Raw genomic sequence first — 221542 nt, 5'->3', positions numbered from 1 at the left:
CGCTACAAAAAAATTAAAAATCCGGCATGGAGGGCAGAAGCTCACCACCATGCCGAAAAGGACAAACCCTAATAGCAAGGCCCGTAAGATCGTCCGTCTCGACCATCAAGCCTGTAACGGTGGCTTTGCCTGTTGCTGGTTGGAAACGATCTGTTGGGACTTTCTTTAACATTTTACGGATGGCATTTTCCTTTTCCATCCCGATAACGCTGTCATAGTCCCCGCACATGCCTGCATCGGTTTGATAAGCGGTCCCCCCTTTTAAGATACGATGATCGGCGGTGGGAATATGCGTGTGCGTCCCCACTATCAGGGAAAAGCGGCCATCATAATGGTGACCAAAGACCATCTTCTCGCTTGTTGTTTCAGCATGGACATCCAAAATGGCAGCATGAACAGTCCCACCGAGGCGATGGCGTGAGAGGATTGCATCTACAGCGCGGAAAGGATCATCCAGCGCATCCATAAAGATGCGGCCCATTACGTTAATGACCAAAATTTTCCGCCCGCATGGTAGGGTTAGTACGCAACCCCCTTGCCCTGGTGTGCCCTCTGGATAATTTGCAGGACGTACAACCGCGGGGAGTTGATCTAATTGACCGATTAAATCCTTACGGTCCCACGCATGATTGCCCAGTGTGATGACATCAACGCCGCCATCCAAAAGATCACGCGCAATTTGGGGAGATAGCCCAAAGCCGTGGGAGGCATTTTCGGCATTCGCGATTACGGCATCAAGAGATAGCTGCTCTCGCCAATCCTTCAAACCAGCTAAGACAGCATCACGCCCGCTACGGCCAACAATATCGCCTAAAAATAAAAGTCTCAAAACATGTCCTTCATGCTGGCTGTCTGGATGATTTCAGAGTCTGTTACGATCATGGGAAGGGGCTGATCATGCTCATCCATCGGAATGTGCGCTTGCTCTTGTTGAGAGAAACCGTACCCTATCAAGCGCGCTTGCGGGTAGAGCGGTAAGGTGCGGTCATAATAGCCCCCGCCATAACCAAGCCGCCCCCCTGCTCTATCAAAAGCGACAAGAGGAACGAGTATAACATCCGGCTTACAGCGCCGCCCTGTGGGAAAGGACGTGCCAAAACGACCTCGCCTCATGCGCGTTGTTTCTGTCCAACAGCGGAATATAAGAGGCTGTCCTTTAGGAGGGGTGTGTGGGAGGGCGACCTGATACCCCACGCGCGCAAGCTGTTTACAAAGGGGACGTAAATCCACCTCCCCGGGTAAAGGCCATACGGCAGCCACTATGTTTGGTTTTATAGACTGCAAAAGCACCGCAAGACGCGCGATAAGCTGCCGATTTTGCCGTGGTGTGACAAATGGTCTATCGGCAAGGCAGGCCTGCCGAATACGCTGTTTTTGTGCGAAAGATGTAATGCTGTCGGGCATAAGTTTGTTCCGTGAAGCCACCTTAGCCGTTGGTCTCATCAGCCCTCCCGGACCTGCTAGGGCAGGTGGGCACCGGTAATAACGTGACCACAGCCACGACAGAGCCAGTTCCCTTGGAAGTGCTTATCGGCCCAGAGGTTGATCTTGCCTGACGCGCTAGGCAGCTTCGCCCTTCATATTGCATTACTGGCCAGAGATCACAAGCATAGACCCTGTGTTTCTTTACTGAAATTATTGTTTGGAAGGCGCTGTCGATTTACTCGTGAGCCTAGTATCTTGCTGAGTCATTTGGAGATGCGCCTCCACCCGTTGGAGCAAATTATTAGCCATTGTAGCAGCATCAGCCAAACGACCAGACATTTGCTCCTGCACTGCCTCTAGTTGACGACTGCGAGAAAGCAGCGCACGCTCTTCTGCTGTCATGCGTTTACTTTGAGCCTCATAAAGCTCATCAGCCATTAACAGAGCAACAAGAAAAAGTGCTTCTTTATCCCCACGTGGCGCCAATGTTTTGCGCACATCCTCCAATCGTTGGCTAATAGACCCAGCCAGAGCTTTTAGATGCTCCTCCTCACCGTCCTGACAGCCAACTGTATAACTAACTCCCCCTAATGGAAGTGTTACCTGAGCCATAATGTTACTCCTTTTCTTCCTTTAGAGAGGTGCCCTCACAACCTTTAAGATAGTCACGAAGCTGAGCTTCTAAATATTCAATCCGTTTGAGTAGAGTGCTACGCATCTCCTCCTGCTGGGTGCGTTCGGCCTCATGTTGAATTTCTTGCTGCTCCAAAGCAAAACCAAGTTGCACGAGAGCCGTTTCTAACTGCTCAAGGTCTGGATTTTTCTGCATGATAATTGGTAAGTTCCCCTCTGGCACTAACACACTCCCCCTTTATAATCCAATAAGATACACTCATCCGCCATGTGAGACCACCATGACTGATCTTCACGACACGTCAAGCATCTTTGCCCGTTTTCCTCATCCCTTTATCACGATTACCACCCGGCCTGTATTACTAACCATTCATCAACACGTGAACAAAGCCCCTTTTACCATCCTCTCCCCCCCTCACGCTGGGACGAGCCTAGGGCTACCTTGGTGGTTACATCTCATCTCAGGCATCCCACGCCCTTCTATCTTGGACTGTGGCGCTAATGCCGCCCTCGCTATGGAAGCCCTATATCGCGGTGTGGATGGTGTTATTTGCCGAGAGTTCCACTCTGTTTTACCACCAGCAATGCGAGGACGCCTCTTTACTATCCGCCCTCCCGAGACGAATTACTGGCAAAACAAACTATGATCTGCCACATCTAGTATATTATGACTATGCCTGACCTCTACCCCGTATTGCCCTCGCTCCAACTATTGACGGAACTTCAAGACCGGCTGCCTCCTATTTTAGAAATGGAGAGCGTAACGGCTGTGCGTTTATGTTTTGATAGAACCTTAAAACACAGCCTGTTAGACTCCCTTCGTCAAATGGTGTGGAGCTATAATGTAGCTCTCATCCTCGCACCATCTGACCTTGGGTTGCTTTGCGATATTCCCCTTACAGAGATTGATGGGCTGCATCTCTCCCATCCTGCAGAGGTAAAGACCCTTATTAATCGCAAGGATAAACCTAAAAACCTGCAATTAGGATGTTCATGCCTCACATTAGATGATGCAATGAGTGCTGGGGAGCACGGTGCAGATTATATCAGCCTCCCCGCTACGGCCCTAACAGCCATTACGCAATGGAGCCTCTTCGCGGAACTCCCTATTGTAGCAGAGCATATTACAGCCGTGGAGGACGGGGCAGCAGCGGCCAAAGCGGGAGCGGATTTTCTAGCAATTCCACTGCATAATGCAGAGGACATCACCACCCGTTTTGTCGAGATAAAAGAGGCTCTCTCTTAAAAAGAGCCTCCCACCTCCCTCACCGATGCGGCAATACTGAATCAATCACAAGCAACATGCCGTTCGCTTGCTTATATTCGCTCCCCTTCAACATCGCAGAACCATTACGCCCGATGACTTGAATACGCCCATCAGGCAAGGGCTTAAAGAGCAGGTCATAATCCGGGCCCGAGAGGGTTTTAACGCGCACTGTTCCATCCTGTGATCGAGCAGCCCGGCGGCGAATTTTCTTGACATCCCACGACCCTTTAATGATTGTCTGGCCAATCAGCTCGCGAACATAAGTATGGCGTGGACCCTCTGCAAGAGGAGCGACTTGAACGCGGTAATAGGCCTCAAACGGCTTATTAGGGATAGCAAGAACCGTATAATTATCCTCCCCCTCCAAATACTGCCAATAACCTGCCCGCTGTGTTACAACTGCATAATCGGCAAGCTCAATCGCGCTGGCTATATTATCGCTCAATGGGCGATCCTCATACGACATGACTGGCGGGACATGATACGCGCTGGCTGGGTTGGGTGGCTCATCAGGGCCAGCAGGTTTATATCGCTCATGGATGCTCTCCGCCTCTGGCAGGAAGGTCCCATGTGTAGAGGCTGAGACATCCAACGGGTCTTGGCGGTCGGGCTTATCGCTACAGCCTGCTACAGCGCATAATGCTACAAAAGAGCCAATCAATAACGGTGTTTTACACCGTAGAATCCGGCGCATGCTCAACATCCACCCCCATGCATTTTCCACCCCACAACCTGATCAGACACAAGCTCGAAGGTGGTCTGGCAACTGCTGCTATAATAGCTGGGGGGGATTTCCACACCACCCCAGCCGCCATAGCCATAGCCGTACCCATAGCCGCCACCCCAGCCCCAATCCCAACCGCCTGTACCGGGGGAATATTGGGTTGTTGTCTCGATATAAGATAAGAAATTATGGCCCTGTGTTTGGTAGCCACGGCTTGGCACGCCAAAACGGCGAATCACATCAACCGAGCTTTGCCCAATCATAGCATTCAACACTTTTGGCCGCTGAATCTCAGGGGTACTACAGGCGGCCAATAAAAGCCCTGCCCCTAAAATAACCAACATCCCCCTATAAAGCTTCATAATGCCCCCTACCCATCACATAATCATCATCACATAACATGCATTGCTTAACAGCTTAGCCAAAGAATCGTCTCAAGACGAGGGGCCCCGGTTGCCAACATCACGAGCCGGTCAAACCCTAAGGCGATGCCTGATGTCGGCGGCATATCAGCAAGGGCCGCGAGGAAAGCCTCATCTAACGGCCAATCTTGCTCTGGCGTAAGGGCTAAACGCCGCGTGCGGTCGGCTTCAAAACGCGCTCGTTGTTCGTGAGGGTCGGTTAATTCCTCAAACGCATTGGCTAATTCCATCCCACCAGCATAAAGCTCAAAGCGCAAAGCCACGCGTGGGTCTGCCACGTCCCGCTTAGCAAGGGCGGCTTGTGCGATAGGCCAATGGGTTAGGAAGGTAGGCCGCTCCCGCCCAATAACAGGCTCGATTCTTTCTAACAAAAGGCGGAAGAAAAGATCCTCCCACGTTTCACCCTCTCGTAACGTCACGCCAGCATCATGCGCTAAATGGGCAGCATCATCAGCCGTGGCTAACACATCCACCCCCACATAACGGGCAAAAGCCTCCTGCATGGTGAGACGCTCAAAAGGCTGGGTGAGGTCTAACACCCCATCTTTATAGGGAAGATGGGGCGGCAAAACTGCACGTAAGAGCTGCTCCGTTTCATCCATCAAAGCCGATAAACCCGCCCCGGGATGATACCATTCTAGCATGGTAAATTCCGGCATATGCGTGGCACTGCGCTCCCCATTGCGCCACACACGCGCAAGCTGAAACAAAGGCTGCCCCGTAGCAGCGACAAGGCGTTTCATCGCGAATTCGGGACTCGTGTGAAGGTAGCGTGGCTCCGCTGTGCTATCTGGATGCTCCAACAGGCTGCGGAAACAGCGTAGATGCACCTCCTCCCCCGGCGTTGGGACAAGGTAAGGGGTTTCCACCTCCCAATAGCCGCGTCCCTCAAAAAAGGCACGAACAGCACGAACCATCTGGGACCGCCGCTGCAAAAAGGGCAGACGCTCTCTAATCTGGGCAGTGCTTTGGCCCATGATGCCCCCTCTTATTATGAGATGATTGCCTTGCTCCCATCTTGCCGGAATCCATCCGCCTTCGCTAGAGCAACATTATGCCTGACCCTACCACCCCCTCAGATAAAACACTCCGCAGCCCACATGCTTTGCTAGAAGCAGGCTTAATTACAGCTGCCCAAAAAGAGGGGCTGGAAGCTGTGGCGCATCATTATGCAACAGCGATTCCTCCTGCATTCCAACAGCTCATCCAAAGCCCTGATGACCCGATTGCTCGGCAAGTCATCCCCGATGAGCGGGAATTACAAACCCAGCCTCATGAGCAAGCTGACCCGATTGGGGATGATGCCCTCTCCCCCGTGCCGGGTATTGTGCATCGTTATGAGGACCGAGCGTTGCTCAAGCCTTTGCTCATTTGCCCTCTTTATTGTCGCTTCTGCTTCCGGCGGGAGCATGTTGGCCCCGATGGTGGGTTGTTAAGCGATTCCGAGTTAGAAGCGGCGTTCCGCTGGATTGAGGAACATCCTGCCATTCGTGAAATCATCCTCACCGGGGGGGACCCGCTCATGCTCTCTCCGCGCCGGATGACGCATATTATTCAGCGGCTTTCTAACATCAAGCATATAGAGATTATACGGCTCCATAGCCGTGTTCCCGTAGCCGCGCCGGAGCGTATTACCCCCGCTTTGTTGGATGCGTTAGAGACAGACCGCGCTTTATGGGTAGTCATCCATGCTAATCATGAACGTGAGATAACAAAGCAGGCTCGCCACGCTATTCGGCACATATTGGGGCGGGCCATCCCTGTACTATCCCAATCGGTTTTGCTGCGTGGGGTGAATGATACTGAAGAGGCTTTAGAAGGATTGCTCCGGGCCTTAATTGCTGCGCGTGTAAAGCCTTATTATCTGCATCATCTCGATTCTGCCCCCGGTACGGCCCATTTCCATGTCCCTGTTGAGGAAGGACGCGCTTTGCTTGAACGACTCAGGGGCCGCGTCTCTGGGTTAGTATGGCCGACTTATGTTGTGGATATTCCCGGAGGAAAAGGGAAGGTTCCCTTAGGGCCGGATTACCTCATCCCCACTGCCCCAGACCATCACCCTCATGCACGTGGGGTGGATGGAAAACAATATCCCTTCACCTAAAACCCTTGCCCCGCCCCATCGGCACGGCTAGAAGTCATCACGACACGACTTGATCTTTTGCATGCACATCAGGAGCTGACATGAAACAGCAAGCCAACCTCATCCGGGCCGGGCAGGTCATTGAACATAATGGCCGCCGTTGGACCGTCCTTAAACAGCAGATTCTAACACCGGGTAAAGGTGGTGCCTTTATTCAGGTTGAGATGCGCGACCTTGCAAGTGGCAATAAGAGCAACGAGCGTTGGCGCACCGCTGATACAGTCGAGCGTCTGATTACAGAAGATAACGACTACATCTATTCCTACATGGACGGCGATAACATCGTCCTGATGGACCCAGAGACCTTTGAGCAAACCATGCTGCCAAAGGATATTTTGGGTGACCAGCTTCCCTTCTTGCAAGATAACATGACCATCAGCGTCAAGCTGGTAGAAGGCGACCCGGTGGCTGTAACACTTCCGCCCCAAGTCACGTTGGAAATTGCCGAGGCTGACCCTGTTGTAAAAGGCCAGACGGCAAGCTCCTCCTACAAGCCGGCTATGCTCTCCAACGGTGTGAAGGTCATGGTTCCGCCTTTCATCGAAGCGGGTGAGCGCATTGTTGTGCGTACAGAAGATGCCACCTACGTTGAGCGTGCCAAGGACTGATCATGCGCCTCTCTCCCCATATGGCCGTCATGCAGAATGCTGCACAAAAGGCTGCGCGTTCTCTCCTGCGTGACTTCACCGAGGTTGAACAACTTCAGGTTAGCATTAAAGGGCCGGGGGACTTTGTCTCCCAAGCCGATATGCGCGCTGAAAAGACCATCCGTGAAGAGCTGGCCCGCGCTCGCCCCGGCTATGCCTTCCTCATGGAAGAAAGCGGGGCCTCAGGTGGTGAGAACTGGACATGGCGTTGGATTGTTGACCCGTTGGATGGGACGACAAACTTCCTCCACGGGATCCCGCATTGGGCGATTTCCATCGCGCTGCAACGCCGCCATCCCCATGGGGAGGTCGAGCTTGTGGCTGCTGTGGTCTATAACCCGGCCTCTCATGAGATGTTCTGGGCGGAAAAAGGCATTGGGGCGTATCTCAATGAGCGGCGCATCCGTGTCTCTGCACGGCGCAAACTGGCTGAGGCTGTGTTCGCTACGGGGATTCCCTTTGCTAAAGTCCCTGCTCATCATCGGTTGCCTTTTGGCCGTGTTCTGAGCAGCCTTATGCCAAAGGTAGCGGGCATCCGTCGTTGTGGGGCCGCGGCGTTGGACCTCGCTTGGCTCGCCGCAGGCCGCTATGAGGGCTATTGGGAGTTGGGACTAAAGCCATGGGACTGCGCGGCGGGGCTTTTACTCGTCCGTGAAGCGGGTGGCCACGCAACTGATGACCAAGGGCGTGACCTCGGTGGGCTTGATGATGATGTAAATGTTGTGGCAGGAAACCAACACTTCCACGCACCCCTACGGGAATTGGTCCATAACGCTATTACACAATCCTAACCCGCTCGTGCTTTACATAGGGAGCCGGCCTATGCTTGCCGTATAAAGATTGCAAGATGTGGCTCCCCCGCATAAGATGCCATTGATATGATAAATAGGCTGGCTATCCTTCCCTCCCTCTTATATGCGCTTTTTATTGCAAGCGGTCTCTTCCCCGCCGCATGGGCGCAGGTTTCGACCAATATAGATGCTTTGCCGGCTGCAAGCTCGTCATCATCCCCTCACGCACCGCTTGAACATCGCCAGAACAATACGGGCCACTCACAACACAGCGTAGCCACGCATGCTCCTGCTAAGCCTCCTCCACCGGCCACGCCAGCGGGCTATTCCCGTACGTTAGACATCCCCGCTAAAGCCCCTACCCCCACGGTCATCACACCGCCGCCTTTTCCTGTTACCCTTCATCCGCCCGTTCCCGCTGCGACGGTTGTGCCAGCTGCCACAAGCCACAGCCATGCAGAACCTTTGCCTAACAACGCGTTGCGTGTGTTATTTGACCCCAATAGCACCGATCTTAATGAAGCTACGATTGATGCTGTTCGCCATTTTGCCCAGAACATGGCTCCCAAAACTGAGGTGCGGTTTATTCTCCATAGCTATGCCAATGTACCAGGCAGTGATATTTCCATGCCGCGGCGGCTAGCGCTCTCGCGCGCGCTCGCTATTCGTGGTTTACTTGTACAAAATGGCATAGCAACGACACGAATCTACCCTATTGCCCATGGCCGGCCTGATGCCACCGATACAGCCCCAACTGAACGGCTTGATATCCTTCCTGAAAGCAATCCACCTGCAACTGACACTCCCACCCCGACAGAGACTCCTGCAGCGAAAGAAGTACCAACACCATGACACGTCCTACCCGTTATCTTGTTCGTATTTGCGTGTTTCTCCTTATCATTTTAGGGATCGTCTTTGCTTTACGTGGCGTATTGCTTCACGCTTTTATGGTAAATCCTGGCCTTAATGGTGTGATTATTGCCATTTTGCTCCTCGGGATTGCTTGGAATCTCCATCTCACCATACGGCTTATCCCAGAGGTTCGCTGGGTCAATATTCTCCAGCAACCGCGTGAAGGTTTGCGTGTGCCGGAGCCCCCGCTGCTTTTGGCCCCTATGGCCCGCCTCCTCCGCGCACGGCGGGAGGAAGACCCAAAGCTGGCCCTCTCCCCCCAAACGACGCGTGCCATGCTAGAAAGTCTAGAAGCTCGCATGGATGAAGGGCGTGAGATCTCTCGCTATATCACACAACTTCTTGTGTTTTTGGGGCTTTTAGGGACGTTCTATGGCTTAATCCTCACGGTGCGTTCTGTAGCGGATGTGATTAGTGCTATGCCCTCTGGCGGGGCGGACCTTGCTGGCATGTTTGAGCATATAAAGACGGGTTTAACAAAGCCGCTCGTGGGAATGTCCACCGCCTTTTCGGCCTCTATGTTCGGCTTGGCAGGCTCGTTAATCCTCGGCTTTTTAGACCTTACATCGGGACAAGCGCAAAATCGCTTCGCCAATGAAATCGAGGAATGGTTGGCTGATCTTACTTTCCTCGATAGCCCTGTTAACACCCCTTCTCCATCTGCCTATAGTCCAGCGCAGATGGAAGAGCTAATGCGTACTAACAATGCGGCCATTATCGCCAAACTGGATGAGCTGAACGCCACGTTGCGCCAAGTCCGCGAGCCATTACGTCAACCCCTCGCACCGCTTGAAGATATGCTCTATCAGCTTGATGAGAAAAATCAGGCAACGTTACAGACATTACAAAATCTGACCAGTAATCTTAAACAACATCAGATGGATGATCCCACTATGGCTCATCTCATTCAAGAAATGGGTCAAAAATTAGCAAGCTTGCGCGGCGATATTGTTCATTTGTTCCAACGGGATCATAAAACGCGCTCTACCCAGCGTAGGGAAGATTAAGCCATGGCCCGCCGCAGACGTCACCTTGGTGCCATCAACGCATGGCCGGGCTATGTAGATGCTCTGTCCTCGTTATTGATGGTCGTCACATTTGTTTTGCTCGTCTTTATTTTGGGGCAAGAGTTCCTCTCCGCTACCATTGCCCAAAAAGAGCGTAGTTTGGATAGCCTCCGCCAAGACCTTACTAAGTTAAGCGAGATGCTCTCCCTTAGTGAAGGGAAGGTCCAAACCCTCAATAAAGCGAACCAAGAGCAAAAGCAGCTTATCGCGACGCTCAATACCACATTGGATGAAAAACAACATGCGATGGCCGCGATGGAGGCACAATCGCGTGCTGTGGAAGGGGCACAACTTGGCAGTATTGCCACCCTATCCTCTCAAGTGACAGAGCTGACGCATCAACTCCAAGCGATTGCAGCGGCTTTGGAGGTAGAGAAAAAGAACGAGGCGGATAAAGATGCTCAGCTTGCCGCTTTAGGACAAAAACTCAACATCGCGTTGGCAAATAAGGTCAACCAATTGCAACGCTATCGATCTGTCTTTTTTGGGCGGTTGCGTGACCTCCTTAAAGACCAACCAGGCATTGAGATTGTAGGGGACCGCTTTGTCTTTCGCTCTGAAGTCCTCTTTCCTAGTGGCAGTGCGGAGCTAACACCAGCAGGGCGGCGGGAGATTCTGACCCTTGCCCATACATTCCGCGAGGTTGCCGCAACCATTCCTGCTGATATACCGTGGATTCTACGCGTGGATGGCCATGCTGACCGCCAGCCAATTCATTCTACCTCTACCAGTAATTGGGAGCTTTCTGCCGCGCGGGCTATTACAGTGGTGAAAACCTTAATCCTCAACGGGATTGACCCGCACCATATCGCAGCAACGGCTTTCTCTAACTATCAACCGTTGGACCATGGGCGCAGCGCTGAAGCCTTAGCTCGTAATCGCCGGATTGAGTTCCGCCTTACAGACCGCTAACCCCTCCCTTTAAATGCTGACAGAAGCCTCCCAATCACCTAATTAGGGCGTCATGACCGACACACCGCTTTCTCTCATTCGTAATTTTTCCATCATCGCGCATATCGACCACGGTAAATCTACCTTGGCGGACCGGCTTATTGAGGCATGTGGGGCTCTTACCGCACGCGAGATGAAGGGCCAAGTTCTTGATTCTATGGAGCTGGAGCAAGAACGTGGCATTACCATCAAGGCCCAGACCGTCCGGCTGACATACCCGGCAAAGGATGGCAATGTTTACGTCCTCAACCTCATGGACACACCCGGCCATGTGGATTTTGCTTATGAGGTCAGCCGCTCTTTAGCGGCATGTGAAGGCTCGCTTTTGGTGGTTGATGCCTCCCAAGGGGTGGAGGCACAAACACTCGCCAATGTATATCAAGCCATTGACGCTAACCATGAGATTGTCCCCGTCCTCAATAAGATTGACCTCCCCGCGGCGGAGCCAGAGCGTGTACGCGCCCAGATTGAGGAAGTTGTCGGCATCCCCGCTGATGATGCTGTGGAGATTAGTGCCAAAACAGGCTTGAATATTGAGGGCGTTTTGGAGGCCCTCGTCCAACGTCTGCCTGCCCCTAAAGGCGATGCGGAAGCCCCTTTGCAAGGGCTATTGGTAGATAGTTGGTATGATAGCTATCTCGGTGTGATTATCCTGGTACGAATTAAGGAAGGGCGGCTGAAACGCGGCGATAAAATCCGCATGATGCAAACGGGAGCCACCTATCATGTGGACCAGGTTGGTGTGTTCCTCCCCAAAATGAAGCCTGTGGACTCCTTAGGGCCGGGGGAGATGGGCTACATCAATGCCGCGATTAAGACTGTGGCAGATTGCAATGTGGGCGATACCATCACGCTCGATAACCGCCCGGCGGAGAAAGCTCTCCCCGGCTTTAAGCCCTCCATCCCCGTTGTGTGGTGTGGGCTCTTCCCTGTCGATGCGGATGATTTTGATAAGCTACGCACAAGCTTGGGTAAGTTGCGCCTTAATGATGCGTCCTTCCATTTTGAGGCAGAGACTTCGGCTGCTTTGGGGTTTGGCTTCCGCTGCGGGTTCCTCGGTTTGCTGCATTTGGAGATTATTCAAGAACGTCTCTCGCGTGAGTTTAATCTCGACCTCATCGCAACAGCCCCCTCTGTTGTTTATAAAATGCACATGAATGATGGCTCTGTCGAAGAGTTGCATAATCCCGCTGATATGCCGGAAATCAGCAAGATTGATTATATTGAGGAGCCATGGATTAAGGCCTCTATTCTTGTTCGGGATGAATATTTAGGCTCTGTCCTCACCCTCTGTACCGAGCGGCGCGGTGTGCAAATAGACCTCACCTATGTGGGGGATCGGGCCATGGCGGTGTATCGCCTACCGCTCAATGAGGTAGTGTTTGATTTTTATGACCGGTTGAAGTCCCTCACGCGCGGTTATGCCTCTTTTGAATATCAAATGGATGGGTATGAGGAGAGCGACCTCGTCCGCATTTCCATCCTTGTTAATCATGAGCCCGTTGATGCGCTCTCCTTCATCGCCCATCGTACAGTGGCGGAATCCCGTGGCCGCGCTATTTGTGCGAAATTGAAGGACCTCATCCCCCGCCAGCTCTTTAAAATCGCCATCCAAGCCTCTATTGGCTCCAAGGTTATTGCGCGTGAGACTTTGGGGGCGTTGTCTAAAGACGTAACAGCTAAATGTTATGGCGGTGATATTTCCCGTAAGCGCAAATTGTTGGAGAAGCAAAAGGAAGGGAAAAAACGTATGCGGCAATTCGGGAAGGTCGAAATCCCACAAAGTGCCTTCCTCGCTGCTTTGAAGATGGATTAGCCCATGCCCCGCACGGCCGCTCTCCTTTGCATCCATAATGAGGCGCAGAGACTTCCTTGGTGGATGGCACATCACCTCGCATTAGGCTTTTCTGCCCTTTTAGTGTGTGATGACCATTCCACCGACGGTAGCCGAGAGCTGCTCACACAAGCCGCGCGCCATTATGATATTCGCATTATAGAGACAGACGCGCAGGATACTGACGCGCTACACCGCCGTGAGGCAGGGCTCAACAGCCTCATCCAACGCGAGCATGAACATTTTGATTGGATGCTCCCCCTCGCGATTGATGAATATTTCCTACCGACCCAAGCGACCCTCTCCGCCTTTTTTGCTGATATAGAACAGCATATGGGGGCGGAGGCGTTTCTCCACACCACCTCTATCCCTGTCAATTGGTGCATTATGGGCTTGGGGAAAATAGACACCCAACAATGGGACGGTCCTACACCACATCCCCGTGCGCTCTTCACCACCCATGCAGCAGAGGACTTCCCCGACCATCGCATTACGCGAGATTTTTTCCGCCCTACGGCTCAACAAACACTTCCTGATCCTTTTGCACAGCTACAAACGCCACCAGATTGGTCTCAAGCGCGCATCCTGCATGATGCCGCAGCTAATAGCCGCACGCCTCAAGCACGCCGTTATTTTGACCGTAACGACCACCGTATCTCTGAGGGGCAACGCTATCTCCCCCAAAGCATGGCGATTGCCGCACAATTTTTACAAGGGCTCATTTTAAGTGCATGTTACACACTGCAAAATCAGGATGGGTTAGAGACACCTGCCCCCTCCTCTCATGCGCATAAACAGCCTTCCTTTAAGCGGTCCCATATTCGCCATGGGGATTCGACACTCGCCCTCCATAAGGGGCATCGTAAACTTGGCTTTTATGATGCTGAAGCCCTTCAGCGTGATGAGCAACTCACTCCCCTCCGCCTTCTCCAACTAGCGAATTCACCCAACATAGGGTGGCTCTATGCGGAGGTGCCTTCCTCCACATCTTATTTACCTATTTGCGCTCCTCATGCTCTCCATGTCACAAATTTACTAGATTGCTTGCCTATTCACATCACCTCTCAAGAAGAGAGCATACAGTTAAAACTCCTCCCAACGGGGCAGATCATTCCTGAAAATGCTCCCCTCCCGCTCACCCTCCATACACTCCCTGACCAAGCCACCCCTGATACTATAGAGGCTAGTTTTCATCATTTCCTCGCTGAGGGCTTCACTGTAGATGGAGTAAAGAGCACTATTCGTCGCAGCCGGTGGCTCTCTCCCTCCGTCATTGGGGCCATCTACGCACATCTCCCAGAAGAAGCCCACGGGCTCTTCTCACCTATCCTGTATCAGCTCTTTCACGGCGGGAAACGCTAATTTTCCCTCTCGGCGGAGTGTCGCTTGTGCTTCGATCGTCTCTCGACCGGTTTTTCCATATCAGTCAACGCCACTCTACCATTCCACGAGAGATTGTGGCCGGACTGACCATATTTGGCTCTATGGCTTATATCATGGCTGTTAACCCCGCTGTGCTCGCAGCAGCAGGGCTGGCCCGTCATGACATGGTCATGACCACTATTGCCGGAACTGTGGCAGGGACGCTCATCATGGCCCTATGGGCACGACTCCCCCTTGCCCTCGCCCCGGCCATGAGCAGCAATGTCCTTTTTGCCCAAGTCATCGTTCAACAAGCGCATGTTAGCCCTGCTACAGCCTTTACAGTTGTCCTCTTTAGTGGGCTGTGCTTTACGCTCCTCTCCTTTACACGTTTACGCCTCGCAATTATTCGCAGTTTTCCCGCGAGCATCATGCTTGGTATTCAAGTCTCTATTGGGGCTTTTATTGCACGGATTGGCCTCATCGCCGCTGGCGTGGCTGTCCCTTCCTCCAACGGGCTTAGCTTCGCCTCACTCGCCCATCCTTCTGTTATCCTTGCCTTATTAGGGATTTTACTATGCTTGCTGCTCCAGCTTTTGCGTATTCCTGCAGGGTTACTCATCACCATCGTAACGCTCACTCTCATAGGGATCATCACCCCTAATGGAGCTGGACAGACAATCACCCAACTCCCCACCCATATGCTAGACTGGCCCCATTACCCACGCCATCTTCTACTTCCCTTTGATTTTAAAGAATTTTTCCACCATTTAGGACTCCTTTTACCCATTACGCTTTATGTCCTGCTCAGTGATTTCTTTGATGCGACAGGCACAATGCTCACCGTTACCCACCGCGCAGGCTTATGTGGAACAAAAGATCATCCCGACCTCAACCCACGCGCTTTTAGTGCCGATGGTGCTGCCAGCGTGATTGGCGCACTGCTTGGAACATGTACCGTCTCAGCTTATCTAGAAAGCCTAACAGGCGTTGAAGCAGGGGGACGTACTGGCCTAAGTGCGCTTGTTGTAGCGGTTCTATTTGCTGCGTCCTGCGTGTTCTGGCCGCTCTTAACTGCCATTCCTGCTTTAGCAACGGCTCCCGTTCTAATATTTGTAGGCATTACAATGCTGGGCCATTTAAGGGAACTCCCCTCCCATATGGAAGAGGCTTTTCCACCACTTTGTATGCTCCTCATTACCGTTGTAACGGGCAATTTTATGCTCTCCCTTGCTTGTGGGATGCTCCTATACACCGCCATTGCTCTCGTTAAAAAACAACGCCAACGCCTCACCCCTATCGTCTTAGGGTTAGATGCGGCATTTTTATGTTACATGGTGCTGCAAAGCCGTTTTTAAGACCAATTAAAATAAAAATCTTTCAAGCCTTGCCAAAGCCCCCCCCTCACGCATTATCATCAGCCACACACATTAAATATCATCTGATCTTACGACAGACAGAGGATGGGGGGTGGAAAAAATCTCCATATCCCTGTAATGGCCTGTAAGTTTCATGCTCTGACCCTTATTCGGATAATCGTGCCCGCTTTTATGACATCTGCTCCATCGCACACCACACCGCTCCATCAACTCTCCTTTGAGGCGGCCCTAGCCGAGCTTGAGCAGATCGTGCGCGGGCTAGAAACTGGCCAGATGAAGCTAGAGGATGCTATTTCTGCCTATGAGCGAGGGGCCGCCCTGCGCCGCCATTGTGAACAGCGGTTAAGCGAGGCGGAGATGCGCGTTAAAGCAATTGTTCAAAACACTGATGGGTCTCTCTCTGAAGAATCCCTTGAGATCACGTCCCAACCAGCCTCCCATTCCCGCAAGGAGACCCCCTCATGACCAACAGCCACGCCCTCCCTCTTAAGGATGTTTTACGCTTGGCCTGTCAGGATATTGAGGCCAGCATTGATGCACTCCTCCCCCCTGTACCGGGTGATGAATCCTTACTCATAGAGGCCATGCGCTATGCGGCCCTTAATGGGGGGAAACGCCTGCGGGGCTTCTTAGTGTTAGAAACAGCCGCCCTTTTTGGGGCATCGCGTGAGGCAGCCTTACGCGTTGCGGCCTCTGTAGAGTTCCTCCATGCTTATTCCCTCGTCCATGACGACCTCCCCGCCATGGATGATGATGACCTTCGCCGGGGCCAGCCCTCTACACATAAAAAGTTTAATGAGGCGTTTGCTATCCTCGCTGGCGATGCTCTGCAAACTAGCGCGTTTGAGGTCCTTTTAGAGCCTGCTACCAGCCCAGACCCTGCCATCCGCGCTGACCTCGCCCTTGCTCTCGCACGTGCCTCTGGCAGTGCTGGGATGGTTGGGGGCCAAGTTATTGATATTCGTGGGGAAGGCAAGGCCCTCCCGCTAGAGCAGGTCCAACGCCTCCATGCTATGAAGACCGGTGCACTCATCCGCTATTCTGCTGAAGCGGGGGCGATTTTAGCCGGTCTTGCCGCTAATGACCCACAACGTAAGGCCATCATCCGCTATGGGGCGGATTTGGGTACGGCCTTCCAAGTCGCTGATGATATTCTCGATACCACCGCCAGTACGGAAGAGCTTGGCAAAACCGCTGGTAAAGATGAAGATGCCTGCAAATCCAACTATGTGGCTTTGTTAGGCATTGAAGGGGCACGTAAAGAAGCCCATCGTCTCAGCGAGCAAGCCCGCCAGGCTCTCTCCTCCTTTGGCCCGCAAGCTGATACACTCCGCGCCCTTGCCGCCTATTTTGTTGAACGCAGGAATTAATCGTCCATGAGCATGTCTTCCTCCATCCCGACCATGGGCCGTTATCCTCTTTTGGACCGGGTAAACACACCGGCGGACATGAAGAATCTCTCCACCGAGCAACTCCGCACTTTGGCGGATGAGTTGCGGTCGGAGACGATTAACGCCGTCTCCACCACGGGGGGGCATTTAGGGGCCTCCCTCGGTGTGGTCGAGCTAACTGTGGCTCTCCATGCTGTGTTTAACACGCCCGATGACCGCATCATCTGGGATGTGGGCCACCAAGCTTATCCGCATAAGATTCTCACCGGGCGGCGCGAGCATATCCGTACTCTACGCCAACCGGGTGGCTTGTCCGGCTTTACCCGCCGCTCCGAAAGCCCTTACGATCCCTTTGGTGCAGCACATTCCTCCACCTCCATCTCCGCAGGGCTAGGGATGGCTGTGGCTCATCATCTTTATGCAGAGGATCATCCCGCTTATCGGGAGCGGAATGTTATTTCCATCATCGGGGATGGCTCTATCTCCGCCGGTATGGCTTATGAGGCCATGAATAATGCCGGGGCTATGGGGGGCAAAGGGGCAGAGCGTCTCATTGTCATCCTCAATGATAATGAGATGTCCATTGCGCCTCCTGTTGGGGCGATGTCCAATTATCTGACCCGGCTCATGTCCTCCCGCCGCTTCCTCACCTTGCGGGATTTAGCCGGTAAGCTTGCCAAACGCCTCCCCTCCAGCATTGAGCGGACCGCAAAGCGTGCGGAAGAATATGCCCGCGGCATGATCACGGGTGGCACGCTATTTGAGGAGCTTGGTTTTTATTATGTCGGCCCTGTTGATGGCCATGACATGAACCAACTTGTCCCGATTTTACGCAATCTCCGTGATGCCGAAAATAAAGGGCCTGTCCTCCTCCATGTCATCACAGAAAAAGGGCGTGGGTATAAACCTGCCGAATCCGCTGGTGATAAATATCATGCGGTCTCCCGCTTTAATGTCGAGACAGGTGAGCAGAAAAAAGGCCCTGCTGGCCCGCCATCTTATACCAACATCTTCTCCCGCGAGTTGCTGCATCGTGCCAAGCAGGATGAAAAGGTTGTAGCCATTACAGCGGCTATGCCCTCTGGCACGGGGCTCGACAAAATGGCCCAGCATTATCCAGAGCGTTATTTTGATGTCGGCATTGCAGAGCAACACGCTGTCACATTTGCTGCGGGTATGGCTAGCGAGGGGATGCGCCCTTTCTGTGCCATTTATTCCACCTTCCTCCAACGTGCTTATGACCAAGTCATGCATGATGTCGCCTTGCAGAATCTTCCAGTCCGTTTTGCGGTGGACCGTGCTGGGCTAGTCGGTGCGGATGGGGCAACCCATGCCGGGTCTTTCGACCTCAATTACCTCTGTTGCCTGCCTAATATGACTGTCATGGCCCCCTCTGATGAGGTGGAGCTTTTGCATATGACAGCCACCGCATGGGCGCATGATAGCGGGCCGATTGCCCTACGCTACCCGCGTGGCTCCGGCTTAGGGCTAGACCTCCCAGAGGAAGGCCAGATTTTAGACATCGGCAAGGGACGCATTGTCCGTGCCTCTGAGGGGGAAGGTGTGGCCATTCTCTCCCTCGGCACACGTTTGCAAGAGGCTCTCAAAGCTGCTGATACACTCGCTGCGGAAGGGATTGCGGTTACCGTAGCGGATGCTCGTTTTGCTAAGCCTGTTGATGGCGCCTTAATTGAGGCCCTCGCCCGCCAACATAAAGTATTCCTCACATTAGAGGAGGGCGCGCCCGGTGGCTTCAGTACGCAGGTGGTGGAACATCTCGCCGCAACTGGATTGCTAGACCATGTACGCTTCCGCCCCATGGCATTGCCTGATACATGGATCGACCACAACACGCCTGAGGCCCAATATGAAGAAGCTGGTCTTACAGCTCATCATATTGCTGAGCTGGCACGCCACGCTCTCGCTGGGAAGGCCAAAGCTTAATGGCCAAACGCCGTGCCGACCAGCTCCTTGTTGAGCGAGGATTGGTGGAAACACGCAGCCGCGCGCAGGCCCTCATCATGGCCGGGTTGGTCTATGCAGGGCCACACGGGGATAAGCCTGTCAAAAAAGCGGGAGACCAACTCCCCGAAGATATGGCTTTAACCCTTAAAGGGCAGGACCATCCATGGGTCTCGCGCGGGGGGCTGAAATTAGCACACGCCTTGGAGCATTTCCCCCTCTCCACAGAGGGGAAAATCGCCGTTGATGTAGGGGCCTCAACAGGTGGATTTACTGATGTTCTGCTCCACAATGGGGCGGCGCGTGTTTATGCTGTTGATGTAGGCCATGGCCAACTCGCTTGGAAAATCCGCTCTGATGAGCGTGTTGTAGTGTTGGAGAAAACCAATGCTCGTCATCTCAGCAAAGAGCATATCCCAGAGGCCCCGGATATTATCGTTTGCGATGCCAGCTTTATTAGCCTCAAAACCGTGCTTGCCCCAGCCTTAGAGATGGCCAAACCCGGCGCGTGGGCTGTTGCGCTCATCAAACCGCAATTTGAGGCCGGGCGTGCGGATGTTGGCCCTAAAGGGGTTGTGCGAGACCCGGCGGTGCATGAGCGCGTGTGCCAAGAGATTCACACTTGGTTTGCTGCCCTCCCCGGTTGGACGATTCTAGGCCTTGTCCCAAGCCCCATCACTGGGCCGGAGGGGAATAAAGAATTCCTCATCGCTGCCCGTAAAGAGGCCAGCTAAACCGCCCGCTCTTAGCCTCTTACTCCCTGTCAATTATCTGGCCCTTTCCGGCCCCTCCATGTTATGAGCCACCACCATGACTCACCCGGCCCCCTCCTCCCCGCTTGCCTCTGATGCTGTCGCTGCCCTCAATGAGAGTGAGCGCAAACGCATCGAGGCCAAATCCGCTCTCTTTGCCCCGCCTACCCCCATCACAGAAGATGGCCGCCGCGAGCTTGTTGGCCTCTCGCGGGAGGAGCTGGCAGACATGCTGGTCGAGATTGGGGAGAAACCCTTCCGCGCTAAACAGCTTTGGCATTGGATATATCATCAAGGTGTGACGGATTTCTCCCGCATGTCCACCATTGCCAAGCCCCTGCAAGCAAAGTTGGAGCAGCATTTCATCGTCGGTCGCCCCAGCGTGACAACTCAGCAGACCTCCAAGGACGATACGCGTAAGTTTCTCTTTCGCTTCCGTGATGGACAAGAGGCCGAGACGGTTTACATCCCCGACCGGCGCGAGGACCGTGGTGCGGTGTGTATTTCCTCCCAAGTGGGATGCACGCTCTCTTGCAGCTTTTGCCATACGGGGACGCAAAAGCTCGTCCGTAATTTGGGAGCGGCGGAAATTGTCGGGCAATTTATGGCCGCACGGGATAGTTATGGGGAATGGCCCAGCCCCAAAGGTGACACGCCGCGTCTGCTCTCCACCATTGTGCTGATGGGTATGGGCGAGCCGCTTTATAATTATGAGAATGTTGCCAAAGCGATGAAAATCATCATGGATGGGGAAGGCATCGCCCTCTCCCGCCGGCGCATTACGCTCTCAACCTCCGGCGTGGTGCCGATGATGGATCGCTGTGGGGATGAGCTGGGGATTAACCTTGCCATCTCCCTTCATGCTGTCCGCAATGACCTCCGCGATCAACTTGTCCCGTTGAACCGGAAATACCCGATTGAAGAGCTTATCGCGGCATGCCATCGTTATCCTGCAGCCTCAAACTCCCGCCGCATCACCTTTGAATATATCATGATCCGCGATGTCAATGATAGCGATGCCGAAGCGCGGGAGTTAGTACGGCTCATCCGTGGGTTGCCCGCCAAGGTGAATCTCATCCCCTTTAACCCTTGGCCGGGGTCGGAGTTCCGCCCCTCTACGAGGGAGCGTCTGGCTAGTTTTGCCCAAATTGTGATGGATGCAGGCTATGCAGCCCCCATCCGTATGCCGCGCGGGAAGGATATTCTCGCCGCTTGTGGGCAACTTAAAACCCAAAGTGAGCGGCAAAGACAGGCCCGGGCCACGCCTTAAAAGGCTAGGCCTCTGGCCCAACGGCCTGACACCTGTTACAAGAGCGTTATCGCGTAACGACAGTTGATTTCTGTTTTTTTAGCAGAGGATATAGAGCAATCATGGGCAAAGCCTCAGGCATTAAGAAAGTTGTTCTGGCTTATTCTGGCGGGTTGGATACATCAGTTATCCTCCGCTGGCTGCAAGAGCATTATGGCTGCGAGGTCGTCACCTTCACAGCGGACCTTGGCCAAGGTGAAGAGCTAGAACCCGCCCGCCGTAAGGCTGAATCCCTCGGCGTAAAAGAGATTTTTGTTGAGGATTTGCGGGAGACCTTCGTTAAGGATTACGTCTTCCCCATGTTCCGCGCTAATACGGTGTATGAGGGGCAATATTTGCTCGGCACCTCCATTGCCCGTCCCCTCATCTCTAAACGGCAGATTGAGATTGCCGAGGCTGTGGGGGCTGATGCCGTAGCCCATGGGGCCACCGGCAAGGGGAATGACCAAGTCCGCTTCGAACTAGCTTATTACGCTCTTAAACCTGATGTAAAAGTCATCGCCCCTTGGCGGGAATGGGACCTAACCTCCCGCACAAAGCTGCTCGACTTCGCCGAGAAGAATCAAATCCCCGTCACAAAAGATAAGCGCGGTGAAGCTCCCTTCTCTGTCGATGCGAACCTGCTGCACTCCTCCTCTGAAGGGAAGATTCTAGAGGACCCCTCCCTCCCGCCTGATGAGATTGTCTTCCAACGCACAATCTCTCCAGAGGCTGCACCGGATAAAGCAACAGAAATCACCATCGACTTCAAACATGGTGACCCAGTCGCTATTAATGGTGAGGCCCTCTCCCCGGCTAACTTGCTGGCCCGCCTTAATGAGCTTGGCAAAGCTAACGGTATTGGTCGCCTTGATATTGTGGAAAACCGCTTTGTCGGCATGAAGTCCCGTGGGATTTACGAGACACCCGGTGGGACGATTCTGCTCCAAGCTCATCGCTCTATGGAATCCATCACGTTGGATCGTGAAGCTGCGCATCTTAAAGATAGCATCATGCCGCGCTATGCAGAGCTGATTTATAACGGCCTGTGGTTCTCCCCAGAGCGTCACATGCTCCAAGCCCTGATTGATAGCAGCCAAAAATCCGTTAATGGGCGCGTCCGGCTGAAGCTTTATAAAGGGAATGTCATCTGCGTGGGTCGGGAAAGCCCCGATAGCCTTTATGATGCCCGTGTTGTTACCTTTGAGGATGATGAAGGCGCCTATAATCAGGTCGATGCACAAGGCTTTATCCGCCTCAATGCGCTACGCTTGCGCTTGGGTGCGAATAAAGGGCGGCGCGGCGGCACCCCCTAAGCCATGTCCTTGTTGGTCGTCTTCATAGAGAGGCATTTTATGTCCCATTCCCTGCGTTCTTTCTTCCGTTATTTGCCAATATGTATCCTCGCGGGCCTTATTGGGCTGGCGGGCTGTGCAGGCAAACCAAAACAGGAATTAAGCCCTCAGCAGTTTATGGATCAGGTCTATAAACAACCCGGTGTGCATAAGCAGCCTGATGGTCTGGCCTATAAAATCCTAAAATCTGGCCCTAAAGATTCCCCTCATCCCCAAAAGGGGGGCACGATGATGATCATCTATGAAGGCCGCTTACCTGACGGTGGCATTTTCGATTCCTCAGAGATGCACACAGGGGCCGCTTATATGGAAATGCCCCTTGATGGTGTGATTGAGGGATGGATGGAGGGCCTCCCCCTTATGCGTGTTGGCGATGTGTGGGAGCTCTATGTACCGCCTAAATTAGGCTATGGTAAACGCTCCATGGGGGTTATCCCCCCCAATAGCCCGCTCATCTTCAAAATCCAGCTTCTCGGTGTTGAGGATGATGCAGGCTTACAATAATAAAGCCTATCCTTTATCAGCACCATAATGAGAGCTCTTGCCGCCCCCTTCCATACCAAGCGGGGCGGCTTTTATCGTCTCCTCCCCCTTTTTTAATTCAGGACCATGCTCATGCAGCGCGTTTTCTCAGGGATTCAGCCGACAGGTATCCCCCATCTTGGTAATTATCTTGGGGCCATTCGTAACTGGGTTACCTTGCAAAAGGACCATGATTGCCTCTTTTGCCTCGTGGATATGCACTCCCTCACCATGCCATGGTCACCAGAAGCTTTGCGGGAGCAGACCTTAGCCTCCACCGCCTGCTTACTCGCCTCTGGCATCGACCCAACCCGCCTTTACAATCAATCTGCCGTTAGTGCCCATGCACGGCTAGGCTGGATTTTTAACTGCGTCTCCCGCCTTGGTTGGCTAAACCGCATGACGCAATTTAAGGATAAAGCGGGAAAGAATCGCGAGAATCACTCCGCAGGGCTTTATGTCTATCCCAACCTTATGGCGGCCGATATTCTCGCCTTCCATGCTACGCGCGTGCCTGTAGGGGACGACCAACGCCAACATCTGGAATTAGCTAACGATATTGGCCAAAAGTTTAATCATGACATGGGCGTTGAGTTCTTCCCACAAATTGAGCCTCTCATCCCCCCCCATGCTGCCCGTGTGATGAGCTTACGCGATGGCAGTAAGAAGATGTCCAAGTCCGACCCATCGGCCCAAAGCCGCATTGTGCTGAATGACACAGCGGACGAAATTGCGCAGAAAATCCGCAAAGCCCGTACCGATGCAGAGCCTTTGCCAAGCGAGGAAGCGGGGCTAGAGGGCCGCTCAGAAGCCCGTAATTTGCTGACCATCTATGCTGCTATGTCCAACACATCCTTAGCGGATGTCCTAAACCAATTTGCAGGCCAAGGCTTTGGGACCTTTAAGCAAGCCTTAGCGGACCTGTTGGTAGAGACACTAGCCCCCGTTGCGGAGGAAACGCGCCGCCTGATGGATGATAAAGGCCATCTTCTCAATGTATTGCGCCAAGGGGCAGACCGGGCCCGCGCCGTGTCTGAACCGATTGTCAGTGAGGCGGAAAAACTCGTAGGCTTCCTACGTTAAGACCGCCGCTTACTCATGAGCACGTAGCTCATCTAATGGGGTCTCCATCAAAGCTAGAACCTGCTTTGCCGCTGCCATAGCGGGGAGATCCCCTTCGGGGGCCTGTAACATAGCCAGCACGGTACCAAAGGCCTCTTGCTGAGCCTTACGCTTGGCCTCGTCTGTGAGCAGGGCTGTTACTTCCTCGGCTAATTTCTGCGGTGTGCAATTATGTTGCACTAACTCCGGCACGATCTCCCGCCCGGCAAGAATATTCACAATCGAGATATATGGCACTTTGAGCAAAAACCGCCCCAACACGGCAGAGAGTGGATTGACCTTATACGTCACCGCCATCGGCACGCCTCCAATGGCGAGCTCCAAAGTCGAGGTGCCGGATTTTGTTAAAGCGCAATCTGCCGCGCGGAAGGCGTCATGCTTATCCTCCGTATCCGTCACAATAGAGGGATGAACAGCCCAATGCCGCACCATCTTCCGCACGAGGGGGGCCATGCCTGATGTCGCTGGGATAACCGGCTGGAGGTCCGGGAATTGCTTATATAAAAGCTCTAACGTCTTTTCAAAAACAGGCAGTAATTTCGGCACCTCGGAGTTACGACTACCCGGCATAAGCAGCAAAACCGGGCTTTCTGGCCTAAGGTCATGGCGTTTATAAAAACGCTCTGGCCGACCATGTGGCACGCCCGATTGCAAAATGGGATGCCCTACAAAATGAGCATGAAAGCCCCGCTCAGCAAACCATGTTGGCTCAAAGGGGAAGAGGCAAAGCAAACTATCCCATAGCCCACGATAATGCTTCACCCGCTTTTCCCGCCATGCCCAGACTTGAGGGGCAACGTAATGCAATCGCCGCACCTTCAGCCGCCTCACGCGCCGTAGGAGACGGAACGCAAAACCGGGACTATCAATCGTAATGACAATATCAGGGCGGCGGAGTTCAATATCCTGCTCTGCCTCCACCAAGCGTTGCGAAAGCAAACGCAACCGCGGGAGGACCTCCATAAACCCCATCACTGTGAGGTCTTCCATCGGGAAAAGGCTGCGGAGGCCGCGCGCCTCCATCCGCCCTCCCCCTACGCCTGCGAAAACCAACATCGGGTCTATCCGATGCAGAGCCTGCATCAAACGTGCCCCGATGCTATCGCCACTCGGCTCCCCCGCGAGAATCCAGATGACACGGCCATGCTGGTAAAGGGGGACATCACCTTCTACAGGAGGGCCCGCATCTACCATAATTTCCGCTCCCTTCGTCTCGTGTGACGCTGTGGCTTAGCGGCGCAATGTCGCGCCAGTCGCTTTATGGACGGCCGCCTCCACCGCAGCCATAACACCCTCAAGCTGTGCGTCTGTCAGGCTCTCTTTTTGTGGTTGAAGAACAACCTCCACCCCTAAAGAGCGTTGACCTTTAGGCACGGTTCCACCTTCAAAAATATCAAAAAGCCGAACATCAGTAATCAATTTACGATCCGCCATACGTACGGCTTTAAGCACATCTTGAATCTGCACCGCCTTATCAGCAAGGAAAGCAAAATCCCGCCGCACAGGCTGCAAAGCCGATAAGGCTGGCGCGGCTTTGCGCTTCATCTTCGGCTGGGGCACCGCTGCGACATTTAGCTCAAACAGAGCCACTGTCCCACTCAGGCCGAAATGACGTGCCACACGGGGATGCAGCTCCCCAAAACGACCAAGAACAAGCTTCGGCCCCTGCCGCACCACACCGGAGCGTCCCGGATGATAATAGTCTGGTGCATCGGCTGTGCAGCTTAAAGACGCCTCTGCCATGCCAAGAGTGAGTAGAGCCGACCATAAATCAGCCTTGGCCTCCATCCATGAGGGCTCCTCAGCCACATGGCCGGGGGCGCGTGCGCTCACCCCACCACGCACACCAGCAAGGATAAGGCGGTCCCCCTCCTGCCCGAAGCACGGCCCAAGCTCGAAGAAGGCAGCATCGCCCGCAAAGCCCTGCCCATGAGCAATATTACGCCCTAACGCCCGCAGCAGATTAATAACCGGCGTGGGACGAAGCTGGTTAAGGTCCGTTGCAATCGGGTTTAGCAAGCGGTCTTGCTCCCGCCCCTCCTCAAACAAAGCGGCATCTTGGTCTGACACAAAGGAGAAGCCAACAGTCTCCATCAAGCCCCGGCCTGCACAAAGGCGGCGTAAGAGTGCAGCGCGGCTTTGCTCTGCCGTCACCGCAGCGGGGGGGACCATATGAGGTTGTGGCAGGGGCTGAGCGGGTACCTCATCCAACCCTCTGATGCGCAAGACTTCCTCAACAAGGTCAGCTTCCGCTTCCATCTGCGTAACATGGGCAGCCGCACGTTCTGCAACGCTTTTATCCAGACTATGCGCCTGTGCAAGGACCCGACCAGAGGCCACATCATTGCGCCATGATGGAACGGAAAAGATAGCCTGGCCCTCCCCCCGCTCTTTCACCTCAAAGCCTAAAGCCTCAAGAATCGTCACGGCCTTATCCGCATCAATCTCCAACCCGCCAAGCGTCGCAAGCCGTGCAAAGCGTAGAGTGGCTGTACGTTGCCAGTCTGGCTCCGCTCCGGCTTCGGTCACCTCACTCGGTATGCCACCGCATAGCTCGACAATTAACGAAGTTGCAGCCTCTAGCCCTGTGCGCACCAAAGCGGGGTCCACCCCACGCTCAAAACGATAGCGAGCATCAGTCTGCACCCCAAGACGGCGGCCTGTCAGGGCAATGCGTACGGGGTCGAACAAAGCGGATTCAACAAAAACATCCGTTGTGTCATCCGTAACCGCGCTGGTCTCACCGCCAATAATACCGGCAAGGGACTGCACCCCGGCTTCATCAGCAATCACAAGGTCATGCGTACCAAGGACATAATCCTGCCCATCTAGCGCACGAAATTGCTCCCGCGTGGCAGAGGTGAGCAGTAATCTGTTCCCTTTTAAACGGTTCGCATCAAAGACATGCAGCGGGCGGCCCACATGCATCATCAAATAATTTGTAATATCAACTAACGCTGATTGGGAGCGTAGCCCGACGCTCTCTAACCGCTGCTTGAGCCAAGCCGGACTTGGGCCATTCTTCACACCGCGAATCAAACGCCCTGTAACATATGGGCAAGCGGGATGGTCCAACACCCACTGGATAGGGCTCGCCCCCTCGCTCTCCACCGTAGGGACAAGCCATGGCTTAAAATGCCCTAGCCCCGCCGCTGCGAGGTCCCGCGCGATACCGCGTACACTCAACGCATCCCCCCGGTTGGGGGTAATGCCAATCTCTATTACCGGGTCGTCCAGCTTGGCATGACGGACATAATCCACCCCAAGAGGCGTACCCTCTGGCAATTCGGCAATGCCATCAGAGTCCTCACCAATGCCAAGCTCTCGTAAGGAGCAGAGCATCCCATTGCTGAGCTGCCCCCGAATCTTGCCGGGTTTAATCGTGATATCACTACCGGGAATATAAGTGCCCGGTGGAGCAAAAATAACATGCAGCCCCGTGCGCGCATTTGGCGCACCACAAACGACCTGAACCTCCTCATACCCCTCGCCTGCTGTCACACGGCATAGCTGGAGGCGGTCAGCATCAGGATGGCGCGTGGCCTCCACAATCTTTGCCGTGCGGAAGCCTGATAAACGCTCTGTCGGGTCATCAACCGATTCAACCTCAAGGCCGATACGGTTTAATGTTGCGCAAATCTCCTCCAAAGAGGCTGTAAAATCGAGATGCTCCCGCAACCATGAGAGTGAAAACTTCATGTTACAAGCCCTCCGTCAAAGTCGCTGGGGATAAAGCTGAGAAGCCATAATGACGCAACCAGCGTAAATCGCTCTCATAAAAAGAGCGTAGGTCAGCAATGCCGTTCTTCAACATAGCGAGCCGCTCAATGCCCATACCAAAGGCAAAGCCTTGCCATTCTGCCGGGTCCAGCCCGCAATTGCTCAGCACACGGGCATGGACCATCCCCGCCCCCAAGACTTCCAGCCAATCCGCGCCTGCACCAATAGCCCCAGTCTCGCGCGACCAGCCAATATCAATCTCCATAGAAGGCTCGGTAAAGGGGAAATACGAGGCCCGGAAGCGCACTGGCAAATCAGGCTGATTAAAAAAGGCCCGCAAAAACTCGGTCAGGCATCCTTTTAAATGGCCAAGGGTAATGCCCTTCTCAATCACCAAACCTTCACATTGATGGAACATCGGGGAATGGGTGGCATCATGGTCGGCACGGTAAGTCCGCCCCGGGGCAATGATGCGAATAGGTGGTTTTTCCTGCAACATGGTACGCACCTGCACGCCAGAGGTCTGCGTCCTTAAAACACGCAGCTCCTCCTCACCCTCTAGGGCAGGAAGGTAGAATGTATCTTGCTCCGTCCGCGCGGGGTGATGCTTTGGCGTATTCAGGGCTGAGAAATTATGCCACTGGCTCTCAACATCCGGCCCTTCTGCTAGATGAAAGCCCATAGCCCCAAAAATGGTTGTAATTTCCTCAATCGTACGGCTGATGGGATGAATCAACCCTACCGGGGCCGTAGGGGTAGGTTGCGTAATATCCACCGTCTCCTCAGCTAAACGCTGCTGGAGAGCCAAAGCCTCAATCTCTCGTCCGCGTTGCTCAATAAGATATGTTAGCTCATCCCGCAGACGGTTAAGAGCCTGCCCGCGCTCTTTACGCTCCTCATGCGAGAAGGAACCAAGCTGACGCAACAGACCAGTTAGCGTCCCAGACCGCCCCAATGTGCCCACCCGCACAGCATCCCACTCACTATGTGTGCTGGCACGCTGCAAGGCCGCGATTGTGTCATTCTTTAGATTTTCAAGGTCGTTGGCCATAGCCTGTCCTTCACCCTCTACGAGCTGTTTCAAAGAGTTTTCCTATCCCCGTTGGGGCAAAAAATCTCTGAAGCAGCTTGTAAGAAAAACGGGCTGCCCCGACTTAATCAGAGCAGCCCGCTAATCATTACGTTCCCGCCTCTCCCTCGCATGTAAGGGACTAGCGGGACGGCTCTTAATTAGAGAGCCGCCTGAGCTTTGCGCACAATCTCAGCAAAAGCAGCTGCATCATCATAGGCGATTGCTGCAAGGACCTTACGGTCAATCTCAATCCCAGCCTTATTAAGGCCATTGATGAAGCGGCTATAGGTCAACCCATGCTCACGCACGGCTGCGCTGATGCGCTGAATCCACAAAGAACGGAACTCACGCTTTTTATTGCGGCGGTCACGATAAGCGTAACGCAGGGCCTTCTCGACCCGCTCCAACGCGATGCGGTAATTGGTGGAAGAACGCCCGCGATAGCCTTTAGCGAGGTCCAGAACCTTTTTATGACGGGCGTGGGTGGTCGTACCCCGTTTAACACGTGCCATGGTCGTTTATCTCCTTATGACAGCCCGTAGGGTGCCCACTGTTTGATGGTGCGTGCATCCATATCCGTCATAACCTGCGGACCACGGTTGCTACGTTTCATCTTCTGCGGACGGTTAATCAGGCCATGGCGTTTGTTACCCGGACCACACGTTACCTTACCGGTCGCGGTGATCTTGAACCGCTTTTTGACCGAAGACTTCGTCTTCATCTTGGGCATTTTTATCTCCTTACAATTCAGCCGCTCTCTCTGTCATTTGCATGGTCAAAGAGAACTTACACGGCCAGGCATGCCTCATCATCGGCCCGGACGCGTGTACAACCTCCCGCGCTTATAGGGGCAACTGCGCCCCTCCTCAAGAGAAAAGCGCGCAAGAACACCATGTTTTTTTCTCGATTGCTAATATAGTACACAAAAGATCAGATAATTGTGAATAGTATGACAAAGCTACCTCTAATCCCCAAATTTATTACACTCAGGTGCTTGACCCCTGGCCCTTTCCCTGTGCTTAAAGACGATTGAACAATGGTCCGATGCAGACAAAGCAACAAGGACCATGCTACACGGTCAAACAACCATTAACAATTACTGAGGCTTCTGCATGTCCTCCATGTCCCACGCGGGGGGAATCTGGTCCCGTCTGGTTGCCATTGCGATGGCAATCGTCGGCCTACTGCTGATTGCTGGGGGAATTTATTCTCTCTGCATAGGTGGTCCCCTTTACTATCTTCTCAGTGGGCTAGGCATTCTGCTTAGCGCAATCTATCTCTTCAAACGACATCCCATTGCCCTTGCTATTTATGCCGTCGTACTACTCGGTAGCATTATCTGGGCGCTGTGCGTTGTTGGGCTCGACTTCTGGAGCTTAGTACCCCGCCTTGATGTTGTTCTCATCATCGGTATTGTGCTGCTACTGCCCTTCGTTCGGCGTCCATTAGCGGCTAATCACTTCGCAACAGGCCCGCTTGGCCTCGGTGTTGTCCTTGCAGCCTTAGCATTGATTGTCTCCGCCTTTATGGACCCGCACAATATCAGCGGCTCCCTCCCTACCGAGCAGGTTAATGCTAACCCGGCCAATCCGGAAAATATTCCTGATAATGACTGGCCCGCTTACGCACGTACGCAAGATGGCAATCATTGGTCACCGCTGGATCAAATTAACATCCATAATGTTAATAAGCTCAAAGTCGCATGGGTCATGCGCACGGGCGATCTCCTTGATAAATCCCGCGATCCGGGCGAGGCAACCAATGAAGCCACGCCGCTTGAGTTCGACAACACGCTCTATTTTTGCTCCCTGCATCAAAAGGTCTTTGCTGTTGATGCTGTAACAGGGAAAACGAAATGGGTGTTCGATCCCAAAATTAACGTCAACCCGACCTTCCAGCATCTAACATGCCGTGGGGTGAGTGCGCATACAACACCCGCCAATGCCCTCAATAGCGATGGTCAGCCCGTCACAACAACCGATTGTGCAAAACGCATTATCGCTATGGTTAATGATGGTCGCATTATCGAAATTGACGCTCAGACTGGGCAGGTCTGCCAGGGTTTTGGGCAAGATGGGCAAGTGGATCTCCGCTTCTCCCACCAACCCTACACAACTGTTGGGGAATACGCTCCGACCTCTCCGCCAGTCGTTACGGATAAGCTGATCATCGTCAACAGTGCCGTGCGGGATAATGGCTCTGTCCATCAACCCTCTGGGGCAACGCGCGCGTACGATGTTTATACAGGAAAATTGGTGTGGGTATTTGATGCCGCCAATCCTGACCCGAACGAAATGCCTAGTGAAGAGCATCCGCATTTTCATCCCAACTCCCCTAACTCTTGGTCCGTATCTTCTTACGACAAGGCGTTGAACATGGTGTACATCCCCATGGGGGTTGGCACACCTGACCAATGGGGTGGGTATCGCGATAAAGATGCTGAGCGTTATCCGCCGGGCATCATTGCTCTTAATGCAGATACAGGGAAGTTGGTTTGGTCCTATCAAACCGTTCATCATGACCTTTGGGATATGGACGTCTCTGCCCAACCCAACCTGGTGGATGTCACACAAAAAGACGGTACCCTCGTCCCGGCCATCTATGTCCCTACCAAAAGTGGTGATATTTTTGTCCTAGACCGTCGTACCGGCACACCTATTGTCCCTGCGCCTGAAAAACCAGCCCCAGGTGGCGCTGCAACGGGCGATTATACAAGCCCAACACAGCCTCATTCTGAGCTAAGCTTACGGCCTAAAAACCCTCTCTCTGACCGAGATATTTGGGGGGCTACGATCCTTGACCAAATGGTATGTAGTATTTACTTCCATAGCCTCCGCTATGAAGGACCATACACACCACCATCCACCCAAGGTACGCTGGTTTTCCCTGGCGACTTAGGGATGTTTGAATGGGGCGGCTTAGCTGTGGACCCACGGCGTGAGGTGGCTTTCACAAACCCCATCTCTATTCCATTTGTCTCCACCTTGGTGCCTCGTGGGCCGGGGAATCCCCGTTGGCCAGAGCCGAATCAAAAAGGTGGCAGCGGTGGTGAGACGGGTGTTCAGCCCAATTATGGCATCCCCTACGCTATTAACCTCCACCCCTTCTTGGATCCGCTTTTGCTGAAGCTTGGTCTGCCCATTCCTTGCCGCACGCCACCGTGGGGTGAAGTTGCTGGTATCGACCTACGGACAAACAAGGTTGTCTGGCAGCATCGTAACGGGACATTGCGAGATTCCTTACATGGCTCCGCTCTGCCCATGCCACTGCCACCTATCAAAATTGGTGTCCCAAGCTTAGGTGGGCCACTCGCTACAGCGGGGAATCTGGCCTTCTTAACCTCCTCGCAGGATTACTACATCCGTGCGTATGACATGACGACAGGCCATGTCATTTGGAAGGATCGCCTCCCTGCTGGGGCACAATCCTCCCCAATGACCTACAGTATTAATGGGCGGCAATATATCGTCACTTATGCTGGTGGGCATGGGTCTTTCCTCAGCAAAATGGGCGATTACCTCATCGCCTATGCTCTGCCAGAGAAAGACATTAAAAAATAATGATCTGATATAGATTGTTATTACACAAAAGAAGGGAGGTTCCTTACCTGGAGCCTCCCTTCTTTTATAGGAAGAACAAGATTTTAAAGAAAAGACTAACAGACAGTAATAAACCATCTTAATTATTGAAAAATAACATAGACGTCACTATCACCTTTTTGCAGTTTTGTATAAAGTACGAACAAACATTCCCACCCCCTTTATTAAAGGAAATGCTCTCATGACCTTCCGCCGTATGGCTACTTTCGCCCTTATCGCCAGTGCCCTAACAAGCCAAGCCGCTTTTGCTGCTGCCCCACACGGGAAGGCACATCCCTGCCGTAATGAAAAAGGCCAGTTTGCTAAATGCGAGAAGCCCAAAGCAAAGCCTTGCCGTAACGAAAAAGGGCAGTTCGCTAAATGTGCAAATAAAAAAGCTAACGCTGCCACAGCCGACGCTGCAAAAGACAGTGCTAATCCCATGAAGTCCGATATGCCGGCCCCAAATGCAGCAGAGCCAATGGCGCCAGCGCATTCTACAGCACAGTAAATTTTCTTACTTTATCTCTTTATAAAAAAGCCCTTTGGAAGACTTTTCCAAAGGGCTTTTTTTACGGGATATACCGCGTCTAACTCACACAGACGCTCTCTGCCGAATAGCCTGTGCCATGGCCTCTACCCCATTACCGCGATTGGCTGATAGAGCTTTCACCAAGCCTAAATCATGTAGAAAAGTGGGAGACGTGGCTAAAATCTCCTCCCGTGTACGGCCAGAATAAACACGCAATAATAAAGCTACTAAACCTTGTACAATCGCTGCATCAGAGGCCCCTGCAAAAAACAAAAGCCCCTCTCGTTCTTCCGCCTCTAACCAAACCTGACTTTGACACCCTGGGATACGATGCGCTTCATCTTGCCATTCTTCTGGTAGCGGGGGAATTTTGCGTCCCAACTCAATAATATATTGATAGCGCTCCATCCAATCATCAAAAAGGGCTAACTCATCCCCAATCGCTGTAATAGCGTCTGTGGCAGTATCTTCCTGCGCTTGGACGAAACAGGATGTTTGATCGGCCATGCCTCTCATTCCCTCTAATGCGTCATGAGTAAGCACATCATACCCAGCTCTCGTAAAATAGAAACCTCTTCCCCGCTGGTAGGATGTCTTTAATCCTGCAACAGAGGCAGCAAAAGACGCATGACCGTCCCTTTCCCAGGCGCACTTTCCACTTTCACATCACCATGATGAGCTAAAACGAAGCTATAAATCCCTGCCAGCCCAAGACCAGTCCCCTTTTCCGCCTGTTTTGTCGTAAAAAACGGCTCAAAAATATGGCGTTGGACCTCCTCGCTCATGCCTATTCCCTCATCACGAATCTCTAATGCCAAAGCATGATCTGCCTCGCAATCCGCTGGTGCCGCGGGCAAAGAATAAGCCACTCTATGAGCAACTAAAGTCACTATCCCCCCTGCGGGCATCGCATCCCGTGCATTGACGCATAAATTCAACAAGGCCATCTCAAGCTGCTCTGGGCATGTCACGACAGGCGGTAGAGGGTCGCTGGGGAGTTCTAACACAAAGCGAATCGCTGGGTTCGTGCCATAAAAACTCTGCCGGAACAAACTAGCCCGCTCTTTTAAAAAAGCCGCGCAATCAAACGGCCTTACCGCGCGCTCACTCTTGCCCGCACGACCAAATTGAAGCAATCGCCGCGTCAGACTCTCCCCGCGTTTTATGGTCTCATGAGCTTGCTCTAACCAAGTTTGTTGTGCTGTCTGCTCTATTTCCTCTGCTGGCTTGAGTGTTGCCAACATATCCAAGCAACTTGTTAAAATGGTGAGAAGATTATTAAAATCATGCGCCATCCCACCCGCTAAACGGCCTAGGGCCTCTAAACGCTCCCCTTGATTAAGCCGTGCCTCCATCAAAACACGACGGGTAACGTCGCGGTCCATACTCACTTGCCACGCTTCGGCCATTGTGGCTCCTTCCGGCCATTTTAAAGCGATGCGTGCAATCTCATGCCAAACTGTTTGTCCCTCCTCAGTTGTGACCTCCAACAACTCTTCAGCTTGACCTTCTTGCTGCACCGCCTCGCGCATACGCGCAATAACCGCCTGTAGTGCTGGCAGATAATGATCCACCTCCTGATCACTTCTGCACTCACGATTACTCCGAATACAGCGGCCTTCAGCATCCGAAAACACCAATCCAAAGGGCAGGCTATCCATCAAGCCTCGTAGCAATGCTTGTTCTGTTTTTAACGCGCGTTGCGCCTGCCACGTCCTATGGGCCTCATGGACCAAGCTTAATACATGGTCTGCCTCCCACGGTTTATGCACATACGCTACAATCTGCCCGTGATTGAGCGCCGCCACTACAGCATCTAAATCCGCATAGCCTGTGAGCAAAATCGCCCGAGCATCGGAAAGCTCGCGCGCACGCTGGAGAAACTGATCACCCGTCATCCCCGGCATCCGTTGGTCGGAGATGATGACGGAAATCTCCGTATGCGTCTCTAATAACACAAGAGCATCACGGGGATTCGTAACCGTCAATAACGTGCAGCTATCCTCCAACAAATCTCCTAATGCGACGAGAATCTCCTCCTCATCATCCACTAGAAGAACATGGGGCCGCTCTTCGACATCACGAAGCTTGGTCATGCTTTTCCTTCGCTTCCCTACACCTTACAGCTCTTCGGCTCTCGTACTGCCCAACCCTCTGGCGTTTCTTCCACAGGCAAGCGTATGACAAAACAGGCACCACGCCCTCCCTTGCCTCGCTGCTGACTTTCCTCCACTGTATATGTATCCATAACATCAATTGTCCCCCCATGGGCTTGCACAATGCCGTGTACAATGGATAATCCTAGCCCCGTTCCCTCTCCTTGTGCCTTTGTGGTAAAGAACGGATCAAAAATCCACGGTCGAACGCTCTCCTCGATTCCTGGACCATTATCGCTCACCATGATTTCATAAATATTATCATGCAGACTTGTTCTAATCCGAATTAAGCCCTGCCCATTTAGATAACCTTTACGATCTAGTGCATTTAACGCATCAGCCGCATTCGCAATCAGATTCATAACCGCTTGATGAAATAAGGTTTCTTGGCAATTTAGCTGTAAAGGGGCCTCAAGCTGACAATCCACTGTAATGGTTTTACCCAGCCTGTGTCTTACTAAGGCAAGCCCTGTCTCTATCGCCTCTTCAGCATCCACCCGACACCAATGCCCCTCCTCTAAACGAGAAAAACGGCGTAACCGCACCACAAGGTCACGAATACGCCCCAAACCCGTCTTCATAGCTTCTAAACGATGGAGGATCCGTTGAATGTTAGATTGCCCGTCACTTTGTTCGGTCCCTTCCAAATGCTTAAGGCACCGCTCCACCGTCTCAGCATGAGCAAGCGTAAAAGCGAGCGGGTTATTAATTTCATGAGCAATACCCGCTACCAACTCCCCTAAAGATGCCATCTTAGCAGTTTGAACAAGACGCGCTTGTGTTTGTACGAGCTCATCATTCATTTGTGCTAATTCACTATTCGCCTGAGCGAGAGCCTCCGCTAAAGACGCTTGCGCTTGGGCAGCCCGTAATGCCAAAGCTGATTGCTGACGCTCCATCTCGCGCTGGCGAAAGGCTTCATTTTCCCGCCGCCGCCGCACCATCGCGCGAATACGTAATGCTAAAACAACAGGCGGCATATCACTTGGGACGAGGTCCTCTAATCCAGCCTCTAAAAACGCCACGCACGATTCCCCACGAAAGCGTTTTGCTTGGATAATCCCTAACATGCGAAATGGGACATTCCCTTGCGTACGTAATGTTTGCCGTCGCTGCTCTAGCAGGTGACAAAAAGCGATATCCTCCTCATTATCCCGCATATCCTCTAAAACGATACAATCTGGCCCATCAGGTGCGGTTAGCCATTCCCCTTCCAAAAGCTCGCTGGAGCGCAAAACCGTTGTCACTGTATGTCCATCACGCCACAACAACTCGCCCAACTCCGGGGTCTCTGCCTCCGCAGAACCATCACATTCATGCTTAAATTCAGGAATGGAAGGATCATTCCAAAAATTCTGCAAGAATTCATCATCCGCTTTACGAACAATGACCACACGCGCCCGCTTTGCCTGCCATTGCGGGTGTAGGTGCCGCTTCTCCTCAGCAAGATGTAAAAGTGTACGCACCCGCAAGACCAATAGATCAGCATGCGCCGTACTGGAGAGGTACGCATCAGCCCCACTCTCAAAACCATCCAACTCCACACGAGGCGATGCATCATCTGTCAGCATCAAAACAGGGACATCCTCCATCGCTGGAATCTCTTTTACGCGACGAACAAACTGGCCTGCACTCATCCCACGCTGCAATGTACAACAGATAACCATATCGATCCGTTTCTCTCGCCCCACGCGCTGTACAACCTCCAGCATGGCTTCCGCCCCCTGACGACAGACAACCTCCATCCCCTTGTCACGCAACACATTATAAACGCGACTCTGCTCTGACCCTGCCGGGTCTAATAGAAGGATACGGATATTTTTCTCATCCATAGTGGGTAAGATTTGCATTGCGCCTCTCTAGAAGCTAGGTGCAGACATAGAAGATAGAATGAGGCAATTATAACGCACCTGTCCTGCCTCATCCCTTTTATGTCATGATCCACATGGTTATCCTAATGGAAGGTCCAAAACATTCATGAATACATCACCCTCACCACTACACCCCCCACGCCATGACCGCCTTGCTGCTAATGCGCGTACCCCTCAGCGGGGCCTTCCTATCCTCGGCCGTGTTGTACTGACCGTGATCTGGGCAATCTTCCATTTCGTCTTCAGTTTCCTCATTCAATTGACAGAACTTTTTGCCCCTATCCTCCTCATCATTGGTGTGGGCTGGTCGCTCATCCCGCATCTCATTGCTCTCGCCAGTGCTAATCTCGGCTCCCTAACCGAGGACCCGCAAACCCATGATATCGTCAGCCATATTTCTCACACGCTTCCCAACCAACTCGTCATTGCTGGGCATCTCTTCACACCACATAGCCTGATTATGGATGGCCTATTGCTTATGGCCCTTGCAGCGGCCTCCTCCACAGCAACAGCATGGTTAGCACGGCGTCTCTAAGGCTTTACATTGTCATGCGGGTTATACAATCGCCCTCGCTTCATGGGTGGGATGAGGTATGATTACACTCCATAACCTCTCCCTCCCCGCAAGCCCGGCCCTCATACAAGGGGGAATGCAATCCCTCTCCCTTCAGCTCCAACGGGGGGAGGCTTTATGGGTCGTTGGGCCAGCTGAATCAGGCAAGACAGCCTTGCTTGATACCTTAGCCCTGCGCCGCCCTGTTGCTGGTTCTGCAACTATTTTAAATGAGCCACTAAGCCCGCGCTTTCCTGCCCGCACGCGCCAACGCTTACGCCAGCGCATTGGCTATATTGATGCAAATCCCCTCTTTATGGACCGCCTCAGCCTTGCCGATAATGTCGCCCTCCCCCTAGAATTAGCCCATTTTCGACATGCTGAAATCCAACGCGAGACGGAGGCAATTCTGCAATGGTTCGGCATACAAGACCATGCACAGGCCCTCCCAACCACACTGAGCCACACAACCCGCCTCCGCGCTGCATGTGCGCGTGCCTTAATTACCCATCCTTCCTTGATTTTAGTCGATGAACCAGCGCTCACCCTATGCCCAGAGCTACGAGAACATCTTTTATCCACCATAAAAGACCTCGTCCAAAACGGGGCAACGGCCCTCTTTGCAATCCGCACGCGCCCGCCAGAAGTCTCCTTCCCAGAGGCTACCCTCACCTTGCCTTATAATCCCCCTGCCCCCACAGAAGGCGAAAAAGAGGAAATACCTCCCTCTCTCTTTGCCCCGCTTACCCCCATGGCTCCTACCTATGAAGGACGCTTTTCATGACACGTCTTGCCCGTGCCCTCTCATGGCCAAGCAGTTGGTCGCTCCTGATTGGTGTATGCCTTCTTACATGGCTTTTGGGCCTAAGCCTTGCTCTACCTTACGGAACAAGCCGCGCAACGCACCAATGGGAAGAGCAAGCTACATCTTATGTCGTCATCGCCTTACCGCAACAAAATGACAAAATTGATGCGCTACAACATGCCGTGTCTGCCACATTCCCCGGCACAGAGGTAACACGTCTTTCAGACCAAGAGGTTGCACAAACACTTGCTCATTGGTCCACACCATGGCCCGGCCCGCTCCCTACCCTCATCACCCTCCATTATCGGGGGGACATCGCCACGCTCACCACACTAGCGCAGCGTTATGAGCCTGATGCGATGGTCATCCCACCACCACATCAACTTGAAAAGCTCGCGCCATTTTTAGCAAATATCCGCCAAGCAGCTTGCCATATTGCGCTCGCTATGGGCGGCGCTATTGCCCTTACAATCGCCCCAGCCTTATTATACCTCATGGCACGCACGACCGCTCTCGCTAATACTCAACAACGCCTCTTGCTGCTCTCATTAGGCGGTAATCCTACCACGCTGCATCATATATTTGCGCGGCGTCTTGCCCTCATCTCCGGTCTTGGGAGCCTCATAGGCATAGCCCTGCTCCTGCCGACCTTCATAGCCCTCACTAGGGCATTACGCCCTCTCCTGCGTCTGCCCCCCCTTACAGACCCACTCCATTTTACAACCCTGCTTCCCCCTATATTATGGGGAAGTCTAGCCCTTTTGCCGGTCCTTATAATGTGCCTTAGCGGGGGCCTCGTTTACCTGCTTTGCCGCATGCAGGACCGCACAACATCATGAAGCAAGCCCTCGCCATAATAGGGCGCGGCTGTTTTGCCGTGGCCACTATCGTAAGCTGGGTGTTGATTGGCGGGTTTGTCTATTTTTGTGCCGATGCACTCCGCCCCCCGCCGGACCTCCAAAACATCCCTGCGGATTGTGACGGGATTGTCGCCCTTACGGGAGGAAAGAACCGTATTGAAGCCGGGATTGCGCTGCTTAAACAACAACCACAACGCTTACTGCTTATCTCAGGCGTCTCACCGCATACGGAGCTAGGCCATATCCTCTCTGCCACAGGGACAGGGCCACTCCCACCTGCTTTAGCCCAGCATATCAGCCTAGGCCACCAAGCGGTAACCACCATTGGCAATGCGTGGGAGACAGCGCAATGGGCTGCACAAAAGCATCTCCATCATCTCATCATCGTCACAGCGGGCTATCATATGCGCCGCTCTTTGTTGGAGTTCCACGATATTGCCCCACAATTACGCTTAACCCCTTACTGGGTGCAGCCCCCCGCAATGAGTCCGCCATTGCATTTCCATACGGTTCTCCTCATGATGAACCAATATGGCAAATTAATTGGGGCGTTGCTCCGCGTTATAATTTTACGCCAAACAGACTACGCCCAAGAAGGATTCCGCCCGCCCCCACCTTCATAATCTGCTCCTTACGTGATGAGGGATGCATATTTCCCTTGCTCTAAAGGGAGATTCTACGTCATGAACAGGACTCATGATGAGTTTCTTACGCGGCTTTTTGTTTAATCTCTATTTGTTGGTCCTCACCCTCCTTATGGGGGTTGTGGCCTTCCCTATCCGCCTGCTCAACCGGCGCGATGCGGCCCTTGCTTATGCAAAACTATGGTCGCGTGCCGTCCTATGGGGGTTAGAGCGGCTTTGCTCCATCCGCATTGTCATTACAGGGCAAGAGAATCTGCCTGATGGCCCGGCTTTGATTGCCTCCCAGCATCAATCCTTCTTTGATGGATTTGTGTGGATGAATCTCGTCCCCTTACCTGCTTATGTCATCAAAAAAGAGCTCACCTCCATCCCCCTTGTTGGCCCTATGCTTGTGTTGAGCGGGATGATCCCCGTTAATCGCGCAGGTGGCTCCAAAGCTCTGCGTGGGATGATGGAGACTGTTGCCAAAGCCCAAACAGCAGGGCGGCAGATTATCATCTTCCCCCAAGGTACACGCACCCAACCCGGCCAGACAGCCCCCCTCCAAAATGGTGTGGTCGCTCTTGCCCGCCAAGCAACAGCTCCTATCATCCCTGTTGTTACGAATTCGGGCCTATTTTGGCCTCGCTCCCCATGGCGGAAATATCCCGGCACGTTGGAGGTCATCATTGGCCCGCCTCTTTCCCCCACAATGGCAGGGCGCGCTTTAATACCAGCTATAACAGACGCATGGACGCACCTTTCCCAAGAGCATAACCTTCCCCTAAGCCCTGTGGAAAACTCTGTGGATGTAAAAAACGCCCCTCTGTAATCATCTCCTTTAATAAAGTAATGCTCCTTTAAAAACGAGCCTCTGATACCCACCATAACACCATGAAATATAACGTTTTTTGCAGGATTTATGGTTCTTTCCCTCTTTTCCCACAGCCATCCACAACAGGTGCATTACTGTATAGATGCTAGAAAACAGGCTGGGGACAAATGAGTATCTCCCCTTCTTTGTATTCTTATTTTAAAGTAATAGGCCGTAAATGGCCGCCTTATCGTGTTATCCGTTTTTTATGCGGCGCCATTGTCTTAGGTCTTGCAGCGTCTTGGGGGTTATATCATCACACACAGGCTGTCCTGACTCGTCAGCTTGACCAACTTGCCGTGCAATCCCTACCCTCTGACGGGCCAGACCCTACGCTAAACATACGCCTCTCCCGTGCTAAGGGCTGGCCTTTTGGCGCGTGGCGGGAGCTCTCTGGCGTTTCCTTCCATACTCATCTTAATGGGGCGGATGTTGTAGGGGCGACCCCGACCCTCATCCTCGGAGGCAATTGGCTAGACTGGGCGCGGACCATCACCACGCAAACCAAACTCCCCCTCCGTATGCCACAAAGCACCATTCTACGCCTCGTACGTAATGGAAATAGCCTGACGTTACGGCTTAACAAAACACGCTTGCTCATCAGTAAAAGCATGATGCCATGCCCTGCTTTAACGGCGCGCTGCCACAACCACACAATGCCCCTCTACCGCGCTTATTTTCATATAGCGCAATTAGAGATCGCCGCCTCGCATCTTCCTTATACCGTAACCCTATCGCGCCCTACAGGCAGTATTCGCTTCGCCCCGCAATCCCTCGTAAGGCCAGACCCTGCTTTACAAGATAGAGCCCTGCTCTCCGCCTCTATCACAGCAGAGCATTTATCCTACCCCGATACTATGCTCAAAGAGTTCGACATCACGCATTTACGCACTCAATTTGCCCTTTTACCCAACCTATATTCTGCTGCGTCACACGCATCCTCCCCAACAGCCCAGCCCAATTTGCTCCTCCGCTTACGCTTGCATGAACTCAGCGCGACATTCCGCCCCCTCGCTGCTAGTGAACAAAACACCCCACCCCCGCATCTCTCCCTTGGGGGGACACTCTATGTTCCTTCATTCTCTGGGGTCATATCTGTCAGCCTGACCAATTGGCAAAGTCCGCTGCATTTATTGATGCAAAGCCAATGGTTCCAACAAAATGTGCCGATGAGCTTACGCTCTTTATGTAACAATCTCATGATCAGCCCGCGGATGGAAACCTTAGCCACCCGCCCGCTCACTGTGAGTATCCCGCTCGACCATGGCGTACCCCCTGGTTTATCATCCTCCTCTACGAGGCTACATTCCCTCGCAGAGCATTTACGCAAATTAGACCCGACCCCTTGATGACATACCAAACCCTCTGCCCGACTGATCTCATCACCGTTTTAATGACCCTCGGCCATGAAGCCCCTCATGTCGCATTATTACGGCATGACCAAAACACCCCCACTTTTGAAGAAAGCCATCACTCCCTCCAACAAAGCCTATGCCATTGGGCAGAAACCCTAACACACTGCCCGATTGGCTATATGGAGCAGCTTTATACCTTCAGCTCCTTTCCCATGCAGGGGGCGATACCGCATATTCACATTACTTATCTCGCCCTCAGCCCCAGCCATCCCCACGCCTGCCACGGCTCCCTCTATCAACATTTCCCGTGGGAGGACCGCCGGAGTGAAACGGGCAATGCTCAACTTGCGCAATTCATCACCGCTATTGAGCAATGGGCCACACACCACCCAGACCGCCAAAGCCGCATCGCCCCCGCCTTTGGTCTATATGACCTGCCCTGGGATGATACACGCGTCCTAGAACGCTACGAACTGCTGTGGGAATCCGGCCTTGTGCCACGCACACTCCCTACAGCACACACCACACCGCATGGGGATGATCGCCGCCTCCTCGCTACGGCTCTTTCCCGCTTGCGCGCCCGCATCCGCTATAGCCCTGCAGTGTTTGAGCTCCTCCCTAAGGCCTTCACACTCTTACAACTCCAACAAGCGATAGAAACACTCTCTGGCCGGTTTATGCATAAGCCAAACTTCCGCCGCCTTGTGCTGCATCAAAACCTCGTGGAAGAAACCGGAGCTTATGAGCGTTTTACTGCCGGACGGCCCGCCAAGCTCTACCAGTTTCGCCCTGCGGCAATGGCCTCTTGTTACCTGGGGTCGGCCTTCCTCCCCATAGAGGCAGCGCATTAATCACACCATAAAATCCTATAAAACACTTGCAAGGAAGCTATTGCGCCCCCTATTATGCTCATAGTGAGTATAAATCATATAAGGACCTCTCCATGATGCAGGCCGTTGCTACGTCTCCCTCTCGTGCGGCGTTATACAGCCCTGTGGCCTCTCTTATGGCGCGGCAGGACTGGGAACGGCTCTTTGCCGAGGATATTGAGGCGATCTTAGAGCTCAAACGCAAACATAATGCGGTCATTCTCGCTCATAATTATCAAACGCCGGAAATCTTTCACTGCGTGTCCGATATTCGTGGGGATAGCTTAGCCCTTGCTCGTGAAGCCCAAAATCTGGAGCAAGATGTCATCATCATGGCTGGTGTTCACTTCATGGCTGAGACGGTCAAGCTGTTGAACCCTACAAAAACCGTCCTCATCCCCGATGCTTTGGCGGGGTGCTCCTTAGCTGAAGGCATCACGGCAGAAAATGTCCGCACCTTGCGGGAGCGTCACCCCGGTGTGCCCGTTGTAACCTATGTAAATAGCTCCGCCGCAGTAAAGGCTGAGACGGATGTTTGCTGTACCTCTGGCAATGCGCGGCGTGTTGTGGAGAGCCTCGGCGTGCCAGAAGTCATCATGATTCCCGATGAGTTCCTCGCACGGAACATCGAGCGGGAGACGGGCATTAAGATGCATACATGGTCCGCCCGTTGTGAGGTGCATGAGCGTTTCACCCCGCAGGAAATCCGCCAATATCGGCGTATGCATGGCCCGCTCCATATCATCGCCCATCCAGAATGTTCCCCCGATGTTGTGGCTGAGGCCGATCATGCAGGCTCCACTGCCAGCATGATGGACTATATCGCCCAACATAAGCCCGAAAAGGTCATGCTCATCACCGAATGTTCGATGAGCGATAATCTCGCTGCGATGCACCCACAAACCAACTTCATCCGCCCCTGTAATCTCTGCCCGCATATGAAGCGCATCACGCTCAAAAATATTCGTCAGGCCCTAGAGACCATGAGCACAGAAGTCACCATCCCAGCCGACCTCCAAGCCCCGGCGCGCCGTTCAGTCGAGCGCATGTTGGCCATTAAGTGAGGGCACGTCCCATGCAGGGAGATAGCCTCTCCCGCTATGCTGACTGGCCCATCATCATCGGGGCCGGTCTGGCGGGGCTTATGGCCGCGTTGGAGCTTGAGGAGCCATGCCTCATCCTCGCCCCCAGCTTCACAGGGGAAGGCACAGCCAGCACCCTTGCCCAAGGAGGCATGGCCGCCGCTATTGGCCCAGAGGATAGCCCCGCCCTCCATGCCGCAGATACACTCAAAGCCGGGGCGGGCTTATGTGACCCCGCCATGGTCCAGCGCATCACCGAGGCCGGGCCGCACGCTGTTGAAACGCTGCTCCGCCTTGATGTCCCCCTCGCACGTGATGAGGCAGGTCAACTCGCCCTGCATTTAGAGGCCGCCCATAGCCGTAAGCGAATTGTCTTTGCTGGGGGCGACCGTAGCGGGCACGTGATGTTGCATCACACACTCCAAGCCGCCCGCAAAAAAGAGACCATCCATTGGCTTGAAGGCACGCTAGAAGGGTTTTACGCACCTGATGGCAGCCTCCAAGGGGTATGGAGTTCCGCCGGGTTTATCCCAACAGGCCGGTGTATTTTAGCCAGCGGTGGTTGCGGTGGGTTGTATCAACATACCACCAGCCCATTAGCAAATCGTGGCATTACACTCGCTCTTGCCGCTCAGGCAGGGGCCACATTACGGGATATGGAGTTTACGCAATTCCACCCCACCGCTCTTATCGCAGCAGAACCCACGCACCGCCTCGCCCTCATTAGCGAAGCCGCACGCGGGGCGGGAGCCGTACTGCGTTTGGAGGATGGTTCCCGCTTTACAGAAGAACTCGCCCCGCGCGATGTTGTTAGCCGTGCTATCGCTGCACAGCTCCAGCAAGGCCACCGCGTGTTTTTGGATGGCCGCACCCTACCGGGCGGGGCCTTTAGTGCGCACTTCCCCGCTATTACGCAGGCATGTCACGCCGCAGGATACGACCCTGATAACCAAATGCTGCCTGTTCAACCAGCCATGCATTATCACATGGGCGGGCTAAAGGTGGATCATAAAGGCCGGACCACGCTTCCCGGCCTCTGGGCCTGTGGGGAAGTGGCCTGCACGGGGCTACATGGGGCCAATAGGCTCGCCAGCAATTCATTGCTCGAGGCTCTCTTATGCGGGCAATGGGCAGGGCAGGATGTCAATGCGTGTGTAGCGGATGCGTCCCCTACCATCATGGCCGCACCACCCTGCCCTACCGCCTCAACGGATTGGCCTTTGCGGGTGGAGATGCAGCACCATCTTGGTATCCTCCGCACCCGTACGGGGATAGAGCAGCTCTTAGAGCGGACCCTCCCTCTTGCACGGCATAATCTATGTGCCCTTACAGCCTCTTTCATCGCGTGGGGGGCTTTGCACCGCCTAGAGCAACGCGGCGCGCATTGGCGTGATGATGCCCCCGGCCTCCAACCTGCCCGCCATTATGACTGGCACTTACACGACCTCCCCTTATAAAACGGATTTCCTCATGGCTCTTGAAACTCTCTTTCTGCCCGACCTCCTTTGGGAACCTGTCATCACCACCGCCCTACGGGAGGATTTCGGCACGGGAGGCGATGTAACGACCCAATCACTCCTTGCCGGACAACCATCCTTACGGGCCAGCTTTGTTGCTCGGCAAGCAGGACGATTAGCCGGTCTCCCCGGTGCCCGCTTGGCCTTCTCCTTGCTAGATAAGGACACACGCTTCACCCCGCTCAAGCAAGACGGTGACCACATTGCAAAAGGCGATGTCCTTGCCGAGGTAGAAGGCCCTGCTAGTGCCGTGCTAGGGGGTGAGCGCGTCGCCCTTAACCTCCTCTCTCACCTTAGTGGCATTGCAACCATGACAGGGCAGATTGTCGAAGCCGTTGAGGGTACAGGCGTGCGGGTATGCTGCACACGCAAAACACTCCCCGGCTTACGCGCTTTGCAAAAATATGCCGTCCGCGCTGGTGGGGGGAGCAATCACCGCCATAGGCTTGATGATGCGATTATGCTCAAAGATAATCACCTTGCCCTTTTTGGCAGCACCATTCCCGCAGCCCTAAAAGCAGCACGCCAACGGGCTGGGCATCTCATGAAGATTGAATTAGAGGTCGACTCCCTCGCTCAACTGGCCGAGGCCCTTGCATGCCCTTATGGGCCGGATGCGTATTTGCTGGATAATATGACACCGGACATGCTGCGCGAGGCTGTGCGTATGGTCCAAGGCCGCGCTATTACCGAGGCTTCCGGCGGGATTACACCAGCTACAGCCCGTAGCATGGCAGAAAGCGGGGTGGATTGTCTCTCCCTCGGCTGGTTGACCCATAGCGTCACCGCCCTTGATATTGGGCTCGACATCACCACCGCCTAACCCCTTTTGTTAGAATTGGTCCTTCTGCTGTCGTAACTGCGCTAAGGCCTCTACCGATGGAGCGGTAAGGAAAGGGTTTGTCTGCCGCTCTACCCCTAACGTTACTGGGACAGATGGCCGCCCAGCCTCGCGCAGACGGGCAACCTCCGCCACACGCGCCTGAAAGGCAGGGCTATCCTGCCCAAGAGAGGCGATGAACTTTAAATTACCCTGCGTATATTCATGACCGGGGCATAACATGGTCTCATCAGGGAGGGCATCAAACTGCCGAAAGCTTTTAAAAAGCTGCTCGGCTGTGCCCTCAAAGAGGCGACCACTCCCCCCGCTAAAGAGCGTATCCCCACTAAAAAGGGCAGGATGCTCCCCTTCTAGCTCATAACAAAGATGATCCAGCGTATGCCCCGGCGTTGCAAAAACATGGAAGCTCAGCCCCGCTAATGAGAGCTTCTCCCCACCCTTTAAGGGATGATCAATCTCGGCAATATCAGCAGGGCCATAAATGGGCGCATGATAACGCTCCCGCAATACCGCCACCCCACCGATATGATCATTATGATGATGCGTTAGTAAAATGGCAGCGGGAGGCTGCTCTCCCAACAAGGTCATCACAGGGGCCGCCTCGCCAGGGTCAATCACCACCCAAGGCATGGTCGCACTCTGACGCACACACCACACATAATTATCTTTAAACGCGCAAAGCGGCTTAATCTCTACCGTCATAAGGCCCTTACCTCTCCAAAACCATCAGCCCTTAAAATGGATGTCGCCTCCCTAGGTGACAACACCCGCTCCACCATTGTTTTATGCAGCGTACCTCATAGAAAGACTTGACCCACCCGATAGGTGACGTATGAGTAATGATATGTCACTCATCAAATCATTCAAACTCGTTCTTGCGCCGCCCCACCGTGCGGCTACTCCATTCCTGACAGCGGGCCTGCTGACAGCCATTCTCGGGCGGCTGACACCGTGGCGTCTCACCCGTGCGGTAGGCACGGCCGGATTCGCCTTTACGGGCTTCTGCCTCTATTTCTTCCGCAACCCACGCAGAACATCCCCACAGGGGGATAATCTCGTCCTCTCTAGTGCTGATGGTCGCGTAACGGGCGTTTCTCTTGTTGCACCTCCAGCTGCTTTGGAGATGGGCAATGCCCCCGTATGGCGGGTTTCTACCTTCCTCTCTGTCTTAGATGTCCATGTAAATCGTATGCCCGTTAGCGGGACTGTCTCTAAAATTGCCTATCATGCAGGCCGGTTCCTCAATGCCAGCTTAGATAAAGCCTCCGAGCATAATGAGCGGAACGAGCTGCGTATTACACTTGATGATGGCCGTCAGCTTGCCGTTGTCCAAATTGCTGGCCTCATCGCACGGCGTATCCTCTGTAATGTGCAAGAAGGTGAGCGCGTAAAAGCGGGCGAGCTTTTCGGTCTCATCCGCTTTGGCTCCCGCACGGATATCTACCTTCCCCCCGGCATCACCCCTGAAGTCTTAGAAGGGCAGACGATGATTGGTGGTGAAACCATCATCGCACGGCTCTAACGAGTTCGCCATGCAAAAACCTACATCTGGTAAAATCATGGTCCGCCGTTACCGGCGCAAACGCCGCCGTGTTCATGGCCGTTCCTTCAATCGCCTAGTGCCGAACATCCTTACCATGCTCGGCCTCTGCGCGGGGCTAAGCGCGATTAAGTTCTCCATGACGGGGCACTTCACCCACGCAGCAGCGGCTTTGCTCATCGCCGCTTGTATGGATGGGCTAGATGGCCGCATTGCCCGCCTCTTAAAAGGGACATCCCGTTTTGGGGCGGAGTTTGATAGCCTTTCGGACTTTGTGTGTTTTGGTGTCGTCCCGCCCTTTATCCTCATGCTATGGGCCTTACCTGCGACAGAGCGGCTCTCCTTCATCCCTTTCATTTTATTCACCGTATGCATGGCCTTACGCCTTGCACGGTTTAATTCTGCTTTGGATGATGATACCGCGCCGGAATATGCCGCTAACTTCTTCTCCGGTGTGCCGGCCCCTGCCGGGGCGGGACTTGCTCTTTTCCCCGTCTTTTTGGGGTTAGAAGCCCATCGCAACCACTTAGAGGGGGTTGCTCGTTTTGCTCACTCCCCGTGGTTGGCCGCTACCTGCTTGATTGTAACGGCGTTCCTCCTTGTCTCGACCTTGCCTATTTGGTCGTTTAAGAACTTCAAGGTCCCCTCCCGCTATATTCTGCCTATGCTGGTCGGCACGGGCGCTTATGCAGCCATTCTGATCGCAGAGCCCTGGGGGGCCTTAGCCGCTGCGGGCATACTTTACCTTATTATGATCCCTCTCTCACGCCGTTCTTATTGGCGGCTACGCCGCGAGGCAGAGGATTCATGGGAGACTGTAGAGGATGACCCGCCCTCTGCTAATTCCACCAAGGCGTGAAGAATAGCCTCTGGTGAAGGCGGGCAACCGGGGATAGTGCTATATACACGGCTAAGGGCAGCAATCCCACCTAGCGTTGTATAGTTACTTCCCCACAGCCCGCCATTATAAGCGCAATCCCCTATAGCAATCAGGCTGCGCCCGGGGGGCATAGCCTCCCACGCGCTGGCTAATCCCCCCGCGCTAGAGCGCGTCACTGCCCCTGTTACGAGCAACCAATCAGCATCTTGAGGGTGTTGTACGCGCTCAAAGCCACTCCCCTCCAGCGGATAGGCACTGCCTCCCAGAGTGATCAACTCCCTTGCACAGCCTTCACAACTGCCTGTTTCCAAAGTAAAGAGCCGGATAGACCGTCCACTACGTTGTTTGGCATGAGGCCGCCATTTTTGTACATCCAAGAAAGCGAGGACCATCGTCAAAGGTGCCAATTCCATTCTATATTCGCTCTCCTGCAAAACAACGTGTAGACTCCCCTTATACACTCAATTATCTCGTCCCCAAAGGAAGTCCCCGCTCATGAGTCAATCAGCCGGCCGTCATCTCCTACTGGTGGTCAATCCAACTGCTGGTCATTATACGGAACAAAGACTCACCAATTTTGTTCAACAGCTTGAGCATATAGGATGTGACGTGCAGGTGGAACTCACCCGCCGCCAAGGACATAGTACCGAGATTGTCCGAAGCTATCTTGCCCGCAATACACCAGATATCATCATTGCTGGCGGCGGCGATGGCACCATTGCCGAAATTGCCCAAGCGATGATGAAGGCTCCTTGCGCTCTTGCGCTCTGGCCAATTGGCTCGGCTAATGTCTTAGCGCGGGAGCTTCATATTCCCTTTGATGATGCTGAAAATGCAGCCCTCCTCGCCCGTGGCACGAGACGAACTGTTTGGCCTGGTCAAATCACAACGGCTGAACAAACAACCCCAACCTTATTTCTCCAAATGGCAGGGGTTGGGCTAGATGGGTGGATTGTCCAAAATCTCTCACCGATGCTCAAAAAACACACAGGGCGCGTAGCTTATGTTATTGCAGCCTTACAGCTTGCCCTCTCCCGCCCCCTTCCGCCTTTTAAAACACGTGTCGATGGCATCTCTCATCGCACTGTTTTAAGCATCATTTCCAAAGGGCGGCTTTATGGGGGACCATTTGCGCTCTTCCACCATAATCTCCATCACCAACCCGCATTTTCTGTTTTGCTCCTCCACCGGCTTAACCCGTTGCTTATCATCTGGCAGATGATCATGATGCGGCTTAAACGACGCCCTTCCTCCAACCCCGCTTTTACCATCCTTACCGGAGAGACAATTATCTGTGATCACACCAGTCCCATCCCTGCCCAAAGTGATGGAGATTTTCGCGGGGTAACGCCACTGCGCATTACAAGCGCACCAACCCTCTTAAAAATTATTGCCCCCCCACAACCGGTAGCCCCATCAACCCCATCACAACGCAGCACCAGCGGGCGAAATACCAAGAGACGTTAACATCACCTCCACCTCTTCTGGCGGTTGTCCTTCCAGCACTGTTCCCAAAACAGCCAGAAGGGGCAAAACGGGGTCGCGTATCTGTATCTTTGTAATACGCCCTGCTTCAAGCTGAAGATGGTACCATACGTCCCCATACGCACCCTCCGCAACGCCAAGCCCTTCATCTGTGCGCGGGATAACCTCCCCCCCACTATCTTGCCCAAATGATGCGACAATCTGCTCCATAATACGAAGCGATTCCTCACATTCTACAATGCGCTGGCGATACCGTGCCCAGGCATCACCTTCATGCCGCCTCGCACCACCTAAAGCCTGCACGCGCATACCTTCATCCATCAGGCGGAAATCCACATACCGCCCACTAGCCCGGCCAACCACCCCGCCCAAAGCGTACTCCCATGCCAGCCCAGTAGGGATGATAGCACTATTTTTCAGCCGGTTATCCAATACACCCATGACCTGTTTGATCTGCATAAGGCGGGGGCGCACCATCAATAATAAGGCCTGTACAAAAGGTAAAATTCCTGTCTCTTCAGACGCTCGCTCTAGCACGATACTATCGGTCAAACGTCGGGACAGACCATATTCCTCACATAATGCAGCAAGAGCTTCCCGCGCATGATCGCATAAGCTTGCGATCAACCCACCTCCAACAGAATGCGCTATTTGCCGGAGGTCAAAAAGATGTGCCCCGATGCGCTCCACCTCCAGCAGAATAAGACGTCTATCCCGCTCTTGCGGGTTAGGGCGACGGCCTTCTGCTTGCTCTAACGCCCTTACAAAGGCCAAAGGGTGTGACACAAACCCACTTGCAGTGATGCGGCTTATCAGCGGCAATGCTTCTTGAGGGCTCAAACCTATCAAACGGGAGAGCACACCGCGATGCCCAGCAGCAATCTGCACCTCTATTTGCTGCATCACACCTTCAGAGAGAGCATAATCAATCGCCAACAAACCCGGCACTTGCGTCTGTGATGGCTCCATCCGACACGCAGGCAACGGCTGCCCTCCCCCATCAGCTACAGGCAATGGGTGCGTGGCTAATGGTGTTGTCAAAAACCAACTACCATCATCAAGGGCAGGGCTATCATCCCGAGCGGACCATGCTTCCACCCCCCATAAATCCCGCGCCATGCGCTCGCCCCATTGTGCTGCGGGAAAATAAGGCGACACAGCTTGATAATGCCCCTGCTCTATAGCCGTACTCACCAGCAAAGGTTGCTCCCCCGCACATAGGAACAAAGCTGTTGCCCAAGCCTCATCGGCCCAAAAGGCCAATAAAGCCACTCTACGTTCATTTTGTTGGAGGAAATGTAACCAGCCTGACGCGGATACACAGTAATGGAACAGCCCTACCCGTTCCCCTCCCTCCAAGATGGGGGCTTCTACCATCATACGGGCCCTTTCATGGTAAAGGGGACAGGCTCTGGGATGAGACCTGTGGCTAATAAAACAACCCCCAATAATGCTAACGCTCCTAAAAGCAATAAAAGCCCTTTTATAAGAATATCACCCCACCGCCATACGACTATTAAAGTCCGTGGCAAGGTCTCCAGCTCCAACCCCCACAATCCTGCCAATAGGCACAAAAACAGCCCACCTAAAGCAAAGGGCCTTAACAAAGATGCCAGCACCACTAACACCACCATAAGGAGTGGCAAGGCCATTTGCATCGGTAAGACCGCTAACCCTCCGGGAGGCAGCTTGTTATGCCCTGCCCCTACACTGGTAACGGATACCCTCTCGCACGCCACACGCAAAGATGCCGCTAATAAGACTGCACTATAGAGCAATAAAAGCACCACCATCTGCCCTGTCCCGACAGCCAGCACACCAAAGCCGATCATCCATGATAATAAAGAGACACGCCCCCGCCTGCTTACAGCCACACTCCCAAGGGCTAAAAGCCCAGCAAGAACCATTAAAGACCGTGCCAGTGGGGTAACCACCACTAAAGGCAGCAAAAAGAGCGGGATAAAGCGTAACCCAGCATCCAACAAAGCCAACTCTGCCCGGCTAGAGACCATAGTACCTAGCCCAGCCATCATACACAGCCCCGTTAGCGCCATGACTTGTCCAACCTGCATGGCACTTCCCGTCGTGGCGAATATACTCCCCCCACGCATAACGACTAACCCTACACTGGCTAGCACCACACCACTTAACCGTAAGCGGACAACCTCCCACGCAGGCATAGCACGCCTTGTGGCACGCCCATCCCACCATGCCAATAAGACCGTCCCAGCAGCATCAAAAAACAACGCAGCTAAGGGCGGACGTAACAGCAGAGCCATAAAAATACAGCCCGTCACCAAAAATGGGATGTAGAACTCTCTAGCATTACGAAAAGACGTTTTATTCTTTTCATCAAGAAGGCGAGCCTCTCCCTTACGCCCAGCCAAAATGATGACAGCTATGCAGGATTCAAGCCCCAGACAAACCGCTTGCCCCCAACTTATATGGGAGGAGCACCCTAGCAAAGCCAGCATACTCAACCCCACGCCAAGCCACGCCATCGCCCCGGCTTCCTCTGGTCGTTTTGCAGCCCAGAGAACCCACACTACCAAAAAAGGCCAACAAAATAGCCCCAGTAAAATAGGCGAGGCGAATAAGCCCGGCGCAAACGCTGTAGCGACAAGGGCCATTAATCATCCTCCACACGCCACCACGCTAAACGCGGCAACAAAACCAAAGCCAAAAACACCAACACACCCCATAGGGCTAAACCCATCACAAACACACCCCAAGATGGCAAAATACTCGCTAGAACCAACAGCCCATCCACGGCCATCACTAATCCACAAAATTGGGACAGAGCCTCCCCACATACCGCCGCACATAACCCGGCTAGGACCAACCCGATGCCAAATGTAGGGACCAAGCCCAACCCTGCCCCAAAAAAAGCCAGTACAAATTGTAATAACAACGTCATGACCACCGGCAGCACATCACGCCCCCGTGCAGCAACACGACCTTGCCCAACTGTAAAATGCCGTACCACCCCCCACAGCAATAAATTAGCAATAGGCAAAACAAGAACACATAAGACTGCCACCCAACTCGTCCCTGATGTCCCCGCAAGTACCGCACAAACAATGCCATAAAGCGGTAACCAGCGGCCATCCCGCCCTAAGGACATCAGGACCAGCACTAAAGCGCAGGCAAAGCCCGTCATCATACGGCAAATCTCCCAGCCAAAGCCATCAATCCAGCTAAACCTAGGAGCAACGCAACAAAACGCCTGTAACGATCCACCCTTGTAAAGCGTCCTATAAGGATGAGCACCACCCCGCCCATAAACCGCCCTATAAAACCAGCCACACTTCCCAGCCCTTCCAGCCCGAATAGCACCGGTAAAAGACTATCCCCCACAAGCAGCACCCAGCCTAGGCGATAAAGCTCTAAAATCCTCTGTTTTTGGTCACGCTCTGCACGGCTAGGCGGCCAAGCCTGCTCTATCATCTCAGCAGCCAGAACCTCACGGCGCGGCACAGGGGTGAGGAGAGCCAATGCCACAGCGCAGCATAAAGCTGTCCCTGCCAAACTAGAGCCGGGGGCGGCAATAAGGAGATGATGCACCCCCAAAAAACCCGTCACGCCCGGTGCGGCAAGGACGAGGAAAGATTCCATCAAACACAGAACAAACCAACACCGCACTACTTGCCCAAAATAAGCAGGCACAGCCCATAAAGCCCCTGTTAAAATGAGGCTCCCCACCAAAAGCGGGTCTGCAAGCCATGCCCCTACCAGCCCTAAACAGGACGGTGTAAAAAAGGACATCCCCGCTAAAATAAGCAGGGCTAAAAGGGCAAGCGTCAGCATCAACCCGCTTTCTACATCAATACCGTGCCGTAAAATCTCCCGCCCAAAATGCCCGAAACGCCGATAACGACTACCCAATGGGGCTACTGCACGCCCTATCAGAAGAGCAGGTAGATCCTCCGTCACCCATACCATAAAGGGTATTAAAACAAGCAACACCACACTTTGGCTCGCAAGCTCTAACCCTAGGCGCACGCCCTCTATGAGGTATGGCATCATGGCATTCTTCATTGGGTTAACCCCAACACAACCAGCACACCTCCCAAAAAGACCAGCCAGAACGCCGCGCCAGGGTCACGCAACGGCAAAGCGGATAAAAACGCTGCACCACCGCTGTGAAGCAGACGTAGCTGTTGCTGCCCACGTACTAATAATCGTCTTATAGGCCGTAAACGCAGCGGGGTAGCCTGCATACCCACTGCTAACACGTCCATCCTAATACGCGACTGCCACGTCTTAACACGCCCGCGTGAGAGGCCCCACCACACCACAAATACTACCAGCCAGAAAAGAGGGAGGGCTATCATGCTCCCATCTCCACCGGGGAGGCGATAAAACCACGCCCCTCTATGACCTGCTGCACCGGGCATCCATTGCGTCACAAACCCACATAGGGACGGTAAAAGAGCCGCTATGATGAGGCCTATCCCCCATTCCACCCGCTTACATGGTTGGATAGAGGCAGCCTCACGGAGGCTAACCATCCCATCCCCTAATGATAAGCCCATCACCATAATGGCTAGAATACACCCTATCACAGCCCAGCCTTCGGTTCCTCCGCTCAAACCCAATGCGGTATGCAACCCCATCCACCCAACAACAAAGCCCGGCAAGGGTGGGGCGGGGATGCTCAAACACACAGCAAATGGCCAAATAGCCGCGATAGTTTGGCAAGTTACATCCAATAGTAAGGCGCAAAATGCTGTTTCTACCCCTATTGATAGGCCTTGCTGGCGGGAGATTTCCATAAGACCTAAAAGCATTAACGGCCGCAGCAAACGACAAGAGCGTAACAAAACCTCCCAATCGCGCCCTAACTCTACTAAAAGGCCTATCGCTACGAGGGCAACGCTCCCACCCAGCCATAATAATGGATGGGCTGATGCCCCCCCATGACCCAACCCTATAAGCAGCACTATCGCTACAACCTGCCCTACCCGGCTCATCTGCGCTTGGCCTGCCGCCCAAAGGCACAAGGCCATCAACCCCAGTCCGCCTAGCCCGGTTGGAGAGAGGCCATACCCTAATAACGCAGGTACCCCCCATATAGGGCGAAAAGCCGCCCCGCCGCCAAAAAAGAGCAGGGCTAGAGCCACCAAACACGCTGCAGCCCCCGCATGCCCAACCAGCCCTAAAGCGGCAAAGGCCATGAGGAACCCCGCCATATGGCAGCCCCCTTGCCGCCATGTAACAACAGGAACAGACCGCCATAACCCACGGACAAACACGCGCACAGCCCCATCACCACAAAGCAATAGGGCTAATAATGCCAGCAAGCAGAGCAAAAAGGGATCATGAAACGGCATAGACTATTCTACCCCTTCTTCGCCCAACCTTTGGCCTGCTGCTGCCAATAGGTCATGCCGTAACCGGCTTGTTTCAGGCTTTTCCACCGCTGGCGTGCTTGCTGAACCGCTTGCTCATCACGCCCATCAAAGAGGTCGAACACACGTTGAAAACCCACCAAATCGCCATCCCACGCCCCGTTGAGCCGAAAAAGGAACGTCCCTTCATTCGGTCGCTCGTCAGACTCTGTAAGCCAGATGGGTTGGCGATGTGCCTGGCCTGTTTTTGCATAACCATGCGGGAGCCACATCAAGGGAGGGACTTTCCATAACACTTCATCCAAGGCCTTAACCTGAGCGGCATCCTCACAGCGCACAACCGCCCGCGCCCCGCTCTCTAAGGTGCGCTCCAACAAAGCGGGTAAGGCTTCCTCCAAAGTGGTGCGGGTAAGGTGGTAGAACCCGACCATCGCACGCTCTGACGGTGCGCTCTCACCCATCCCCTCCGCCTGATGCTCCATAACGCGTCCCTTACCTTATGACGCTGTATCGCTGTAAAGCTGAACAAAACGGTCCAACAGACGCACCCCAAAGCCGCTCGCCCCCTTAGGGGTTAAGGCTGTTGCTTTTTCAGCCCATGCCGTACCGGCAATATCCAGATGCGCCCAAGGAGTCTCACCGACAAAGCGTTTGAGGAACTCCGCTGCCAAGCTAGAGCTACCCGGCCGGCCACCGATATTCTTCATATCGGCAATGTCGGAATCAATACGCCGGTTATAAGCAGGCCCCATCGGCATACGCCATAAAGCCTCTCCTGTTTCATCCCCTGCTTTTGTTAAAGCCTGAGCAAGCTGGTCGTTATTGCTAAATAAGCCGGCAATATCATTCCCCAACGCTACAACGATGGCCCCGGTTAGGGTCGCGAGATTCACCATCAGCGCAGGCTTATAAGTTTGGCGCGTATAAGAGAGGAGGTCTGCTAAAACAAGGCGGCCTTCTGCATCCGTGTTCAACACCTCAATGGTCTGGCCACTATGGCTTTTAACAATATCACCCGGACGTTGCGCCGCACCGGAGAGCATATTCTCCACCAGCCCAACAACCCCAATGGCATTCACTGCGGCCTTACGGCGGGCTAATGCGCTCATCACACCCACAACGGCAGCAGCCCCGCCCATATCCATCTTCATCTCATCCATCCCCGCTGCGGGCTTGATGGAAATACCGCCAGAATCAAATGTCACGCCCTTACCGATAAAAGCCAGCGGTGCCGTCTCTGCTTTAGCGGCCCCCTGATAGCGCATAATCACCGTAAAGGGCGGTTGCTCACTGCCTTGTGCTACACCCAGCAAAGCCCCAAAGCCGAGGGCTTCCATCTGCGCGCGGTCCAGCACTTCAATCTCCAAACCAAGGGCGGAGAGCTCCTGAATCCGGTCCTTAAACACAGCCGGCGTTAAACGATTTGCAGGCTCATTAACGAGGTCACGCGTAAGGAACACACTGTCCCCTAAGCCTTCCAGCTCGGCCCAACGTGCCTCAAGCTCCTTTATCGCCCCTGTGGAGGGCACAACGATGTGAAGTACCTTAAGGCTTTGCGATTTTTGGCTCACTGTTTTGTAACGGTCAAACCGATAGCCCCCCAAACGGGCTCCTAAAGCAAGCTCCGCAGCAAGAGGGGCTTGCTCCGCCTCGACCAACAAGCTGGCCTTATCCGCTTTAATTTTACTATGGGCTAAAAGACGCAGCGCATTGCCGCCTGCCAACTGCATCGCCTGCGCTGTTGTTTGAGGCTCATCATCACACGGGGCACAACCGATGAGATGGAATTGCGCTATCGAGTCTTCTGGGGCGATGAGGCTAACACTCTCCCCCACCTTCCCCGCAAATGCCCGCAAAGAGGCCGCCCGCGCTAAAGCCCCGCCTAACATCTTATCATAATGCTGAAATAACGCGCCCTTGGTAAACTCTGCCCCATGGCACAATAACAACGCAGAAAGACCGGCTTTATCCTGCCCTTGGCGCTCTGTAGTGAAGGAAATATCAAACATCATGGCCCTACATCATTATCTTTGAAAACTAGCCCCCCACGCCCTGCATAAATCAGGAGAAAGGCCTTTGTTCCCCCCTTATATCAGAGAAGAGGAGAAGTGACGAATGACCAATAATACGTTACTATCACCCACATGAACGCTTCCTCCGCCCCTGTCCCGCAAGATTGTGACCTTTTAAACCTCGCCCTAGAAGTGATTAGCGAAGCCGCCGCGATTGTGCGTGATGTCCGCGCACGTGGCTTTCAGACAGACATAAAAGAGGATTCCTCCCCTGTAACAGAGGCTGATAAAGCCTCCGAGGCGCATATTCTCAAACGATTGCGGGATGCCTGCCCCACCATCCCCGCTATTGCTGAAGAAGAACATGCAGCAGGCATCCATATCCAACCAGGCAACAGCTATTGGTTGATAGACCCGCTAGATGGCACGCGCGGATTTGCCGCTGGGGGCCATGATTTTACCATCAATATCGGGTTGATTCGCGACCATCAGCCCATTCTTGGGGCGGTTGCCCTGCCTGCTCAATATGGGATTTACGGTGGGGGCAGAGGCTTAGGGGCTTTTCAACTTATTGGAAAGCAACGCCACCCCATCAGGACGGCCCCAGTGGGGAAAGAAGGCTTACGCGTTATGGCCTCCTCCCACCACACATCAGAAGACCTATTGCGGAAATGGTCGGATGGCCGTCACATTCACTGCATCACACGGTTAGGCTCTGCGGCAAAAATCATCCATATTGCCGAGGGGAAAGCGGATTTCTACCCCCGGTTTGGCCCTACGATGGAATGGGACACCGCTGCCCCGCACGCGATTTTAGAAGCTGCGGGCGGTCATTTATTGGATGAAACAGGCCAACCCCTCCGTTATGGGAAGAAAGGATGGTTGAACCCACCCTTCTTCTGTACAGGCTATACCCCACATTAATCCCCGCCCTTTCTTACATCTTGGTACCACATATTATGCCTATGCCTCACGCACCCTCCCACACGACAGAACGGCTCGACCATGATTATGACGGCATCCGCCGTGCTGCCCGCTTGTTACAACAAGGGGGGCTTGTCGCCTTCGGGACGGAGACCGTCTATGGGCTGGGTGGGCTTGCGACCTCCCCTCATACGGTGGAACGCATCTTTCAAGCCAAGGGCAGGCCAAGCTCTAACCCGCTTATCTGCCATTTTGCCACTGCTGATGCCGCATTTGCAGAGATTGATGAGACAGCCCCTCTTTATGAAATGGCTCGCTCACTCGCCAAAGCCTTCTGGCCCGGCCCGCTAACCCTCATCCTCCCCCGCCATGCAGAAAGCCGCATCTGCCCTGCTGCCACAGCGGGATTAAAGACTCTAGCCATTCGTGTTCCTAAAGGCCGTGCGGTGGAGGAGCTACTCCAGCATGTTGGGCAGCCCATCGCTGCACCCTCTGCCAATCGCTCTGGTAGAGTGAGCCCTTCCCAAGCATCGCATGTTTTGGAAGAGCTGGATGGCCAGATTGATGCTGTTTTGGATACTGGCCCTTGCGCTGTAGGGGTAGAAAGCACCGTGTTGGACCTTACCGGCACACAACCCATCCTCCGCCGTCCCGGTGGCATCACCTTAGAAGCGTTGGAGGGCCTTTGTGGCCCAATTAACGTAGCGGACCATATGAGCGCGCACAGCCAGCCCAACGCGCCGGGGCAAGCGGCGTCCCATTATGCCCCCTCTTTACCAGTCCGCCTAAATGCGACACATCTCTTCCCGGGTGAGGCCTTTCTTACCTTTGGCAACTGTATAGCCACGGGAGCCGTCCCAGCTCTTAACGTCAATCTCAGCCTAGAAGGTAATGTGGAAGAAGCTGCTCACCGTCTCTTTGCAGCCTTACGGCAGATAGATCGTTCTGCTGCACGCCATAACCTCACGGCCATCGCTGTGGCCCCCCTGCCGCATGATGGGTTAGGCCGTGCTTTACAGGATAGGCTTAAACGTGCTGCGGCCCCGCGCCCTGCCTAAAACATGGCCCTACAGCACACTCCACCCCCCCTATTTCGCCATGTTACATCCTTAGCGTTGTTGGACCGCTACATCCTCCATCATCTCCTCATGGGGCTTATTGCCCTCACGGGCGGGGCCACAGCTTTAATCTGGCTAACACAATCGCTCCATTTTATCGGTATGGTGGTGCAACATGGGCTTTCCCTACTCGCCTTTTTGCATCTCACCCTCCTAATGGTGCCTTCCTTCATCAGTGTCATTCTCCCCGTCACGACATTTCTTATCACCTTATGGTTCTACCATCGGCTCGCAGGGGACCGGGAACTCACCGTCTTGCAGGCTATGGGCCTCTCCCCCCTCCGCCTCGCCCGGCCGGGACTAATTGGGGCGGGGCTGGCCTGCCTCACCGGGTACGGGCTTAGCCTTTGGGCCGCACCGATCGCTTATCATCACTTCCACCGCTATGAGCTAGAAATCCGCAATCGCGCAGCAGCTTTCTTGCTGGAGGAAGGCGTCTTTACCCCCGTAAGTAAGGGGATGACCGTATATATCCATGAACGCCGCAGCGATGATAGCTTTGGCGGCATTATGATTGAGGATGACCGTAACCCCGCTTATCCCGTCACTATTCTCGCTGAAGATGGCCTGACCACACCACAAGGCGACCTTTTACGCTTGGTCCTTCATAATGGGTCTCGCCATACGCTAAACCGCCATACAGGCCAGATCAGCACACTTTATTTCCAGCTCGAAACAGTCGATATTGGGTCTGCTCATCATCAAACCTTTGCCCCTGATGTCGCAGAGCTTCCCCTCTCGGCTCTCTTTTCCCCACAAGGTAATCTCTCCCGCCATAACCGTAATAAATTGCTCATTGAGGGTTGGACGCGCCTGACAAACCCGCTCGCTTGCCTCTCTTATGCTATGATAGCCCTCCTCTGCGTCTTACAAAGCCGCTTCAGCCGTCATGCGACATTCCTTCGCCCCACGCTCGCTGTCCTCATTGTGGTGTTATTGATGATTCTCTCCCTCATCCTAAAACATCTTGCAGAGGGAAATCCTGCTTTTGTGCCTCTTTTATGGGCTGAGGTTCTGCTCCCTAGCCTCATGGGCGGGGGAAGCCTCTTATGGGCGAGTATACGCCATAAAACCCCATCCACCTCCATGGCTAGGTAGGGCATTTTATGGTTCATACTGGTTTTTCCACCACATTAGCCCGTTATGTAGGGCGGGCATTTACCCTCACCACAATACTGACCCTATGCGCCCTCACCGGACTCATTTCCCTCTTTGATTTTATCGACCTCCTCCGCCGCGCCGCGGCCCACCCCGAGGCAGGCATACAACCTGTTCTACACATCGCCGCACTTCACATCCCTTATTACAGCCTCTACATCCTTCCCTTTGCCGTTTTATTGGGTGGGATGATCTGCTTCTCTCGCCTGGCGCGCTCCTCCGAGCTTGTGGTGACCCGTGCCGCTGGCCTCTCCGTATGGCAACTTCTCCTCAGCCCGAGCTTGTGTGCAGCCCTTTTGGGGGCCTTTATGAGTGCTGCTTTGTCGCCTCTATCCTCCGCAAGCTACCGCCATGCTGTCGCATTAGAGGCCCAGTGGCTACAAGGCCCTAACCCCCAGCCACGCACGCTCTTTACCGATTTATGGCTTCGCAGTAGCGATAATATTCCCGGCCTTGGGGGGGATATTATCTTCCATATCGGGACACTCCACCAACAAGATACTGTGTTGATAGCGCAACAGTTAACCATCTTCCGACTAGACCGCGCTATGAATCTTTTAGAGCGGATTGAAGCCCCAGAGGGCACCCTCTCCCATGGGTATTGGAGAGTCCATAACGCGCTTACCCTCTCTAATACGCGCATGCCTCATACACCGCATGACCTTACTTTACCGTCTGATTTTACACCAGAAACCCTCAATCGGCGGGCTATCCCTGCCGATACACTCTCGCTTTGGGCCCTGCCTCATATCATTAAATTGTTGCATCATTCCGGTTTTTCTACGATACCCTATCAACTCCACTTCCAGGGGCTTTTAGCCCTTCCTATGCTTGCAGTTACTATGGTGCTCGTTGCGGCCGGTTTTTCCATGCGTCCGGCAGGGCGTGGTGGCATTGCGCGAATGCTCGGCATTGGTGTAACAGCTGGTTTTGCCTTGTTTGCGGTTTCTAAAATCGCCGAACAATTGGGGAAGTCTGGAGCATTACCCCCGTTACCTGCTGCTTGGGCTCCAGCAGGTATAGGATTGTGTCTCGCTGCGGCCTTGTTGTTGCATTTGGAGGATGGCTGATGCCACTGTCTGTTGACTTTCCATTACGTGCTGGGCTGTTGCGTACCGCGCCACGACGTGTTGGAAAGCCCCGGTCACTGCTTAGCCAAGCTCTTGCAGGGAGTGCATTAGGGGCAATACTCCACGTTGCTCCCGCTCTAGCAACCCCAGCTCCTTATTCAACACAACCGCCCTCTCAAGAAGGGACATCTCCTGCCTCGGCCTCCCCTAGCAAGAGGACGGCACCACCTAATGCCCACCCCCTCCCTGCGGGGAAACAACCTGCCCTCTCCTCTAATGGGGGCGTATCGAACTCTGAGCCTGTTACCTACCTAGCAGACCATGAAAGTTACGATAAAACCGGTTTATTCGTCCTGCAAGGCAATGTCCGTATTTGGCAAGGTGGCCAAGCCCTCCGTGCCGATAAAGTCATTTATGACCGTGCGGCTGGCACGATCACGGCACTTCATCACGTCGCCCTTACTCAACCTGATGGCACCATCGCCTATACAGACCGCGCAGAATTCTCCCACGGGATGAAAGATGATGTCAGCTCCGCCTCTTATGCACGTATGCAAGGCAACGTCAAAATGTCCAGCAGTGGGATGCGACGTAGTAATGGGCGAATAACGGATTTTTCCAACGCTGTTTATACAGCTTGTCCTGTTTGTGCGCAGCACCCTGAGCGTCAACCCATCTGGTCCCTCACTGCACGCAATGTTACACAGGATAAAGATAACCAAAATCTTGAATTCAACCACGCATGGTTACGGATCCTAGGCTTCCCGGTCTTTTATTTCCCATATTTACCAATCACCGATCCAAGTTCGGACCGCCATAGCGGGTTGCTCAATTTTGATGTTAGACCTCATGACCATTATCTTGGTACGGTACTCAGTGTACCTTACTACTGGGTGATTGATGGCCATCAGGACGCTACCTTTACACCCCTCATAGGCACAAAATCTGGGCCACAATTAACAGCCAATTATCGTAATCGACTCAATAATGGTTATTTAAATTTCACCGGTAGTGTAGCCTACGATTCATTACGTAACGAGCCATTCTATAACGCCTTTGGTGAGCGCAGCTATGGCGGGAAAGAACATGGGGCCCAAGCCTATATTTCCAGCCAGGGGGAATTCAACCTCTCGCCACATTGGCGGGTTGGGTTTAATGCCAATCGCGCTACAGCTGCTAACTATATGCGCGATTACAGCGTCCCAGGTTATGGTAATGACACACTCAATACCAATGCCTATTTAGAAGGATTTGGTGTTGGCTCCTATCTGCGGTTGGATACGCAGATTTATCAAGGCCTTAACCAAGGTATTATTAATAATAAAGAACTCCCTTATTCTCTTCCACGCTTTACGTACGACTTCCAGGGAGAGCCAGATGCCCTTGGAGGGCGTCTTACAGTCCATACGACCGATTTTGTCATTCTACGCGATCGCGGTGCAAATGACCAACGTGGGGAACTCGCCCTCCAATGGGACCGCCCTTGGACCAATAACTGGGGCCAGCAATGGGTTCTAACCGCCCGTGTTGATTCTATGGTGTATCATGCCACACGTATGCACGAACAACCTCTCTATGAGGAATCCGGCTCGCATGTGAGTGGGCAAGTCCAACCAACCCTTGCATTAAAGATGAACTGGCCTTTCCTCCGCAGCTTTGCTAAAGGCCATGCTACGCAAATTTTTGAGCCTATTGTGCAGCTCATTGCCGCCCCCAATACAGGTAGTGCCCTACATCGGCAATTACCTAATGAGGATAGCTTCGCTTACGAATTTACCGATGCGACCCTTTTCTCCCTCAACCGTTACATGGGAACAGACAGGCTTGATGGTGGCTTACGCGCCAATGTTGGCTTACATCAGAATTGGAGCTGGAATGGCCGCTCTATCGATATGTTAATTGGGGAAAGCTTTATCCAGCATCCCACCCGTGGGGGGCCAGCTTATATGATGTATTCTGGCGTCAATCACACCTTCTCCGACCCTGTCGGTCGTATTCAAATGACCCCTTCACGTTATTTTGACGTAACGGCACGTGGGCGCTTTAATCCCTATAGCAAGCATTTTGACTATGGTGAGGGGCTCGTCTCTGCTGGCTTGCCCATCTTCCGCGTTATGGCTGGCTATGTTTATGAACCCAGAACAGCCTATTACTATTACTACACCCCGCGCACGAGCCGCATGGAGCATTCTCGCGTTAATAACCCCTTCCTTGGCAAAGTTAGCGAACTTAGCGGTGGTGTCACCGGGCGGTGGAGAGAATATTCCTTTGCCTACTATACCCGGCGCAGCATTGCCCGTAAGCAATTTGTGGCCAATGGGGGCACAGTCGGCTATTCTAACGACTGTCTCACCCTTAATATTTACGCATCACGTCAAAACACCTATATCGGCGGGCGGCGTCCTAATGTGACCGTTGGCTTCAGCGTCACGTTCAATTCTCTTGGTACCTTCGGAAACTAACTTCGTTATGGCTTTTTACTCTCGTTTTTCGCGTTTTGTTTTACTCTCTCTTCTTACCTCTGCAACCGCTCTAACTGGTAGTCAGGCCAGTGCAAAGTCGCACATACAAGCTGCACCTTCGCATCAAGACGCCGTATCCCCCACACTCGCCACGGAAGACCAAATTATTGCTATCGTGAATGGGGAAATCCTCACCCAACGCGATATTGAGGACCGGGCACGCCTTTTTGTTATCTCCACTGGCCTTGCTCCCAACCCCGATGTGATGGAACGCTTACGCGGGCAGCTCATCCAACAGCTCATTAACGAGCGGCTGAAAATGCAAGAAATCCTCCGCCGGCATATCAATGTCGAGCCGGAACAAATTGCTGAAGCCATCCGCACCATTGAGACACGCAATGGCATGCCAGAAAACGCCCTTCGCAACCGGCTTAAAGCTGATGGCGTATCGCTTACGACCTTAATCGACCAAATCCGCGTTCAAATTGGATGGATGCAAGTGCTGCGTGAAGAGCTAGGGGCTCGCAGCCGCGTTACACCACTGCAAATCACCCAGCGTGAGGAAGCCCTACAACGCGAGGCCGGACGCCCGCAATATCTCATCAGCGAGATCTTCGTCCCTGTAAATGACCCTCGCCATGACGCTACAGAGCTGGCCTTTACCCAAACCATCATCAACCAATTACGTAATGGGGCTCCATTTGCGATTGTAGCAGCGCAATTCTCCCAGGACCAATCCGCCCTACAAGGTGGCTCTCGCGGTTGGATGCAGGAAGATAATATCGAGCCAGAAGTCCTCCCTATCGTCCAGAAAATGCCGGAAAATGCTATCTCCAACCCTATTAAGGTACCGGGGGGCTATGAGATTGTCACCGTCCTTGCACGCCGGACAATTGGTAAGCAGATGGGCACAATCCTCAATATGAGGCAGGCTTTCTTCCCCTTCAGCACCCAACTGGACCCTTCCAACCCCACCGACCAGCAAAAACTCGCTCTACAAAAAGCGATTCATGAATCACAAACCATCAAAACATGTGAGGAGATGGAGGCACTCAACACCTCACTGGGCAATAGCCGCCCCAGTAACCCAGGTTTGCAAGTTGAGGAGCGTCTCGCCCCCCAGATGAAGGCCGTTGTCGATAAAATCGCCACAGGTCATACATCCCGCCCCCTCATCGCCCCAGATGGCATTGCCTTGCTCATGGTCTGCTCCCGCGAGCAACGCAACTTAGCCCAGCAAACTCCTGGTCAAATTGCGGACCAGTTGATGAATGAGCGTGTTGAACAAGCCTCCCAGCAGCTCCAACGCGCATTACGCCGGACAGCCATCATCAAAATCCGCCCGGCGGCTAAAACTGTTCTCACCCCTTGATGGCAGTACCAACCGCGCTCCCTTCCTTACGCGAGAGCATCCGCCATCATGGGTTGGATGCTCTTAAAGCGCTAGGGCAACATTTTTTGCTCGACCCAACCCTTTGTATGCGTATTGCCGCTTTGGGGGGTAATCTCGCCAAAACGCATATTATAGAGGTAGGCCCCGGCCCCGGCGGGCTGACCCGTGCATTGCTAGACTCCAACGCACAGAGTGTTCATGCTGTAGAGATTGACCGCCGCGCTTGGCCTCTCCTTGAAGAGCTACAGGCCCATTATCCTGAGCAGCTACATATTGTCCGGCAAGATGCCCTAAAGCTAGATGCTACCCAGCTTACCCCCGCACCACGGCAAATTATCGCTAACTTACCCTATAATGTCGCCACACCCCTTTTAGTAAATTGGCTACGCCAAGCCGCGCAATGGTCGCGCATGGTCTTGATGTTCCAAAAAGAGGTCGCAGAGCGCATTTGCGCCGCGCCGGGCAGTGCCGCTTATGGGCGGTTAGCCGTACTCGCCCAATGGTGCGCAGAATGTTCCATCGCGCTGACATTGCCGCCGGGGGCCTTCTCCCCCCCACCAAAGGTTCATTCTGCTGTGGCCCTCATCATCCCCCATGCTGAGCAGCCCGCACCCGCCCTTTTTAAAGCCATGGAGCAAGTAACGGCTGCCGCCTTCGGCCAACGGCGCAAAATGCTACGGGCGGCTCTTAAACCCATCAAAGGGAGCATCTTGCTAGAAGAAGCAGGCATCGACCCAACACGCCGGGCCGAAACCCTCACCATTGCTGAGTTTGACACACTCGCCCATTGCCATTTACGCCAGCAACAAGGCCCCTCCTAAACGGAGGGTACGCGCTTAAGCCTCGTCCTTTGCTCGCTGGGCTTGCTCGGCTGCAAACATATAATCCCGCGTAAGAGGCACGGCTTCAATATCCCGTGTGATTTGAAGTTGAAAGTTCATATGGCCTTGGATGCGGAAAGCAAGCTCACTGGCGAGCAAATAAAGCTCGAACATCCGCACAAAACGCTCATCATATAAGGCTCGCACTTTATCCTTATTCGCCTCGAAGCGCACACGCCAATGAGCGAGTGTTTTCGCATAGTGCAACCGCCAGACCTCACAATCTGTCAGCCACAAGCCTGTCTGCTCCAACGCGGCAAGCGTCTCGCTTAAAGCGGGAGAATAACCACCGGGGAAGATATATTTCGTAATCCACGGATTGGTCATACCCGGCCCATCCATCCGCCCGATGGAATGAATAACCGCAACACCTTCTGGTCGTAATAACCGCTTGATATGGTTGAAGAAGCTCTCGTACTGCCGTACCCCCACATGCTCGAACATCCCCACGGAGACGATACGATCAAACTGCCTATTCAGCGTCCGATAATCCAGCAGCTCGAAAGAGACCAAGCCCTCTAGCCCTTCATCTTTCGCCCGTTGCCGCGCTACTTGCAGTTGCTCGACTGAGAGGGTAATGCCCGTTACCTTCACACCATAATCACGCGCAAGCGTAAGGGCCATCCCACCCCAACCGCAGCCAATATCTAAGACCTCCAGCCCGGCATGATCGAGCTTCAATTTTGCGGCGATATGACGCTTCTTAGCAATTTGTGCGTCATCCAGCGACATGTCATCATGCTCGAAATAAGCGCAGGAATATTGCCGGTCTTTATCCAAAAACAGCTCATATAAGCTGCCATTAAGATCGTAATGATGCGCTACATTGGTGCGGGAGCGTTTTAGCGAATTAAGAGGGCGCAAAACGCGGCTAACATACCGCAATTTACCACTAATATCCTCACTTAATAGCCCGCCACGCTCGACATTAGGGATAAGTGTCCACAACACATCCTCAAGAGAACATCCATCGGGGACGACCGTCCCGTTCATATATTCTTCCCCGAAAGCCAAAGCTGGCTTCAAGGCTAAAGCACGTTCTGCCGCGGCTGATAAAATACGGATAGCGGATTCATGTCCAGGCTGCTTCCCTTGATAATGCTGCCTCGTTCCATCGCTATAAGTGACGCTCAAGCTCCCAAAATAGATGAACCGCTTTAGCAAGGCATCAAGAACCGACTTCATCGCGCTATTCCATCCCAATCCGGATCAAAACAGTTTTATTTTATAGGGACCTAATGGCCACCTCTAGATGTTAATATTTGCACAATATGGGGAGATAACAAGCCCCCCTTATCATCCCCGCGCACTAAAAAACCCGGCAGAGCATACTCCGCCGGGTTTCTATAAGGTCTCTTAAAAGAGCCGAAAGCCCATTAGCCCTCGTGACCTGTGCCCTCTGCCACTTCGCCTTGAGCAGCTTTAGCAGCAGCTTCGGCGGCCTCAGCGGCAGCTTCTTCAGCGGCTTGCTCGGCATGAAGCTCACCAAGGATATTATCCTCTTCCTCTTCCTGACCGATAACCTCACCGCGTGCCTGACGCTCCGCTTCCTCCTCAGAGCGTGCCACATTAACAGTCACCTGAATGGACACTTCTGGATGAAGGATAATGCGTGCCTCTACCAGGCCAAGCACCTTAATGGGCTCATCCAACACAACTTGCTGACGAGAAACCGTCAAACCAGCTGCTGTAGCGGCTGCTGCAATATCACGCGGGGTGACAGAGCCATAAAGGCTGCCACTATCACCTGCCTGACGGATCAACGTCACGCTCAAGCCGTGCATACGCTCGGAGAGACGCTCGGCCTCCTCACGCTTACGGATGTTCTGAGCTTCCAGCTGAGCGCGCTCTGTCTCAAAACGCGCACGGTTAGCCTCTGTTGCACGCAGAGCCTTGCCTTTAGGCAGAAGGAAGTTACGCGCATAACCTGGCTTCACATGGACGACATCGCCCATCTGGCCAAGATTTTCCACACGTTGAAGCAGAATCAATGATGTCTGGGACATGTCGCGCTCCTCAGTTTACAACATAGGGGAGCAGAGCGAGGAAGCGGGCGCGCTTAATCGCCTGCGCCAGTTCACGCTGCTTTTTAGCCGACACTGCCGTGATGCGGCTGGGGACAATCTTGCCACGCTCGGAAAGGAAGCGGCTGAGCAAGCGCACATCCTTATAATCGATCTTCGGTGCATTCGCCCCGGAGAATGGGCAGGATTTGCGACGACGGTAAAAAGGACGACGTGCCCCTACAGCCAGACGACGTGTAGCGGGATTGACAGATTGTGTCGTGTTTGTCTCTGACATGCTCTCTTACTCCGCTTCATCCACGTGATCACGCGTCTCGGAAGACTCGTTCTGACGACGGCCGCCACGGCCACTCTCATAACGGCCACCACTGCGGGAACCCCCACGGGACCCACGCTCACCACCGCGATCATCCTTGCGGGACAAAATCGGAGACGGTGTCTCGTCAATCTCATCCACACGCAGCGTCATCAGGCGGAGAACATCCTCATTCAGGCCCATTTGGCGTGTCAGCTCATTCATCGCCTCAACCGGGGCTTCAATCCCCAGCAGGACGTAATGGCCCTTACGGTTCTTCTTGATACGATAAGCCAGGGTCCGCAGGCCCCAGAACTCACGCTTGCGGATAGTGCCGCCATGCTCGCCAAGAAGTGTGGAGATGGTCTCGACCAAGGCTTCAACCTGAGCCTGAGAGACATCATTACGTGCAATCAGCACGGTCTCATAAAGTGGCATGAAAACTCCCTTCGGATAAGGTCAACCCGGACCAACCCAGTGCTGGCCTGAACACATCACCCCCATAGGCAATGCCGGGTATAGCCGTTGCGCCGCCATAGCGCACGGCAGGGAAAGCGGCCTTAGATCATAAAAACCGCTTAAAAGCAAGACGTCACTTAATCATCCAAGAAGGAACGGAGTTTACGGCTACGGCTTGGATGTTTGAGCTTACGCAGAGCTTTCGCCTCAATTTGACGGATACGCTCGCGCGTCACGTTGAACTGCTGGCCGACTTCTTCCAACGTATGATCGGTGTTCATACCAATACCGAAGCGCATACGCAGCACACGTTCCTCACGCGGGGTCAAAGATGCCAGAACGCGCGTTGTGGCCTCCCGCAAGTTTGTTTGAATCGCGGCATCTAGCGGGATAACGGCTGTTTTATCCTCAATAAAATCACCGAGATGGCTATCTTCCTCATCCCCAATGGGGGTCTCAAGAGAAATCGGCTCTTTAGCGATCTTGAGGACCTTCCGCACCTTCTCCAGCGGCATACCGAGCTTCTCGGCTAATTCCTCCGGGGCAGGCTCACGGCCAATCTCATGGAGCATCTGCCGTGATGTCCGCACCAATTTGTTGATCGTCTCAATCATATGAACGGGGATGCGGATGGTCTTGGCTTGGTCAGCAATAGAGCGTGTAATCGCCTGCCGAATCCACCATGTTGCATAGGTGGAGAACTTATAACCACGGCGATATTCAAACTTATCAACCGCCTTCATCAGCCCGATATTGCCTTCCTGAATCAAATCCAAGAACTGCAACCCACGATTTGTATATTTCTTGGCAATCGAAATCACCAAACGCAGGTTAGCCTCAATCATCTCCTTCTTCGCACGGGTGGAATCACGCTCCCCACGCGAAATGGTTTGATAAACGAGGCGGAACTCATCAACAGGTAATCCTGCCTCCTTTGAGAGAGCAGCGACTTCCTCACGCATTTTCTCCAACGCGGGGAGATGCTTGCCTGTCAGGGTTTTCCATCCCTTACCGGTAAGCTGGCAAATCCCTTCAATCCAATCTGGAGCTAACTCCTGATGACGGTATTGATTCATAAAATCTTCACGCGGAATTTTACAAGTCTCCGCCAAACGCAGCATCCGCCCCTCAACGGTGTTCAGCCGCTGCACATGCGCTTTAAGAGATTGGACGAGCTCCTCAATGCGATTGTTATGCAGATGCATCCGCTCCACAAGGGCGACAAGCTCTGTCCGCAATGCATTATATTTTTTCTCATCTGTATCGGATGCTTCACGCCCTTCCATCAAAGCAGCAAGACGTTGGCTCTGCATCTTAATAAGTTTTTGGTAGAGAGGCTCAAATGCTTCAAACATCAGCATAATATCGGGGCGAAGCTTTTCCTCTAATGCGGAAAGGGACAAGCCACTCCCCTCATTACCACTTCCTTCCCCCTCATTATCCTCAGCATCATCATCGGACTCATCCTCTTCCTCTGATGCTAAATCCTCCATCTCTTCAGGAGATTCAGGGTCACTTTGACTCGCCTCAAGATCAATCACTTCACGTAGCAGCAGGGTTTCATTTTTAAGCTGCTCGTACCATCCCAAAATAGATTGGAAGGTCAGCGGGCTACGACATAACCCACCGATCATCTCCCCACGCCCAGCCTCAATGCGCTTGGCAATGGCGATCTCCCCCTCGCGAGAGAGCAGCTCCACAGCCCCCATCTCGCGCAGATACATCCGCACGGGGTCATCGGTACGGCTTGCTGCTACGGCATCAATATTACCGCCTGCATTTTCATCTTCTGATGAATCTTCATTAGCGGACTGCTCTTCCTCCTCCCCGCTACCATCTTCATCCTTATCCGCACTCTCCACAACCTGAATCCCCATCTCGGAGAAGGCGGCCATAATATCCTCAATCTGCTCGGAGGACATCTTATCTTGAGGGAGGACAGCGTTAAGCTCATCAAATGTAATATGCCCGCCAGCACGTCCTTTGGCGATCAGCTTCTTAACAGCAGCAGACTGCACATCAAGCGGAGAGCTATCCGGCTCTGGTGCATTCCGGTCTGATCCAGAGGCTGATTTGATGGCCATGCGTCTCTCCGTTAACTTTGCTCAAAAGCCACTACTAGGGGCAGCATGGAATTGGTTAATCCTGCCCCCCAAGTCAAGGACTGATATGTGAGAAACTTACGATTCCCTTGTTTTAGTTATAGGAATAGCACTATCTTTAGGCCCTACTCACCTACATCTCCCTCTAGCATAGGCTTTTCTCCCTGGCGTAAGGCAAAAAGCACATCCTGCCGTGCTTTCATAGCGGCAAGACGGGCTCGCTGTGTTGCTTCATCCGAGTCGGCAGGCGCGCTAAACAAAAACTCCACTGTTTTGCGGACTTCCTCCTCTACATTCTCTTGTAGGGATTTTAAATTTTCCAACGCGTAAAAATGCCACCAAAGCTTCATAGCCATCTGTAAGCGGTCCTCCCCCTCCGCAACCTTAACCTGCCGGGGCATGGGACTATCATGCAGCTGGGTGACCATCTCGGTTAAACCATGCTCATCCATCCATTGCTGACATGCCGCTGCTGTAAGAGGGCCTGTCCATTCATCCATCCAACTAAGCAAGGCTGTCCGAATCTTCGCCAAAGCAGGCGGAAGCAAGAGCGCATTATAATCCCTATCCACCCCTGGGAGAATCTCTGGATATTGCAAAAGGAGGGCGGTTAATAAATTAAGCCGCTCTTTGCTGCCCGCCTCTACCTGCCGCTCCCCCGCTATGGGGACGACAGATGTATACTCCGTACTACGTTGCCCATACCCGCCACGCCCGCCTCTAACGCGGCGATAGCGTGCAAAAAACATCTCGCTAAAGGTGCTACGATATTCACCAGCGAGCAATTTATCAGGGATCATCCGCGCGAGAGCATATAGCTTCTCCCGCAAAGCGGCGCGGCGTTCTGGCGTGGGGTTGCTCTCCTGCGCCGTAAGCAGGCTGAACAATTCCTCCTCCATAGGGCGGGCTTGAGCGAGACGCGCTTCCATCCCCTTTGCGCCCTCGCGCTGGATGAGGGAGTCCGGGTCATCCCCCCCATCTAAGCGGCAAAAGCGCACTGTTCGCCCTATTTTGAGCAAAGGTAAGGCCACCTCGCAAGAACGCAAGGCGGCACGTTGGCCTGCACCATCACCATCAAAACAGATGATAGGCCCATCGGTCATCCGCCAGAGGAGTTCCATCTGCTCCTCTCCCAAGGCTGTGCCTAAGGGAGCTACGGCCCCCCCAAAGCCAGCCTGTGCCATCGCGATGACATCCATATAGCCTTCCACCACAACGGCCTTAGCCCCTTTATGAATGGCTTGGCGGGCTTGGTCGATGTTAAAAAGCGTCCGCCTTTTGGAGAAAATATCCGTCTCCGGCCCATTCAGATATTTGGGTTGCCCATCCCCCAGCACACGCCCCCCAAAGGAGATGATGCGCCCCTTCCGGTCCCGAATGGGGAACATCACACGGTTAAAGAACAATTCTCCCTTAGGACGCCCTGCCTCATCCACCCGCATAAGCCCGACCTGCACCAGCGTCTCTGCTGTGATACTCTGCGCGGCTAACGCATTGAGAAGAGACCGCCCATCACCAGACCAGCCAAGGCCAAAACGCTCCAGCGTCTCCGCGCTCAACCCGCGTTTTTGTAGATAATCGAGCCCAGCCCGCCCTTCTGGCTGGTAGAGCCTGCGGCGATAAATGGCTTGTACAGCTTCCATCACATCATAAAGCGTTTGCCTGACGCGGGCTTTTTCCACCTGTTGGGGGTCATCAGCGGGGATGTCCATCCCCGCCTCCCCTGCGAGACGTTCTACCGCCTCACGAAAATTAGCCCCCTCACTTTGCATGACATAAGTTATCGCATCGCCATGTGCGCCACAGCCAAAGCAATGATAATGGTCGTCATAAATATATAGGGATGGCGTTTTCTCACCATGAAAAGGGCAGCATGCCTTCCAATTCCGCCCAGAGCGGACAAGCTTATTCCGCCGGCTAAAAAGTGACGTAAGGGATGTACGCTGGCGCAGCTCATCCAAAAATGCAGTATCTAAAGCCATAGCACTACTCTGACATCCCCCCCCTTAAAAGGGAAGATACCTCCCGATTCCCCCTTGACGAAAGCCGCCAGAGCCTCAACACACAAAGGCATCTTTTCAGTTCTTCCAAAGCAAAGAGCGGGCCTTTTATGACACGTTCCACAATCAGCGGTATTGCATGCGGTGCAGCAGCAGGGGCCTTATGGGGCCTCTCCCTCCTCGCGCCAGAACTTATTGGCTCCTTTGCTCCGCTCCAACTCGCCTCGGTGCGGTTTGTCACATATGGGGTGATTGCCCTGTTCTTGCTGGCCCCACGCTTAAAGACGCTCCTCCCCCATCTTGGCAAAGTGGAGTGGCTCGGGCTGCTGGGCCTTAGCCTGATGGGCAATATCATTTATTATAGCCTGCTCAGCACAGCCGTGCAGCTTTGCGGGGTGGCGATGCCGTCCCTTATTGTCGGCTTCATCCCTGTAACAGTTACAGTCGTAGGGGCCTTGCGAGCGGATTCCGCCTTGCATATTCGCCAGCTTATCCCCTCTATGCTGCTCAGTGCGGGGGGGATTATCTGCATTGCGTGGCAGAACTTCCATAACGCCTCTCCTCAGCATCATAGTAGTTTATGGCTTCAGCTTGGCGGGTTGCTTATGGCAACAGCGGCATTGCTAAGCTGGACAGGCTTTGTTGTTAAAAACGCTAATTGGCTCAAACGCATTGCCCCGCTCTCCCATAATGATTGGAACCTCCTCACCGGTCTCGTCACTGGCGGGCTAGCGTTGCTGATGCTCCCACTTGCCTTCCTTCTGCCCCATCATCTGCCAGTGGAAGGCTGGGGGCGTTTCTTCCTCATTGCGTGTGGGATGGGCTTATTGGCCTCCGTCGTCGCCAATGCGTTTTGGAACAATATGACACGCTTGCTGCCCCTCACCATGGTAGGGCAGATGATCCTTTTTGAGACACTCTTTTCCCTCTTTTACGGCTTCCTTTGGGAGCAGCGTTTCCCCACCTTGTTGGAGAGCTGTGCCATTATTCTGGCCATTAGTGGGGTCATCTCCTGCGTGCGTGCCCATGGCCCTGCTAAACATGGGTAAATCACACCACCCCTCTTGACGCAGAATACCCATTACGACAACACAAGCCCAACTCACATATTAACAACATAACCACGAGCCTGCATGACACGGTCCATTCTCATTGGCACCGCCTATGGTGCCATGGCAGGAGCCTTCTGGGGTATTACCTTCCTTGCCCCGGAGCTTGTCGCTCCCTTCACGCCCTTCCAACTGGCAACATTACGTTATCTAACCTTCGGGATCGTCTCCTTGCTCATCCTGCTCCCACGGCTGGGTAAGCTGCTCCCTTACATTAACGGGGCGGCATTTCGGGCTCTTGTGCTGCTCGCGATACTCGGCAGCGTGGGCTATTACAGCATGATGGGTGTCGCCATTCAGCTTAGTGGCGTGGCAATGCCCTCTCTCATCATCGGCTTTATCCCTGTAACGGTAACATTAGCCGGTATCTGCCGCCATAATGCTGTAGTCACACTCCGCCAGCTTATCCCCTCCATCCTGCTCAGCACGGCGGGCATCCTCTGCATCTCATGGCAGAACTTCTTCATCGGCTCCGCCTTGCATCATACCGGCCCCCTCCTTCAAGCTGTCGGCTTGCTCATGGCTATTGGCTCCCTGCTGGGTTGGACGCTGTTTAATGTCATTAATTCCGACTGGCTGAAAAAACTTGAGCATATTACGAGTGATGAATGGAACTTACTGACCGGCGTGGTCGCTGGGGCACTCTCGCTCCTCATCCTTCTGCCTGCGGCCTTCTTCTGGCCTGCTCATTTACCGACAACAGGTTGGGTGCGCTTCTTCCTCATTTCCTGCGGTGTAGGGTTGTTCTCCTCCACCATTGCCAATGCGTTCTGGAACCGCATGACCCATCTGCTCCCCCTCACCATGGTAGGCCAGATGATTCTTTTTGAGACATTATTCTCGCTCATCTATGGCTTCTTATGGGAGCAACGCCTGCCCACCCTATGGGAAGCAGCGGCCTTCCTACTCTCTGTCAGCGGGGTTCTGGCATGCGTCCGAGCGCATAAGAACAACGAAGCGTCCCACTCCTACCACTGATAAACACATCCCCGCCCGCTATGGACGGACGGGGATGTAAAAACGCCTATAAAGGGCAAAGTTCTCAGCCTAAATGAGCCTTAACAAGGCCGCTGGCCCGGCCCGCATCCAAAGCCGCGCCGAAACGGCTTTTCAACACGCCCATAACCTTGCCCATATCCTTCATGCTTTGAGCATCTGTTGCCTTCACGGCCTCAACAATCGCAGCTTTGAGGGCATCTTCTGACAATTCAGCAGGGAGGTAAGAGCGAATCGTCTCAATTTCGGCTTCCTCCTTTGCGGCAAGTTCTGGGCGGTTGCCTTGATGATACATCGCTGCGGACTCCGTGCGTGTCTTAATCATAGAGCGCAACGCCAGAAGAATATCATCCTCGCTCACCTCGCCGCTTTTGGCACGAGCAGCGACATCGAGGTCCTTAATCTTGGCAGAAATGGCCCGAATCTGCGCCACACGCTCAGACTGGCCAGCCTTCATCGCGGCTTTGAGATCATCCATGATACGGGTACGAAGTGTCATGATGGTCCTCTTTCTCTTATGGGTTTATAGTCACCCTAGGGGGGTGTTAACTGGTAACAGCCCCGCCTCTTCCTGTCGATAAGAAGGATAAATGGGAGAAAACTTCCCAAAATGATATAAACCCCACCAATTGCCCTCATAATGGGAAAAAACTTCCCATTACGCTCCACCTCGCTTATCATATACCCATAACGCGCAAGGCATGTGCCGGAGTATCAACGCATGAACATCGATTCACTCATCACAAAAGCGGGCGGTGCGGCTGAAATTGCCCAGCTTACAGGTGTCACGACCGAGGCCGTGCGCAAATGGCGGCAAGCTGGTATGGTACCTACCAAGCATTGGCCTGCCCTGCTCCATGTGCCGGGGATCACCCTAGCCGACCTAAATGAGACCTCCGAGGAGACATCCGCCATGACCCATCCGACTGATGATACACCTCCAAAAGGGGCAACAGCCGTCCTCGTACTAGCAGATGGCTCCCATTTCTGGGGCCGTGGCTTTGGGGCTTTTAATAAGGGTGCCGTAGGGGAACTCTGCTTCTCCACCGGGATGACGGGGTACCAAGAAACATTGACGGACCCCTCCTTTGCCGGTCAAATCATCACCTTCACCTTCCCTCATATTGGTAATGTCGGCACAAATGGGGATGATGATGAAGCCCCTACCATGGCAGCCCTCGGCCTTGTGGTAAAGGAAGATGTTACCGCTCCGGCAAATTGGCGGTCCACTCAAGCGTTACAAGAGTGGTTAAAAACCCATAAGCGCGCTGGCATTAGTGGGGTCGATACACGCGGTATTACACGGCTATTGCGGGATAAAGGGCCACAAAATGCCCTGCTCTTTTACCCAAAAGATGGCCAATTTGACCTCGCCTCTCTCCGCAAAAAAGCCGCAGAATGGCCCGGCTTGGAGGGGATGGACCTTGTAAAGGAAGTCGCCCAACCCGCACGCAGCTGGACGAAAACCACATGGCACAATACCCGGCCAGAACGCGCCGTAAAACGCCGTGTCGTGGCTCTGGATTACGGCGCGAAGGATAACATCCTCCGCAGCCTCGTAGCCGCTGGCTGTGAGGTGCATGTCCTCCCCGGCACGGCCACGGGTGAGGAAATCCTGGCCTTAAAACCTGAAGGCGTCTTTCTCTCCAATGGTCCGGCAGACCCCGCCGCTACGGCTGTTTATGCTGTCCCGGCCATCCAAGCGGTGATGGAAGCTGATATTCCTGTCTTTGGGATTTGCTTAGGCCATCAGCTCCTCGCCCGTGCTTTGGGCGGGACGACTTATAAGCTAGAGCGTGGCCATCGTGGGGCTAATCAACCAGTTAAGGACCTCACAACGGGCCGGGTAGAAATCACCAGCCAGAATCACGGCTTCGCTGTGGATGAGAAATCCCTACCCGATACAGTGAAGGTGACGCATGTCAGCTTGTTTGATGGCTCTAATGAAGGGCTAGCCTCCACTGTGAAGGAAGCCTTCTCCGTCCAATATCACCCAGAGGCCAGCCCCGGCCCGACTGATAGTTTTTACCTCTTTGAGCGGTTTGTCGCTGTGATGGACCGCCGCGCCGCAGCCCGCACAACCAGCAAGGCAGGAGCCTGAACCATGCCCAAACGCACAGATATCCGCTCCATCCTCATCATTGGTGCTGGTCCGATTGTCATCGGGCAGGCTTGTGAGTTCGACTATTCCGGCGCGCAGGCCTGTAAGGCCCTCAAGGAGGAAGGCTATCGCGTCATCCTGCTAAACTCCAACCCCGCCACCATCATGACCGACCCCGGCTTGGCCGATGCGACTTACATCGAGCCTATCACGCCAGAGTTTGTTGAGCGCATCATCCTCAAAGAAAAGCCCGATGCCATCCTCCCCACTATGGGCGGCCAAACGGCCCTCAATGCGGCGATGGCGTTAGATAAATCCGGCTTCCTTACCAAGCATAAGGTGGAGCTGATTGGTGCGCGGGCTGATGTGATTGACCGTGCTGAGGACCGCCTAAAGTTCCGTGAGGCCATGGATGCTATCGGGGTGGAAAGCCCCCGCAGTGCCATTGCCCACACGCTGGATGAGGCTCGTACGGCTCTGGAGCATATCGGCTTACCGGCCATCATTCGCCCCTCCTTCACCATGGGCGGCTCTGGCGGCGGGATTGCCTATAATCGTGAGGAATTCTCCCAAATTGTCGCGAGCGGTTTGGACGCCTCCCCTACCACTGAGGTGCTGATTGAAGAATCCGTCATCGGGTGGAAAGAATATGAGATGGAGGTCGTCCGTGACGTAGCCGATAACTGCATCATCGTCTGCTCCATCGAGAATATCGACCCGATGGGCGTCCATACGGGGGATTCCATCACCGTTGCCCCAGCTATGACGCTGACGGATAAAGAATATCAACGCATGCGTGATGTCTCCATCGCCTGCTTGCGGGCCATTGGGGTGGAGACGGGTGGCTCTAATGTGCAGTTCGGCGTGAACCCGAAAGATGGCCGCATGGTCGTCATTGAGATGAACCCCCGTGTATCGCGCTCCTCTGCTCTGGCTTCTAAAGCCACCGGCTTCCCGATTGCTAAAATCGCAGCCAAACTTGCCGTTGGCTATACGCTTGATGAGTTAACAAACGACATCACCGGCACCATCCCCGCCAGCTTCGAGCCGACCATCGATTATGTCGTAACAAAAATTCCACGCTTCACCTTCGAGAAGTTCCCCAGCACGCCAGCTCTACTCTCCACCTCTATGAAGTCCGTTGGGGAAGCCATGGCTGTGGGGCGTAGCTTTGCAGAATCCCTCCAAAAAGGTCTGCGCTCTATGGAGACAGGCCTAACAGGTCTCGACCCTGTGGAAGCCCCCGGTGATGGCTCCCCAGATGCTTACCGCGCTGCTCTCTCCGAGCCACGGCCGGAGCGCATCCTCATGGCAGCGCAGGCCTTCCGGGCTGGGCTTTCGTTAGAGGATATTCAAAAGGCGTGCCATTTTGAGCCATGGTTCCTCCGCCAGCTAGAAGCCATCATCGCAACGGAACGTGACATCGAAGCAAACGGCTTGCCACAAGAGACCATCGCCCTACGGCAGGTCAAAGCGCAAGGCTTCTCCGACCGGCAACTTGCACGCCTCAGCGGCAAAAGCGTAGAGGATGTTACCGCCCTGCGCAGCAAGCTCGGCGTGTTGCCCGTTTATCGGCGGATTGACACCTGCGCGGCGGAGTTCTCCTCCGACACGCCCTATCTATACTCCACCTATGAAGGCGGCTTCGGCACGCCGGAATGCGAAAGCCGCCCAACTGACAAAAAGAAGATTGTCATCCTCGGTGGTGGCCCCAACCGTATTGGGCAGGGTATTGAGTTCGACTATTGCTGCGTCCATGCCGCTTACGCCCTGCGGGAAGCTGGCTTTGAGACCATCATGGTCAACTGCAACCCGGAGACCGTCTCCACCGATTACGATACGTCCGACCGCCTCTATTTCGAGCCGCTGACGGCTGAAGATGTCATCAGCCTTGTAAAAACGGAAATGACGAACGGCACCGTTCTGGGCTGCATCGTGCAATATGGGGGGCAGACCCCCCTTAAACTCTCCCGCGCGTTGGAGAAAGCCGGCATCACCCTCCTCGGTACTCCCGCAGATGCGATTGACCGGGCCGAGGACCGGGAACGCTTCCAAGCTATGCTCCGCAAGCTGGGCCTACGCCAGCCGCGCAACGGCATCGCCCGCAATCCTGATGAAGCTTTGAAGATTGCTGAGGAGGTCGGCTATCCCGTCGTGGCGCGTCCATCTTATGTATTAGGTGGCCGTGCGATGGAGATTGTTTATGACAAGGCAGGCCTCTCCCATTATCTCAACACCGTGCTACGCGCTGCGGGCGAGGAAGTCGCTACGGGGCCTGTCCTGTTAGACCATTACCTCAATGACGCCATCGAAGCTGATGTGGACTGCATTGCCGATGGGCAAGATGTTTATGTCGCCGGAGTGATGGAGCATATTGAGGAAGCCGGGATTCATTCCGGTGATTCTGCCTGCTCATTGCCGCCCTATACCCTCTCCCCCGCTCTCGTCACCGAGTTGCGGGAACAAACTGAAGCCATGGCGCGTGAGCTCGGCATCCGTGGGCTGATGAATGTGCAATTCGCCATCAAGGATGATGAAGTCTTTGTGCTAGAGGTCAATCCGCGCGCCTCCCGTACTGTGCCCTTCGTGGCTAAGGCCACAGGTGTGCCTGTCGCTAAGATTGGTGCGCGCATCATGGCTGGGGCAAAATTAGCCGACTTCCCGCTTGAGGGCCGCTCCGTCGCCCCGCATGTTGCGGTGAAAGAAGCTGTGTTCCCCTTCAGCCGCTTCTCTGGGGTTGATACCATCCTTGGGCCAGAGATGCGCTCTACGGGGGAGGTCATGGGGCTGGATGCTAACTTCGAGATGGCCTTTGCTAAAGCACAGCTTGCCGCTGGGGTAAATCTCCCACGGGAGGGGGCGGTGTTCCTCTCCGTACGGGAGAGTGATAAAGCCCATGTGCAGCCGCTTGCGCGTAAATTGGTGGAGATGGGCTTTACCATCCTTGCCACACGCGGCACGGCAGACCGCTTAAAAGAAGCTGGCATCCCCGTTACACAGGTTAATAAAGTGTTGGAGGGCCGCCCTCATTGTGTGGATGCCATCCACTCTAACGAGGTGCAAATGGTCATCAATACCGCACAAGGTGGGCAATCCGTGCGCGATAGCTTCGACATCCGCCGCTCGGCCTTGACGATGAACATCCCCCACTACACCACCATCGCGGGGGCGCGGGCAGCAACCTATGCTATTTCCGTCCTAAAACAGAAGGAAGCTGATGTAGCCCCGCTGCAATCTTACTTCCATAGCAGCTTTTAATCGCAAGAGAAGGCTTGCAGCACGCCCGCCCTGCTGTTTATCCTACCTCTTACAGCGTACACCGCCCCTTTCCTCCCGCGTGATGGAAGGGGCGGTGTGCCATTCATTGTAAATTGACCCTAATGTGAGGATACCCTCCGTGCAGAAAAGCCCTATGACCGCCCAAGGATTAAAACGCCTTGAGGATGAATTACGCCAATTAAAATCTGAAGAACGCCCCGCTGTCATTCGTGCCATTGCTGAGGCCCGCTCTCATGGCGACCTCTCCGAAAATGCCGAGTATCATGCCGCGCGCGAGCGTCAATCCTTTATCGAAGGCCGGGTGTTGGAGCTAGAGAGCCTCATCTCCACCGCAGAAGTGATCGACCCATCCACCCTCTCTGGTGACCGCATCCAGTTCGGTGCCACAGTAGAGCTTGTGGATGAGGAAACCGACCAAGAAAAAACCTATCAAATTGTCGGCGCGCACGAAGCTGACATTAAGCAGAACCGTATTTCTATCTCCTCCCCCCTTGCCAAAGCCCTCATTGGGAAGGAAGTTGGGGAGAGCGTCTCCGTCCCCGCACCGGGGGGTGACCGCACTTACGAAGTTTTGAAAGTGACGTATAAATAATGCCGGACTCTGCTTCTCATCCCAGCCTCAGCTTTACTGACGTCCAAGACGCCCAAAAGCGCATTGCCAGCACCATTGCTCGTACCCCCACCATTAGCAATGTAGCACTCTCCCGGCTGACGGAAGCAGAGATTATTATCAAGCTAGAGAACCTCCAAGCCATTGGCTCCTTTAAAGAGCGCGGGGCCGCAAACCGCATGGCCCTCCTCACCAAGGAAGAGCGCAAGCACGGGGTTATCACCGTCTCGGCGGGTAATCATGCTCAGGGTGTGGGGCGGCAAGCCAGCTTGCTTGGCATCCAAGCGACCATTGTGATGCCGCGCTTCACCCCTGCCACAAAAGTCGCCGCCACAAAAAGTTGGGGCGCACGCGTTGTATTAGCCGGTGATAATTTTGATGAAGCCGTACAAACGGCAGAAAAAATTCGCCACGAAGAAGGCCAAACGCTCGTCCATCCCTTCAATGACCCCGCCGTCATCGCAGGGCAAGGCACCTGCGCTTTGGAGATGATTGAGGACGCCCCTCCGCTTGATGCTATTGTCGTGCCTATTGGTGGTGGTGGCCTCATGGCAGGCTTTGTCACCGTACTCAAGCAACTCAGCCCCAACACCAAGCTTTATGGCGTACAGGTAGAGGGATATTCCCCCCTTGGGGCCTACCCTGCCCCGCTGCGCTCTGTCCCCGGTGGCCCGACCATCGCAGAAGGGATCGCTGTTGTGCAGCCGGGCAACCATTGTTTGGATGTCATCGGCAAACATATTGATGGCGTATTTGTTGTTAATGAGCTCCAAGTAGAAGGGGCTATCACCACCCTTGCCGAAAAAGCCCGCCAAGTGGGCGAAGGGGCTGGCGCGGCTCCCCTCGCTGCGATTTTAGCCCATCATGACCTCTTTAAAGGCAAGCGGGTCGGCTTCCCCATCTCTGGTGGGAACATCAATGCCCGTATTCTTGCCCATGTCATCCTCCGCTCCCTCCTGCGGGAAGGGCGCATCCTGCGGCTTATCTTCCAAATCCCCGACCGTCCCGGCCTCCTTGCCGCTATCTCCGAGAAGATTGGCAGCTATGGCGGCAATATCATTGAGGTCTCCCACCATCGCCTCTTTGCTGCTCCTTCTGTGCAGACAGCGGAGCTCGTTGTGATGATTGAAGCCCGGGATACAGAACATGCTCTCGAGATTGAGCGTGAACTCTCCCGCCATTATCATGTGGAGCGGGATTAACTGCCTTTCTCCACGAACTATCCCAAAGGAGCGTTCAGGCACTAAATATGCACACACCGTGCCTTTGGGGTAAAGTATACCATTTAATGTATTACATGAACAGATTGATATTTCAACAAAAAACAAATATCTACATGGCATGATTAACACACAAAAAGCCAAGCCTCTCTTCTCATATAATTTTTACGCGTGCCCCTTATGCATAATCTTTTTCTTATTAAATATATATGTTTTATTGCATGAAGGTGATGATGTACATTTTTCATTCATAAGTGTAATAGGAGGTTTTTTTCTAGCACCATTACTACTTTCTTCAGGTCGTTTTATAGCTTTATTATGTACCCCTTTACTATTATCCTTTTCATTATTCGAAGCTTATACAGCCAATAAATATGATCTAATTACACGCCCGATACTGCGAGCTATTGCGGGGACAAACCAACATGAAGCATTTTCTATGCTTGCATCATATGGTGTTTTTCCTCCCCTTATCTTATTAACATTTTTTATCTTTATAACATGGTTAACCTATAAAGCCGCGTCTCTAAAGCTAGTTCTTCTTGGTCTTAGTGCCATTATTCTCAGCATAACCCTCACAGAAGCGTGGCATAAAACCAATCGTCAACAGCCAGAGACACAACGCTACAACATAAGCGAACGAGGCCATTGGCTCCGCTATTTCTTCCCCGGTATCATGGGGGATCTTATCTATATGACGACTTTATATATTAGTTCGGATAATCGTCCTTCCCTTCCCCATCTTGAGCAAAACTCTTCTATTGTTGGCAAACTACCCCTTAAGGAAAAAAATGTTATTCTCATCATTGGGGAATCAGCATTCTCTGGTCACCATAGTACTTACGGCTACACACTGCACAATACGACCCCTTATATGAAGGGTCTCTCTGACGAAGGGGAGCTCTGCGTCGTACCGACAGTACATTCTGGAGCAAACATGACACGCCTAGCCGTGCCTATGCTCCTATCGTTTTACGAACCCACAGAGCAACAACGTCTATATAATGAAAAAAATCTCATCGAATTAGCACGTGACAATGGTTACCAAACATCTTGGATATCCTCTCAAGAAGGTACGGGAGAATATGCAAGGCCTTATGGCTACTTGTCTGAGTATAGCGACTTCATTGTCCGGCAAGATTACCATGCCAGCGAGAATCACGTGGACTGGCACGATGAATCTTTGCTTCCTATTGTAGAAAAACGTTTTTCTACACCCTCACCATATAACTTCTTTATTATCCACCTTACCGGAAGCCACTCTCGCTATGAAGATGACGTAACGAAAGAGGATATCCAAGCCCTCCCAAAGGCTAATGCTTATGACAAAAGCCTTCATAGGACTGATCGCATCCTCCACCAAATTATAGACTTAGCGGATAAACACTTAAAAGATTACGTTTTACTGTATCTTTCCGACCACGGGGAAATCGTTGATGGACCAGTGAAAGGACATAGCATACAATATGGCGGTAAGGACCAATACAAAATCCCCTTCTATATAAAATCAGATACGAATCATTACTGCCAGCAAGCTGAGTCCATGAGAAACTCACGCGGGCAATATTCTTCTATAATGACAAAGTTTCTTCTCCTAGAAATGCTCGGTTACAAAGTAAAAGAAGACACCTTAAAAAGTTACTATAATCACGATGAGGTCCTACATTCTGATGGTGTTGTTTATGATTACGACCACTTGCCCCATCGATAATGCCTTTAATCCTCTCCCTCCTATTCTGGCACAAAATGTAAGGCTAAGCCGTTTGTGCAATAACGTAATCCCGTTGGTTGGGGGCCATCGGGAAAAACATGGCCGAGATGACCATGACAGCCCGTGCAATAAATCTCGACCCGTTGCATCCCTAGGCTAAAATCGCTTCGTTCCCCCACGGCACCAGGTTCTGCGTGGAAGAAGGAGGGCCAACCAGAGCCGCTCTCATATTTTGTGTTCGCGTTAAATAGCCGAGCCCCACAGGCGGCACATTCATAATGTCCGGGGCGTTTTTCATCATTCAACGGGCTGGAGCCGGGAGGCTCGGTGCCGCGCTCATGCAAAATATGCTTCTGCGCCTCACTTAACGGGCCACAACCACAATGATGAGCCGAAGTCTTGCTATGCTCTTTCATAATCTCATTCCCCCATACTCTGGACAGACCAGCCCGCCTCCGCCAGATTAGGGCTATCTGCTCCACAATCACCGGCATGATGTCATAACGCATTCTTACTTTTACAAGCCCTATGATAAACTCCGCAGAGCTATGCTTTTAAAATACATCTCCCGTTTCTGGCTGGTTGGCTTCGCGGCAATCATAATGTGCTCTCCCTTCCATGCAGCCGCCTCCAAAGCAGTGCGGGCCTCCACCAGCACGATACAAACTAAACGCCAAGCTTTGCAGCAGCTTCTTGCTCGTAAGGCACGTCTCCTCCAACAAGAGGAGGACAATACCCGCAAAGCCGAAACCCAAGCGCATTTAACAGCCCGTCAACTGGCCCAACTCCGCCAAAAACAAGCTCTCCTAGCCCATCAACATGCCCGTGTGGAGGCTCGTTTAGCAGCCCTCTCGCAACAGCTGGCTCAACTCACATCGGGAGAGACGCATATCCAAGCCCAAGAACATGCCATTTTAGCCGATGAAGCCACACGCCTGCCCGCATTACGGCAGCTTGATACAACGCCCGAACTCGCTTTGCTTATGCCTACAGATGGCCCAGCAGATAACCCCGCCCTCCCTTTCGCGCTTCTCACGCTGCGTCAACAGCAAAACCAAGAGGCCATGACCCGCGCCCTCCAGCAAGAAGCGCAACTTCATGACCAACAAAAAACATTAACCACCCAAAGCCGCACCATGGCCGTGCAGGAAGGCCGCCTCCAAACCCGCCAAACTCTGGCAGAAAATCGCACCCAGCATGCTGAAAAACTTTCAGAGCAAGCCCAACAAGCGCTCCTGCGCCAACAAGCCCTCCTCACACAAGCACGCCAAAGTACGGAGGCCCTTACAGCCATCATCACAAAATTAGCCCAACAAGAGGCCAACACACGCCGCCGTTTAAAAGCGGAGAAACAGCATTTCCATAAGCTGCATCAACAGCATGAAGAACAACTGGTGGATGAGCAAACCCGCACCCTATCCAACCCCGGTAAAGGCTTGCAGCACGGGGCCGCTCATGCCCCTGTTCAAGGCCGCATCGTCACCCAATGGGCCCAACCAACCGAGGCTGGCCCTGCAACAGGCTTAACCTATCAAACTGCCCCCTCTGCCCCAGTTATAGCCCCCTGCACAGGGCAGATGCTCTTTACAGGGGCGTTCCGCTCCTTTGGACCGATGGTGATTTTAGATTGTGGGCAAAAACAACGGCTTGTCCTCGCAGGGTTAGGGACAATCGCCCTCCATACAGGGCAGGCCGTACAGCAAGGTGCGCTTATTGGGCATATGCCTACACAACATCCTTTGTTATTTGTCCAACTCCGCCATGGGACGAAGCTCATCAACCCAGCAGCGTTTTTCTAAAGACTGTAACCCTCCTGTAACGGAAGCCCCTCTTGGGAGTTTCACCATAACGCAAAACACTGTAAGGTTATTAACACTCTCTTCGGGCGTAGCACCCTTGCACTGCGACGCCCTAACATGATGGTTACGTTACGACTTAAAAGGAATAGACCGACCATGAACTTCCGTGCTGGCCTTATGCTAGGTCTTGCCTGTTCGACAATAGGTGTTGCCTCTGGCGTGTTTCTTGCCAGCCGTCCAGCCCTACTTCCCCCTGCATGGGCGGAAGATAGTGCCCATAAAGACGCCACCAACGCCGCGAGTAACAGCGATTCCAACAATGCTGAGACAGTCCGTATGCTGACCTTACTCGGCACGGTGATGGATATTGCTCATTCCGAATATGTCACCCCTTTGCCGAATAAGAAGCTCATCCGCAATGCCATTGATGGGATGATTAGCAACCTCGACCCTCACTCCTCCTACATGGATGCACAGCAGCTTAAAGACATGCAGGATGAGATGTCCGGTCAATTTGGCGGCCTCGGCTTGCAAGTCCAAGGGGATGCGGGGCATGTACGCGTTGTCTCCCCCATTGATGATACACCTGCAGCACGGGCGGGGATTCAATCAGGCGATGTTATCACCATGGTGGATAATAAAAGCATTGCCGACCTCACTTTAGACCAAGCCGTCCGCAAGATGCGCGGTAAACCAGGGACGCAAATTATCCTCACCATCTTGCGCCCCAAAACGGGCAAAGTGCAGACCATCACCCTTAAGCGAGAGATTATCCATGTCCAGATTGTCCGCTCTGCTCTTTATGGGCGCGTGGGCTATATCCGCTTGAGTGAGTTTGATGATGATGCGGAAAAAGAGCTCCATAAAGCCTATGTAAAGCTCGTACAATCCGTTGCTAAAACACCCGGTAAAACACTAAGCGGGCTGATTTTAGACCTCCGCTCCGACCCTGGTGGGAAGCTCGACCAAGCCATTGCCGTCTCCCGCGATTTTGTCAAAGATGGGGAGATTGTCTCCATCCGTGGCCGCCATCCAGAGGGGAACCAGCATTGGGATGGTGTGGGTAAAGATATTACCCACGGCTTGCCGATTATCGTCCTCACCAATGCAGGCTCAGCCTCAGCCAGTGAGATTGTCTCTGGGGCGTTAAAAGACCATCATCGCGGGATGATTATGGGGGAGCGCACCTTTGGGAAAGGCTCCGTCCAAACCATCATCCCTATTGCCGACCAAGGGGCCATCCGCCTGACAACAGCGCGTTATTACACACCCTCTGGCCGCTCGATTCAGGGGTTGGGCATTACGCCAGATATCCCCGTTTTAGCCAGCCGGGATGATGATACGCTATTCACCTTCCATGAGGCAGACCTCGCCCATACCATCACCAACACAGATGGCAAATTACCCAAAGAGACCCCCCGTACGGACCTCCCCGCCCTTGCGAAGACAGTCGAACGACTGCCCCCCGCAAAATGGCCGAGTTTTGACCCCACAAAACCGGAGACGGACTTCCAGCTTCAGCAAGCCCTACATCTCCTCAATGCGATGGCTGGCGGGGCCGATGCCGCCCATGAGGCTAGCTTGCTAGCCCACCCGCAAGTGCCTGCTCAAGCGCATGAGGCCACACCAACGGCTAAAAATGACGCTGCCAAACCGGGGAAAGAGCATCATGATTAACAGAGACGCCCTCGCTTATCGGCCTAATGTCGGCATTGTCCTTTTTAACGATAAGGGCGAGATTTTTATGGGCCGCCGCGCTGACCTTGCGGAGGGGATTTGGCAATTCCCCCAAGGGGGGATTGATGAAGGGGAAAGCCCCGAGACAGCCGTTTGGCGCGAAATGAAAGAGGAAATCGGCACGAATAAGGCCGTTATGCTTGGCAAACGGGATGGTTGGCTCCTCTACGACCTTCCCGACCATCTCATCGGTAAAGCCCTTGGCGGGCAATATCGGGGGCAAAAGCAGCAATGGTTCCTATTCCGCTTTACCGGGCAAGACAGCGACATCAAGCTTGATACATTTGATGAGGTCGAGTTCACCACATGGCGATGGGTGCCCCCGCAGGATATTCTAAGCGGCCAGTATAATTTGGGCTTTAAAAAAGAGGTTTATGAGCGTCTCTTACCCGATGTACTTGCCCTTTATCAGGCATCTTCTAACATTTGAGCCTTCACAAGCCGGGCATAAAGTCCGGCTTGAGCCATAAGCTGGGTATGTGTTCCCTGCTCTATGATGCGGCCTTGGTCCATCACCACGATAAGATCCGCCGTTTGCACGGTAGAGAGACGATGAGCCACCATCACCGTTGTGCGCCCCTGCCGAAGCTGAGCTAAAGCGTGTTGCACGCGGGCCTCATTCTCGGAATCCAGCGCGCTTGTGGCTTCATCCAGCAAAAGCAAGCGCGGATTACGCAGCAAAGCCCGTGCCAGCATGATACGTTGCCGCTGCCCACCAGAGAGCCTCAACCCACCGGGGCCGATGACCGTCTCTAACCCTTGGGGGAGCTGGTGCACAAAATCCAACGCGTCTATTTGGCAAAGCGCATCAAGCTCCGCTTTTGTAGCAGACGGGCGGCCGATATGGATGTTCTCCCGCACACTCATATCAAATAAGGATGTCTCTTGGCTGACATAGGCCACATGGTCCCGCAAGCTAGCCAAAGTTAAGCCGCGTATATCCACACCCTCTAGGGTAATGGCCCCTTCTGTGACATCAAATAACCGCGGGATAAGGGCCAACATGGTGGACTTCCCCGCCCCGCTTGGCCCTACAAGAGCTACGCTTTGACCCGGTTGAATCTCTAACGTGACATGCTGCACCCCGTAATGACCATCAGCATAACGATAGGCTACATCTTTAAAAATGAGATGCCCCGGCCCCTCTGGTAACATACGCGCATGGGGGGCATCGCTTATCTTGATAGGCTCATCTAACACGGCAAAAATACGCCCTAACCCCGCTAATCCCTCCTGCATGGAGGTATTGAGCGACCCTAATGCCCGCAAAGGGCGAGACGCAGCGAATAACGCCGCGATAAAGGCTGTAAAATCGCCCAAACTGGCCCCACCCATAGCCGCACGCCAGCCCGCAAAACCCAGCACGAAGGCAATCGCCACCCCGCCAATAACCTCCAACATCGGGTCCAGACGCGCCCGATAACACGCAATATGCAGGAATGTATCATGCAGCCGGTCCAAGGCTTTGCCGATACGGCGATGCTCATGCCCCTCCATCCGATAAATACGGATTTGCCGCGCCAGAGAGAGGCTCTCTGTCAAAAGGGCAGCAGCATCCCCCACTTGCTCTTGCATCCCCCCAGAGGCACGCCGCACGCGCCGGCCTAATTTCTGCACCGGGATAATCGCCAGCGGATAGAGGATAACAGCGATAACGCTCAACTCCCAATCCGTCCAAATCATCGAGGCAACAAGCCCGATGATGGTCACCACATCCCCCAACGCATTGACCGAGCGTGTTAAGGCTTCCCGCATGGCCAAAGCATCTGTTGTAAAACGTGCTGCCCAACGGGCGGGGGCGTCTTGCTCTATCTGTGCAATATCGGCCCCCAGAACATGGGTAAACATCCGCTCCTGCAACCGCCGCACAATCTGCAACACTAATGTTTGCACACATACATTCTGCCCATATTGGGCAAGAGCCTTCGCCCCCGTAACCACAACCACCAAAAGAGGGATTTGGTAGAGAATACGGCGATCATGCGCGGTGAACATGTCAATCGCCTTTTTGATGACGAGCGGATAAGCCGCTGTCAGCAAGGCCATAGCAAGGGTCAACACCAACACCGCTAAAAGCTGGAGTTTATTATGAGCAATATCCTCCCGCCATAATCGCCACATGAGAGAGAGGCTGGCCTCACGTGCTTTAGGGTCAGGCTGTTTGGCGGTGGGATGTGTCATGCCCCCGTCTTAGCAGGCTCTTTAACAAGGGGGAAGTTGCGCCAAAAGCCACGCCCGACAAGCCGCCCCATCTGCTCGGCAGCCTTGCTCCAACCACCATTGTTGCACGCGCTTTAACCACCGCCCCATCTCCGGCCCCGGCTTTACACCTAGAGCCATCACATCCCGCCCTGCGAGGGGGAAAACCGGTTGGGCCATCTCTGCCAGACGATGGCGCAACATGTCCCATTCAGCATCAGGGCGGCCTAATTGGCGGGCCTGTATCAGCCAGCTGCGCCCTAACAAAATAGGCAACTCTTGTACAAACCGCACCCGCCTTAGCGCATCATCATCCATTGTGACCGCTAAAGACGGCTCTGGCCGTGCAAAAGCAGCTAAAAGGGCGCGATTATCATTAGAGAGCTTTAAATGCGCCCCAATATCATCAAAACCCTGCCCATCACCCCCACCGGGGGGATACAACACAGCTAAGCGGTGCAATGGCTCGACCGGGTCCTTGCACGCTAATAACCGCTCTAAAGCCGAAAGCGGCGCATGATGAGGCAATAAAACAGCAAGGCTGCCTGTTTGTTCCATCAACGCCATCGTACGCAAGAGCTGTGGCCCTGCAAGAATCTTCAATAATTCCATCGCCACACGCTCGATGGAAAGACGGGTCATCCTCTCCCTAAGCTGCGTGATGGCCTGACAGGCTTCCTCATCTGGCGTGCCTTGCCCATAACGCGCAAAAAAGCGGAAGAAGCGTAAGCACCGTAGAGCATCTTCCTCAATACGTTGTGCTGCCCGCCCTACAAAACGCACCCGCCCCGCGCGTAAATCCTCTTCCCCGCCGAAATAATCGTAAAGCCTGCCTTCTTGGTCCAACGATAACGCATTGATGGTAAAGTCACGCCGTTGGGCATCCTCTTGCCAATCATCCGTCCATGCCACAACAGCATGACGGCCATCCGTGCTGACATCCCGCCGCAAGGTGGTCACCTCATAAGGCCGGTGATTTATCACCGCTGTGATGGTCCCATGCTCCAACCCTGTGGGGATGACCTTCGCCCCAGCCGCCTCTAGCCTCTGTTGCGCCTCCTCTGGCGGTAAAGGGCTGGCGAGGTCGAGGTCATGCACGTTACGACCGCACAGCATATCCCGCACACAGCCCCCCACAAGCCGTGCTTGTGGTATAGCCGCCCAAATACGCTCTAACCCCTCATAACCGGGAAGTTTTTCAACAGCCTCTTTTAGGGACGTACTCACCCACATACCCCCTCAGCCTCGGCACATCCTTCCTCCGGCAAGCGTGAGAGGGGGAAGAACATGCCCCGGCTCCACACCCCTAAGCACGGCTCCCCCGCTACACAACCAGGTACGGCAAGTGCAGCAAGCTCGAACAACACAGCCCGGCTAATACGCGCCATGATAGGCTGCCCGCCTGTCCCTGCACGCATATGAATATAGGGAACGGTCGCTACATCTGCGGGGCGGTCCCACTCACACAGCAAAGGATGATCCTCTCCTATACAAAAGACCTCATCCAAATTTGTCCGTAAGCAAAGCGTTTGGTCACGTTGGGAGCAGCCCTTAAAATCCAACTCCACCGCAAGGAAGGGAACATCCTCCACCCCAATGATTCCGGCTTCAGTTGGTGTTTGGAGCCAATAGCGACCTTGCTGGTCACGGTCCAAACAAGAGGCAAACAAGCATAACATAGCCTTACGGCGAATAGGCGTCCCCCGATATAACCACGTTCCATCGCGCTGAATATGAAAGGGCAAATGCGGCAGAGCAGCCTCGTCATCACATAATGCAGCGTCATCTAGCCCTATGGGAGAGGGGGCTAAGGTCTCATAAGGCTCGATGCTCATAACATCCTCGCTACTTTCCTGCGATGGTCCGTTTTAAAGGGGTCATTTACGTGATAGCTTGTGCTATCCACCCCCCAAGTTGGGGATGAACTCAGCTTGTTAAAACCCCCTAGCCTGCGTTTCCAAAACAGAATCATGACTCAACATTCCTCCTCGGCGCCCCAGCCTGCCTCCCAAGAAGACCTCTCCCATCATGAAGGCACTGTGCGCCATTTTGATGCTCTCTCCCCCCGGCTAAAAGCCCTGCAGCAGGAAATTGGCCGAATCGTCCTCGGGCAGGAGGCCGTCATCGACCATGTCCTCACAACCCTTTTAGGGGCAGGTCATGCCTTGTTATTGGGGGCACCAGGCCTTGGGAAAACACTGCTCGTCACCACTTGTGCGCGGGTTATGGGCCTTGGCGATAGCCGCATCCAATTTACGCCAGACCTCATGCCCTCAGATATCACCGGGGCTGAGATTCTTGAGCAAGATGAAAACGGGCAACGGCATTTCCGCTTCCTCCCCGGCCCGCTATTTGGCCAATTAGTCCTTGCTGATGAGATTAACCGCGCCAGCCCACGCACACAATCTGCCCTCCTCCAAGCTATGGCAGAAGGGCACGTCACCCAAGGGGGCAAGACATGGGCCTTACCAAAGCCTTTCCATGTGCTTGCTACACAAAATCCCATTGAGCAAGAAGGCACCTACCCCCTGCCAGAAGCGCAGCTCGACCGGTTTATGATGCGTATCCCCCTCACCTTCCCCACGCGGGAAGCTGAGCGTCATATGCTCCTCCAAACAACTGGCGCAACACATAAAACTGCCGAGAGTCTTTTCTCTGCCTCAGAGCTCATCACCGCTCAAAAATTAGTCCGTACCCTCCCTGTTGGAGAGACCATCCTAGACGCCATCCTCACCCTTGTGCGCAGCCTCCGCCCCCAAGATGAGACCGCCAGCAAGGAGGTCCGCCATGCGCTTGATTACGGCCCCGGCCCCCGTGCCGCACAGGCTTTGATGATTGCAACACGCGCCCGGGCTATGCTGCATGGTCGCTTAGCCCCCTCTATGGAGGACCTCCACCATGTGGCAGAGCCAAGCCTCGCCCATCGTCTTGGCATAAGCTTTACCGCCCAAACACAGGGCATAACGGCTGAAAGCCTGATTGCCGACCAGCTAAAACGCCTCCGCTAAGCCATCATTTGGCGGTTTTGGGTACGGATATGGCCTCATCATTCTTCCAGCGTTTATTTAAGCCCGCTCAGGCGCAAGACGCACCGGCTCACCCGCCGGCCTTGCCGGAGCTGATAATCGCCGCACAAGCCCTCGCACAAAGCCTGCGTAGTGGCCCACATGGTAACCGCCGCGCAGGAGATGGGCATGAGTTTTGGCAATTCCGCCCCCATCAACCCAACGAGCCTGCTTCCCTCATCGACTGGAAGCAATCTGCCCGCTCCCCTTCGCCAGACCTCCTATGGGTTCGCGAGCAAGAGCAACATGCCCCGCGCCCGCTTTTCCTATGGGTGGATTCTTCAGCCTCCATGCGCTGGCAATCAACCAAAACACTCCCCAGCAAATATAACACAGCCCTTACCGATGCCCTCGCCCTCGGCCAAGCGGCCCTCTTAGGGGGGGAGGATGTTGGTATCCTCGGCTTAAAATCCCGCTTTAACGGGCGGCAAGCTTTACCAAGACTGGCCCATAACCTCATAAATCATGCACCGCATAATCCTGCCGATACCATGCAGACATTCCCCTCCTTTGCGGGCCTACCCCCCCATGCACCACTGCTCTTGGTGAGTGATTTTTTATGGGATGATGCCATGATGGACCAATGCCTTACCGCTTTAGCCACCCATCCCGGCCCAACTGCCCTGCTGGCCATCTTAGACCCACAAGAGGAACAAATCCCCTTCCACGGCTCCATCCGCTTTACCAGCTGCGAGGCAGAGCCTAACCTCACCCTCCCCGCCACTGAGAGCCTTCATGATGCGTATCAGACACGCTTGAAGGCGCATTTCGCGCAGCTTCAACAAGGCTTTGGGGGGGCACGGTCCTTCTTCCGCTTCCATATCACAAGCCAGCCTGCCCTCCCGGTCTTGGCTGAATGTCATCACTTCCTCCGGGGGCGCGCATGACCCTTCTCTCCCCCTATCTTCTGCTCTTTTTGCTCATTCTACCGGGGGTGTGGTGGCTCGTCCGGGCTATCCCTCCCCAACCGCGTGAGCAACGCTTCCCCTCCCTGATTCTGCTGCGTCAATTAACCACAACCCGGCAGAATGCCGCTCATACGCCGCTCTGGTTGCTCTTGCTCCGCTTGGCAGCTTTGGCACTACTCATCCTTGCCTTTAGCCGCCCGCTTTATATTCCGCCGCGCTCCAGCCATGTGCCCCATAACCTCATGCTCATTCTTGATAATGGCTGGGCCGCTACAACACATTGGGCAGAGCGTACAGAGCAAGCCCTCGCTTTAGGGGAAGCAACATTACGCGCTGGGGGGAGGATTACGCTCTTCCTCAGTGCGCCGGAGGCTGATGGGCATATGCCAAGCCCGCTCCATCCTAGTAGCCCAGCCTCCCTTAAACAAAGCTTAGCCACCTTAAAACCACAGCTATGGCCTAGTGACCGGCTCGCTCTGGCTCGGCAGTTACAAAACCCAGCGATGCACGACATCCTGCGTACAGCAAGCGTTATGCTTCTCTCCGATGGCTTAGCCCAACCGGGCGATGACGCCTTACGCACAGCCTTACAAGATGCGGCGTCCCGTCATGATATACGCTGGCCCCGTTGTGCGCTAACACGCCTCTCCCTCCAACATGGCACCCCCACCACAATCCTCGCCGAAACTTTACCCAGCTGCCCGCCACAAATGCTCCATTTAATGGGCATGAAGCTCACCCCCAACGGGCATTTTGCTCTCCAAACCAGTACGCTTATCCCCACCAACACGCCTCGGCCCTTCAACACACAACTACCACATAATATAGCCTATGATGCGCTCTCTCTCCCGGCTATTGCAGGCCCGGCGGGGATGGTTCTGCTCCCCGGCACAGCCGCCCAAAGACGGGTCGGCTTATTGCATCTCAATGGGGATGACCGCCCCTTAACAGGGGGCAGCTTTTACCTAGAACATGCCCTCCACGACATCACCCCGTACCAAGAAGGGACAGTCGATAGCCTCCTCCCCCAACATCCCACCATCATCATCGCTACGGATGGGAGCCTTCCAGAAGCTTCCCTCAACGATATGCTCCATTGGGTGCGGGAGGGCGGTATCCTCATCCGCTTTGCAGGGCCAGACCTCGCTCATCAAAACCAACAAGGGATGCAGGGCGATGCGGCGGCCCTCCTACCTGTGCCGCTCCTCTCTGGTATGCGTCAACTCGGCGGCCCCATGTCGTGGGGGAACCCTCAACCACTGGCACCTTTTCCCCCCAATACGCCATTTGCAGGGCTGACCATCCCGCATGATGCCACAATATCCCGCCAATTACTGGCCCAACCGACAGATGACCTCTCCCGCCATGTATGGGCCACGCTGACAGACGGCACCCCCCTCGTCACTGCCCGGCAAGAGGGCAACGGGCTGCTCATCCTCTTCCACATCACCGCTACGGCGGATTGGTCCAGCCTTCCCCTCTCTGGCCTATTCCCGCAGATGATGGAACGCCTCATCACGCGTACGCCTTTCATACAACATCATGATACAACAGCGCATAGTTCGGCCGATACTCTGGCCCCATGGCGGCTTTTAGATGCAGAGAAAACCCTCATAACACCGCCTGCAGCCGTCCGCCCTCTTCTCACTTCAGCAGAACAAACCGCCGATGCCCTTCATCCTGTTGGCTTCTATGGTGGGGCGGCGCAACGGCACCCCCTAAATCTAGCAGACCATCAGCCCCCTCTAGCGGAAGAACCCGCCCTTGGCTCCCTCCAACAAGCAGGTCGTGCCGTGGTTGAACGCCCCTTCTGGCCGGGTTTGATGCTCCTTGCCATAGGCTTCCTCCTCCTCGATATGTTTTTATCCCTCGCCCGCGCCGGTATCCTCCGCCTTCCTCGCCGGGGAGGCACGATGCTTACCATAGGGCTTAGCCTGCTCATCGCTAGCCTCTCCCCCATAAGCTATGCCGCCTCCCCAACAGAGCAAAACGTCCCCCCGGCCGCCCTTGCCATTCGCCTTGCGCATATCCAAACAGGCGATGCCGCAACAGATGACGCCGTCCAGCAAGGGTTAGAAGGCTTAACGCGCTTTCTCAACCAACGCAGCACCACCCATTTGGATAGCCCTGTCGGGGTGGTGCCGGGGCGTGATGACCTCGCCTTTTACCCATTGCTTTACTGGCCCATCCTCCCCAGCACGCAACTTGATGAGGCGGGCCGTCAGGCCCTCAGCAACTATATTCAACATGATGGTATGATTCTAATTGATGAAATGGGTGCAGGAAGCCCCCTTGATGGGAGCGATGGCCACGCCACCCGTTCGGCCCTCAAAGCCGCAACATCTGGTTTGCCTATCCCCCCCCTCATGCCTTTGGGGGAGCAACATACACTCTCCCACACATTCTATCTTTTGCATGACTTCCCCGGACGGATTGCAGGCCAAACTGTTTATGTCGCCCGCCAAGAGGAAAATGATGAGAGTGAGAGCGTCAGCCCCGTTATTATCGGTAATGGCGATTGGGCTCATGCTTGGGCAGTCGATAGTCATGGCGAGCATCCTTTTGCCGTCATCCCCGATGGTGAAACACAACGCACCTTGGCCTATCGCTTTGGCTTCAACACCATCATCTACGCGCTAACAGGCAATTATAAAAACGACCAACGCCACTATCCCGAAATGCTCAAGCGCCTCAAAAATAGTGCTGATGACACAATGGAAGGCCCAACAGATGAAGGCGAGGCCCCATGATGTTCCCTCTACCATCTCTCATCTGGATGCCTGTCCTTCCCCTTTGGCTCCTTCTTACTGTAGCAGGACTCAGCATCATCATGGGGCTTTATGGCCTCATCCGCCATGCTCGTGGTCTATTATGGCGCGCTGGGGCTATCATCATCGGCCTTTTATGGTTGGCTAACCCACAGCAAACGCACCCACATAAACAAATCCAACCCCAAGATGCCCTCCTTGTGGTGGACCTCTCCCCCTCTATGGAGGTTGGAACGCGCCGCGCCCTCATTGAGCGCGCCCGCAGCCAGCTGCTCGCACAAGGGCAGGCCCTCCATGGGTTAACACTCCATCAAATTGATGTTGCAGGCGGCAATGGGCAAGGCACACGCTTATTTGAGGCCATAGACCGTGCCACCCTGACCCTCAACAACCCTGCTGGTATCCTCCTCCTTACCGATGGGATGGATCATGATGTCCCCGCTCAACTGCCTTCATCGCTCAAAACCATTACAGGCCAAACCATCCCGCTCCATCTCCTCCTTGCTGCAAAGGGGGAGGAAACAGACCGCCGCCTACGTATCTTGAGCGCACCGCCTTATGTCATCATTGGTCAGACAGCGCATATCAGTGTGCAGGTCGATGACCTTGGAACAATGGCTGGGCAAGCGGTTGATATTTTGGAGCATGGTGATGACGGGCGAACCACCATCCTCGCGCATACACAAAGCGGCCAAGCGGTGGATATTGCTATCCCCATCACCCATGCGGGCCTGACTTTAAAAGAACTCACAGCCTCCCCATTGGCGGGGGAAGCCTCCCTACGCAATAACAGCACCGTGCTACGCTTGCAGGGCGTGCGGGACCGGCTGCGTGTTCTGCTTGTATCAGGCGTGCCTAACCAAGGCGCACGGGTATGGCGGAGCTTGCTAAAAGCCGACCCTTCGGTGGATTTGGTCCATTTTACCATTCTCCGCTCCCCCGATACAGCCGATGATACCCCCCTCTCTGACCTTGCCTTAATCCCCTTTCCCACCCATGAGCTGTTTTCCCAAAAGATCAACAGCTTTGACCTCATCATCTTAGATGGCTTTAGCAATCAAAATATCCTACCCGAGAGCTATCTTGAGAATATCGCCCATTATGTTCGCCAAGGGGGAGGGCTACTCGTTGTCGGTGGGCCTGAAATGACGCAGGCCGGCACATTGCAAGATACCCCAGTAGGGGCTGTCCTGCCTGCCCATATCCCTGCAGAAAATGGCCTCATCCTCCAACCTTTCTCCCCTAAACGGACTGCTCTTGGCCTGTCTCACCCCGTCACAAGGGCCTTACCCACACACGGCCCCTGGGGGGACGCATGGGGCCCGTGGTACCGCGCTTTACGCACTGACCAAACACAAGGCCGCACGCTCTTAGCCACATCAACCGGTGCGCCTTTGCTCGTCTTAGACCAGCACGATAAAGGCCGCGTAGCGATGCTGCTTTCAGACCAAATATGGCTCTGGTCCCGTGGGGAAAAAGGCGGCGGCCCGCAAGCAGAACTCCTCCGCCGCCTCTCCCATTGGCTGATGAAAGAGCCAGAATTGGAAGAAAACCAGCTTGAAGCCCATGTCGTACAAGGCCGGCTCATCATCCATAGAACAAGCTTGGATACGCTCCATAACACCCAAGCAGATGTGATCAGCCCTGATGGTACGCATATTCCCCTCACTCTTACACCCACAGGGGACCATACAGGGCTATGGGCGGGCAGTTTGGCTCTGCCGCCTGTATCAACACAGACGGGACAAATCTGGACCATCCGTCACGATGCACTCCATACAACTGTGGCTTTGCCCGAGCTCAACCCATTAGAGGACCAAGACCTTCGCAGCACTGCGACCTTACTTGCCCCCCTCGTCAGCCAATCTGGTGGAGGTATTTTCTGGCTAGGGCGCGGAGACGTACCCACACTCCGCCAAGTACCCGAAGGCACCGCCCTCCACGGGGCAACATGGGTAGGGCTACCACTGCACCAAATTCAACTTTCCACCGAGACAACAAGTACCCCGTACCTACCCTCTTGGTTTTTTCTCACAGTCATTTTAACCCTGATGGGACTAGGGTGGTGGCGTGAAGGACGGTAGAAAAAACACCCAGCCTATGATATGCCCGTCACTCTATGAAATTGACAAATAGCCGTTAGGCTTGGCATGATGGCTCAGCACCCCTCTAGCTGGTAGAAGAGAAGGCTTTATTCCCTGACATGCGCCCATTGAGTTCTTGGCTACCCCATATCGTTTTTGCTCTGGGGCTTTCTACGGCCTCTCTCCTCATGATGCCCTACAAGGCTCACGCGCAATCGGCTGATGAAGCCGAGGCCGAGCAAGACGCCATGAACGCCCAAAAGCAGGCCGAAGCCCGCAAGGCTGCACGCCATGCGGCCCCTCCCTCTGCTCTTCCTGGTGCGGAAACAGAGGATGAAGATAACAGCCACGCCCGTGTGGATGTTAACCCCACAGCAGCGCTCTTTGATGCTGTTAATCGTGGCTCGCTCGTAGGCGCAAAAGAGGCCCTAAATCGCGGTGCTGATATTAACGCGCGTAATGTCCTTGACCAAACCCCGCTTGATCTCGCAATCGACCTTGGCCGCAATGATATTATGTTCCAACTTCTCTCTTTGCGGACTTACAACCCCGATGGGAAGCTCATCACCAGCTCTAGCCATGAGAGCAATGGCGAGCATATCACCATTAATGGTCAGGCAGGCATTACGGCCAAAGCCCCGCCCCGTATTATAGAAGATCGCGGCCAACCTATCCCCGCAGTTGGCTTTCTCGGTTTTAATGGCCCCTCTGCCCCAGAGCCTGCACACCCTGCCCTGCGCCCTCCACCCGTACGGCATGTCGCGCGCCCTGCTACAGCCCGGCGCGTACGGCACGTAGTCCATCCCCATAAATCTGCTGCTGCGCCCTCAGCTTCTTCCCCCTAAAAAACTCTTTTAAGGGGGAAGAGAGGTGCGCCAGACGCTAACCTCCAGATGCCTCCAACAAGGGTATCGCACTATAATAAATAAGCGCGATACCCACCCAACAGATGAGAAAAATCACCACGTCCCAGCAAAAGGCAGAAAAGCCAGAACGCTGCTTTTGTGGCCGCATAATTATAAAATGAAATAACACAGCAAACACCAAGGCTATGGCAGCGATCATAAGGGCCATAGGGTCATGTATTATACGCATCTCAGCTCTCCCCCATAATATACAGGATTACGCGGTACGGCGTAATTCATGCGTTTCCTGCCGTAAAACATCAATCGGCACAAGCTGACCATCACGCTCAAAATACCAAAAGGTCCAACCATTACAGGACGCTGCATTCGTTAGAAGCGCCCCTAATTTATGAATGGAGCCACGATGCTGCCCCGACACTAACGTCCCATCGGGGGAGACGCGTGCTTTAAGCCGTTTTTGGCGGTCATACACCACCGTACCCGGTGGGAGACTTCCATTCTCCACAAAAGACCCAAAGGGAATACGCGGCAATTCCCGCTTAGCGGGGGTAATCTCCAATTGCTCGGCTGGCAACGCTTCAATCTCCGCCAAGCGTGCTTCTGCGGCTTTAATATAGTCGGGATGACGCTCAATCGCGACATAACGCCGCCCTAACTTCTTAGCCACAGCTGGGGTTGTCCCCGTCCCACAAAAAGGGTCCAGCACAACATCTTCAGCCATTGTTGCTGCAAGAAGTGTCCGATGCAGCAAGCTCTCCGGCTTTTGCGTGGGGTGAAGCTTCAACCCATGCTCATTTTTAAGCCGCTCATTACCAGTACATAAGGGGAGATACCAATCCGAGCGCATTTGAAGGTCCTCATTCAGAGCCTTCATGGCTTGATAATTAAAGCGATATTTGCTCTCCGGCCCGCGTGCTGCCCAAATTAAGGTCTCATGCGCATTAGTAAAACGCCGCCCCCGAAAATTAGGCATGGGGTTCGACTTACGCCAGATAATGTCATTGAGGATCCAGAACCCCAAATCCTGCATAATCGCCCCAAGGCGAAAAATATTGTGATAAGAGCCAATCACCCAAATGGTGCCATCCTTATGGAGCAGACGGCGCGCCTCGCTTAACCATGCGCGGGTAAAGTCATCATAGGCTTCATACCCTGTAAACTTATCCCAATCATCATCAACGCCATCCACCACACTTTCATCCGGGCGGCGCAACTCCCCACGTAATTGGAGGTTATAGGGTGGGTCTGCAAAGACACAATTCACACTCGCATCAGGGAGGGTTTTCATCACCTCCACACATTCCCCACGTAAAATCCGGTTAAGGGGCATATCCGCTTTCATGCTGCGTGAACCTTTGCTGCAATCATATGTTTTATGGGGGCAAAACTACGCCTATGGTGGAGGGTCACCCCATCCTCGTGCAATCCTGCAAGGTGGAGCGCCGTGCCATATCCGGCATTACGCTCCCATCCATAGGCTGTATGACGTGTGGCTAAGCGGGCCATAAGCCGGTCTCGCACCACTTTGGCTAAAATAGACGCCGCAGCAATGGAGAGGCTCTTACTATCGCCTTTCACAACCGTCTCTACCTGGCAAGGTAAGGCGGGCGCACGGTTGCCGTCTATCAAGGCCATAGCAGGCCATTGGCCTAGCTTTACGGCAAGGCGGCTCATCGCGCGCTGCATCGCTAAATGACACGCCTGACCAATATTGAGCCGGTCAATCTCCTGCACCGAGGCCGCGCTAACAGCCGCACAAACGCTTGGCTCTGCCACCAAAGCGGCATAAGCCTTCTCCCGCCGTGCTATTGTCAGTTTTTTGGAATCATCCAACAGACCCGCCAATGGTGCAGAAGGCCGCGTGAGAAACACAACCGCAGCAGCGACCACAGGCCCAGCCAGCGGACCACGCCCGACTTCATCCACGCCTGCGACAAGCCCTTCATATTGGTCTTCTAGGCTGTAATCTGGCATGGAGGCCCTTTCCACTCGCTTCATTCGACACGTCATTCATCCGTGCCAATTCTGAATCACTCCGAGTCGGAAAGAAAGCCCCTTTTTAAAAAAAATGAGTCAAGAGAGAAAATAATGCCTTTTTATGAGGCAATACCGCCTAAAGCTGCACATCCCCTTCTTGCGGGGCGGCCTGAGCGGGGCCGGTATTATCCGGGCTAGAGGAAGCAGATTTTTGCCCCGTGGTGCTATGCTCTGCTGAGGATTTTACGCTCTGCACCTGAAAAGAGACATGCGGGAAACCCGGCGGCGGGTTGGTTATAAGGATGGCCCCTTCCCCCACCATCAAGAACGCAGAACAGACAAACAATATGAAGCCTTTACGGACGATCCGCCATCGGCACCATAAATAACCGGGTATAAATAACAACCACAAAAACGCAGGAGGCGTGACCCCGGCAAGCGTAAGAGCTTTTCTATCCTGCATAAACGCCAGAAAAAGGATCGCCCCAATGCATAACCCTGTTAGCAGGCTTTCGGAATGAACAGTCCAATGCAATATCTGCCCTGCAAACAGCAGGGTCACATTCACAACTTCTGGTAGAAGCAACATCCACGCCCATAAAAAAGGTACCTTGCCCAGCTTCCCTCCCGTACCAGCAGCTACAGCGGTGGCAGGCTTGGGCTGACCCAAAGTAAGGGTGAATATCTTCACATCCCCACTCGGGAAGGCAAGGCCCGCTTTACTTGCAGGCCGCCACTCATTGCCAAAAGCCGGGTGCCAGACGAGGGTTTGCGGCTTAATATCGTGATGAATCGCCAGACGGACCATTTCGGCTTGCGATACCGGACCGACCTGCTGACCATCACGCTCGTAATACCACTGCATAACCCTCTCTGACCTCCTCTAGCCTTGACGTTTAGCTACGTTTTTTAAAGAGGAGCCGCCCTAATACTAGCCCCACGAAAGCAATAATCCCCAGCGCAACAAAAGGACGCTCCTGAATAAAGCTTGTAGCAGCCTCAAGACGACTCTCATTAGCATCGTACAAATCAGCAAATTCATGCTTTGCACGACCACTCAGTTGATCAATCTTGCCCCCAGCCTGCATAGCAGCGTCACCAGAGACCGCGCCAAAAGCATCTTTTACGCGCCCTTTAGCTTCCTGCACGAAGCCTTCACCCTTCATAGAGGTAGTGTCAACCATGTCCGTCTCTCCCATCAACGCGATGCGTTGTGAATCAATGAATTTATAGCCAGACTATGCCCTGCATAATCACTTGCTACGCTCGTTGATATGCAACCCCCCTATCCATTCTTCAAGGGGGCAACGGGGCTACACGACCAGAAGAGTGTATATTTTTTATAAATACAAAATGTTAAGGTGTCATTCCATGGTATAAGTCCTATTATGTGCCCGCTTTATGCCACAATCTTTGGCACCATTACCTCACATTGCTCTACCATTATCATAAGAAAGTCACATCCCTATGAGTCCCGCCCTATCCCCACAACATCCCTCTCCTTCAAAGGGGAAAAAATGGTGGATTACGGGGGTTACGCTACTAGTTATCCTCATCATTGCTTGGCGTTTACATAGCACTAACCAACATACATCCCAGCATCATGGTGACGCTGCACCAGCTGTAGCCATCGCTACCGCACATCGCGCGGCTATGCCGGTTATCCTCCAGCTCCTCGGGACAGTAGTCCCCATCACCAATGTTACCATTACCCCGCGCGTTAGCGGCCATATCTTGGCCGTATATTACCAAGAGGGGCAGCATGTTCACCGCGGTGATGTGCTAGAGCTCATCGACCCACGCCCTTATGAAGCAACATTGCATCAATATCAGGGTACCCTTGCTGCGGACCGTGCCCAGCTTGCCAAAGCGCGTGTCGATAATGCGCGCTATCAGCGTTTGATCAAACAGAACTCCACCTCCGCTATGTTAGCACGCGACCAAGAATTTACCGTCCAACAGCTGGAAGGTCAGGTCGCTTTTGATGAAGCAAATGTCCGTAATGCGGAGCTCAATGTCATGTATTGCCACATTACAGCCCCTGTAGATGGGCGCGTAGGTATTCGTGCCTTAGATGTAGGTAATTACGTCACAATAGGCCAATCTGGTGGGCTAACGACCCTTACCCAGATGCAGCCTATTTCCGTCATTTTTACATTACCACAAAATAACTTACCTGAGGTCCAAGAGCAGCTTAATCGCCATCCCTCCCTCACTGTGGAGGCATGGAGCAGCGATAACACCCGTAAGCTTGCCACAGGGACGGTTAATGCGTTGGATAGCCAAATTGATACCTCAACAGGGACGGTGCGGTTACGTGGTATCTTCCCCAATGAGGATGAACGCCTCTTTCCTAATGAGTTTGTCAATGCACATCTCTTAGTACAGACCATCCAAAACGCATTACTTGTGCCAAGCAATGCCATCCAAACCGGGCCGGATGGACAATTTGTTTATGTCATTGAGAAGGATATGACGGCCGTTGTCCACCCTGTAAAACTAGGCCAGAGTGATGATAATAACAGCGTCATCCTCTCTGGCGTGGCAGAGGGAGACCGCATCGTCACTGATGGGATTAATCATCTCCGCCCCGGCAGTAAAGTTACCATCGCCGCTGGCCCGGCTGACACAACAACCACACACCCTTAATACTCCGTTTGAGCTTGTGAGCCTGTGAATCCTTCTCGTCTCTTTATCGAACGCCCCGTTGCGACCAGCTTGCTTATGCTGGGCATTATGCTGGCTGGGTTATTAGGGTATCATTTCCTCCCCCTCTCCGCTTTGCCAGAGGTCGAATACCCTACCATCACCGTTTCGACCTTCTACCCCGGTGCCAGCCCTGATGTGATGAGTACCTCTGTCACAGCCCCGCTAGAGACACAATTAGGGCAGATGGCTGGGTTAGACCGAATGACCTCCCAATCCTCTGGGGGGGCCTCTGTCATCACATTGCGCTTCGGCTTAGACATGAAGATGGATATTGCCGAGCAAGAAGTGCAAGCCGCCATCAATAATGCTGGCTCTCTCCTGCCTAATGACCTTCCCGCCCCGCCGATTTACGCCAAGGTCAACCCCGCTGATACACCCATCATGACGCTCGGCATCACCTCCCGCACCTTGCCGCTGCCGGAGGTGGAAGATTACGTCAACACACGCTTAGAGCAAAAGATAAGCCAAATCTCCGGTGTGGGGCTCGTGACCCTCTCCGGGGGGAACCGCAAGGCTTATCGCATACAAATCAACATCCCTAAACTTACCTCATACGGCATCGCGCTAGATACTGTCCGCACCATCATTGGTACGGTGAATGTCAACTCCCCTACAGGGACGTTCGATGGCCCCCATCATGCGACCTCACTCCGCATTGATGGGCAAATACAATCCGTCGAACAACTTATGAATCAGGTCATTGCGTATCAAAATAACGGGCCTATCCGTTTGCGGGATGTTGGGCGCGTTGTGGAGGGGGCCGAAAATAACCAGCTTGCGGCATGGGCCAATAAAACCCCGGCTCTTATCCTCAATATTCAACGCCAACCCGGCGCGAATGTGATTGCCGTGGCTGATAATGTACGCGCCATCCTCCCCCGCTTACAGCAAGACCTCCCACCGGGGATTGATATCATCCCCTTAACAGACCGTACCACCACCATCCGCGCCTCTGTTCATGATGTTGGGCTAGAGCTCATCTTGGCGATGCTACTCGTTGTGGGGGTGATTTTTGTCTTTCTTTGCAATATCCCTGCGACCATCATCCCCGGCCTTTCTGTCCCTCTCTCGCTGATTGGGACACTCTCGGCAATGTATTTGCTGGGCTTCTCGCTGGATAATCTCTCCCTTATGTCCCTTACCATTGCCTCTGGCTTTGTGGTGGATGATGCCATTGTGGTGATTGAAAATATCTCCCGCTTTGTAGAAGCAGGCGAGGACCGTTATACAGCCGCCCTTAAAGGGGCCAAAGAGATTGGCTTTACCATCATCTCACTCACAGTCTCACTAATTGCTGTGCTTATCCCGCTGCTTTTTATGAGCGATGTGGTGGGGCGTCTCTTCCATGAATTCGCGATGACCTTGGCCATCACTATCTCCCTCTCGGCTCTTATCTCCATCACCCTTGTCCCGATGATGTGCGCACGGATGCTGAGTGAACGCCACAAACCCAACAGCACACCACGGGGGAGAGTACATTGGCTCACACGCTTTGCCGACTTCATGCAGGAGATGATGGACTGGCTCATCGCCCGGTATGATCGCGGCTTAGCGATTGTCTTTCGCCACCAACCATTAACCCTCATTGTCGCCGCAGCGAGTATTCTCATGACCGGTCTGCTCGCATGGGGCATACCGAAAGGCTTTTTCCCCTCCCAAGATAGCGGTGTCATACAGGGGATTTCCGTCATGCCGGCTAATATATCTTTTGAGGGCATGAAAACACGGCAAGCTGAACTCGGACGGCTCATCCTCCAAGACCCTGATGTGGTAAGCCTCTCCTCCTTTATCGGGATTGATGGGCAAAATATGACCCTCAATTCTGGCCGGTTTCTCATTAATCTAAAGCCTAAAGACGAACGCAACAGCTCCCTTGATGCCATACAAGCCCGGCTTAATGCCGCAGCACGCACCCTCCCCGGCACGCGTCTTTACACCCAGCCCGTCCAAGACCTCTCGCTGGAGACATCCGTCTCAGCCATGCAATATCAATTCATGCTTGAAACACCCGATTATGACGATTTCTCCCTCTGGGTGCCGCGCTTTCTTGATGCCCTCAAGCATGAGCCTTCCCTCAATGATGTGACCTCCGACCTCCAAGCGGATGGTCTAACGGCTATGCTTACGCTGGACCGTACCAATGGGGCGCGTTATTCCATCACCCCGCAGACGGTCGATAATTTGCTTTATGATAGCTTTGGCCAACGGCAAGTTTCCACCATCTACACACAATCCAACCAATATCGTGTCATTTTAGAGGCTGACCCGCGCTTCCAACAGAGCCAAAAAAGCCTCTCAGAACTTTATCTACCGGGTATCGCCTCCGAGGCGGGGAGCAGCACAAGCGGGCCAACACGCCAGCCGACCTCAGGGTTAGTACCGCTCTTGCAAGTCACCAGCCTAAGCCGGCTGACCTCGCCTTTGCTCATCACGCATTATGGGCAATTCCCCGCCACGACAATTTCTTTCAATCTCGCGCCACATCATGCGCTGGGGGAGGCCACAACCGCCATTGAGCATATCCGCCAGAAGATTGGCCTCCCCGGCACCTTCCAAACCGCCTTTCAAGGCACGGCTGCTGCCTTTAAAAATGCACTGGGCAATGAGCTCGGCCTCGTCATCGCTGCGATTGTAGCGGTCTATATCGTGCTAGGCGTGCTGTATGAGAGCTTCATTCACCCTATCACCATTCTCTCTACCCTCCCCTCCGCTGCGATTGGGGCGTTCCTAGGGCTTTATGGCTTTGGGATGCCCCTGGATATTATGGGCATTATCGGCATTGTGCTGCTCATCGGCATCGTCAAGAAAAACGCGATTATGATGATCGACTTCGCCCTCCAAGCGGAGCGACAAGATAATCTCCCCCCCCTTGAGGCCATACGCCAAGCCGCTTTGCTCCGCTTCCGCCCGATTTTGATGACAACACTCGCCGCCCTTTTTGGGGCACTCCCCCTCCTCCTCAGCAGTGGCACAGGGGCAGAATTACGCCGCCCGCTAGGCGTGACGATTGTCTTTGGGTTAATGCTCTCCCAGCTTCTAACGCTCTTTACAACGCCAGTGATCTACCTCTTCATGAACGCTTGTAGCTTGAAGGTGCGGGGGGTTATCCAAAAACACCTCCATAAATCTGAACAACCTGCACAAACACCGTGAGTTTTATTCGCCTCTTTGTCAGCCGCCCCGTCGGCACGCTCCTAATGACGCTGGCGATGGTTCTTGCGGGCTGCCTTGGCTATCATTATCTCCCCGTCTCGGACTTACCCGATGTCGATTACCCTGTGGTGATGGTCATTGCCAACCAACCTGGCGGCTCCCCCTCTGAAATTGCCAGCACCATTGCCGAGCCTTTAGAGCGCCATTTAGGGGCCATTGCGGGGGTGCGGGAAATGACCTCCCAATCCACCGTTAATCAAACCCGCATCCTCCTCCAATTTGACCTCTCACGCGATATTAATGGGGCCGCGCGCGATGTCCAATCAGCCCTCCGCGCTGCACGGCAAGACTTGCCTACAACCCTCCGCAGCGACCCTAGCTATATGAAGGCAAACGCGAATGGGCCGCCTATCATGGTCCTTACGCTCACTTCCTCAACCCGTACCCCTCAACAGCTTTATGATTTCGCCAATAACATCGTCCTCCCCGGCCTGAGCCAAGTAAAAGGGGTCGGCAATGTCGATATTCGCGGCAGTGCGCTACCCGCTGTCCGTGTGGAGGTTAATCCGTTACGGCTCTTCCGCTATGGGATTGGGTTTGAGGATATTCGCGCTGCTCTAACCTCTGCTAACGCCCATACGCCCAAAGGCTTTATCGAGAACCATAATCAGCGTTTCATCCTCGCTACGAATGACCAAGCTACACAAGCAAGTGCCTATCGTTCCCTCATCATCGCCTATCGCAATAACCAACCTGTCCGCCTCTCCGATGTCGCTGATGTCGTTGATAGTGCGGAAGACCTCCGCCAAGCAGGTTATGTGAATGGTCAGCCAGATATTATCTGCACCGTTTATCCCCAAAGTGGGGCTAACATCATCCAAACGACCGATGGGCTAAAAGCACGTTTGCCACTCCTGCGCACAGCTTTGCCGGGTAATACACGTTTGGACCTCCAGCTTGACCGCTCTATCACCATTCGCGCCTCACTAGCTGATACACAACGGACCCTCATCCTCGCTGTAGGGTTAGTGGTTCTGGTCGTTCTTTTCTTCCTACGCGATGGGGTGGCTGTCCTCATCCCTGCGCTTGTCGTCCCCGCTTCCATCATCACCACATTCGCCTTTATGAAACTGCTAGGCTATCAGCTTGATATTATGTCGCTGATGGCCCTCACCATCGTCACAGGCTTTGTTGTGGATGATGCCATTGTGGTGTTGGAGAACATCACACGCCATCAGGAAATGGGAAAATCTGCCTATAAAGCGGCCATAGACGGCACGGGGGAGGTCGTCTTTACTGTCATGTCCATCACCTTATCGCTGATTGTCGTTTTTCTCCCCATCTTGCTGATGGAAGGGGTCTCTGGCCTTTTCTTTCATGAATTTGCCATGACAATCATCATCGCACTTTGTGTCTCGATGGTGTTATCCCTAACCTTAGCCCCCATGCTCAGTGCCCAGCTTCTCGCTCTGCAAGAGCATAAACAGGCGCGCACCTCCATAGGGATAATCCGCACCAGCCTAAAATGGTGTAGCCATAAGCTGGATTATGGCTTCCAACGCCTCACCGTAGGCTATATGCGCTCGCTCTACGCTGTGATGGCCCATCCAAAACTCGTCCTCCTCTCCCTACCGCTCAGCCTCCTTCTCGCCGGTTGGCTCTTCACCTCCCTGCCCAAGGAGCTCTTCCCCCAGCAGGACCAGAGTATGATTATGGGGCGGCTTGTGGCAGACCAGGATATTTCCTTCCATGCGTTGCAGGCCCTCACCATTAGGGCCGAAAAACGCCTCGCCCAAGACCCTGATGTCATCAGTGCGATTGGGGGATTAGGCAAACGCTCCTCTAATTCGGTCAATATGTTCATCACCCTCAAGCCGAAGGGAGAACGCAAGGATGATATCTCTGTCACGATTAATCGCTTGAACCATCTTTTTTCTCACCAAGCCGGGCTATCCCTCCGCCTCCGCCTACCGAGCCTCATCGGCGGGGGCGCGCGCTCAACTGATGGGGCGTATCAATATAGCTTACAGGGCAACTCTGCCGAGGAGCTTTACCAATGGACCCCACGCGTGGTTGAAGCCCTCTCACACTTGCCTATGCTCACTGATGTAACCTCTGATATGGAGCAAGGCGGCCGTGGCATCACCCTCGCCCTCACACGCGATGTAGAAGCCCGCTATAACATTACCCCGCAGCTCGCCAGCAACGCGCTTTATGACGCTTTTGGACAACGCGCAGCCTCTGTGATTTATGAGCCATTAAATCAATATCGCGTCATTATGGAGGCCGCGCCCATCTTCTGGTCCGACCCGCACTTCCTCACGCAAATGCGGGTGAGTGTAACAGGCGGTACAGCCAACGGGGCTTATGCCACCAATAATATCCGTGTCCGTGCGCATGACACCTCCAGCGCATCACTCTCCGAAGGGCAGCTCTCTTATCTAAACTCTGTCGCTAATGCCCTTGCAGGGGGTAAGTCCGCCTCTAATGGCTCTGCCGTTACAACCCGCAGTGAGACTATGGTCCCCCTCCCTCTGCTTGGCCCCTTAAAACAGGTCAATGACCCCCTCGCGGTTAATCATCAAGGCCAGTTTGTCGCGACAACTTTATCCTTCAACCTCGCCCCCGGTGCCGCTTTAGGGGACGCCATTACCGCGATTAACCAAGCCATGGTGCAACTCCATCTCCCGCGCGAGATTCAAGGTGGCTTCGCTGGCAATGCAGCCAGTTTGCAAAAATCTGTAAGCCGAGAGCCGCTCCTAATTCTCGCCGCGTTAATAGCCGTTTATGTCGTCCTCGGTATTTTATATGAAAGCTTAGTCCACCCGCTAACAATCCTCTCCACCCTGCCTTCAGCCGGCGTAGGGGCCTTGCTGGCTGTCACCCTCTTTGGCCAGCCTTTCTCCCTCCTCACCCTCATCGGTGTTATTTTGCTCATCGGCATTGTGAAAAAGAACGCCATTATGCTGATTGACTTTGCCATCCAAGCCCGCCAGCATGGCAAATCCGCACAAGAAGCCATCATGACCGCAAGCCGGCTACGCTTCCGCCCTATTTTGATGACAACCTTCGCCGCTGCCTTCGGGGCGGTCCCATTACTCATCGGCGGGGATTATGGGAGTGAGATGCGCAAACCGCTCGGCCTCTCTATTCTTGGTGGCCTCTGCCTAAGCCAACTCCTGACCCTATACACCACCCCCGTAGTTTATCTCTCCCTAGATAGACTAAGCCAGCACCTGCGCTCTTGGATGCCTCGCCATCCCCCCACGGCAGACTAACACGCGATGATACATCCGTAGATTTTACAATTCTAAAAAAGTAATAACTACCTTTGCGAAAGCTTCAGCTGATATAGCATGCCTTAATATAGTGCTGCTTTTGGTCATAATGCGGATCGTCATGCTTATTCCCTCTCGTCTCTTTTATAAAATTACCGCCCTAACAATAGGGGGCGGCCTCGCTCTAAGTGGGTGCATGGTCGGGCCGAATTATAAAAAACCACAAGCAATTATCTCGCCCCGTTTTAAAGAAGCGCCCCCGCCTGCCGGGTGGGCAAAGGCTAACCCTTACCTCAGCACCTTACCCAAAGGCGATTGGTGGCAGGTATTTAACGACCCCACCTTAAATAAATTAGAAGAAGAGGTTAGCCTCTCTAACCAAAGCTTAAAGCAATATGAGGCGCAGTATCGCAAAGCCCGTGCGATGATTGATTCCGTTCGCGCTAGCCTCTTCCCTACCCTTAACGGCAAGTTCAGCTTTAATCGCAATTCTAGCGGAGGACGCACCACAAGCGGCCTCGCCGATAGCCCCCACACCTTCGTCACAACAACGAACACATGGGTCACCGGCCCAAGTGCGAGTTGGACCATTGACGTATGGGGCATGATTCGTCGGCAAATCCAACAGCAGGTCACCTCAACGCAAGCGAATGCAGCCTTACTGGCTAATATGCGTCTCTCTTACGAGCTGGAGCTCGCTAATGACTATATGGACCTCCGCTATCAGGATAGTCTGATTGATCTCTACAGCCGTAATGTCCATCTCTATCAACATAACTTAGAGATCCTGACCAATCAGCTAGCCGCTGGTGTAGCTGACCCAACAAGTGTTTACCAAGCACGCTATCAATTAGAATCCACCCAAGCCAATCTCGCAGGTGCCCGTGTGACGCGTGCGCAATATGAGCACGCTATTGCTGTCTTAACAGGCCACCCCCCCGCCGAGGTGACGATTCCCCACGCACCTCTACCCTTTACATTACCAACAATTCCGCCCTTTTTACCCTCTGACCTCCTCCAAAGGCGGCCCGACATTGCCCAAGCTGAACGGGAAATGGAAAGCTATAATGCTGAAATCGGCTATGAGATTGGAGCCTTCTTCCCACAGATCACCCTGTCCGCCAGCTATGGCTATAGCGGTAATCCACTCCAACATCTCATCCAGCTTGCCACCCGCACATGGTCCCTTGGCGCTGCAGCTAATGAAACACTCTTTGAAGGCGGGGCACGCTCCGCTGCTGTGCGAGAAGCCGAAGCCGATTATGACGGTGCCGTAGCGAATTACCGCCAAGTCGTACTAAAAGCCCTGCAAGATACCGAAGACCAGCTTTCAAACCTGCATTATCTGAGCGAGCAGATGACCTTCCAAGAACAAGCCCTCAATAGCGCACAACAAGCCGTCACTGTCTCCATGAACGAATATCTTGCTGGGACGCAGATCTACACCACCGTCATCACCGCCCAACAAACAGCCCTGCAATATGAGGAAATGAGGCTACAAATCCAGCAACAGCGTGTCACCAGCACAATCCGTCTGATCACCGACCTCGGCGGTGGATGGAATACCAATAAACTTCCCACCAAAGACTCCTTGCAGACAGATAACCCCTTCCTCCCTAGCTTTATTCAAAAAGATAAAAACTAAACAAAAGGCGTTCCCCTTATTGAGGAACGCCTTTTTAATAATCCAGCCTTATCCCGTTTAGGAACAGCTGCCTTTACGACAGGCCGCCCCCTTCTTTCGCCCGAAAAGCAGCCCCACAATAAAGGCCAACCCCGTCCATCCCCAAGGATGGTCCATCACGAGGTCCTCCATCACATCCTTCACAAGCCCCAGAATAGAGTGGCATGTATTTATCAGATCAGAACTCATGGCTACACCTGCTTTTCTATCGGGTTGCGCTTAACCCACGAAAAAAGGCCGATGCCCCAAAGCACCGACCTTTCCTTTATTCTCCTATTGGAGAAAAAGCTCAAGCAGCTTCCTGATTTTCTTTCTGCTCCGGCCCGCTATCTTTGCCTTTTTCAGCAACATCACGGTCGACCAGTTCAATCACAGCCATATCGGCATTATCACCATAACGCACACCGGCCTTCAGCACGCGGCTATAGCCGCCAGCACGGTTTGCGTAACGCTGTCCTAAAACAGAGAATAATTTGCTCACGATGGCATCATCACGCAATTGGGCAAATGCCTGACGGCGTGCATGAAGCGTACCGCGCTTACCCAAGGTGATCAGCTTCTCAACAACCGGGCGCAGCTCCTTAGCCTTTGGTAAGGTTGTGGAGATTTGCTCATGTTTAATGAGTGCAACAGCCATATTACGGAACATAGCTGCGCGATGAGTGGAGGTGACGCCAAGTTTACGTCCGCTCAGATTATGACGCATTTTCTTTCCCTAATCCTTTGCCCGAACTTCCCAGCCGGGGCTTTTTAGAAGGTCTCATCAAGACGCCGGGCCAGATCCTCAATGCTTTCTGGCGGCCAAGCAGGGACATTCATCCCCAGCGAGAGGCCCATGCCCGTTAGCACCTCTTTGATCTCATTCAGCGACTTACGACCGAAATTCGGAGTCCGCAACATTTCCTGCTCGCTCTTCTGCACGAGATCGCCAATATAAACAATATTGTCGTTCTTCAGGCAGTTTGCACTACGCACGGAAAGCTCAAGCTCATCCACTTTCCGAAGAAGGTGACGGCTAAAGGGCAGATCATCCTGCGGCTCTTCATTCTGCACCGGACGCGGCTCATCAAAATTGATGAAGAGCTGAAGCTGATCCTGCATGATACGCGCCGCCAATGCCAAAGCATCTTCCGGCGTAACCACCCCATTGGTCTCAATGCTCAACAGCAATTTATCATAGTCGGTGACCTGCCCAACACGCGTTGGCTCTACCTTATAAGAGACGCGTTGCACTGGGGAATAAATCGCATCAATGGGGATCAAACCAATTGGCGCATCATCAGGACGATTCGCGGAGGCGGGGACATAGCCCTTCCCCATATTCACCGTGAATTCCATCCCAAACTTCACATCATCATCAAGCGTGCAGATCACCAGATCTGGGTTCATGATCTCGATATCATGGCCCGTCTGAATTTGCCCTGCCGTCACTTCCCCCGGCCCAGTTGCCGTGAGAACCATACGCTTTGGTCCCTCACCATGCATCCGCAAAGCAAGCTGCTTCACATTCAACACGATGTCGGTTACGTCCTCGCGCACACCCGCTACGGACGAAAATTCATGCAGAACCCCATCAATCTGGATGGCTGTAACAGCAGCACCCTGAAGCGATGAAAGAAGAATACGGCGCAGAGCATTCCCGACTGTTAAACCAAAGCCACGCTCAAGTGGCTCAGCAACAATGGTTGCCATGCGGGAAGGAACCGGGCCGGGCTCGACCTCAAGCTTCTCCGGTTTGATGAGAGACTGCCAGTTTTTCTGGAGAACCAAGATCATGGCCTTTCAAACAACGAAGCCCGCCTTTCTGGCGGTGCCAGGCCCGCACATGTCGTGCGGTACGAACTTACCAAGGCCGAGCTGGCTGCACCATCCAATCGTGACAACCAACCCAACCAAATTAAATGTCCGCCTTAAACGCGACGACGCTTGCGCGGACGACAACCGTTATGTGGCACTGGTGTCATGTCACGAATAGACGTGATTGTAAAACCAACAGCCTGCAAAGCACGTAAAGCACTCTCACGCCCTGAACCTGGACCAGAGACCTCAATCTCCAGCGTTTCCATCCCATGCTCACGCGCTTTACGCCCAGCATCCTCAGCAGCAACCTGTGCCGCATAAGGTGTGGATTTACGAGACCCCTTAAAACCCTGAGCCCCAGAAGAAGACCACGCAATCGCATTACCTTGGGCATCAGCAATCGTGATCATTGTGTTGTTAAAGGTCGAAAGAACATGCGCAACACCAGAGATGATGTTTTTACGCTCCTTCTTACGAATACGCGGTGCGGCAGCCTTGGCCATAATATGCTCGTCCTACTAAATCTGCAAAAGCGTCACAGAAAACGCGTCGTTTAGCGCGTTGCCTTCTTCTTACCAGCAATGGCAACAGCCTTGCCCTTACGGGTGCGCGCATTTGTATGCGTACGCTGCCCACGAACCGGCAGACCACGGCGATGACGCAGACCACGATAGCAGCCAAGGTCCATCAGACGTTTGATATTCATCGCCGTTTCACGACGAAGATCACCCTCTACACGGTACTCGCTGTCGATCAGATCACGAATCTTCGTGACTTCATCGTCAGAAAGCTCATTCACGCGCTTAGCATCATCAATACCGAGCTTTGCACAGATAGCCTGTGCGCTCGATGGACCAATGCCATAAACATAGCGCAGACCGATGACCACCCGTTTGTTGGTCGGAATGTTTACGCCGGCAATACGTGCCACGCCAATTCTCCCATCCACACGGCTTATAGCCGCGTTGCCAAAAATCTTTGTCTGACCGGACCATGGCCGCTCACCGGCATCAGTCCTTACGAACGATTCCAACCCCAAATGAGGCCCGGCACGTTCAACTTATGCTGGGCGAATATACTGCCCTGCCAGACAAGTCAAACAATAAAGATCACTTTTTCGTGATCAGCTCACTCCTCAAGACGATCTCTGATCAAGAATAGCGTCAATCGCCTTCCCTACAGCTTCAACATCTTGCATCCCATCAACGCGCTTCAAACGACCATTTTGCTCATAATACGGCAAAATAGGAGCTGTTTGCTTCCGATACGTCTCTAAGCGTGCATGAATGACCTCTGGATGGTCATCCGCCCGCCGCGAACCATCATCATGCTGACGTTCACAAAGACGCTTCACTAAAGCCTCCTCGTTTACCTCCAACAGAATCACGGCATCAATTTTTAGATTCCGTTTCTTCAACATAGAATCCAAAATCTCAGCCTGCGCCTCCGTGCGAGGGAAACCATCTAAAATGACCCCCTTCACACAATCGGGCTGCTCAATACGATTCTCAATCATCTGGACTATAATAGGATCCGGCACAAAATGTCCCTTATCCATTAGCCCTTTAACTTCCAAACCAATCGGCGATTGCGCTTTAACCTCGGCACGCAACATATCCCCTGTGGAAATTTGCTTCATGCCGCGGCGGGCCTCAAGACGCTTTGCTTGCGTCCCCTTCCCAGCACCTGGTGGGCCCAGAAGAATAATATTCATCCCTACCTCCGTCTTTCCCGACCGACGCGCCCGCGTACACGGCTACCACGCTCACGTTGTTTACGGATTAACCCCTGATATTGATGCGCCACCAGATGAGATTGTACCTGTGTAACCGTATCAATCGTAACAGAGACAATGATGATCAAGCTCGTCCCACCAAAGTAAAACGGCACATTATATTTATTGATCAAGAACTGCGGCAAAAGACAGACCAGCACCATGTATCCGGCACCAATACTCGTCAAACGCGACAAAATACGGTCAAAATAACGCGCCGTATTCGCCCCTGGACGAATACCCGGTACAAACCCGCCCTGCTTTCTAAGGTTGTCAGCTGTTTCTTCAGGATTAAATGTTACAGCCGCATAGAAATAGGAAAAGAAAATGATCATAAAGGCATAAAAAGCCATATAAAGTGGCTGCCCTTGAGAGAGCCACTGCCCAATACGCCCTAACACACCGCCATTATTGTGCATAAAGCCCGACAAAGTCGCCGGCACAAGCAAAACTGATGAAGCAAAAATGGGAGGAATCACACCCGCTGTGTTCACCTTAAGCGGCATATGTGTGGAATCACCACCATAAATCCGATTCCCCACCTGTCGCTTGGGATACTGGATAACAATACGCCGCTGCGCTTGCTCCATAAACACAATAAAGGCAATCACAACCAATGCTAAAATAAGAAAGACCACCACAAAAAGAGGTGACAAAGCGCCCGTTCTTCCTAGCTCGAACAACGTGCTAAGCGCATGCGGTAAATTAGCCACGATACCGGAGAAAATAATGAGAGAAATCCCATTCCCAATCCCACGCGACGTAATTTGCTCGCCCAACCACATAAGGAAGAGCGTCCCTGTTACCAACATAACAACATAAGAAACTAAGAAGGTCGGCCCAGGAGAAATGACTGCGCCTAATCCCGTCTTCGTATGCATGCTACTCAACCCCATAGCAAACCCATAGGCTTGGACTACGGCGATTAAGACCGTTAGATAACGTGTATATTGGTTAAGCTTTTTACGTCCTGTTTCACCCTCTTTCTTTAATGCCTCCATGGAAGGCAATGCTGTAGAAAGCAACTGAATGATAATAGACGCACTAATATAGGGCATGATGTTTAGAGCAAACAGCGTCATACGCCCCAAAGCACCACCTGTAAACATGTCAAACATGCCCAAGATACCGCCTTGGTGCTCTGCCACAAGTTGCCCCAAAACAGAAGCATCAATCCCCGGCACTGGAATAAAAGTGCCTAATCGATACACAATCAACGCACCAAGCGTAAACCAGATCCGCTTTTTCAGCTCTGTCGCTTTAGAAAAAGCACTCATATTCAGGTTACCGGCCAACTGTTCTGCTGCTGAAGCCATCTCCCTGTCCTTTCATGAAAACAGCGTCACCGCACATTGTACGGGACGCTGTTCACTCGTTCACTGTCGTCCCAGCAAGCCGGGCAGGAGAACTCAAGCCTCAGCCTGAACGTCCTTCTTAACGGTCAGAACCTTCACAGAGCCACCGGCCTTCTCCACCGCAGCCACAGCCGCTGCAGAAGCACCAGAGACCTCAAAGTTCACACCCTGAGACAACTCACCCTTAGCCAAAAGACGCACACCAGCGACTTTACGACTACCGATGAGCCCCGCCTGACGCAGCACGTCCTCAGTAATAGGCGCACCAGCGGAAAGCTTACCAGCTTCCAGAGCTTTGCTGACAGCACCAAGATTAACCGCCGCATATTCCTTACGGAAAATATTGACGAAGCCACGCTTCGGCATACGACGATAAATCGGTAGCTGACCACCCTCAAAGCCATTAATCGCTACGCCGGAACGTGCTTTCTGACCCTTATGGCCCTTACCGGACGTCTTGCCTTTACCAGAGCCGATACCACGCCCAAGACGTTTTTTACGGTAGCGAGCCCCAGCGTTATCACGCAATTCATTCAGGTTCATATCAAGCCTCCACCTTTACCAGATGGGACACCTTGCGGATCATCCCGCGGATGGAGGGGGTATCCTCCAACTCACGGCTGGAACCGATACCACGAAGGCCCAGCCCCCTTACCGTTTCCGCCTGACCCGGCTTGGAGCCGATCACAGAAGCGATCTGCGTCACCCGGATGGTCTTACCTTTTGTCTTAGACATTAGCAGCCTCCGTCTCCGACTGCTCACGACGGCCAAACAGCTCGAATGTCTTCTTACCACGACGTGCCGCAACCTGACGCGGGCTACTTGCACGCTCTAGGGCGTCAAATGCAGCCTTAATCATGTTGTGCGGGTTCCGTGTCCCTAGGCTTTTCGCGACAACATCGCTTACACCCAAGCTCTCAAAGACAGCACGAATTGGTCCACCAGCGATGATCCCCGTACCTGCCTCAGCAGCACGCACAACAACCTCGCCAGCCCCAAAACGCCCCACTGCATCATGATGCAGCGTACGGCCTTCCTTCATCGGAACGCGAATCATGTTACGGCGTGCACGCTCTGTCGCCTTACGAATGGCCTCAGGCACCTCACGGGCTTTACCCGCACCATACCCAACACGCCCTTTCTGATCGCCAACAACAACCAGAGCAGCAAAGGCAAAACGCCGACCGCCTTTAACAACTTTTGCAACGCGATTAATGGTTACGAGCTTATCAACAAGCTCATCACCCTGCTCACGCTCACGACCACCACGGCCGCCTTCTCTTGGCTCACGTGCCATGTGTGATCCTCCTTAGAAAGACAGCCCGCCCTCACGGGCAGCCTCTGCCAGGGCTTTCACCCGGCCATGATAGAGATAGGAGCCACGGTCGAACACAACCTCTTTGACCCCAGCCTTAACAGCGCGCTCTGCAACTAGCTTACCAATGACGGAAGCAGCTGCGATATTCGCACCGGTTTTACCGGCTTCACGAACAGCTTTCTCAAGCGTAGACGCACTGGCCAGTGTAACCCCACGCGCATCATCAATGACTTGAACGTGGATATTCTTGCTAGAACGGAAGACCGACAAACGCGGCCGGCCGCCGCTCTTGCGACGAAGCTGGAAACGCAACCGCTTGCGGCGACGCTCCTGCAATCCTTGCAGCGATGCCATTACTTCTTCTTACCTTCTTTCTGACGCAGAACTTCGGTCTCATAACGAACACCCTTGCCCTTATAAGGCTCAGGCTTACGGAAGCTGCGGATATCCAAAGCTACCTGACCAACGCGCTGCTTGTCGTTACCCTCAACCAAAATGGCTGTCGGACGCGGTGTTGTGATCTTCACATCAGATGGGATCGGATAGACCACATCATGTGAGAAACCGAGATTCATCACCAGATTGGAACCCTGAACAGCAGCACGGAAACCCGTTCCCTGAATCTCAAGCCCTTTCTGGAAACCTTCGGAAACACCCTTCACCATGTTTGCAAACACAGCACGAGATGTCCCCCACATCGTCCAACTCCGCGGGGTACGACCCCCTAGAGGAGAGACAGTGATCTTACCATCCGCAATCTTCACATCAACGAATGAAGATACCGGCACACTCAGCTCACCACGCTTGCCCTTGACGCAAAACATGCCGTCCTTGACAACCGCCTCAACCCCGGCGGGGAGCTCAATAGGATATTTACCTACGCGAGACATATTCCCTCCTTAGAAGACGCGGCAGAGGACCTCGCCACCAACATTGGCAGCACGAGCCTCAACGTCTGAAAGAACGCCACGCGGGGTGGAAAGGATAGAAACACCCAAACCAGCATAAACGCGGGGCAACTCTTTGATCTTGGAATATACGCGACGCCCCGGGCGGGAAACACGGTGAATCTCACGAATCACAGGCTGGCCATCGCTATATTTCAACTCAATACGGAACTGAGAGATACCCTTACGGACCTCCTCAGTTGTGTAACCGCGAATATATCCTTCGCGCTTTAACGCCTCAAGCACGCTAGCGCGCAGTTTAGAGGCCGGAGCAACGCAAGCAGCATGGCGGGCACGCTGAGCGTTACGGACCCGGGTGAGCATATCACCCAATGGATCAGACATAGACATTCAGACTACCCTTTTACCAGCTGGACTTAACCATGCCGGGGATTTGCCCCGTAGACGCCAAGTCACGCAGTGCAATACGGCACAGCTCAAACTTACGGTAATTCCCACGGGAGCGACCAGTAAGCTTACAACGCAAACGCACGCGAGTTTGAGAGCCATTGCGCGGCAATTTAGCCAGCTTCAGTGTTGCTTCGAAACGCTCTTCCATAGAAAGAGAGCGATTCTTAATCGTATTTTTAAGAGCGGTCCGTTTTTCACGATCACGCTGCGCCATCGCAGCACGACGATTATTACGGTTCACCGCAGAGATTTTCGCCATCTCGAATCTTCTCCCGGAACCTGTCGGGCCTATCCCGACGGTTTTCCAATCAACGGAACTGTAGCGGAAACTTCCCCCTCATGTGAAGGGGGAAAATCTCCTTTCCGCGATTGACACGAAAAAATGTCGCTTAGGACACAAACGGCAGATCAAATGCCTTTAGAAGAGCTTTCGCTTCTTCATCCGTTTTTGCCGTCGTCACAAAGATAATATCCATCCCGCGGATGTCATCAACTTTGTCATAATCAATTTCCGGGAATACAATCTGCTCTTTCAGACCCATGGCAAAATTACCACGGCCATCAAAGCCTTTATTCGCCGGAAGACCACGGAAGTCACGGATACGCGGCATAGCGATCGTCACCAAACGATCCAAAAACTCGTACATACGAGCCTTACGCAACGTCACCTTACATCCGATCGGCAATCCTTCACGAATGCGGAACCCCGCAACAGCCTTACGCGCTACCGTCTTAACAGGCTTCTGACCAGAGATCAGAGCCATTTCCTCAACAGCGGCATCAAGCTTCTTTTGGTCAGCAGCGGCTTCACCGACACCCATATTCAAGACAATTTTCTCGAGCTTGGGGATCTGCATGTCGCTTTTATATCCGAACTGCTCACGCAACTTAGCACGGAGCTTGTTCTGATAATCTTGCTGCAAACGGGGCAGAACGGTATCTTTTTTATCGCTCATCGTTCGCTCCTCAGCCTTCGATCACTTCGCCGGTCACCTTAGCGACACGGACTTTGCGACCATCTTCCAGAACACGGAAACCAACGCGTGTTGGTTTACCACTTTTCGGGTCGATCAGCTTCAGATTGGAGAGATGAACAGGCATCTCACGCTCAACAATACCGCCACCTTCGCCCATACGGTTCGGCTTTGTATGACGTTTTGCAATAGCAACGCCACGCACAACAGCCTTCTCAACCTTTGGCAGGACAGAAAGCACTTCCCCACGCGTACCACGGGAACGCCCCGTTAGCACAAGAACCTGATCGCCTTTTTTAATACGTGCAGCCATTACAACACCTCCGGAGCAAGGGAGATGATCTTCATGAACTTACGCGCACGCAGCTCACGAACAACTGGGCCAAAGATACGTGTGCCAATCGGCTCTTGCTGCTTATTCAGCAACACAGCGGCATTCCGATCAAAGCGAATGGCAGAGCCATCAGCACGGCGCACCGGGTAAGATGTACGCACGATAACGGCCTGATGGACGTCACCTTTCTTCACCTTACCACGAGGAATCGCCTCTTTAACGGATACGACAATGATGTCGCCGACCGAGGCGGTCTTCCGCTTGGAGCCGCCCAGCACCTTGATGCACTGCACCCGACGCGCACCAGAATTATCAGCCACGTCTAGGTTGGTCTCGGGATGAATCATCTGTCTACCCCCTTATGCGCCGACAGAAGACGATGCAGCCTCAGCAACATCGACTCCATTGCGGGAAATGACCGTCCATGTCTTGCGCTTGGAAAGCGGTGCACATTCAACAATACGCACCACATCACCAATCTTGCATGCGTTAGCATCATCATGCGCTGCATACTTTTTGGAACGGCGGATAAACTTTTTATAGAGCGGATGCATCACGCGACGATCAACAAGAACAGTTACCGTCTTGTCCATCTTATCGCTCGTCACCCGCCCTGTCAGGACGCGCCTTGGCATCGTCCGTCTCCTCTCAGGACTTTGCGGCGGACGTTTTTGCGCCCGCGCGGTTCTTCGACTGGTTCAGCAATGTTTTGATACGCGCGACAGCACGACGCACAATCTTAACACGGCTGCTATTCTCGGATTGGCCTGTGGCCGCAGCAAAACGCTGGTTGATCTGCTCACGCTTCAAATCCACGAGGAGAGTCTTCAACTCATCCTCGCTTTTAGCGCGCAGATCAGCAACCTTATAGGTCGTTTCAGCCATTCTCAAGCCTCCCCGATACGCTGAATGAACTTGGTCTTAATAGGCAACTTTGCAGCAGCCAAGCTAAGAGCCAAGCGAGCAACCTCCGGGGGCACCCCTTCGATCTCGAAAAGGATACGACCCGGTTTTACGCGGGCTGCCCAGTACTCGGGGTTACCTTTACCGGAACCCATACGCACTTCTGCCGGCTTTGTCGAGACCGGAGTGTCCGGAAAAATACGAATCCAGACACGCCCAGCACGCTTCATCGCACGAGTGATCGCACGACGAGACGCCTCAATCTGCCGAGCTGTGATACGCTCTGGCTCCAGAGCCTTCAGGCCATACGCACCGAAATTCAGCTGCGTACCACCCTTAGCTAAGCCATGAATACGGCCCTTATGAGCCTTACGAAACTTTGTCCGCTTTGGAGAAAGCATAATTTTCTATCCTCACTTCAAGCACCTCAGATAAAAGACGGGGTAATCCCCGCCCCTTAACGCTGGGGAGCCTGCTCCGCAGCACGACGGTCCTGAGCCATTGGGTCATGAGCCAGGATCTCACCTTTAAAGATCCAAACCTTCACCCCACAGGAACCGTAAGTGGTGTGCGCTGTAGAAGTTCCATAATCGATATCCGCACGCAATGTATGCAACGGAACACGACCCTCACGATACTGCTCATCACGAGCAATCTCAGCACCGCCAAGACGCCCACTACATGTGATGCGAATACCCTGAGCCCCCAGACGCATAGCGGACTGGATGGACCGCTTCATCGCACGACGGAACGCAACGCGACGCTCCAATTGCTGCGCAATGCTATCCGCCACTAATGTAGCATCAATCTCCGGCTTGCGGATCTCAACGATATTCAGCGCGACATCGGCCTTGGCCATACGGCTAAGGGTTTTGCGCAGAGCATCAATGTCCTGCCCCTTCTTACCGATAATCACACCAGGACGCGCAGCATAAATCGTCACACGCGGTTTCTTCGCTGGACGCTCAATAACAACACGGGCAACGCCAGCACCAGAAAGCTTCTTGCGCAAGAAAGCACGTAGCTTCAAGTCCTCATGGAGGAGGCGGGCATAATCCCCACCTGCATACCAGCGGCTATCCCATGTACGATTGACACCGAGCCGCAGCCCGATCGGATTAACCTTATGTCCCATAGATCAGGCTGCCTTCTGCTCTTTGGAGTTCTTGCCAGCTTTAGGGGCCTCAACAGCCTCTGCGCGCTCAGCAACAACAATCTTCAGGTGACTGAAAAACTTCTCAACACGCGCAGACCGACCACGGCCACGAGCATGGAAGCGTTTCATCACGATCGACTTGCCAACCTCGGCAGTTTTCACCACCAGCTTATCAACATCAAGCTGGTGATTATTCTCTGCGTTAGCGACGGCACTCTCAAGAGCCTTCTTCACCTGCTGGGCGATACGGCGGCGTGAGAATGTCAACGCAGCAATAGCCTTATCAGCTGGCTGATTACGAATCGTCGCAGCAACCAAGTTCAACTTACGCGGGCTAACACGAATATTGCGGGCAACTGCCTGCGCCTCTGTATCAGCCAAGGTGCGGATGTGCTTAGGCTTACTCATGCTCAGCCTCGCTTCGATTTCTTATCGGAACCATGACCGGTATAAGTACGAGTCGGAGAAAACTCCCCAAACTTATGACCAACCATATGCTCCGTAACCTGCACAGGCAGGAACTTCTGACCATTATAGACGCCGAACGTCAGCCCGACAAACTGCGGCAGAATGGTGGAACGACGCGACCAAATCTTGATCACCTCGTTCCGGCCCGACGCACGAGCCTTTTCAGCCTTACCAAACAGATACCCGTCGACGAACGGGCCTTTCCAGACGGAACGTGCCATCTTCTATGCCCCTTTCTTACTTACCAGTTTTACGACGACGGATAATCAGGCTGTCCGTCTTCTTGTTGGTGCGTGTTTTATAGCCCTTTGTCGGCACACCCCAAGGTGTCACAGGGTGACGACCACCAGACGTACGCCCTTCACCACCACCATGCGGATGGTCAACAGGGTTCATAACCACACCACGGTTATGCGGACGACGACCCATCCAACGACGGCGACCAGCCTTACCAAAATGCTGGTTCATGTTATCTGGGTTAGACACAGCACCAACTGTTGCCATGCACTCACCGCGCACAATACGCAGCTCACCAGATTGCAACTTGATCTGCGCGTAACCAGCATCCTTACCGACCAGCTGAGCATAATTCCCAGCGGAACGGGCAAGCTTACCGCCAGCACCTGGCTTTAGCTCAATATTATGAATGATGGTCCCCACCGGCATAGATGCCAGCGGCATAGCGTTCCCTGGGCGCACATCAGCATGATGAGCTGCAATCACACGATCGCCAGCCTTCACGCGCTGCGGAGCCAGAATGTAAGCCAACTCGCCATCTTCATAACGGATGAGTGCGATGAAGGCTGTACGGTTAGGGTCATATTCCAGACGCTCAACCGTCGCAGCAACATCAAACTTACGCCGCTTGAAATCAACATAACGATAAGACTGCTTATGCCCGCCACCACGGAAGCGCACAGTTGTACGCCCGTAATTATTGCGACCACCGGTCTTGTTTTTACCTTCCGTCAACTGCTTGACGGGCTTGCCTTTCCAAAGCTCGCTCCGGTCAATCAGCACGGTACCACGAGTGCTTGGTGTCGTGGGATTAAAGTGCTTCAGTGCCATAGTATATTACCCCGCGCGTCAACCAAGCTTCGCTGTAAGGTCGATCGATTGACCTTCAGCAAGCTGAACATACGCCTTCTTAACATCAGAACGGCGACCTGGACGACCCTTAACGCGCTTTATCTTACCCTTCTGGATTAAGGTGCTAACGCCAGCGACCTTCACCTTAAAAAGAGTCTCAACAGCAACCTTAATCTGCGGCTTCGTTGCCTCCAAAGCCACTTTGAAAACCACCTGATTCTTCTCAGAAAGAAGTGTAGCCTTCTCCGTGATCAACGGCGCACGCAGAACATCGAACAAAGCCTCTTGAGACAGATTCGCTGCGGCCTTACGGGCATTCAAAACAGTTTTTGTTGTCATGCCAGACGCTCCTTGAGACCCTCAAGAGCAGCGTGGGTAATTACCAACACATCATGCTTGAGAATATCATAAACATTCGCCCCAACCGTGGGCAGAAGATCAATCTTCGGCAGGTTGGAAATTGCGCGTGCGAAAGGCTGATCAGCCACTTGATCAACAATCAAAGCAGAAGAGCAACCGAGAGCCTTCAGACGAACTGCCGCATCGCGTGTTTTCTCAACACCAGAGAGGTCCTTAAGGATAATCAACTTACCTTCAGACGCTTTCTGCGAAACAGCGGAACGCAAACCAAGGCGCCGCACCTTCTTGGGCAAATCAAAGCCATGATCGCGCACAACTGGCCCATGAACCACACCACCAGTACGGAACTGCGGTGCTCTCAAAGAGCCTTGACGAGCAGAGCCCGTCCCCTTTTGGCGATACGGCTTTTTTGTCGTACCAGAAACAGCACCCATGCCACGCGTTGCATGCGTCCCTGCACGACGCTTAGCGAGCTGCCAGTTCACAACACGGGCCATAATGTCCTTACGGGGGACAATCCCGAAGATCTCTTCCGGCAGTGCGACTTTGCCTGCACTCCCGTTATCGAGGGTTTTGATATCGTATTCCATATCCCTCACCCGGCGGCCTCAACGGTCGCAGCCGGATAGGGCGCGTCCGCATTACGGGCCTTCTTGATTGCATCGCGAACCAGAACAACACTGTTCTTGGCACCTGGGATAGCACCGCGCACCATAATCAGGTTGCGCTCCTCATCCACAGCAGCAATTTCGAGGTTTTGTGTTGTCACACGCTTGTCACCAAGGTGACCAGCCATCTTCTTGCCCTTAAAGACCTTACCAGGATCCTGACGTTGGCCTGTAGAGCCGTGAGAACGGTGACTAATAGACACACCGTGTGTGGCTTCCAACCCGGCAAAGTTGTGGCGTTTCATAACACCAGCAAAACCTTTACCCTTACTGCGGCCGGTAACATCCACCTTCTGCCCCACAACAAAATGAGCGGCGGAAAGCTTCGTCCCAGATTCCAACACGGCATCTTCTGCCACGCGGAACTCGACCAGCTTCTTTTTGGGTTCAACCTTCACACGGGCAAAGTGCCCACGGTTCGCTTTTGTGACGTGCTTTGTTTTTGCCGCACCCATACCAAGCTGGACAGCTGTATAGCCGTCACGCTCCTTTGTGCGGGCATCCACAACCTCGACATTATCAAGGTGCAGCACCGTCACCGGCACATGTGTGCCGTCTTCTTTAAAGAGCCGGGTCATCCCCAGCTTTTTTGCAATCAATCCGGTACGCATCGTCTGGACCTTAAAGTTTAATCTCGACATCAACGCCAGCGGCGAGGTCGAGCTTCATTAGGGCGTCCACGGTCTGCGGAGTCGGCTCGACAATATCGAGCAAGCGGCGATGTGTTCTCATTTCGAACTGTTCGCGACTTTTCTTATCCACATGCGGTGAACGATTCACAGTAAACCGGGCAATATGCGTCGGCAGAGGGATCGGCCCCCGTACTCGCGCACCCGTACGCTTCGCCGTATTTACAATCTCCTTCGTGCTGTTATCCAACACGCGATGATCATACGCTTTAAGGCGAATGCGGATGTTCTGGTCGTCCATGATTTCACTTCATCCTTACTAAACCGGATGTTGTCCTACTGCATTTCATTTAGAAATGGAACCCCGGCCGAAAGAAATTCGACCGGGGCACCATATTCCAAAAACAGTCAGACCTTAGGCGCTGATGGAAGCCACCACGCCGGCACCCACTGTACGGCCACCCTCGCGAATAGCGAAGCGGAGGCCTTCATCCATAGCGATCGGAGCAATCAGCTCGACATCCATGGTAGCGTTATCACCCGGCATCACCATCTCGGTGCCTTCCGGCAATGTAACAACGCCTGTTACGTCCGTTGTACGGAAGTAGAACTGCGGACGATAGTTGGTGAAGAACGGCGTATGACGGCCACCCTCTTCCTTCGTCAGGATGTAAGCTTCAGCCTTGAACTTGCTGTGCGGGGTAATTGTACCCGGCTTAGCCAGAACCTGACCACGCTCAACATCTTCACGCTTCGTACCACGGAGCAGCGCACCGATGTTATCACCAGCCTCACCACGATCCAGCAGCTTACGGAACATCTCAACGCCCGTAACTGTTGTCTTAGTGGTCGGACGAAGACCAACGATCTCGACCTCGTCACCAACATTGACTTCACCACGCTCGACACGGCCCGTCACAACGGTACCACGACCAGAGATGGAGAACACGTCTTCAATCGGCATCAAGAACGGACGATCAACCGGACGCTCAGGCTGCGGAATATAATCATCAACAGCTTTCATCAGAGCGCGGATAGCTTCCTTACCCTGAGCTGGATCACCATCTTCCAAAGTTGCCAAAGCGGAACCCTTCACGATGGGGATATCATCGCCAGGGAAGTCATAGGAGGACAGAAGCTCACGAACTTCCATCTCCACCAGCTCCAGAAGCTCTGGGTCGTCAACCTGGTCAACCTTGTTCAAGAAGACAACCAGAGCCGGCACACCGACCTGACGAGCCAAAAGGATGTGCTCACGTGTCTGCGGCATTGGGCCGTCAGCAGCGGACACAACCAGAATGGCACCATCCATCTGCGCCGCACCGGTGATCATGTTCTTCACATAGTCAGCGTGGCCGGGGCAGTCCACGTGAGCATAGTGACGGTTATCCGTCTCATACTCAACGTGCGCTGTGGAAATCGTAATACCACGAGCGCGCTCTTCAGGAGCCTTATCGATCTGATCATAAGCACTGAAGGTTGCACCACCGGTCTCAGCCAGTGTCTTTGTGATTGCAGCCGTCAGCGTGGTTTTACCATGGTCAACGTGACCAATCGTGCCGATGTTAACATGCGGCTTAGTACGCTCAAATTTAGCCTTTGCCATCGTCTCTCTCCAAAACCTTGACCCGGCAAGGGCCAAAGGTATGACTGAAACTTCATGCTGGCCACCCTGCAAGCAGATAGTGACCAGAAGCCTTAGCTGGTAAAATTACCAGCGATAATGACTGAATGCCTTATTGGCTTCAGCCATGCGGTGCGTGTCTTCCCGTTTCTTGACGGCTGCACCACGGTTATTCACCGCGTCCATCAACTCATTGGAAAGACGGTCCTGCATGGTGTTCTCACCACGCTTGCGCGACGCGTCAATCAACCAGCGAATAGCCAGAGCTTGACGACGTTCTGCACGAACCTCTACCGGAACCTGATAGGTCGCACCGCCAACACGACGAGAGCGGACCTCAACAGCCGGCTTTACATTATCCAGCGCCGAGTGGAACATAGCCACTGGGTCCGCACTGGACCCGCCGCGCTTACGTAGCACTTCCAGTGCCCCGTAAACAATGCGCTCGGCAGTAGATTTCTTACCATCATACATAAGCGCATTCATAAAGCGCGTAATGACGGCATCTCCGAATTTTGGATCGGGAAGGATCTCACGCTTAACAGCGCGATGACGGCGACTCATTCCAAATACCCCTTATTTCGGCCGCTTCGCGCCATACAACGAACGACGCTGACGACGTTTTGCGATACCTTGCGTATCCAACACACCACGAAGAATGTGGTAACGCACACCGGGAAGATCCTTCACGCGACCACCGCGGATAAGAACAACGCTATGCTCCTGAAGGTTATGCCCCTCACCAGGAATATAGCTCACCACCTCATACCCGTTGGTCAGGCGCACTTTGGCCACCTTACGCAGGGCGGAGTTCGGTTTCTTCGGCGTTACAGTATAAACACGTGTGCAAACACCACGCTTCTGCGGACATCCCTGCAGAGCAGGAACCTTGTTCCGCTTTGCGGCCGGCTCCCGGCCCTTTGCGATCAACTGGTTGATGGTCGGCATGCGCCCTTCCCAATCCTTGTCCATATGCTGGCGGGAGACATTCCCACCATGACATTCCGTTCTAACCGACACGCGGCCGAACCGCCTGTCTCGCACAATTGCACGAGAGAAAGGAAGATTCCCTCCCCTCGTAGCGACTTGCCTCTGGACTTAACCCCTTTCTTATAGAAACGGAAGTAGTACCAGACGCTATTTTTTCACTCTGGGACGATTCCTTCACCTTAACAAGTGGGAACTGTCTGAGGCGCGAACCCTAAGAGGGCTTGGCCCAACTGTCAAGCCTCTCTGCGTTAACAGAGAGGCTTACCCCCCAGAATCTTACTCCGCAGCATCCTCCACCTCATCCAGCCCTTTAGGGAGCTGGGTTGGAGCTTGATCAGCCGCCAGACTACGCAACCGCCGCATAGCACCGCCTGTCCCAGCTGGAATCAAGCGACCAACGATCACATTCTCCTTCAAGCCGCCAAGCGTGTCGATTCTGCCTGATGTAGCAGCATCTGTAAGCACGCGCGTCGTCTCTTGGAAGGAGGCCGCAGAAATAAAGGACTGCGTTTGCAGCGATGCTTTGGTAATCCCCTGAAGAATCGGCATCGCCTTTGCTGGCTCACGCCCTTGCTCCAGAAGAGCCTTATTATCGCGCTCAAACTCAATCCGATCCACTGTCTCACCGATAAGGTAAGTGGAATCACCTGGCTCCAGAACCTCTACCTTCTGCAACATCTGGCGGACGATTACTTCGATATGCTTATCGTTAATCTTCACACCTTGCAGGCGGTAAACATCCTGAATCTCATTAACGAGATAGTCAGACAGAGCCTCCATCCCCATGACTTTTAGAATATCATGCGGAACACGGGGGCCATCCACCAGCGGGTCACCCTTTTGGACAAAGTCACCTTCCTGAACGGAAATATGCTTGCCCTTAGGAATGAGATAATCTGTCCGCTCGCCTGTCTCATCATTATGCACGATGACACAACGCTTAGCCTTATAGTCCTTACCGAACTCAATACGACCATCGCCTTCTGCGATAATCGCATGGTCCTTCGGACGGCGTGCCTCAAAAAGCTCTGCTACGCGCGGTAGACCACCGGTAATATCACGCGTTTTAGACCCTTCACGCGGGATACGGGCCAGCACGTCACCCGCATGAACCTCTGCCCCATTCTCTACCGAGAGGATACTATCGGGAGAGAGGAAGTAGCGAGCCTCATTACCATTGGCAAGACGAACCACATTCCCTTGAGCGTCCTTCAACTGCAAGCGAGGCCGTAGGTCCACACCCTTCGCGGCTTGTTTGTAGTCCACAACCACGCGAGAGGTTAGGCCGGTGACTTCGTCAACCCGCTCAACCAGTGTGATACTGTCGATCAGGTCTTGATACTCCACCGTACCAGCTTGCTCGGTGATGATGGGGAGGGTGTAAGGATCCCACTCAGCCATCTTATCACCGCGCTTTACCTCCTGCCCTTCCGAGACCATCAAGCGCGCACCGTAAGGCACACGATACCGGGCTTTCTCTGCCCCGGTCTCATCAATAAGCAGGATCTCACAGTTACGGGACATCACCACAGGGACATTCTGCGAGTTTTGCACCACATTGCGGTTGCGGATAGTCACCTTACCATCACGGAAGGCTTCCACCATGGATTGCTCCGCACCACGGGTCGCCGCACCACCAATATGGAAGGTCCGCATCGTAAGCTGCGTACCAGGCTCACCAATGGATTGAGCGGCAATTACACCCACAGCCTCACCGATATTCACCGGCGTACCACGGGCAAGGTCACGCCCATAGCAATGGGCGCAGATGCCAGCCTGACTATCGCAGGTGAGAACGGAACGAATCTCAACCGCCTCGATCCCTGCTTCCTCAAGCCGCTCGACATCCGCCTCATCCAGCAGGCGGTTGCGCTCCAGCAGCACCTCACCCGTCACGGGATGCACGACATCCTTCGCCAAGGTCCGCCCCAGAGCACGCTCTGCCAAAGAGGCTACGACCTCACCGCTATCCATCACGGCACGAACAACCAAACCACGCTCACTGCCGCAATCTGCTTCGGTAATGATGCAATCCTGCGCCACATCGACCAGACGGCGGGTAAGATACCCGGAGTTCGCTGTTTTAAGCGCGGTATCGGCAAGACCCTTACGCGCACCATGGCTCGAGGTGAAGTAATCGAGAACCGATAGACCTTCTTTAAAGTTAGCAACAATCGGCTGTTCGATAATCTCACCTGATGGCTTCACCATCAGGCCACGCATACCGGCAAGCTGCTTCATCTGTGCTGGTGACCCACGAGCCCCAGAATGGCTCATCATCCACACAGAATTAGTGGGCTTACCCGGCACTTGCTTGGAGATTTCCTTCAACATGGCGGCCTGCACTTCGTCCGTGCAGCGCGACCACGCATCCACCACCTTGTTGTAACGCTCGCCAGCGGTAATCAGACCTTCCTGATATTGCTGCTCGAACTCCTTCACTTCCTCGGTCGTCTTGGCAACCAAGGTTGCCTTCTCGCTTGGGACGATCATGTCGTCCTTACCGAAGGAAATACCGGCCTTCGCAGCATGGCGGAAACCAAGAGCCATCAAACGGTCACAGAAGATAACCGCTTCCTTCTGCCCACAATGACGATACACCGTATCAATCACGTCAGAGACCAGCTTCTTCGTCAGCTGACGATTAATCAAGCTGAAAGGAATAGCCGGATTCTTAGGTAGAATCTGAGCAATCAAAGCACGACCGGGGGTTGTAAGCACCGTCTGACGGACGGACTTGCCCTCCTCATCCTGCACATCCAAGCGCAGACGAATCTTATCATGCAGCTTTAATGCACCAGCAAGCAGAGCGGCCTCAATCTCGGCAACCGTTGCATAAGCAGGGGGCCCAGCTTTAACGACCTTACCATCCTTAATCTCTGCTTCATCAGGTGTGAGACGGTATTCTGGCACTTCAAGGCTCAGATAATACAGACCAAGCACAATATCCTGAGACGGCACAATAATGGGCTTACCATTGGCAGGGCTGAGGATGTTGTTAGTGGACATCATCAACACGCGTGCCTCTAGCTGCGCCTCTAGGGAGAGAGGCACATGCACGGCCATTTGGTCACCGTCAAAGTCCGCATTAAAAGCAGTACAAACGAGCGGATGAAGCTGAATCGCCTTGCCTTCCACGAGGCTCGGCTCGAAGGCCTGAATCCCCAGACGGTGCAGCGTTGGCGCACGGTTCAACATCACCGGATGCTCGCGGATAACTTCCTCAAGAATATCCCAAACTTCCGGCCGCTCTTTCTCGACCATACGCTTAGCGGCTTTAATGGTCGTTGCGTGCCCGTACTTCTCCAACTTGGAGTAAATGAACGGCTTAAACAACTCCAAAGCCATCTTCTTAGGAAGACCACATTGATGCAGCTTCAGCTCCGGCCCCACCACAATGACGGAACGACCAGAATAGTCCACGCGCTTACCAAGAAGGTTCTGACGGAAGCGCCCTTGCTTCCCTTTCAGCATATCAGAAAGGGACTTCAACGGCCGCTTATTCGCCCCGGTAATGGCACGTCCACGACGGCCATTATCGAACAGCGCATCTACCGCCTCTTGCAGCATACGCTTTTCGTTACGGACGATAATATCGGGCGCACGAAGCTCAATGAGGCGTTTTAGACGGTTGTTACGGTTGATAACACGGCGATACAAATCATTGAGATCGGATGTTGCAAAACGCCCGCCATCCAGTGGCACGAGAGGGCGCAGCTCCGGCGGAATCACCGGCACAATGTCCAGAATCATCCATTCCGGCTTAGCCCCGCTCTCCACGAAGGCTTCCACCATCTTCAAGCGTTTGACAAGCTTCTTACGCGCTGCCTCGGATGTCGCCTTACGCAATTTCTTGCGCATGATGGTCTTTTCCGAATCACCTTCCATTACCTCAGCATCGTAATCGAAAGGATCCGCCTCGCCCCGCTCCTTCGCCGCGCGGCTTAGCTCGGCTTCCTCAGCATTGGGAAGGCCCCAATTATAGCTGGAGAGCGCACGCTTAATTGCCTCCGCCCCGATGCCGACATCCAGACCAGCATCAGCAAACTCGTCCATCAATTCTTCGCAGCGGATTTCATCCAGCAAATATTGATCGCGACGTTTACCATATTTGTAAGATTCAACTTGGTCGGACGCACACACGCCCTTATCCAGCACCAAGAACTTCTCAAAATACAGGACGGGCTCAACATCTTTGAGCGGCAAATCCAGCATTGTGGCAATACGGCTTGGGAGAGACTTGAGGAACCAAATATGAGCCACCGGCGAGGCCAGGTCGATATGACCCATCCGCTCGCGCCGTACCTTCGCTAAGGTGACCTCTACGCCGCATTTCTCACAGATGATCCCGCGGAACTTCATCCGCTTATATTTACCGCACAGACATTCATAATCCTTAGTCGGACCAAAAATGCGCGCACAGAAAAGACCATCGCGCTCTGGCTTGAACGTCCGATAATTGATCGTTTCTGGTTTTTTGATCTCGCCATAAGACCAAGAGCGAATCTGCTCGCTTGAGGCAAGCTGAATACGAATCTGGTCAAACGTGCCTGACTGCCCAGACTGACCGAGAATCTTCATGAGATCGTTCATTTGCCGAAACCCCATTGTGCCGAACGACATACCGCCGGCACGTTAAACATGAACAATGAAGAAGGAGCGGAAAGCACTGCCCTCACAGCCCCCCCTGCTCAAGCTCGACATTCAAACCAAGCGACTTCAGTTCCTTCACAAGGACGTTGAAGCTTTCTGGAATACCTGCTTCAAAATCATCCTGCTCCCGAACAATCGCCTCATACACCTTTGTACGGCCGGAGACGTCATCGGACTTCACTGTCAGCATTTCCTGAAGCGTATAAGCCGCTCCGTAAGCCTCCAATGCCCAGACTTCCATCTCCCCGAAACGCTGCCCACCAAACTGAGCCTTACCACCAAGCGGCTGCTGGGTGACCAACGAGTAAGGACCAATCGAACGTGCGTGAATCTTGTCATCAACAAGATGATGCAGCTTCAGCATATAAATGTAACCAACGGTGGATTGACGCTCGAACGCTTCACCCGTCCGGCCATCAATCAACTGGGACTGCCCCGTCTCACTCACACCAGCCTTCTTCAGCATTCCCTCAATATCAGGGATAGATGCCCCATCAAAAACCGGGGTAGCAATCGGCACACCCTTACGCAGGTTATTGGCAAGCTCGATCAGCTGATCATTGTCCATGCTGGCGATATCTTCCTTGAAGATCTCCTCCCCATAGACATCCTTCAACTTATCCAACAATTCTTGCCGTTTCTCACCCGTGCGCTGATATTCATCCACCATTGCACCAATGCTTTGGCCGATATTGGCGCAGGCCCATCCGAGATGGGTCTCCAAAATCTGCCCCACATTCATACGCGATGGCACGCCAAGGGGGTTCAATAGCAGGTCAACAGGCTGGCCATTCTCAAGGAAGGGCATATCCTCAACCGGCACAACGCGGGAGACCACACCCTTATTACCATGACGACCGGCCATTTTATCACCCGGCTGAAGCTTACGCTTCACCGCGATAAAGACCTTAACCATCTTCATCACACCCGGCGGCAACTCATCACCACGCTGAAGCTTCTCGACCTTATTATCGAAGCGATTATTGATGCGCTTAACAGCATCATCAAACTCACGACATAATGTCTCAAGCTGCGCCATAGTCGCGACATCAACAACCGGGATGTTACGCCATGTTGTACGTGGATGCTCGGCAAGCAGCTCCGCTGTGATAGGCGTACCTGCACGAATCCCCTTAAAGCCAGCCGCAGCCTCTTGGCCAATCAGATGCTCTTTAAGACGATTATAGAAGCTACGCTCCTGAATCCCACGTTCATCGTCACGGTCCTTAGCGAGACGCTCAATCTCGGAACGCTCAATCGCCATAGCGCGCTCATCTTTATCCACCCCGCGGCGGGAGAAGACGCGCACATCAACCACTGTGCCGCTTGTCCCCGGTGGAAGCTTCAGAGACGTATCGCGCACATCGGAGGCTTTCTCACCAAAGATAGCGCGCAGAAGTTTTTCCTCCGGCGTCATCGGGCTTTCACCCTTTGGTGTCACCTTACCGATGAGGATATCGCCCGGATTAACCTCGGCCCCGACATAAACAATGCCAGCTTCATCAAGGTTGCGCAGAGCCTCTTCCCCAACATTGGGAATATCACGCGTAATTTCTTCCTGACCCAGCTTTGTATCACGGGCCATGACCTCAAACTCTTCAATATGAATTGAAGTAAAGATGTCATCACGCGCGATACGCTCGGAAATCAGGATCGAATCCTCAAAGTTGTACCCATTCCACGGCACGAAAGCCACGAGAACGTTACGACCCAGAGCCAGCTCCCCAAGCTCGGTAGAAGGACCATCAGCAATAATGTCCCCTGCTGAGACCTGATCCCCCACCCGCACTAACGGACGCTGATTTAAACATGTGGACTGATTGGAGCGCATATATTTCCGCAGCCGGTAAATATCCACACCCTGCGTTGCGCCCTGCTCATCCGTTGCACGGATAACAATACGCGCACCATCAAGCTGGTCCACCACACCGCCACGTTTAGCGATGATGGTCGCCCCAGAATCATGCGCGACAGGCCCTTCCATCCCCGTCCCCACGAGCGGCGCATCCGCGCGCACCAGAGGCACGGCCTGACGTTGCATGTTTGAACCCATGAGCGCACGGTTCGCATCGTCATTTTCCAAGAACGGAATCAACGCCGCCGCAACGGAGACGAGCTGCTTTGGTGAGACGTCACACGCCGTGACTTGCTCCGGGGCTACGAGGCGGAAATCACCCGTCTGACGCACAGCAACGAGCTCATCAGTCAAGCGGTTATTGCTCTGCTTAGCATCGGCCTGCGCCACCAAAAGACGCTCTTCTTCCATCGCGGAAAGATACTTCCAACCATCTTGGAAGACACCATCCTTCACCAGACGATAAGGCGTCTCGATAAAGCCGTATTTATTGACCTTTGCGTAAGTCGCCAGGGAGTTAATCAGACCAATATTCGGCCCTTCTGGCGTCTCAATCGGGCAGATACGACCATAATGCGTTGGATGAACGTCACGAACCTCAAAGCCTGCACGCTCGCGCGTTAACCCACCCGGCCCAAGAGCGGAGAGACGCCGCTTATGCGTTACCTCAGAGAGCGGATTGGTTTGGTCCATAAACTGGCTAAGCTGGGAAGAGCCGAAGAACTCACGCACAGCAGCCGCAGCCGGTTTCGCGTTGATAAGGTCATGCGGCATGACGGTATCAATATCGACAGAGCCCATCCGCTCACGGATAGCACGCTCCATCCGCAGCAAGCCGATGCGATATTGATTCTCCATCAGCTCCCCAACGGAGCGGACGCGGCGGTTACCCAGGTTATCAATATCATCAACCTGACCACGCCCATCCTTCAAGTCGCACAGAATCTTAACCGTGCGTAGGATATCCTCTTTCCGCAGCGTCCGCAGCGTATCGGGCGCATCCACATCCAGCCGCATATTCATCTTCACACGGCCAACAGCGGAAAGGTCGTAACGATCCTGCGAGAAAAACAGACCACGCAGCATAGCCTCCGCCGTCTCACGGGTTGGTGGCTCGCCGGGGCGCATGATGCGATAAATATCGATCAACGCCTCCTCACGCGTGGTGTTCTTATCTGCCATAAGCGTATTACGAATCCACGGGCCATGCGTACCATCAATGGCAAGAACAGGCAGCTCCGTCAGGCCAAGCTCTTCCAGCTCGGCAAGCTTTTCTTCCGTAAGCTCCTCGCCGGCTTCCGCGTAGATCTCACCCGTCTTTTCATTGACGAGGTCATGAGCGATGAAGCGACCCAGAATATCCAGCCGCCCAACTTGCACAACGCGGGTCTTTTCAGCAATTTTGCGAACAACGCGCGCTGTTAGCTTTGTCTCGGCATCTGCAACGACCTCACCCGTATCCGCATCCACCAGCGGGCTTAGCAGCTTAATGCCACGAAAAGCCTCTGGGTCAAAAGGACGCGCCCACTCACCCCCCATACGCGTGAAGGGCACCGTGCCATAGAAGTTAGCGAGGATTTCATCCTCATCCATCCCCGTAACATCTAGCGCATCAACATCGCCGCCTTCAGCCAATTTGGCCTCACGCGCCTTGAGGTAATTTTCTCCCTCTAAGGCATAAAGCAACGTGGTGACGGGCAATTTGCGCTTACGGTCGATACGGACATGGATAATATCCTTCGCATCGAACTCAAAATCCAACCAAGAGCCACGATAGGGGATAATACGCGCCGCAAAGAGATATTTACCGGAAGAATGTGTCTTGCCTTTATCATGGTCGAAGAACACACCAGGGCTACGATGCATCTGCGAGACAATAACACGCTCTGTCCCGTTGATGATAAAAGTGCCGTTATCTGTCATGAGCGGCATATCGCCCATATAAACCGGCTGCTCCTTCAGGTCATGAATGGAGCGTGTCCCTGTATCCTCATCAATATCCCATGTTGTTAAACGCAGAATGACCTTAAGCGGGGCTGCGTATGTTAAACCCCGCTGAATGCATTCCTCAACATCATATTTCGGCTCTTCAAATTCATAATACTGGAAGTCCAACCGACCACGCCCAGCAAAATCATGAATTGGGAAAACGGAGCTAAAAACCTCCTGAAGGCCCGCCGCCTCGCGGCTATCGGAGCGAACATTCATCTGCAGGAAAGCTTCATACGAAGCCCGCTGCACGTCAATCAAATTAGGCATCGGCGCAATTTCGGGAATACGTCCGAAACTTTTGCGGATCCTTTTACGCCCTGTGAAGGATTTTGTGATCGCCATCTTATCCTGCCTCTGAACCAGACCTTCAAGTCGTCCGTAATAGTCCCATGTCCCTTATAGAAACGACAGACGACTTGAACGGCTGGCTTACCCCTACTGTATGACGCGTGACGGAGTGCTTACTATACGTAAATTTCCTGTCAACGGCAAATGGGGCGGGCACAATAAAGCACCCGCCCACGCGCTCCAACGATCCCCTGGAAGGGGATCGCTAGGATCAAACTCTTACTTGATCTCGACAGATGCGCCGTTCTCTTCAAGAGCCTTTTTGATCTTCTCAGCTTCTTCCTTGGTTGCGCCTTCCTTGATGGTCTTCGGTGCGCCTTCAACCAGCTCCTTAGCTTCCTTCAGGCCCAGGCCTGTGATGCCGCGGATTTCTTTAATGACGTTGATCTTCTTGTCACCAGCCTTAGCCAGCACAACGTCAAACTCGGTCTTGTCAGCAGCAGCCTCGCCACCAGCAGCACCCGGAGCAGCTGCAGCAACAGCAACCGGAGCAGCAGCGGAAACGCCCCATTTCTCTTCCAGAAGTTTGGAAAGCTCAGCAGCCTCCAGAACGGAGAGAGCGGAGAGTTCGTCAACCAGTTTTGCCAAATCGGCCATGATAATATCCTCTAAGATACGTAAGTTAGGCAGCCTCACACAGACGGGCCACCTTGTTCATTAAGCGGCTTCCGTGTCGCCTGTTCTGGCATAGGCACCAAGAACGCGAGCAAGCTGCCCAGCCGGAGCTTGGGTGACGCCTGCAATGCGCGTTGCTGGGGTACTGATCATACCCACCAGCTGTGCACGCAGCTCGTCCAAAGATGGAAGCTCAGCCAGAGCCTTGACACCATTGACGTCCAGCGTCTGGTTACCAAGGGCACCACCAAGCACCACCAGCTTGTCATTCTTCTTGGCGAACTCGACAAGTACCTTCGCCACGCCAACCGGCTCATCCGACCAAGAAATGGCCGTCGGGCCTTTAAATAGCGGCGCAATACCGTCGAACTGGGTCCCATCCAGAGCCCGGCTGACCAGCCGGTTCTTCGCAACCTTATATGTCGCACCCACAGCACGAATGCTCCGGCGCAGCTCTGTCGCATCAGCTACCGTCAGACCCAGATTCTGGGTGACGACAACCATGGAGGTGCTGCCGAACACTTTACTGAGGGACTCGACAAAGGCCCGTTTTTCCGTACGGTCCAAAACCTGTCTCCTCGTTAGTCCGATTATCTCGGACCAGGTTACCCATAGGCCCTGCCCCACGCAATGGCAGAACAAAGCCCGCTCGCCTGTCCATGATGAGAAGACCGCACCATACCCAGAGGTAAAATACGTTCTACCCGTCTCACGCCTGCGCTACTTTAGCTTCAAGGGGATACCCCACATGCGCTCTTGGACAGGAAAAGAGCGGCTCATCACCGCTCAGCACCATCCCGAAGGATGGCGATTCCTTACAACCTCATTCAGCCTTCAAAGCTGGAAAGGTCAACGCGTACCCCTACCCCCATTGTGGAAGAAAGGGAAGCTTTTTTCAGGTAAGTCCCTTTTGCACCAGCAGGACGAGCCTTCTGGAGTGCATCAACAAGGGCCTTCACGTTCTCGGCCAACTGAGACTCGGAGAAGGAAGCCTTACCGACACCAGCATGCACGATACCAGCACGCTCAGCGCGATATTCCACCTGACCGGACTTAGCGGCTTCAATCGCGCCCTTTACATCCATTGTCACGGTGCCTAGGCGCGGGTTCGGCATCAAACCACGCGGGCCAAGAATCTTACCCAAACGCCCGACCAGAGCCATCATATCCGGTGTTGCGATGCAGCGATCGAACTCAATCTCACCAGCCTGAATCTTCTCGGCCAAATCCTCAGCACCAACAACTTCAGCCCCAGCAGCCTGCGCCTCTTCCGCTTTCGGCCCACGGGCAAACACACCAACGCGCAATGTTTTACCTGTGCCATGCGGTAGGGAGATCAAACCGCGGACCATCTGGTCAGCATGACGAGGGTCAACGCCCAGCCCGATCGCGAACTCGACCGTCTCATCAAACTTTGCGGTTGCATTGCCCTTTACCAGAGCTACAGCCTCATTCAGGGAATAGAGCTTCTCGCTATCAACCTTAGCGCGCAGAGCAGCAATACGTTTGTTTTTAGCCATTTCTTAGCCCTCCACCACATCAAGACCGATGGAACGAGCAGACCCAGCCAGCATACGCACGGCACCATCAATGTCGTTTGCGTTCATGTCTTGGAACTTCTTCTCAGCAATCTCACGCAGCTGAGCTGTCGTCACAGAGCCAACAGATGCCGCACGACCAACTGTCTGAGCACCCTTGGTGATCTTAGCGGCCTTAAGCAAGAAATAAGTGTTCGGCGGGGTTTTGGTAATGAACGTAAAGGTACGGTCCGCATAAGCCGTAATGACGACCGGGATCGGCATACCGGGCTCAAGACCCTGCGTCTTCGCATTGAACTCTTTACAGAATTGCATGATGTTCAACCCGCGCTGACCGAGCGCAGGACCAACTGGGGGAGACGGATTCGCCTTACCAGCGGGAATCTGTAATTTGATGTAGCCAACAACTTTTTTGGCCATATCCGGGACTCCTTATCTTTAGTACCCGAACCGCGGTTAAGACGGCAGGGAGCATCCCTACCTCCCGCGTTCGACTAGGGGCGTTCCCTAGACTATTATCCCCTGCTTCGTCAAGGTGGAATCAAGGATGTGTTGTCTCATGCGGCGCACCTGTAAAGTCACGCTCTGCAAGAGGTGGCTCAATCTCCGAGCCATGCTGCGCCACCCCCACGGGCACCTCCCCCGCAGGGCGAGCATGATGCAGGCCCTTATATTGCAGCGGGCCAATCGGGTCGATGCTCTTGATATCGGGTAATAATTTATCCGACCAGCCACCCCCTAGAGCGCGAATAAGCCGCACTGTCGCTTGCACCTGCTTCATCTGCGCTTGGACCTCTAATAAACGTGCCTTCAGCGCATCTTGCTGTGCCACCAGCGCGTCCAGATAATTGCTCAACCCGCCAGTATAAAGGGCCATGGTCATAGCTTGGGTCCGTAAAGCCGCTTCGACAGCCTGATGCTGCTGGAGCTGCTCTTGGTGGTATAACCCGGTCTCACTAAGACCATCTTCTACATCCTGAAAGGCACCTAATACGGTCGCGCGATACGCATCTACCCGCTCCCGATATTGCGACCAAGCCCGTTGTAAAGCCGCACGGCGCATACCGCCTGTAAAGAGAGGCTCCACCGCTTGCACCGCAATTTGCCAAAACGCACGTGAAATGCTGGCAAGGTCAAACCCTGAATCTTCAAACCCACCAGTCGCGCTAATGACGATATGCGGATAAAAGGCCGCACGCGAGACGCCAATCGCCCGTGCTGCGGCTGCCATTTGCCGTTCGCTCACAGCAACATCAGGCCGCCGCTCCAACAGAGTAGAGGGTAAACCGCTCTGCACACGGATTGTCCCGAAATGCATGCGGATGTCTTTAATCGGCTCGATATGGAAGCTTGCTGGCACCATATTAACCATGACAGCAATTGCATGTTCCTCTATCTGGCGTGCCGCCATGAGGTCACTCTTAGCGGCCTCTGCATCATAAAGTTGGTTCTCAGCACGCGAGACATCCAGCCCCGCCCCAATAGCCCCGCCCTGCCGTAAGCGCGTAATCTCCACCGCTGTGCGGAAATAACGAATGGAATCATCATATACGGCAAGCTGTGCATCAATCCCGCGCAACGTAACGTAATTGGACGCTAACTCCGCCTGGAGCGACAAACGCGTCAACGCATATTGTGCCGCCCCAGCTTGTGCCAAGTTCTTTTGCATATGGCTTTGGTTGCGGATAGCATCCCAAAAATCCGGCTCCCATGTTGCCGCACCGCTATAGGCTACGTTCGACTCATAAATAGGCGTATTGTTGCTACGCCGTAAAAAGAGCCGCCCTTCCGACTGCTTATTACGACTCATCCGTGCGCCACCGGCTAATTGCGGATACAGACGGCTCTCAGTCTCCCGTGCGATATCGCGCTCTTGTGTAAAAACCTCAGCCGCGGCTTGAAGGTCTGGGTTATAGGCCTCCAAACGTTTTTCTAGATCATCTAATTGCGGATCATGAAAGAGCGTCCACCATTGCCCACGCTCAATAGCATCAGCGGGCTGAGCATCCCCCATAATGCCCTTGCCAGCCCACCCATCAGGATAAATAAAATGCGGCGTATGATAATGAGGGGCAAGGTCACACGAGGTCAGGCATAACGAAAGCCCGCCTATCACTAACGACACCCGCCCCCATAAACGCCCCGCCATTAATGCTGCTCCTGCTGTGAGGGCACAGCCGGTTTGTCATGCACCGCTCCCCCCGTTTTATCAGCATCATCCGTGTTATTCTCATCAGGCGGCGGCATAGCCCCCACGCGGCGTAAATCATTCGATGTAACATTTTTAACCGCTAGGGCCTCTTTAGGTTTATGGTCATTATAACCTCGTGTTGGTGTCACGACCTTTACCTCATCGCCATCCAACATATCTGCAGTAGGGTTAGCCACAATCTCATCTTCTGCTGATAAGCCTGAAAGGATTTGCGTGGTCATCCCATAATTCGTCCCCGCTTGCACATTCAGCAAAGTAATGTGGTTATGAACAACCTTAGCCACCTGCATCCCTTGTGCACGGAAAATAAGCGCATTGGTCGGGACGATGAGAATATTCGTATCCCCCGGGGCATGAATATGCGCAGTCGCATAGGAGTTGGGCCAGAGCAACCCATCGGGATTATCCAACACAAGCTCCGTCGTCACCGTGCGTGTGGCGGCATTAAACGCATTCGCCGTGGCTAAAAAGCGCGCCTTGAAGGAACGCCCCGGATATTGTGGCACGCTTAAATCCGCACTGATTTTAGGGGAGATGACACTCGCAAAATCCTGCGGGACAGAGACAAAAACACGGATTTTATGCACATCCGCAACGGAGAATAACTCCGCCATAGCCCCACGCGCGCTCATATTGCCGCCTGTGGCGTTAACATAATCCCCAACATTGACTAAACGCGAGGTTACAATGCCATCAAAAGGGGCAACAATCCGCTTAAAGTTCTCCAACGCTTCGACACGCTCTACCTCATGAGCCGCCGCATCCAACTCGGCCCGTTGGGCCGCTGCATTAGCGGCTTGCACATCCACCTCTTGGCGCGAGACCGCCTGCGTGCTGCGTAAAGCCGTCCAACGTTGGGTGGTAATCAACGCCAATTTATACCGGGCATTAATCACCTCATAATGTGCCTTAGCCGCTGCATATTGGGCATCAATACTCGGTGTGCTGACCTCTGCGAGCAAATCCCCCCGTTTTACATGCGCACCGTAATCTTTGTACCACATCTTCACATAGCCGGAGACCTGCGCATAGATGGGGGCCTCGTACCATGCGGCTAAGTTCGCTGGTAAATCGACCTCACGCGTGGCAGGGCCGGGCTGTGGCTTAATTAACACCACGCGGGTAATGGCCTCATCAGCCGCCTCCCGCTCTAAGGCTGCATGATGCCATGCCCGTTGCAGCAAGCCGATAACCACCAGCCCCACCAACACAGCCAGCAAGCCATAAAGCCACACACGCCCCTTACCACGCATAGGAGATGATGGCTGTTGTGAGGTCGATGTCATACCGTTTCTCCTTGCGTAGCAGCCCGTTTCCCCTTCGGGGCACCACCATGAATCATAGCAAACACACAGGGAACAAACAGTAATGTTGCCACAGTAGCCATCAGCAACCCGCCAATCACCGCCTTCCCTAAAGCTGCATTGGAGGAATTACTGACGGACATAGGAATCATACCAATCATCATGGCAAGAGCCGTCATTAACACGGGGCGAATACGCTCAAACCCCGCCTCGGAGGCCGCTAAAATGGCATCGCCATGGTCCTCCAACCGCTCCCGTGCGAAGGCGACCACCAGCACTGCATTAGCTGTTGCGGTACCCATACACATAATCGCCCCCGTTAAGGCTGGGACGGAGAGGGTCGTATGTGTAAGGAACAAGCTCCACGCAATGCCTCCCAAAGCAGCTGGTAAGGCCATAATAATCACAAACGGGTCCAACCATGATTGGAAATTAACAACAATAATCAAATAAACCAGCACGATAGAGAGCAACAACCCACCAATGAGCTGAATATAAGCGTTGTTCATCGTCACAGCTTGCCCACGCACTACCATGCTAGAGCCACGGGGCAAATCTGCCCGCATAGCCTCTACCTCCCGCTTTACAGCCCGCGATAGACTGCCAAGGTCTATCCCCTCTGGCGCGACATAAATATCAAAAACCGGCATGATATTATAATGTGAGACCTCAGCGGGCGTGCCTGTCTGCACAATCTGGCTCAAGCCCCCCATAATCTGCATAGTCCGGTTTTGCGGGTTGCCATCGCCTTTATCAATCGGCACCTTTTGGAGATCATTAAGCGTCTGCAAATAATTCGCTGGGGCTTGCACATCAATCAGCTGCGATGTCCCTTGGGCATTGAGGTAATAAGTCTGCCCCACCTGAGAACTACCCGAGAGGGTCGTCAGCACGTTATAGGCAATATCTTTTTCGGAAACGCCCGTCCCCAGCGCAAAGCTCCGCCGTGCATTGATGAGCATGGTTGGTTGGGTCATCGGCTGTTGAATACTTACATCCACCGCACCCGGAATCTTCCGCAGCCGCTGGGCTAAACGGACTGCAAAAGCGTAATTATCCTGCAAATTACGCCCGACAATTTGTACATCAATCGGTGATGGCAGCCCAAAATTGAGGATTTTTGCCGTCAAGTCCCCCGGCTGGAAGGTAAAGACCATACCGGGGAAGGCCGTACTCAACGCCTTACGTAACTGTTTGCGGTATGTTGCAACGGGGCTTTCGGATTCCGCTAATTGGATAGTCACGTCACAATCTTGCGCGCCCGTTGTCGGTGAAGGGACCATAGCCTGATTGATCTGGCTCATCGGCAAACCACAATTATTGACAATCAACTTAACTTGGCCGGGCAATGTCTCACGGATTTTCTTCTCTACAAGGCCGCTAAGCTTGGCACTTTCCTCAATACGTGTGCCAATCGGAGCGCGAAAATGCATCTGCATCGTACCGGACTTAATCTCCGAGAAAAAATCCTGCCCGACAAACAGTAACAATAATAATGACGATAACGCCCCAGAGAGAAAAATAATAATAAACCGCTTCCGGTTCGCTAAAGCGCGTAACAGAACCTCATGATAGAGATGGCGGAATCGTTCAAACCGTGCCTCAAAAGCGTCTTGAAACCGCCCCAAAATACCGCGCTGCTTCGTTTTATGCTCGGCACTACGTTGCTGCTGTACTTGTGCAGCAAGCAGCCAATTTGCCATGGTTGGAACAAGAGTTCGGGAAAGAATAAAAGACGCAATCATCGCAAAAATAATTGCCTCTGCCATTGGCATAAACAACCAACCTGAGACGCCTGTTAACTCAAAAAGAGGGAACCAAACAATACAAATACAGGTTGTGGAAACAAAGGTTGGAATAACAATTTGGTTCGCAGCATCAATAATAGCCTGCTCTAACTCTTTACCCATATGCAAATGAGCATCGATATTCTCGATCATCACCGTGGCATCATCCACGAGAATGCCCACAGCCAACGCCAGACCACCTAAGGTCATGACATTAATGGACTGCCCAGCAAGGCTTAGGCAAATTAAAGCCGATAACATCGCTAAGGGAATAGACACCGCCACGATAACGGTCGATCGCCATGAACCAAGAAAGAGCAGTACGGTAAGGCTTGTTAGGATAGCCGCGGTAATCATCTCCCGCACCACATCCACCACAGATTCCTTCACGAAGCTAGAAGCATCCGTCAGGATGTTCATGCTTGTCCCCTCTGGCAGGGTTTTTTGAATATCTGGGAGGAGCTTCTTCACGCCATTAACGACCTCTAAGGTCGAGGCATTTCCGCTTTTAAGGATGACGATCATCACCGCCTGCTTACCCCGGACAAGCACGGCATTTGTCTGCGGAGGGCCACCTTTATGCACCCAGGCAACGTCACGCATATAGATGACCGAGTTGCCTACCTGCTTAATCGGCATCTTATTAAAAGCCGCAATATCCATGGGGGCAGAATTTGTCCTCACCATGAAATCCATCGGCCCAATTTTCTGATCCCCAGCGGGGAGAACGATATTCTGCCGGTTCAACGCGCTGGCGACATCTACTGGGGAGAGCCGATGAGCCAGCAATTTCACGGGGTCGATATCCACCATGATATCCGCTGCCACACCACCATAGGGGTTAGGGATGGCCGTCCCAGCGACTGAGACAAGCTCCGGCCTGATGAGGTTGGAGGCCATATTATAGACCTCCGAAGCGGACATATTCGGGTTATTGACCTGTAAAGTCAGCACGGGGACAGAGGACGCATCCAACGCCAGGATCAAAGGCGGGGTTGCCCCTGTGGGAAGTTGCTTAATAACCGTCTGCGATACAGAGGTAATTTGCGTCTGCGCAACAGCAGCATCCGTCCCAGGTTGGAAGAATATCTTTACAATACCGCGCCCGTAATAAGAGTTACTCTCTATATGCTCAATGTTATTCACGGTCGCTGTTAAAGCGCGCTCGTAATAATAAACGATACGGCCTGAGACTTCCTCCGGCATTAACCCGGTATAAGACCAAACAACCGCTACAGTGGGAATTTTGATATTAGGGAACACATCAGTCGGTGTTCCCAAAATGGCCTTTACACCAAAAATCACAATGATGATGGACATCACCACAAAGGTGTAAGGCCGCCGTAACGCCGTTAGAACAATCGCATTCATACGGCTAACTCACTTACGCCCTTCATTATGTCAGAGAAAGCATCCATCTCTTTTTTCATCATTCGGGGCAATATCTTTCTCCACCGGGTCACATTTGAGCAGATTTTATCCTACAGGCAGAGATTATAACGGGACAAGTTAAAGAAAAATCCTTTTTATCTGAAAAGATTTTTACATAACACGATTACGTTATCTCCAACACGCCTCCTTCATATATCGCCATATTTCAGGCAAGCCGATCCCCCTCCGTCACGGATGGAAAAATAAGACGAAATACAGTCCCACTTACCACATCTTCTTCATTATTTTCTTCAATCACCAATCGGGCTTCATGCAAACAGACAATCGCTGCTACTAAGCTGAGACCAAGGCCACTCCCAGGGATATGACGGCTTTTATCCGCACGGTAAAAGCGGCCCATCACCGCACTGCGCTCCTCCACAGCGATACCGACACCTGTATCACGCACCTCAAACCACGGCTCCTGTAGCTCATTACAGCCGGCTCGCAATGTAATGCGCCCTCCTGCCTCGGTAAATTTAAGAGCATTATCCAGCAAATTCGCCAAAACTTCATTCAATAAATCTGCATCCCCCCATAAAGAGACTGGCCCTTCATGCGGGACAACAAAGAGGGATAAACCTTGCATCTCCGCTATTGGCTCGTACAAATCAGCCATATCCATAATCAAAGGCACAACATCCATTTGCTGGAAGCCCGCCCGCCGCTGGCCTGTCTCAATCTCACCAATCCGCAATAACGCCGTGATGATGGAGAAACATTGCTCCAAATCGCGCTGGCATAACCCCATCGCACGCTCAAAACGCTCTTTATCCTCTATGGAGGGATCCAAACTCTGCGCCACAGCATTGACGCGATCTAAGCGCGCTTGCACGCGCGCTAGAGGGGTGCGGAGGTCATGAGCGATATCATTACCCACATCGCGCATCTCCCCCATAAGCTGCTCTAGCCTATCCAGCATACGGTTTACCGAGCCTGCGAGACGGTCTAGCTCATCATGCCCGCGCCCAACAGGTAAACGCTCACGCATTTGGCCTTTCATAATTTGCTCAATAGAGGAGTGCATTTTGGTAATGCGCCCCAAGGCCCTGCGGCTAAGGACCATCCCCGCTAACAACGCGAACAGCACCACCGGCACCATCGCAAATAAAGCTGAACGCTGCGCAACCTGCCATAGCTCGTTGATCATATGACGGGAGCGACCTAGCACTAAAAGCCGCGTCCGCCCCGGCTGCATCCCTGGGACTTCCACCACCAAAAAACGCATGACTGTAACGCTATGGTCTGGCAACACAAAGGAGAGCTTCTGCATGGTCGGGCCAAATTTAAGCCCTGCGGGCCATGCCTTCATATCCCCCGCTATAGGGTGACGATTTTTATCAAACAACGCTGCGGCATTGAGGAAAACACGCAACTCACTCGTGCTGCGCTCCTTCAAGCGGACCTCAAGATCACCCGGGGCTTCCTGCATTAAAACCGAGGCCGAACGCCGCAATAAATCATCAGTGCGGAGCTTCTCATAGGTGCTGATCTGCCCATAGAGCAAAACCAACTCCAACAGCATCCCCAACACGATGATGCCAACCAGCCCTAAAGTCAGCCTAAAGGCCGCCGTGCGGAAAAGGTCACTCCGGGACACGCAAACAGAACCCCGCCCCACGAATGCTTTGGATTAAAGGCTCATCCCCCTCTTTATCCACCTTACGGCGCAATTTACCGATATGCACATCCACCAAATTTGTCCGTGGGACGAAGCGGTAATTCCACACATCCTCAAGCAACATTGTCCGGGTAAGGACAGTATTAGGCCGGCGCATCATATATTCCAGCAAGCGGAACTCACGCGGCAATAGGTCAATCTCCCGGCCCTCGCGCCGGACACGCCGCTCTAACAGGTCCATCTCCAACGGCCCTAACTTCAACATAGACGTCCGCCCATAAATAGGCCGCCTCAATAGGGCCTCTAGCCGTGCGGCTAATTCCTCCATTACAAAAGGCTTCGTCAGATAATCATCACCGCCCGCTTTAAGCCCGCTAATACGATCATCTACCGCCGATAACGCCGAGAGGACTAAGACAGGCATTGTCATCCCCTGCTCACGCAGCGTCTCTAAGACACTCAACCCATCAAGCCCCGGTAACATACGGTCCATCACCAAAAGGTCATGCTCGCCTGTTCGGGCCATCTCTAAGCCTTCTGGGCCTGTAGACGCGCGTTTCACGACATAACCACGCCCGCGTAAATCCTCTACAATCTCTTCTGCGAGGCTATCATCATCTTCTACCAAGAGAAGATTTATCGGCGTTTGATTTTCCCCCTCACGGTGGGTTTCGCTAGGCCAGGGTTGCCGTTCGTTCTTTTTCAATGTCGTCTCTGCCATCGGTTATATGCTCTCTATTAGGCAATGTACCATCATTCTCACCCTCATACACTAGCTCGCTCTGCCGCAGCCTGTCCTGCTGCCGCACCACTCGCCCATGCCCATTGGAAGTTATAGCCCCCCAACCAACCCGTCACATCCACCGCTTCCCCCACAATATAAAGCCCCGGCACAGAGCGTGCCTCCATCGTTTGGGAGGACAAGTCCCGCGTATCCACTCCTCCCCGCATGACCTCCGCCTTAGCATACCCTTCCGTGCTGCTCGGCCTTATCGTCCAATCTGCCACATAGTTTGCTAAAACACGCACAGATTTTGCGGGCTGTTCTGCCAAGGGACGTCCATCCATCCGCCCATGAATAAGATATCGTGCTAGACGTGCAGGCAAGGCCTCCACCAAAGCCGCAGCATGGGCCTTGGGCCGTTTCTGGCTGATAGTCCGCATCATCTCATACACATCTCGACCGGGAAGAAGATTAAGACGCACAGCCTCGCCCCTCTCCCACCATGAAGAAATCTGTAAAATCGCAGGGCCAGACACACCCCGATGCGTAAAGACCATACCCCCCGTAAAGCAGGGTTTTTTCCGCCCCATAAGAGACACCGTAACAGGCAAAGACACACCGGCAAGTTCCGGCTGGGCCTCAGCCAAACAAAAGGGCACTAAGGCTGGAGCCGGTGCAACCACACGCAACCCAAAACGCTGCGCGATGCGTAAAGAGAAGTCCGTTGCCCCTAATTTTGGCAAAGCCAACCCTCCGGTTGCCAAAATCACCGCCCGCGCCTGCAGCACACCCTGCACGGTCTCCACCGCAAAAACATGGCCATCATGCGCGACATCCCGCACCACACAACCAAGCTGAAAACGCACATGCGCGGCACGACATTCAGCCTCCAACATTGTGACAATCTGCCGGGCAGATTCATCACAAAAAAGCTGACCATCTTCCTTCTCATGCCAGCTTATCTTGTGAGCTTCCACCAAAGCCAAAAAATCTTGAGGGCGATAACGCGCTAGGGCTGAACGGCAAAAATGCGGATTTTCGGAGCGATAATACCTCCAATCTGCCTTAATGTTCGTAAAATTACATCGCCCCCCGCCAGAAATCAGAATCTTCCGCCCCGGCTGCTCTGCATGATCCAGCACAAGGACGCGCGCACCCTTCTGCCCTGCATGAGCAGCGGCCATCATCCCCGCTGCACCAGCCCCTATGACGATAACATCCCACATTCAAAAATCGAGATCCGCATAATGTGCAGGCGGGGTAACGCCACTCACACGATCGCTCAACAAATCCCGAAAACAAGGGCGTGATTTAATACGGGCATACCAATCGCGCACACAAGGGGCTGCACGCCAATCAATATCACCTAGAAAATCCAACGCAGATAAATGTGACGCAGCAATAAAATCCGCCGCAGAGAGTGTAGCCCCTCCCAACCAAGTGCGTGTCTCAGCAAGATAACCGACATAATCTAAATGGAAGCGAAGATTTTTATAGCCAGCTTGTAGAATATTCCCATCTGGATGGCCCTGCCCAAAAAGGCGTTTTTCTACCTTCTCTCCCACCAAATTTACTGTAACTTCTTGTTGGAAGAGTCTCTCAAACCAATCCACTAAACGGCGTATCTCAACGCGCTCCCCCATTGTCCGCCCCAATAGCGGCGTATCGGGATAAGCATCCTCCAAATACTCAGCAATAACCCGCGAACCAGGTACGACCATACCGTTATCTTCTACCAAGACAGGGACTTCCCCTGCGGGATTTAACTTATGGAAGGATTCATTTTGCTCCCACGTCTTTTCTACGACAAGCTCAAAGGGCAAGCCTTTCTCTGTCAACATAAGACGTACAAAACGCGATTGCGGAGAGAGGGGTAAGTGATGCAATATACGCATATGTCTTTCCTAATGCATTTTTATGCTATGGACCATTAAAAGACACTCCATAATTCTGACAAACAGCCAGGTGACCCCAGCTTCATGTCCAACCCGTCAGCATCTCAGCCACTTCATCCATCAGATGCGCCTTCAGTGCAAGCCTCAACACAAACCCGCATGACCATTCGTGCTCGTGGTCGCTCCTTCCTCGCACTTATTCTCTCACCAGAAGCCCCTCTTAAAGACTGGCTCGCTGGGCTAGATAATCATATGCAACGGGCGGCTGGGTTCTTTAACCGTCAGCCAATCATTCTGGACCTCAGCTTACTAGACGAACACACTGAAGGCCTTGCAGAGTTTCAACAAGAGCTCCGCCAACGCCATATCCACCTTATCGGCATAGAAGGGGCTGACCGCCACTGGCAAGCCCTACAAACATGGGAATGGCCTATCGAGCTCCAAGGCGGCCGCCCCAGCGGGCCCGTCCAACTCCCCGAAGCGGAAGAAGAAACCCCACCTCTTAACCCGATAAAAGAACCCCTCATCATCAACCGCCCCGTACGCTCTGGGCAGTCTATCCAAAACCCTGATGGTGATGTCATTATTTTGGGGCCAGTCTCCTCTGGGGCGGAAATTATCGCTGGTGGGTCCATCCATGTTTATGGCCCCTTACGTGGGCGCGCCATTGCGGGGGTAGATGGTCGCCCACAAGCGCGCATCTATACCACCAAAATGGAAGCCGAACTGCTCGCTATTGATGGCTTCTACATGGTCGCAGAAGAAATGCCCAGCGAGCCTATTGGACAAGCATCACAAGTTTACCTGGAAGAAGAACGTTTAAAAATCGTCCCCCTGCAAACACCACCCATAAAAGGCTAGTATTTTTACCTTTATGAAAGGAATTTTACTTATTTTTGTACAAAGCGTCTTATCAATTTCTAAAGACCACTATAGAGTATGGATATAAGGGGAAGGGTTATGCTATAATCCCTCCATTGTTCTGTATATGTTTCATATAACACTGGGCTAATAAGCCACTATTTGGAAGGCTGGGGACTTCATGGCAAAGATCGTTGTTGTTACATCCGGTAAAGGGGGCGTTGGTAAAACGACAACGACAGCCGCCCTAGGTGCCGCCTTGGCGCGTAGCGGACAGAATGTGGCTGTAGTCGATTTTGACGTTGGGTTGCGTAATCTTGACCTCATCATGGGGGTGGAACGCCGGGTCGTTTTCGATTTGATCAATGTCATCCAGGGGGAAGCAACCCTCACCCAGGCCCTCATTCGCGATAAACGCTGCGAGACCCTCTCCATCCTCCCAGCCTCCCAAACACGCGATAAAGACGCCCTCACCGCCGATGGCGTCGCCCGCGTCATGCAGGAATTGCAAGAACGTTTTGACTGGATCCTCTGTGACAGTCCAGCAGGGATTGAGCGCGGGGCACAATTAGCGATGCACCATGCTGACCATGCGGTTATCGTCACAAACCCAGAGGTCAGCTCTGTACGTGATTCCGACCGTATTATCGGGATGTTAGATAGCCAAACAGCCCGTGCAAAACAGGGTGAAACGGTAGAAAAACACCTCCTCGTAACACGTTACGACCCCAGCCGTGCGGCCCGTGGAGAGATGCTCAGTGTAGAGGATGTGGTGGGTATCCTCTCCTTGCCACTTCTTGGCGTTGTGCCAGAGAGTGAGGATGTCCTTAAAGCCTCCAACGTAGGGGCCCCTGTAACCCTTGCTTCCCCAGAAAGTGCCCCTGCCGCTGCTTATTTTGAGGCTGTAGAACGGCTTAAAGGCAAGGACATCCCTGTTAATATTCCCACAGAAAAACGTGGCCTGTTTGACCGTATCTTCAAAAAGAGGGGCTCATGAGTTTTCTGGATAGCTTCTTTAACAAAAAACGCCCCGCTACGAGCAGTAATGTCGCACGGGACCGTTTGCAGATTCTTCTTGCGCATGAACGCCAAGCACAAGCTGGGGGGGATTCCACGCTCTTGCGTACCCTCCATGCTGAAATCCTCGAAGTACTGGCACGCCATGTCTCCGTGGATGAAGATAATGTTCGCGTAAAACTCGATAGAGGGCAGAAATGCTCCAAATTGGAGATTGATATCCAAGTCCCCCAAAGTGGTTTGCGCGCTCAGGTCTCCACCGTCACCCCTAATGACGAGCTTTAAGCGCGTTATTCAACTATGGCTATCATGCAGGCGGAGCCTTTGCTCCGCCGCTGGTTTTTAGAGCCTAAACGCTGTCTTTTATAATTCTGCCCAGCTACGTAGCAGATTATGATACACATTGGTCAGTCTTAGGACTTCTTGGTCCTTCGGCCCGTGTGTTTGTGTCAGGGCCATGATGCTCTGGTCCAAATCAAACAGAATAGACCGATGCTCCTGCGAGCGAATCACTGATTGCGCCCAGAAGAACGACCCCCAACGGCTACCACGCGTAACAGGTGTTACAGTATGCAACGCTGTTGTGGGATAAACAATCATATCCCCCGCAGGAAGCCGCACGCGCTTCTCCTCCGAAGGGCCATGCAAAACCAGCTCCCCACCCTCATATTCATCCAAATCGGAAATAAAGAGTGTACTCGATACATCCGTCCGAATACGTTGCCCGGTACCGGGGATAGGGCGCAACGCATTATCCACATGCGCCCCAAAATTCATCCCGACATCATAGCGATTAAATAAAGGGGGAACGAGGCGTAAAGGGAGGACTGCGCTATTATAAAGAGGGTTCGTCCCCAATTTGCGCAGCACAAAGGTAGAAAGCTCACGCCCTAAAGGGCTATCTGGCGCGATTTGGAGATTGTTTTTTACACTGCCCGATTGCGGCCCCGCCGTCCCACGGCCATCAACCCATTCCCCCGCGGCAAGACGAGACCGTAGCTCTGCCAGCTCCTCCGCGGAGAGAACCGCAGGAATATGCAACATCATAAGATCATGCCTTTCCATAAAGCCTTATTGGCAGGCCATCATTAAAATCAAACAAAGAGCAGGCTCTCCTGCCTGCTCCTTGTGAAACTTTCACCCCATCCTCCCTGCGATGCAAGAAGGATAGACCAAAATTAATAATCCATCGTCAAACGGCCCAAGAAGGTCCGCCCCGGTGCTGGGGTCGCATAGCCTGTAAAGAGACTATTATAATTCAGACGATTGGCGAGGTTATAGCCATTAAGAGAGACAACCCAATGCCGCCCAAAACGATGAGAAATAACGGAGTCAAAGTCCAAATTGGCAGGGACCTTGCTCGTATTATTATTATCCAAATACACGCCTTGACGCCATGTTAGCCCCCCACCGATGGTAAAGTTCCACGGTTTACCGGGGAAGGCCTCATAAGCAGACCATAAGGTCGCCTGATTATGAGGTACATATTGGATTTGATTATGCATCTTCCCCCCACCGTTAGGCGATGTCTTGGGGTCATATAATGCGTAAGTCGCTGTGATGTTCCATCCCGGTAGGATCATCCCCCCAACGGAGAGTTCCATCCCCTGGTTACGCTGCTGGGCCCCTGTATTAATGGTGGAGTTAGAGACGGGGTCGGTCGTCAGCGCATTATCCTTATCCAACCGGAAGAGCGAGATGGTAGCCCCTAAACGGTCATGCAATAGGCTGAACTTACTGCCTACCTCATATAGACGTGCTTTTTGCGGCCGCGTATCCACACCCCCTTGCGCCCCCGGCCGTACGGGTACAGCCCCGCTTGTTACATACATCCCCGTTGGGGTTGTCGAGCTCGCATAGGTGAAGTAAATCGTCTGCCATTTTGTAGGCGTTAAAATCAGGCTAGCCGTTGGGTTAAAGGTATTCTTCGTCTGCGGGAAACTACGGTCAGGATTGTTAGGCAAGTTCTCAAGACCATAAACCCTATAATTGCTCTGCCAACGGTCCCAACGGAAGCCACCTTTAATAGACGCCCATTTGGTAAACCAAATCTGGTCATACAAAAAGATACCCGTATCAAACCCATAGCCACGGCTGCTCGGCTTCTTCCCAATCCCGGCAATATTCGGCATAGAGTTCGCCCGTGCGGGCACACGATAGACCATCGCATCAGGCACATTATCGGGGTTAGGGTTAAGCATATTCGCCGTAGGTACAGGCGTGGTGGTGGACACACCCGCATAAGTGTCCTGATGACGAGAATCATGGACATATTCCATATCAACACCCGTCACGACCTGATGCCGTAAGAAGCCTGTCTTAAAATCAGCCTGCAAAGACGCTACATCCTGGAAGGACCAGCTATTCTGCTTATAGGGCAGCGGCACACTCCCATTTGTATTACGAATAATGCTCCCAGCCCCGTAATTGCCACTATTGAGCGCATTCACACATTGCGCCCCACAAGAGACCTTAGACGCCTCAAAATTACGGCTATATTCACCAAAACGCGTATCATTATGGAAAGTTAAATGGTCGTTGAAGATATGCTTCAGCCGCAATGTCTCCATCGTATCATCAGTATGGTTATGGTCTTGGCGTTTGCCGTACCAATTCTCCCGCGGGACGCCATATTCTGAGATAGGCCGCCCATAGGCTGAGCCACGCGCCTTGACAACGGGCATCCCATAATCAGGTACGCTATTATCCGTCTCGTGTGTGACTTGCAGGACAACGGTTGTCTTTGTCCCCAGCCCAAACGCGATAGAAGGCGCAATCCCCCAGCGGTGGTCCCACACATGGTCCCGCCCGACAACATTATTGGAGGCCCCCAGCCCTTCTATACGGAAGGCCGTTGTATCATTAATACGCTGGTTAATATCCACCGTACCGCGGAAATAATCGGCAGACCCGCCGCTAAAATCGACATTATAATGATTATTAACCGTCGGGGTCTTTGTAACGACATTGATGGCCCCGCCGGTCGTCCCATTCCCAAAGACCTGAGAGGATGGCCCCTTAATGACATTCACGGAATCATAATTAAAGCTATCGCGTGAATAGACACCAAAATCCCGCAAGCCATCTTCATAAATATCATTCTGCGCAGGGAAGCCACGGATGAGGAATTGGTCGCCATTCAACCCACCAGCCCCTTCCCCAACGGAAGCCGTAATGCCGGGGACATTGCGCAAGGCTTCATCCAATGATTTCGCATTTTGCTGCTTAATCAGCTCCCGCGGAACAACATCAATCGTCTGCGCCGTATGCATCACATCCTGCGGCAAGCGTCCCATATCATTGCTTGCATGCATGGTATTAAAAGGATGCCCAATCACATGGATGTGCTCTACACCCTTCGCTTGGACTCCCTCTTGCTGCGGGGTGGTTTGCGCTGAAGCCAGCTGCGTTGCGCTCCCCTGCGTCGCAGATGACGGCGCATGTTGTTGAGTGACAGCCTTATGCTCAGCCTTTGCAGCGACATGATGTTTATCACCTGGTTTCGCACTATCCTGATGCTGGCTTGCAGCCACATCAGCAGCATAAGCTCCCCCTGCAACACTCCCTAATGTCAGAGCGGCAGATGCTGGCCTAAGGCACCGGTGAATAAAACGGCTCATAAAAGATGCTCCACAGCAAGAATGATACAGCCCCTCGAAAGAGGATGATTTTTCTCCTACATGATAATTATTCTCAATTTCAAACATTAAAAAAGATGACAAACTATTTAAAGTTGCGATTGTGTCTTAATTGCCACAACACAAAAAGCGCAGTATTCTCCTATCATTCAGCCAAGGGCCCCATCATAAAAACCGCTTTAAGTGCGTGCCTCTCCCCTCATAAATGTTACAGAACAGTGAGATAACAAACGCGCATTCACAAAAAACCGCGCCCCTTGCCCTTCTCTGAAAGGCAAGCAAGCGCGGTTCACACCCTGATATTTTGAGTGGTGATTTAATAATCCATGCTCAACCGCCCCAAGAAGGCACGGCCCGGCGCTGGGGTAACGCGGTTTGTAAAGAGGGAATTATAATTCAAACGGTTGGAGAGGTTATACGCATTAAGCGATACGACCCAATGCCGATTGATACGATGGGATATGTAAGAATCGAACTCCACATTAGCCGGGACTTTCGCCGTATTTGCGAGGTCCAGATACACGCCTTCTCGCCATGTAACGCCTCCGCCAATCGTAAAGTTCCACAACTTACCGGGGAAGGCTTCATACGCGGTCCATAAGGTCGCCTGATTATGCGGCACATATTGGATATTCCGCCCGTGATTCGCGCCGGACATCACGCGAGGGTCATATAGAGCATACGTCCCGGTAATGTTCCAACCCGGCAGAATCATCCCCCCAAGGGAGAGCTCCAAGCCTTGGTTACGCTCCTTCACCCCTGTGGCCAAAACCTGCCCCGCAATCGGGTCGGTTGTCAGAGCGTTGCTCTTATCCAGCCGGAAAAGCGAAATTGTCGCCCCTAAACGGTCATGCAAGAAGCTCATCTTCGAGCCGACCTCATAGAGCTTTGCCCGCTCTGGCTGAGTAGCAACCTGCCCATTAAGGGGGCGAATAGGGATTGCGCCATTGGTCACATACATGCCCATCGGCGTGGTAGAGCTCGCATAAGTGAAGTAAAAGGTCTGCCAGCTATTGGGAGTAATGAGCAAACTGGCTGTCGGGTTAAAGACGCCTTTTGTATCGTGATAATTTAGCGCAGCAGAGGGAGCCTTCCCTTGCGGGCCCCGTGCAGCAGCACTTTCCTGCCCATCAGCCCCCCATGTTTTATACGCTGTTTGCCAACGGTCCCACCGGAATCCCCCTTTGATGGACACCCATTTTGCAAACCAGATTTGATCGTACAAGAATAAACCCGTATCAAACCCATAACCATGGGAATCAGGCCGCCCTAGGCTATAATTCGTATTCTTCCAACAATTCCCAGAATCAGCGCGGCACGTCCCATAGCCATAATTATCACGCTGAGGATGATATGTATTCTGCCACGGAATTGCCCGATTAGCCCCTACAGCATCATACGCATATTGCCGCCGGGAATCCTGCACATATTCAAAATCCGCCCCCGTTACGAGCTGATGGCGCAAGAAGCCTGTCTTAAAATCAGCCTGTAGGGAGGCCACATCTTGGAAAGACCAGCTCTTTTGCTTATACGGCATTGGCCCGCCATTAAGGCCAATCCCCGCCGCAGGCTCCACCTTCTTATAACCCGGATTATAAATCTGCAATTCCGAGCATGACGCATTAGCACATTGTGGTGAAGATGCCGCAAAGTCACGGCTATATTCACCAAAGCGTAAATCATTATGGAAGGTAAGATGCTTATTAAAGACGTGCTTTAAACGCAGCGTCTCCATTGTATCGTCACTATTATCATGGTCTTGCGATTTACCATAAATATTACTACGCCGTACCCCAAAGGACGAGCTCTCCGTTATGGGATGGCCATTCACAACGGGTACACCATAATCGGGAACATTACGCGATGTTTGGTGCATCACCTGCAACACAACAGTTGTCTTAGTCCCCAAACCAAAAGCTATAGATGGCGCAACACCCCAACGATGGGAATATACATAATCGCGCCCTACAACATCGTTGGAGTTAGCCATACCTTCCACACGGAAGGCTGATGTATCATTGATGCGTTTATTAACATCCACAACACCACGATAAAAATTAGCCGACCCACCGCTAAAGTCAGCACCGTAATGGTCATGTAATGTCGGGGTCTTTGTAACAATATTAATCGCCCCGCCCGTTGTCCCATTACCGAATACTTCAGATGATGGGCCTTTAATGACATTCACCGAATCTTGGAAGAAGCTATCGCGGGTATAAACACCAAAATCCCGCAAGCCATCCTCATAAATATCATTTTGCGCAGGGAACCCACGGATGAGAAATTGATCCCCACTCATCCCACCAGCCCCCTCCCCGACAGAGGCTGTAATACCGGGCACATTCTTCAGGGCCTCATCAAGAGATTTGACATTCTGCTGCTTAATCAACTCCCGCGGGACAACATCAATTGTCTGAGCGGTATGCATCACATCTTGCGGCATACGCCCCATATCATTGCTTGCATGCAATGTATTAAATGGGTGCCCCACTACATGAATGCGCTCCACACCCTTAGCTTGAACACCAACATCCGCCGCTGTTTGGTCACCATCCGGCTCTGCCTCTGTCGCCTGTACATCGGAGTGAACTACATTAGGAGGGGCAGCCGTACTGGCATATGCTCCTCCCGCAACGCCTCCTGCCGTTAGAGCTGCCGAAAAAGGCTTAAGACCGCTGCGGATAAATCGACTCATTTACATCACCATACAAGGAGCATCATTCTCTCCTTTCTAAATGATAATCATTTTCATTTAATAATAAAACTTAATTTAATTACCTTCCTGCAAACCTCATCTTACCCAAAATCACATATAATTCCCTGTTTTTTCAGTAAGATAAGGCATAATATAACATTACAGTTAGGATAAGTTACGGTCTGAAAAATCACCTTTATTGATAGAATTTATCAATTACAAACCCAGACTTTTAAAAAGAATCCTGCTCGAAAAGTCGAGGGTAACATAGCCTGACTACGTGACGGCGGCATAATAGCTCATCAGGTGCGCCGCTTTGTTTACATGCAAGCTCCAAAGCTTGCGTAGCGCGTGCAGCCTGTTGCAAAACTGGGAAGGACCAGCGTTGTAGCCCAGCGAGAAACTCATCTTTACGACGGAAGAAAACAGGCGGTTTTAAAGCCGCCATCGCCTCTTGCCGCGAGGCCCCTTGCTGAACGCGTAAACGCGCTTGTTGCATCCGCTCCAATACAGACAATGCTACACGCGCAAAGGCTACAGCACTTGTGCCATCAGCCATAGCGCGCTCAAAAGCCCGGTCCGCCTTCAGCCGGTTACCCGCTAAGGCTGCATATACAGCATCATCTAGCGAAGCTTGGCCGGAATCCCCTACACAAGCCTGTACCGCCTCTATATCCAATCTCGTTCCCGGCTCACCATAGAGGCGGAGCTTCTCTACCTCACTGCGCACAAGGCTGCGGTCATTACCCACATGCTCGAGGAACCAAACCATCGCCTCTTTATCGAGCGTTATACGCTCTTCAGCCAACATATCCGTAACCGTGCGCGATAAGGCCCGCCCCTCTTCAGGATAACAGCCTATGGCGGCAACCTGTTCATGTTTTTCCGCAAATTGTCGCAGCTTAGAGCGTGCTGTCAGCTCCGGTCCCTCCAGCACGATCAGCGTATCACTCTCTTGAGCTAGGGCTTCTTTAAGCGGAGGCAAAAGCCCATCCTGCACCCCACGCACCCAAACAACCCGCCGCCCTCCTGTTAAAGAAAGGGCCGAGGCTTCTTCCTCAAAACGGCCTTGTTCCTCGCTTTCTAACCGAGCAAGGCGGAAAGGGTCATCCAAATCCTCAAGAACCGTTTGCACCGCACGCTTAGCGCGCTCACGAATAAGACCATGATCCTCCCCATGAAGAAGAACAACACGCCAACGAGCTGCCTCGGTAATAGTCCGCTCGGCAGCCTGCGTGCCTATCTTCACAGGCCGTTATCCTCTTCCTCCTGTAGGTGGCGGCTATCCTCACCTGTCGAGGTTGTAACGCTATTGCTACTACGCCCCGTCATACTCGCAGGGAAGCCATCCACCCCCAGATTCTGCATATCTGTCCGTTGAATCCCTGGCAGACGGTCCAAATAAGGGTCACGCCCGGGACGAATGGATTTCTCCTGCCCAAGGGATTGATGCGCCTTAAACCACACCGCTACTTGCATGGTGATCTCATGAGCGAGATTTTCGCCAATCCGTTTATAGAGCGTCTCGTTATTTAAGGTTTGAGCAAAATATTGCTCAATATACATATTATAGCCATCCATCGTCCGAGCATAACCACGTGCTAAAACGTTATCCATGTCTCCGACACGATATAAACGCCAATCCGCCCAACCAACACCGCGCGTCCGACCAGATGTGTTATCTTCATGCACATCAACTGATTCTAACGAGGCTGTCGCACTCACACGCAGCACATAGCCTTCTGGCCGCTCTGGCCCATCCCCGGCCATTTCTTTTTGCAGAGCAAGGCGTATCTCCTGCCCAAAACGGCTGGGAATGTTCGCAACGAAGACATTCTTCAGCTGGTCATTAACCGCAGCTTCTTTCTGAGCTGATTGCTTGCCATAAAGAGGCTGGAAGCCACATGCCCCAAGGCTCGTAATCCCTAAGCCTGCGGCAAGAATAACAAGCCCTCCGCGTATAATACGCTGCATTTGGCACATATTGCTCATCCAGCCCCTCTTACTCACCCTGCTACCACGAAATTAACAATGCGGTTTGGCACGTGGATTTCCTTAACAATCCGCTTGCCTGCCAAAGCCTTTGCCACATTTGGCTCATCCTTGGCTTGCGCGATAACAACCTCTTTGGCTTCATCAGGGGCGCATGTAATCGTCCCACGCAGCTTACCAAGCACTTGTACAGCAATCGTGACTTTTTTTACCGCCAGTAAGCTCTCATCTGCCTCCGGCCAAGGCCGCTCCACAACCATGGGGCCTTCTGGCTCTAAGAGGGACATTAATTCCTCTGCCAGATGCGGCATCATAGGAGAGATCAACATCACCAGCACATAAGCAGCCTCACGCCGCGCTGCGGGAAGGCCCTCCTCATGGCCAGTGGCCTCACCCAGTGCCGAGGCCAGCTCATGCAGACGCGCAACAGCCACATTCGGCGTAAAGCCTTCCAATGCCTCCGTCACTGCGACAATGGTGCGATGAGTCACATGGCGCAACTCATCCCCTGCCGTATCATGCGCGGCATGAGGATCATCCTGCGCAGCAACCGTCTGAACCAACCGATACAGACGTTGCATAAAACGTCCGGCCGCCGTCACACCGGCTGCTGTCCACTCCATATCACGCTCTGGCGGACTATCGGAAAGCACAAACCACCGCGCTGTATCAGCCCCGTAACGCTCGATAATCTCCACAGGCGAGACCGTATTACGCTTGGATTTGGACATCTTCTCCGAGCGTCCAACCGTCACGGCTTTGCCGTTATCCTTCCGCACAACTTCAGCGCCGCGCTGCTCGACCTCATCAGGATATAGCCATTGGTTTCCATCACGATAGCTCTCATGAGTGACCATCCCTTGCGTAAACAAGCCAGCAAAAGGCTCGCTCACATCTAGATGGCCAGTCTTCTTCATCGCGCGCGTGAAGAAGCGTGCATAAAGAAGATGCAAAATCGCATGCTCAATGCCGCCAATATATTGGTCCACCGCAAGCCAGCCATCAACAGCCTTACGCTCTGTCGGTGTTTTGGCCTGTGGGGCGGTAAAGCGGGCGAAATACCATGAGCTATCAACAAACGTATCGCATGTATCAGTTTCCCGCTGCGCCTCTGCCCCACATTTAGGGCAAGCAACATGCTTCCATGTTGGATGATGATCTAGCGGATTGCCCGGTACGTCAAAACTGACATCCTCTGGTAAGGTCACCGGCAATTCTGCCTCTGGCACGGGGACCGCACCACAAGATGGACAGTAGATGATAGGGATGGGGCAGCCCCAATAACGCTGGCGAGAAATACCCCAATCGCGCAAACGCCAATTAGTTACACCCTGCCCAACGCCAAGCTCCTCCACCCGCGCAATAGCTGCACGAATCGCCTCTTTGGTCGTCTTACCGCTCAAAAAGCCGGAATTATAAAGCGTGGCCTCACCTGTGACGGCCTTCTTCCCGACCTTAAACGTCGCTTCTTCCTCACCTGCAGGCAGCAGAACGGAAGGGACATCCAACCCATATTTACGCGCAAAATCGAGGTCTCTTTGGTCCCCACAGGGGCACCCGAACACAGCACCCGTGCCATATTCTGTCAGCACGAAGTTAGCGATCCAGACCGGGGCGGTTTGCTCTGGGTTCAATGGGTTCACCACACGCAGGCCCGTATCAAAGCCGCGTTTTTCCATCGTGCTTAACGCTTCTTCGGACGTGCCAACTCTCTGGCACTCCTCAATAAAGCTCTGCGCCTCAGCATTGCCCGCCGCAATCTTACGCGCCAAGGGATGATCCGCTGCAATACCGATAAAGCTTAGCCCAAAGAGCGTATCAGGACGGGTGGTGAAAACCTCAATGGAATCGCCATCCACATCATAGCCTTGCGGAGGATTATGCAGGCTGAAGCGAATCCGCGCCCCTTCAGAACGGCCAATCCAACGCTCCTGCATGGTGCGGACACGCTCTGGCCATTTATCAAGTGTTTTCAGCCCCTCCAAAAGGGGTTCAGCAAAATCGGTAATTTTGAGGAACCATTGGGAGAGCGTCTTTTTCTCCACCAACGCGCCAGACCGCCAACCGCGCCCATCCACGACTTGCTCATTGGCCAAAACGGTCTGGTCCACCGGGTCCCAATTCACTGACGAATCGCGCCGTTCTACCAAACCCGCTGCCAACATATCGAGAAAGAGCTTTTGCTGCTGGCCGTAATAATCCGGCAAGCATGTAGCGATCTCTCGCTTCCAATCCAGCGAGAAGCCTAGCCGTTGCAACGTGCCGCGCATGGTGGCGATATTTTGCAATGTCCATGTACCCGGATGCACCCCACGTTCCCGCGCGGCATTCTCCGCTGGGAGGCCAAACGCATCCCACCCCATAGGGTGCAACACGGCATAACCCCGTGCGCGCTTATAACGTGCTACGACATCACCCAGCGTATAATTACGCACATGCCCTACATGGAGCTGCCCGGAAGGATACGGGAACATCTCCAGCACGTAATATTTGGGCTTCTCGGCTGGCGGTACATCCGGCACATGGAAGGTCTCCGCCTCAGCCCAACGGGCTTGCCAATGTGGCTCCCGCGCATGGAAGTCAAAGCCGGCCTCGGCGATATTGCTGGCTGTTTTATCGCTCATAAATGTCTCTTACTTCCCGCCGCCATTTTCAGCGCGTAACTGACGCGCACGCTCCAAAATACGCGCTGTAATATCCGACGCTGTGTTCGGTGCAGCGGGGGCATCCTGCCATTCCCCCCCATTAAGGCGCGTCTGACGGAAGACACTCAGACGGAGCGCATCAGAGCGTAACCGGCGGTCCAGAATATAAGCTGCGATTTTAAAACGCTCATCCTGCGCACCCGCTGGCTGATACCAATCTGTAAGGATAACACCCCCCTGCGCATCAGCAGAGGCCATCGGCATGAAGGAGAGCGTATCAATCGCCCCACGCCAGAGATAAGCATTTACCCCACCGCGAAGCTGGTCATCACCCCCTTGTGCACCACGATCCACCCCTAACAGGTGATTGCGTGGTACGGCTAAAGAAGATGGATTGCGTTTATCACCACCACACCCTGCCAGACCACCAACAGCCAATAATGCCACAAGAGGTAACACCGCATAACGCGGCATATTGCACATAGAGACAAAAGAGCGAAAGGCTGAACGCGATGATGACATTAACATGAGCAAACCTGCAAAGGCCGTGCCAGGGCCGGTCTCAAACAAAGCTTCCAACATGGCAGAGATGGAAGCCTAGCGATCATAAATGATCCAAACGTCCCCCTTCATATCGCGCTCACCCTCACAGGCCAAGGGCTATGCTGCATAGACAGGCTTGCGAAAGCGTAAAAAAGCCGCTAGGCAGAGCCTGCGTGTCCGCGTAGCTCAGCAGGATAGAGCACAGGATTCCTAAGTTAATTGGGCACCGGGCTGGCAAACCATCCGGTGAATTCGCTCAAATTCGGGGAACGCTAAAGCCTCTTTAAAAATTTAAGGGGCTATGCCAATCCCGAGCCAAGCCTGCCTCATTCTTCTGGATGACGCAGGAAGGTGTAGAGACTGTACGGGCGACACCGCGGCAGGGCCTCCCTGTGGTGAAGAGACAGTCCAGACCACGAACAGCCCCTCCTATGTTGCGGAAAGGGCCTGGCGATGAAAATCGAAGTGGTATGAATCCTGGGGTCGAGGGTTCGAATCCCCCCGCGGACACCAACTCTCTCGCGCGCAAAACGCCATAGAGGCAAAAGCAACATCTTTCTCTAGGACATAACGGGATGACCCAGCCTATCATCGAAAGCCTAGACGCTTTCCGTCAATGGTTCCTCTCCCCCGCCGGCCCCGGATTACGTCGCATCCCATTGCATCAACCCACATGCCATAAAGATGGGATCACAACCATCACCTTATACCGGCGCAATGGTTACCAGGCAGAGCTTTGCCTTATCCCCACGGGACGGCATTTCCTACTAACCCTCCCAGAGACCGATGACATGATCGTCATGTTTTTAGGTGGGTCATTAACCTTTGACGTTGTCACCTCCCCTAACTCTAATGACCACGCCATTCCATCCCCTGATGATTACTTAAAGGGCATGTATCCTGATGGACCACCGGGTGACGATTTAGAGACTCCACACCCTCTTATGCTACAAGACAACATGCTCTCCACTATGACCATACAAGGAGGGACGAAAATAGAATTCCACGCCCCTAACAAAGATGGGCTTCTTCTATTCTTTAGCATAAATAAACCGCAGCATTTTTATAGATGCACAACTAACATCACTACTATTTTTTAGCCAAGTAGATACATTTTTGTAGAGTTTTGTTAATTGGTGATTTACCATGCACGGGCGTGATTCCACTCTGCCGTATTCGCTGGAAGGACACTCCCCTGCATGGCTTACAGTTTCGACTCTCGATATGATGACCTACCCCCTATTGGCGTTAACCAAGCACCCGCTGGATGGACGCAGGTTCTCAGCGGCGGTAGCGATACGCGTGGGGTGAATTCCAATGTCTCAAACTATTATGTTAGCGGCAGCTCTAGCGGGGCTAATGGGGCGGTAACCAACTCTCTTGTTGCCGCTATTAACAACACATTGACTAACGGTATTGCCGTAGATGGCGGCTCCCTCGCTATTGCGGGCCTCAGAGGCGTTATGTACGGGGCAACGGCTCTCTCCAACGCCTCTATCGAAGCTATTGGCGGTGGTGTCATTAGCGGTGGGGTTGTGGGCTCTTCTGGGGCCATCTTTGCCGGTGCCGTAACATCCTCAGTGAATAATCAATATGACGTCGGTAGTGTTAAAGGCTTTGGGACCGTCATTAATCCTATTGTTGGATCAGGAGGGTATGCGCTCGTTGGGGGCGGGGGTACAAACTTCATTGTAAAGGGGTTTTCCGCCAACGGAAGTGGCGGCGTCATGCTGGGGGGAACATTCAATCCCGGCAGTCTCTACGCGGTTGGAAATGGCGGGGTTGCAAGTGGGGGCACTGTTGGTGGCCATCAATCCATTTTCTCCAACGGGACATCCATTAATCAACTCTTTGTTGGGTCAAGCGCGGTACAATCTATCCTTAGTAATGGCCTAGCATCTCAGTCCACCGTACTAAGTGGGGCAACAGGCTTAAACTCAGGCGGTACAACCAGCAAGATGGTTGCTGTTAATGGTGGTACCCTCATGGTAAATGGCGGCACCTACCTGACATGGCTTAATTCCGGGTACGTTACTTCAACCTTTAATTATGGCAATGGGACATCATTTGATGACATCGTCTCTTCCGGCGGGACAGAGATTGTCGGTATGGATGGCTCAGCCAATCGCTCTACAATTCTCTCAGGCGGCATCAGCACCGTCTTAAGTGGTGGCTCTGCTCTTGCCCCGCTTGTCTCTGGCGGAACAGAATTAGTCAGTAATGCTGGTTTTATAAGCGGTGGGTCTGTCCTCCAACAAGGCAATATCACCCTCTCTTCTGGGGCGCTTGGCTCCAATCTTTCTGCCTTTACAAGTGGTAATATCGTCATTTCTTCTGGCGGGATGGCCACAACAATTGGGGCAGCCAGTAATGGTACCATCCAAATCGCCACTGGAGGAACAGGCTCTGCCGTTAGGATTAATAATCAAGGTACCGTTTTGCTCAATAGCGGGGGGACCGCAGGTAACCTCGTCATCAATAGTGGCGGTACTGGGACAATCGATCCTGGCGCTATCATCTATAGTGGGGCGACCCTCAATGATGGCAACCAAACCCTTGCACCTGTCTCTGGCGTAACGGCAGATTATCTTGTTGCCAGTGCGGGGACGGTTATCGCTAACCCCGGGGCGACTATATCCGCTATTTACGCCGCAGGCTCCAACGGAACAGGCTTACTTACACAAAGTGGCGTCTCCCTTGGGGCGGCTATCGCCGGATACGACCCCAATAATAGCACCGCCTTTGGTGGGACTGTCATGGTCAATGGAGGGGCAGTAACCTCTATAGCCGGGGCGCAACGAAATGGTCAGCTCATTTTAGGCTCTGGCGGGACAGCCAGCAATTTTTCCCCCATCAGTAACGGCACGGTTACCCTCCAAACAGGGGCTTATGTTGCAGATGGCGCCACAGCCCAACTAACGGGCGGCCTCATCTCGCTTGATTCAGGCGTCCATGTAACAAATATTACAGCCAGCGCCCTTGGCCTTAATAGTGCTGTAGTCTCTGTTAACACTGGTGGGACAGTTGATGCCATCACCCTTGGCTCCCGCGGAACAGGGAACATCCTCTCTGGGGCTGTTGTCAGTGCACTAGGTGTTAATCGTGGGGGGTCTGTACTTCTCTCCAGCGGGGCTACTGTCCCCAATATTATGCTCAACGGAGCTACGGTGGAGATCCCTGTCGGCGGGGCGGGGGTACAAACTCTTTCTGCTGTCAGTGGGGCGACCAGCATCATTGATTCTGGTGCTAACATTAATAGCGTGTTTTTATCTGCCGGTAACGCAACTGTTCAATCTGGTGCATTTATCAGCCGTCTTACCATCATGAGCGGCGCCTCTGGCGTGCTGATGCCCGGGGCCTCGGTTCAACATATTGATGTCAATAGCGGCGGTTGGGTAAGTGGCGCCCGTATCTCTAACAATAACGAACTTGCCGTCGGCTCCAACGGGACAGCATTAGATACAGTTGTCACTTTCGATTCCGGCAATGGGCCTTATGCACAAAACCCCTATACGATGGTCAGCTCTGGTGGTTATGTCTCCGGGGCCACCATTCTTGGTGCCGATGGGTCTGCCGACCCTAATCAACTCGGTGGCTTGCTCACTATAGAATCCGGTGCAACGCTCATTAACACCTCTATGGGGTATAATGCCCGTATTCGCATCGCGGGGTTAAAATACTCTGATAACTGGCACACCAGCGTTGTAGGCAACACTGTCTTTGTTACAGAGGGGGGAACCAATGGGTCTGGTGCCACAACATGGCAACTCAGCCTCAAAGGCAATTACAATGCTGGCGGATTTGTCCTTAATGACGATGGGCAAGGCAATACCGTTCTTATTTATGAAAAATGTTTCCTCGCCGGGAGTATGATCCGTACCCCTACGGGCAACAAAGCTGTAGAACGGCTACGTAAAGGCGAACTGATTTGCATCTATCAAAATGGGCATGAAGAAACCCGCACAATCACAGCTGTTATTCAGCGTCGTGCGCGTGTTAACACATCACAACCGGAAGATTTAGCCGGTTGGTCTGTTATTGTAGCAAAAGACGCCTTCGGCCCTGGCCTTCCTGAGCAAGACCTCTCTGTAACACCGGAGCATTGCTTCTATTTTGAAGGTCACTTCGTCCCAGCTCGCATGCTCATCAATGGGACCTCCATCCGCTATGACCATAGTCAAGTAGAGTATGATTATTATCACATTAAAACGGACCCTCATTCCATTATTTGGGCAAATAATGTGCTGACAGAAAGCTGGCTTGATACTGACCTGCAAGACCACTATGAGGCAAATGATACGAACATCCTACATTTGGTCGAACAAGAGCAACTCAATTGGAATGAGAATGCCGCGGCTCCGCTGGGTGTTACTCAAGAGTTCGTCAAGCCCTTGCATGACAAGTTTGCTGCTCGCGCGGCAAAGCTAGGCCTCACAAGCCCTGCGCATACGCATAAAGCCGACGCAACCACATTAGACCCTACACCCTATATCCGTTTGAAAAATGGTGCCACACTCTACCCACATCGGCATGAAGCAGGACGTTACCTCTTTACTCTCCCTGCTTATACGCAGCAGGTTACGATTGGCTCGCGCACTTTCCGTCCCTCCGAAGCTGTAGGGCCACATTTGGATGACCGACGGCAGCTCGGCATCCTCATCGGGCAAGTATCACTTTGGAATGGCGGGCGCGAGACGATCATTACACGCCACCTGACCGATAGAGGGCTAGAGGGATGGGATATCATTGAAGCAGGGCCGCATCGTTGGACTAAAGGCGAAGCGGATTTACCCCTACATGATAGCCCCCCTGTCAGCGCGACCCAGCAAATCTTAACAATTGAGGTGCAGGCTGGTGGCCCTTATTCGCTTTCTCCTGAGGGGGAGGCTCTGTAACCCATTAACAATAGGGGGGGAGCAAACACGCTCCCTTCCCTTATTCTGCAAAAAATCATAGGGTTATCTCTCCACCCCAAGGCAGGATTGATGGCCGCTATGACAACAGCCCTTTTCCTGACAATTATAAATGCCATCCTGCCCATATTAATTACATTAGGGCTGGGTTATGTGGCGGCTTGGCGGCGGGATTTTGACTCCCAACAGGCAAGCATCTTAATCCGCCTCGTGATGCTTTATGCCCTGCCGCTGGCTCTGTTTACCTCCATCCTCAGCACACCACGCGCACATATTCTCTCCGCTGGGCCTTTAGCGGGACTCATTCTTGTGGCGATGCTTGGTATCTATGTTGTTCTTTTCTGCCTTCTCCGTTGGGTGATGAAGCGCAGACAGAGCGAAGCAGCCCTCATCGCCATGACAATCACCGGCCCTTCTGTCCCCTTTATTGGGATTCCCGTTTTAGGGCAGCTCTTTGGCCCTAGCAGTGCCGTGCCAATCTCCGTTGGCTCATTGGTGATGAATCTCTGCCAAATCCCCCTGACCCTCATTTTGATGAATCATGACCAGCAACGCCAACAATGTCAGCATGAAGGGCCTTATAGCTGGCATACCACCATGCGCGAACTGGGCGGGCATCTCCTCCATTCCTGCAAAGAGCCTGTTGTCTGGGCCCCAATGCTGGCCTTCTTGCTCGTATTGCTTGGTATAGGCCTTCCCGTTTCACTCACACATGCCTTCCAACTACTCGGCCATGCCACGGGGGGAACGGCCCTCTTTGCCTCCGGCGTAGTGTTATGCGCCCGGCAAGTCCGCCTTAGCCTCTCTGTAGGATTAATGGTTTTAGGGCGTAATTTTCTCATCCCTCTTGGGGTATGCGCTTTAGCCTTTGCTGGGCATCTCCCTACTCTCACCATGCAAGAAGGCGTTCTTGCTATGGCGATGCCGAGTGCGGCTATCAATGTCATTCTCGCCATGCGTTATCACATAATGGAGCGCGAAATTGCCTCGGTCCTTTTTTTCGGCACGGTAAGTGCCATATTCAGCTTAGCCTTTTTTATTTGGATGACCCATTCATGAGCTGCCTCTCCTCTGCGCCTTCCTTCTTATTTGTTTGCACCGGCAATATTTGCCGCTCTCCCTTGGCAGAACTCGCTATGCGGCGCGAAATTGAACAACGCGGCCTCATGGCAGATATCGACTCCGCAGGGACGGGGAATTGGCATGAAGGCGACCGACCAGACCCACGCGCCCGCGCTACAGCGCGCCGCCATGGGTTGAATGCCGACCCCCTCCGCGCCCGCCAAGTCCGTAAAGAAGATTTTGAACGATTCGACCACATCATTGCTTTAGACCGCTCCCATCTAGCCGCCTTGCAAAAGATGCAGCCTGCCCAAAGCAAAGCGAAACTCAGCCTTTTATTAGAGCATATCCCTCATGAAACACGGCGCGATGTAGCCGACCCCTATTATGGCCCTGAAGCCGGTTTTGAGACCACATGGCACGATGTGGAAGCTGGCTGTAAAGCTCTTGCAGCACGTTATTTAGAGTCTTCCTCTCTCTGAAAGGTCCTTCATCATGTCCCCAAAACAACCCCTCCTGCTTTTAGAACCCCTCCCCGCCCCTACGATGGAAGCCCTCACAAAGGACTTCACGCTTCTACAATTCAGCACGTTAGACGCTCTTAAAGAGGTTGCACCTACCATTCGGGCAGTTGCTACAGGCGGCTCCTACGGCGTTGCCCCAGAGATCATGGCCGCCTTACCTAATCTCGAAATCATCGCTGTTAATGGTGTGGGGTTAGACCGCATCGACCTGACAGAGGCCAAAAAGCGCGCTATCCGCGTCACTGTCACAACCGACATCTCCACCGATGATGTAGCCGATATGGCCATGCTACTTCTACTCGCGCTCAAGCGTAATCTAAGAGCCAATGAGACGTTTTTACGCAAAGGCACATGGGCTGATGGGACATTGCCACCCCTCGCCCATTCCCTAAAAGGGCGGAAATTAGGGATTGCCGGGTTTGGCCGTATTGGCCAAGCAGTAGCGCAACGCGCGCAGGCCAGTGCTATGGAGGTCGCCTATTTTAGTAGCCATCACCATGCCAATAGTCCACTAGCTTTTGAGTCAGATTTAAAAGCTCTTGCCCATTGGGCAGATGTTTTGGTGCTAACCCTCCCCGCAACAGCCCAAACAAAAGGGTTGATTAATGCGGAGATTCTTGAAGCCCTCGGCAAGGACGGCGTCCTCATCAATACAGCTCGCGGTAGCGTGGTGGATGAGGACGCCCTGCTCACTGCCCTCCAAAACAAAACCATTGCCGGGGCGGGGCTGGATGTCTTTCAGAATGAGCCAAAGATTAATCCGGCCTTTTTCGCGCTGGAGAATGTCGTCCTTCAACCCCATCAAGGTTCCGCAACGATAGAGACACGCTTAGCAATGGGGCAAAATATCATTGATAATTTGCACGCCTATTTCAGCGGTAAACCCCTCCTGACCCCTGCATATTAAACAGGTCTCATCGTAAAGTCCTTACAGCAAAGCCCGGCAGGGGAAGGCCTGCCGGGCTTTCTATTTTCATCTCTCCACAGCCGATAGGGTTAAAACCACTCCCGGCGATTTTGCACATATGTTCGATAAAAACCCTCATCAGACCTTGTGAGGTAAATAATCCCTTCAACAAAGGCAATAATCCCAATAATAATACTTGGAATCCCTAGCAAGATAATCCCAAAAATAGTCACCAAAAGCATAATAATGCCTGCTCGTTTATAACCTAAATAGAACTTATGGACACCAAGCCCACCCACAAAGAGAGCAAGAAGCCCGGCAACCATTTTAGACTTACCGCCAATCCCCTCGAAAATATCATTTGTTGATGTCTGGCCTGTTCCTGGTACGACAAAAATAGAGAGTGCCTCATCATTCTCTACTTCAAAATCCACAGCGACTCCGTTTTTTAAAAAAACATTGTCAGAGCCAAAGCTGCTTCCCTTAAACGTATAACGCTTGCCATCATCACCGCTAATCAGCCCTTCACCAATGCGAATATCATAATTTAGAATTGTTCCACGCATTTTATCTCTCCAACGGAATCATTACCTAAACAGAACATATTGAATAGCTATAACGGGTCCTCCCATCAAAAACTATCCATTAAATAAAATGTCACAGCATTATTTTTAATTATGTACAATTTATTCAGCAAATTGTTCAGCAATAATCCGTTCCGATAGGCTATGGTCAGGGTCGAACAGTAGAGTAACTTTCTTCTCTTGGTCTAACCGGACGATAACCTCCTCCACATCGCGTATTTCCTCCGGCCCGGCAACGGCAGAGGCGGGGCGTTTTTTGGTATCTGCCAAAGTAAAGCGTACAGTTACATCCGCTGGCAATAACGCCCCCCGCCAATGGCGCGGCTGAAAAGGCGATATTGGTGTAAGGGATAAAAGCTCCGCCCCTAAAGGAATAATCGGCCCATGAGCAGAACGATTATAAGCAGTTGATCCCGCTGGAGTAGCCAGAATAACGCCATCACAAGTTAAGCGCGGCATCCGCACGCGGCCATCAACCTCTATACCGATATGAACCGTCTGGCGTGTCTCGCGGTAAAGGAACACATCATTAAAGCCGACACCCTCATGCATCTCACCCGCTGTGGTGCGCGCCCACATATGCAGCGGGGCGATCTCCGTATGCTGAGCATAAGCTAGACGTTGAGGGAGCTGATCCTCCTCTGGATGGTTCATCAAAAAACCAACCGTCCCGTAATTCATACCAAAGACAGGGATATTACGCCCAATAATTTGCAATAATGTCTCCAGCATGAAGCCATCGCCGCCTAAGCAGACGAGAACTTCAGCTTGCTCTAACGGGACATTGCCATAACGCTCCGTAAAGCGCGTGAGGGCTTCCTGCGCGGCGTCCGTCCCCGCTGCGACAAAGGCAATATTCATAGAGGCACTCAGGGGGATTCACCACTCTTATGCTCAATGACATCATAAGCAGGGGAGCCGGGATAAGCCCCTTTGCGGACATCCAACGCGGATGGGCAAATAAGCTGCTCTTTATCATAAAGGGCCAGCATCCAAATCTTATGCCCATCAAGGCTGAGCAGACCATGCAACTTCACCTCTTTATCCAACCGTACAAAAGGCAAAAGAGATTCCGGCATGACGACTGTACGCCCATCGGTAAAAAGCACGCCATCGCCCGTAATGCGGCTTACTGTCCCTGTAAAAACAGGCAAGGGCCGCACATCATACTGACATTCCGCAGCATGGGCGAAAGCCGGCATCATGCCGAGTAAGCCCATCATGATGACAAAAAATGCAGAAAAACGAGCGATCATCACATGCTCCTTAGTGCCTAAAATGCCGCATACCCGTAAAGACCATCGCAATCCCTGCTTTATCAGCAGCATCAATCACCTCTTGGTCACGGATGGAACCACCAGGTTGAATCACCGCCGTAGCCCCGGCTGCTACCACGCTCTCTAGCCCATCAGCAAAGGGGAAGAAGGCATCAGAAGCAGCAACAGAGCCTTTTGTCAAAGCATCAGTCTCCCCCGCAGCCTGTGCGGCATCCTCACTTTTACGCGCTGCAATACGCGCACTATCCACACGGGACATCTGCCCCGCACCAATGCCAACCGTAGCCTGATCCTTCACATAAATCACGGCATTAGACTTCACATGTTTGGCAACGCGGAAAGCAAAAAGGAGGTCCGCCATCTCCTCCTTGCTTGGCTGACGCTTGGTGACGACCTTCAGCATATCCTCCGTGACATGGCCATTATCCCGGCTCTGAGCTAAGAACCCACCCGAAACCGAGCGGAAGGACAGCCCCGGTGCTTGTGCCTCTGGCACGCCACCTGTCAGCAAGAGACGAAGATTCTTCTTCTTCGCAAGAATAGCCTTTGCCCCTTCCTCTGCATCTGGGGCGACAATCACCTCGGTAAAGATGGCACTAATCTGCTCCGCTGTTGCTTCATCTAGCGTCCGGTTCAACGCGACAATCCCCCCAAAGGCAGAGACTGGGTCACAGCGTAAGGCGGCCTTCCATGCCTCCACAACACTCCCAGCGGACGCAACACCGCAAGGGTTTGCATGCTTCACAATCACCACTGTAGGGGCTTCAAACTCTGCTACAGCCTCAAAAGCGGCATCAGTATCATTCAGGTTATTATAGCTTAGAGCCTTCCCCTGAATCTGCCGTGCTGTAGCAAGACCCGGCCGCGTACTACCATCCCGATAAAACGCTGCTGCTTGATGAGGATTCTCACCGTAACGCAAAAGCGTATCACGCTGGCCAGAGAGGGTAAGAACAGGCGGTAAGCTCACGCCATTTATTTTGCTTGCCTCATCATCCTGCTGGGTGAACCATGCAGCAATCATCCCATCATATGCTGCTGTATGGGTATAAGCCGCAGCAGCCCATGCCCGGCGTTCTGCTAGGGTTGTCCCCCCTTGCGCTAGGGCGTTCAAAAACGCTTCATATTGGGTTGGGCTTGTTAAAATCGCTACAGAGGCAAAATTCTTCGCCGCCGCGCGCACCATAGCCGGGCCGCCAATATCAATATTCTCGACACATTGTTCTTCATCCGCGCCGGAAGCGACAGTCGCTGCAAATGGGTAAAGATTGACACAAACCAAATCAATCGGGGCAATCCCATGTTCCTGCATTTGCGCTTGATGCTCTGCCTTATCCCGGCGGCCAAGAATACCACCATGAATCCACGGTACGAGCGTCTTAACACGGCCATCCAAAATCTCGGGGAAGCCTGTATGGTCGGAGACCTCCTTCACCGGCAGGCCAGCATCGCGCAATGTGCGAGCGGACCCTCCTGTCGAGAGGATTTCCACCCCCTTTGCGATGAGGGCATGAGCGAGTACAACCAACCCAGTCTTATCGGAGACAGAAAGAAGGGCACGACGAGGGGAGAAGCGTGTATCAGTCATGGTTTTGGCATATCGCCCCCCTCCCTCCTGTGCAAGATAGATTCAGAACCATCCGCGCTAAAAAGCCTCTTTAAGGGTTATTCTTGATGTTCAATCTGGCTCTCATGCGCATGATTACCTATCATGCGCTGCTCTGTTGTCGCCATCATCGTTTGCCATCCACCACCCAAAGCACGATAGAGGCCCACAGCGGCTAACGCTGTTTGCATATGGAGTTCTGCCTCCACCACTTGGCTGGAAAGCAACATGGATTCCGCGCGGTCCACCTCTAAGAAAGGCACCGCACCATCCCGATATTGCAGCCGTGCTGCCTCATAGGCTTTACGATTCTGACGAACAAGCTCCATGATATGCTGATACCGTAGCTGGAGTTGCGCCATACGGGTAATTGCATCATCAACATCCCGCCATGCCTCTAAGACTGTTTGCCGGTAAGCAAGGGCTATCTCCTGCTGCTCCGCCTTACGCAAAGCCAAGGTGCCGCGTAAACGTCCCCCCTCAAAAATCGGTACATTGACAGTAGGGCCAAGGGTAAAATATTTCGCCCCCGGCATGAAGAAATCCCCCGCAGAGAGGCTTTGTGTTCCTAAATTACCCGCTAGATTAATATCAGGGTAAAAGGCCGCTTTTGCCGCCCCCACCTCTGCCGTAGCGGCATGGAGCCGTGCATCAGCCATCATAATATCCGGCCTCCGTTGGGCGAGGCTGGATGGCACCCCAACCCCGACCGAAACAGGGAGGTCCAGCTGCGGACGTATAGGCAGTAACTCCCCCTCCAACGCACGAGGCGGCAAAGCAAGCATCACGCCAATCGTGTTAATCAATGCCGCTTGCATCTCCCGTAAAGGGGGTAAAGCACTATCGGTTTGCTCCACCTGCCCACGCGCCTGCGCGACCTCCAAGTCATTCGCGGCTCCTTCTGTCTGCCGTGCTAACACAAGGGCAAGGTCGTGCCGCACAAGGGCTTGATGTTGCTCTGTAAGGTGAATCTGTGCCTGCACAGCACGAAGGCGCAAATAAGCCTCCACGAGGTCGGCCAGCCGTCCCAACGCCACCCCACGCGCATAGGCTTGCTGCTCCACCACGCGGGCTTTACCTGCCTCTACAAGGCGGCGAATACGGCCAAATAAATCCATATCCCACGAGGCTGAACCAACATTGGCATATTGCTGATATTGCAAATTCGCCCCCGGTGCAGGCTGAGCGAGGGTGAGAAAGCCGTGGGTGCTCTGCTGCGTCCATGTATAAGAGCCTGCCCAATTTAGGCTCGGCACCCCTTCCGAGGCGACTACTTTAAGCTCCCCACGAGCTTGAAGCACCCGCGTGGCCGCTTGCCGAATATCCAAATTATCGCGCGAAAGCCGCTCGACCAATTTATTTAAAACAGGGTCGTGCCATTGCTGCCACCATGTCGTATCCACATCCCCTGCATGAATAAAACCGCGCGTCCGTGCCTCATGCACATCAGCCGCTTTCTCCCAGCCACTAGGTTGGTCCGTCTCTTTTGGGGTTTTATAATCCGCCCCCGTGCGGATACACCCACCCAGCCCTAATAGGCCTATTAAAAGCCAAAAACTACGCTGCCTCATTTATCCGTCACCCCACGGTCAAGCCGCTTTTGAGCCTGCACAATATTGGCTAAATGCGTCTCCACCGTTGTCTCGACCGAAAGCCCCATCCGCAATAGCCGTGCATGAGGCTGACCGGGAAGAAGGGTAATTTTCACCGGCAGACGTTGGACAATCTTTGTAAAATTACCCGTAGCATTTTCTGGTGCCAAAGGCGCAAAAGCCGCTCCAGAGGCAGGCGGGACACTATCCACGACGCCCTCAAGGTCAATATCATAAGCATCAACATGGATGCGGGCCTTCTGGCCGGGGCGCATATGCTGGAGGGCTAACTCCCGATAATTTGCCTCAATCCAAAGTTGGTCCATCGGCACAAGGGCCATCAACGCCGCCCCATTAGGAACGTAATTTCCCACCTGAACGGTGCGTTCCCCAACCATGCCATCAAAAGGCGCACGAATGGTGGTGTAAGAAAGGTTCAACTCTGCCTGATGCACCCGTGCATGATCCACCTCCACTTGGCGGCGTGCTGAATCCTGCACAGCCTCCAACACACGTAGCTGCGCTTGGGCTGCGGCATATTGCGCTTGCGCGGCTTGGAGGGACGCTGCCAGCTCATCCAAACTTGCCCGTGTGCGCTCGCCCTCCTCGCGGCTCCCCGCACCATTACGCGCCAAATGGGCATAACGGGTTGCATTCTGCCGGGCGAAAATCAACTGCGCGGTTAATTGCGCCACATGCGCTTGAGCCTCGGCAATCAAAGCGGGTTGACGCGCTACAGTAGCAGCAGCATCCAACACCACCGCACGGTCATGCGCCTCGGTCGCGCGGGCTTGGTCTAATGTAGTTTGATAATCACGTGGGTCGAGCTGGACCAGCACATCCCCTGCATGAACACTCTGGTTATCATCCACTGCCACAGCCACAACCTGCCCCGGTACACGCGGGGCGATAACGCTATAATGTGCCGTCACATACGCATCATTCGTCCATACGCGTGCAGCAGGGATGAACACAATCGCCAGAATCACACCCACAAAAAGAGCCAGAATCCCCCCCGCTAACCAGACCGGCCAGCGTTGCCCCAAAAAACGCCCTTGCTGCTTATGGCCATGATGTTCTGCTGCTTGTTGTGTCATTCTTCTTCCACCCCTTCCCCACGCTGGGCCTCTGGCTGCTCTGGCGATGTCACAACTCGTGGTGCAAATACAACCCATGGTGGATAAGTTCGCACAGGCACAATGAGGATAAAAACCATCAACACCACTAACAATGCTGCCAAAACGCAGAATAAATCCGATAACGTCAGCACAGTGGCTTGATGATGAAATTGCTGTTTAAGATACGCCATACTCCCGCGATAACGCGGTGTTCCATCTGGTAAAAAAGGCGTAGGGCTTTGCAATAAAGGGCTACTACCTTGCACAAGCGCGTACCGATATTGGCCCAAGCGGTCTGCCAAGCGGCCCTCATGCAGGCCACCGCGCCACCGCGTCACTAAATCCACCAACCATGTGCCCCCCACCATCATGAAGGCACGCGGCATATTCACCAACGCAACGGCAAAAGGTGATTCTTCTGCCACAACGGCATTGGTGGACATCATCAACAGGGAGGCCAACACCATCACCCCGCCTATGCCTTGCAAAAACTGCCAGAGATAAAACTCCGGCCGTTGCCATACGGAGGTAACGAGGGAATCCCCACAACAGGCGATGAACATGCAAACCATGCCGCTAAAGCCGATGATGCGACAATCCACCTCCCGCCTATTGAGCAAATACCCCACAAAAGGCGCGACCAATATCTCCACCGCTGCGACTTCTAAGGTGATGAGATAGCTTTGCTCCGGCCGATAGCCCACTATCTTTGTCAGAAACTGCAAAGGCACAGCCGAGGCAGAGAGTGAGACCACCACAAAGAGGCTAATCCCCCCTACCCCGTAGAAATAATTATTCCGACTGAGAAGTTGAAAGCGGAAAAAAGGCAAAGGATGCCGCCATTCATTCCACACCAAAAGGGGGATGGCTGCGACACCAATCACACTCAAGACGCAAATAAGGGATGAATTGAACCAGTCCAGCCAATCACCAAGGGACAGCACCGTTGTTAGGCACCAAGCGGCTATAACAAAAAATAGCAAGCCATAACCATTAAACCGCTTTAAGCGATGATGTTGTGGCTCCGTAACAGGCATACCATACCAAATACATGCCCCCGCTAACGCGCCTAACGGGATAGCTTGCAAGAAGATAAACCGCCAACTGAAAAAATCCGTCCATATCCCAGCCAAAGCCGTACCGAGATAAGGAAAACAGGTGGAGACAAGCGTATAAGCCACCAGCCCATAAGCCCGCAGATGAAAAGGCAGAATCCGCAAGATGGAGAACATCAGCAAAGGGATGGCAAATCCACCAGCCAAACCCTGCACGCTGCGCAAACTATAAACGGCTATGGGCATCGTGCAAAAAGCCATCGGCACAATGCTGCTTAGAGCAAGGGCCAGCACAAACAAAGCCCAACGGCGCAAGCTAAACGTAATAGCCATCCATGGGGAGAGCCCTGCCCCAATCACCTGTGCGGAGGTATAGAGGCTAACAAACCACCGGGACGGGTCCCGGCTAAGGCCCATCCCCCCCATAATATCACCAAGACCTTGGAGGGAGACTTGCTCATTTAACGTTGTCATCACCGCTACCAGCAAAACGCCAGCGAGACCGATGATAGATGTCATATGGGCACGAATAGCCTGCAACCAATCCTCCTGACCAAGAGGTCAAACCTCTATCAGAGATTGGCATATCACTTAATAAAGAGCCTAATGTTTTTGAAATTATCCGACCAGTCTGTTACTTAAAAACAACAAACTTTTCCCATAAAAAACGGGACCACACAGCCATAAGCCGCATGGTCCCGCTTTGCCTTAACGTCTCAGACGAGAAGGGCTAAAGCTTAGCGCAAGCCCAAAGCCTTTGTCCGCTTCGCTACTTCCTCAGCGGAAGCATTGCCAGCGGTCAACCAAGAGCCACCAACGCAAGCGACTGTCGGCAGGGCCAACCAGTCCTTATATGTAGCCTCGGTAATGCCCCCTGTAGGACAGAAGCGCACGCCCAAGCTACCAAACACAGCGGAAAGCCCCTTTAATGCCGGGATGCCGCCATTAGTCATAGCAGGGAAGAACTTAAAGCGGCGTAGCCCTAGGTCCAAACCCATCATGATGTCGCTAGCATTAGCTGTACCGGGGAGGTACGGTACGTCACGGTCCAACGCTTCCTTCACCAAAGCCGGTGTGATGCCGGGGCTGACCATGAACTTTGCACCAGCCTTCATAGCCTGGTCCATCTGCTTAGGGTTCAGCACCGTACCAGCACCGACCAATGCCCCTTCCACTTTGGACATCTCAGAGATGACCTCCAAAGCAGCTGGTGTACGCAATGTCACCTCAAGGGTGGAGATGCCACCAGCGACCAAGGCCTCAGCAATCGGACGGGCCGTAGCCACATCCTCAACAACCAGAACAGGCATAATCGGGCTGCGGTCCATTACCGCATCCAGTCTCTTGATGTAGCTCATACCTCGGTTCCTTTCTCAACATCATCACCGATTTCATCCAGCTCACGATCCATCATGAACTGCATCGGCGAAGCCCCCTGCTCGGCGGACGGTGCCACCTCACGCATGAGGGCAAACAGCTCGCGCCCTGTGCCAGCTGTGGCGCGATGCGGTTTGGTCGGCGTACGTGCGTTCCATTCCTTCTCATCCACCAGAGCTTCCAACTGCCCTGTACGGGCACAAACGCGGATCATATCGCCATCGCGCACCTTAGCCAGCGGTCCGCCAACCTGCGCCTCCGGCCCAACATGCACCACAGCGGGGACCTTACCACTCGCACCAGAGAGGCGGCCATCCGTAACCAATGCCACCTTAAAGCCTTGGTCCAGCTCCACACCGAGGGAGGGGATCAAGTTATGCAGCTCTGGCATGCCATTGCCGCGCGGGCCTTGGCCAATCACCACAACCACAACATCCCGATGCAACTCACCAGCCTTTTGCGCTTCCTTCACCGCCGTTTGGGAGTTAAAGACGCGGGCCGGGGCCTCAATGGTCAGCAGGTTATCCGCCACAGCACTGGATTTATACACGCCGCGACCCAGATTACCCTGAAGCAACTGAATCCCCCCAACTGGGTGGAATGGGTCCTTCACACCGCGAAGAATCTCAACATCGCTGGATGGCTTAGCGGGGGTGTAAACAACATTCTTATCATTGCCTAGCAGGGCGCGTTTGGCGTAATCCTCCAACCCATTCTCAGAGACAGTGGGAATATCAGGATGGATCAAGCCAGCATCGGCTAGTTCAGCAATGACAGTCGGCAAACCGCCAACCTCGTTAAACTTGTTCACATCGGAAGGACCGCTTGGATACACCTTACACAAGGTCGGCACCGCAGCAGAAAGGTCGGAGAAGTCTTCCCAATTAACGATAATACCCGCAGCACGCGCCACGGCGGGGATGTGGATCGTATGGTTGGTAGACCCACCTGTAGCCATCAGACCAACAATGGCGTTCACGATGGCCTTCTCATTAACGACCTCGGCCATTGGGCGTGGGGTTTTACCCTTTGTGCTAATCTCCACCAAACGATGGACCCCGGCACGGGTCACAGCCTGACGCAGTGGCGTATCAACAGGGATGAAGGACGAATCCGGCATCATAAGCCCAAGGAACTCGGCCATCATCTGGTTGGTATTGGCTGTCCCGTAGAAGGTACAAGTCCCCTCGGCATGATAAGAGGCCATCTCGGCCTTCATCAGCTCATCTTTGCCAATCTTCCCTTGAACATAAAGCTGACGAACCCGGACTTTCTCCTTGTTCGGCAGGCCAGAGGTCATCGGGCCAGAGGGAATCAACATACCCGGCAGATGACCAAAGCGCAGCGCACCCATCAACAAGCCGGGAACAATTTTATCACAAATACCAAGCAGAGCTACAGCATCATACATACCATGGCTCAGCCCTACGGCGGTGGATTGTGCAATTACATCACGCGAGAAAAGGGAGAGGTCCATCCCCTCTTGGCCTTGCGTGACACCATCGCACATCGCCGGGGCCCCACCAGCAACCTGTGCTGTAGCCCCAACCTCACGTGCAAAAAGCTTCATCTGCTCCGGGTAATGAGCATAAGGCTCATGGGCAGAAAGCATATCGTTATAAGTTGTAATAATGCCCAAATTAGCACGCTGCTCAAAAACCAGCTCCTGCTTATCAGCAGCGCTGGAGGCAGCAACGGCATGAGCCAGGTTCCCGCACGTGAGACGGGACCGGTCTACACCTTTTTCACGGTTACGCTCCATAAGAGTGAGGTAACGACGGCGGGACGTCTTGGACCGCTCGATAATTCTGGACGTTACACTCTCAACAACGGAATTCAGAGACATTGAAGCACTCGCTGTTCGGCTGGACACCCCACAGACAGACGGATAATTCCCCCTGAGAGACACGGTATCATATTATCATCCGCTTACTTCCCCGACTAAATAAGGAAAGCATCGCACTGCCTTTATGTAAGGAAAGACGCCCCAACGGGCAAGCCACCCCCCATGCACAAGCCGCCCATCTCCCCATCACCCAACACAAGGCACATCCCTTAAAAGAGCAGTTTTTAAAGGTTTTCCCTACAAAAAACCCAGATGAAGCCTCACACTGCCATGCATGAAACTCCCGTCTGGGCTTTGCAAAATACGTCCCTCTATGACCCAAACAAACATTAGCTGGGCGAGTCACGCTCCTGTTCTTCCTCGCGGAAACTTGGCCAACGCCCCGCAGCAAGAGCTACGAGCGAAGGAGTTGCAACATGCAATCTACGGCCATAGACCCAATCGTTCGTCAAAACACTACGAACATATTGCCGGGTCTCCGAGCTTGGCAGGCACTCAATAAACATAAGCGGGTCCTGCAAGCCTTTTTGCCCGCTCTGCCACCGGCTAATCGCCAATGGCCCCGCATTATAAGAGGCAAGAACTTTCAATAAAGAAGCCTCTCCACTGGGTTCATTTTGTGCAATCATGCGGGCGAGATAGAGCATATAAAGCTGCCCTACCTCCAAATTATAGCCCGGCTCCTGCAAACGCCGCTCCATCTCCTGATAAAACCGCTCCCCAGAAGAAGCCGAAACAGGTTGCGGAAGATGATACTGCTTACTGATCCAATCCGCTGTTATAGGCATGACCTGCATCATCCCGTAAGCCCCAGCCGGCGAGGCTGCCAGTGCATCAAAATTCGACTCCATTCTCGCTACGGCATAAACCAAAGCCGAAGAGACACGGAAACCATTATATGGATGTAGCTCTGGCAAGGGGCCAAGCACTTCCTTCAATTCATTATGATCCAGCCGCTCTAAAGCGTGCTGCATCTGCTCTGCCAAAGCGAGCATCCCCGCTTTTTGCACCACTAATTGAAGAGAATGAGCCCGCACAGGGTCCAAAAGAGCCTCTTGCCACATCTGGCGTGCCAACATTTCTGCACGCCCTTGCTCACCAATCTGCAACAAAGCAAAAAGATGCGGCCCTTCCTCCATGGACGACACCACCTTAACGTCCACTTCACTCAAAGCGGTTTGTGTCGCACCCGCTAGGCCAATCGTAGATAACACACCAGAGAGCGCGGTCTCATCGGTGTGTTTCTCTCGCAACATCCGTTCTGCTAGCAGCCCGTAAAAGCTTTCACTCTGCACAGAGGCCCGATGTAGCCATGTATGATACAGACCGACATCGCCATGTCGCTCTGCTACACGACCAGCCCAAAAAGACGCTGCTGCCTGTATGTCACCATCTGTTTGCTCCGCATTAGCAGCACTCTCAAACAGATCATACGCCGCATCCAAATATCCCTCACGCCATGCCGCCAAACCAGCCACAAAAGCGGGAAAACCGACCTTATAATGCCCTACATCCATGCCAGCAGAGCCTATCCGCAGCGCGGCCCGTGTCTCCCCCTGGCTTAAAAGCTGCATCGCAATTTCACCATGCAGCTGTGCCGCATAGATAGGCGTCATACCCGGTGTAGATTGCACCTGCACGATGGCACGCTGCGCGCCAACAACCCCTTGGGCAGCTTCCTCCATCAAAGCGCGCTCTAATCGATTATTCCGTACTAACGTCTGCGAGAAAGGCAACGCGCGCTCCACGCGGTGTAGATCCGCCACAGTGTCATAGCCACTAGGCAGCGTCCCCCCCGTGATAGTGCCTCCTCGACGCATCACATCAAGCTGTTGCTGTATCAATGGCGCATCAGGCAATGACGAATAACGCCGTAACCACTCCGTCAATTCCGCCTCGGACGGATGAAAAGCCGTATTGAGATAGCGCTCTGCCAAATAATCAGGGAGCAACAGATTCTCTGCTGTTTCATTAGGGCCAGAGGCATAATGCAAAACATCTAACCGCCCCATATCCCCCTCGCGCACAGCCGCAAAGAGAGCCCGATAACGCCCTGCAACAGCCGCCGGTAAAGGCTGCGGCAAAGAAGCCCCTACTATGGAACGAGATGAAACGCTGGGACGCTCACCTTCGGGATGCCCCGGCGCGTGGGACGGAAGAGACATACCCTGCCCCTGCGCCGGAAAAACAGCGTGTCCTGTCAGAAGTGCAGCACTCAAGAGAACGCTACACCATACTGCGCTAGACCCACCTGGAAATATCCATCGCATAATGTCGGGGCGTAACGTGGTTTTTCTTTACTGGCAACCCTTGAAAGTTAAACCGAGAAAACCCACCGCTTCCACCATGATACGCCTTGCCTGGGGAAGAATCCAGAGAGTTCTTCTCTTTTCTGGGTAATTTCGTAATTTATTTTGCCTTATTTTACCATTCTGTTATATCTGGTAATTAACTATTTGTTCATATAAACGACTCGCTAATCTTCACCCTCGTTGCCTTTTTGAAGACTCGCTTCCAGCAATAAAAGATCGTGCCATAGGTGGCGCCGTCGCCCTGCATTATCGCCAAGTTGTGCAGGATGCCATAGAGGCAACAACGGAATTGGCTGTGCAAAACCGGGAATCATCGCCTCATGCCACCGCCCCCGCAGCTGGCTGAGCCGGGGGCCCTCCTGATGCAACAACATACCTGCCGGTATTGTCCCCATTGTTACAATACGCTGCGGCTTAGCCAGCGCGACAATGCGCTGTAACACAGGCAAACAAAGCTCCAACTCACGCTGAGAGGCACGCTGCCCACCAGGTGGTCGCCATGGAATAGCCGGTGCCATGGAAAGCTGATCACGCTTTAGGCCAATAGATGCCAAAATACGCCCCAACAAAACGCCCATCTCGCCAGCAAATAAAGTGCCATGCCGATCCTCATCTTCATTAGGCACGTCACCAATTAAAAGAAAAGGCGCATCCTTTACCAAAACAGGGGCTAGATGATGCTTTGCTGTCCGCGCGAGGGTAATACCGGGTATGTGTTGGCTCACCTGCTTTAACGTTTCTACATCTTGTGCTGTAGCGAGTGCTGCTAGAACATCCTCCGCTCCTTTTACGTTCTCACGCGCGGGGGCTGCCATCACTATAGGCTGACCTTTAGGTGGAGGGTCACGCTGTATGGAGCGCTCCTCCCACACATCCCAACTATGATCTTCTATCAGGTCATCCACACCCCATTCTTGATGCAGATGCAAAGCTGCAAGCATGTCCTGTACGGGATATGATGATGAGGAAGATACCATAAGAAATTAAGGACTCTCTTTTACATAACTCTAACAGACAGGACTCAACCATCCTCTTTACATGGCTTTTAGTCTCTTAATTTGTTAGAGAGACTCTCTGCACATAAACACACCATCCGGACCTTATATAGGCGTACGAGTCTCCCCCAGCCTCTTCCGGTTTCATAATGAAGGATGCCCTGTACCATGGTGCTGCATCAAGATACAGCTCACGCTAAGATCAATCTATTCCTTCATGTCACTGGCCGCCGTGATGACGGCTATCACCTCCTTGATAGTCTTGCTATTTTTGCGGGTGCGGGAGATGAACTCTGCCTTACAACCGCCGCACCCGCACAAATGAGTGAAAACCTTACCCTACAGGGGCCCTTCTCCCAAGGCTTAGAGGCCGATAGCAATAACCTCGTCCTACGTGCAGCTTCCGCTCTTCGGCACCATCAGGGTGAGATAAAAGGCAAGCTACCAGCTGCTACTTTACGCCTCAATAAACAACTCCCCATTGCCTCCGGCATTGGTGGAGGCTCTGCCGATGCTGCTTGCGCCTTACGGCTGCTAACGCGCTATTGGCACCTCTCACCGGAGGCTGCCGTCGCTGTCGCCCCAACCTTGGGAGCGGATGTCCCTGTATGTTTGCACCAAAAAGCAACACGTATGGAAGGCATTGGCGAAATCCTTACCCCTGCACCGGCTCTACCCAAAATGGGCATTATGCTTGTTAATCCCGGCGTGAGTGTTTCCACCCCGACGATCTTTAAACGACTCGCTACCACGGGGGGACCGCGCGCACGCGCCGCTTTGTCTCTCCCCACAGCAGGATGGCCTACAATAGATGCCCTTGTTACCTTCCTAAATGGAACGGAAAACGACCTCCAACCCCATGCTATCGCTCAGGAGCCCATCATCGCCACGGTTTTGGAACATCTAGCCCAACTCCCACAGGTCCGTTTTAGCCGTATGAGCGGCTCTGGTGCGACCTGCTTTGCGTTGTTCGACACTCCTCACGCCGCGCAAGAGGCGGCCCTTCACCTCACACAGCACCCCGCGGCAAAAACATGGTGGAGCTGGGCAGGGGCTGTACTGGCATAAAGAAAAGCCCGCTTTTTAGAGCGGGCCTTCCTCTCTCACCATTTTGAGAAACCAACATGTGAGAGACACAACCGTTACTGGGCCGCGCCTTTCAGCCGGTTATTGCAGGCGGAGTAATACCCACCACCCTTTTGAATCCACTTCAGCCCACCATTACGCCCCGTGCTTTTATTAGCATTATACTGAGCAAGGCAGGTTTTCATCCGCGCTTTCCCCTCTGATAAAGACGCAAATTCAGGCGCGATACGTTGAGGAAAAAGCACATCCCCACTCACAACAGGGGCTGCGGCGGCTGGCTTCTTGCCCTCTTCTGGCGTGGCCGATGTGCTAGAAGCAGGAGCCTCCCCAGTGCAATGAGCTTTCTTAAAAGCAGCGTAGTCCTGCCCTTTTAACGTCCCCGTTGTTTTAGCCTCATTAAAAGCTTTATGACATGCGGCAAAAGAGGAGGTTCCCGCGGCAAAAGACGGTGCCACTAATGCAGCACTCCCCCCGCTTATAGCACACATCATCATGAAGACGCTCACAGCTGAACATTTCATTCTGTTACTACCCTTACCTATTTGTTAAAACCATCCGGTAAGTAGTGCCATTATTTCCTCTCATCGTGCAAGCGGCGTGCCCCGCCAAGGCAGGGCAAAACCGATAAAACACATTTAATTGAGCCGCTCACCATGTTGGGTGAGATCCAGCCCCATTTGCTCCTCATCAGAGGAAACGCGCATACCAATCATCTTATCGACGAGCCAGAAGATGATAGCTGTTAGGATAACAGACCATATAATCGTCACACCCACAGCCTCAGCCTGCCGCCCTAACTGCGCCCAACTCCCACTCACTCCAGCTGGGTTTGAGGCCGTGGCAGAGAGCGGGCCATAAGCAAATACGCCCGTCAGTAAAGCCCCAACAATGCCCCCTACGCCGTGCACACCAAAGGCATCTAGGCTGTCATCATACCCTAAACGTGTTTTTAACACCGCAGCACTATAGAAGCACACACCCCCCGCAATCAGCCCAATCGCTAACGCCCCACTGGGGAGGACAAAGCCCGCGGCCGGTGTTACCGCCACAAGCCCTGCCACCACGCCAGAGATAATCCCCAACGCGGTCGGTTTGCCATGACGCCACCATTCTACCAGCATCCAGCCCATACCACCGCCAGCAGCCGCGACCTGTGTTGTGAGCATCGCCATACCGGCCCGACCATTCGCCCCAAGGGCAGAGCCTGCATTAAAGCCAAACCAGCCTACCCAAAGCAACGAGGCCCCGATAATCGCATAAGCCAGATTATAGGGGGACATATCATCACGCTTTAGCCCATAACGGCGGCCAATCATCAAGGCACAAACCAACCCGGCCACACCAGAATTGATGTGAACAACTGTACCCCCGGCGAAGTCCACAGCCCCTAACCCAGCGACCCAGCCAAGTGGGCTCCATACCCAATGAGCCACCGGCGCATAAACCAGCAACGACCATAGAATCGTAAAAACACACAGCCCAGCAAAGCGGATACGCTCTGCAAAAGCCCCTGTCAGCAGGGCTGGTGTGATGATGGCAAAGGTCATCTGATACATCAGATAAACGCTCTCGGGGATGGTCATAGGTGTTTCTGCCGGAGTCCCCGCCCCTAAGGTAAAGGCTCCGTCCGTCCCTTGATGGAATTGCGACGCAATCCCCCGTAGGAAAAAGCGAGAGGCATCACCAATCCATGCCGTCCCGGTCGAGAAGGCTAGGCTATAGCCGAGGACCATCCACACAATGCTCACAATACAGCAAATCCCAAAGGACTGAACCATAGTGGAGAGGACATTCTTCCGCCGCACCATCCCAGCATAGAACAACGCTAGGCCGGGGACTGTCATCAGCAAGACAAGAGCCGTGCTGACCAACATCCATGACGTATCGCCTGTATCAATCGCACGCATTAGAGGGCTCCTTCACCTGTCTCGCCTGTCCGAATACGGACCATCTGCTCCACATTTGTGACCATAATCTTACCGTCACCAATACGGCCTGTACGGGCTTTTTCGGTAATGGCCTCAATAATCTCTGGCACGCGCTCATCAGGGACGACTGTTTCCAGCTTAATTTTGGCGATGAAGCTGATCGTATATTCAGCCCCACGATAGATTTCTGTCTGGCCCTTCTGCCGGCCAAAACCGCGCACCTCCGTCACAGTCAGCCCATGCACCCCCAGCTCCGCAAGAGCTTCGCGTACATCATCTAATTTGAACGGTTTGATAATTGCCGTTACAAGCTTCATCCCCTCTGGCCCTTTTCTGCCGTTGGTCTGTTACTACACTGGAATGAAATCGTGCCACCTTCATAACGATTTCTGCAAGACTTTCTTTTCATCAAAGATAGGGCTAGACACAAAAGACCCGCCCCTCTGGCAAAAAAGCCACCCTCTTGGAGGGGCCTCCAGCCCCTTTTTTGTAGGCCGGGAAGGACAGACTGCTTATGCGCACAGATTACGACCTCTGCATCAATGGTGGCGGTCCCATCGGGGCGACGCTGGCGTGCCTTCTGGCACAAAAGGGGCTGCGTATTCTCTTATTAGAACGCGCGCCTCTCTCCCCCACGCCAGACCAAAACCCTGATGGCCGCGCTTATGCCCTAGCCGAGGGTGTCCGCCCTTTATTAGAAGAGGCTGGTATCTGGCAGGCCCTGCCCTTACCACCGCAGGCGATTACGACCATCCATGTCACAGATAGCCAAGGGCGAATCCCCACAGCCTCCCGCAGCACCCTTGCTGATGGGCTAAGCTTTACCGAAGATGATGCCCCAGACCACCGCCCTTTTGGCTGGATGGTCGAAGCTCATAATCTCCTCGCCGCTATTGCCCGCACCCTCACCTCTCAACCGAGGCTGGATGTACGCGCTCCCGCTACAGGGCAGTTCCAGTTTACGCAAAATGAAGCCCGTATTACGCTCTCAACGGGTGAAACAGTCTCCGCAGCTTTAGTCATCGCGGCTGATGGACGCCAATCCCGCTTACGCCAACAAGCTGGAATCGGCCTAACACGCATCCCTTATCATAAAACGGCCCTTGTCAGCGTGTTAGCTCATACGCTGCCTCATCATGGTAGTGCGCTGGAGAACTTCCTCCCTCAAGGCCCTTTTGCCCGCCTTCCTCTCCCCGGCATAGAAGGCCACCCGCACCGCTCCGCTATTGTATGGACCGACCGCGCTAAACGCATCGCCCATTTCACGAGCCTTGCCCCACACCATTTTGCCCGTCTCATTGAGGAGCGGCTTTGTGGCGAGGAGCTTGGATCACTGGAGCTGATCGGCACGCATTGGACCTACCCGCTCGCCTCCCAATATGCCCATCGCTATTACGCCACACGGCTGATTTTAGCAGGAGATGCCGCCCATGGCTTACATCCCGTTGCAGGACAGGGGATGAATCTTGGCTTTCGTGATGTCCGCACACTCGTTGCGCTATTGGGGGAGGCCTTCGCCCATGGGGAGGACCTCGGCTCCCCTGCATTATTACGGCGTTACCAACAGCTAAGCCGCCCCGGTAATCTTGCCATGCTCGCTGGATGTGACATGATGGAACGTCTTTTCAGCACGGATGCCCCTTTCATCCGTCATGCCCGTCATGCAGGGCTTATGGCCCTACGACGGCTCCCAACCCTACGGCAAGGGTTTGTCCGACGCGCTATGGGTTTATAATTTTAAAGGCAGTCTCCTCATTATGGCCGGTTTTCTTGATACATTCCCGCAATCCTCCTCTGAGCCACAATTTCTGGCCGAATTTTGGGCCGTCATGCAGGCACAAGCTTGCTGCTGCTCTGATGCGCTCATCCGAGATCTTTTTGCTGTTAACATTTGTAATCATGAGGATTTTGCCTCCGCTTTAGCATCGCTACTCAGCGCTAAGCTGACAGATCGTGCTATGGCAGAGCCCACACTCATGCGCCTTATCGCCTCCACTCTCAAAGCCGACCCGACCATCACATGTGCGGCTGCCTCCGATATTGTTGCTACATTTCAGCGCGACCCGGCGTGCCCAGACCTTGTAACGCCTTTTCTCTTCTTTAAGGGCTTTCAAGCTCTCCAAGCCCATCGTATTGCTCATCATCTCTGGCAAGCAGACCGCAAGCCACTTGCTTATCACTTCCAAAGCCGTGTGAATGAAAAATTCGGCATCGACATCCACCCCGCAGCACAAATTGGACAACGCATTACCATTGATCACGGCACGGGCATCGTTATTGGGGAGACGACCATCATTGAGGATGATGTCTCTCTCTTCCAAGATGTCACCCTTGGCGGCACGGGTAAAAATGGGGGACAACGCCACCCTATTATTCGGCAAGGCTGTATGATTGGGGCTGGGGCAAAAATTCTCGGTTATTTAGAAATTGGGGCCTATGCAAGAGTCGGCGCTGCCTCAGTTGTATTAGGCAATGTCCCACCACGCTCCACCGCCGTAGGCAACCCCGCCCGCATCGTCCGTTTTGGTGATATGGACCAAGATTTCACAAACTACCAAATCTAGCCCCCCCTCAGTTATCCCCAATTTCGGGGATAGGTTGGGGCATCATCCTGTGTGCCAGAGCGGGAAAAATGTGGATAAAATCGCACGACTCCTCAAAAATAGCCCTTTCAAGCTGTGGCTCTTTCCTCCAACAAAAAAAGCTGACGTGATGAGTAGCACCACGTCAGCCTCTCTTTTAACCGATGGGTTTATGCCCCCCTTTCCTCTTATTGATGAGAGAAATGGAAGCTCATAGAATAATCATAGGTTTGCCCCGGTTTTAGCTCAATACTGGGGAAGGACGGCGTATTGGGGCTGTTGGGGAAGAACTCCGGCTCAAACGCTAAAGCATCACCCTGCCGATATGTCTTGCCAGCAGGCCCATAATACGTGCCGTAAATATGATTTGCAGAATAGAACTGCATCCCCGGCATATTGGTGGAAACCTCCATCACACGACCAGAATGAGGGTCTGTCACGCGGGCCACAACGCGCTCTACATCACCGGGTTTGGACGGCCCATTAAGAACCATGCATTTGTCATAGCCTGTTTGTGGCAACATTTGCGGGTTCGGCTGGCGCAAGCCATCCCCAACACGGCGCGGCTGGCGGAAGTCAAACGGTGTGCCATCAACAGAGGCAAACTCACCCGTTGGGATGGATTGCGCATCTGTTTTTAAATAACGGTCCGCATACATCTGCACCGTTTCATCATCCACAGCACCGGAACCCTCGCCATTGAGGTTCCAATAATTATGTGTGGAGAGGTTTACGATAGTTGGTGCATCCGTTGTCGCTTGGAAGCGTAAGCTCAGCGTATCATCAGAGCGCAGACGATAAATAGCATGTGTTGTTAACGTGCCGGGGAATCCCTGGTCACCATCAGGGCTTACCATCTTCAACTCTACAAAAGCCCCATCAGCATCCACCCCTTTACGCTCAATCGTCCAGAGCTTGCGGTCGAAGCTGTCAGGCCCACCATGGAGGGTATTAGCGCCCTCGTTAGTAAGGGTATGATAGGTTTTACCCTCTAATGTGAAGGTCCCGTTAGTAATGCGGTTGGCAACACGGCCCAATACCGCCCCAAAATGAGGGTCTGCATTATTGCGCTCATAACCCTCGATATTAGGGAAACCGAGAACAACATTGCCAAGATGGCCATTACTATCGGGCACATCCATCCTATGAATGATCGCCCCGTAGGTCAGCACTGTGACCTTTACACCGTCATCATTGCTTAACGTAATTGCTTTTACTTTCTGCTTATCAGAAAGATGCCCCCACTCCTGAACATTAACCTTTGGGTGCGCTACCGCCATACCAGACAGAGCAACACTAGCCACTAAAGCACTGGCCGATAAAAGCCCAATACGGTTTTTTAGAAAACGGGGCATATGATTTCTCCCACTCCATAAAAGATAAAGCCGCCCTGGAAACACCCCCATGACCCAAGAGCATCCATACCAAGGTGGAGTTTCATCTCAACGCTTAACGATGCAAAAATGCAATACCCTCATTTCTAATACAATTCTGATATGCGAAAGGGGTAGGCAAGGAAAGGCAAGTAACATATGTTCCCTTGCGTAGGTTTTATAACCTGTCTTATGTAGAACTATAACGCGTTACAGTCCCGGCCCGTTCCCGTTTGGGCATTTCCCCTCTACCACCGGGGAGATGCCTCCCATAGCCGGGCCTTAAAAGAAGCAGGAGCGGCAACAACATGGCGTGCAAAGGCAGCACAATGCAGCATCATAAAGGCAGAAAAACTGCCCTTTTTACACTGGTCGGCTGCCTTACCTTCTCCTCTCTTGCAGGATGCACCGCTAAGCCCCCTAAAGACCCTGATGAGCTGGCTGACTATAAAGCCGCGAATGATAAGTTTGAGCCTTTCAACCGCAAGATGTTCAACATCAATATGTGGGTGTATCATAAGGCCCTCCGCCCTGTTGGTCGATTCTGGCAAAAGCACGTCCCCCAGCCCATTCGCACCTCGGTTGCGACATTGAATGAAACATGGCGGGAGCCTGCGGTTTTCTTCTCCGATGTGGGGGCGGGGCGTCCCCGCCGCGCTGGTGATGCGTTTATGCGTTTCCTCCTAAATATGACAACGGCAGGCTTTTATGACGTTGCCAAACATTTAGGCTATAAGCAGCATGAGACAGACCCTGGCATGGTCCTTGCCCTCTGGGGGGTTAAGTCCGGCCCGTATCTCTTTCTCCCCGGCTTGGGGCCAAGCAGCTTCCGCGATGCGGCAGGCTATGCGCTGGGTCAGGGGCTAACGCCAATTAACTATGTGCCCAGCGGTTATGGGCTTATCAGCTTCAATTGGGGCTATAACATCCTTGGCACGTTCAATACTTTCGCCGATAATACAGACCAGCTCGACCAGCTGGAACATCAAAGCCTAGACCCATACGCTTTCATGCGGAGTGCATGGCAGCAGCAACGTCAGAGCCAGATTGACGCCCTTAAGGCCGATCATCGCGCCACAACGCCAGACTGGTACTGACAATCTTGTCCCCTTCAGGACAGCCCTTTTTGGAAGGATCCCTACACATGATGCTCCGTCAGCTTACACGCCGCACCATTTTGGGAGCTGCCAGCCTACTCGCTCTCGCCCCCATGTTGGCATTCGCCGCACCTTCCAGCGAGGAAGCGAGTGCGTTTGTTAATGATTTTGGCGGGAAGTTAGTCGCTGTTATGAATAGTAACACGACATTGGATAAAAAACGCGACGCCCTCCTCCCGCTCCTGCGTCAGAATGTGGATGTGCAAGGGATTGGGCGGTACTGCCTAGGGCGTTTCTGGCGGCAAGCCACGCCAGAACAGCAAAAGATTTATCTTGAGTTGTTTGAGGATGTGCTGCTCAATGCTGTAACCGCCCGGATGGGGGAATATGAGAATATCTCCTTCCGTTTGGTCGATAATGTCGCTTCCCCCGCAGGGCAGAAAGTGACGCTCCAAATCAGCCGTCCAAATCATCCTTCTGTAATGATGACAGCCGTTATTGATGGCGAGCCTCCCAAGGTCGTGGACCTCTACGGCGAGGGCGCAAGCATGCGGATGACCCAGCGCAGCGATTACACCGCTTACCTCACACGCCACGGCTATAAGGTGCAGGCTCTTATTGATGCGCTAAAACATCAGCTTGGCCGCCAATAAAACACGGCACGCTATAGTGATCCAACATAAGGGGGCGTTCGGCCCCCTTTTCACTAAGTATCCCTATCTTCTTCACACCGCATGACAGACGAACTCTCCCTTTACGACTTCACCCTCCCGCGCGACTCCATCGCGACCGAACCTGCCCGCCCGCGTGATGCGGCGCGTCTCCTCCACGTCATCCCCCCCGCCCTTACAGGAACAGAGCAAGCCCGCCTCACCCTCCACCGCATCCATAACCTCCCAGACCTGCTAAAAGAGGGCGACCTCCTCATCGCAAATAATACAGAGGTCATCCCTGCTAAGATGGAAGCCCGCCGGGGCGAGGCTCGCATTGGCATCACGCTCGACCGCATCTTACCAGAGGGGCAATGGCACGCGCTTGCCCGCAATGCGCGTAAATTACGCCCTCATGATACACTCCATTTTGAGAATGACCCCGTCACCGCCACCATCCTCACCAATGAGGGCGATGGAGCGATTACCCTTCGTTTTTCAGTTGAGGGGGATGCGTTCGATAGGTTTTTAGAACGCCGCGCAGCTCTGGCCCTGCCACCTTATATTGCTCGGCCTCATGGCCCTACAGAGGCGGATACGCATGATTATCGCACTATTTTCTCCCGCTTTCGTGGGGCTGTAGCCGCCCCAACGGCGGGACTACACTTCACCAATGACGTCTTAAAAGCCCTCACTGCCAAAGGAATCGCGCAGGAAACACTCACCCTCCATGTCGGGGCGGGGACATTCCTGCCTGTTCGCAGTAGCATTGCCGAGCATAAAATGCATGCTGAATGGGGGCATATCACCCCCGAAACAGCCCAGCGAATCAATGAGACGCGTGCCCGTGGGGGCCGTATTGTCGCCGTGGGAACGACAAGCCTCCGCCTCTTAGAGAGTGCGGCTGATGAGCATGGACTCATTCACCCTTGGCAGGGGGAGACATCCATTTTCATCAAGCCGGGCTACCGCTTCCGCGCTGTTGATGCGCTGCTCACAAACTTCCATCTACCACGCTCAACCCTCTTTATGCTGGTGTGCGCCTTTGCAGGGACGGACACTATGCGCCATGCTTATCATTACGCCATCACTGAGGGATTACGATTTTACTCCTACGGCGATGCTTGCTTATTGGAGCGCACCCCATGACACTCTCCACCCCTCGCCCAACCCTTACCGCCTCCGAGCATATGCATTGGCAAAAGGAAGCTCAGTCTGGGCAAGCCAGAGCGGGCTGGCTGCACACACGCCACGGCAGTGTCCCCACCCCAACCTTTATGCCTGTTGGGACGGTCGGGACGGTCAAAGGCATTACGATGGATAATGTGCGGGCTACCGGGGCTGGTATTGTGCTGGGCAATACCTATCACCTCATGCTCCGCCCCACCGCAGAGCGCGTACAACGCCTAGGGGGCTTACACCGCATGATGGATTGGCCAGGGCCTATCCTAACCGATTCTGGTGGCTTCCAAGTCATGTCCTTAGGGCCATTGCGTAAGATGGATGAAGATGGCGTGACCTTCCGCTCCCATATTGATGGCAGTGCCCACCGCCTCACGCCTGAAAGCTCGACAGACATCCAATATAAGCTAGATGCCACCATCACGATGGCCTTTGATGAATGTCCTGCCCTCCCCGCTACTAAAGAGGTGCTAGCGGCCTCCATGCAGCGTTCTATGCGATGGGCAGCGCGCTCCCGCGAGGCATTTATCGCCCGCCCCGGCTATGGGCAATTCGGCATTGTCCAAGGTGGGACAGAGCCCGACTTACGCGCAGACTCCGCCCGCGCCTTGCGTGACATCGGCTTTGAAGGCTATGCGATTGGCGGCCTCGCCGTGGGGGAAGGGCAAGAGCTGATGTTCTCCACGCTGGATTATACAACCCCCCTCCTCCCTGAGGACCAACCACGCTATCTCATGGGTGTTGGCACACCTGATGACCTCTTAGGAGCCGTTATGCGTGGCTGCGATATGTTCGATTGCGTCATGCCCTCCCGTGCTGGCCGTACTGCCCGCGCTTATACCGAGCGCGGGACATTAAACCTCCGCAATGCCCGCTTTGCTGAAGATACACGGCCTATCTCGCCAGATGATGATAGCCCTATGGCAGGCCGCTATAGCCGCGCTTATCTCCATCATCTTTTCCGCGCGAATGAGATGTTAGGGCCGATGCTCCTCACCCTTCATAATCTTGCTTATTATCAACGGCTCATGCGCCAAATTCGCGCTGCGATTATAGCGGGCACGTTAGAGCAAACCGCAGCCGAACTCCGCCAAAACTGGGCCAAAGGCGATTGGAGCGAGGAGGAATACCCCATGCCTCGCTACCATCAAGATTAACTCTCCCCCTCTTTTAAGGTTAGGGGACATGCTCCTTATACCGGGCCCAATCTGTCGCTAAGTGCCGCACAATGGGGCTGGCAACACGATAAGCGGCGTCCGTTGCGGCATGAAGGCCCGGTAGATTTTCCTCATGCGCGGCATTGGCCAACATCGTCGCGGGGGTAATGGCGGTGGGCGGCATATCAAAATTGCTGGCAGTCCGTAGGATAAGGATACGCTGCGCATCCACACGGCCCGCTTTCGCTTGCAAGGCCAAAGCTTGGCAGAGGGCAATATCTTCCTCCGCTGTTGTCACCATCTCCCCTTGATGGTCCGTCCAATAAGACACCCACCGCTCTGCCCAACGATTCATCCGCGCCCCGAGCCAATAAGTCTCGCTAGAGATAGTATCGCCTATCATCACATGAGGGGGCTTTAGAGCCTCGGGGAAGTCTTGATAAGCATGACGATGGGCCTGTAAGGCTGCGTTATCGGGCAAAGTTATGGCCTTTGTGCGCTCATACGCCCATTGCACCAGAGAAGGCCGTAACTGATACGCCATATCCCCCGCGATGGAGTGAAGCGGCGGGCGAGGGTACTCATCAGGTACATGCCCTTGGAGAGGCGTAAAGCCATCCGGCCAATCGGCTGGTATTTCACGTGAATCAATAAGATGTGCAGCCCCACCATTGACCACATAACGCGCCCAAGCGGCCGAGCCGAGGCTTGCTTTATATGGGTTCACCCCCGCAATCCCAGCTAATATGAAATAAGCATGACGGAGGTCAAAACGAGGGTCTAACGCTAAAGCCGTAATGGCGGCGGCCATATGGCTGGGGCCTTCCCCGCTTACAAGCCCCAACACATGGTCCTGCGCGTTATAGCGCAGCACACCATGCTCCGTCCCCGGTGCAGGGAAGCTTTGCTCCAACGGGTAACGCTCCACCCAATGTTGAAACTCCCCCGGCATATCGCCTCTATCCTGCCCAAGCTCAAAGGTCGTCACCACCACAACGCGCACCTCCAGCGGCGCGGCCTGCGCGTGGGCTTTAACCCCTATTCCTACCCCTAGCCCAGCTATGACGCCCGCTAGCATAACGCTGCAAAACCGTCTCATCCTGCTACAACTCATGATCATGCCTTCCCTCTCATCATCACACGGCCCTTATGGTGTAGAAGTCAATAAAGGATTTGCCATTATATCGGCCTCAAAGTGGTGAAAGGCCGCCTCTAACTGCCATTGCAACTTGGCCTTTAAACTCCGCTGTAGAAGGCGGGTGCAATCAGAGGCGATATTATCAGCCCGCCCCCACTCTCCACCCCCTGCACAGGAAGGCACAATCTGCCCCGGTTGCCGCCCTACCCATAAGCTCTCCCCCGGTAGGAACCCATATTCCAAACTCGTACGGGAAAGCTGAATAAGCGTCGGATAATCCAGATGATAAGCCAGCACGGCCCGCATATAATCTTGCGTTAAATCACTACGCGAGACGCCTTCATCATCGGTGGAGAGGGCCACAGGCACACCCGCATGACGGTAAAGCGGGAAAGGATGGCGCGCGCCCTTAACGGACAAAATCTCATCATTACTGGTGAGATTCACCTCCACTAAAATCTTCCGCTTTGCCATCTCATGTAGCAACCCTACCGGGTCGCGCTCCCACAGCACATCCACCCCATGGCCAATACGCTCCGCCCCTGCGACCTCAATCGCCTCACGGATATGATGGTCCAAATCCGCCGCAGGCACGAGAGACGGTGTTACCTCCCCTGCATGAAGGCTCAAATGCGTGCCGGGGTAGCGTTGATTGAGATAATGGAACATCTGCATATGCAGGTCATAATCACGCAGGGCGATGGGGTCATCCTCTGGGGCTACGATATTCACCCCCACAAAACGCGCATCCTGCTTAACGCTCTCATAAGCAGCCACAAGCTGCGTCCATACAAAAGGCGCAGGGAAAATGCGTAAAATAGAATAATGATAACGTATCGTCACGCCACACCCAGCTGCGGCATGGCTGGTGCCACATTGCATCACAGCATGGGCGCGGGCCTCCATCGCATCCACAGCCTGACGCGAGCGCGCGCCCATCTGGCCCAACGCAGAACGCAGAGCCTCATAAGCGGCTTTTAAATCAGCCGCATTTTTGAGGGGCGGTAAGGAGGCCTTATGCATCATCTCCCCTAAAAGGGGGAAGGAGAGCGGGGCAATTTGTAGCTCTACATAATGCACATGGTCACGGGCGGCTTGATTGGCTGCCTCGGCCAACATATCGCCTTGATGAGCCTGATCCACCACAGCAAACCGCAAAAAGGTCGCAAAGAAATGGTCATGACCGGAGCGATCCTCCCCCGTTGGCACATAATGCCGCATGGAAAGCGCATTGACCATCTTATCCCACGCTGCGGCATTATCCGCTAACAAAGCCGCCTGTATCTGCCCCGCTGCCGGATGAGGGCATGGTTTAGATAGAATCGTTTGCTCTGTAAGCGAAACACAAAGCCCATCCTGCGCGGCCCATTTTAAAAAGCTCTCCGCATATACCGCACCAGAGAGATGATTATGCAAATCCGCCCCTTTGGGGAAGGCTCGTAAGAAAAGCTCCAGCCGCACAGGGTCACTTTTAAGCGACTCAAATAATGCGGGGACCGAGGGCACACCCGCCGCCGCATAAGCTGGGTGAACCATCATAATAATAAGGCAGGATAAAAGCTGTAAGACTCTCATAGCCCTATCATGGCGTCCCTACGCGTAACTGACAAGAAAATCCCCTTCCCCCATACGGCGCGACCTGTCACAATCTCCCCTTATGCAGCACAACCCAACAGCGTATCGCCTCCAAAAACGCAGCCTCAGCCTATATGGGCATAGGACCTCCATCGCTTTAGAAGCAGAGTTTTGGCAAGTGCTGGAGAGCATGGCCCGCCACGCCCAATGCCCCTTGGCTACCTTTATCGCTAAGCTTGATACAGACCGCCCACCAGAACAATCACTGGCCTCGCTCTTGCGCCTTTCCGCCTTACGTTTTGCCCAACACCAGCATCATACACCCCCCTAACGCGCTGCGCTTTCATCACGCCTATTATACGCTCTTACCTATTCCCGCTGCTCTAATCTCCATGATAAGCTGACCATGCTCGAATCACGGAGGCGGCGATGGCTTTCTGGGGAAAGATGTTTGGTGGGGTAGCCGGTTTTGCCGCTGGCGGGCCGGTCGGTGGCCTTCTTGGGATGATTTTAGGGCACCTTACCGATACGGATAAGATTCTCACCCCGCCTTCTGGCACATGGGGGGATCGCTTCCCCACCCAAGGGCGGCCAGACCCCCATAATGCTGCCTTTTTTACAGCGGCAAAACTCGCGGCTCTTTTTGGTAAAACAGACCAGCTTTACGGGCTGGGGGTCGTCACCCTCTCGGCCAAATTGGCCAAAATTGACGGCCCCGTAAATCGGGCAGAAATTAACGCATTTAAAGCGGCATTTCGCTTCCCAGCGGAGAATCAAAAGGAAGTCGGCCTCCTTTTTGACCGCGCCCGCGAACGGACAGATGATTTTGAACTATACGCCCAAGAGCTTGGCCGTGCCTTTGCCGATAAGCCCGAACCGCTAGAAAGCCTGCTGACCGTCCTCTTTCGGATTGCGAAAGCTGACCTCCCCGCTGGGGCGGAACTTCACCCCTTAGAGCAAGACTTTCTCCGCCGGACTCATCAGGCCTTTCGCCTTTCCGCCCGTGTATGGGAACGCGCAGAGACAGGCCAAGCCCGTGCCGCATCGACCTCCTCCGCGGCGGATTGTTACCGCATCCTCGGCATTAGCGCACAAGCCAGTGATAGCGAGGTCCGCACCCGTTGGCGCGTCTTAATCCGTGAATATCACCCTGACCGCCTCGCCCAACAACCCATGACCGACGCTCAGCGCAAAGCCGCGCAAGAGCGCATCGCGCGCATCAATGCCGCATGGGACCAAATTAAACGCGATCGCGGTCTATAACCGCCACGACGTTACGGCGTGACTCCCAGCGGGAGCGGCACCCAGCGCAGGCCCTCTTTATCCTGCACAAGCAGCAGAATATCCGTCCGTTTCAGCTCCCGTGCGCGGTCAAGGGCGTGTTGTAACGCATCTGGCGTATTCACCTCTTGTTCCCCCACTTGGAGAATCACATTCCCCTCTGCCATCATACGGCTCGCAGCAGGGCTGCCATCAAACACACGCAACACCAATACACCACGCTGACTATCACTCAGCTCATATTGTGTGCGGGCTGTCTGGTCGATAACCCCGAGCTTCAAGCCGAGGTCATGCAGTGTTTTTACGGCATGCTCAGGCGGATGCGTATCGGAGGGGAGCGGGTCTTTCTCCTCCGGGTTTTTCCCTAACGTGAAGTCCACCACCTGATACGCCCCACGCCGCCATAGGGTGAAACGAACATGCTCCTCCGGCTCATGCCCTGCAACAAGGCGTGGCAATGTTTGGCCTGTCACGGGTTGGCCGTTTAGAGCGGTGAGAATATCACCAACCTGTAACCCTGCCTTTTGAGCAGGACCATCCTTCATAACCTCTGCTACAATGGCCCCTGTCCCCCACATCTTCCCCATTGAATCCCCCTCTTTATGGAAGGAGAGGTCCTCTGCCATCGTCCGCGTAACATCCTGATACCGCACGCCCAACCAACCCCGGCGTACATAGCCCCTCTGCCGTAATTGAGCGATAATCCCACGCGCATCATCAGCGGGGATGGCAAAGCCAATACCAATCGAATCCCCGCCTGAGCCCCCATAAATCAGCGTATTAATGCCAATCACTTCCCCTTTCAGGTTAAAGAGTGGCCCACCAGAATTACCATGGTTAATAGCCGCATCAGTCTGGATGAAATCATCATACAAACCATGGTCCACATTGCGCTTACGCGAGGAGATAATCCCCGCTGTCACCGTACCGCTCAACCCAAAAGGATTACCAATGGCTAAGACCCAATCACCAATCCGGGCCTCATCACTACGGCCTAACGGGACAGAGGGTAAAGGACGATCCGCCGTGACCTGCAACACCGCGAGGTCCTCTTTACTATCCCGCCCTACAATCCGCGCAGGATACTCCGTCCCATCGGAGAGGGTCACGCTGACTTGCTGTGCATTCTCAATCACATGATTATTCGTCACGACCACACCGGAAGGGTCGATAATAAAGCCTGAGCCTAAAGCCTGCACCTGCCGCTCCGGCTTACCATCCTCATGCCGATGATGGAGATAATCATGAAAAAACTTCTCCAAGGGCGAACCGGGGGGAAAAGGCGAGGATTGCGGCCCGGCGGGGGCACTCCCATCGGGGCCCTCTGGCTGATGCTCATCAGCATGGATAACGCTGGAGACGGAAATATTCACCACCGCAGGCAAAAGCCTATCCGTTAAGGCTGCAAAGCCGGGCATCATCGCCGCCTCATGCGCTGCGCGTGCTGCCCCGGCCTCCTGCGCGGTCGTCATAGGCCCTGTAGCAGCGGGGGCCTCCGTCCCTGCCTCCCCTTGCGCCCATGCCCTATGAGACGGCACCATCACACCAGAGAGGAGCGCACATGACACCATGCAAGACAGCCATGCACGCGAAGATGAAAGAAGAGAAGAATACATGAATCGGCTCATGTGATAGAAACTACCCCACCACGCGCTGGCCGTCATCCTTCCAACGCGCTTGTTTATGTTTTTTTGCCTCATGAGGCAGTTTTATGCACGAGAGACCTTGCCCCATGACTGCTCAAGACGACACAACCACCCTCACGCAGCACATCACAACACTGCTTGAGGCCCATCATTTAGCCCCTCATGCCACAATCGAGGCCCTAACCTTAGAGCATGGCCATGCCCATCTCATTCTACGCATCACCGCAAAAGGCGCGCCTCTTTTGCATAAAAACCGTCAAGCTTTTGAGGACGCTATTACGCATCATCCAGCTATAGAGCGACTCACACTATCTCTGACAGCCCATCGTTCACCGTCCACCAGCCCATCACAAGCGGCCCCTTCTACAGGTGGCCATCGCCCGCTCGCTTTAGGTGAACGCCCTAAACCCGGCTCTACAAATCATGCCGCCCCACCAGAGGCATACTTGCCAGAGGTAAAAGCCGTCATCGCTGTGGCCTCTGGCAAAGGGGGAGTTGGTAAATCCACCACGGCCGTCAATCTCGCTTGCAGCCTTGCGCGGCTGGGCCTGAAAACCGGCTTGCTTGATGCCGATATTTACGGCCCCTCCCTCCCGCATATGTTAGGTGAAACCCAAAAACCCATAGTGGACCATGGCAAGCTCCTCCCGCTTGAGCGTTGGGGGCTTAAGACCATGTCCATCGGCTATCTTGTTGAGAAAGAGCAAGCGATGATTTGGCGTGGCCCCATGGTCATGGGAGCCCTCACTCAATTAATGAGCGATGTCTCGTGGGGGGCGTTAGACGTTCTCATTGTGGACCTCCCCCCCGGTACGGGTGATGCGCAACTCACCCTCACACGGAAATTATCTGACAAACTACAAAAGGGCGGGGCTGTGATTGTCTCAACCCCCCAAGATATTGCCCTGCTAGATGCCCGCCGTGGCGTGACATTATTTGAGAAAATAGGCACGCCCCTTTTAGGGTTGATTGAGAATATGTCCTTTTTCTGCTGCCCTCATTGCCATGAGCGAACAGACCTCTTTGGCCATGGAGGCGCAAAGGAAGAAGCAAACACCCTTAACATCCCCTTTTTAGGTGAGATTCCTTTGCTGCGCGACATCCGATGCAGTGCCGATGAAGGCACCCCCCTCGTCCTGCGCGAGCCTGACAACCCCGCCTCGCAGGCTTATACAGCCATCGCCCGCCACCTAAAGGACCAGCTCAGCCACCATGACGCGGCGTGATGTTGTTATCCATTTTTTGGTATAAAACGCCCATCATCTTCTGAAAGCATAGTTTATGGCCTCTCTTTATTCCCCTCACAAATGGCTCCTCGTTATCAGCCTTACTATGATGTGCGTTAGCCTTACGGCCTGCATCACTCATCAAGAGGTCGCTCATCGCGGCCTCTCCTCAGATGGGTACGGCTTTGTCGCGAATGGCCCCGTCCTCGCCCCGCCAGAGCATCTCACCCAGCATCAAGGCTCAGCCTCACATTAAGCCTTGCTTTGAAGCTGCGGCTATTTCTCCGTTCGTGCATTTTCCCTCTTGATTTAACGCTCCAAAAATGAGATGAAGCCTCCGTCGCCGGATTAGCACAGTGGTAGTGCAGCGGTTTTGTAAACCGAAGGCCGGGAGTTCGAATCTCTCATCCGGCACCATGATTTCCCTATATTGTTAAATGAGTATAGTGCGCGCCTGCGACGCCTGTAGGGCAGCCTTAAGGCTAGGTACAGGTTAAGCGTACTTTGTTTGAGCATAATAAGCACGCTGCCCCCCCTTAAAAATAGGGGAGGCAGCATGCCGTTTATAACGTGCTCATGTTATTACCGCTTTAGCAATTTACCATATGTCTCATTCGCTGCGGCCTCAATCGTCATTGTAGGATTAGAGCGACAGACGCTATCAAACACAGAGATAATAACATCGCTAGATGTCACCTTATTGATAAGCAGCTCTTTCCCCGTTGCAGCGGCCATAGCGTTATCAATGCCGGTGATCGCGCCCTGCACCCAGCTATACACCAAAGGCTTTGCCATAGGGTCTTTGCTGTTTAAGTGGAACTTACAATGTTTCAGACCAATACCCACAACAAGATGCTGCGTTTCCGCATGTTGTATATCCACCTGTTGTGCATCCGCAGCATGTGCCGCTACCGGGGCAGATAAAGGCAGAAGCAGAGTGGCACATAGTAAAAGACGTTTCATTCTCTTAACCTCCAAAAACATACCCGATAAGCGTTACGTTATTTCACGCACACTATCTAGCTCTTTCTAAAAGCAGCAATAAAGCGCAAGACTAGCACTTGCCCCCTCTGCTTGTGATATAAAGCCTTTCCTCGCCATAAGATGATGGTTATGACATGACATAATGCGCCCAGATAGGCGTCATCCCTCACAGAGTAAAGGCTTTTGCCGTTTCATGAAAAACACCTTCCCCGGTTTCATCGGGCTTGCCCGTTTATTTGATATTTTTGAGGGGGGAGCTATGCTCATCCTCTCCCTCTGCATCACCATTGTCGCCTGCTTAGGGTTGCTGCATGTCGTAGTAGCCGTTGTAAAGCTGGTGCTTCATGCAGGCTTACAACCTACAGACCCCGCTATATTGCAGGAAGTCTTCGGCCTCTTCTTCATTGTACTGATTGCTTTGGAGTTCCGCCATTCCATCCTCGTCCTACCAGGTTCGGAATCTCAGGGGATGATTCGTATGCGTTCGGTCTTGCTCATCGGCATGATGGCCGCGGTGCGCAAATTCATCGTGCTGGACCTTAACGGTGTCAATGTTCGCGAACTGCTCGCCCTCTCCGCTGCTGTTTTATCACTTTCTGCGGCTTATTGGCTTGTCCGGGGTAAGGCGATGGCACGTGTTGATGCCACAATCCCTCCACCCTCACAGACAAGCCAAGACACGCCACCTCAGAAGAACTGAACGTGTGATTTAAAGCCAAGCATCGCCGCATCTTTTAAAACGCGCTGCATGCCGGGGTTAAAGTAATATTGGAAGTCCGGCGCGAAGGTCACACCCCGCATGACATGGATACGGTATGTGGCCTCCAGCGTGCTCCCCCAACGCTGCACCCCATAAGACCCCCACATAAGCGGGGCCCCGCCAGAGGAATAATAAGGGCTGCCCGCCGCTGGAGCCATGCCATGCTCCACCTGGAAACGCTGCGCCGCCCGTGTGGAATGGCTAGAACCTGTATAAGAGAAAGATACACCCACCGTATCAAGCGGGCGCGCACGCCAAAAACCAGTATCAACCAACCCAAAAGCGTATAATTTACCGCGCATGGCAACATCTGGCTTGTTCCAATACGCATCAAAGAAGGCAATCAAACCCCCTTCCACCGTATCTTTCGTAGGATGGCGGATAATCATCTGGTCGGCCAAGAACCACATACCCCAGTTGAAGTTACGGCGAATCCCTGTCCCCGGCACCGCATCCCCAACGCCATTGCAGGTCGGACAATTCGGGATTCTCATCATTGTTTGCCCGGCATTACGGCGATTAGGGGGGTTATACACCCCAAGATAATGGTCTGATGTATCAGGCGCAAAACCGACTTTATAATGGCCAGATAAATGCGCTTTACCGAACTCTGGCTCCCAACCGAACTCAATAGGCGTCAAGACACCACTAATCATCGCGCCATTGAATTTAAAACCAGTTCGATTCTCCTGCACACCGTAAATGCCGCGCTCTGGGAAATACACACCAACCTGAATATACGTACTATTTGTTGGCCGTGCCCGAATACGCGCCGCCCAGCTTGTCCCCGGATAAGAGGAACGCACATAGTTATCCGTCACCGCCTTCGGGTTACCGCAGAAGGCGTTATTCATAAAGTTACAGTAAAGCGGGCTATTGGCAAAATCTGTATTGCTGGACATCCGCCCCATAGCAATATTCAGACGCCCACCCCATAATGTTTCTTCCCCATAAAAATGGACAAGATGGAACACAACATTACCGCCACCGCCATAGATTTCCTGACTGGGGTTTGTATTATCCCCAAACATCTTACTCGCGGAAATACCATAACGGCCCACGCCAATAACATGCGTCTCGAAACCACGAATACCGGCTAATTTATACCAATCAATATCATTTTCAAAACTATATTGCCCAGCGTTAGAGGCACCCTGCTTTAGACCCAACCCCTTTGTCGGGCTAGTAATGGCCCCGGCAAACTCATTTGTTGTATCAAACATGAAAGCCACGCCCCGGTCTCGCAACCAGCGATTCCAGTGCATTTCAGGCAACAGAGCCTCAGCTTGCGGTAATGGCGGGCCAGATTTGCTCTCAGGGTCACCCGCATGCAACGGAATATTCACCCGCTCCAGCAACTCGCGTCCATTTTCTCCAAAAACCCCGAACTCTTCTTTAGGGTAATTGGAATAAGGCTGGGTTTTCATCCCCATGTGATGAATAAAATCCTTGGCCGTACGCTCAGCCATCGCCCGTTGTGTCTGAGCGGGCGCAAGCGGAGGGTCAGTATGCAACGGTGGGGATGCATGCTGCCCATCTTGCTTGAACAAATATTGCGTGCCCCCGCCAACGGTCTGCGGTTCTATCGTTTTATCCGCAGCCCGCATCACAGGGGATACCCCCTTAGGAGCTGAGTAAGAGAGCGCGCGGTTATACTCCGTCGTCCCACCATCAGCAGCCCATGAGAGGGAGCTCCCCATACACAAAAGAGACAACCCTATTGAAACACGATATGCTACCGCGGAAAATGCTCTCATACGCTAAATGATCCCTTAATCGACAAGCCCCAGTCTGTCCCGCGTGATTTTATGAAAGAATGTTAATCACGTCTATACGGGACACTAATCAAGAATAACTTGTCTCTACTTTGTCACACTCATACTATTATTGGCGGTTTTCCGCGCCGTTATACTGACTTTTTATCCTGAAAAAACCTTAAAGAATGCTCCACAATGGCGCGACATAACCCATCTGGATTCGTAGGAAGATGAGCGAGCTGCTCCTCTGGGTAGCAAGAAAGCATATCAGCTAGCCGTACCATAATCCCCGGCTGTGCTTTTATATACGCATCTATATTACTGTCATTTTGCCCAGGCCTTAATATGGCAAGCTTCTCTATGACGATTCCACAAATCGCTAGGCGCATCTTCTGCAAAACATGCTGGGAGACAATATTCGTTCGACATAACCACGTAATTAAAATATTCACCCACACACCCAGCGATAATACTTTAGCTTCTCCTTTTGTTAAATCATGCAATCCATTACTAAGCTGAGCAGGTAATGTATCCACCCCCCATGCAGCGAGGTCAAAACACGCAGCTAAACGCCCCGTATCTAGGGCATCCTCCACAGAGCAATGCTGAAAGCTATCTACAGCAATAAAGGAAATAACAACTTCATCATCCCCGTCTAATAATGTTGGGAAAAAACGTAAAACTGAGTGATACACGCCATCATTGCCACTACCATCTTGCAAACCAACCAAACAGCGCTTCTCTTCCCCTAATCGACCTGTACCAGGGAAAGACCATGAGCCGGTAAGGATAATAGGCAACATATGCACCCCAAAGCCTGCTCGCCCCGCAGCCTCCCGATATCCCACTAAAAAACGAGCCGCTTCATCCCCAATATCACCTTGTTGTTGAAATACTGCCCCATACGCAGTCGCTGCAATGATGCCGATCACGTCATTCTCTGCTTCATACTTATCATTGCCGCTTTCTGGGTGAAATATCATCAAAAAAGCCCACTGACCGCATCCTTCCCAAGGCGAATTATCACCCCACCTAAATCACAAAACTATAAAATAAAGTTAAAAAAGACGCACATCCCCATGATTAGTTTCTTTCTCAAAGGCTTTACCATGACTTAGCATATCCCTTACCTGTGACAAATGTACATCTGCAAGAACATCTTCTCGTTTATACGCTATAGTGCCACCTTGTGTGGTAGACTCTCCCATATGTTTTAATACGGACCGCACAGCCTCTACCTCCTGTGTCAATGCATCGAGAGCTTGTAAACGCTCCATTTGCTCTGAGGTTAGCTGCCCAGTCTCTACATAATGGGAAACAACGTCCTGGACATCGTATAGCCGAACACAACTATCATCTAATACCATGGCCAGACGTTGCATTAATAGCTGGGCCCCTATGGTTTGTTTATCTATCATAGCTTTATCTCCGTAATTTTAGTCATAAACTCACTTTGTATCATACTGATGATGTGGGCTGACACTGATATTGCAAGACTTTCCCCGTCGTTGGCCAGAAGCGAATACGCCGGACTTTATGCCCACCAAGGCTATAAGCCACACAAGAGAGGTTCTTACTCTGTAAATACCGCCATAAAAACGCAACATTCTCCTGCCCTATATTGCTTGCGATGGATAAAACTGAGGCCCCGCCAAAAGCCTTACATTCCAACCGTTCCTTCATGCACCCAGCGTTTAACAACCGCCTTACCAACTCATCCATGGCATTCACCCCATAAAGATACGTGGTTGTAGACGCAGCCCCAGCGCAATCCATCCCTGGCAATAGGAAGTGATTCATCCCACCTACCCCCGCATAAGGGTCATATAAACACACTGAAATACACGACCCCAACAAGGTACTAAACACCATCGATGAATCATCAGAGATGGCTAATTCCCCTTGGATAAGTGTCATGACATTCAGCGAATCACTCACCTGATAGGCCCGAATACTTTCTCCAACGTTTCTTTTAATTTGGCTAACGTATAAGGCTTAGCGAGGAAGTTATTCACCCCAGCCGACACAGCTTTTTGTACCAACCCGGCATTTGCCTCACCTGTTAAGATGATAAAAGCCACCTTGGCCGTTTTAGGGTTGGCTCGTACAGCTTCCAACAAAGCTAGGCCATCCACCCCTGGCATGTTAAAATCGGAGATAACAAGATGAACAGGATTGCTCGCAAGATAGTCCAACGCCTCTTGGCCATCTTTACGTTGCACAATACCCTTAAAACCTAGCTCTGCCATGTGACTAGCCAATACCTGCCGGATAGAAGCTTGGTCATCTACAATTAATGCTCGAATCTGAGATGCGGACGGCATTTTCTAAACCTTTCTGCCTTTTGATAATCACTCTACACATTAGCTGACCCAATAAGCGGATTCAGCGCACCATACTCACACCATCAACCTTACAATAACCCCATCGCAAGGCGTGGTATCTCTGCCAAAGCCACCTCATGTTCTACAGCCCCTAATTCTGCCGCTACGCGCGGCATGCCATAAACCACAGATGACGCTTTATCTTGACCAATGGTTCGCGCACCAGCACGACGCATAGCCAATAAACCCTCAGCACCATCGCGCCCCATACCTGTCAGAATAATGCCTAAAGCACTCCGCCCCACCGTTTGCGCGATGGAGTGAAATAAACTATCCACCGCGGGGCGATGTCCTCCAACAGGCTCTCCCGCTTTTAAGCGGGTCACAAGCTGCGAGGCCTGCCCCCCTACAAGCAAATGTTGCGTGCCCCCAGGGGCAATACGGACCATTCCCGGGGCTAGACTTTCACCATCCTTAGCCTCAGCGATGGAAAGTTGCGGGATAATACTATCCAACCTTTGCGCAAAACTCGCTGTATAGAGCGATGGCATATGCTGGCACACAACAATAGGCGGGCTCTGAGCCGGTAGGTCTCTCAATACCTCCTCAATAGCTTCCACACCACCAGTAGAGGAGCCAATCCCTACAATATCAAAATGGGTACGCCATAATTTAGGCAAAGGCATTGCCCCCATCGCTGGCTTTACAGCTCCTAGCTCTGGCCCCTTATAATGACGCACCCCCCCAGGGCGTGACCCCGCAGCCTCCAACACAATTTGCCCCAACCCAACAAACGCCTCACCCGTCCCACTTTGTTTGGGGAAACACTCAAACGCCCCCATTTGCAAAGCGGTAATAGCCGTATTTGCCCCGCGTGTTGTCATGCTAGACACCATAACAACAGGGATAGGACGCAAGCGCATGATCTTCTCTAGGAATTGAAGGCCATTCATCCCAGGCATTTCAATATCCAAGGTGATCACATCAGGTTGGTCAGCAATAATCAAATCCCGTGCTTCAATTGGGTTGGATGCCAAACCAATAACGTCGATCTCTGGATATTTTAGAAACGAGCGTTTGATTAATTCTCGCGCTGTTCGTGAATCATCTACGATGAGAACTTTAACCCGCTTCCCCATGCCATTAATCCTTCTTTCTATAAATTGTTGGAGCTACGACCTCTAGTCGGCACGGTTGAAGAGCATCCACCCGCTCAGAATGACCAACATAAAGAAAACCACCTGGGACAAGCCGTTCTGCTAAACGTTGCCAAAGGGCGTTGCGGGTCTCATCATCAAAATAAATGACAACATTCCGGCAAAAAATAGCGTCAAACTGACCATGGAATGGCCATGGTTTATTCAAATTCAACGACCGGAATGTAACGAGACGCCGTACCTCCTCATCTATGATAAATTTATCAGCACTTATGGTGTCCATATACCGGTCACGCCAATGTACTGGCACCCCTTGGAGGTCATCTAGCCAATATTCACCTCGCCGCCCTGTCTCCACTACGGCATGGTTAATATCTGTTGCTAAGATCTTCATATCAAAATGCAGGGCATCAGGCAGAGTGGAGAGAACAGACATCGCCATACTCCATGGCTCTTGCCCGGTAGAGCAAGCAGCAGACCATAGCCGCCCTCGCCCCCCATGGCGTAACCTTGTTGCTAAGGTGGGCAATAGCTCTTGTTGCAGATGGTCAAAATGTACTTTCTCTCGGAAAAATTGCGTTACGTTGGTTGTAAGAACACAAATCAGCTCTTGTAATTCTGCCTGACCGGCTTTGGATGTCACATAATCCAAATAAGAGCGAAAAGAATCCTGCCCGGTAGCGCGAATACGGCGCGATACACGCGAAAACACTAAATTACGCTTAGAGAGCGGAAGATAAATCCCCGCCTCTGCTCGCGCAATCTCCTGCACACGGTGAAAATCCGCTATTGAATAAGCAAAATTACCTTGGGATTCCATCTTACTTATTATCCCGCAGCGCTTATGACATCAGCACCCAACAAACGTGCTAATAACGTATCCAATTGCAAAATACGGATAACACGCTCACCAATACTTACTAAACCGCTCAATTCCGCAGCTCCGCCATCGACCGAAATTGGCTGAATCTCATCCAAAACAATATCGGTAATGCCAATCACACTATCGACTAACAAACCACATGTCGCCCGACTTGTACTGCCCTCGATAATAATAACAACGCGTCGCTCATTATCCTCCTGCCAAGCTGTACCTAAATATTGAGCAAGATTAACAACCGTAACAATATTACCACGAATATTAATTGCCCCCTCTACATAAGGTGGACAATGCGGCAAATATGTTGGTGATTCAAACTCACGTATCTCCCGAATACGGAGAATAGGAATACAATAACGCTGCTCCCCTACTGTGAATATGATCATCTGCTCTCTTCCATTACCGGAAGGGGCCGCTGCTTTATCACCTTGCTGGCCCGTCTGTATTTTATGATCCACCGACATGAGTTCTGGCCTTCCTTCTCTACATTATTCTTTATGCGATACGCGCAGCGACTTGCTCTAACGCGCGTGTGTCAACGCGTTTCGTGGCAGAGACAATAAGCGTCGATACATCAAGAATAAGCGATACACTGCCATCCCCGAGGATGGTCGCTGCGGACACCCCCTTGATAGGACGGTAATTCTTCTCAATGCTTTTAATCACGACCTGCGCCTGGTCACGCACGCCATCGACAACCAAAGCCGCCCGCGCTCCCGCCTCATTCTCCACAACAAGCACCATTAGCTGGTCTTCTTCCCCAGCACGCCCCATGTGATTTGGCCCTGTCATATCATTCATTTCACGCGGGAGGGTAAGTTCGTCTCCGAGATAGATTAGGGGGATACAGCGGCTTCTTATGGATACAACATGGCTACCATCAGGGAGATGATACACATCCTCCTTCACATTCACCGTCACTAATTCCACCACGGATGATACAGGCACAACCACCACCGAGCCACGGCACTCGATGAGCATACCATCTAAGACAGCAAGCGTTAGGGGTAAGCTCAGCGTAAAGAGGGTGCCTTTCCCCGGCCTACTCTTAATTGTAACCCGTCCCCCCAAATTCTGAATCGCTTGCCGGACAACATCCATCCCCACACCACGACCAGAAAGGTCCGACACTGCCTCAGCCGTTGAGAAGCCTGGGGCAAAGATCAATTCATTAATCTCATTTTCATCCAAAACAGCGTCCGGTGAAACAATGCCCCGCTTAATGGCTGTCTGCAAAACGCGCTGGCTATTAATCCCACCACCATCATCTTGGATTTCAATCAAGATCCGACCAGAACGATGCCGCGCCGATAGTCTGATTGTCCCTTGTGCAGGCTTACCTGCCTCTTGCCGCACTGCTGGGTTTTCTATCCCATGGTCAATAGCATTACGCAGCATATGCGTTAGGGGGTCTGTTAGATTCTCAATTAACGTCCGGTCGATTTCTGTTTCTTCACCTTCTAAGATGAGGCGTACATCCTTACCGGCAAGGCCACTCGCCTCCCGCACAACACGTTGCATACGCTGGAAAACATGACGAACCGGCTGCGCACGAATGGCCATAACAGCCTCTTGGATGTCGCGCGTTAATGTCTTGAGCACAGCCAAGCGTTTCAGCAATTCTTGATCTTGTGTACCACCCTGCTGAAACAAAGCTGATTCTAGGGATGCTTGGCCTATAACCATCTCCCCCACCATATCCATCAACATCCCGATCCGCCCCGTATCGACACGGATTGAAGCATGCTGCTCTTGTTTTCGTGTTTGCTTTGTTGAAGCTGCTGGAACAGACGTCGCCGTTGGTGCCACGGCAGCTTGTTGCTGAGGCAAAGGCTCTGCTTCACGCTCTGGCTCTGGCTCTTCAATAGCCGCCTCAACCTCTGGCTGAGTGTCGTCCTCAAAAGGTGCTTCACCCTGTGTTATGGTAAGGTCACAAACATCACTTACCCAATCAAAAACCGCTTGAATGTCAGCTTCAGTAGGGCCTGTAGCGCCCGTAGGCAGCCGTACAACCCACTGGAGATAACCTTCATCAACGGATGCATCGGCTAATGGCGGTAACGTCTGCCTATGACACGTTACCTCCATGTTCTGCGCTTGATCTTCCGGTAAAAGAGCCTTTAGCCCCAACAACAAATTACGCGCATCATCACCCCGACTATATAAGTCAGCATGAGGGCGAAATGTTACAATAAGAGACTCTGCCGCTGTGGCTGCTTCCTCTTCTGCTGGCTCATCAAAATCAAACGCGCCTAAATCTACTGTGACGGGAACAAATCCCTCTGGGACAGCACTTTCCTCTGCTTGAGCAGGCGCAGCTTCATCTTTACTGGTTCCGATAATCTCTTCAAGTTTACCAAGATTATCGTCTATGCGGTCATCTGCAACCGCATCCCCTGTTTGCTTTGCCTCTGCCACTAAATCACTTAAAACATCCATTGCCATAAAGAATGTTTTAATAATCGTTTGGTCAGGTTTAACTTGCCCAGAGCGCAAACAATCCAAGGCACTTTCATAAACATGCGCAAAACGCACCAGGCGTTCCAACCCAAAAGAGGCTGCTCCACCTTTTACAGAATGAACCGCCCTGAAAATCGCATTGATCGTCTCTGGGTCAGACGCATCAGCTGAAAGCTCGCCTAAACCTCGTTCCAATTCGGGGAGCAGTTCATCACATTCCTCAAAGAAGATCTTGAGGATATCATCCATGACATCACTCATACCCGCTCTCCCTTACGCTGTGACACGCTGTATTGCCCATACGAGCTTCTCAGCATTAAATGGTTTGGCAATCCACCCCGTGGCGCCTAGAGAGCGTGCGCGTTTTTTCTTCTCTTCATCAATTTCGGTTGTCAAACAAATGATGGGGATATGCGCAAACGCCTCTAAGGCCCGTACAGCCTCAATAAACTGAAAGCCATCCATCCGCGGCATGTTAATATCAGTGATAATCGCCTGCGGGGCAGGGTCGGCTTGTTGTAAAACCTCCAACCCTTCCACACCATCACTACCTTGGATGACGTCATAACCTGCATCACCCAACGCCTTACGCAGCATCCCCAGCATAGTGCGGGAATCATCTACTGTCAGCACTCTTACGGCTTGTTTACCCGCCATAGGTCGCCTCCTCTCTATCCCGCCCGACAAGTTGCTCGCGGACACCAAATAACGTAAAGGCGTCTTCCGCCTCCTCAGAGCAAGGACCGACTTGCAGCCCACTAGCGAGAAGAAGTTGCAAACACAGCCCCCCAACATATTCCACCGCTGAGGCATCCAACATAAGGGATGCCTCAGCATGAGGTGCTGCCAGACCATCCAAAAGCAAAGACTTTAGGCCGTCAGCTGCTTTAGTATCCAAGCGCGATGGCAGCGTAATGACAGCCATTGTCTCTTTACTGCCCTGCTGCATTAGAAATGATCCCATCCATCTTCATCATCAGAATGGGTGGGCAACACTTTACCATCTTGCTGAATAGCCCCCTTCTGACCAGCTAATAGAGGAGCGTAAGACGGCTGATGTCCGCTGGAGAGACTTGCCTCTCTCTCCTGATGAGTGACCGCTTTTGGTGTGCTATTATGCTCAAGCTTGAGCCCATGTTCAGGCCCTATGGTAAAGGTCGCTAATGTCTGGCGTAACTTAAGAGCCTGCGTTGTCAGGTTATGACTTGCCGCTGTGGATTGCTCGACCATGGCGGCATTTTGCTGCGTCATACCATCCATACTACTTACAGCATCGGATACTTCTGCTAGACTACGCGCTTGTTCATCTGTGGCTTTTGTAACGACCTCGACACGATCTGCGAGAGCCTCTGTTCCCTCCTCGACGTCCTGAAGCAAACCACTTGTCCGCGCAACAAGGCGGACCCCTTCTTGCACATGCGCTGTAGCAGTCTCTAACACATCACGGATCATATCCGCTGCTTTAGCGGATTGCTCAGCAAGTGATTGCACCTCCTTGGCCACAACGGCAAAACCGCGCCCTGCCTCACCAGCGCGTGCAGCTTCCACGCTGGCATTCAAAGCCAGCACATTTGTCTTAAATGCAATATCACTGACAGAACGCGTGATTTGTACAATATCATCAGAGGACGTCTTGATAGAGTTCATCGCCTCACGTGTTTGTTCCATCCCTGTAGAGGCTGTTTTGACCTTCTGTAAGGTCTCTCTTGTTTCATTACTCGCGTGCGAACAGTTGCTCGCCGTAACCTGAAACCCCTCAGCAATAGACTTAACAGACGCTGTAACCTGCCCAAGGCTTGCCGCCTGACGCTCGGTACGTTTTGCAAGATCATCAGAGGCAGTGGAAATTTCACTCGCCCCATTTGCAATCATATTAGAGCTTTCTGCCACAACAGAGAGAGCCGCGCCCAACCCTGCAAGCGACCCATTAAATGACTCCCGTACAGGGCCAAACTCCCCATTAAATAATTCACTTTTAATGCGAATAGAGAGATCACCTTGCGCTAATTTTTGCATAGCACGGTTTAATTCTTCCACAACCGAATGCGTACGCTCTTCTCGCTCCTTCAAAGCCTCCATCGTTTCCACAGCTTTATTCGCCGCTTCACCATGTGCTTTTTCTGCCGCTTTCTGCTCTTGCAAGCTCAGTGCCAAGGAGCCCAACAATTTGCCAATCCGCCCAACGCAGTTCGTACGGTCCTCATATTGGCTAATATCTGCTGGTTGCCCTTCACTTAGCGCAACACCCATCCCCGTTAGCTTTTCAACGGGCTCTGTTAAGGCTTTTGTGAGGAAGAACCAAACCCCCCACACAAGCAGCATCCCAAAAACTAGCGTACCGATATTAACAAACGCAACGTGATCAAATTGACGTTTTTGGAAATAGCCAACACCTTCTACCAACAATTGCACAGCCAAATAACATTCAATCGCCAGCATCGCCACGCGCACTTGCACGCGAAATAAAGCATCCTTGTATAGCCATTTGAACATGAGAACCGTCCCATCCCTTCAGAAAATTTATCCCTACAGCTCGTAACGGCCAACCAGCCAAACCAACTGGAAAAGCCCATAATATAAGCCTTAAAAAGCATGAGCTTTATGGATATTCCTTTATTTAACCTTAGATAATGCGGAAGATTCACAGGAAAATAAAGCTATTTTTGGCTATACGCTCACAATAAGCCATTCCATTTTCTACTCATTAACTATGCTTAAACAACGTATTTTGTTTTAATTTTTATGAAATAATTACGTATAGTGTTTTGAACATCTATTGCCTTATTGCGCAATATTATAGTCTGTAGGGCTATTCAAACGATTCATTGTGTCAGGGCTTAGTTTACGAATCCCAGCTAAATATTGAGATAGAACATTAGCACGATCAGGCGTCATATTCCCTATTACTTCAGAAATACGACGGGGGAGCATATGCTGCGCTACTGGGACCATGACACGCATATCTAAAACATCAAACATCGCCGCCGCATCGCGTGGGGACATTTGCTCATAGATGCGCGCAAGCCGCTCAATGCTCTGCTCCACGTCCTGACGACGCTGCTCTTGTTGTGCAGATAACTCAGAGGCATTCCGCCCAAGAGCTTGTAGTTTTTCATCAAGCTCTTTCTGTTCTGCTGCAAGTTCTTTTTGCTGATGTTTAAGGTTTTCAGCCTGACCTTGCATGGCCTGCCGATGCGCCGTTATGTCATCATTTAAGTCTTTTACTGCCATTTTCACACGAGAATCCGGCATATCTTCATCTTTTTCCCCAGCGGCGGGGTCACCCTCTGCTAAACCATTCAGGGGGGTCCAACCTTGCAGTTTATTTACATAAACACGCACCCCACTCGGGTGAATCGCCTCGGGGACTTTCGCTCCGGGGCTACCTGCATTATCTGCCTTTGTGCCTGTCTCATGGACTGCGGTTGCGCCTTTCTTTTCAGAATCAGCGTCATTTTTCGGTTTCTCCGCAGTCGGCTGGCTAATCTGCGCCGCTAAGGAATGAAGATTTAACGCCAAAAGGACCGTCATTAGACAGGAGGCGAGATTTGTAATCTTACTTAGGGAGAACCCTGGCTTTTTCACGGTTCTAGCACGTCCTCTCATAGCGTAATCCTCATAGCAGGCTTAAAGGCACACAGCATGCAAGCCTTAATCCCGCATCACATTGATAGCCCGCGTCAACATCGCGCGTGTTACTTGTAACGCGTTCAAATTAGCCTCGTATGAATGTTGTGCATCATGGCTATCCATAATCTCTACGATGGAACTCACATTAGGCATCTTCACATAGCCTTGCTCATTCGCCGCAGGGTGAGCAGGGTCATACCGCATTTGAAAGTCAGACTGATCCTCCCCAACAGAGCGGATCGCAACGCTAGAAACCCCACTGGCGCGGTCTAATGTTTCTTTAAATGTCACAATCTTACGACGATACGGGTCCGCGCCTGGGGATGAACCTGTCGTTTCTGCGTTAGCCAAATTCTCCGCAGCAACGCGCAAACGCGCTGTTTGTGCCCGCATCCCAGCAGCTGAGACACCAATTGTATCAGAAAAATCCATCGTGATCCTCGCTCACATCCACAACAAAACACACTAGAAAAACAGACGTTACTGCCCGCTACCACTACCGAGGGCCATGCCGTACATGCCCATATAACGCCCATAAACAGTCGTCGCGAAACGCTGCTGATCGCTTGTCTGTGCAATTTTACCAAGCTCATCTTCTAAGACGACACGGTTACCGTCTAAAGAGGCACGTCCGCCTTCTCTCTTGGCATGTGTCTCCCCAGCGGGGCCAAGCATATGCCCCGGCTGCGTGCGTTTTAACGCCACCATATGTGTAGCATTCACCACACCCTGAAAAGGCGATACATCCTTCGGGCTATAATGGGGCGTATTAGCATTAGCAACATTCCCCGCCAGAACGGATTCACGGTTTTGCAGCCAGCTCATACGTCGTTCGGCAAGATGCAAAAGGTCCGTCCCCGGCTTTGGCCCTATTATTGTATTGCTCATAACAACCTATCCTTTTTCCCCACGCGAGATAGCATCCCCTCACTCATCCTCTTCAGGAGAGACAAGCAGATGGAACATACGCCCTGCATCACCCTCAAAAGGGCGTTCTCCCACGCGACTTTTAATCCAATTTAACGCCCCGACATCGCCAGCACGGGACGCATCAGAGGCTAAACGAAGGGCAAGAAGCTGCTGAGAGACGGATAAAGCCCCTTGCTCTGGCAACAGCTGCTCCACCATATTGCGTAAATCCGCCACGGCAGGGGACCATTCTTCCCGGCCTTCATGAATCCGGGCCCGCATATCCGCTGCCTGAGGGGACTGATCAGCACTCAACAAATATAAAGCTACTTCCGGTTTGCCAGAAGCTGCCATCATCCGCGCCATGATGCGATTGCGCACCATCGCCTCTTGCGGTGGCATGGGGGTAGGAGCCGTACGCCCCAGCGTTGCGGAAGCATCATCAAACAACCCACGTTGGATTTCATTCTCCGCTAAGGCATCGCCTCCAGCAGCACGACGTTGCGGATCAGTCATCATCGGGATAGCCGTTGTCATGGCCTCACCCGCTTTATCAGCCAACCCCAATCGCCCTAAAAGCTGCCCGTAAGAGAGGAGCAAATCACCCTTTTGGTCACTTGCCATAAGGTCTGGCAAATAAGCGCGCATTAATGCAGCCCCGCGCACTAATCCAGCCTCATTCTGTGCTGCTTGCCCGCCTGAACTACTCTTGGGCAAATCCTCCACTAAACCAGTAAGAGCCTTACCCAAAAGAGCCTGCACACGCGCTGGCTCCTGCTGAAGAGGGGTACCTTCCACTTGGCTTAAAGCCTGTAGGGCATCTTCCCACTTCTTTGCACGAATATTCGCCCCAGCACGAAGCATATTTACAACACCATCACGCCCTGCAAGCCGCGCATCTGGCAAAAGAGATGCATATTGCCGCGCTGCTTTCTCCGGGGTGATATGCCCATCACGCAAGCTAAGAGCTACACCTTCCTCCATTGCTTTTTCTGCCACGACAGGGTCTTTATCGACAGACAAATCCTCTAAGAGATGGATAGCCTCATCCTCTCGTCCAGAACGCAACGCCCGCACAGCCTGTGCAAAACGATAAACACTCCCCTCCGGCAAGTGATCAAGCGCATGCCATTCAGCCGGGCCGCCATGCCGTGCGATTTCCTCCGCAGCGAGAGGCAAAAGTGTCGCCCGTAATGGCTCTGGATAATTCATCAAACGCGGCATATCACGCGCAAGCAACCGGGCGGCTTCATCATCCTTACCGCCGGCCATCGCCTCATAAAGACCTTGCCATAGCTTTGTTGCACGCATGGCTTGTTCCGGCCATTGCTGCATCAGCTGGGACGCCCCTTTCATCTGCCCTGTCAGCAAATCCGTCGCCGCGAGGAAAAAGCGTACATCTGGGCGAAAAGCCTCTTCTGGGTCATCCTCCAAGGCGACATCCATAATCGCCCGCGCATCGGGGAAAGCCCCTACACCCAACGCTGCTTGTGCGGCCTCAAAACGCCGTTTAAACCGCTGCCCCGGTGTCGAATCCGCGGCCGCGACCAAAGCACGACGATAGCGCTCCCGCGCTTGCTCTACGGTAAGATTTTTCAGCCCCAGCCAATTTAAATCTACATCACTTGCATAAATCGCGCGGTCCATATCAGCTAAGGGCTGGCCATCAGCACGCTGAAGAAGATCACCCTTTGCGACGACCTTCATCGTTACCTGTGGTGGGTCATGCTGGGCAATAACAATCCCCTCCAGAGAGGGCCATACGTCATAATCCCGCCCCCGCCGTAACGACAACATACCGCCATCATCTAGGACAGTTGTCCCAACAAGCAATGGCGTATTAGAAACAGGGTCTACAACAGAGAACACACGCCCCGGCTTACGCATGGGGAAATAGAGGCCATCCTCCCGCAAAGTGGGGCTGATCTCACGTCGATCCGTATAATCAACAACAGGGGGAGGTTGGTCGCCTAACACCCACCCATTACTCTGCTGTGATAAATATAGGGCGCGTGTATCAGGCACTGGCAGGGCAATCAGTGTCATGTCAGGCAAAGGCGTGACCGCCAACTGCGCGAACATCCCATCCCCGTGCAATGCCGAAACATCCATGGGATGACGGCCATCCACTAGGATAATAAGCCTATCACCACTTTGGTACGCTGCAATGCCCATCTGCCCTGGCACAGGGATAAGAATCCGATTCCGCGAAGGGACTGTAGCCGCTGGTATATGCCCCTCTTTTTGAGAGGCGGATGACGCATCACCCGCTGCAACAGCTAACCCTGCCCCACCAACTGCGGCATGGCCTGCCTCTGATTTGGATGATGACCCCACCACCGGCGTAAGCTTGCCAGATGGCCGCGCTGCTGTTTTCTTCTCTTTAGGTGTTGCACTCTCCTTAGGTGATTTACCACCTTGTGGATGCCCAACGCCCAATACATGCACACCCCACCCAGATGGTAACTCCTCTAAAAGCGGGTCACCTGGTTTGATATGCATCTGCCCCAACACCTCACCACCATTTTGTCCATCGGACAAAGCTGAGGGTGCCGTCGTGCTAGATTGATGTTTCGGCAGACGTTTATTCGCCCCATGAGATACCCGCGCAGAACGAACATGAGAGGCCTGAGCAGACGGCACAGCAAAAGCAGACGGGGCAAACAGCATCCCCCAGCCCCCACTTTTTTGCCCACCCAACAAAACCAGGCCAACAGCACTACAACACGCTGCCCGCCAACTTAAGGCAGGCAGCTGCACC

205 protein-coding genes, 1 tRNA gene and 1 other RNA gene (1 of these 207 cut by a window edge) are annotated in these 221542 nt (G+C 53.2%); 81 read left to right on the top strand and 126 right to left on the bottom strand.

Annotated features, from left to right (window positions below):
- Positions 1-13: 13 nt before the first annotated feature.
- The 5 genes from NQF64_RS07935 to NQF64_RS07915 form a co-directional block, all read right to left on the bottom strand.
- Complete coding sequence (locus NQF64_RS07935; RefSeq protein ID WP_099026731.1) at positions 14-829, bottom strand: TIGR00282 family metallophosphoesterase; 816 nt, start codon at positions 827-829, stop codon at positions 14-16.
- Positions 826-1404: a 5-formyltetrahydrofolate cyclo-ligase gene (locus NQF64_RS07930; RefSeq protein WP_266107007.1), complete on the bottom strand. Its 579-nt coding sequence runs from the start codon at positions 1402-1404 to the stop codon at positions 826-828. The genes NQF64_RS07935 and NQF64_RS07930 overlap by 4 nt, the downstream gene beginning before the upstream one ends.
- A 10-nt stretch (positions 1405-1414) precedes the next feature.
- A non-coding RNA gene (ssrS, locus tag NQF64_RS07925) (6S RNA) lies at positions 1415-1574 on the bottom strand.
- A gap of 61 nt (positions 1575-1635) precedes the next feature.
- On the bottom strand, positions 1636-2037 hold the full coding sequence (locus NQF64_RS07920) for a cell division protein ZapA (RefSeq protein ID WP_266107006.1): 402 nt from the start codon (positions 2035-2037) through the stop codon (positions 1636-1638).
- A 4-nt stretch (positions 2038-2041) separates the two neighbouring features.
- Entirely contained in the window at positions 2042-2254 is a 213-nt protein-coding gene (locus NQF64_RS07915) for a hypothetical protein (RefSeq protein ID WP_143813637.1), read from the bottom strand.
- 85 nt (positions 2255-2339) lie between these two features.
- On the opposite strand from NQF64_RS07915, the gene NQF64_RS07910 reads away from it, so the two are divergent.
- A complete protein-coding gene (locus tag NQF64_RS07910; RefSeq protein WP_143813638.1) occupies positions 2340-2705 on the top strand; it encodes a hypothetical protein in 366 nt (121 codons plus the stop codon).
- 20 nt (positions 2706-2725) lie between these two features.
- Positions 2726-3304: a thiamine phosphate synthase gene (locus NQF64_RS07905; protein ID WP_266107005.1), complete on the top strand. Its 579-nt coding sequence runs from the start codon at positions 2726-2728 to the stop codon at positions 3302-3304.
- A 19-nt stretch (positions 3305-3323) separates the two neighbouring features.
- On the opposite strand, the gene NQF64_RS07900 is transcribed toward NQF64_RS07905, so the two are convergent.
- The 3 genes from NQF64_RS07900 to epmA are packed head-to-tail and all read right to left on the bottom strand — an operon-like array spanning position 3324 to position 5448.
- The gene (locus tag NQF64_RS07900; protein WP_266107004.1) at positions 3324-4019 is read right to left on the bottom strand and encodes a hypothetical protein; all 696 of its coding nucleotides are present in this window, start codon (positions 4017-4019) and stop codon (positions 3324-3326) included.
- Positions 4020-4021: 2 nt separating this feature from the next.
- Positions 4022-4411 carry a hypothetical protein gene (locus NQF64_RS07895; protein ID WP_266107003.1) on the bottom strand — a complete coding sequence of 130 codons (390 nt, stop codon included), beginning with the start codon at positions 4409-4411 and terminating at the stop codon, positions 4022-4024.
- A gap of 47 nt (positions 4412-4458) precedes the next feature.
- Positions 4459-5448, bottom strand: coding sequence for an EF-P lysine aminoacylase EpmA (gene epmA / locus NQF64_RS07890; RefSeq protein WP_266107002.1), 990 nt, complete (start codon positions 5446-5448; stop codon positions 4459-4461).
- 77 nt (positions 5449-5525) lie between these two features.
- Here epmA and NQF64_RS07885 point away from each other — a divergent pair, with 77 nt between their 5' ends.
- The 17 genes from NQF64_RS07885 (at position 5526) to trpS (ending at position 23910) form a co-directional block, all read left to right on the top strand.
- On the top strand, positions 5526-6575 hold the full coding sequence (locus tag NQF64_RS07885) for a lysine-2,3-aminomutase-like protein (RefSeq protein ID WP_099026739.1): 1050 nt from the start codon (positions 5526-5528) through the stop codon (positions 6573-6575).
- Positions 6576-6655: 80 nt separating this feature from the next.
- On the top strand, positions 6656-7222 hold the full coding sequence (efp, locus tag NQF64_RS07880; protein WP_099026740.1) for an elongation factor P: 567 nt from the start codon (positions 6656-6658) through the stop codon (positions 7220-7222).
- A gap of 2 nt (positions 7223-7224) precedes the next feature.
- Complete coding sequence (locus tag NQF64_RS07875; protein ID WP_099026741.1) at positions 7225-8052, top strand: inositol monophosphatase family protein; 828 nt, start codon at positions 7225-7227, stop codon at positions 8050-8052.
- A gap of 87 nt (positions 8053-8139) precedes the next feature.
- Positions 8140-8904, top strand: a complete 765-nt coding sequence (locus NQF64_RS07870) for an OmpA family protein (protein ID WP_266107001.1) — start codon at positions 8140-8142, stop codon at positions 8902-8904.
- Complete coding sequence (locus NQF64_RS07865; protein WP_266107000.1) at positions 8901-9971, top strand: MotA/TolQ/ExbB proton channel family protein; 1071 nt, start codon at positions 8901-8903, stop codon at positions 9969-9971. The genes NQF64_RS07870 and NQF64_RS07865 overlap by 4 nt, the downstream gene beginning before the upstream one ends.
- A gap of 3 nt (positions 9972-9974) precedes the next feature.
- Positions 9975-10943 carry a peptidoglycan -binding protein gene (locus NQF64_RS07860; RefSeq protein ID WP_266106999.1) on the top strand — a complete coding sequence of 323 codons (969 nt, stop codon included), beginning with the start codon at positions 9975-9977 and terminating at the stop codon, positions 10941-10943.
- 52 nt (positions 10944-10995) lie between these two features.
- Positions 10996-12798, top strand: coding sequence for a translation elongation factor 4 (lepA, locus tag NQF64_RS07855; protein WP_099026745.1), 1803 nt, complete (start codon positions 10996-10998; stop codon positions 12796-12798).
- A gap of 3 nt (positions 12799-12801) precedes the next feature.
- A complete protein-coding gene (locus NQF64_RS07850) occupies positions 12802-14178 on the top strand; it encodes a glycosyltransferase family 2 protein (RefSeq protein ID WP_266106998.1) in 1377 nt (458 codons plus the stop codon).
- A 26-nt stretch (positions 14179-14204) separates the two neighbouring features.
- Positions 14205-15536: an NCS2 family permease gene (locus NQF64_RS07845; protein WP_099026747.1), complete on the top strand. Its 1332-nt coding sequence runs from the start codon at positions 14205-14207 to the stop codon at positions 15534-15536.
- A 192-nt stretch (positions 15537-15728) separates the two neighbouring features.
- The gene (locus NQF64_RS07840; RefSeq protein ID WP_099027026.1) at positions 15729-16022 is read left to right on the top strand and encodes an exodeoxyribonuclease VII small subunit; all 294 of its coding nucleotides are present in this window, start codon (positions 15729-15731) and stop codon (positions 16020-16022) included.
- On the top strand, positions 16019-16927 hold the full coding sequence (locus NQF64_RS07835; protein ID WP_099026748.1) for a polyprenyl synthetase family protein: 909 nt from the start codon (positions 16019-16021) through the stop codon (positions 16925-16927). The genes NQF64_RS07840 and NQF64_RS07835 overlap by 4 nt, the downstream gene beginning before the upstream one ends.
- Before the next feature lie 6 nt (positions 16928-16933).
- On the top strand, positions 16934-18892 hold the full coding sequence (gene dxs / locus NQF64_RS07830; protein WP_266106997.1) for a 1-deoxy-D-xylulose-5-phosphate synthase: 1959 nt from the start codon (positions 16934-16936) through the stop codon (positions 18890-18892).
- On the top strand, positions 18892-19644 hold the full coding sequence (locus tag NQF64_RS07825; RefSeq protein WP_266106996.1) for a TlyA family RNA methyltransferase: 753 nt from the start codon (positions 18892-18894) through the stop codon (positions 19642-19644). The genes dxs and NQF64_RS07825 overlap by 1 nt, the downstream gene beginning before the upstream one ends.
- 76 nt (positions 19645-19720) lie before the next feature.
- A complete protein-coding gene (gene rlmN / locus NQF64_RS07820) occupies positions 19721-20932 on the top strand; it encodes a 23S rRNA (adenine(2503)-C(2))-methyltransferase RlmN (RefSeq protein ID WP_266106995.1) in 1212 nt (403 codons plus the stop codon).
- A 101-nt stretch (positions 20933-21033) separates the two neighbouring features.
- Positions 21034-22266: an argininosuccinate synthase gene (locus NQF64_RS07815; protein ID WP_086441997.1), complete on the top strand. Its 1233-nt coding sequence runs from the start codon at positions 21034-21036 to the stop codon at positions 22264-22266.
- A 51-nt stretch (positions 22267-22317) separates the two neighbouring features.
- Positions 22318-22809 carry an FKBP-type peptidyl-prolyl cis-trans isomerase gene (locus NQF64_RS07810; protein WP_370513453.1) on the top strand — a complete coding sequence of 164 codons (492 nt, stop codon included), beginning with the start codon at positions 22318-22320 and terminating at the stop codon, positions 22807-22809.
- 111 nt (positions 22810-22920) lie between these two features.
- Positions 22921-23910 carry a tryptophan--tRNA ligase gene (gene trpS / locus NQF64_RS07805; protein ID WP_266106994.1) on the top strand — a complete coding sequence of 330 codons (990 nt, stop codon included), beginning with the start codon at positions 22921-22923 and terminating at the stop codon, positions 23908-23910.
- A 9-nt stretch (positions 23911-23919) separates the two neighbouring features.
- On the opposite strand, the gene lpxB is transcribed toward trpS, so the two are convergent.
- The 5 genes from lpxB to rpmI form a co-directional block, all read right to left on the bottom strand.
- Positions 23920-25143 (bottom strand): lipid-A-disaccharide synthase, encoded by a 1224-nt coding sequence (lpxB, locus tag NQF64_RS07800; RefSeq protein WP_099026752.1) that lies wholly within the window; start codon positions 25141-25143, stop codon positions 23920-23922.
- A gap of 36 nt (positions 25144-25179) precedes the next feature.
- Positions 25180-27648: a phenylalanine--tRNA ligase subunit beta gene (pheT, locus tag NQF64_RS07795; protein WP_266106993.1), complete on the bottom strand. Its 2469-nt coding sequence runs from the start codon at positions 27646-27648 to the stop codon at positions 25180-25182.
- 1 nt (position 27649) lies between these two features.
- Complete coding sequence (gene pheS / locus NQF64_RS07790; RefSeq protein ID WP_266106992.1) at positions 27650-28720, bottom strand: phenylalanine--tRNA ligase subunit alpha; 1071 nt, start codon at positions 28718-28720, stop codon at positions 27650-27652.
- 179 nt (positions 28721-28899) lie between these two features.
- Positions 28900-29253: a 50S ribosomal protein L20 gene (rplT, locus tag NQF64_RS07785; RefSeq protein WP_099026755.1), complete on the bottom strand. Its 354-nt coding sequence runs from the start codon at positions 29251-29253 to the stop codon at positions 28900-28902.
- Between the two features lie 14 nt (positions 29254-29267).
- Complete coding sequence (gene rpmI / locus NQF64_RS07780; protein WP_099026756.1) at positions 29268-29471, bottom strand: 50S ribosomal protein L35; 204 nt, start codon at positions 29469-29471, stop codon at positions 29268-29270.
- A 382-nt stretch (positions 29472-29853) separates the two neighbouring features.
- Between rpmI and NQF64_RS07775 the strand changes: the two genes are divergently transcribed.
- Positions 29854-32301 carry a membrane-bound PQQ-dependent dehydrogenase, glucose/quinate/shikimate family gene (locus NQF64_RS07775; RefSeq protein ID WP_266106991.1) on the top strand — a complete coding sequence of 816 codons (2448 nt, stop codon included), beginning with the start codon at positions 29854-29856 and terminating at the stop codon, positions 32299-32301.
- Positions 32302-32521: 220 nt separating this feature from the next.
- Positions 32522-32830, top strand: a complete 309-nt coding sequence (locus tag NQF64_RS07770) for a hypothetical protein (RefSeq protein WP_099026758.1) — start codon at positions 32522-32524, stop codon at positions 32828-32830.
- A gap of 84 nt (positions 32831-32914) precedes the next feature.
- Here NQF64_RS07770 and NQF64_RS07765 read toward each other — a convergent pair whose 3' ends face one another.
- The 3 genes from NQF64_RS07765 to NQF64_RS07755 form a co-directional block, all read right to left on the bottom strand.
- Positions 32915-33358, bottom strand: a complete 444-nt coding sequence (locus NQF64_RS07765) for a SufE family protein (RefSeq protein ID WP_266106990.1) — start codon at positions 33356-33358, stop codon at positions 32915-32917.
- Between the two features lie 89 nt (positions 33359-33447).
- Positions 33448-34947, bottom strand: a complete 1500-nt coding sequence (locus NQF64_RS07760; RefSeq protein WP_099026760.1) for an ATP-binding response regulator — start codon at positions 34945-34947, stop codon at positions 33448-33450.
- Positions 34948-34964: 17 nt separating this feature from the next.
- Positions 34965-36857, bottom strand: coding sequence for a hybrid sensor histidine kinase/response regulator (locus NQF64_RS07755; protein WP_266106989.1), 1893 nt, complete (start codon positions 36855-36857; stop codon positions 34965-34967).
- A 127-nt stretch (positions 36858-36984) separates the two neighbouring features.
- Between NQF64_RS07755 and NQF64_RS07750 the strand changes: the two genes are divergently transcribed.
- From NQF64_RS07750 to nadC, 10 genes are all read left to right on the top strand, one after another.
- A complete protein-coding gene (locus tag NQF64_RS07750) occupies positions 36985-37413 on the top strand; it encodes a hypothetical protein (RefSeq protein WP_266106988.1) in 429 nt (142 codons plus the stop codon).
- A 58-nt stretch (positions 37414-37471) separates the two neighbouring features.
- Positions 37472-38215: an ATP-binding cassette domain-containing protein gene (locus tag NQF64_RS07745; RefSeq protein WP_266106987.1), complete on the top strand. Its 744-nt coding sequence runs from the start codon at positions 37472-37474 to the stop codon at positions 38213-38215.
- Complete coding sequence (locus NQF64_RS07740; protein ID WP_266106986.1) at positions 38212-39075, top strand: hypothetical protein; 864 nt, start codon at positions 38212-38214, stop codon at positions 39073-39075. Before NQF64_RS07745 ends, NQF64_RS07740 begins: the two co-directional genes overlap by 4 nt.
- Positions 39072-39719, top strand: a complete 648-nt coding sequence (locus NQF64_RS07735) for a YdcF family protein (RefSeq protein ID WP_266106985.1) — start codon at positions 39072-39074, stop codon at positions 39717-39719. Before NQF64_RS07740 ends, NQF64_RS07735 begins: the two co-directional genes overlap by 4 nt.
- A 76-nt stretch (positions 39720-39795) precedes the next feature.
- Complete coding sequence (locus tag NQF64_RS07730; protein ID WP_266107020.1) at positions 39796-40551, top strand: lysophospholipid acyltransferase family protein; 756 nt, start codon at positions 39796-39798, stop codon at positions 40549-40551.
- Positions 40552-40721: 170 nt separating this feature from the next.
- Complete coding sequence (locus NQF64_RS07725) at positions 40722-41942, top strand: hypothetical protein (protein ID WP_266106984.1); 1221 nt, start codon at positions 40722-40724, stop codon at positions 41940-41942.
- Complete coding sequence (locus NQF64_RS07720) at positions 41942-42799, top strand: NUDIX hydrolase (RefSeq protein WP_155573584.1); 858 nt, start codon at positions 41942-41944, stop codon at positions 42797-42799. The genes NQF64_RS07725 and NQF64_RS07720 overlap by 1 nt, the downstream gene beginning before the upstream one ends.
- A gap of 95 nt (positions 42800-42894) precedes the next feature.
- Positions 42895-43881: a quinolinate synthase NadA gene (gene nadA / locus NQF64_RS07715; protein ID WP_099027029.1), complete on the top strand. Its 987-nt coding sequence runs from the start codon at positions 42895-42897 to the stop codon at positions 43879-43881.
- A gap of 11 nt (positions 43882-43892) precedes the next feature.
- On the top strand, positions 43893-45356 hold the full coding sequence (locus tag NQF64_RS07710; RefSeq protein ID WP_266106983.1) for an L-aspartate oxidase: 1464 nt from the start codon (positions 43893-43895) through the stop codon (positions 45354-45356).
- A 13-nt stretch (positions 45357-45369) separates the two neighbouring features.
- Positions 45370-46239, top strand: coding sequence for a carboxylating nicotinate-nucleotide diphosphorylase (gene nadC / locus NQF64_RS07705; RefSeq protein ID WP_155573586.1), 870 nt, complete (start codon positions 45370-45372; stop codon positions 46237-46239).
- A gap of 9 nt (positions 46240-46248) precedes the next feature.
- Here nadC and gloB read toward each other — a convergent pair whose 3' ends face one another.
- A complete protein-coding gene (gene gloB / locus NQF64_RS07700; protein ID WP_155573587.1) occupies positions 46249-46959 on the bottom strand; it encodes a hydroxyacylglutathione hydrolase in 711 nt (236 codons plus the stop codon).
- A gap of 142 nt (positions 46960-47101) precedes the next feature.
- Between gloB and NQF64_RS07695 the strand changes: the two genes are divergently transcribed.
- Positions 47102-47779, top strand: coding sequence for a phosphatidylserine decarboxylase (locus NQF64_RS07695; protein ID WP_266107019.1), 678 nt, complete (start codon positions 47102-47104; stop codon positions 47777-47779).
- Positions 47751-48656 (top strand): CDP-alcohol phosphatidyltransferase family protein, encoded by a 906-nt coding sequence (locus NQF64_RS07690; protein WP_407651832.1) that lies wholly within the window; start codon positions 47751-47753, stop codon positions 48654-48656. Before NQF64_RS07695 ends, NQF64_RS07690 begins: the two co-directional genes overlap by 29 nt.
- On the opposite strand, the gene NQF64_RS07685 is transcribed toward NQF64_RS07690, so the two are convergent.
- A complete protein-coding gene (locus NQF64_RS07685) occupies positions 48572-49090 on the bottom strand; it encodes an NADH-quinone oxidoreductase subunit B family protein (protein ID WP_266106982.1) in 519 nt (172 codons plus the stop codon). The two genes, NQF64_RS07690 and NQF64_RS07685, sit on opposite strands and share 85 nt — an antisense overlap.
- An 82-nt stretch (positions 49091-49172) precedes the next feature.
- Between NQF64_RS07685 and NQF64_RS07680 the strand changes: the two genes are divergently transcribed.
- A complete protein-coding gene (locus NQF64_RS07680; protein ID WP_266106981.1) occupies positions 49173-50144 on the top strand; it encodes a diacylglycerol/lipid kinase family protein in 972 nt (323 codons plus the stop codon).
- Here NQF64_RS07680 and NQF64_RS07675 read toward each other — a convergent pair.
- The 7 genes from NQF64_RS07675 to NQF64_RS07645 are packed head-to-tail and all read right to left on the bottom strand — an operon-like array spanning position 50103 to position 57522.
- Positions 50103-51542, bottom strand: a complete 1440-nt coding sequence (locus NQF64_RS07675) for an NADH-quinone oxidoreductase subunit D-related protein (RefSeq protein ID WP_266106980.1) — start codon at positions 51540-51542, stop codon at positions 50103-50105. The two genes, NQF64_RS07680 and NQF64_RS07675, sit on opposite strands and share 42 nt — an antisense overlap.
- Complete coding sequence (locus tag NQF64_RS07670; RefSeq protein ID WP_266106979.1) at positions 51539-52792, bottom strand: hypothetical protein; 1254 nt, start codon at positions 52790-52792, stop codon at positions 51539-51541. Before NQF64_RS07670 ends, NQF64_RS07675 begins: the two co-directional genes overlap by 4 nt.
- Positions 52792-53325 carry a hypothetical protein gene (locus NQF64_RS07665; protein WP_099026775.1) on the bottom strand — a complete coding sequence of 178 codons (534 nt, stop codon included), beginning with the start codon at positions 53323-53325 and terminating at the stop codon, positions 52792-52794. Before NQF64_RS07665 ends, NQF64_RS07670 begins: the two co-directional genes overlap by 1 nt.
- Complete coding sequence (locus NQF64_RS07660; protein WP_266106978.1) at positions 53322-54188, bottom strand: hypothetical protein; 867 nt, start codon at positions 54186-54188, stop codon at positions 53322-53324. The genes NQF64_RS07665 and NQF64_RS07660 overlap by 4 nt, the downstream gene beginning before the upstream one ends.
- An 8-nt stretch (positions 54189-54196) precedes the next feature.
- Entirely contained in the window at positions 54197-55495 is a 1299-nt protein-coding gene (locus tag NQF64_RS07655; protein ID WP_266106977.1) for a hypothetical protein, read from the bottom strand.
- Positions 55496-55503: 8 nt separating this feature from the next.
- Positions 55504-55995, bottom strand: a complete 492-nt coding sequence (locus tag NQF64_RS07650; protein WP_230880634.1) for a DNA polymerase III subunit chi — start codon at positions 55993-55995, stop codon at positions 55504-55506.
- Positions 55996-56010: 15 nt separating this feature from the next.
- A complete protein-coding gene (locus NQF64_RS07645; RefSeq protein WP_266107017.1) occupies positions 56011-57522 on the bottom strand; it encodes a leucyl aminopeptidase in 1512 nt (503 codons plus the stop codon).
- A 135-nt stretch (positions 57523-57657) separates the two neighbouring features.
- Between NQF64_RS07645 and NQF64_RS07640 the strand changes: the two genes are divergently transcribed.
- From NQF64_RS07640 to rsmA, 7 genes are read left to right on the top strand one after another with little or no spacing between them, the layout of a single operon-like run.
- Positions 57658-58449 carry a 3'(2'),5'-bisphosphate nucleotidase CysQ family protein gene (locus NQF64_RS07640; RefSeq protein WP_266106976.1) on the top strand — a complete coding sequence of 264 codons (792 nt, stop codon included), beginning with the start codon at positions 57658-57660 and terminating at the stop codon, positions 58447-58449.
- 35 nt (positions 58450-58484) lie between these two features.
- Positions 58485-59507 (top strand): L-threonylcarbamoyladenylate synthase, encoded by a 1023-nt coding sequence (locus NQF64_RS07635; RefSeq protein WP_266106975.1) that lies wholly within the window; start codon positions 58485-58487, stop codon positions 59505-59507.
- 3 nt (positions 59508-59510) lie between these two features.
- Positions 59511-60665: an LptF/LptG family permease gene (locus NQF64_RS07630; protein ID WP_266106974.1), complete on the top strand. Its 1155-nt coding sequence runs from the start codon at positions 59511-59513 to the stop codon at positions 60663-60665.
- Positions 60666-60673: 8 nt separating this feature from the next.
- Complete coding sequence (lptG, locus tag NQF64_RS07625) at positions 60674-61795, top strand: LPS export ABC transporter permease LptG (protein ID WP_099026780.1); 1122 nt, start codon at positions 60674-60676, stop codon at positions 61793-61795.
- Positions 61795-64257, top strand: coding sequence for an LPS assembly protein LptD (lptD, locus tag NQF64_RS07620; RefSeq protein WP_266106973.1), 2463 nt, complete (start codon positions 61795-61797; stop codon positions 64255-64257). The genes lptG and lptD overlap by 1 nt, the downstream gene beginning before the upstream one ends.
- A 7-nt stretch (positions 64258-64264) precedes the next feature.
- Entirely contained in the window at positions 64265-65629 is a 1365-nt protein-coding gene (locus NQF64_RS07615) for a peptidylprolyl isomerase (RefSeq protein WP_099026782.1), read from the top strand.
- A complete protein-coding gene (gene rsmA, locus NQF64_RS07610; RefSeq protein ID WP_266106972.1) occupies positions 65629-66471 on the top strand; it encodes a 16S rRNA (adenine(1518)-N(6)/adenine(1519)-N(6))-dimethyltransferase RsmA in 843 nt (280 codons plus the stop codon). Before NQF64_RS07615 ends, rsmA begins: the two co-directional genes overlap by 1 nt.
- A 15-nt stretch (positions 66472-66486) precedes the next feature.
- Here the strand turns inward: rsmA and NQF64_RS07605 are convergent, their stop codons facing one another.
- The 6 genes from NQF64_RS07605 to dnaG form a co-directional block, all read right to left on the bottom strand.
- Entirely contained in the window at positions 66487-67716 is a 1230-nt protein-coding gene (locus NQF64_RS07605) for a class I SAM-dependent methyltransferase (RefSeq protein WP_266106971.1), read from the bottom strand.
- A gap of 191 nt (positions 67717-67907) precedes the next feature.
- Complete coding sequence (rplI, locus tag NQF64_RS07600) at positions 67908-68537, bottom strand: 50S ribosomal protein L9 (protein ID WP_099026785.1); 630 nt, start codon at positions 68535-68537, stop codon at positions 67908-67910.
- A gap of 10 nt (positions 68538-68547) precedes the next feature.
- On the bottom strand, positions 68548-68832 hold the full coding sequence (gene rpsR, locus NQF64_RS07595) for a 30S ribosomal protein S18 (RefSeq protein WP_099026786.1): 285 nt from the start codon (positions 68830-68832) through the stop codon (positions 68548-68550).
- Positions 68833-68838: 6 nt separating this feature from the next.
- Complete coding sequence (gene rpsF, locus NQF64_RS07590; RefSeq protein ID WP_099026787.1) at positions 68839-69288, bottom strand: 30S ribosomal protein S6; 450 nt, start codon at positions 69286-69288, stop codon at positions 68839-68841.
- Between the two features lie 158 nt (positions 69289-69446).
- Entirely contained in the window at positions 69447-71393 is a 1947-nt protein-coding gene (gene rpoD / locus NQF64_RS07585; RefSeq protein WP_266106970.1) for an RNA polymerase sigma factor RpoD, read from the bottom strand.
- Positions 71394-71536: 143 nt separating this feature from the next.
- A complete protein-coding gene (gene dnaG / locus NQF64_RS07580; RefSeq protein WP_266106969.1) occupies positions 71537-73393 on the bottom strand; it encodes a DNA primase in 1857 nt (618 codons plus the stop codon).
- Positions 73394-73521: 128 nt separating this feature from the next.
- Here dnaG and NQF64_RS07575 point away from each other — a divergent pair, with 128 nt between their 5' ends.
- Together NQF64_RS07575 and NQF64_RS07570 are read left to right on the top strand one after the other, a co-directional pair.
- On the top strand, positions 73522-74460 hold the full coding sequence (locus tag NQF64_RS07575) for a DMT family transporter (RefSeq protein WP_266106968.1): 939 nt from the start codon (positions 73522-73524) through the stop codon (positions 74458-74460).
- An 84-nt stretch (positions 74461-74544) separates the two neighbouring features.
- Positions 74545-75498, top strand: coding sequence for a DMT family transporter (locus NQF64_RS07570; RefSeq protein ID WP_266106967.1), 954 nt, complete (start codon positions 74545-74547; stop codon positions 75496-75498).
- A 64-nt stretch (positions 75499-75562) separates the two neighbouring features.
- Here NQF64_RS07570 and NQF64_RS07565 read toward each other — a convergent pair whose 3' ends face one another.
- The gene (locus NQF64_RS07565) at positions 75563-76015 is read right to left on the bottom strand and encodes a GatB/YqeY domain-containing protein (RefSeq protein ID WP_099026792.1); all 453 of its coding nucleotides are present in this window, start codon (positions 76013-76015) and stop codon (positions 75563-75565) included.
- A gap of 222 nt (positions 76016-76237) precedes the next feature.
- Here NQF64_RS07565 and carA point away from each other — a divergent pair, with 222 nt between their 5' ends.
- From carA to NQF64_RS07540, 5 genes are all read left to right on the top strand, one after another.
- A complete protein-coding gene (gene carA / locus NQF64_RS07560) occupies positions 76238-77617 on the top strand; it encodes a glutamine-hydrolyzing carbamoyl-phosphate synthase small subunit (protein WP_266106966.1) in 1380 nt (459 codons plus the stop codon).
- 3 nt (positions 77618-77620) lie between these two features.
- On the top strand, positions 77621-80875 hold the full coding sequence (gene carB, locus NQF64_RS07555; protein ID WP_266106965.1) for a carbamoyl-phosphate synthase large subunit: 3255 nt from the start codon (positions 77621-77623) through the stop codon (positions 80873-80875).
- 139 nt (positions 80876-81014) lie between these two features.
- The gene (gene greA / locus NQF64_RS07550) at positions 81015-81488 is read left to right on the top strand and encodes a transcription elongation factor GreA (RefSeq protein ID WP_099026795.1); all 474 of its coding nucleotides are present in this window, start codon (positions 81015-81017) and stop codon (positions 81486-81488) included.
- Complete coding sequence (locus tag NQF64_RS07545) at positions 81488-82708, top strand: threonine ammonia-lyase (protein ID WP_266106964.1); 1221 nt, start codon at positions 81488-81490, stop codon at positions 82706-82708. The genes greA and NQF64_RS07545 overlap by 1 nt, the downstream gene beginning before the upstream one ends.
- 139 nt (positions 82709-82847) lie before the next feature.
- Complete coding sequence (locus NQF64_RS07540) at positions 82848-84437, top strand: phosphoethanolamine transferase (RefSeq protein WP_266106963.1); 1590 nt, start codon at positions 82848-82850, stop codon at positions 84435-84437.
- Positions 84438-84457: 20 nt separating this feature from the next.
- Here the strand turns inward: NQF64_RS07540 and msrB are convergent, their stop codons facing one another.
- Complete coding sequence (gene msrB, locus NQF64_RS07535; RefSeq protein ID WP_266107016.1) at positions 84458-84853, bottom strand: peptide-methionine (R)-S-oxide reductase MsrB; 396 nt, start codon at positions 84851-84853, stop codon at positions 84458-84460.
- A 132-nt stretch (positions 84854-84985) separates the two neighbouring features.
- Here msrB and NQF64_RS07530 point away from each other — a divergent pair, with 132 nt between their 5' ends.
- The 3 genes from NQF64_RS07530 to NQF64_RS07520 all read left to right on the top strand — a co-directional run bounded on the left by NQF64_RS07530 (position 84986) and on the right by NQF64_RS07520 (position 88403).
- Complete coding sequence (locus NQF64_RS07530) at positions 84986-86236, top strand: murein hydrolase activator EnvC family protein (RefSeq protein ID WP_266106962.1); 1251 nt, start codon at positions 84986-84988, stop codon at positions 86234-86236.
- A 156-nt stretch (positions 86237-86392) separates the two neighbouring features.
- Positions 86393-87913: a S41 family peptidase gene (locus NQF64_RS07525; protein ID WP_266106961.1), complete on the top strand. Its 1521-nt coding sequence runs from the start codon at positions 86393-86395 to the stop codon at positions 87911-87913.
- On the top strand, positions 87906-88403 hold the full coding sequence (locus NQF64_RS07520; RefSeq protein ID WP_266106960.1) for an RNA pyrophosphohydrolase: 498 nt from the start codon (positions 87906-87908) through the stop codon (positions 88401-88403). Before NQF64_RS07525 ends, NQF64_RS07520 begins: the two co-directional genes overlap by 8 nt.
- Here NQF64_RS07520 and NQF64_RS07515 read toward each other — a convergent pair.
- The 3 genes from NQF64_RS07515 to NQF64_RS07505 are packed head-to-tail and all read right to left on the bottom strand — an operon-like array spanning position 88382 to position 92007.
- A complete protein-coding gene (locus NQF64_RS07515; RefSeq protein ID WP_266106959.1) occupies positions 88382-90154 on the bottom strand; it encodes an ABC transporter ATP-binding protein in 1773 nt (590 codons plus the stop codon). The two genes, NQF64_RS07520 and NQF64_RS07515, sit on opposite strands and share 22 nt — an antisense overlap.
- 21 nt (positions 90155-90175) lie before the next feature.
- Complete coding sequence (locus tag NQF64_RS07510) at positions 90176-91405, bottom strand: CCA tRNA nucleotidyltransferase (RefSeq protein WP_266106958.1); 1230 nt, start codon at positions 91403-91405, stop codon at positions 90176-90178.
- Positions 91396-92007, bottom strand: a complete 612-nt coding sequence (locus NQF64_RS07505; protein ID WP_099026801.1) for a DUF1285 domain-containing protein — start codon at positions 92005-92007, stop codon at positions 91396-91398. The genes NQF64_RS07510 and NQF64_RS07505 overlap by 10 nt, the downstream gene beginning before the upstream one ends.
- A 135-nt stretch (positions 92008-92142) precedes the next feature.
- Here NQF64_RS07505 and NQF64_RS07500 point away from each other — a divergent pair, with 135 nt between their 5' ends.
- The 5 genes from NQF64_RS07500 (at position 92143) to NQF64_RS07480 (ending at position 99842) form a co-directional block, all read left to right on the top strand.
- Complete coding sequence (locus tag NQF64_RS07500; RefSeq protein ID WP_266106957.1) at positions 92143-93180, top strand: AAA family ATPase; 1038 nt, start codon at positions 92143-92145, stop codon at positions 93178-93180.
- Positions 93181-93209: 29 nt separating this feature from the next.
- Positions 93210-94124 (top strand): DUF58 domain-containing protein, encoded by a 915-nt coding sequence (locus NQF64_RS07495; RefSeq protein ID WP_266106956.1) that lies wholly within the window; start codon positions 93210-93212, stop codon positions 94122-94124.
- Positions 94121-96895, top strand: coding sequence for a DUF4159 domain-containing protein (locus tag NQF64_RS07490; protein WP_266106955.1), 2775 nt, complete (start codon positions 94121-94123; stop codon positions 96893-96895). Before NQF64_RS07495 ends, NQF64_RS07490 begins: the two co-directional genes overlap by 4 nt.
- A complete protein-coding gene (locus NQF64_RS07485; RefSeq protein WP_266106954.1) occupies positions 96892-98997 on the top strand; it encodes a glutamine amidotransferase in 2106 nt (701 codons plus the stop codon). The genes NQF64_RS07490 and NQF64_RS07485 overlap by 4 nt, the downstream gene beginning before the upstream one ends.
- A gap of 119 nt (positions 98998-99116) precedes the next feature.
- Positions 99117-99842, top strand: a complete 726-nt coding sequence (locus tag NQF64_RS07480) for an ankyrin repeat domain-containing protein (protein ID WP_266106953.1) — start codon at positions 99117-99119, stop codon at positions 99840-99842.
- A 277-nt stretch (positions 99843-100119) separates the two neighbouring features.
- Here NQF64_RS07480 and NQF64_RS07475 read toward each other — a convergent pair whose 3' ends face one another.
- From NQF64_RS07475 to NQF64_RS07460, 4 genes are all read right to left on the bottom strand, one after another.
- Positions 100120-101205 (bottom strand): site-specific DNA-methyltransferase, encoded by a 1086-nt coding sequence (locus tag NQF64_RS07475; protein ID WP_266106952.1) that lies wholly within the window; start codon positions 101203-101205, stop codon positions 100120-100122.
- Entirely contained in the window at positions 101202-101837 is a 636-nt protein-coding gene (locus NQF64_RS07470) for a ribonuclease HII (protein WP_266106951.1), read from the bottom strand. Before NQF64_RS07470 ends, NQF64_RS07475 begins: the two co-directional genes overlap by 4 nt.
- Positions 101838-101976: 139 nt before the next feature.
- Positions 101977-102705 carry a DUF4339 domain-containing protein gene (locus tag NQF64_RS07465; RefSeq protein ID WP_099026808.1) on the bottom strand — a complete coding sequence of 243 codons (729 nt, stop codon included), beginning with the start codon at positions 102703-102705 and terminating at the stop codon, positions 101977-101979.
- A gap of 31 nt (positions 102706-102736) precedes the next feature.
- Positions 102737-103024, bottom strand: a complete 288-nt coding sequence (locus NQF64_RS07460; protein ID WP_099026809.1) for a CsbD family protein — start codon at positions 103022-103024, stop codon at positions 102737-102739.
- Between the two features lie 283 nt (positions 103025-103307).
- Here NQF64_RS07460 and NQF64_RS07455 point away from each other — a divergent pair, with 283 nt between their 5' ends.
- The 4 genes from NQF64_RS07455 to NQF64_RS07440 all read left to right on the top strand — a co-directional run bounded on the left by NQF64_RS07455 (position 103308) and on the right by NQF64_RS07440 (position 112625).
- A complete protein-coding gene (locus tag NQF64_RS07455; RefSeq protein WP_099026810.1) occupies positions 103308-104489 on the top strand; it encodes an efflux RND transporter periplasmic adaptor subunit in 1182 nt (393 codons plus the stop codon).
- A 24-nt stretch (positions 104490-104513) separates the two neighbouring features.
- Positions 104514-107702, top strand: a complete 3189-nt coding sequence (locus NQF64_RS07450) for an efflux RND transporter permease subunit (RefSeq protein WP_266106950.1) — start codon at positions 104514-104516, stop codon at positions 107700-107702.
- Entirely contained in the window at positions 107699-110980 is a 3282-nt protein-coding gene (locus NQF64_RS07445; protein ID WP_266106949.1) for an efflux RND transporter permease subunit, read from the top strand. Before NQF64_RS07450 ends, NQF64_RS07445 begins: the two co-directional genes overlap by 4 nt.
- 109 nt (positions 110981-111089) lie before the next feature.
- Positions 111090-112625: an efflux transporter outer membrane subunit gene (locus NQF64_RS07440; protein ID WP_266106948.1), complete on the top strand. Its 1536-nt coding sequence runs from the start codon at positions 111090-111092 to the stop codon at positions 112623-112625.
- Positions 112626-112682: 57 nt separating this feature from the next.
- Here the strand turns inward: NQF64_RS07440 and NQF64_RS07435 are convergent, their stop codons facing one another.
- The 44 genes from NQF64_RS07435 to NQF64_RS07220 all read right to left on the bottom strand — a co-directional run bounded on the left by NQF64_RS07435 (position 112683) and on the right by NQF64_RS07220 (position 151440).
- Entirely contained in the window at positions 112683-112853 is a 171-nt protein-coding gene (locus NQF64_RS07435) for a hypothetical protein (protein ID WP_180794217.1), read from the bottom strand.
- A 100-nt stretch (positions 112854-112953) separates the two neighbouring features.
- Positions 112954-113370 carry a 50S ribosomal protein L17 gene (gene rplQ / locus NQF64_RS07430; RefSeq protein WP_099026813.1) on the bottom strand — a complete coding sequence of 139 codons (417 nt, stop codon included), beginning with the start codon at positions 113368-113370 and terminating at the stop codon, positions 112954-112956.
- A 44-nt stretch (positions 113371-113414) separates the two neighbouring features.
- Positions 113415-114434 (bottom strand): DNA-directed RNA polymerase subunit alpha, encoded by a 1020-nt coding sequence (locus NQF64_RS07425; RefSeq protein WP_099027039.1) that lies wholly within the window; start codon positions 114432-114434, stop codon positions 113415-113417.
- A 140-nt stretch (positions 114435-114574) separates the two neighbouring features.
- Positions 114575-114967, bottom strand: a complete 393-nt coding sequence (gene rpsK, locus NQF64_RS07420; RefSeq protein WP_043557862.1) for a 30S ribosomal protein S11 — start codon at positions 114965-114967, stop codon at positions 114575-114577.
- Positions 114968-115017: 50 nt separating this feature from the next.
- Positions 115018-115395 carry a 30S ribosomal protein S13 gene (gene rpsM, locus NQF64_RS07415; protein ID WP_099026814.1) on the bottom strand — a complete coding sequence of 126 codons (378 nt, stop codon included), beginning with the start codon at positions 115393-115395 and terminating at the stop codon, positions 115018-115020.
- Between the two features lie 204 nt (positions 115396-115599).
- Complete coding sequence (locus tag NQF64_RS07410) at positions 115600-116178, bottom strand: adenylate kinase (RefSeq protein ID WP_266106947.1); 579 nt, start codon at positions 116176-116178, stop codon at positions 115600-115602.
- A 2-nt stretch (positions 116179-116180) separates the two neighbouring features.
- Positions 116181-117554, bottom strand: coding sequence for a preprotein translocase subunit SecY (secY, locus tag NQF64_RS07405; RefSeq protein WP_099026816.1), 1374 nt, complete (start codon positions 117552-117554; stop codon positions 116181-116183).
- A 93-nt stretch (positions 117555-117647) separates the two neighbouring features.
- Positions 117648-118136 carry a 50S ribosomal protein L15 gene (gene rplO, locus NQF64_RS07400; RefSeq protein ID WP_099026817.1) on the bottom strand — a complete coding sequence of 163 codons (489 nt, stop codon included), beginning with the start codon at positions 118134-118136 and terminating at the stop codon, positions 117648-117650.
- A 1-nt stretch (position 118137) separates the two neighbouring features.
- A complete protein-coding gene (rpmD, locus tag NQF64_RS07395) occupies positions 118138-118329 on the bottom strand; it encodes a 50S ribosomal protein L30 (RefSeq protein ID WP_266106946.1) in 192 nt (63 codons plus the stop codon).
- Positions 118322-118891, bottom strand: a complete 570-nt coding sequence (rpsE, locus tag NQF64_RS07390) for a 30S ribosomal protein S5 (RefSeq protein WP_099026819.1) — start codon at positions 118889-118891, stop codon at positions 118322-118324. Before rpsE ends, rpmD begins: the two co-directional genes overlap by 8 nt.
- Positions 118892-118903: 12 nt before the next feature.
- Positions 118904-119266 carry a 50S ribosomal protein L18 gene (rplR, locus tag NQF64_RS07385; protein WP_099026820.1) on the bottom strand — a complete coding sequence of 121 codons (363 nt, stop codon included), beginning with the start codon at positions 119264-119266 and terminating at the stop codon, positions 118904-118906.
- Positions 119266-119802 (bottom strand): 50S ribosomal protein L6, encoded by a 537-nt coding sequence (gene rplF / locus NQF64_RS07380; protein WP_099026821.1) that lies wholly within the window; start codon positions 119800-119802, stop codon positions 119266-119268. Before rplF ends, rplR begins: the two co-directional genes overlap by 1 nt.
- A gap of 9 nt (positions 119803-119811) precedes the next feature.
- Positions 119812-120210, bottom strand: coding sequence for a 30S ribosomal protein S8 (gene rpsH / locus NQF64_RS07375; RefSeq protein WP_099026822.1), 399 nt, complete (start codon positions 120208-120210; stop codon positions 119812-119814).
- Between the two features lie 13 nt (positions 120211-120223).
- Positions 120224-120529: a 30S ribosomal protein S14 gene (gene rpsN, locus NQF64_RS07370; protein WP_099026823.1), complete on the bottom strand. Its 306-nt coding sequence runs from the start codon at positions 120527-120529 to the stop codon at positions 120224-120226.
- Positions 120530-120659: 130 nt separating this feature from the next.
- Positions 120660-121226 (bottom strand): 50S ribosomal protein L5, encoded by a 567-nt coding sequence (gene rplE / locus NQF64_RS07365; protein WP_266106945.1) that lies wholly within the window; start codon positions 121224-121226, stop codon positions 120660-120662.
- A gap of 10 nt (positions 121227-121236) precedes the next feature.
- Entirely contained in the window at positions 121237-121557 is a 321-nt protein-coding gene (rplX, locus tag NQF64_RS07360; RefSeq protein ID WP_099026825.1) for a 50S ribosomal protein L24, read from the bottom strand.
- Positions 121557-121925 carry a 50S ribosomal protein L14 gene (gene rplN, locus NQF64_RS07355; RefSeq protein ID WP_043557844.1) on the bottom strand — a complete coding sequence of 123 codons (369 nt, stop codon included), beginning with the start codon at positions 121923-121925 and terminating at the stop codon, positions 121557-121559. The genes rplX and rplN overlap by 1 nt, the downstream gene beginning before the upstream one ends.
- Positions 121926-121937: 12 nt before the next feature.
- Positions 121938-122213, bottom strand: a complete 276-nt coding sequence (rpsQ, locus tag NQF64_RS07350) for a 30S ribosomal protein S17 (protein WP_077396236.1) — start codon at positions 122211-122213, stop codon at positions 121938-121940.
- Positions 122214-122226: 13 nt separating this feature from the next.
- Positions 122227-122463: a 50S ribosomal protein L29 gene (gene rpmC / locus NQF64_RS07345; protein WP_099026826.1), complete on the bottom strand. Its 237-nt coding sequence runs from the start codon at positions 122461-122463 to the stop codon at positions 122227-122229.
- A gap of 2 nt (positions 122464-122465) precedes the next feature.
- Positions 122466-122882, bottom strand: coding sequence for a 50S ribosomal protein L16 (gene rplP / locus NQF64_RS07340; protein ID WP_099026827.1), 417 nt, complete (start codon positions 122880-122882; stop codon positions 122466-122468).
- A 56-nt stretch (positions 122883-122938) separates the two neighbouring features.
- A complete protein-coding gene (gene rpsC / locus NQF64_RS07335; protein WP_099026828.1) occupies positions 122939-123616 on the bottom strand; it encodes a 30S ribosomal protein S3 in 678 nt (225 codons plus the stop codon).
- A 3-nt stretch (positions 123617-123619) separates the two neighbouring features.
- On the bottom strand, positions 123620-124045 hold the full coding sequence (rplV, locus tag NQF64_RS07330; RefSeq protein ID WP_099026829.1) for a 50S ribosomal protein L22: 426 nt from the start codon (positions 124043-124045) through the stop codon (positions 123620-123622).
- 2 nt (positions 124046-124047) lie between these two features.
- Positions 124048-124326, bottom strand: a complete 279-nt coding sequence (gene rpsS, locus NQF64_RS07325; RefSeq protein WP_043557836.1) for a 30S ribosomal protein S19 — start codon at positions 124324-124326, stop codon at positions 124048-124050.
- 16 nt (positions 124327-124342) lie between these two features.
- Positions 124343-125173: a 50S ribosomal protein L2 gene (gene rplB, locus NQF64_RS07320; RefSeq protein WP_155573633.1), complete on the bottom strand. Its 831-nt coding sequence runs from the start codon at positions 125171-125173 to the stop codon at positions 124343-124345.
- Positions 125174-125191: 18 nt separating this feature from the next.
- Complete coding sequence (locus NQF64_RS07315; RefSeq protein WP_266107015.1) at positions 125192-125488, bottom strand: 50S ribosomal protein L23; 297 nt, start codon at positions 125486-125488, stop codon at positions 125192-125194.
- 41 nt (positions 125489-125529) lie between these two features.
- Positions 125530-126144 carry a 50S ribosomal protein L4 gene (gene rplD, locus NQF64_RS07310; RefSeq protein ID WP_099026832.1) on the bottom strand — a complete coding sequence of 205 codons (615 nt, stop codon included), beginning with the start codon at positions 126142-126144 and terminating at the stop codon, positions 125530-125532.
- 5 nt (positions 126145-126149) lie between these two features.
- Positions 126150-126833 carry a 50S ribosomal protein L3 gene (rplC, locus tag NQF64_RS07305; protein WP_099026833.1) on the bottom strand — a complete coding sequence of 228 codons (684 nt, stop codon included), beginning with the start codon at positions 126831-126833 and terminating at the stop codon, positions 126150-126152.
- Between the two features lie 10 nt (positions 126834-126843).
- Positions 126844-127152: a 30S ribosomal protein S10 gene (gene rpsJ / locus NQF64_RS07300; protein WP_018980179.1), complete on the bottom strand. Its 309-nt coding sequence runs from the start codon at positions 127150-127152 to the stop codon at positions 126844-126846.
- Between the two features lie 114 nt (positions 127153-127266).
- Positions 127267-128457 carry an elongation factor Tu gene (gene tuf / locus NQF64_RS07295; RefSeq protein ID WP_099026834.1) on the bottom strand — a complete coding sequence of 397 codons (1191 nt, stop codon included), beginning with the start codon at positions 128455-128457 and terminating at the stop codon, positions 127267-127269.
- 105 nt (positions 128458-128562) lie between these two features.
- Positions 128563-129039 (bottom strand): 30S ribosomal protein S7, encoded by a 477-nt coding sequence (gene rpsG, locus NQF64_RS07290; protein WP_099026835.1) that lies wholly within the window; start codon positions 129037-129039, stop codon positions 128563-128565.
- 12 nt (positions 129040-129051) lie between these two features.
- Positions 129052-129423 (bottom strand): 30S ribosomal protein S12, encoded by a 372-nt coding sequence (gene rpsL, locus NQF64_RS07285; RefSeq protein ID WP_023979007.1) that lies wholly within the window; start codon positions 129421-129423, stop codon positions 129052-129054.
- A 318-nt stretch (positions 129424-129741) separates the two neighbouring features.
- Positions 129742-134058 carry a DNA-directed RNA polymerase subunit beta' gene (gene rpoC / locus NQF64_RS07280; RefSeq protein WP_266107014.1) on the bottom strand — a complete coding sequence of 1439 codons (4317 nt, stop codon included), beginning with the start codon at positions 134056-134058 and terminating at the stop codon, positions 129742-129744.
- 82 nt (positions 134059-134140) lie between these two features.
- Positions 134141-138307 (bottom strand): DNA-directed RNA polymerase subunit beta, encoded by a 4167-nt coding sequence (gene rpoB / locus NQF64_RS07275; RefSeq protein ID WP_266106944.1) that lies wholly within the window; start codon positions 138305-138307, stop codon positions 134141-134143.
- A gap of 225 nt (positions 138308-138532) precedes the next feature.
- Positions 138533-138910: a 50S ribosomal protein L7/L12 gene (gene rplL, locus NQF64_RS07270; protein WP_155573638.1), complete on the bottom strand. Its 378-nt coding sequence runs from the start codon at positions 138908-138910 to the stop codon at positions 138533-138535.
- 60 nt (positions 138911-138970) lie between these two features.
- Positions 138971-139495, bottom strand: a complete 525-nt coding sequence (rplJ, locus tag NQF64_RS07265) for a 50S ribosomal protein L10 (protein ID WP_099026839.1) — start codon at positions 139493-139495, stop codon at positions 138971-138973.
- Positions 139496-139755: 260 nt separating this feature from the next.
- Positions 139756-140448, bottom strand: a complete 693-nt coding sequence (gene rplA / locus NQF64_RS07260) for a 50S ribosomal protein L1 (RefSeq protein WP_099026840.1) — start codon at positions 140446-140448, stop codon at positions 139756-139758.
- A gap of 3 nt (positions 140449-140451) precedes the next feature.
- A complete protein-coding gene (gene rplK, locus NQF64_RS07255; RefSeq protein WP_099026841.1) occupies positions 140452-140886 on the bottom strand; it encodes a 50S ribosomal protein L11 in 435 nt (144 codons plus the stop codon).
- A 121-nt stretch (positions 140887-141007) separates the two neighbouring features.
- Complete coding sequence (locus tag NQF64_RS07250) at positions 141008-142615, bottom strand: efflux transporter outer membrane subunit (RefSeq protein ID WP_099026842.1); 1608 nt, start codon at positions 142613-142615, stop codon at positions 141008-141010.
- The gene (locus NQF64_RS07245; RefSeq protein WP_266106943.1) at positions 142615-143964 is read right to left on the bottom strand and encodes an efflux RND transporter periplasmic adaptor subunit; all 1350 of its coding nucleotides are present in this window, start codon (positions 143962-143964) and stop codon (positions 142615-142617) included. Before NQF64_RS07245 ends, NQF64_RS07250 begins: the two co-directional genes overlap by 1 nt.
- The gene (locus tag NQF64_RS07240) at positions 143961-147140 is read right to left on the bottom strand and encodes an efflux RND transporter permease subunit (protein ID WP_266106942.1); all 3180 of its coding nucleotides are present in this window, start codon (positions 147138-147140) and stop codon (positions 143961-143963) included. The genes NQF64_RS07245 and NQF64_RS07240 overlap by 4 nt, the downstream gene beginning before the upstream one ends.
- 226 nt (positions 147141-147366) lie before the next feature.
- Entirely contained in the window at positions 147367-148800 is a 1434-nt protein-coding gene (locus NQF64_RS07235; protein ID WP_099027040.1) for a sensor histidine kinase, read from the bottom strand.
- Positions 148787-149542, bottom strand: a complete 756-nt coding sequence (locus NQF64_RS07230) for a response regulator transcription factor (protein WP_266106941.1) — start codon at positions 149540-149542, stop codon at positions 148787-148789. The genes NQF64_RS07235 and NQF64_RS07230 overlap by 14 nt, the downstream gene beginning before the upstream one ends.
- A gap of 44 nt (positions 149543-149586) precedes the next feature.
- A complete protein-coding gene (locus tag NQF64_RS07225) occupies positions 149587-150771 on the bottom strand; it encodes a BaiN/RdsA family NAD(P)/FAD-dependent oxidoreductase (protein WP_266106940.1) in 1185 nt (394 codons plus the stop codon).
- On the bottom strand, positions 150772-151440 hold the full coding sequence (locus NQF64_RS07220) for a glutathione S-transferase family protein (RefSeq protein ID WP_266106939.1): 669 nt from the start codon (positions 151438-151440) through the stop codon (positions 150772-150774).
- An 84-nt stretch (positions 151441-151524) separates the two neighbouring features.
- Between NQF64_RS07220 and minC the strand changes: the two genes are divergently transcribed.
- The 3 genes from minC (at position 151525) to minE (ending at position 153603) form a co-directional block, all read left to right on the top strand.
- Positions 151525-152301, top strand: coding sequence for a septum site-determining protein MinC (gene minC, locus NQF64_RS07215; RefSeq protein ID WP_407651831.1), 777 nt, complete (start codon positions 151525-151527; stop codon positions 152299-152301).
- Positions 152302-152482: 181 nt separating this feature from the next.
- Positions 152483-153298, top strand: coding sequence for a septum site-determining protein MinD (gene minD / locus NQF64_RS07210; protein WP_099026848.1), 816 nt, complete (start codon positions 152483-152485; stop codon positions 153296-153298).
- Positions 153295-153603 (top strand): cell division topological specificity factor MinE, encoded by a 309-nt coding sequence (minE, locus tag NQF64_RS07205; RefSeq protein WP_099026849.1) that lies wholly within the window; start codon positions 153295-153297, stop codon positions 153601-153603. Before minD ends, minE begins: the two co-directional genes overlap by 4 nt.
- A gap of 78 nt (positions 153604-153681) precedes the next feature.
- Here the strand turns inward: minE and NQF64_RS07200 are convergent, their stop codons facing one another.
- The 7 genes from NQF64_RS07200 to NQF64_RS07170 form a co-directional block, all read right to left on the bottom strand.
- Complete coding sequence (locus NQF64_RS07200; protein WP_099027042.1) at positions 153682-154365, bottom strand: Fe2+-dependent dioxygenase; 684 nt, start codon at positions 154363-154365, stop codon at positions 153682-153684.
- Between the two features lie 131 nt (positions 154366-154496).
- Complete coding sequence (locus NQF64_RS07195) at positions 154497-156938, bottom strand: TonB-dependent receptor (RefSeq protein WP_099027043.1); 2442 nt, start codon at positions 156936-156938, stop codon at positions 154497-154499.
- Between the two features lie 334 nt (positions 156939-157272).
- On the bottom strand, positions 157273-159651 hold the full coding sequence (locus NQF64_RS07190; protein ID WP_266106938.1) for a TonB-dependent receptor: 2379 nt from the start codon (positions 159649-159651) through the stop codon (positions 157273-157275).
- 232 nt (positions 159652-159883) lie between these two features.
- Positions 159884-160900 (bottom strand): DNA polymerase III subunit delta, encoded by a 1017-nt coding sequence (gene holA / locus NQF64_RS07185; protein ID WP_266106937.1) that lies wholly within the window; start codon positions 160898-160900, stop codon positions 159884-159886.
- On the bottom strand, positions 160897-161643 hold the full coding sequence (locus tag NQF64_RS07180) for a hypothetical protein (protein WP_266106936.1): 747 nt from the start codon (positions 161641-161643) through the stop codon (positions 160897-160899). The genes holA and NQF64_RS07180 overlap by 4 nt, the downstream gene beginning before the upstream one ends.
- Before the next feature lie 14 nt (positions 161644-161657).
- On the bottom strand, positions 161658-164267 hold the full coding sequence (leuS, locus tag NQF64_RS07175) for a leucine--tRNA ligase (protein ID WP_266106935.1): 2610 nt from the start codon (positions 164265-164267) through the stop codon (positions 161658-161660).
- A 9-nt stretch (positions 164268-164276) separates the two neighbouring features.
- Positions 164277-164771, bottom strand: coding sequence for a DUF3576 domain-containing protein (locus NQF64_RS07170; protein WP_257875163.1), 495 nt, complete (start codon positions 164769-164771; stop codon positions 164277-164279).
- A 635-nt stretch (positions 164772-165406) separates the two neighbouring features.
- Between NQF64_RS07170 and NQF64_RS07165 the strand changes: the two genes are divergently transcribed.
- The 5 genes from NQF64_RS07165 (at position 165407) to NQF64_RS07145 (ending at position 172237) form a co-directional block, all read left to right on the top strand.
- Positions 165407-165931 carry a hypothetical protein gene (locus tag NQF64_RS07165; protein ID WP_266106934.1) on the top strand — a complete coding sequence of 175 codons (525 nt, stop codon included), beginning with the start codon at positions 165407-165409 and terminating at the stop codon, positions 165929-165931.
- 99 nt (positions 165932-166030) lie between these two features.
- Positions 166031-169726 carry a Hint domain-containing protein gene (locus NQF64_RS07160; RefSeq protein ID WP_266106933.1) on the top strand — a complete coding sequence of 1232 codons (3696 nt, stop codon included), beginning with the start codon at positions 166031-166033 and terminating at the stop codon, positions 169724-169726.
- Positions 169727-169825: 99 nt separating this feature from the next.
- Positions 169826-170803 carry an AEC family transporter gene (locus NQF64_RS07155; protein ID WP_155573655.1) on the top strand — a complete coding sequence of 326 codons (978 nt, stop codon included), beginning with the start codon at positions 169826-169828 and terminating at the stop codon, positions 170801-170803.
- Complete coding sequence (locus NQF64_RS07150) at positions 170800-171288, top strand: low molecular weight protein-tyrosine-phosphatase (RefSeq protein WP_155573656.1); 489 nt, start codon at positions 170800-170802, stop codon at positions 171286-171288. Before NQF64_RS07155 ends, NQF64_RS07150 begins: the two co-directional genes overlap by 4 nt.
- Positions 171289-171301: 13 nt before the next feature.
- Positions 171302-172237 carry a 2-hydroxyacid dehydrogenase gene (locus NQF64_RS07145; RefSeq protein ID WP_266106932.1) on the top strand — a complete coding sequence of 312 codons (936 nt, stop codon included), beginning with the start codon at positions 171302-171304 and terminating at the stop codon, positions 172235-172237.
- An 89-nt stretch (positions 172238-172326) separates the two neighbouring features.
- Here the strand turns inward: NQF64_RS07145 and NQF64_RS07140 are convergent, their stop codons facing one another.
- The 11 genes from NQF64_RS07140 to NQF64_RS07090 form a co-directional block, all read right to left on the bottom strand.
- Positions 172327-172803 (bottom strand): TM2 domain-containing protein, encoded by a 477-nt coding sequence (locus NQF64_RS07140; RefSeq protein WP_266106931.1) that lies wholly within the window; start codon positions 172801-172803, stop codon positions 172327-172329.
- A gap of 120 nt (positions 172804-172923) precedes the next feature.
- Positions 172924-173682 (bottom strand): NAD kinase, encoded by a 759-nt coding sequence (locus NQF64_RS07135; protein ID WP_099026858.1) that lies wholly within the window; start codon positions 173680-173682, stop codon positions 172924-172926.
- Between the two features lie 8 nt (positions 173683-173690).
- The gene (locus tag NQF64_RS07130; RefSeq protein ID WP_155579561.1) at positions 173691-174077 is read right to left on the bottom strand and encodes a hypothetical protein; all 387 of its coding nucleotides are present in this window, start codon (positions 174075-174077) and stop codon (positions 173691-173693) included.
- A gap of 10 nt (positions 174078-174087) precedes the next feature.
- Positions 174088-175686, bottom strand: a complete 1599-nt coding sequence (purH, locus tag NQF64_RS07125; protein ID WP_266106930.1) for a bifunctional phosphoribosylaminoimidazolecarboxamide formyltransferase/IMP cyclohydrolase — start codon at positions 175684-175686, stop codon at positions 174088-174090.
- Positions 175687-175763: 77 nt separating this feature from the next.
- Entirely contained in the window at positions 175764-177275 is a 1512-nt protein-coding gene (locus NQF64_RS07120) for an efflux transporter outer membrane subunit (protein ID WP_266106929.1), read from the bottom strand.
- Entirely contained in the window at positions 177272-178393 is a 1122-nt protein-coding gene (locus tag NQF64_RS07115) for an efflux RND transporter periplasmic adaptor subunit (RefSeq protein WP_266106928.1), read from the bottom strand. Before NQF64_RS07115 ends, NQF64_RS07120 begins: the two co-directional genes overlap by 4 nt.
- The gene (locus tag NQF64_RS07110) at positions 178390-180009 is read right to left on the bottom strand and encodes an MFS transporter (RefSeq protein WP_266106927.1); all 1620 of its coding nucleotides are present in this window, start codon (positions 180007-180009) and stop codon (positions 178390-178392) included. The genes NQF64_RS07115 and NQF64_RS07110 overlap by 4 nt, the downstream gene beginning before the upstream one ends.
- Before the next feature lie 197 nt (positions 180010-180206).
- Positions 180207-180827, bottom strand: coding sequence for a bifunctional 4-hydroxy-2-oxoglutarate aldolase/2-dehydro-3-deoxy-phosphogluconate aldolase (eda, locus tag NQF64_RS07105; protein ID WP_155579565.1), 621 nt, complete (start codon positions 180825-180827; stop codon positions 180207-180209).
- Positions 180824-182692, bottom strand: a complete 1869-nt coding sequence (gene edd / locus NQF64_RS07100; RefSeq protein ID WP_266106926.1) for a phosphogluconate dehydratase — start codon at positions 182690-182692, stop codon at positions 180824-180826. Before edd ends, eda begins: the two co-directional genes overlap by 4 nt.
- Positions 182693-183021: 329 nt before the next feature.
- Positions 183022-184857: a lytic transglycosylase domain-containing protein gene (locus NQF64_RS07095; protein WP_266106925.1), complete on the bottom strand. Its 1836-nt coding sequence runs from the start codon at positions 184855-184857 to the stop codon at positions 183022-183024.
- A gap of 311 nt (positions 184858-185168) precedes the next feature.
- Positions 185169-185945 carry a uracil-DNA glycosylase gene (locus NQF64_RS07090; protein WP_266106924.1) on the bottom strand — a complete coding sequence of 259 codons (777 nt, stop codon included), beginning with the start codon at positions 185943-185945 and terminating at the stop codon, positions 185169-185171.
- 222 nt (positions 185946-186167) lie between these two features.
- On the opposite strand from NQF64_RS07090, the gene NQF64_RS07085 reads away from it, so the two are divergent.
- Positions 186168-187067, top strand: a complete 900-nt coding sequence (locus NQF64_RS07085; RefSeq protein WP_266106923.1) for a 4-(cytidine 5'-diphospho)-2-C-methyl-D-erythritol kinase — start codon at positions 186168-186170, stop codon at positions 187065-187067.
- A 74-nt stretch (positions 187068-187141) separates the two neighbouring features.
- Here the strand turns inward: NQF64_RS07085 and NQF64_RS07080 are convergent, their stop codons facing one another.
- The 3 genes from NQF64_RS07080 to NQF64_RS07070 form a co-directional block, all read right to left on the bottom strand.
- Positions 187142-187606 carry a hypothetical protein gene (locus tag NQF64_RS07080; protein WP_180794219.1) on the bottom strand — a complete coding sequence of 155 codons (465 nt, stop codon included), beginning with the start codon at positions 187604-187606 and terminating at the stop codon, positions 187142-187144.
- 114 nt (positions 187607-187720) lie between these two features.
- On the bottom strand, positions 187721-188992 hold the full coding sequence (locus NQF64_RS07075) for an ammonium transporter (protein ID WP_266106922.1): 1272 nt from the start codon (positions 188990-188992) through the stop codon (positions 187721-187723).
- Positions 188992-189330: a P-II family nitrogen regulator gene (locus NQF64_RS07070; protein ID WP_099026870.1), complete on the bottom strand. Its 339-nt coding sequence runs from the start codon at positions 189328-189330 to the stop codon at positions 188992-188994. The genes NQF64_RS07075 and NQF64_RS07070 overlap by 1 nt, the downstream gene beginning before the upstream one ends.
- Before the next feature lie 197 nt (positions 189331-189527).
- Here NQF64_RS07070 and NQF64_RS07065 point away from each other — a divergent pair, with 197 nt between their 5' ends.
- Both NQF64_RS07065 and cysE read left to right on the top strand, forming a co-directional pair.
- Positions 189528-190748: an FAD-dependent monooxygenase gene (locus tag NQF64_RS07065; protein WP_266106921.1), complete on the top strand. Its 1221-nt coding sequence runs from the start codon at positions 189528-189530 to the stop codon at positions 190746-190748.
- A gap of 22 nt (positions 190749-190770) precedes the next feature.
- Positions 190771-191577, top strand: a complete 807-nt coding sequence (gene cysE, locus NQF64_RS07060) for a serine O-acetyltransferase (protein ID WP_407651830.1) — start codon at positions 190771-190773, stop codon at positions 191575-191577.
- 206 nt (positions 191578-191783) lie between these two features.
- Here cysE and NQF64_RS07055 read toward each other — a convergent pair whose 3' ends face one another.
- Positions 191784-192950 (bottom strand): aldose epimerase family protein, encoded by a 1167-nt coding sequence (locus NQF64_RS07055; protein WP_099026872.1) that lies wholly within the window; start codon positions 192948-192950, stop codon positions 191784-191786.
- A gap of 326 nt (positions 192951-193276) precedes the next feature.
- Between NQF64_RS07055 and NQF64_RS07050 the strand changes: the two genes are divergently transcribed.
- The 4 genes from NQF64_RS07050 (at position 193277) to tgt (ending at position 197054) form a co-directional block, all read left to right on the top strand.
- Positions 193277-194065, top strand: coding sequence for an MlaA family lipoprotein (locus tag NQF64_RS07050; RefSeq protein ID WP_257875140.1), 789 nt, complete (start codon positions 193277-193279; stop codon positions 194063-194065).
- A 47-nt stretch (positions 194066-194112) separates the two neighbouring features.
- The gene (locus NQF64_RS07045) at positions 194113-194718 is read left to right on the top strand and encodes an MlaC/ttg2D family ABC transporter substrate-binding protein (RefSeq protein WP_257875141.1); all 606 of its coding nucleotides are present in this window, start codon (positions 194113-194115) and stop codon (positions 194716-194718) included.
- 81 nt (positions 194719-194799) lie between these two features.
- Positions 194800-195864: a tRNA preQ1(34) S-adenosylmethionine ribosyltransferase-isomerase QueA gene (queA, locus tag NQF64_RS07040; RefSeq protein ID WP_266106920.1), complete on the top strand. Its 1065-nt coding sequence runs from the start codon at positions 194800-194802 to the stop codon at positions 195862-195864.
- A 41-nt stretch (positions 195865-195905) separates the two neighbouring features.
- Positions 195906-197054, top strand: a complete 1149-nt coding sequence (gene tgt / locus NQF64_RS07035; protein ID WP_099027050.1) for a tRNA guanosine(34) transglycosylase Tgt — start codon at positions 195906-195908, stop codon at positions 197052-197054.
- 19 nt (positions 197055-197073) lie between these two features.
- Here the strand turns inward: tgt and NQF64_RS07030 are convergent, their stop codons facing one another.
- Both NQF64_RS07030 and NQF64_RS07025 read right to left on the bottom strand, forming a co-directional pair.
- Entirely contained in the window at positions 197074-198153 is a 1080-nt protein-coding gene (locus NQF64_RS07030) for a purine nucleoside permease (RefSeq protein ID WP_266106919.1), read from the bottom strand.
- 48 nt (positions 198154-198201) lie between these two features.
- Complete coding sequence (locus NQF64_RS07025) at positions 198202-199731, bottom strand: adenosine deaminase family protein (RefSeq protein ID WP_266106918.1); 1530 nt, start codon at positions 199729-199731, stop codon at positions 198202-198204.
- 118 nt (positions 199732-199849) lie between these two features.
- Here NQF64_RS07025 and NQF64_RS07020 point away from each other — a divergent pair, with 118 nt between their 5' ends.
- Together NQF64_RS07020 and NQF64_RS07015 are read left to right on the top strand one after the other, a co-directional pair.
- Positions 199850-200098 (top strand): ribbon-helix-helix domain-containing protein, encoded by a 249-nt coding sequence (locus NQF64_RS07020; RefSeq protein WP_099026877.1) that lies wholly within the window; start codon positions 199850-199852, stop codon positions 200096-200098.
- A gap of 98 nt (positions 200099-200196) precedes the next feature.
- A complete protein-coding gene (locus NQF64_RS07015) occupies positions 200197-201030 on the top strand; it encodes a TerB family tellurite resistance protein (protein WP_266106917.1) in 834 nt (277 codons plus the stop codon).
- Between the two features lie 11 nt (positions 201031-201041).
- Here NQF64_RS07015 and NQF64_RS07010 read toward each other — a convergent pair whose 3' ends face one another.
- A complete protein-coding gene (locus NQF64_RS07010; protein WP_266106916.1) occupies positions 201042-202619 on the bottom strand; it encodes a Do family serine endopeptidase in 1578 nt (525 codons plus the stop codon).
- 161 nt (positions 202620-202780) lie between these two features.
- On the opposite strand from NQF64_RS07010, the gene NQF64_RS07005 reads away from it, so the two are divergent.
- From NQF64_RS07005 to NQF64_RS06995, 3 genes are all read left to right on the top strand, one after another.
- A complete protein-coding gene (locus NQF64_RS07005; RefSeq protein ID WP_266106915.1) occupies positions 202781-203920 on the top strand; it encodes an Mrp/NBP35 family ATP-binding protein in 1140 nt (379 codons plus the stop codon).
- A 55-nt stretch (positions 203921-203975) separates the two neighbouring features.
- Positions 203976-204176, top strand: coding sequence for a hypothetical protein (locus NQF64_RS07000; protein ID WP_266106914.1), 201 nt, complete (start codon positions 203976-203978; stop codon positions 204174-204176).
- 86 nt (positions 204177-204262) lie between these two features.
- A tRNA-Thr gene (locus NQF64_RS06995) sits at positions 204263-204337 on the top strand.
- Between the two features lie 165 nt (positions 204338-204502).
- Here the strand turns inward: NQF64_RS06995 and NQF64_RS06990 are convergent.
- Positions 204503-204883 (bottom strand): hypothetical protein, encoded by a 381-nt coding sequence (locus NQF64_RS06990; protein WP_099026882.1) that lies wholly within the window; start codon positions 204881-204883, stop codon positions 204503-204505.
- Positions 204884-205097: 214 nt separating this feature from the next.
- Here NQF64_RS06990 and NQF64_RS06985 point away from each other — a divergent pair, with 214 nt between their 5' ends.
- Positions 205098-205604, top strand: coding sequence for a phosphate-starvation-inducible PsiE family protein (locus NQF64_RS06985; RefSeq protein ID WP_266106913.1), 507 nt, complete (start codon positions 205098-205100; stop codon positions 205602-205604).
- Here the strand turns inward: NQF64_RS06985 and NQF64_RS06980 are convergent.
- The 16 genes from NQF64_RS06980 to NQF64_RS06905 form a co-directional block, all read right to left on the bottom strand.
- Positions 205592-207421: a carbohydrate porin gene (locus tag NQF64_RS06980; RefSeq protein WP_266106912.1), complete on the bottom strand. Its 1830-nt coding sequence runs from the start codon at positions 207419-207421 to the stop codon at positions 205592-205594. The two genes, NQF64_RS06985 and NQF64_RS06980, sit on opposite strands and share 13 nt — an antisense overlap.
- A gap of 149 nt (positions 207422-207570) precedes the next feature.
- Positions 207571-208404 (bottom strand): hypothetical protein, encoded by an 834-nt coding sequence (locus NQF64_RS06975; RefSeq protein WP_266106911.1) that lies wholly within the window; start codon positions 208402-208404, stop codon positions 207571-207573.
- A 75-nt stretch (positions 208405-208479) separates the two neighbouring features.
- Complete coding sequence (locus NQF64_RS06970) at positions 208480-208839, bottom strand: hypothetical protein (protein WP_099026884.1); 360 nt, start codon at positions 208837-208839, stop codon at positions 208480-208482.
- Positions 208840-208879: 40 nt separating this feature from the next.
- Complete coding sequence (locus NQF64_RS06965; protein ID WP_099026885.1) at positions 208880-209359, bottom strand: chemotaxis protein CheD; 480 nt, start codon at positions 209357-209359, stop codon at positions 208880-208882.
- Positions 209356-209745 carry a response regulator gene (locus NQF64_RS06960; RefSeq protein ID WP_099026886.1) on the bottom strand — a complete coding sequence of 130 codons (390 nt, stop codon included), beginning with the start codon at positions 209743-209745 and terminating at the stop codon, positions 209356-209358. Before NQF64_RS06960 ends, NQF64_RS06965 begins: the two co-directional genes overlap by 4 nt.
- An 89-nt stretch (positions 209746-209834) precedes the next feature.
- The gene (locus NQF64_RS06955) at positions 209835-210884 is read right to left on the bottom strand and encodes a protein-glutamate methylesterase/protein-glutamine glutaminase (RefSeq protein ID WP_099026887.1); all 1050 of its coding nucleotides are present in this window, start codon (positions 210882-210884) and stop codon (positions 209835-209837) included.
- 4 nt (positions 210885-210888) lie between these two features.
- Positions 210889-211722, bottom strand: a complete 834-nt coding sequence (locus NQF64_RS06950) for a CheR family methyltransferase (RefSeq protein ID WP_099026888.1) — start codon at positions 211720-211722, stop codon at positions 210889-210891.
- Between the two features lie 8 nt (positions 211723-211730).
- On the bottom strand, positions 211731-212246 hold the full coding sequence (locus NQF64_RS06945) for a chemotaxis protein CheW (RefSeq protein ID WP_099026889.1): 516 nt from the start codon (positions 212244-212246) through the stop codon (positions 211731-211733).
- 31 nt (positions 212247-212277) lie between these two features.
- On the bottom strand, positions 212278-214503 hold the full coding sequence (locus NQF64_RS06940; RefSeq protein WP_266106910.1) for a chemotaxis protein CheA: 2226 nt from the start codon (positions 214501-214503) through the stop codon (positions 212278-212280).
- Positions 214504-214515: 12 nt separating this feature from the next.
- Positions 214516-214899: a response regulator gene (locus NQF64_RS06935; RefSeq protein ID WP_099026891.1), complete on the bottom strand. Its 384-nt coding sequence runs from the start codon at positions 214897-214899 to the stop codon at positions 214516-214518.
- Positions 214889-215191, bottom strand: coding sequence for an STAS domain-containing protein (locus NQF64_RS06930; RefSeq protein ID WP_099026892.1), 303 nt, complete (start codon positions 215189-215191; stop codon positions 214889-214891). Before NQF64_RS06930 ends, NQF64_RS06935 begins: the two co-directional genes overlap by 11 nt.
- Positions 215191-216735 (bottom strand): methyl-accepting chemotaxis protein, encoded by a 1545-nt coding sequence (locus NQF64_RS06925; RefSeq protein WP_266106909.1) that lies wholly within the window; start codon positions 216733-216735, stop codon positions 215191-215193. The genes NQF64_RS06930 and NQF64_RS06925 overlap by 1 nt, the downstream gene beginning before the upstream one ends.
- Positions 216736-217023: 288 nt before the next feature.
- A complete protein-coding gene (locus NQF64_RS06920; protein WP_266106908.1) occupies positions 217024-217773 on the bottom strand; it encodes a MotE family protein in 750 nt (249 codons plus the stop codon).
- A gap of 120 nt (positions 217774-217893) precedes the next feature.
- Positions 217894-218304 (bottom strand): flagellar basal body rod protein FlgC, encoded by a 411-nt coding sequence (flgC, locus tag NQF64_RS06915; protein ID WP_099026895.1) that lies wholly within the window; start codon positions 218302-218304, stop codon positions 217894-217896.
- A 48-nt stretch (positions 218305-218352) separates the two neighbouring features.
- Positions 218353-218760, bottom strand: coding sequence for a flagellar basal body rod protein FlgB (locus NQF64_RS06910; RefSeq protein ID WP_099026896.1), 408 nt, complete (start codon positions 218758-218760; stop codon positions 218353-218355).
- A gap of 39 nt (positions 218761-218799) precedes the next feature.
- Positions 218800-221542: the 3' portion of an ATP-binding protein gene (locus NQF64_RS06905; RefSeq protein WP_266106907.1), read on the bottom strand. It continues 44 nt past the right edge of the window; only the last 2743 of its 2787 coding nucleotides appear in the window; its start codon lies off the right edge, out of view; its stop codon occupies positions 218800-218802.

Origin of the sequence: Bombella saccharophila, assembly GCF_026385475.1 — a bacterium.
In the GTDB taxonomy this organism is placed as follows: domain Bacteria; phylum Pseudomonadota; class Alphaproteobacteria; order Acetobacterales; family Acetobacteraceae; genus Bombella; species Bombella saccharophila.
This window is presented reverse-complemented; position numbering and strand designations above follow the sequence as displayed.

What these genes read in the sequence shown, in the direction of transcription:
- NQF64_RS07930 (WP_266107007.1), bottom strand. Translation starts at nt 1,404, where the DNA reads ATGCCCGACAGCATTACATCTTTCGCACAAAAACAGCGTATTCGGCAG.
- NQF64_RS07920 (WP_266107006.1), bottom strand. Translation starts at nt 2,037, where the DNA reads ATGGCTCAGGTAACACTTCCATTAGGGGGAGTTAGTTATACAGTTGGC.
- NQF64_RS07915 (WP_143813637.1), bottom strand. Translation starts at nt 2,254, where the DNA reads ATGCAGAAAAATCCAGACCTTGAGCAGTTAGAAACGGCTCTCGTGCAA.
- NQF64_RS07910 (WP_143813638.1), top strand. Translation starts at nt 2,340, where the DNA reads ATGACTGATCTTCACGACACGTCAAGCATCTTTGCCCGTTTTCCTCAT.
- NQF64_RS07905 (WP_266107005.1), top strand. Translation starts at nt 2,726, where the DNA reads ATGACTATGCCTGACCTCTACCCCGTATTGCCCTCGCTCCAACTATTG.
- NQF64_RS07900 (WP_266107004.1), bottom strand. Translation starts at nt 4,019, where the DNA reads ATGCGCCGGATTCTACGGTGTAAAACACCGTTATTGATTGGCTCTTTT.
- NQF64_RS07895 (WP_266107003.1), bottom strand. Translation starts at nt 4,411, where the DNA reads ATGAAGCTTTATAGGGGGATGTTGGTTATTTTAGGGGCAGGGCTTTTA.
- epmA (WP_266107002.1), bottom strand. Translation starts at nt 5,448, where the DNA reads ATGGGCCAAAGCACTGCCCAGATTAGAGAGCGTCTGCCCTTTTTGCAG.
- NQF64_RS07885 (WP_099026739.1), top strand. Translation starts at nt 5,526, where the DNA reads ATGCCTGACCCTACCACCCCCTCAGATAAAACACTCCGCAGCCCACAT.
- efp (WP_099026740.1), top strand. Translation starts at nt 6,656, where the DNA reads ATGAAACAGCAAGCCAACCTCATCCGGGCCGGGCAGGTCATTGAACAT.
- NQF64_RS07875 (WP_099026741.1), top strand. Translation starts at nt 7,225, where the DNA reads ATGCGCCTCTCTCCCCATATGGCCGTCATGCAGAATGCTGCACAAAAG.
- NQF64_RS07870 (WP_266107001.1), top strand. Translation starts at nt 8,140, where the DNA reads ATGATAAATAGGCTGGCTATCCTTCCCTCCCTCTTATATGCGCTTTTT.
- NQF64_RS07865 (WP_266107000.1), top strand. Translation starts at nt 8,901, where the DNA reads ATGACACGTCCTACCCGTTATCTTGTTCGTATTTGCGTGTTTCTCCTT.
- NQF64_RS07860 (WP_266106999.1), top strand. Translation starts at nt 9,975, where the DNA reads ATGGCCCGCCGCAGACGTCACCTTGGTGCCATCAACGCATGGCCGGGC.
- lepA (WP_099026745.1), top strand. Translation starts at nt 10,996, where the DNA reads ATGACCGACACACCGCTTTCTCTCATTCGTAATTTTTCCATCATCGCG.
- NQF64_RS07850 (WP_266106998.1), top strand. Translation starts at nt 12,802, where the DNA reads ATGCCCCGCACGGCCGCTCTCCTTTGCATCCATAATGAGGCGCAGAGA.
- NQF64_RS07840 (WP_099027026.1), top strand. Translation starts at nt 15,729, where the DNA reads ATGACATCTGCTCCATCGCACACCACACCGCTCCATCAACTCTCCTTT.
- NQF64_RS07835 (WP_099026748.1), top strand. Translation starts at nt 16,019, where the DNA reads ATGACCAACAGCCACGCCCTCCCTCTTAAGGATGTTTTACGCTTGGCC.
- dxs (WP_266106997.1), top strand. Translation starts at nt 16,934, where the DNA reads ATGAGCATGTCTTCCTCCATCCCGACCATGGGCCGTTATCCTCTTTTG.
- NQF64_RS07825 (WP_266106996.1), top strand. Translation starts at nt 18,892, where the DNA reads ATGGCCAAACGCCGTGCCGACCAGCTCCTTGTTGAGCGAGGATTGGTG.
- rlmN (WP_266106995.1), top strand. Translation starts at nt 19,721, where the DNA reads ATGACTCACCCGGCCCCCTCCTCCCCGCTTGCCTCTGATGCTGTCGCT.
- NQF64_RS07815 (WP_086441997.1), top strand. Translation starts at nt 21,034, where the DNA reads ATGGGCAAAGCCTCAGGCATTAAGAAAGTTGTTCTGGCTTATTCTGGC.
- trpS (WP_266106994.1), top strand. Translation starts at nt 22,921, where the DNA reads ATGCAGCGCGTTTTCTCAGGGATTCAGCCGACAGGTATCCCCCATCTT.
- lpxB (WP_099026752.1), bottom strand. Translation starts at nt 25,143, where the DNA reads ATGGTAGATGCGGGCCCTCCTGTAGAAGGTGATGTCCCCCTTTACCAG.
- pheT (WP_266106993.1), bottom strand. Translation starts at nt 27,648, where the DNA reads ATGAAGTTTTCACTCTCATGGTTGCGGGAGCATCTCGATTTTACAGCC.
- pheS (WP_266106992.1), bottom strand. Translation starts at nt 28,720, where the DNA reads ATGGCCAACGACCTTGAAAATCTAAAGAATGACACAATCGCGGCCTTG.
- rplT (WP_099026755.1), bottom strand. Translation starts at nt 29,253, where the DNA reads ATGGCACGTGTTAAACGGGGTACGACCACCCACGCCCGTCATAAAAAG.
- rpmI (WP_099026756.1), bottom strand. Translation starts at nt 29,471, where the DNA reads ATGCCCAAGATGAAGACGAAGTCTTCGGTCAAAAAGCGGTTCAAGATC.
- NQF64_RS07775 (WP_266106991.1), top strand. Translation starts at nt 29,854, where the DNA reads ATGTCCTCCATGTCCCACGCGGGGGGAATCTGGTCCCGTCTGGTTGCC.
- NQF64_RS07770 (WP_099026758.1), top strand. Translation starts at nt 32,522, where the DNA reads ATGACCTTCCGCCGTATGGCTACTTTCGCCCTTATCGCCAGTGCCCTA.
- NQF64_RS07765 (WP_266106990.1), bottom strand. Translation starts at nt 33,358, where the DNA reads ATGGCCGATCAAACATCCTGTTTCGTCCAAGCGCAGGAAGATACTGCC.
- NQF64_RS07760 (WP_099026760.1), bottom strand. Translation starts at nt 34,947, where the DNA reads ATGACCAAGCTTCGTGATGTCGAAGAGCGGCCCCATGTTCTTCTAGTG.
- NQF64_RS07755 (WP_266106989.1), bottom strand. Translation starts at nt 36,857, where the DNA reads ATGCAAATCTTACCCACTATGGATGAGAAAAATATCCGTATCCTTCTA.
- NQF64_RS07750 (WP_266106988.1), top strand. Translation starts at nt 36,985, where the DNA reads ATGAATACATCACCCTCACCACTACACCCCCCACGCCATGACCGCCTT.
- NQF64_RS07745 (WP_266106987.1), top strand. Translation starts at nt 37,472, where the DNA reads ATGATTACACTCCATAACCTCTCCCTCCCCGCAAGCCCGGCCCTCATA.
- NQF64_RS07740 (WP_266106986.1), top strand. Translation starts at nt 38,212, where the DNA reads ATGACACGTCTTGCCCGTGCCCTCTCATGGCCAAGCAGTTGGTCGCTC.
- NQF64_RS07735 (WP_266106985.1), top strand. Translation starts at nt 39,072, where the DNA reads ATGAAGCAAGCCCTCGCCATAATAGGGCGCGGCTGTTTTGCCGTGGCC.
- NQF64_RS07730 (WP_266107020.1), top strand. Translation starts at nt 39,796, where the DNA reads ATGAGTTTCTTACGCGGCTTTTTGTTTAATCTCTATTTGTTGGTCCTC.
- NQF64_RS07725 (WP_266106984.1), top strand. Translation starts at nt 40,722, where the DNA reads ATGAGTATCTCCCCTTCTTTGTATTCTTATTTTAAAGTAATAGGCCGT.
- NQF64_RS07720 (WP_155573584.1), top strand. Translation starts at nt 41,942, where the DNA reads ATGACATACCAAACCCTCTGCCCGACTGATCTCATCACCGTTTTAATG.
- nadA (WP_099027029.1), top strand. Translation starts at nt 42,895, where the DNA reads ATGCAGGCCGTTGCTACGTCTCCCTCTCGTGCGGCGTTATACAGCCCT.
- NQF64_RS07710 (WP_266106983.1), top strand. Translation starts at nt 43,893, where the DNA reads ATGCAGGGAGATAGCCTCTCCCGCTATGCTGACTGGCCCATCATCATC.
- nadC (WP_155573586.1), top strand. Translation starts at nt 45,370, where the DNA reads ATGGCTCTTGAAACTCTCTTTCTGCCCGACCTCCTTTGGGAACCTGTC.
- gloB (WP_155573587.1), bottom strand. Translation starts at nt 46,959, where the DNA reads ATGACGGTAGAGATTAAGCCGCTTTGCGCGTTTAAAGATAATTATGTG.
- NQF64_RS07695 (WP_266107019.1), top strand. Translation starts at nt 47,102, where the DNA reads ATGTCACTCATCAAATCATTCAAACTCGTTCTTGCGCCGCCCCACCGT.
- NQF64_RS07685 (WP_266106982.1), bottom strand. Translation starts at nt 49,090, where the DNA reads ATGGAATTGGCACCTTTGACGATGGTCCTCGCTTTCTTGGATGTACAA.
- NQF64_RS07680 (WP_266106981.1), top strand. Translation starts at nt 49,173, where the DNA reads ATGAGTCAATCAGCCGGCCGTCATCTCCTACTGGTGGTCAATCCAACT.
- NQF64_RS07675 (WP_266106980.1), bottom strand. Translation starts at nt 51,542, where the DNA reads ATGATGGTAGAAGCCCCCATCTTGGAGGGAGGGGAACGGGTAGGGCTG.
- NQF64_RS07670 (WP_266106979.1), bottom strand. Translation starts at nt 52,792, where the DNA reads ATGGCCCTTGTCGCTACAGCGTTTGCGCCGGGCTTATTCGCCTCGCCT.
- NQF64_RS07665 (WP_099026775.1), bottom strand. Translation starts at nt 53,325, where the DNA reads ATGATGACGGGCTTTGCCTGCGCTTTAGTGCTGGTCCTGATGTCCTTA.
- NQF64_RS07660 (WP_266106978.1), bottom strand. Translation starts at nt 54,188, where the DNA reads ATGATGCCATACCTCATAGAGGGCGTGCGCCTAGGGTTAGAGCTTGCG.
- NQF64_RS07655 (WP_266106977.1), bottom strand. Translation starts at nt 55,495, where the DNA reads ATGCCGTTTCATGATCCCTTTTTGCTCTGCTTGCTGGCATTATTAGCC.
- NQF64_RS07650 (WP_230880634.1), bottom strand. Translation starts at nt 55,995, where the DNA reads ATGGAGCATCAGGCGGAGGGGATGGGTGAGAGCGCACCGTCAGAGCGT.
- NQF64_RS07645 (WP_266107017.1), bottom strand. Translation starts at nt 57,522, where the DNA reads ATGTTTGATATTTCCTTCACTACAGAGCGCCAAGGGCAGGATAAAGCC.
- NQF64_RS07640 (WP_266106976.1), top strand. Translation starts at nt 57,658, where the DNA reads ATGAACGCTTCCTCCGCCCCTGTCCCGCAAGATTGTGACCTTTTAAAC.
- NQF64_RS07635 (WP_266106975.1), top strand. Translation starts at nt 58,485, where the DNA reads ATGCCTATGCCTCACGCACCCTCCCACACGACAGAACGGCTCGACCAT.
- NQF64_RS07630 (WP_266106974.1), top strand. Translation starts at nt 59,511, where the DNA reads ATGGCCCTACAGCACACTCCACCCCCCCTATTTCGCCATGTTACATCC.
- lptG (WP_099026780.1), top strand. Translation starts at nt 60,674, where the DNA reads ATGGTTCATACTGGTTTTTCCACCACATTAGCCCGTTATGTAGGGCGG.
- lptD (WP_266106973.1), top strand. Translation starts at nt 61,795, where the DNA reads ATGCCACTGTCTGTTGACTTTCCATTACGTGCTGGGCTGTTGCGTACC.
- NQF64_RS07615 (WP_099026782.1), top strand. Translation starts at nt 64,265, where the DNA reads ATGGCTTTTTACTCTCGTTTTTCGCGTTTTGTTTTACTCTCTCTTCTT.
- rsmA (WP_266106972.1), top strand. Translation starts at nt 65,629, where the DNA reads ATGGCAGTACCAACCGCGCTCCCTTCCTTACGCGAGAGCATCCGCCAT.
- NQF64_RS07605 (WP_266106971.1), bottom strand. Translation starts at nt 67,716, where the DNA reads ATGAAGTCGGTTCTTGATGCCTTGCTAAAGCGGTTCATCTATTTTGGG.
- rplI (WP_099026785.1), bottom strand. Translation starts at nt 68,537, where the DNA reads ATGTCCCAGACATCATTGATTCTGCTTCAACGTGTGGAAAATCTTGGC.
- rpsR (WP_099026786.1), bottom strand. Translation starts at nt 68,832, where the DNA reads ATGTCAGAGACAAACACGACACAATCTGTCAATCCCGCTACACGTCGT.
- rpsF (WP_099026787.1), bottom strand. Translation starts at nt 69,288, where the DNA reads ATGCCACTTTATGAGACCGTGCTGATTGCACGTAATGATGTCTCTCAG.
- rpoD (WP_266106970.1), bottom strand. Translation starts at nt 71,393, where the DNA reads ATGGCCATCAAATCAGCCTCTGGATCAGACCGGAATGCACCAGAGCCG.
- dnaG (WP_266106969.1), bottom strand. Translation starts at nt 73,393, where the DNA reads ATGGCTTTAGATACTGCATTTTTGGATGAGCTGCGCCAGCGTACATCC.
- NQF64_RS07575 (WP_266106968.1), top strand. Translation starts at nt 73,522, where the DNA reads ATGACACGTTCCACAATCAGCGGTATTGCATGCGGTGCAGCAGCAGGG.
- NQF64_RS07570 (WP_266106967.1), top strand. Translation starts at nt 74,545, where the DNA reads ATGACACGGTCCATTCTCATTGGCACCGCCTATGGTGCCATGGCAGGA.
- NQF64_RS07565 (WP_099026792.1), bottom strand. Translation starts at nt 76,015, where the DNA reads ATGACACTTCGTACCCGTATCATGGATGATCTCAAAGCCGCGATGAAG.
- carA (WP_266106966.1), top strand. Translation starts at nt 76,238, where the DNA reads ATGAACATCGATTCACTCATCACAAAAGCGGGCGGTGCGGCTGAAATT.
- carB (WP_266106965.1), top strand. Translation starts at nt 77,621, where the DNA reads ATGCCCAAACGCACAGATATCCGCTCCATCCTCATCATTGGTGCTGGT.
- NQF64_RS07545 (WP_266106964.1), top strand. Translation starts at nt 81,488, where the DNA reads ATGCCGGACTCTGCTTCTCATCCCAGCCTCAGCTTTACTGACGTCCAA.
- NQF64_RS07540 (WP_266106963.1), top strand. Translation starts at nt 82,848, where the DNA reads ATGATTAACACACAAAAAGCCAAGCCTCTCTTCTCATATAATTTTTAC.
- msrB (WP_266107016.1), bottom strand. Translation starts at nt 84,853, where the DNA reads ATGAAAGAGCATAGCAAGACTTCGGCTCATCATTGTGGTTGTGGCCCG.
- NQF64_RS07530 (WP_266106962.1), top strand. Translation starts at nt 84,986, where the DNA reads ATGCTTTTAAAATACATCTCCCGTTTCTGGCTGGTTGGCTTCGCGGCA.
- NQF64_RS07525 (WP_266106961.1), top strand. Translation starts at nt 86,393, where the DNA reads ATGAACTTCCGTGCTGGCCTTATGCTAGGTCTTGCCTGTTCGACAATA.
- NQF64_RS07520 (WP_266106960.1), top strand. Translation starts at nt 87,906, where the DNA reads ATGATTAACAGAGACGCCCTCGCTTATCGGCCTAATGTCGGCATTGTC.
- NQF64_RS07515 (WP_266106959.1), bottom strand. Translation starts at nt 90,154, where the DNA reads ATGACACATCCCACCGCCAAACAGCCTGACCCTAAAGCACGTGAGGCC.
- NQF64_RS07510 (WP_266106958.1), bottom strand. Translation starts at nt 91,405, where the DNA reads ATGTGGGTGAGTACGTCCCTAAAAGAGGCTGTTGAAAAACTTCCCGGT.
- NQF64_RS07505 (WP_099026801.1), bottom strand. Translation starts at nt 92,007, where the DNA reads ATGAGCATCGAGCCTTATGAGACCTTAGCCCCCTCTCCCATAGGGCTA.
- NQF64_RS07500 (WP_266106957.1), top strand. Translation starts at nt 92,143, where the DNA reads ATGACTCAACATTCCTCCTCGGCGCCCCAGCCTGCCTCCCAAGAAGAC.
- NQF64_RS07495 (WP_266106956.1), top strand. Translation starts at nt 93,210, where the DNA reads ATGGCCTCATCATTCTTCCAGCGTTTATTTAAGCCCGCTCAGGCGCAA.
- NQF64_RS07490 (WP_266106955.1), top strand. Translation starts at nt 94,121, where the DNA reads ATGACCCTTCTCTCCCCCTATCTTCTGCTCTTTTTGCTCATTCTACCG.
- NQF64_RS07485 (WP_266106954.1), top strand. Translation starts at nt 96,892, where the DNA reads ATGATGTTCCCTCTACCATCTCTCATCTGGATGCCTGTCCTTCCCCTT.
- NQF64_RS07480 (WP_266106953.1), top strand. Translation starts at nt 99,117, where the DNA reads ATGCGCCCATTGAGTTCTTGGCTACCCCATATCGTTTTTGCTCTGGGG.
- NQF64_RS07475 (WP_266106952.1), bottom strand. Translation starts at nt 101,205, where the DNA reads ATGAAAGCGGATATGCCCCTTAACCGGATTTTACGTGGGGAATGTGTG.
- NQF64_RS07470 (WP_266106951.1), bottom strand. Translation starts at nt 101,837, where the DNA reads ATGCCAGATTACAGCCTAGAAGACCAATATGAAGGGCTTGTCGCAGGC.
- NQF64_RS07465 (WP_099026808.1), bottom strand. Translation starts at nt 102,705, where the DNA reads ATGCAGTGGTATTACGAGCGTGATGGTCAGCAGGTCGGTCCGGTATCG.
- NQF64_RS07460 (WP_099026809.1), bottom strand. Translation starts at nt 103,024, where the DNA reads ATGGTTGACACTACCTCTATGAAGGGTGAAGGCTTCGTGCAGGAAGCT.
- NQF64_RS07455 (WP_099026810.1), top strand. Translation starts at nt 103,308, where the DNA reads ATGAGTCCCGCCCTATCCCCACAACATCCCTCTCCTTCAAAGGGGAAA.
- NQF64_RS07440 (WP_266106948.1), top strand. Translation starts at nt 111,090, where the DNA reads ATGCGGATCGTCATGCTTATTCCCTCTCGTCTCTTTTATAAAATTACC.
- NQF64_RS07435 (WP_180794217.1), bottom strand. Translation starts at nt 112,853, where the DNA reads ATGAGTTCTGATCTGATAAATACATGCCACTCTATTCTGGGGCTTGTG.
- rplQ (WP_099026813.1), bottom strand. Translation starts at nt 113,370, where the DNA reads ATGCGTCATAATCTGAGCGGACGTAAACTTGGCGTCACCTCCACTCAT.
- rpsK (WP_043557862.1), bottom strand. Translation starts at nt 114,967, where the DNA reads ATGGCCAAGGCTGCCGCACCGCGTATTCGTAAGAAGGAGCGTAAAAAC.
- NQF64_RS07410 (WP_266106947.1), bottom strand. Translation starts at nt 116,178, where the DNA reads ATGAATATTATTCTTCTGGGCCCACCAGGTGCTGGGAAGGGGACGCAA.
- secY (WP_099026816.1), bottom strand. Translation starts at nt 117,554, where the DNA reads ATGGCTTCAGCAGCAGAACAGTTGGCCGGTAACCTGAATATGAGTGCT.
- rplO (WP_099026817.1), bottom strand. Translation starts at nt 118,136, where the DNA reads ATGAACCTGAATGAATTGCGTGATAACGCTGGGGCTCGCTACCGTAAA.
- rpmD (WP_266106946.1), bottom strand. Translation starts at nt 118,329, where the DNA reads ATGTCTAAGACAAAAGGTAAGACCATCCGGGTGACGCAGATCGCTTCT.
- rpsE (WP_099026819.1), bottom strand. Translation starts at nt 118,891, where the DNA reads ATGGCACGTGAGCCAAGAGAAGGCGGCCGTGGTGGTCGTGAGCGTGAG.
- rplR (WP_099026820.1), bottom strand. Translation starts at nt 119,266, where the DNA reads ATGGCATCGCTGCAAGGATTGCAGGAGCGTCGCCGCAAGCGGTTGCGT.
- rplF (WP_099026821.1), bottom strand. Translation starts at nt 119,802, where the DNA reads ATGTCTCGCGTAGGTAAATATCCTATTGAGCTCCCCGCCGGGGTTGAG.
- rpsH (WP_099026822.1), bottom strand. Translation starts at nt 120,210, where the DNA reads ATGTCTATGTCTGATCCATTGGGTGATATGCTCACCCGGGTCCGTAAC.
- rpsN (WP_099026823.1), bottom strand. Translation starts at nt 120,529, where the DNA reads ATGGCGAAAATCTCTGCGGTGAACCGTAATAATCGTCGTGCTGCGATG.
- rplE (WP_266106945.1), bottom strand. Translation starts at nt 121,226, where the DNA reads ATGAGCGATAAAAAAGATACCGTTCTGCCCCGTTTGCAGCAAGATTAT.
- rplX (WP_099026825.1), bottom strand. Translation starts at nt 121,557, where the DNA reads ATGGCTGCACGTATTAAAAAAGGCGATCAGGTTCTTGTGCTAACGGGG.
- rplN (WP_043557844.1), bottom strand. Translation starts at nt 121,925, where the DNA reads ATGATTCATCCCGAGACCAACCTAGACGTGGCTGATAATTCTGGTGCG.
- rpsQ (WP_077396236.1), bottom strand. Translation starts at nt 122,213, where the DNA reads ATGCCAAGGCGCGTCCTGACAGGGCGGGTGACGAGCGATAAGATGGAC.
- rpmC (WP_099026826.1), bottom strand. Translation starts at nt 122,463, where the DNA reads ATGGCTGAAACGACCTATAAGGTTGCTGATCTGCGCGCTAAAAGCGAG.
- rplP (WP_099026827.1), bottom strand. Translation starts at nt 122,882, where the DNA reads ATGCTTTCTCCAAAGCGGACAAAGTTTCGTAAGGCTCATAAGGGCCGT.
- rpsC (WP_099026828.1), bottom strand. Translation starts at nt 123,616, where the DNA reads ATGGGACATAAGGTTAATCCGATCGGGCTGCGGCTCGGTGTCAATCGT.
- rplV (WP_099026829.1), bottom strand. Translation starts at nt 124,045, where the DNA reads ATGAGTAAGCCTAAGCACATCCGCACCTTGGCTGATACAGAGGCGCAG.
- rpsS (WP_043557836.1), bottom strand. Translation starts at nt 124,326, where the DNA reads ATGGCACGTTCCGTCTGGAAAGGCCCGTTCGTCGACGGGTATCTGTTT.
- rplB (WP_155573633.1), bottom strand. Translation starts at nt 125,173, where the DNA reads ATGGCACTGAAGCACTTTAATCCCACGACACCAAGCACTCGTGGTACC.
- rplD (WP_099026832.1), bottom strand. Translation starts at nt 126,144, where the DNA reads ATGGAATACGATATCAAAACCCTCGATAACGGGAGTGCAGGCAAAGTC.
- rplC (WP_099026833.1), bottom strand. Translation starts at nt 126,833, where the DNA reads ATGCGTACCGGATTGATTGCAAAAAAGCTGGGGATGACCCGGCTCTTT.
- rpsJ (WP_018980179.1), bottom strand. Translation starts at nt 127,152, where the DNA reads ATGGACGACCAGAACATCCGCATTCGCCTTAAAGCGTATGATCATCGC.
- tuf (WP_099026834.1), bottom strand. Translation starts at nt 128,457, where the DNA reads ATGGCAAAGGCTAAATTTGAGCGTACTAAGCCGCATGTTAACATCGGC.
- rpsG (WP_099026835.1), bottom strand. Translation starts at nt 129,039, where the DNA reads ATGAGTCGCCGTCATCGCGCTGTTAAGCGTGAGATCCTTCCCGATCCA.
- rpsL (WP_023979007.1), bottom strand. Translation starts at nt 129,423, where the DNA reads ATGCCGACCATCAACCAGTTGATCGCAAAGGGCCGGGAGCCGGCCGCA.
- rpoC (WP_266107014.1), bottom strand. Translation starts at nt 134,058, where the DNA reads ATGAACGATCTCATGAAGATTCTCGGTCAGTCTGGGCAGTCAGGCACG.
- rpoB (WP_266106944.1), bottom strand. Translation starts at nt 138,307, where the DNA reads ATGGCGATCACAAAATCCTTCACAGGGCGTAAAAGGATCCGCAAAAGT.
- rplL (WP_155573638.1), bottom strand. Translation starts at nt 138,910, where the DNA reads ATGGCCGATTTGGCAAAACTGGTTGACGAACTCTCCGCTCTCTCCGTT.
- rplA (WP_099026840.1), bottom strand. Translation starts at nt 140,448, where the DNA reads ATGGCTAAAAACAAACGTATTGCTGCTCTGCGCGCTAAGGTTGATAGC.
- rplK (WP_099026841.1), bottom strand. Translation starts at nt 140,886, where the DNA reads ATGGCCAAAAAAGTTGTTGGCTACATCAAATTACAGATTCCCGCTGGT.
- NQF64_RS07250 (WP_099026842.1), bottom strand. Translation starts at nt 142,615, where the DNA reads ATGGCGGGGCGTTTATGGGGGCGGGTGTCGTTAGTGATAGGCGGGCTT.
- NQF64_RS07245 (WP_266106943.1), bottom strand. Translation starts at nt 143,964, where the DNA reads ATGACATCGACCTCACAACAGCCATCATCTCCTATGCGTGGTAAGGGG.
- NQF64_RS07240 (WP_266106942.1), bottom strand. Translation starts at nt 147,140, where the DNA reads ATGAATGCGATTGTTCTAACGGCGTTACGGCGGCCTTACACCTTTGTG.
- NQF64_RS07230 (WP_266106941.1), bottom strand. Translation starts at nt 149,542, where the DNA reads ATGGCAGAGACGACATTGAAAAAGAACGAACGGCAACCCTGGCCTAGC.
- NQF64_RS07225 (WP_266106940.1), bottom strand. Translation starts at nt 150,771, where the DNA reads ATGTGGGATGTTATCGTCATAGGGGCTGGTGCAGCGGGGATGATGGCC.
- NQF64_RS07220 (WP_266106939.1), bottom strand. Translation starts at nt 151,440, where the DNA reads ATGCGTATATTGCATCACTTACCCCTCTCTCCGCAATCGCGTTTTGTA.
- minC (WP_407651831.1), top strand. Translation starts at nt 151,525, where the DNA reads ATGTCCAACCCGTCAGCATCTCAGCCACTTCATCCATCAGATGCGCCT.
- minD (WP_099026848.1), top strand. Translation starts at nt 152,483, where the DNA reads ATGGCAAAGATCGTTGTTGTTACATCCGGTAAAGGGGGCGTTGGTAAA.
- minE (WP_099026849.1), top strand. Translation starts at nt 153,295, where the DNA reads ATGAGTTTTCTGGATAGCTTCTTTAACAAAAAACGCCCCGCTACGAGC.
- NQF64_RS07200 (WP_099027042.1), bottom strand. Translation starts at nt 154,365, where the DNA reads ATGATGTTGCATATTCCTGCGGTTCTCTCCGCGGAGGAGCTGGCAGAG.
- NQF64_RS07195 (WP_099027043.1), bottom strand. Translation starts at nt 156,938, where the DNA reads ATGAGCCGTTTTATTCACCGGTGCCTTAGGCCAGCATCTGCCGCTCTG.
- NQF64_RS07190 (WP_266106938.1), bottom strand. Translation starts at nt 159,651, where the DNA reads ATGAGTCGATTTATCCGCAGCGGTCTTAAGCCTTTTTCGGCAGCTCTA.
- NQF64_RS07180 (WP_266106936.1), bottom strand. Translation starts at nt 161,643, where the DNA reads ATGAGCAATATGTGCCAAATGCAGCGTATTATACGCGGAGGGCTTGTT.
- leuS (WP_266106935.1), bottom strand. Translation starts at nt 164,267, where the DNA reads ATGAGCGATAAAACAGCCAGCAATATCGCCGAGGCCGGCTTTGACTTC.
- NQF64_RS07170 (WP_257875163.1), bottom strand. Translation starts at nt 164,771, where the DNA reads ATGTGCAATATGCCGCGTTATGCGGTGTTACCTCTTGTGGCATTATTG.
- NQF64_RS07165 (WP_266106934.1), top strand. Translation starts at nt 165,407, where the DNA reads ATGACCCAGCCTATCATCGAAAGCCTAGACGCTTTCCGTCAATGGTTC.
- NQF64_RS07160 (WP_266106933.1), top strand. Translation starts at nt 166,031, where the DNA reads ATGGCTTACAGTTTCGACTCTCGATATGATGACCTACCCCCTATTGGC.
- NQF64_RS07155 (WP_155573655.1), top strand. Translation starts at nt 169,826, where the DNA reads ATGACAACAGCCCTTTTCCTGACAATTATAAATGCCATCCTGCCCATA.
- NQF64_RS07150 (WP_155573656.1), top strand. Translation starts at nt 170,800, where the DNA reads ATGAGCTGCCTCTCCTCTGCGCCTTCCTTCTTATTTGTTTGCACCGGC.
- NQF64_RS07145 (WP_266106932.1), top strand. Translation starts at nt 171,302, where the DNA reads ATGTCCCCAAAACAACCCCTCCTGCTTTTAGAACCCCTCCCCGCCCCT.
- NQF64_RS07140 (WP_266106931.1), bottom strand. Translation starts at nt 172,803, where the DNA reads ATGCGTGGAACAATTCTAAATTATGATATTCGCATTGGTGAAGGGCTG.
- NQF64_RS07135 (WP_099026858.1), bottom strand. Translation starts at nt 173,682, where the DNA reads ATGAATATTGCCTTTGTCGCAGCGGGGACGGACGCCGCGCAGGAAGCC.
- NQF64_RS07130 (WP_155579561.1), bottom strand. Translation starts at nt 174,077, where the DNA reads ATGATCGCTCGTTTTTCTGCATTTTTTGTCATCATGATGGGCTTACTC.
- purH (WP_266106930.1), bottom strand. Translation starts at nt 175,686, where the DNA reads ATGACTGATACACGCTTCTCCCCTCGTCGTGCCCTTCTTTCTGTCTCC.
- NQF64_RS07120 (WP_266106929.1), bottom strand. Translation starts at nt 177,275, where the DNA reads ATGAGGCAGCGTAGTTTTTGGCTTTTAATAGGCCTATTAGGGCTGGGT.
- NQF64_RS07115 (WP_266106928.1), bottom strand. Translation starts at nt 178,393, where the DNA reads ATGACACAACAAGCAGCAGAACATCATGGCCATAAGCAGCAAGGGCGT.
- eda (WP_155579565.1), bottom strand. Translation starts at nt 180,827, where the DNA reads ATGAGCTACATCAAGAGACTGGATGCGGTAATGGACCGCAGCCCGATT.
- edd (WP_266106926.1), bottom strand. Translation starts at nt 182,692, where the DNA reads ATGTCTCTGAATTCCGTTGTTGAGAGTGTAACGTCCAGAATTATCGAG.
- NQF64_RS07095 (WP_266106925.1), bottom strand. Translation starts at nt 184,857, where the DNA reads ATGTCTCTTCCGTCCCACGCGCCGGGGCATCCCGAAGGTGAGCGTCCC.
- NQF64_RS07090 (WP_266106924.1), bottom strand. Translation starts at nt 185,945, where the DNA reads ATGCTTGCAGCTTTGCATCTGCATCAAGAATGGGGTGTGGATGACCTG.
- NQF64_RS07085 (WP_266106923.1), top strand. Translation starts at nt 186,168, where the DNA reads ATGGTGCTGCATCAAGATACAGCTCACGCTAAGATCAATCTATTCCTT.
- NQF64_RS07080 (WP_180794219.1), bottom strand. Translation starts at nt 187,606, where the DNA reads ATGAAATGTTCAGCTGTGAGCGTCTTCATGATGATGTGTGCTATAAGC.
- NQF64_RS07075 (WP_266106922.1), bottom strand. Translation starts at nt 188,992, where the DNA reads ATGCGTGCGATTGATACAGGCGATACGTCATGGATGTTGGTCAGCACG.
- NQF64_RS07070 (WP_099026870.1), bottom strand. Translation starts at nt 189,330, where the DNA reads ATGAAGCTTGTAACGGCAATTATCAAACCGTTCAAATTAGATGATGTA.
- NQF64_RS07065 (WP_266106921.1), top strand. Translation starts at nt 189,528, where the DNA reads ATGCGCACAGATTACGACCTCTGCATCAATGGTGGCGGTCCCATCGGG.
- cysE (WP_407651830.1), top strand. Translation starts at nt 190,771, where the DNA reads ATGGCCGGTTTTCTTGATACATTCCCGCAATCCTCCTCTGAGCCACAA.
- NQF64_RS07055 (WP_099026872.1), bottom strand. Translation starts at nt 192,950, where the DNA reads ATGCCCCGTTTTCTAAAAAACCGTATTGGGCTTTTATCGGCCAGTGCT.
- NQF64_RS07050 (WP_257875140.1), top strand. Translation starts at nt 193,277, where the DNA reads ATGGCGTGCAAAGGCAGCACAATGCAGCATCATAAAGGCAGAAAAACT.
- NQF64_RS07045 (WP_257875141.1), top strand. Translation starts at nt 194,113, where the DNA reads ATGATGCTCCGTCAGCTTACACGCCGCACCATTTTGGGAGCTGCCAGC.
- queA (WP_266106920.1), top strand. Translation starts at nt 194,800, where the DNA reads ATGACAGACGAACTCTCCCTTTACGACTTCACCCTCCCGCGCGACTCC.
- tgt (WP_099027050.1), top strand. Translation starts at nt 195,906, where the DNA reads ATGCATTGGCAAAAGGAAGCTCAGTCTGGGCAAGCCAGAGCGGGCTGG.
- NQF64_RS07030 (WP_266106919.1), bottom strand. Translation starts at nt 198,153, where the DNA reads ATGAGACGGTTTTGCAGCGTTATGCTAGCGGGCGTCATAGCTGGGCTA.
- NQF64_RS07025 (WP_266106918.1), bottom strand. Translation starts at nt 199,731, where the DNA reads ATGATGGTTCACCCAGCTTATGCGGCGGCGGGTGTGCCCTCGGTCCCC.
- NQF64_RS07020 (WP_099026877.1), top strand. Translation starts at nt 199,850, where the DNA reads ATGCAGCACAACCCAACAGCGTATCGCCTCCAAAAACGCAGCCTCAGC.
- NQF64_RS07015 (WP_266106917.1), top strand. Translation starts at nt 200,197, where the DNA reads ATGGCTTTCTGGGGAAAGATGTTTGGTGGGGTAGCCGGTTTTGCCGCT.
- NQF64_RS07010 (WP_266106916.1), bottom strand. Translation starts at nt 202,619, where the DNA reads ATGGTGTCATGTGCGCTCCTCTCTGGTGTGATGGTGCCGTCTCATAGG.
- NQF64_RS07005 (WP_266106915.1), top strand. Translation starts at nt 202,781, where the DNA reads ATGACTGCTCAAGACGACACAACCACCCTCACGCAGCACATCACAACA.
- NQF64_RS07000 (WP_266106914.1), top strand. Translation starts at nt 203,976, where the DNA reads ATGGCCTCTCTTTATTCCCCTCACAAATGGCTCCTCGTTATCAGCCTT.
- NQF64_RS06990 (WP_099026882.1), bottom strand. Translation starts at nt 204,883, where the DNA reads ATGAAACGTCTTTTACTATGTGCCACTCTGCTTCTGCCTTTATCTGCC.
- NQF64_RS06985 (WP_266106913.1), top strand. Translation starts at nt 205,098, where the DNA reads ATGAAAAACACCTTCCCCGGTTTCATCGGGCTTGCCCGTTTATTTGAT.
- NQF64_RS06980 (WP_266106912.1), bottom strand. Translation starts at nt 207,421, where the DNA reads ATGAGAGCATTTTCCGCGGTAGCATATCGTGTTTCAATAGGGTTGTCT.
- NQF64_RS06975 (WP_266106911.1), bottom strand. Translation starts at nt 208,404, where the DNA reads ATGATATTTCACCCAGAAAGCGGCAATGATAAGTATGAAGCAGAGAAT.
- NQF64_RS06970 (WP_099026884.1), bottom strand. Translation starts at nt 208,839, where the DNA reads ATGATAGATAAACAAACCATAGGGGCCCAGCTATTAATGCAACGTCTG.
- NQF64_RS06960 (WP_099026886.1), bottom strand. Translation starts at nt 209,745, where the DNA reads ATGCCGTCCGCATCTCAGATTCGAGCATTAATTGTAGATGACCAAGCT.
- NQF64_RS06955 (WP_099026887.1), bottom strand. Translation starts at nt 210,884, where the DNA reads ATGGGGAAGCGGGTTAAAGTTCTCATCGTAGATGATTCACGAACAGCG.
- NQF64_RS06950 (WP_099026888.1), bottom strand. Translation starts at nt 211,722, where the DNA reads ATGGAATCCCAAGGTAATTTTGCTTATTCAATAGCGGATTTTCACCGT.
- NQF64_RS06945 (WP_099026889.1), bottom strand. Translation starts at nt 212,246, where the DNA reads ATGTCGGTGGATCATAAAATACAGACGGGCCAGCAAGGTGATAAAGCA.
- NQF64_RS06940 (WP_266106910.1), bottom strand. Translation starts at nt 214,503, where the DNA reads ATGAGTGATGTCATGGATGATATCCTCAAGATCTTCTTTGAGGAATGT.
- NQF64_RS06935 (WP_099026891.1), bottom strand. Translation starts at nt 214,899, where the DNA reads ATGGCGGGTAAACAAGCCGTAAGAGTGCTGACAGTAGATGATTCCCGC.
- NQF64_RS06930 (WP_099026892.1), bottom strand. Translation starts at nt 215,191, where the DNA reads ATGCAGCAGGGCAGTAAAGAGACAATGGCTGTCATTACGCTGCCATCG.
- NQF64_RS06925 (WP_266106909.1), bottom strand. Translation starts at nt 216,735, where the DNA reads ATGTTCAAATGGCTATACAAGGATGCTTTATTTCGCGTGCAAGTGCGC.
- NQF64_RS06920 (WP_266106908.1), bottom strand. Translation starts at nt 217,773, where the DNA reads ATGACGGTCCTTTTGGCGTTAAATCTTCATTCCTTAGCGGCGCAGATT.
- flgC (WP_099026895.1), bottom strand. Translation starts at nt 218,304, where the DNA reads ATGGATTTTTCTGATACAATTGGTGTCTCAGCTGCTGGGATGCGGGCA.
- NQF64_RS06910 (WP_099026896.1), bottom strand. Translation starts at nt 218,760, where the DNA reads ATGAGCAATACAATAATAGGGCCAAAGCCGGGGACGGACCTTTTGCAT.